General features: G+C 70.9%; 172 protein-coding genes, 2 tRNA genes, 3 rRNA genes, 1 other RNA gene and 5 pseudogenes (2 of these 183 running past the window's edge). 69 read left to right on the top strand and 114 right to left on the bottom strand.

What is annotated here, in order from left to right:
- Nucleotides 1-516 carry the 3' end of an amino acid permease gene (locus tag C6376_RS14090; RefSeq protein ID WP_107443735.1) on the top strand. 918 nt of this gene lie to the left of the window's left edge, so the window shows 516 of its 1,434 coding nt (coding positions 919-1,434); its start codon lies off the left edge, out of view; the stop codon is at nucleotides 514-516.
- A 144-nt stretch (nucleotides 517-660) separates the two neighbouring features.
- Entirely contained in the window at nucleotides 661-1,083 is a 423-nt protein-coding gene (locus tag C6376_RS14085) for a Mov34/MPN/PAD-1 family protein (protein ID WP_107443734.1), read from the top strand.
- A gap of 28 nt (nucleotides 1,084-1,111) precedes the next feature.
- On the opposite strand, the gene C6376_RS14080 is transcribed toward C6376_RS14085, so the two are convergent.
- A complete protein-coding gene (locus C6376_RS14080; protein ID WP_107443733.1) occupies nucleotides 1,112-1,468 on the bottom strand; it encodes a hypothetical protein in 357 nt (118 codons plus the stop codon).
- A 190-nt stretch (nucleotides 1,469-1,658) separates the two neighbouring features.
- Nucleotides 1,659-4,010: an immune inhibitor A domain-containing protein gene (locus tag C6376_RS14075; RefSeq protein WP_107443732.1), complete on the bottom strand. Its 2,352-nt coding sequence runs from the start codon at nucleotides 4,008-4,010 to the stop codon at nucleotides 1,659-1,661.
- Between the two features lie 363 nt (nucleotides 4,011-4,373).
- Here C6376_RS14075 and C6376_RS14070 point away from each other — a divergent pair, with 363 nt between their 5' ends.
- The gene (locus C6376_RS14070; RefSeq protein ID WP_107443731.1) at nucleotides 4,374-4,709 is read left to right on the top strand and encodes a hypothetical protein; all 336 of its coding nucleotides are present in this window, start codon (nucleotides 4,374-4,376) and stop codon (nucleotides 4,707-4,709) included.
- A 160-nt stretch (nucleotides 4,710-4,869) separates the two neighbouring features.
- Here the strand turns inward: C6376_RS14070 and C6376_RS14065 are convergent, their stop codons facing one another.
- Both C6376_RS14065 and C6376_RS14060 read right to left on the bottom strand, forming a co-directional pair.
- Complete coding sequence (locus C6376_RS14065) at nucleotides 4,870-5,571, bottom strand: RDD family protein (RefSeq protein ID WP_107443730.1); 702 nt, start codon at nucleotides 5,569-5,571, stop codon at nucleotides 4,870-4,872.
- A 78-nt stretch (nucleotides 5,572-5,649) separates the two neighbouring features.
- Entirely contained in the window at nucleotides 5,650-7,257 is a 1,608-nt protein-coding gene (locus tag C6376_RS14060) for an RDD family protein (RefSeq protein WP_107443729.1), read from the bottom strand.
- Between the two features lie 339 nt (nucleotides 7,258-7,596).
- On the opposite strand from C6376_RS14060, the gene C6376_RS14055 reads away from it, so the two are divergent.
- Nucleotides 7,597-8,073, top strand: a complete 477-nt coding sequence (locus tag C6376_RS14055; RefSeq protein WP_107443728.1) for an SsgA family sporulation/cell division regulator — start codon at nucleotides 7,597-7,599, stop codon at nucleotides 8,071-8,073.
- Nucleotides 8,074-8,118: 45 nt separating this feature from the next.
- On the opposite strand, the gene C6376_RS14050 is transcribed toward C6376_RS14055, so the two are convergent.
- Nucleotides 8,119-9,546, bottom strand: a complete 1,428-nt coding sequence (locus tag C6376_RS14050) for an FAD-binding oxidoreductase (RefSeq protein ID WP_107448955.1) — start codon at nucleotides 9,544-9,546, stop codon at nucleotides 8,119-8,121.
- Nucleotides 9,547-9,644: 98 nt separating this feature from the next.
- On the opposite strand from C6376_RS14050, the gene C6376_RS14045 reads away from it, so the two are divergent.
- Nucleotides 9,645-11,192 carry a tetratricopeptide repeat protein gene (locus C6376_RS14045; protein ID WP_107443727.1) on the top strand — a complete coding sequence of 516 codons (1,548 nt, stop codon included), beginning with the start codon at nucleotides 9,645-9,647 and terminating at the stop codon, nucleotides 11,190-11,192.
- Nucleotides 11,193-11,321: 129 nt separating this feature from the next.
- On the opposite strand, the gene hppD is transcribed toward C6376_RS14045, so the two are convergent.
- The gene (hppD, locus tag C6376_RS14040) at nucleotides 11,322-12,467 is read right to left on the bottom strand and encodes a 4-hydroxyphenylpyruvate dioxygenase (protein ID WP_107443726.1); all 1,146 of its coding nucleotides are present in this window, start codon (nucleotides 12,465-12,467) and stop codon (nucleotides 11,322-11,324) included.
- Nucleotides 12,468-12,593: 126 nt separating this feature from the next.
- Between hppD and C6376_RS14035 the strand changes: the two genes are divergently transcribed.
- Entirely contained in the window at nucleotides 12,594-13,115 is a 522-nt protein-coding gene (locus C6376_RS14035) for an Lrp/AsnC family transcriptional regulator (RefSeq protein ID WP_107448954.1), read from the top strand.
- A 38-nt stretch (nucleotides 13,116-13,153) separates the two neighbouring features.
- On the opposite strand, the gene C6376_RS14030 is transcribed toward C6376_RS14035, so the two are convergent.
- From C6376_RS14030 to C6376_RS14015, 4 genes are all read right to left on the bottom strand, one after another.
- Nucleotides 13,154-13,945, bottom strand: a complete 792-nt coding sequence (locus C6376_RS14030) for a S16 family serine protease (RefSeq protein WP_107443725.1) — start codon at nucleotides 13,943-13,945, stop codon at nucleotides 13,154-13,156.
- 315 nt (nucleotides 13,946-14,260) lie between these two features.
- Nucleotides 14,261-14,911, bottom strand: coding sequence for an IclR family transcriptional regulator (locus C6376_RS14025; RefSeq protein WP_107443724.1), 651 nt, complete (start codon nucleotides 14,909-14,911; stop codon nucleotides 14,261-14,263).
- 384 nt (nucleotides 14,912-15,295) lie between these two features.
- The gene (locus C6376_RS14020; RefSeq protein ID WP_107443723.1) at nucleotides 15,296-17,092 is read right to left on the bottom strand and encodes a DEAD/DEAH box helicase; all 1,797 of its coding nucleotides are present in this window, start codon (nucleotides 17,090-17,092) and stop codon (nucleotides 15,296-15,298) included.
- A 207-nt stretch (nucleotides 17,093-17,299) separates the two neighbouring features.
- Entirely contained in the window at nucleotides 17,300-18,754 is a 1,455-nt protein-coding gene (locus tag C6376_RS14015) for an MFS transporter (protein ID WP_107443722.1), read from the bottom strand.
- Between the two features lie 247 nt (nucleotides 18,755-19,001).
- Here C6376_RS14015 and C6376_RS14010 point away from each other — a divergent pair.
- Both C6376_RS14010 and C6376_RS14005 read left to right on the top strand, forming a co-directional pair.
- Nucleotides 19,002-19,076: transfer RNA gene (locus C6376_RS14010), tRNA-Cys, on the top strand.
- Between the two features lie 266 nt (nucleotides 19,077-19,342).
- Nucleotides 19,343-20,308, top strand: a complete 966-nt coding sequence (locus C6376_RS14005) for a site-specific integrase (protein WP_254075936.1) — start codon at nucleotides 19,343-19,345, stop codon at nucleotides 20,306-20,308.
- Between the two features lie 171 nt (nucleotides 20,309-20,479).
- Here C6376_RS14005 and C6376_RS14000 read toward each other — a convergent pair whose 3' ends face one another.
- A complete protein-coding gene (locus tag C6376_RS14000) occupies nucleotides 20,480-21,631 on the bottom strand; it encodes a helix-turn-helix transcriptional regulator (RefSeq protein ID WP_107443721.1) in 1,152 nt (383 codons plus the stop codon).
- 145 nt (nucleotides 21,632-21,776) lie between these two features.
- Between C6376_RS14000 and C6376_RS13995 the strand changes: the two genes are divergently transcribed.
- Both C6376_RS13995 and C6376_RS13985 read left to right on the top strand, forming a co-directional pair.
- Nucleotides 21,777-22,160 carry a DUF6415 family natural product biosynthesis protein gene (locus C6376_RS13995; protein ID WP_107443720.1) on the top strand — a complete coding sequence of 128 codons (384 nt, stop codon included), beginning with the start codon at nucleotides 21,777-21,779 and terminating at the stop codon, nucleotides 22,158-22,160.
- A gap of 331 nt (nucleotides 22,161-22,491) precedes the next feature.
- Nucleotides 22,492-22,857: a hypothetical protein gene (locus C6376_RS13985; protein ID WP_107443718.1), complete on the top strand. Its 366-nt coding sequence runs from the start codon at nucleotides 22,492-22,494 to the stop codon at nucleotides 22,855-22,857.
- Nucleotides 22,858-23,473: 616 nt separating this feature from the next.
- Here C6376_RS13985 and C6376_RS43815 read toward each other — a convergent pair.
- The 4 genes from C6376_RS43815 to C6376_RS43810 all read right to left on the bottom strand — a co-directional run bounded on the left by C6376_RS43815 (nucleotide 23,474) and on the right by C6376_RS43810 (nucleotide 26,476).
- Nucleotides 23,474-24,010 (bottom strand): hypothetical protein, encoded by a 537-nt coding sequence (locus tag C6376_RS43815; RefSeq protein ID WP_159083203.1) that lies wholly within the window; start codon nucleotides 24,008-24,010, stop codon nucleotides 23,474-23,476.
- Nucleotides 24,011-24,012: 2 nt separating this feature from the next.
- Nucleotides 24,013-25,065 carry a helix-turn-helix domain-containing protein gene (locus C6376_RS13980; RefSeq protein ID WP_107443717.1) on the bottom strand — a complete coding sequence of 351 codons (1,053 nt, stop codon included), beginning with the start codon at nucleotides 25,063-25,065 and terminating at the stop codon, nucleotides 24,013-24,015.
- A gap of 140 nt (nucleotides 25,066-25,205) precedes the next feature.
- Complete coding sequence (locus C6376_RS13975; RefSeq protein WP_107443716.1) at nucleotides 25,206-25,535, bottom strand: winged helix-turn-helix transcriptional regulator; 330 nt, start codon at nucleotides 25,533-25,535, stop codon at nucleotides 25,206-25,208.
- 536 nt (nucleotides 25,536-26,071) lie between these two features.
- A complete protein-coding gene (locus C6376_RS43810) occupies nucleotides 26,072-26,476 on the bottom strand; it encodes a hypothetical protein (RefSeq protein WP_159083202.1) in 405 nt (134 codons plus the stop codon).
- 1,387 nt (nucleotides 26,477-27,863) lie between these two features.
- On the opposite strand from C6376_RS43810, the gene C6376_RS13970 reads away from it, so the two are divergent.
- The gene (locus tag C6376_RS13970) at nucleotides 27,864-28,466 is read left to right on the top strand and encodes a recombinase family protein (protein ID WP_107443715.1); all 603 of its coding nucleotides are present in this window, start codon (nucleotides 27,864-27,866) and stop codon (nucleotides 28,464-28,466) included.
- A gap of 418 nt (nucleotides 28,467-28,884) precedes the next feature.
- On the opposite strand, the gene C6376_RS13965 is transcribed toward C6376_RS13970, so the two are convergent.
- From C6376_RS13965 to C6376_RS13925, 9 genes are all read right to left on the bottom strand, one after another.
- Entirely contained in the window at nucleotides 28,885-29,961 is a 1,077-nt protein-coding gene (locus tag C6376_RS13965) for an SUKH-4 family immunity protein (RefSeq protein WP_107443714.1), read from the bottom strand.
- A gap of 248 nt (nucleotides 29,962-30,209) precedes the next feature.
- Nucleotides 30,210-30,425, bottom strand: coding sequence for a hypothetical protein (locus C6376_RS46130; protein WP_159083201.1), 216 nt, complete (start codon nucleotides 30,423-30,425; stop codon nucleotides 30,210-30,212).
- On the bottom strand, nucleotides 30,422-32,731 hold the full coding sequence (locus tag C6376_RS13955) for a xanthine dehydrogenase family protein molybdopterin-binding subunit (protein WP_107443713.1): 2,310 nt from the start codon (nucleotides 32,729-32,731) through the stop codon (nucleotides 30,422-30,424). The genes C6376_RS46130 and C6376_RS13955 overlap by 4 nt, the downstream gene beginning before the upstream one ends.
- Entirely contained in the window at nucleotides 32,728-34,461 is a 1,734-nt protein-coding gene (locus tag C6376_RS13950) for a 2Fe-2S iron-sulfur cluster-binding protein (protein ID WP_107443712.1), read from the bottom strand. Before C6376_RS13950 ends, C6376_RS13955 begins: the two co-directional genes overlap by 4 nt.
- Nucleotides 34,458-35,351, bottom strand: coding sequence for a xanthine dehydrogenase family protein subunit M (locus C6376_RS13945; RefSeq protein WP_107443711.1), 894 nt, complete (start codon nucleotides 35,349-35,351; stop codon nucleotides 34,458-34,460). The genes C6376_RS13950 and C6376_RS13945 overlap by 4 nt, the downstream gene beginning before the upstream one ends.
- 120 nt (nucleotides 35,352-35,471) lie before the next feature.
- Entirely contained in the window at nucleotides 35,472-36,593 is a 1,122-nt protein-coding gene (locus C6376_RS13940) for an IS630 family transposase (RefSeq protein ID WP_107441906.1), read from the bottom strand.
- A gap of 151 nt (nucleotides 36,594-36,744) precedes the next feature.
- Nucleotides 36,745-38,370, bottom strand: coding sequence for a beta-N-acetylhexosaminidase (locus C6376_RS13935; protein ID WP_107443710.1), 1,626 nt, complete (start codon nucleotides 38,368-38,370; stop codon nucleotides 36,745-36,747).
- A 395-nt stretch (nucleotides 38,371-38,765) separates the two neighbouring features.
- Complete coding sequence (locus tag C6376_RS13930; RefSeq protein WP_069773379.1) at nucleotides 38,766-39,065, bottom strand: DUF3039 domain-containing protein; 300 nt, start codon at nucleotides 39,063-39,065, stop codon at nucleotides 38,766-38,768.
- Nucleotides 39,066-39,107: 42 nt separating this feature from the next.
- Nucleotides 39,108-39,680: a YqgE/AlgH family protein gene (locus C6376_RS13925; protein WP_107443709.1), complete on the bottom strand. Its 573-nt coding sequence runs from the start codon at nucleotides 39,678-39,680 to the stop codon at nucleotides 39,108-39,110.
- Between the two features lie 346 nt (nucleotides 39,681-40,026).
- Between C6376_RS13925 and murA the strand changes: the two genes are divergently transcribed.
- The gene (gene murA, locus C6376_RS13920; protein ID WP_107443708.1) at nucleotides 40,027-41,373 is read left to right on the top strand and encodes a UDP-N-acetylglucosamine 1-carboxyvinyltransferase; all 1,347 of its coding nucleotides are present in this window, start codon (nucleotides 40,027-40,029) and stop codon (nucleotides 41,371-41,373) included.
- Between the two features lie 105 nt (nucleotides 41,374-41,478).
- Here murA and C6376_RS13915 read toward each other — a convergent pair whose 3' ends face one another.
- From C6376_RS13915 to ftsE, 17 genes are all read right to left on the bottom strand, one after another.
- Entirely contained in the window at nucleotides 41,479-41,760 is a 282-nt protein-coding gene (locus C6376_RS13915) for an HU family DNA-binding protein (protein WP_007382399.1), read from the bottom strand.
- Nucleotides 41,761-42,070: 310 nt separating this feature from the next.
- Nucleotides 42,071-43,489, bottom strand: a complete 1,419-nt coding sequence (locus tag C6376_RS13910) for an NAD-dependent malic enzyme (RefSeq protein WP_107443707.1) — start codon at nucleotides 43,487-43,489, stop codon at nucleotides 42,071-42,073.
- Between the two features lie 330 nt (nucleotides 43,490-43,819).
- Nucleotides 43,820-46,222 carry a UvrD-helicase domain-containing protein gene (locus C6376_RS13905; protein ID WP_173985640.1) on the bottom strand — a complete coding sequence of 801 codons (2,403 nt, stop codon included), beginning with the start codon at nucleotides 46,220-46,222 and terminating at the stop codon, nucleotides 43,820-43,822.
- Nucleotides 46,223-46,291: 69 nt separating this feature from the next.
- Nucleotides 46,292-47,125 (bottom strand): anti-sigma factor, encoded by an 834-nt coding sequence (locus C6376_RS13900; protein WP_301554694.1) that lies wholly within the window; start codon nucleotides 47,123-47,125, stop codon nucleotides 46,292-46,294.
- On the bottom strand, nucleotides 47,125-47,646 hold the full coding sequence (locus C6376_RS13895; protein ID WP_010039908.1) for a sigma-70 family RNA polymerase sigma factor: 522 nt from the start codon (nucleotides 47,644-47,646) through the stop codon (nucleotides 47,125-47,127). Before C6376_RS13895 ends, C6376_RS13900 begins: the two co-directional genes overlap by 1 nt.
- A gap of 383 nt (nucleotides 47,647-48,029) precedes the next feature.
- Nucleotides 48,030-48,626: an ABATE domain-containing protein gene (locus tag C6376_RS13890; protein WP_107443704.1), complete on the bottom strand. Its 597-nt coding sequence runs from the start codon at nucleotides 48,624-48,626 to the stop codon at nucleotides 48,030-48,032.
- Nucleotides 48,627-48,755: 129 nt separating this feature from the next.
- Nucleotides 48,756-49,931 carry a uroporphyrinogen-III synthase gene (locus C6376_RS13885; protein WP_107443703.1) on the bottom strand — a complete coding sequence of 392 codons (1,176 nt, stop codon included), beginning with the start codon at nucleotides 49,929-49,931 and terminating at the stop codon, nucleotides 48,756-48,758.
- A 100-nt stretch (nucleotides 49,932-50,031) separates the two neighbouring features.
- The gene (locus tag C6376_RS13880) at nucleotides 50,032-51,426 is read right to left on the bottom strand and encodes a NarK/NasA family nitrate transporter (RefSeq protein ID WP_107443702.1); all 1,395 of its coding nucleotides are present in this window, start codon (nucleotides 51,424-51,426) and stop codon (nucleotides 50,032-50,034) included.
- A gap of 160 nt (nucleotides 51,427-51,586) precedes the next feature.
- Nucleotides 51,587-52,540, bottom strand: coding sequence for a hypothetical protein (locus C6376_RS13875; protein WP_107443701.1), 954 nt, complete (start codon nucleotides 52,538-52,540; stop codon nucleotides 51,587-51,589).
- 153 nt (nucleotides 52,541-52,693) lie between these two features.
- Nucleotides 52,694-53,992, bottom strand: coding sequence for an acyltransferase (locus C6376_RS13870; protein ID WP_254075935.1), 1,299 nt, complete (start codon nucleotides 53,990-53,992; stop codon nucleotides 52,694-52,696).
- Nucleotides 53,989-56,127: a bifunctional polysaccharide deacetylase/glycosyltransferase family 2 protein gene (locus C6376_RS13865; protein ID WP_254075934.1), complete on the bottom strand. Its 2,139-nt coding sequence runs from the start codon at nucleotides 56,125-56,127 to the stop codon at nucleotides 53,989-53,991. The genes C6376_RS13870 and C6376_RS13865 overlap by 4 nt, the downstream gene beginning before the upstream one ends.
- A 725-nt stretch (nucleotides 56,128-56,852) precedes the next feature.
- Nucleotides 56,853-57,674: a hypothetical protein gene (locus tag C6376_RS46125; RefSeq protein WP_107443700.1), complete on the bottom strand. Its 822-nt coding sequence runs from the start codon at nucleotides 57,672-57,674 to the stop codon at nucleotides 56,853-56,855.
- A 712-nt stretch (nucleotides 57,675-58,386) separates the two neighbouring features.
- Nucleotides 58,387-58,775, bottom strand: a transfer-messenger RNA (tmRNA) gene (ssrA, locus tag C6376_RS13855).
- Between the two features lie 113 nt (nucleotides 58,776-58,888).
- Nucleotides 58,889-59,437, bottom strand: a complete 549-nt coding sequence (gene smpB / locus C6376_RS13850; RefSeq protein WP_107443699.1) for an SsrA-binding protein SmpB — start codon at nucleotides 59,435-59,437, stop codon at nucleotides 58,889-58,891.
- Nucleotides 59,438-59,552: 115 nt separating this feature from the next.
- Nucleotides 59,553-60,731 (bottom strand): S41 family peptidase, encoded by a 1,179-nt coding sequence (locus C6376_RS13845; RefSeq protein WP_173985639.1) that lies wholly within the window; start codon nucleotides 60,729-60,731, stop codon nucleotides 59,553-59,555.
- A gap of 67 nt (nucleotides 60,732-60,798) precedes the next feature.
- Nucleotides 60,799-61,716, bottom strand: coding sequence for a permease-like cell division protein FtsX (ftsX, locus tag C6376_RS13840; protein ID WP_107443697.1), 918 nt, complete (start codon nucleotides 61,714-61,716; stop codon nucleotides 60,799-60,801).
- Between the two features lie 60 nt (nucleotides 61,717-61,776).
- Nucleotides 61,777-62,466, bottom strand: a complete 690-nt coding sequence (gene ftsE, locus C6376_RS13835) for a cell division ATP-binding protein FtsE (RefSeq protein WP_057574412.1) — start codon at nucleotides 62,464-62,466, stop codon at nucleotides 61,777-61,779.
- Between the two features lie 237 nt (nucleotides 62,467-62,703).
- Between ftsE and C6376_RS13830 the strand changes: the two genes are divergently transcribed.
- Nucleotides 62,704-62,898 carry a hypothetical protein gene (locus C6376_RS13830; RefSeq protein WP_107443696.1) on the top strand — a complete coding sequence of 65 codons (195 nt, stop codon included), beginning with the start codon at nucleotides 62,704-62,706 and terminating at the stop codon, nucleotides 62,896-62,898.
- Nucleotides 62,899-63,195: 297 nt separating this feature from the next.
- On the opposite strand, the gene C6376_RS13825 is transcribed toward C6376_RS13830, so the two are convergent.
- Both C6376_RS13825 and C6376_RS13820 read right to left on the bottom strand, forming a co-directional pair.
- Nucleotides 63,196-63,732 (bottom strand): hypothetical protein, encoded by a 537-nt coding sequence (locus tag C6376_RS13825; protein ID WP_107443695.1) that lies wholly within the window; start codon nucleotides 63,730-63,732, stop codon nucleotides 63,196-63,198.
- Complete coding sequence (locus C6376_RS13820) at nucleotides 63,729-70,169, bottom strand: RHS repeat-associated core domain-containing protein (protein WP_254075933.1); 6,441 nt, start codon at nucleotides 70,167-70,169, stop codon at nucleotides 63,729-63,731. The genes C6376_RS13825 and C6376_RS13820 overlap by 4 nt, the downstream gene beginning before the upstream one ends.
- A 1,156-nt stretch (nucleotides 70,170-71,325) precedes the next feature.
- On the opposite strand from C6376_RS13820, the gene C6376_RS44440 reads away from it, so the two are divergent.
- From C6376_RS44440 to C6376_RS45175, 5 genes and pseudogenes are all read left to right on the top strand, one after another.
- Nucleotides 71,326-71,604, top strand: coding sequence for a hypothetical protein (locus C6376_RS44440; RefSeq protein WP_173985542.1), 279 nt, complete (start codon nucleotides 71,326-71,328; stop codon nucleotides 71,602-71,604).
- Nucleotides 71,565-72,110: a transposase gene (locus C6376_RS13815; RefSeq protein WP_159083200.1), complete on the top strand. Its 546-nt coding sequence runs from the start codon at nucleotides 71,565-71,567 to the stop codon at nucleotides 72,108-72,110. The genes C6376_RS44440 and C6376_RS13815 overlap by 40 nt, the downstream gene beginning before the upstream one ends.
- The gene (locus C6376_RS44435) at nucleotides 71,998-72,381 is read left to right on the top strand and encodes a hypothetical protein (protein ID WP_173985541.1); all 384 of its coding nucleotides are present in this window, start codon (nucleotides 71,998-72,000) and stop codon (nucleotides 72,379-72,381) included. The genes C6376_RS13815 and C6376_RS44435 overlap by 113 nt, the downstream gene beginning before the upstream one ends.
- A complete protein-coding gene (locus C6376_RS13810) occupies nucleotides 72,382-72,606 on the top strand; it encodes a transposase (protein ID WP_107443692.1) in 225 nt (74 codons plus the stop codon). It abuts the gene before it with no gap.
- 81 nt (nucleotides 72,607-72,687) lie between these two features.
- Nucleotides 72,688-72,905, top strand: a pseudogene (locus tag C6376_RS45175) (IS5/IS1182 family transposase); the annotation flags it as partial.
- 82 nt (nucleotides 72,906-72,987) lie between these two features.
- On the opposite strand, the gene C6376_RS13800 reads toward C6376_RS45175, so the two are convergent.
- From C6376_RS13800 to C6376_RS13780, 5 genes are all read right to left on the bottom strand, one after another.
- Nucleotides 72,988-73,863, bottom strand: coding sequence for a hypothetical protein (locus C6376_RS13800; protein WP_107443691.1), 876 nt, complete (start codon nucleotides 73,861-73,863; stop codon nucleotides 72,988-72,990).
- 272 nt (nucleotides 73,864-74,135) lie between these two features.
- Nucleotides 74,136-75,239, bottom strand: a complete 1,104-nt coding sequence (gene prfB / locus C6376_RS13795; RefSeq protein ID WP_107443690.1) for a peptide chain release factor 2 — start codon at nucleotides 75,237-75,239, stop codon at nucleotides 74,136-74,138.
- A gap of 594 nt (nucleotides 75,240-75,833) precedes the next feature.
- On the bottom strand, nucleotides 75,834-79,457 hold the full coding sequence (locus C6376_RS13790; RefSeq protein ID WP_254075932.1) for a LamG domain-containing protein: 3,624 nt from the start codon (nucleotides 79,455-79,457) through the stop codon (nucleotides 75,834-75,836).
- A 421-nt stretch (nucleotides 79,458-79,878) separates the two neighbouring features.
- Nucleotides 79,879-81,129, bottom strand: a complete 1,251-nt coding sequence (locus tag C6376_RS13785) for a serine/threonine-protein kinase (RefSeq protein WP_107443688.1) — start codon at nucleotides 81,127-81,129, stop codon at nucleotides 79,879-79,881.
- Between the two features lie 151 nt (nucleotides 81,130-81,280).
- Nucleotides 81,281-83,002 carry a serine/threonine-protein kinase gene (locus C6376_RS13780; protein ID WP_107443687.1) on the bottom strand — a complete coding sequence of 574 codons (1,722 nt, stop codon included), beginning with the start codon at nucleotides 83,000-83,002 and terminating at the stop codon, nucleotides 81,281-81,283.
- 393 nt (nucleotides 83,003-83,395) lie between these two features.
- Between C6376_RS13780 and C6376_RS13775 the strand changes: the two genes are divergently transcribed.
- The 8 genes from C6376_RS13775 (at nucleotide 83,396) to C6376_RS13740 (ending at nucleotide 98,719) form a co-directional block, all read left to right on the top strand.
- Nucleotides 83,396-87,055, top strand: coding sequence for an FHA domain-containing protein (locus tag C6376_RS13775; protein ID WP_107448950.1), 3,660 nt, complete (start codon nucleotides 83,396-83,398; stop codon nucleotides 87,053-87,055).
- 161 nt (nucleotides 87,056-87,216) lie between these two features.
- Nucleotides 87,217-88,593 carry an ABC transporter substrate-binding protein gene (locus tag C6376_RS13770; protein ID WP_107443686.1) on the top strand — a complete coding sequence of 459 codons (1,377 nt, stop codon included), beginning with the start codon at nucleotides 87,217-87,219 and terminating at the stop codon, nucleotides 88,591-88,593.
- A 69-nt stretch (nucleotides 88,594-88,662) separates the two neighbouring features.
- On the top strand, nucleotides 88,663-89,946 hold the full coding sequence (locus C6376_RS13765) for a carbohydrate ABC transporter permease (RefSeq protein WP_107443685.1): 1,284 nt from the start codon (nucleotides 88,663-88,665) through the stop codon (nucleotides 89,944-89,946).
- A 20-nt stretch (nucleotides 89,947-89,966) separates the two neighbouring features.
- Complete coding sequence (locus C6376_RS13760; protein WP_254076373.1) at nucleotides 89,967-90,794, top strand: carbohydrate ABC transporter permease; 828 nt, start codon at nucleotides 89,967-89,969, stop codon at nucleotides 90,792-90,794.
- Between the two features lie 152 nt (nucleotides 90,795-90,946).
- Entirely contained in the window at nucleotides 90,947-93,223 is a 2,277-nt protein-coding gene (locus C6376_RS13755) for a bifunctional glycosyltransferase family 2 protein/CDP-glycerol:glycerophosphate glycerophosphotransferase (RefSeq protein ID WP_107443683.1), read from the top strand.
- 153 nt (nucleotides 93,224-93,376) lie between these two features.
- A complete protein-coding gene (locus tag C6376_RS13750) occupies nucleotides 93,377-95,629 on the top strand; it encodes a CDP-glycerol:glycerophosphate glycerophosphotransferase (protein WP_107443682.1) in 2,253 nt (750 codons plus the stop codon).
- Between the two features lie 5 nt (nucleotides 95,630-95,634).
- A complete protein-coding gene (locus tag C6376_RS13745; RefSeq protein ID WP_107443681.1) occupies nucleotides 95,635-97,947 on the top strand; it encodes a bifunctional glycosyltransferase family 2 protein/CDP-glycerol:glycerophosphate glycerophosphotransferase in 2,313 nt (770 codons plus the stop codon).
- A gap of 163 nt (nucleotides 97,948-98,110) precedes the next feature.
- The gene (locus C6376_RS13740) at nucleotides 98,111-98,719 is read left to right on the top strand and encodes a hypothetical protein (RefSeq protein ID WP_107443680.1); all 609 of its coding nucleotides are present in this window, start codon (nucleotides 98,111-98,113) and stop codon (nucleotides 98,717-98,719) included.
- A 113-nt stretch (nucleotides 98,720-98,832) separates the two neighbouring features.
- Here the strand turns inward: C6376_RS13740 and C6376_RS13735 are convergent, their stop codons facing one another.
- A complete protein-coding gene (locus tag C6376_RS13735) occupies nucleotides 98,833-99,246 on the bottom strand; it encodes an organic hydroperoxide resistance protein (RefSeq protein ID WP_069773249.1) in 414 nt (137 codons plus the stop codon).
- 117 nt (nucleotides 99,247-99,363) lie between these two features.
- Between C6376_RS13735 and C6376_RS13730 the strand changes: the two genes are divergently transcribed.
- Complete coding sequence (locus C6376_RS13730) at nucleotides 99,364-99,879, top strand: MarR family winged helix-turn-helix transcriptional regulator (RefSeq protein WP_107443679.1); 516 nt, start codon at nucleotides 99,364-99,366, stop codon at nucleotides 99,877-99,879.
- Nucleotides 99,880-100,076: 197 nt separating this feature from the next.
- Here C6376_RS13730 and C6376_RS13725 read toward each other — a convergent pair whose 3' ends face one another.
- On the bottom strand, nucleotides 100,077-101,729 hold the full coding sequence (locus C6376_RS13725) for a glycosyltransferase family 39 protein (protein WP_319594409.1): 1,653 nt from the start codon (nucleotides 101,727-101,729) through the stop codon (nucleotides 100,077-100,079).
- A gap of 235 nt (nucleotides 101,730-101,964) precedes the next feature.
- On the bottom strand, nucleotides 101,965-102,612 hold the full coding sequence (locus C6376_RS13720) for a TetR/AcrR family transcriptional regulator (RefSeq protein WP_173985638.1): 648 nt from the start codon (nucleotides 102,610-102,612) through the stop codon (nucleotides 101,965-101,967).
- Nucleotides 102,613-102,785: 173 nt separating this feature from the next.
- On the opposite strand from C6376_RS13720, the gene C6376_RS13715 reads away from it, so the two are divergent.
- Nucleotides 102,786-103,703, top strand: a complete 918-nt coding sequence (locus C6376_RS13715) for an ABC transporter permease (protein WP_107443677.1) — start codon at nucleotides 102,786-102,788, stop codon at nucleotides 103,701-103,703.
- A gap of 52 nt (nucleotides 103,704-103,755) precedes the next feature.
- Entirely contained in the window at nucleotides 103,756-104,556 is an 801-nt protein-coding gene (locus tag C6376_RS13710) for an ABC transporter ATP-binding protein (RefSeq protein ID WP_254076371.1), read from the top strand.
- Nucleotides 104,557-104,645: 89 nt separating this feature from the next.
- On the opposite strand, the gene C6376_RS13705 is transcribed toward C6376_RS13710, so the two are convergent.
- The 3 genes from C6376_RS13705 to C6376_RS13690 all read right to left on the bottom strand — a co-directional run bounded on the left by C6376_RS13705 (nucleotide 104,646) and on the right by C6376_RS13690 (nucleotide 111,795).
- On the bottom strand, nucleotides 104,646-109,592 hold the full coding sequence (locus C6376_RS13705; protein ID WP_107443676.1) for an NAD-glutamate dehydrogenase: 4,947 nt from the start codon (nucleotides 109,590-109,592) through the stop codon (nucleotides 104,646-104,648).
- A 778-nt stretch (nucleotides 109,593-110,370) separates the two neighbouring features.
- Complete coding sequence (locus C6376_RS13700) at nucleotides 110,371-111,036, bottom strand: HAD family hydrolase (protein WP_107443675.1); 666 nt, start codon at nucleotides 111,034-111,036, stop codon at nucleotides 110,371-110,373.
- A 231-nt stretch (nucleotides 111,037-111,267) separates the two neighbouring features.
- Nucleotides 111,268-111,795, bottom strand: a complete 528-nt coding sequence (locus C6376_RS13690; protein ID WP_107443674.1) for a hypothetical protein — start codon at nucleotides 111,793-111,795, stop codon at nucleotides 111,268-111,270.
- Between the two features lie 357 nt (nucleotides 111,796-112,152).
- On the opposite strand from C6376_RS13690, the gene C6376_RS13685 reads away from it, so the two are divergent.
- Nucleotides 112,153-112,887 (top strand): Rv3235 family protein, encoded by a 735-nt coding sequence (locus C6376_RS13685; RefSeq protein ID WP_107443673.1) that lies wholly within the window; start codon nucleotides 112,153-112,155, stop codon nucleotides 112,885-112,887.
- Nucleotides 112,888-113,114: 227 nt separating this feature from the next.
- Here the strand turns inward: C6376_RS13685 and secA are convergent, their stop codons facing one another.
- Nucleotides 113,115-115,958 carry a preprotein translocase subunit SecA gene (gene secA / locus C6376_RS13680; RefSeq protein WP_107443672.1) on the bottom strand — a complete coding sequence of 948 codons (2,844 nt, stop codon included), beginning with the start codon at nucleotides 115,956-115,958 and terminating at the stop codon, nucleotides 113,115-113,117.
- A 281-nt stretch (nucleotides 115,959-116,239) separates the two neighbouring features.
- Here secA and C6376_RS13675 point away from each other — a divergent pair, with 281 nt between their 5' ends.
- Both C6376_RS13675 and C6376_RS13670 read left to right on the top strand, forming a co-directional pair.
- Nucleotides 116,240-116,824, top strand: coding sequence for a GNAT family N-acetyltransferase (locus C6376_RS13675; protein ID WP_107443671.1), 585 nt, complete (start codon nucleotides 116,240-116,242; stop codon nucleotides 116,822-116,824).
- 163 nt (nucleotides 116,825-116,987) lie between these two features.
- On the top strand, nucleotides 116,988-118,160 hold the full coding sequence (locus C6376_RS13670) for a winged helix-turn-helix domain-containing protein (RefSeq protein ID WP_107448947.1): 1,173 nt from the start codon (nucleotides 116,988-116,990) through the stop codon (nucleotides 118,158-118,160).
- A 90-nt stretch (nucleotides 118,161-118,250) separates the two neighbouring features.
- On the opposite strand, the gene C6376_RS13665 is transcribed toward C6376_RS13670, so the two are convergent.
- From C6376_RS13665 to mtrA, 6 genes and pseudogenes are all read right to left on the bottom strand, one after another.
- Nucleotides 118,251-119,006 (bottom strand): response regulator transcription factor, encoded by a 756-nt coding sequence (locus tag C6376_RS13665; RefSeq protein ID WP_107443670.1) that lies wholly within the window; start codon nucleotides 119,004-119,006, stop codon nucleotides 118,251-118,253.
- Between the two features lie 203 nt (nucleotides 119,007-119,209).
- Entirely contained in the window at nucleotides 119,210-119,902 is a 693-nt protein-coding gene (raiA, locus tag C6376_RS13660) for a ribosome-associated translation inhibitor RaiA (RefSeq protein ID WP_107443669.1), read from the bottom strand.
- 811 nt (nucleotides 119,903-120,713) lie between these two features.
- A pseudogene (locus C6376_RS45170) lies at nucleotides 120,714-121,391 on the bottom strand (ComF family protein); the annotation flags it as partial.
- Between the two features lie 230 nt (nucleotides 121,392-121,621).
- Nucleotides 121,622-123,451, bottom strand: a complete 1,830-nt coding sequence (locus C6376_RS13645) for an LpqB family beta-propeller domain-containing protein (RefSeq protein WP_107443666.1) — start codon at nucleotides 123,449-123,451, stop codon at nucleotides 121,622-121,624.
- Entirely contained in the window at nucleotides 123,441-125,510 is a 2,070-nt protein-coding gene (mtrB, locus tag C6376_RS13640) for an MtrAB system histidine kinase MtrB (RefSeq protein ID WP_107443665.1), read from the bottom strand. The genes C6376_RS13645 and mtrB overlap by 11 nt, the downstream gene beginning before the upstream one ends.
- Nucleotide 125,511: 1 nt before the next feature.
- Entirely contained in the window at nucleotides 125,512-126,201 is a 690-nt protein-coding gene (gene mtrA, locus C6376_RS13635) for a two-component system response regulator MtrA (protein ID WP_187281934.1), read from the bottom strand.
- Nucleotides 126,202-126,675: 474 nt separating this feature from the next.
- Here mtrA and C6376_RS13630 point away from each other — a divergent pair, with 474 nt between their 5' ends.
- Nucleotides 126,676-127,527: a GNAT family N-acetyltransferase gene (locus tag C6376_RS13630; protein ID WP_107443664.1), complete on the top strand. Its 852-nt coding sequence runs from the start codon at nucleotides 126,676-126,678 to the stop codon at nucleotides 127,525-127,527.
- A gap of 183 nt (nucleotides 127,528-127,710) precedes the next feature.
- On the opposite strand, the pseudogene mtnA reads toward C6376_RS13630, so the two are convergent.
- Nucleotides 127,711-128,832: pseudogene (gene mtnA / locus C6376_RS13620) on the bottom strand (S-methyl-5-thioribose-1-phosphate isomerase); the annotation flags it as partial.
- A gap of 140 nt (nucleotides 128,833-128,972) precedes the next feature.
- Here mtnA and C6376_RS13615 point away from each other — a divergent pair.
- Genes C6376_RS13615 through C6376_RS13595 form a run of 5 tightly spaced genes read left to right on the top strand, consistent with a single transcriptional unit; the run spans nucleotide 128,973 to nucleotide 134,691 of the window.
- Entirely contained in the window at nucleotides 128,973-130,352 is a 1,380-nt protein-coding gene (locus tag C6376_RS13615) for a glycerophosphoryl diester phosphodiesterase membrane domain-containing protein (protein WP_107443663.1), read from the top strand.
- 52 nt (nucleotides 130,353-130,404) lie between these two features.
- Nucleotides 130,405-131,199, top strand: a complete 795-nt coding sequence (locus tag C6376_RS13610) for a DUF4129 domain-containing protein (RefSeq protein WP_107443662.1) — start codon at nucleotides 130,405-130,407, stop codon at nucleotides 131,197-131,199.
- Entirely contained in the window at nucleotides 131,196-132,392 is a 1,197-nt protein-coding gene (locus C6376_RS13605; RefSeq protein ID WP_107443661.1) for a DUF4350 domain-containing protein, read from the top strand. Before C6376_RS13610 ends, C6376_RS13605 begins: the two co-directional genes overlap by 4 nt.
- A complete protein-coding gene (locus C6376_RS13600; protein ID WP_107443660.1) occupies nucleotides 132,392-133,381 on the top strand; it encodes a MoxR family ATPase in 990 nt (329 codons plus the stop codon). The genes C6376_RS13605 and C6376_RS13600 overlap by 1 nt, the downstream gene beginning before the upstream one ends.
- Nucleotides 133,381-134,691, top strand: coding sequence for a DUF58 domain-containing protein (locus C6376_RS13595; protein WP_107443659.1), 1,311 nt, complete (start codon nucleotides 133,381-133,383; stop codon nucleotides 134,689-134,691). Before C6376_RS13600 ends, C6376_RS13595 begins: the two co-directional genes overlap by 1 nt.
- A gap of 103 nt (nucleotides 134,692-134,794) precedes the next feature.
- On the opposite strand, the gene rrf is transcribed toward C6376_RS13595, so the two are convergent.
- The 4 genes from rrf to C6376_RS13570 form a co-directional block, all read right to left on the bottom strand.
- Nucleotides 134,795-134,911, bottom strand: a 5S ribosomal RNA gene (gene rrf / locus C6376_RS13590).
- Nucleotides 134,912-135,001: 90 nt separating this feature from the next.
- Nucleotides 135,002-138,125 (bottom strand): 23S ribosomal RNA (locus C6376_RS13585).
- Nucleotides 138,126-138,438: 313 nt separating this feature from the next.
- Nucleotides 138,439-139,964 (bottom strand): 16S ribosomal RNA (locus C6376_RS13580).
- The 16S, 23S and 5S rRNA genes sit together here, the layout of an rRNA operon.
- Before the next feature lie 562 nt (nucleotides 139,965-140,526).
- Nucleotides 140,527-141,534: a stage II sporulation protein M gene (locus C6376_RS13570; protein ID WP_107443658.1), complete on the bottom strand. Its 1,008-nt coding sequence runs from the start codon at nucleotides 141,532-141,534 to the stop codon at nucleotides 140,527-140,529.
- Between the two features lie 130 nt (nucleotides 141,535-141,664).
- Between C6376_RS13570 and C6376_RS13565 the strand changes: the two genes are divergently transcribed.
- Entirely contained in the window at nucleotides 141,665-142,576 is a 912-nt protein-coding gene (locus C6376_RS13565) for an RDD family protein (RefSeq protein ID WP_107448946.1), read from the top strand.
- 13 nt (nucleotides 142,577-142,589) lie between these two features.
- Here the strand turns inward: C6376_RS13565 and C6376_RS13560 are convergent, their stop codons facing one another.
- From C6376_RS13560 to C6376_RS13525, 8 genes are all read right to left on the bottom strand, one after another.
- Nucleotides 142,590-143,204: a hypothetical protein gene (locus C6376_RS13560; RefSeq protein WP_107443657.1), complete on the bottom strand. Its 615-nt coding sequence runs from the start codon at nucleotides 143,202-143,204 to the stop codon at nucleotides 142,590-142,592.
- 127 nt (nucleotides 143,205-143,331) lie between these two features.
- On the bottom strand, nucleotides 143,332-144,789 hold the full coding sequence (gene ahcY / locus C6376_RS13555; protein ID WP_107443656.1) for an adenosylhomocysteinase: 1,458 nt from the start codon (nucleotides 144,787-144,789) through the stop codon (nucleotides 143,332-143,334).
- Nucleotides 144,790-145,187: 398 nt separating this feature from the next.
- A complete protein-coding gene (locus C6376_RS13550; protein ID WP_107443655.1) occupies nucleotides 145,188-146,168 on the bottom strand; it encodes a cation diffusion facilitator family transporter in 981 nt (326 codons plus the stop codon).
- 135 nt (nucleotides 146,169-146,303) lie between these two features.
- Nucleotides 146,304-147,455, bottom strand: a complete 1,152-nt coding sequence (gene manA / locus C6376_RS13545) for a mannose-6-phosphate isomerase, class I (RefSeq protein WP_107443654.1) — start codon at nucleotides 147,453-147,455, stop codon at nucleotides 146,304-146,306.
- 141 nt (nucleotides 147,456-147,596) lie between these two features.
- The gene (locus C6376_RS13540) at nucleotides 147,597-148,730 is read right to left on the bottom strand and encodes an SIS domain-containing protein (RefSeq protein ID WP_107443653.1); all 1,134 of its coding nucleotides are present in this window, start codon (nucleotides 148,728-148,730) and stop codon (nucleotides 147,597-147,599) included.
- 99 nt (nucleotides 148,731-148,829) lie between these two features.
- Nucleotides 148,830-149,000 (bottom strand): Trm112 family protein, encoded by a 171-nt coding sequence (locus C6376_RS13535; RefSeq protein ID WP_107443652.1) that lies wholly within the window; start codon nucleotides 148,998-149,000, stop codon nucleotides 148,830-148,832.
- Nucleotides 149,001-149,162: 162 nt separating this feature from the next.
- Nucleotides 149,163-150,587, bottom strand: a complete 1,425-nt coding sequence (locus tag C6376_RS13530) for a phosphomannomutase/phosphoglucomutase (protein ID WP_107443651.1) — start codon at nucleotides 150,585-150,587, stop codon at nucleotides 149,163-149,165.
- Nucleotides 150,588-150,807: 220 nt separating this feature from the next.
- Nucleotides 150,808-151,230, bottom strand: a complete 423-nt coding sequence (locus C6376_RS13525; protein ID WP_107443650.1) for a DUF3499 domain-containing protein — start codon at nucleotides 151,228-151,230, stop codon at nucleotides 150,808-150,810.
- A 312-nt stretch (nucleotides 151,231-151,542) separates the two neighbouring features.
- Between C6376_RS13525 and C6376_RS13520 the strand changes: the two genes are divergently transcribed.
- Nucleotides 151,543-151,992: a metallopeptidase family protein gene (locus tag C6376_RS13520; protein ID WP_107443649.1), complete on the top strand. Its 450-nt coding sequence runs from the start codon at nucleotides 151,543-151,545 to the stop codon at nucleotides 151,990-151,992.
- 52 nt (nucleotides 151,993-152,044) lie between these two features.
- Here the strand turns inward: C6376_RS13520 and C6376_RS13515 are convergent, their stop codons facing one another.
- The 3 genes from C6376_RS13515 to C6376_RS13505 form a co-directional block, all read right to left on the bottom strand.
- The gene (locus C6376_RS13515; protein ID WP_107443648.1) at nucleotides 152,045-153,589 is read right to left on the bottom strand and encodes a DUF5719 family protein; all 1,545 of its coding nucleotides are present in this window, start codon (nucleotides 153,587-153,589) and stop codon (nucleotides 152,045-152,047) included.
- Nucleotides 153,586-157,326: a glycosyltransferase gene (locus tag C6376_RS13510; RefSeq protein ID WP_107443647.1), complete on the bottom strand. Its 3,741-nt coding sequence runs from the start codon at nucleotides 157,324-157,326 to the stop codon at nucleotides 153,586-153,588. Before C6376_RS13510 ends, C6376_RS13515 begins: the two co-directional genes overlap by 4 nt.
- A gap of 207 nt (nucleotides 157,327-157,533) precedes the next feature.
- On the bottom strand, nucleotides 157,534-157,803 hold the full coding sequence (locus tag C6376_RS13505; RefSeq protein ID WP_020128551.1) for a WhiB family transcriptional regulator: 270 nt from the start codon (nucleotides 157,801-157,803) through the stop codon (nucleotides 157,534-157,536).
- A 732-nt stretch (nucleotides 157,804-158,535) separates the two neighbouring features.
- Between C6376_RS13505 and C6376_RS13495 the strand changes: the two genes are divergently transcribed.
- The 4 genes from C6376_RS13495 (at nucleotide 158,536) to C6376_RS13480 (ending at nucleotide 162,803) form a co-directional block, all read left to right on the top strand.
- Entirely contained in the window at nucleotides 158,536-159,081 is a 546-nt protein-coding gene (locus C6376_RS13495) for a cysteine dioxygenase family protein (protein WP_107443645.1), read from the top strand.
- A 229-nt stretch (nucleotides 159,082-159,310) separates the two neighbouring features.
- Nucleotides 159,311-160,270 carry a 2-phospho-L-lactate transferase gene (cofD, locus tag C6376_RS13490; protein ID WP_107443644.1) on the top strand — a complete coding sequence of 320 codons (960 nt, stop codon included), beginning with the start codon at nucleotides 159,311-159,313 and terminating at the stop codon, nucleotides 160,268-160,270.
- The gene (locus C6376_RS13485) at nucleotides 160,267-161,601 is read left to right on the top strand and encodes a coenzyme F420-0:L-glutamate ligase (RefSeq protein WP_107443643.1); all 1,335 of its coding nucleotides are present in this window, start codon (nucleotides 160,267-160,269) and stop codon (nucleotides 161,599-161,601) included. The genes cofD and C6376_RS13485 overlap by 4 nt, the downstream gene beginning before the upstream one ends.
- A gap of 143 nt (nucleotides 161,602-161,744) precedes the next feature.
- A complete protein-coding gene (locus C6376_RS13480) occupies nucleotides 161,745-162,803 on the top strand; it encodes a DNA-3-methyladenine glycosylase (protein WP_107443642.1) in 1,059 nt (352 codons plus the stop codon).
- A gap of 147 nt (nucleotides 162,804-162,950) precedes the next feature.
- On the opposite strand, the gene C6376_RS13475 is transcribed toward C6376_RS13480, so the two are convergent.
- Together C6376_RS13475 and C6376_RS13470 are read right to left on the bottom strand one after the other, a co-directional pair.
- Nucleotides 162,951-164,033 (bottom strand): sugar phosphate nucleotidyltransferase, encoded by a 1,083-nt coding sequence (locus C6376_RS13475; protein ID WP_107443641.1) that lies wholly within the window; start codon nucleotides 164,031-164,033, stop codon nucleotides 162,951-162,953.
- Between the two features lie 281 nt (nucleotides 164,034-164,314).
- The gene (locus C6376_RS13470) at nucleotides 164,315-165,967 is read right to left on the bottom strand and encodes a peptidoglycan recognition protein (protein WP_107443640.1); all 1,653 of its coding nucleotides are present in this window, start codon (nucleotides 165,965-165,967) and stop codon (nucleotides 164,315-164,317) included.
- A gap of 140 nt (nucleotides 165,968-166,107) precedes the next feature.
- Here C6376_RS13470 and C6376_RS13465 point away from each other — a divergent pair, with 140 nt between their 5' ends.
- The 4 genes from C6376_RS13465 (at nucleotide 166,108) to C6376_RS13450 (ending at nucleotide 172,348) form a co-directional block, all read left to right on the top strand.
- The gene (locus C6376_RS13465) at nucleotides 166,108-166,866 is read left to right on the top strand and encodes a TIGR03089 family protein (RefSeq protein ID WP_107443639.1); all 759 of its coding nucleotides are present in this window, start codon (nucleotides 166,108-166,110) and stop codon (nucleotides 166,864-166,866) included.
- A 240-nt stretch (nucleotides 166,867-167,106) separates the two neighbouring features.
- Entirely contained in the window at nucleotides 167,107-168,336 is a 1,230-nt protein-coding gene (locus C6376_RS13460) for an LCP family protein (RefSeq protein WP_107443638.1), read from the top strand.
- Nucleotides 168,337-168,588: 252 nt separating this feature from the next.
- The gene (locus C6376_RS13455) at nucleotides 168,589-170,349 is read left to right on the top strand and encodes an LCP family protein (RefSeq protein ID WP_107443637.1); all 1,761 of its coding nucleotides are present in this window, start codon (nucleotides 168,589-168,591) and stop codon (nucleotides 170,347-170,349) included.
- A 418-nt stretch (nucleotides 170,350-170,767) separates the two neighbouring features.
- Nucleotides 170,768-172,348 carry an LCP family protein gene (locus tag C6376_RS13450; RefSeq protein WP_107443636.1) on the top strand — a complete coding sequence of 527 codons (1,581 nt, stop codon included), beginning with the start codon at nucleotides 170,768-170,770 and terminating at the stop codon, nucleotides 172,346-172,348.
- A 158-nt stretch (nucleotides 172,349-172,506) separates the two neighbouring features.
- Here the strand turns inward: C6376_RS13450 and C6376_RS13445 are convergent, their stop codons facing one another.
- Nucleotides 172,507-173,535 carry a glycosyltransferase family 2 protein gene (locus tag C6376_RS13445; RefSeq protein ID WP_107443635.1) on the bottom strand — a complete coding sequence of 343 codons (1,029 nt, stop codon included), beginning with the start codon at nucleotides 173,533-173,535 and terminating at the stop codon, nucleotides 172,507-172,509.
- 131 nt (nucleotides 173,536-173,666) lie between these two features.
- Here C6376_RS13445 and C6376_RS13440 point away from each other — a divergent pair, with 131 nt between their 5' ends.
- Together C6376_RS13440 and C6376_RS13435 are read left to right on the top strand one after the other, a co-directional pair.
- Nucleotides 173,667-175,127: an LCP family protein gene (locus C6376_RS13440; RefSeq protein WP_107443634.1), complete on the top strand. Its 1,461-nt coding sequence runs from the start codon at nucleotides 173,667-173,669 to the stop codon at nucleotides 175,125-175,127.
- 147 nt (nucleotides 175,128-175,274) lie between these two features.
- Complete coding sequence (locus C6376_RS13435; RefSeq protein ID WP_107443633.1) at nucleotides 175,275-175,637, top strand: four-helix bundle copper-binding protein; 363 nt, start codon at nucleotides 175,275-175,277, stop codon at nucleotides 175,635-175,637.
- Nucleotides 175,638-175,755: 118 nt separating this feature from the next.
- Here C6376_RS13435 and C6376_RS13430 read toward each other — a convergent pair whose 3' ends face one another.
- Entirely contained in the window at nucleotides 175,756-177,039 is a 1,284-nt protein-coding gene (locus C6376_RS13430) for an LCP family protein (RefSeq protein WP_107443632.1), read from the bottom strand.
- A gap of 120 nt (nucleotides 177,040-177,159) precedes the next feature.
- Between C6376_RS13430 and C6376_RS13425 the strand changes: the two genes are divergently transcribed.
- A complete protein-coding gene (locus C6376_RS13425; protein WP_107443631.1) occupies nucleotides 177,160-177,720 on the top strand; it encodes an acyl-CoA thioesterase in 561 nt (186 codons plus the stop codon).
- A gap of 228 nt (nucleotides 177,721-177,948) precedes the next feature.
- Here the strand turns inward: C6376_RS13425 and C6376_RS13420 are convergent, their stop codons facing one another.
- Both C6376_RS13420 and C6376_RS13415 read right to left on the bottom strand, forming a co-directional pair.
- Complete coding sequence (locus C6376_RS13420) at nucleotides 177,949-178,734, bottom strand: hypothetical protein (protein ID WP_107443630.1); 786 nt, start codon at nucleotides 178,732-178,734, stop codon at nucleotides 177,949-177,951.
- A 259-nt stretch (nucleotides 178,735-178,993) separates the two neighbouring features.
- Nucleotides 178,994-180,151 carry an acyl-CoA dehydrogenase gene (locus tag C6376_RS13415; protein ID WP_107443629.1) on the bottom strand — a complete coding sequence of 386 codons (1,158 nt, stop codon included), beginning with the start codon at nucleotides 180,149-180,151 and terminating at the stop codon, nucleotides 178,994-178,996.
- A gap of 196 nt (nucleotides 180,152-180,347) precedes the next feature.
- On the opposite strand from C6376_RS13415, the gene C6376_RS13410 reads away from it, so the two are divergent.
- From C6376_RS13410 to C6376_RS13400, 3 genes and pseudogenes are all read left to right on the top strand, one after another.
- Nucleotides 180,348-181,691 carry a UDP-glucose/GDP-mannose dehydrogenase family protein gene (locus C6376_RS13410; RefSeq protein ID WP_107443628.1) on the top strand — a complete coding sequence of 448 codons (1,344 nt, stop codon included), beginning with the start codon at nucleotides 180,348-180,350 and terminating at the stop codon, nucleotides 181,689-181,691.
- A gap of 238 nt (nucleotides 181,692-181,929) precedes the next feature.
- A pseudogene (locus C6376_RS46390) lies at nucleotides 181,930-182,004 on the top strand (VOC family protein); the annotation flags it as partial.
- A gap of 17 nt (nucleotides 182,005-182,021) precedes the next feature.
- Nucleotides 182,022-182,429, top strand: coding sequence for a VOC family protein (locus C6376_RS13400; RefSeq protein ID WP_107443627.1), 408 nt, complete (start codon nucleotides 182,022-182,024; stop codon nucleotides 182,427-182,429).
- Between the two features lie 122 nt (nucleotides 182,430-182,551).
- Here the strand turns inward: C6376_RS13400 and C6376_RS46120 are convergent, their stop codons facing one another.
- From C6376_RS46120 to C6376_RS13380, 4 genes are all read right to left on the bottom strand, one after another.
- Nucleotides 182,552-182,683 (bottom strand): hypothetical protein, encoded by a 132-nt coding sequence (locus C6376_RS46120; RefSeq protein ID WP_301554693.1) that lies wholly within the window; start codon nucleotides 182,681-182,683, stop codon nucleotides 182,552-182,554.
- Between the two features lie 22 nt (nucleotides 182,684-182,705).
- Nucleotides 182,706-183,893 (bottom strand): dipeptidase, encoded by a 1,188-nt coding sequence (locus tag C6376_RS13390; protein ID WP_107448945.1) that lies wholly within the window; start codon nucleotides 183,891-183,893, stop codon nucleotides 182,706-182,708.
- An 8-nt stretch (nucleotides 183,894-183,901) separates the two neighbouring features.
- Complete coding sequence (purE, locus tag C6376_RS13385) at nucleotides 183,902-184,399, bottom strand: 5-(carboxyamino)imidazole ribonucleotide mutase (RefSeq protein ID WP_107448944.1); 498 nt, start codon at nucleotides 184,397-184,399, stop codon at nucleotides 183,902-183,904.
- Between the two features lie 77 nt (nucleotides 184,400-184,476).
- A complete protein-coding gene (locus tag C6376_RS13380) occupies nucleotides 184,477-185,616 on the bottom strand; it encodes a 5-(carboxyamino)imidazole ribonucleotide synthase (protein ID WP_173985634.1) in 1,140 nt (379 codons plus the stop codon).
- A gap of 210 nt (nucleotides 185,617-185,826) precedes the next feature.
- Between C6376_RS13380 and C6376_RS13375 the strand changes: the two genes are divergently transcribed.
- Nucleotides 185,827-186,342, top strand: a complete 516-nt coding sequence (locus C6376_RS13375; RefSeq protein WP_107443625.1) for a GtrA family protein — start codon at nucleotides 185,827-185,829, stop codon at nucleotides 186,340-186,342.
- A gap of 78 nt (nucleotides 186,343-186,420) precedes the next feature.
- Here the strand turns inward: C6376_RS13375 and C6376_RS13370 are convergent, their stop codons facing one another.
- On the bottom strand, nucleotides 186,421-187,695 hold the full coding sequence (locus C6376_RS13370; protein WP_107443624.1) for an ATP-binding protein: 1,275 nt from the start codon (nucleotides 187,693-187,695) through the stop codon (nucleotides 186,421-186,423).
- A gap of 156 nt (nucleotides 187,696-187,851) precedes the next feature.
- Nucleotides 187,852-188,529, bottom strand: a complete 678-nt coding sequence (locus C6376_RS13365; protein ID WP_107443623.1) for a response regulator transcription factor — start codon at nucleotides 188,527-188,529, stop codon at nucleotides 187,852-187,854.
- 517 nt (nucleotides 188,530-189,046) lie between these two features.
- Here C6376_RS13365 and C6376_RS13360 point away from each other — a divergent pair.
- Nucleotides 189,047-190,543, top strand: a complete 1,497-nt coding sequence (locus C6376_RS13360; RefSeq protein WP_107443622.1) for an oligopeptide:H+ symporter — start codon at nucleotides 189,047-189,049, stop codon at nucleotides 190,541-190,543.
- Nucleotides 190,544-190,619: 76 nt separating this feature from the next.
- On the opposite strand, the gene C6376_RS13355 is transcribed toward C6376_RS13360, so the two are convergent.
- From C6376_RS13355 to C6376_RS13325, 7 genes and pseudogenes are all read right to left on the bottom strand, one after another.
- Nucleotides 190,620-191,849, bottom strand: coding sequence for a hypothetical protein (locus C6376_RS13355; protein WP_107448943.1), 1,230 nt, complete (start codon nucleotides 191,847-191,849; stop codon nucleotides 190,620-190,622).
- A 68-nt stretch (nucleotides 191,850-191,917) separates the two neighbouring features.
- Nucleotides 191,918-193,222 carry a hypothetical protein gene (locus tag C6376_RS13350; protein WP_254076370.1) on the bottom strand — a complete coding sequence of 435 codons (1,305 nt, stop codon included), beginning with the start codon at nucleotides 193,220-193,222 and terminating at the stop codon, nucleotides 191,918-191,920.
- Nucleotides 193,223-193,293: 71 nt separating this feature from the next.
- Entirely contained in the window at nucleotides 193,294-194,148 is an 855-nt protein-coding gene (locus tag C6376_RS13345) for a hypothetical protein (protein ID WP_107443621.1), read from the bottom strand.
- 37 nt (nucleotides 194,149-194,185) lie between these two features.
- Nucleotides 194,186-194,911 carry an LPXTG cell wall anchor domain-containing protein gene (locus C6376_RS13340; protein ID WP_107443620.1) on the bottom strand — a complete coding sequence of 242 codons (726 nt, stop codon included), beginning with the start codon at nucleotides 194,909-194,911 and terminating at the stop codon, nucleotides 194,186-194,188.
- Nucleotides 194,912-195,043: 132 nt separating this feature from the next.
- Nucleotides 195,044-196,348: pseudogene (gene serS, locus C6376_RS13335) on the bottom strand (serine--tRNA ligase).
- Nucleotides 196,349-196,733: 385 nt separating this feature from the next.
- A complete protein-coding gene (locus tag C6376_RS13330) occupies nucleotides 196,734-197,282 on the bottom strand; it encodes an ATP-binding protein (RefSeq protein ID WP_107443619.1) in 549 nt (182 codons plus the stop codon).
- A gap of 202 nt (nucleotides 197,283-197,484) precedes the next feature.
- Nucleotides 197,485-197,889 carry an STAS domain-containing protein gene (locus C6376_RS13325; RefSeq protein WP_107443618.1) on the bottom strand — a complete coding sequence of 135 codons (405 nt, stop codon included), beginning with the start codon at nucleotides 197,887-197,889 and terminating at the stop codon, nucleotides 197,485-197,487.
- A 249-nt stretch (nucleotides 197,890-198,138) separates the two neighbouring features.
- On the opposite strand from C6376_RS13325, the gene C6376_RS13320 reads away from it, so the two are divergent.
- Nucleotides 198,139-199,062 carry an RNA polymerase sigma factor SigF gene (locus C6376_RS13320; RefSeq protein ID WP_107443617.1) on the top strand — a complete coding sequence of 308 codons (924 nt, stop codon included), beginning with the start codon at nucleotides 198,139-198,141 and terminating at the stop codon, nucleotides 199,060-199,062.
- 376 nt (nucleotides 199,063-199,438) lie between these two features.
- A complete protein-coding gene (locus C6376_RS13315) occupies nucleotides 199,439-200,452 on the top strand; it encodes a DMT family transporter (RefSeq protein WP_254075931.1) in 1,014 nt (337 codons plus the stop codon).
- Here C6376_RS13315 and hutI read toward each other — a convergent pair.
- From hutI to hutU, 4 genes are all read right to left on the bottom strand, one after another.
- Nucleotides 200,392-201,588 (bottom strand): imidazolonepropionase, encoded by a 1,197-nt coding sequence (gene hutI / locus C6376_RS13310; RefSeq protein ID WP_107443615.1) that lies wholly within the window; start codon nucleotides 201,586-201,588, stop codon nucleotides 200,392-200,394. The two genes, C6376_RS13315 and hutI, sit on opposite strands and share 61 nt — an antisense overlap.
- A 74-nt stretch (nucleotides 201,589-201,662) precedes the next feature.
- Nucleotides 201,663-203,039, bottom strand: coding sequence for a formimidoylglutamate deiminase (locus tag C6376_RS13305; protein WP_107443614.1), 1,377 nt, complete (start codon nucleotides 203,037-203,039; stop codon nucleotides 201,663-201,665).
- Nucleotides 203,036-204,259 (bottom strand): allantoate amidohydrolase, encoded by a 1,224-nt coding sequence (locus C6376_RS13300; RefSeq protein ID WP_107443613.1) that lies wholly within the window; start codon nucleotides 204,257-204,259, stop codon nucleotides 203,036-203,038. Before C6376_RS13300 ends, C6376_RS13305 begins: the two co-directional genes overlap by 4 nt.
- On the bottom strand, nucleotides 204,256-205,920 hold the full coding sequence (hutU, locus tag C6376_RS13295) for a urocanate hydratase (RefSeq protein WP_107443612.1): 1,665 nt from the start codon (nucleotides 205,918-205,920) through the stop codon (nucleotides 204,256-204,258). Before hutU ends, C6376_RS13300 begins: the two co-directional genes overlap by 4 nt.
- Nucleotides 205,921-206,363: 443 nt before the next feature.
- Between hutU and C6376_RS13290 the strand changes: the two genes are divergently transcribed.
- From C6376_RS13290 to C6376_RS13275, 4 genes are read left to right on the top strand one after another with little or no spacing between them, the layout of a single operon-like run.
- On the top strand, nucleotides 206,364-206,807 hold the full coding sequence (locus C6376_RS13290) for a hypothetical protein (protein ID WP_107443611.1): 444 nt from the start codon (nucleotides 206,364-206,366) through the stop codon (nucleotides 206,805-206,807).
- A complete protein-coding gene (locus C6376_RS13285) occupies nucleotides 206,804-207,787 on the top strand; it encodes a hypothetical protein (protein WP_107443610.1) in 984 nt (327 codons plus the stop codon). Before C6376_RS13290 ends, C6376_RS13285 begins: the two co-directional genes overlap by 4 nt.
- A 34-nt stretch (nucleotides 207,788-207,821) precedes the next feature.
- Complete coding sequence (locus tag C6376_RS13280; protein ID WP_107443609.1) at nucleotides 207,822-208,352, top strand: roadblock/LC7 domain-containing protein; 531 nt, start codon at nucleotides 207,822-207,824, stop codon at nucleotides 208,350-208,352.
- Between the two features lie 20 nt (nucleotides 208,353-208,372).
- Entirely contained in the window at nucleotides 208,373-208,747 is a 375-nt protein-coding gene (locus C6376_RS13275; protein ID WP_057578582.1) for a hypothetical protein, read from the top strand.
- A gap of 13 nt (nucleotides 208,748-208,760) precedes the next feature.
- Here C6376_RS13275 and C6376_RS13270 read toward each other — a convergent pair whose 3' ends face one another.
- The 3 genes from C6376_RS13270 to C6376_RS13260 form a co-directional block, all read right to left on the bottom strand.
- Nucleotides 208,761-209,345, bottom strand: a complete 585-nt coding sequence (locus tag C6376_RS13270) for a hypothetical protein (RefSeq protein WP_107443608.1) — start codon at nucleotides 209,343-209,345, stop codon at nucleotides 208,761-208,763.
- A gap of 125 nt (nucleotides 209,346-209,470) precedes the next feature.
- Nucleotides 209,471-210,415, bottom strand: coding sequence for a MurR/RpiR family transcriptional regulator (locus C6376_RS13265; protein WP_254075930.1), 945 nt, complete (start codon nucleotides 210,413-210,415; stop codon nucleotides 209,471-209,473).
- Between the two features lie 206 nt (nucleotides 210,416-210,621).
- Nucleotides 210,622-211,164: a GNAT family N-acetyltransferase gene (locus tag C6376_RS13260; protein WP_107443607.1), complete on the bottom strand. Its 543-nt coding sequence runs from the start codon at nucleotides 211,162-211,164 to the stop codon at nucleotides 210,622-210,624.
- Between the two features lie 220 nt (nucleotides 211,165-211,384).
- Between C6376_RS13260 and C6376_RS13255 the strand changes: the two genes are divergently transcribed.
- Nucleotides 211,385-211,831, top strand: coding sequence for a hypothetical protein (locus C6376_RS13255; RefSeq protein WP_107443606.1), 447 nt, complete (start codon nucleotides 211,385-211,387; stop codon nucleotides 211,829-211,831).
- A gap of 483 nt (nucleotides 211,832-212,314) precedes the next feature.
- Here C6376_RS13255 and C6376_RS13250 read toward each other — a convergent pair whose 3' ends face one another.
- The gene (locus tag C6376_RS13250) at nucleotides 212,315-213,703 is read right to left on the bottom strand and encodes a cystathionine beta-synthase (protein ID WP_107443605.1); all 1,389 of its coding nucleotides are present in this window, start codon (nucleotides 213,701-213,703) and stop codon (nucleotides 212,315-212,317) included.
- 161 nt (nucleotides 213,704-213,864) lie between these two features.
- Here C6376_RS13250 and C6376_RS13245 point away from each other — a divergent pair, with 161 nt between their 5' ends.
- The 3 genes from C6376_RS13245 to C6376_RS13235 all read left to right on the top strand — a co-directional run bounded on the left by C6376_RS13245 (nucleotide 213,865) and on the right by C6376_RS13235 (nucleotide 217,475).
- Nucleotides 213,865-214,893, top strand: a complete 1,029-nt coding sequence (locus C6376_RS13245; RefSeq protein ID WP_107443604.1) for an SGNH/GDSL hydrolase family protein — start codon at nucleotides 213,865-213,867, stop codon at nucleotides 214,891-214,893.
- Nucleotides 214,894-215,164: 271 nt separating this feature from the next.
- Nucleotides 215,165-216,385 carry an acetyl-CoA C-acetyltransferase gene (locus tag C6376_RS13240; RefSeq protein ID WP_107443603.1) on the top strand — a complete coding sequence of 407 codons (1,221 nt, stop codon included), beginning with the start codon at nucleotides 215,165-215,167 and terminating at the stop codon, nucleotides 216,383-216,385.
- Between the two features lie 274 nt (nucleotides 216,386-216,659).
- Complete coding sequence (locus tag C6376_RS13235; protein WP_107443602.1) at nucleotides 216,660-217,475, top strand: hypothetical protein; 816 nt, start codon at nucleotides 216,660-216,662, stop codon at nucleotides 217,473-217,475.
- Nucleotides 217,476-217,496: 21 nt separating this feature from the next.
- Here the strand turns inward: C6376_RS13235 and C6376_RS13230 are convergent, their stop codons facing one another.
- On the bottom strand, nucleotides 217,497-217,808 hold the full coding sequence (locus tag C6376_RS13230; RefSeq protein ID WP_173985633.1) for a hypothetical protein: 312 nt from the start codon (nucleotides 217,806-217,808) through the stop codon (nucleotides 217,497-217,499).
- Nucleotides 217,809-217,911: 103 nt separating this feature from the next.
- Between C6376_RS13230 and C6376_RS13225 the strand changes: the two genes are divergently transcribed.
- Complete coding sequence (locus C6376_RS13225) at nucleotides 217,912-218,139, top strand: DUF4287 domain-containing protein (RefSeq protein ID WP_020128488.1); 228 nt, start codon at nucleotides 217,912-217,914, stop codon at nucleotides 218,137-218,139.
- Nucleotides 218,140-218,239: 100 nt separating this feature from the next.
- Here C6376_RS13225 and C6376_RS13220 read toward each other — a convergent pair whose 3' ends face one another.
- From C6376_RS13220 to C6376_RS13210, 3 genes are all read right to left on the bottom strand, one after another.
- Nucleotides 218,240-219,133 (bottom strand): Bax inhibitor-1/YccA family protein, encoded by an 894-nt coding sequence (locus C6376_RS13220; RefSeq protein ID WP_107443601.1) that lies wholly within the window; start codon nucleotides 219,131-219,133, stop codon nucleotides 218,240-218,242.
- 212 nt (nucleotides 219,134-219,345) lie between these two features.
- Entirely contained in the window at nucleotides 219,346-220,521 is a 1,176-nt protein-coding gene (locus C6376_RS13215; protein WP_107443600.1) for a 4-hydroxybenzoate 3-monooxygenase, read from the bottom strand.
- 279 nt (nucleotides 220,522-220,800) lie between these two features.
- Nucleotides 220,801-220,884: transfer RNA gene (locus C6376_RS13210), tRNA-Leu, on the bottom strand.
- Between the two features lie 446 nt (nucleotides 220,885-221,330).
- On the opposite strand from C6376_RS13210, the gene C6376_RS13205 reads away from it, so the two are divergent.
- Complete coding sequence (locus tag C6376_RS13205) at nucleotides 221,331-222,101, top strand: ABC transporter ATP-binding protein (RefSeq protein WP_107443599.1); 771 nt, start codon at nucleotides 221,331-221,333, stop codon at nucleotides 222,099-222,101.
- A 54-nt stretch (nucleotides 222,102-222,155) separates the two neighbouring features.
- On the top strand, nucleotides 222,156-224,684 hold the full coding sequence (locus C6376_RS13200; RefSeq protein WP_107443598.1) for an ABC transporter permease: 2,529 nt from the start codon (nucleotides 222,156-222,158) through the stop codon (nucleotides 224,682-224,684).
- 59 nt (nucleotides 224,685-224,743) lie between these two features.
- Here C6376_RS13200 and C6376_RS13195 read toward each other — a convergent pair whose 3' ends face one another.
- The 6 genes from C6376_RS13195 to eno all read right to left on the bottom strand — a co-directional run.
- Nucleotides 224,744-226,033, bottom strand: a complete 1,290-nt coding sequence (locus C6376_RS13195; RefSeq protein WP_107443597.1) for a cyclopropane-fatty-acyl-phospholipid synthase family protein — start codon at nucleotides 226,031-226,033, stop codon at nucleotides 224,744-224,746.
- A 335-nt stretch (nucleotides 226,034-226,368) separates the two neighbouring features.
- Nucleotides 226,369-227,763 (bottom strand): NAD(P)/FAD-dependent oxidoreductase, encoded by a 1,395-nt coding sequence (locus C6376_RS13190; RefSeq protein WP_107443596.1) that lies wholly within the window; start codon nucleotides 227,761-227,763, stop codon nucleotides 226,369-226,371.
- A gap of 452 nt (nucleotides 227,764-228,215) precedes the next feature.
- Entirely contained in the window at nucleotides 228,216-229,157 is a 942-nt protein-coding gene (locus C6376_RS13185) for a Ppx/GppA phosphatase family protein (RefSeq protein WP_107443595.1), read from the bottom strand.
- A complete protein-coding gene (locus C6376_RS13180; RefSeq protein ID WP_107443594.1) occupies nucleotides 229,154-229,693 on the bottom strand; it encodes a DUF501 domain-containing protein in 540 nt (179 codons plus the stop codon). Before C6376_RS13180 ends, C6376_RS13185 begins: the two co-directional genes overlap by 4 nt.
- Nucleotides 229,694-229,718: 25 nt before the next feature.
- The gene (locus C6376_RS13175) at nucleotides 229,719-230,195 is read right to left on the bottom strand and encodes a septum formation initiator family protein (protein WP_107443593.1); all 477 of its coding nucleotides are present in this window, start codon (nucleotides 230,193-230,195) and stop codon (nucleotides 229,719-229,721) included.
- 118 nt (nucleotides 230,196-230,313) lie between these two features.
- Nucleotides 230,314-230,686: the 3' portion of a phosphopyruvate hydratase gene (gene eno / locus C6376_RS13170; protein ID WP_107443592.1), read on the bottom strand. 923 nt of this gene lie beyond the right edge of the window; 373 of the gene's 1,296 nt are visible here — the last part of the coding sequence; its start codon lies beyond the right edge, outside the window — the gene reads right to left on this strand; the stop codon is at nucleotides 230,314-230,316.

Genomic DNA, 230,686 nt, shown 5'->3' with positions numbered 1-230,686 from the left:
CTGTCCTCCTGCAACTCCGGCATGTACTCGACCGGCCGCATGCTGCGCAACCTGGCCGACAGCGGCGAGGCCCCGGCGGTGTTCCGCCGGCTGTCCTCGTCCAAGACGCCGGCCTTCGGCATCACGATCTCGGTGCTGTTCATGGGCATCGGCGTGATCCTCAACTACGTCGTCCCGGAGAAGGCCTTCGGCTACGTCACCTCCGTCGCCACCGCGGCCGGCATCTGGACCTGGCTGATGATCCTGGTCAGCCACGTCCTGTACCGCCGTGCGGTGGTCGCGGGCCGGCTGCCCGCGTCCGGCTTCCCGGCCCCGGGCGGCTCGGCGTTCAGCTGGGTGGCCATCGTGTTCCTGCTCTTCGTCACCGGCCTGATCGCGTACGACGCCGACTCGCGGGTCTGTCTGTACGTGATGGCCGGCTGGGCTGCCGCCCTCGGTGTCGGCTGGGCGGTCCTCAAGAGCCGCAACCCGCAGGTCACCACCCGGCGCGAGCCGGAGTTCGAGAAGGTCGGCTGACCGACGTCCGGACTCCGCCCGGGCGTCGTGCCGCAGGGAGCTCTCGTGGCGCCCCCTGCGGCGGGACGCCCGGGCCGTCCGCGATGTGGGCCGTTCCGTACCACTCCTCGGTACGGAACGGCCCCTTTGCTTATCCTGGCGACCATGCTGACCATCACCCAGGACCTGCACGACCGGATCGTCGCCCACGCGCGCAAGGACCACCCCGACGAGGCGTGCGGCGTGGTCGCGGGCCCGGCGGGCACGGACCGCCCCGAGCGCTTCGTGCCGATGCTGAACGCGGCCATGTCCCCCACGTTCTACGAGTTCGACTCGGGCGACCTGCTGAAGCTGTACCGCGAGATGGACGACCGCGACGAGGAGCCGGTGATCATCTACCACTCCCACACCGCGACCGAGGCCTACCCCTCCCGCACCGACATCTCCTACGCCAACGAGCCCGGCGCGCACTACGTCCTGGTCTCCACCGCCGACACCGACGGCCTCGGCGAGTTCCAGTTCCGCTCGTTCCGCATCGTGGACGGGGTGGTCACGGAGGAGGACGTCCGGGTGACGGAGGCGCGCTGAACCGCCCCGGGGCGGCGGGCCGGGGCCGCTACGCCGCCACGGAGTCGAGCAGGGCGCGGACGGGGCGCCACAGCTGGGGGCCCGCGGGCCCGCCGGCGACGGGGACACCGTTGTCAGGGGTGGTGCGCCAGACCAGGCCGTCCGGGTGGTGCAGGACGGCCGTGATCTCGTCGGGGGTCGGGGGCGCGGCGTTGCCGCGCAGGTAGACCGCCCGCAGACCCAGGTTGCGCAGCCGGGTCAGGGCCCGTGCGCGGTTGTGTGCGTGGACGAGGAAGCGGACGCCCGTGGAGGGGGCCGTGAGGCCCTCCCGGGCCGCGGGGCGGGGCAGGTTCAGCGCCACCACCACCATGCCGTCGGGCAGCTTGCAGAAGCCTCCTGCGGCCATGCGGTCACACCCCCGTGCGCGTCGGTATCGGCATCGGCGCTCGAGGCGGCGATGTGCGGGTCGGAGTCCGTGTCGGTGCTGGTGTCCATGGGGCTGTCAATAAGGAAGGCACAGGAGGCACCTAAACACGATCGGCGGCAACCCGCCAGGGGGTTGCCGCCGATACGCTTCTGACCTGCGAAGATGCCGACTACTTCGCCGACGGTCCGACCTGCAGGCTGATCGTCGAGCCGTCCGCCGGCTCCTTGACGATCTTGATGCGGGTGTTGGTGTCAGTGACCTTCACGCCCGCGAGCGGGGTCTTCGGGTCCCAGTACGTGGACGTGCCGTCGTCGAAGACCGGGATGCCGATGCGCGACTTGACCTTGGTCGCGACGCCCGCCTTGTGCAGCGTGAACGCGTCGGTCGCGGCGCGGCCGAAGGTCGAGTCGAAGGACTGGATCCGGCTGTTCATGTACGTGCCGTCGGCCCACTTCATCGGCGTCGGGTGCGCGTCGACGGGCAGGATCAGGCCCGTGCCGTTGTGCTGGCTGGTGTTGTCGTCCGCCTGCGAGGTGTCCCACTTCCAGATCAGCAGGCCGTTCTGGTACGGGTAGTGCTCGACCCAGGACGGACGGGTCGTCGAGAAGCCGAAGTTGTACGGGCCGACCTTGAGGGTCTTGTCGTACGACGTGTACTGGCGGTTCTCGGCGATGTAGTACTGCGGGTAGTCGTCCGTGATGGACGCGCCGATGCGGGAGAAGCCGTTCGCCGTCCAGGCGGTGTCCTGGGACTCGGCGTTGTCGGAGAAGAGGGTCGCGCCGTCCGCGGTCACCGTGATCTCGTCGGCCGCGAAGCCCTTCAGGGCCACGCCGCCGTCGCTCTGGTAACGGAAGCGCAGGTCGACCTTCTTGCCCGCGTAGGCGTCCAGCGAGTACGTCAGCTTCTGGTAGGCCGCGACCGAGCCGGTGAGGGCGGGCTTGCCGCTGCCGTCACGGGTGATGGCGCTGCCGTCGGCCAGCTTGCCGTCGACCGGCGTCCAGTTGGCGCCGCCGTCGGTGGACACCTCGGTGTAGAGGTAGTCGAAGTCGGCCTCGATGTCCCACCAGCCGTCGAGGGTGAGGCTCGCGGCGGACTTGCCGGTCAGGTCGACCGAGCGGGACAGGGAGTTGCGCAGGTCGTTGCCGCTGCCGCTCCACCACTGCGTCGCACCCTGCGCCGGGGCGACCACTTCGGTGGTGACCGTCTTGTCGGGCAGCTGGACGATGAGGGCCTGCGGGTTCTTGGTGTTGTACTCCGCGACGCCCAGCGTGTGGTTCGACTTCTTGCCGGCCGTGGCGACGTCGTAGTCGAGCCAGCCCAGCTGCAGCTTGTCCCAGGCGTTCATGTCGCCGGGCAGGTCACCGATGGTCTCCTTGCCGGTGCCCAGCCAGGAACCGGAGGACATCAGCGTCCAGAAGCCGGTGGAGTTCTCGCCGCCGCCGGAGGTGTCGTACTCGTCCGGCAGGCCGAGGTCGTGGCCGTACTCGTGCGCGTAGACACCGAGGCCGCCGTTCTCCGGCTGGATGGTGTAGTCGCCGACCCAGATGCCGGTGTCGCCGACCTGGGTGCCGCCGAGCCTGTTGGTGTCCGGGCCGGTGGAGCCGGCGTCGGTGCCGAAGGCGTACCAGCGGTGGGCCCAGATGGCGTCCTCGCCCTGGGCGCCGCCGCCCGCGGACTCGTCCTCGCCGGCGTGCACGATCTGGAAGTGGTCGATGTAGCCGTCGGGCTCGTTGAAGTCGCCGTCGCCGTCGAAGTCGTAGCGGTCCCACTGGTCGTACTGAGCCAGCTCCGCCTTGATCTCGGCGGCCGTGTCACCGGCGGCCTCGCGCTCGGCGACCCAGGCGTTGACGCCGTCCTGGACCGCGTACCAGGCGCCGGTGTTGGCCTTGTTGGAGCCGTAGCGGGCCTCGTTGTAGGGGACCTTGACCCAGTCGGTCACCTCGCCGTCGACCGAGTAGCGGCCCGAGGACTGCTTCTCGTAGTACTTCTTGAGCGACTCGGCGTTCTTGCCGGTGCCGAAGTACAGGTCCTGGAAGTGCTTCTGGTCGTAGTCCGCCTGCCAGGCCGTGGAGTTGTCCTGCTTGCGGTCCGGCTTGGCTATCTGGTTGTGCAGCGGGCCGGGCGTGCCGCCGTAGCGGCTGTCGACCTGGTCGCCGAACTCGACGAGGATCGTGAAGATCTTGTCGGTCTTCTCGCGGCCGAGTTCGACGTACTTGCCGTCGCCCTTCTTGCTCTTGAGCTGGACGACCTTCGAGCCGTGGCGGTCCTTGACCGACGTCCGGCCGGCTATGACCTCCTTGAGCGCCTCCTCGCGCTGCGCCTCCTGCGTCTTGCTGAGCGGCCCGTCGAAGTCGTGCTGGCGGGCCTTGGCCGGCTGCGGGTCGTGCCGGCCCGCCGCCGGGGACTGCGCCGAGTTGTTCTCGGCGGCCTGCGCCACGGCGAACGTCGTGAACGTCGCCGTGGCCGCCGCGAGTGCGACGACCGTGGCGGCCGTGCGGAACGTCCAGGATCTACTGGTCACTTGATGTCCTCCCACGCACGCGTCAGCCCGCGCGGTAGGGGGATTCCTGTCAAGGAAAGTCCGCGCGCTGTTATACGCGTGTAGTCAAGTGACGCCATTTGACTACTGGTTTAGAAGAAAAGACAGACCTTGACTTGGACAGGTCAAGTGCATTATTAGGAGACGGCGTTCGCATTGCGGACACGTGACGGACACTTGACGTAGCCCCCACAGGCGCGCGAGCAGTCCACCTGGTGGACGTCATGACTCCGTGCGCCCCCTGTGCTCCGGCACCGTGGGTTAGGTCACGCTTACCGTTCGTTCCGCTCGGGCATGCAGCCGAATAGAGTCGAGACCGCCCCCGCTCCCGAGGACACGATTGCCATGCCTCGTCCGACAGTCGCACAGCTCACGTACGGTTCCTGCACCGTCATCTTCTCGACGCTCGCCATGCTGCTGCTGTCACAGACCAGTTCGGGCCCCGGGATCGTCGTCGTCGTGGTCGCCGCGGTCGCCCTCGGCGTACTCGTCGCCATGACGGTGCCGACGCCGAAGCCCCCGCGAGCACCCGTCGCCCGTTCCGCGGCGACCCGGTCCGTGAGCCGGCCCGCGCCCGCCGCGGTTCCCGCGCACACGTCCGGGACCAGGTCCGTGACCCTGCCCGTCCCGGCCTCGGTCGCCTCCGCGCCCGAGCCCGTCCGGGAGCCCACAGCCCCCTGACCCGCACACGACGGTACGACGAAGGGCCCGCGTTTCGGCCGCGGGCCCTTCGTCGTACCCCGTCTCGTCGTACCGCCGCCTCGTCGTCGCAGCACCGCCGTCTCGGCCGTCGATCCGCCGTCGTCGCACGGACCGCGGCCGGTGCTCTGCCCGCCCCGCCTCAACGGGTGCCGACCACCACCGTCTTGGCCGCCTTGTCGTGCAGGCCCTGCTTGTAGGGCTTGTCGAAGTAGCTCCAGCCGCCGCAGACCGCCGTCCACAGACAGGCGCAGCAGAACGCGAACGGCACCCACAGCACCAGCGCTCGCACCAAAGACGTCTGCGCGGAGGGCGTCGAGCCGTTGTCGAGGTCGGCCACCCGCATGCCGAGCCACCTCTTGCCCAGCGTCTGCCCCGTCCTGGCGGTGAGGACCGTGTCGTACGCGACGTACAGGATCGCGGCGACGAGCTCCCGGCCGAAGGTCTTGCCGAACTCGATCCGGTCCGCGTCCACGGTGTACTGCGCCACCCCGAAGGCCCACGCCAGCAGCGACACCACGACGAAGACGAGGACCATGTCGATGATCCGGGCCAGCGTGCGCCGGCCGCTGTCGGCGAGCGGCGGCATACCGGCGAGCGGATCCGCCGGGTAACCGCCGTAGGGGTCGTCCCCGCCGCCTCCGTAAGGTCCACCGCCGTAAGGTCCGCCGCCGCCCGACGCGCCCGAGTACGGGTCCCGCGGGGCGTCGTACGGCGAGCCCTGTCCCTGGCCGTACGGGGGCGGCCCCTGGTCGTGCGGGGGCTGCCGCGGGGGCCGCTTCCTGAGCGGGTCGTCCTCCGGCGGCTCGCCGCCGCCGGAGCCGGGAGGCGGTTCGTTGGTCATGCCCCCGAGTCGACCGCGAACCCCCCGGCTCCGCATCCGGCGAGCGGCCGTCCGGGGTACCGGTCCGCCGGGCGCCGGTCAGCCGGCGACGAACGTGTGCGCCGCCTTGTCGTGCCAGCACTGACGCCACGGCCTGTCGAACAGGCCCCACAGGACGCCCACCAGGCCGACGCCGAGCAGCCCGGGCACGCTGTAGACCAACCAGCGGCGCAGGGCCGCCCCGTAGGACGGCGGCTCGCCCCCCTCGATGTCGCGCACCTGGAGACCGAGCAGCTTCTTGCCCAGCGTGCGGCCCCACTTGGCGGTCGGCAGCGCCTCGTAGAGGATCCCGAACACCAGCAGGACGGCGAGGACGATCCCCAGGTACACCGACGTCGTGCCGTCCAGCAGCCAGACGGTGACGGTCTCTCCGCTCAGCTTGGCCGCGTCGATCTTCTCGTCGACGTGGTCGAGGGCCCGCACACCGAGCGGCAGGGCGGCGCCCGCGGTGACGGCCGCGAGGACGAGCGTGTCCACGAGACGGGCGGCCAGCCGCTTGCCCAGGCCCGCGGGCCGGGCCTCGGCCTGACGCCGGGCGGCCGCCTGGAAGATGTCGTCGACCGGCGGCTTCCAGGGCGCGACGGGTCCGTCCTCGGCGCCGGTGAGCCGGTGCACCTGCTGCGCCCAGGAGGGCTGGCCGCCCCCGGACCCCGCGGCCATCAGGGCGGGAGGCACGGCGCCGGCGCCCGGGCCTGCGGGCTGGTGGGGCACGCCCGGAGCGGGCGGCTGAGGTGCTGACGGGGCCGACGGCGGCGCGGGGGCGGGCCGCGCCGCGGAGGGTGCGGGCGGGAACCCGGGGCCCTGCGGGGCGGGCGTCGCCGCGGCCTGCGCGGGGCTCTGCGGGGACGGGATCTGCGCGGGTCCCTGCGGAGCCCGGACGCCCGGTCCCGGTGCGGACGACGCCCGGTCGGCCGCCGCCTTGCCGGCTCCGAATCCGGGGGACGCGGGGGCCGCGCCGGCTGCGGGTGCGGTCGTCGGGCCCTGGAGGCCGGGCGGGTGGTGCCCGTCGGGCCCGCCCGTGCGCGGGGCCGGCGGGCGGAAGGTGACCGTGCCCTGGTCCGGGGTGTGGCCGACGGGAGCGGAGGGGGCCGGGCCGGCCGGTGCCGCGGCCGGCCCCGCTGCCCCGCCGCCCGCGGCAGGCCGGCGGAAGACGAACGTGCCCCCGGAGACCACCTCCCCGGCGCCCGCGCCGGACTCCGGCTCCGCGGGCGGGATCGTCGTCGTGCCGTCGGTGCTCGTCGAGACGCCCTCGGGCTGGACCTGGGCGGGCGAGGGTACCCTCGGGTCGGCGGCCGGCGGGGCGCCCCAGGAGACCCGTCGGTCCTGGTCGCCGCCGAAGCCGGACTGGTGCGAGCGGTCGGCGCCCCACGCGGGGGCGGGCTCCGGGTGGCCGCCGTACGGGTTCGCCGGTGCGGGACCGGCCGGTGCGGGGTCCTCGTCGAAGAAGTGCGGGCCGGTCTCCTCCACGAGGGCCGCGGACGCGTCGGACGGAGCCGTGAGCGGGCGGCCGCCGGTGGGCGCCGGCCGGCTGGTGCCCGGTACCCAGGCGGAACCGTTCCAGTACCGGACGTATCCAGGGATGGACGGGTCCGGGTAGTACCCCTCGCGGGGCCTGTCGTCGCCGGGTGCCGGGGTTGGGGCGCTCATGTCCGTCGTCCCGTATCTGCTCGGGGGTGGGATGGGGGGCTCCACATCTATCAGACGGACGCAAGCCCCACCGCCAGTCCTGCCTTACCCGCCCCTTTCCGGGCAACCCCGTGCACGCTCTTCACACGTTCGGAACCGTCCGCGGGGGACTCGGAGGGTCGCGGTGCGGGCCGGTGCGGTGCGGGCCGGTGCGGTACGGGGGGTGCGGAAAAGTCCGCAGAAAAAATTTCCGCAGATCCGCGTAATGGTTGCGGCGCTGTCCCCTCTCCACTCGTACGAGCCCACTCACGGGCCCGCCCACGGGCCGCGAACGGGGTCCGTCGACGAGAGGAGAACGACATGCAGCACACCGTGGTGGAGCGCGAGCTGGAACTCAGACTGATCCTGTCGCCGGAGCGTGCCGTCCCGGTGCCGGCCCGGCTCGGCTACCGCAGCGACGACCCGTTCGCGGTACACGTGACCTTCCACATCAACTCCGCGCAGCCGGTGGGCTGGACGTTCGCCCGCGAGCTGCTGGTGGAGGGCGTGTTCCGGCCGTGCGGCTACGGGGACGTACGCGTGTGGCCGACCAAGTCGGAGGGGCGCAGCGTGGTGCTGATGGCGCTGAGCTCGCCCGACGGCGACGCCCTGCTGGAGGCGCCGGCGGCCCAGGTCTCGGCCTGGCTGGAGCGGACGCTGCGGGTGGTGCCCCCGGGCGCCGAGGGCGACCGGCTCGGCATCGACGACGGGCTGGCCGAGCTGCTCGCCCCGACGCCCGCGGACGACCTGTGGCTGAGCGACCCGTGGCCGTCGGACGAGTCCCGGGACGGTGAGTGAGCCGCCGGGGCGGGAGCCGGGGTGCCCGGAACTGCGTGCCCGGTCTCAGAACAGCTTGCCCGGGTTGAGGATGCCCAGCGGGTCGAAGGCCGCTTTGACGGCGCGCTGCATCTCGACGCCCACCGGCCCGATCTCGCGGGCCAGCCACTCCTTCTTGAGCAGGCCGACACCGTGCTCGCCGGTGATGGTGCCGCCGAGTTCCAGGCCGAGGCCCATGATCTCGTCGAAGGACGCGCGGGCGCGCCGGCACTCGTCGAGGTCCGCCGCGTCGAAGCAGACCGTGGGGTGGGTGTTGCCGTCTCCGGCGTGGGCGACGACCCCGATGGTCAGCCCGTGTCGGCGCGCGATGCGTTCGACGCCCTCGATCATCTCGCCGAGTCTGGAGCGCGGCACGCACACGTCGTCGATCATCGTCGTGCCCTTGACGGCCTCCAGTGCGACGAGCGAGGACCGCCTTGCCTGGAGCAGGAGTTCGGACTCGGCGGCGTCGTCGGCGGGGACCACCCGGACGGCGCCGGCCGTCTCGCACAGCGCGCCGACGGCGGCGAGGTCGGCGGCCGGGTCGGGGGTGTCGAAGGCCGCGAGCAGCAGGGCCTCGGTGGTCTCCGGCAGGCCCATGCGGGTCAGCGCGTTGACGGCCCGGACGGTCGTGCGGTCCATCAGCTCGAGGAGGGACGGCACGTGCCCGCCCACCATGATCCGGCACACCGCGTCGCAGGCCGCGGCGCCGGAGGCGAACTCGGCCGCCAGCACCAACTGCTGCGGCGGTCGTGGCCTCAGCGCCAGGACGGCCCGCACGACGACGCCCAGCGAGCCCTCGGAGCCGACGAACAGGCGCGTGAGGTCGTACCCGGCGACGCCCTTCGCGGTGCGGCGGCCGGTGGACATCAGCCGCCCGTCGGCGAGCACCACGTCGAGTCCGAGGACGTACTCGGCCGTCACCCCGTACTTCACGCAGCACAGACCGCCCGAGGCGGTGCCGATGTTGCCGCCGATCGTGCACGTCTCCCAGCTGGACGGGTCGGGCGGGTAGTACAGGCCGTGCTCGCCCACGGCACGCGAGAGGGCCGCGTTGACGACGCCGGGTTCGACGACGGCGATCCGGTCGACCGGGTTGATCTCGAGGATGCGGTCCATCCCGGTCAGGGAGAGGACGATGCAGCCGTCGGAGGCGTTGGCGCCCCCGGACAGGCCGGTGCGGGCGCCCTGCGGGACGACCGGGACGCGCAGCTCGCTCGCCGTGCGCAGGACGTGCTGCACCTCCTCGACGGTGCGCGCCAGCACGACCACGGCCGGGACGCCTGCCGGGCAGAAGCCGGCCATGTCGTTGGCGTAGGAGGCCGTGACGTCCGGGTCGGTGAGGACGGACCCGGCGGGCAGGCCGGCGCGCAGCCGGCCGAGCAGGACGTCGGTCGCCGCGGTGACGTGCGTCGCCGGGGTGACGTCTTCGGGTGGTGCTTCCCAACGGCTCATGATCAAAGGTTCGCACCGGGGGCCATCGGTGTGAACCCCCGTCCGGGGACCCTCCGGCTGACGTCGCACGGTCGTCGTACTGACGCACAGTGAGCGCCATGGAGAACGAGGAGCGCGCCGCCGAAGAGCGCACCGCCCCCGACGGGACTCCTGCGGAGGCCGTCGCCGGGGCCGTCGCGGCAGCCGCCGGAGGGCCCGTCGCAGAGGCCTCCGACGAAGCCGCCGGGGAGGCCGCCGGGGAGGTTCCGGGGGAAGCCGTCCGGGCGCGTCGGCGGCGGCGTCTGGTCGTCGGCTCGCTCGTGGGGTGTCTGGTGCTGGGCGGCGGGGTGCTGGTGTGCCTGCCCGGCGAGGGGCCGGCGGAACGCGGCGCGCCGGCGGCGGCTCCGGGGGCGCGGGCGGGCTCGGCGGTGCGGGCGGGGGTGGCGGCCGCGCTGTCCGATCTGGCGGCGCTGGTCGAGGAGCGGGAGCGGGCGGTACGGGAGCGTCCCCAGGACGCGCGGTCCTGGGCGGTGCTCGGCACGGCGTACCTCGAGCAGGGCCGGCGCACCGCCGAGGTCGCCGTCCTGTATCCGAAGGCCGAGCGGGCGCTGCGGGACTCGCTGAAGGCCCGCCCCCGGGGCAACGCGGACGCCCTCTGCGGTCTGGCCGCGCTGGCCAACGCCCGCCGGGACTTCCCCGCCGCACTGCGCTGGGGTGAGGCCGCGCGCAAGGCGGCGCCCAAGCGCTGGACGACGTATCCGCAGCTCATCGACGCGTACACCGGGATGGGGGACTACAAGGCGGCGCTGCGGGCACTGGACGCGCTGACGGCGTTGCACTCCGGTCCCGCCGTGCGGGGTCGGGCGGCGGGCGTCTACTGGGACCGGGGCCGGCGGGAGGACGCGCAGGCCGCGCTGGCCGACGCGGCGGCCGGCGCCGTCTCCCCCGCCGAGCAGGCGGCGTGGCTGGAGCGGGCCGGGCAGCTCGCCTGGGAGCGCGGTGAGCGGGAGGACGCGCTGCGGCACTTCCAGGAGGCGGTCCGGCTCGACCCGGACCAGCGGGCCGCGCAGGCCGGGCAGGGCAGGGCGCTGGCGGCACTGGGGCGGACGACGGAGGCGCTGAGCGCCTACCGGGTGGCACTGGAACGGCAGCCGCTGCCGCAGTACGCGCTGGAGCTGGGCGAGCTGTACGAGTCACTGGGTCGGGCCCGGGCGGCGCGGGTGCAGTACGACCGGTTGCGGACGCTGGTCCGGCAGGAGTCGGCCGGTGGCGTGGACGGGCAGCTGACGCTCGGCCGGTTCGAGGCGGACCACGGGGACCCGGCGTCGGCGGTACGGCGGCTGCGGGCCGAGTGGCGGCGCCAGCCGGGCGTCGCCGTCGCGGACGCGCTGGGCTGGGCGCTGCACCGGGCCGGGAACGACGAGGAGGCGCTGAGGTTCGCCTCGATCGCCACCGACCGGGTGCACGGGGGCGCGGTGTACAGCGCGCCGTACCTCCACCACCTCGCGGTGATCGAGCGGGGGTCGGGGAAGGACGGCCCGGCGCGGCGGCACCTCCAGGAGGCGTTGCGGATCAACCCCTATTTCTCCCCCTTGTTCGGCCCGGCGGCCCGGGCCGCCCTCGCCGGCCTCGGCGAGGAGCCGCCCCCGGCCGAACTGCCCGGCTAGTGCCGCCTGTCACCGCACCGCCCGCGCCGCCGACCGAACCGGGTCCGGTCGGCGGCGCGGCGCGGTCTGCCGGTCACGGGGTGCCGCTGCCGTGGTCTTCGGCGGTCCGGCGGCCCGGCACCCCGTCGGTCACAGGTTGCCGCGCTTGTCCTGCTCCCGCTCGATCGCCTCGAAGAGGGCCTTGAAGTTGCCCTTGCCGAAGCCCATCGAGCCGTGGCGTTCGATGATCTCGAAGAAGACGGTCGGCTTGTCCTGGACCGGCTTGGTGAAGATCTGCAGCAGGTAGCCGTCCTCGTCGCGGTCGGCGAGGATCTTCAGCTCGCGCAGGGTGTCGACGGGGACGCGGGTGTCGCCGACCCACTCGCCGAGGGTGTCGTAGTAGGAGTCGGGGGTGTCGAGGAACTGCACCCCGGCCGCCCGCATCGTGCGGACCGTCTGCACGATGTCGTTGGTGTTGAGCGCGATGTGCTGGACGCCGGCGCCGCCGTAGAACTCGAGGTACTCGTCGATCTGGGACTTCTTCTTGGCGACGGCGGGCTCGTTGATCGGGAACTTGACCTTGAGCGTGCCGTCGGCCACCACCTTCGACATCAGCGCGCTGTACTCGGTGGCGATGTCGTCGCCCACGAACTCCTTCATGTTCGTGAAGCCCATGACCGTGTTGTAGAAGCCGACCCACTCGTTCATCCGGCCGAGCTCGACGTTGCCGACGCAGTGGTCGACGGCCTGGAAGGTGCGCTGGGCGGGGGGCTCGACGATCGGGTCGGCGCCGACGTAGCCAGGAAGGTAGGGGCCGTCGTAGCCGGAGCGGTCGACGAGGGTGTGCCGGGTCTCGCCGTAGGTGGCGATCGCGGCGAGGACGACCGTGCCGTGCTCGTCCTTGAGCTCGTAGGGCTCGGCGACGGAGCGCGCGCCGTGCTCGATCGCGTACGCGTAGGCGGCCCGGGCGTCCGGTACCTCGATGGCGAGGTCGACGACGCCGTCGCCGTGCTCGGCCACATGACGGTCCAGGAAGTGGCCCCAGGTGGTGGCGGGCTTGATGACGGACGTGAGGACGAAGCGGGCCGAGCCGTTGGTGAGCACGTACGAGGCGGTCTCGCGGCTGCCGGTCTCCGGTCCGGAGTAGGCGACCAGTTTCATGCCGAAGGCGGTGGAGTAGTAGTGCGCCGCCTGTTTGGCGTTGCCCACGGCGAAGACGACCGCGTCCATTCCCTTGACCGGGAAGGGGTCTGCCTGCCGCGCGGTGTCGGGAGTGAGGTGTGTGGTCTGCGTCATGACGAAAGCCTCGCGCCCACCCTGCAAGGTGCGCAATAGTTCGCATATCGCCTGGGCAGTCTGTGCAGCCGCTCGGCGGTTTCGGCGGGCTTTCTGTACAGGGTGACCATCGTGGAGGCGGACGGCATGGGGATCGATCGTCTGGACGGCCGGATCATCGTGCTGCTGGCACGGGAGCCGCGTCTGGGGGTGCTGGAGATGTCCCGGCGGCTGGGCGTGGCCCGCGGGACCGTGCAGGCGCGGCTCGACCGGCTGCAGTCGAACGGGGTCATCCGGGGGTTCGGCCCCGACGTCGATCCGGCGGCCCTCGGCTACCCGGTCACCGCGTTCGCCACGCTGCAGATCCGGCAGGGCCAGGGGGCCGACGTGCGGGCGCACCTGGGGTCCGTGCCGGAGGTGCTGGAGCTGCACACCACCACCGGCAGCGGGGACATGCTGTGCCGGCTGGTGGCCCGCTCCAACGCGGATCTCCAGCGGGTGATCGACCGGGTCGTCGGCCTCGACGGCATCGTCCGGGCCTCCACCGCGATCGTGATGGAGAACCCCGTCCCGCTGCGGGTCATCCCGCTCGTGGAGCAGGCGGCGGAGCAGGCGGCTGAGCAGTCGCCGGGACGGCCCGGAGAGGACGCGGCCGACCGGGGGCGGTGAGGCGGACGGCCTTCCAGGGGTCGGTCAGGTGCCGCCGCTCAGCAGCTGGGGACCGCGCCCTTGCCCTTCTCCAGGGCGACCAGCGCGCTCACCGCGCCCTTGAGCGTGGTGACCGGGACCAGCCGCAGCCCCTTCGGCAGCTCGGACTTCGCGTCGGAGCACTCGTCCTTCGGGACGAGGAACACGGTCGCGCCGTCCCGCCGGGCGGCCTGCGTCTTCAGGGCCACCCCGCCGACCGCGCCGACCTTGCCGCCGGCGTCGATGGTGCCCGTGCCGGCGATCGTGCGGCCACCCGTGAGGTCACCGCCGGCGCCGTCGCCGTCGAGCTTGTCGACGATGCCGAGCGAGAACAGCAGCCCGGCGCTGGGTCCGCCCACGTCGGCCAGTTTCAGCGTGACCTTCACGTCGTCCTCGCCCAGCTTCAGATACGCCAGCGCCGCCTGGGTCGCCGCGTCCTGGGAGTCCTCCATCTGCTCGGTGTTGTGCCGCTCGATCTCCTTGGTGCTCTCACCGCTGGGGTACACCGCGTCGTGCGGCATGATCGCCTGGTCGGTGCGGAACCAGCCGTCGAGGACGTCACCGAGCGTGACGCGCGCGTCGGGTCCGGTCGCCTCGATCGTCGTCATGCGCAGCTGCCCGCTGGTGTCCCGCACGGGCGCGCCGGAGATCGTGATCACCGGCGTGCCCTTGTTGTCGCCGAGGACGTTCGCCGTCATCCCCGGCTGCGCCACCGAGAACGGCAGCGGCGCGAACGCGGCCGTGGCGAGCAGCACCACGAGGGGCAGGGCGCAGACGGCGAGAGCCCGGGGGCGTGAGAGGCGAGAGAGCACGGAGTCAATCTAACGTGACGTGGTGCCGCGGCTCGCGGCTGGACGGCGCCCACACTCGAGCCACCCGCCCACAGGCACTCACGTCCGCAGGCCGCAGGCCGCAAACCGCACGCGGTCACCGGCGGGCCGTGCGGGCCGAGGGTGGGCTGCACGGGCCGCACGGGGTCACCGCGACCGCACCCGGGCGGCAGGACCGCACGCGGTCACCGCGGCCCGAATCGTGCGTCACCGCGACCCGGGACCTGGGCGGCGCGACCTCGGCCTGGGCGGCGCGGTCGGACCAGAGCGGCGCGCGGGTCGCGCGTGCGGCCGCGGTCAGCGCAGCGCCTCCGCCACTTCGCGTGCCGCGTCCACGACGCGCGGGCCGACCCGCTCCGGCACGGCGTCGGCCAGCATCACCACGCCCACGCTGCCCTCGACGCCGGTCACACCCAGCAGCGGTGCGGCCGCGCCGCTCGCGCCCGCCTCCAGCTCCCCGTGCGTCAGCGTGTAGCCGGGCTCGTCCGCGTGACGCGACGTCTTCTGCCGGGCGGAGAGGATCGCCCGGCCGGCCGCCCCACGGTCCAGCGGATGCCGGAACCCGGCCCGGTAGGCCACGTGGTAGTCCGTCCAGCTCGGCTCGACGACGGCGACGGCGAGCGCCTCCGTCCCGTCCACCAGCGTCAGATGCGCGGTCGCGCCTATGTCCTCGGCGAGCGAGCGCAGCGCGGGCAGCGCGGCCTCCCGTACCAGCGGATGCACCTGGCGGCCGAGGCGCAGCACCCCGAGGCCGACCCGGGCTCGTCCGCCCAGGTCACGCCGTACGAGCGCGTGCTGCTCCAGCGTGGCGAGCAACCGGTACACAACGGTCCGGTTGACGCCCAGTTTGTTGGAAAGCTCGGTGACGGTCAGTCCGTGGTCGGTGTCGGCCAGCAGCTTGAGGACTTTCAGTCCCCGGTCGAGCGTCTGAGAGGTCTCCGCGGTCACGACGCCCACTCCTTAAGTGGTGAGGTCGGCTGCCTCCATCGCGGCGGGGGCGTCACCGAGTCCCGTCAGTGACGCGCCACAGAGGCAGCCGATCGACAGACGGGCCCGGCGTGTCCGGGCCCGGTCGCTTCACGGCTGCGCTCCGCGGCGGCGCTGCCACGGGGCGTGTGCGTAGCGGGACAGTAGCGAAGCCGGTTCGCTGAGCGGAAGGCTCCGTCCAGAATCCGGTCAACGACCGGTAGGGACTACCTGCATTTATCCCGATACGTACGGAGCGTGGCAGCGTCGTACGCGCCCCTCGGGACTGACGGGACTGACGGGACTGACGGAGCCGGACGAGACCGCAGGAACACGCCGCGGCGATCACCGCGGGCCCGGCGGGACTCACTTCATCCGGGTCGCCCACTCCTGCACCTTGGCGATGCGCTGGCGCAGTTGTCCCGCCGTCGCCTCCGCGCTCGGCGGTCCGCCGCACACCCGCCGCAGCTCGGTGTGGATCACCCCGTGCGGCTTGCCGCTCTGGTGCACGTACGCGGCCACCATGGTGTTGAGCTGCTTGCGCAGCTCCATCATCTCCTTGTGCGAGACGACCGGCCGCCGCTCGGCGGGCAGCTCCAGCAGATCGGCCTCGGCGTCCGGCCGTTTCCTGCTGTGCGCGATCTGCTTGGCCTGCCGCTTCTGCAGCAGCAGTTGCACCTGGTCGGGCTCCAGCAGCCCCGGGATGCCGAGGTAGTCCTGCTCCTCCTCGCTGCCGGGGTGGGCCTGCATGCCGAACTCGGCCCCGTTGTACGTCACCCGGTCGAAGACGGCCTCGGACTCCAGCGCCTCGAAGGCGAACTGCTCCTGCTCGCCGGTGTCCTCGTCCTGTTCCCGGTTCGCCTCGTCCATCTCCTTCTCGGACTCGGCGTACGGATCCTCCTCGCCCTGCTTCTTGGGCTTGTCGAGGACGTGGTCGCGCTCGCGCTCCATCTCCCCCGCGAAACCGAGCAGGTCGGGCACGGTCGGCAGGAAGACGGAGGCGGTCTCGCCGCGCCGCCGGGACCGCACGAAACGTCCGACGGCCTGGGCGAAGAAGAGCGGTGTGGAGATGGTGGTGGCGTACACCCCGACCGCGAGGCGCGGCACGTCGACACCCTCGGACACCATGCGCACGGCGACCATCCAGCGGTCGGTGCTGCCGCTGAAGTCGTCGATGCGACGCGACGCGCCGGTGTCGTCGGACAGGACGAGGGTCGCCTTCGAGCCGGTGATCTCCCGGATCAGCTTGGCGTAGGCGCGGGCGGAGTCCTGGTCGGAGGCGATGACGAGCGCACCGGCGTCCGGGATGGCCTTCCTGACCTCGGTGAGGCGCTGGTCGGCGGCGCGCAGCACGCTCGGCATCCACTCGCCGCGCGGGTCGAGCGCGGTGCGCCAGGCCTGGCTGATCGCGTCCTTCGTCATCGGCTCGCCGAGCCGGGCCGCGATCTCGTCGCCGGCCTTGGTGCGCCAGCGCATGTTGCCGCTGTAGGAGAGGAAGATGACGGGCCGCACGACGTGGTCGGCGAGCGCCGACCCGTACCCGTAGGTGTAGTCGGCGGCGGACCGCCGGATGCCGTCGTCGCCTTCCTCGTACGTGACGAACGGGATGGGGTTGGTGTCCGACCGGAACGGCGTGCCGGTGAGTGCGAGGCGGCGGGTAGCCGGCTCGAACGCCTCGAGGCACGCCTCGCCCCACGACTTGCTGTCGCCGGCGTGGTGGATCTCGTCGAGGATGACGAGGGTCTTGCGCTGCTCGCTGCGGTTGCGGTGCAGCATCGGGCGCACGCCGACACCCGCGTAGGTCACGGCGACGCCGTGGTAGTCCTTGCTGAGCGGTCCGGCGCTGTACTCGGGATCGAGCCGGATGCCTATGCGGGACGCCGCCTCCGCCCACTGCTTCTTCAGGTGTTCGGTCGGCGCGACCACGGTCACCTGCTGCACGACGTGATGGTGCAGCAGCCAGGAGGCGAGGGTCAGCGCGAACGTCGTCTTGCCGGCGCCGGGGGTGGCGACGGCCAGGAAGTCGCGCGGCTGCTCCTGGAGGTATCTCTCCATCGCCCCCTGCTGCCAGGCCCGCAGTTTGCCGGCGGTGCCCCAGGGGGCGCGGCCGGGGAAGGCGGGCGACAGGTGGTGGGAGGTGGAGGTGGCGGCGGTGGTAGTCACGGTCTCCGGTTCGGGGGTCGGGCTGCTCGTTACTCGGCTACGTATGACAACCGGGCCACCCTACCGGCGGCCCGGATGCCGCCGCGCCGACGAGGCCGCGTCGCCCACGGGTGGGACCCAGCTCACAGCGTCCGGGGCCGCCGCGCGGTCGCGGCGGCCCCGTTCTCCGCGCCGGACGCCACGTCGATCACCGGACCGTACGCCCGCTCACGCGGACCGCTCGTGCAGCCGGGTCGCCACCCAGGCGCCCGCGAGCGCCACCGCGGCCATCGGCAGGAAGACGGCGGCGAAGGCGGCCGGATGGGAGGAGCCGGCGGCGGCGGCCGGGTGCGCGACGCTGCCGCCGCCGAGCGCCGCGAAGGCCGCGCCACCGGCGGCGAGCAGCAGCACGTTGGAGAGCCCGTCCGAGATCTGCAGGGCCGCGGAGTTGGCGCCGGCCTCCTCGGGTGCCGAGAGCTGCAGCAGCAGCACACTGGTCGAGGAGATGACTAGCCCCATCCCGAAACACCCGAAACCCCAGGCGACGGCCACCGTCCAGACGGGCACGGAAGCCACCAGCACGGCGGGGGCGGCGGCGATTGCGGCGGCCGCCAGCACCATCCCGAGCACGGTGAGGCGCTGCCGGTAGGGCGTCACCCTTTGCCGTGACTGCACCCACGACCCCAGCGCCCAGGTCCCCCCGCCGGCGGCGAGCGAGAACCCGGCGAGGGTGGGGCTCAGCCCGCGCTGTGTGACGAGCATCAGCGGCACGAAGGACTCGGCGGCGATGAAAGATCCGGCGGCCAGGCCGCGCAGCAGCACGACCGAGGGCAGCCCGCGGGCCGCCCGCCAGGTGCCGCGCGGCAGCAGTCCGAGCACGGCGGGGACGAGCAGCGCGCACCCCGCGACGGCGGGCGCCGCGGAGAGCGGCCGCAGATCCTGCGCGGCGTACTGCAGGAGTCCGGCGCCGAGGGAGATGCCGAGCGCGAGGCGGATCCGCCGCCGGTCGAAGGCCGCGACGGCCGCGCCCGCCACCGGGCCGCCCGCCCGACGCCGTATCTGCGGCAGCGCCAGCGCGAGCGGCAGCACGACCAGGACCGGTATCCCGAGGAAGACCCAGCGCCACCCCAGCCGTTCGGTCACCGCACCGGCGGCCAACGGCCCGACCACGGACGGCACGACCCAGCACGCGGCGAACGCTGCCATGATCGCGGGCCGCAGCCGCTCCGGATAGGCCCGTCCGACGACGACGTACAGCGCGACGATCACCAGTCCGCCCCCGAGCCCCTGCACGGCCCGCCCGAGGATGAACACCCACATGGTCCCGGCGCTCCCGGAGAGCACGAGCCCCGCCGCGAAGGCCGCGATCCCGCCCGCGAGCGGCGCGAGCGGGCCGCGGCGGTCCGAGAGCTGCCCGGCGAACACCATCCCGAAAAGGCTGGTCGTGAAGTACCCCGAGAACGCGAACGCGTAGAGCGACACCCCGTCGAGCTCCCGTGCCGCGACGGGCATGGCCGTCCCGACGGCGGTCGCCTCGAAGGCGATGAGCAGCACGACGGAGACGATGCCGATGCTGAGGGCGCGGTAGGGACGTCCGAGGACGGTCTCGTCGGGTCCCGGTGACGTGTCGGGGTTCTCCGGGGCGTCGGCGGCGACGGCGTCGCGGGGTTCGAGGGCAGCCATGGCCGCCAGCGTAAGGTTCACAACCGCGTTTGACCCCTGTCGGAAGACTGATCCCCGCCCGGGACCTCGGTACTAGGTCCCACCCTGCGCCCGCCCTCCACCGGCCCCCGGCCGCCTCCCGACCCGCTTTCATGAACGGCGTATGGCAGTCCCGTTGCAGCACCGGCCGTTTGCTTGAGCCACTTCCCGCCCCGCCCGTACGGTCGTCACAGGAAGTCCGGCGGGGCCGACACCCCGCCACCGGCCTGACCGTGTGCCCGAGAGGCTCAGGGACTCGCCTGCAAAGCGAGTTACACGGGTTCGAATCCCGCCACGGCCTCCAAGACAGTCTCTGACCTGCATGTTTCAAGGTCAGACACAGCTCTCACAGCAAGGGACTCCCGTCCAAGACGGGGCTAGGTCAGTTGCTTGGTCCACTACGGACTGACCTAGCTCCACAGAGCGCCACACGGCGCAAGGGAGCCCACAGTGCCAGCACGTACACCTCTCCGGAGCGCGCTCAGGAAGCCTCAGAGCGCTGAGCCGACACAGCCGACAGCACCTCTCAGAGTCCTTGACGGACGCTCAGCCACGGATGCGCGCACAGCCATGCTCGATGAACTCGACCTTCACCTGAGCACGATCACCAACAGGTTCGGACGGCCGTACCAGCGCAAGACCATCAACGCGTACAAGTTCGCTGGTGTCGCTCTGCACAACTGGATGACCGAGAGCGGAGTAGAAGGGGACTTCACCACGTGTGATGTGGCCACCCTGAACCGCTTCTTTCGCTGGTACTACCGAGTCCATGACGTCCCGAAGTCTCAGGACGGCAAGGGCGGATACACGGGAGGGACCAACACCCTTCAAAGGAACCTCCGGCCGCTGTTCATCTATCTGGCAGAGGAGTACGACCACACCAACCCGTACGACTCCCCCAAGTTTCACCGCTACGCCGCTCCCCCTCTCGGTAAGCCCAAGACGCTCTCTGAAGAGTTTGTGACCGACGTACTCAAGGTCACCGGGAACGGCTCTCCCAAAGTCCGTGACTTCCAGACCGTTCGGGATCACGCAATCGTCCGTGTCCTCACAGAGGGGCTGAGGGCAGAGGAGTTGCTGAACCTCCGGGTAGAAGACTTGGACCTAGCCGCGCGAACCATGCTGGTCATTCCGTTGAAGGGAGACAGGAACAGCATTGACGCTCGGGTGGTCCCTCTCCAGCCCAAGACGGCAAAGGCTCTAGCTCGGTATCTCCGAGTGCGCTCCGCTCACGCCATGGCGGACTCAACCCCGTTCCTCTGGCTCGGGATGCGGGGACGGGGAGCACTCCAGTACAGGGGGCTGTACGTCATGGTGAAGAAGCGGGCAAAGGATGCGGGTTACGACCCTGCACAGGTTGCTCCTCACTCGTTCTGTCACACGTGGGCGGATGACCTCAAAGCGGCTGGAGTCTCGGGAGAACACATCATGGCTATCCGGGGTTGGAAGTCTCCCGCAATGCTCCGCAGGTACGGGGCGGACATGGCCAGCACAAGGGCTGTGAACGCCGTACAGGGCTTGGGAGACAGGTACTGACCCAAGACACACAAGAGCCCAGGTAACTCCCGCAGAGGGGAAACCTGGGCTCTGTGCTTTTCTGTCGAGTTGTTCGGGAAAAACGACCCCCTACCTTCAACGTTCGACTCTCCGACCGGGCTACCCCGGTCTTTCGAGTGCGTAGGGCTTCCAGAGGTTTGGGCAGTAGCCCTACGGCTCAATGGCCTTGAGCCCCTGGTATGCCTCTCGCAGGTCTGCGCTCTCCGGTAGCTGTCGAGCCTCAACAGCCTTGACGACTTCCAGGGCGCGCCAGTGATTGGAGGGGACCACACGGCCGGACAGAATGGCTTTCTGTGCCGAGTCGCACGCTTCGTCTAGCCGGTCTTCTTTGAGGAGTACTAGGGCTAGGTCGATATTCGCGGAAGCCACACGTCGTGGCCATTGGCTTACATCCTCACCGGGACTCAGTCTCTTGATTACTTCCCTGGCGTACGGCTCTGCTGCCGCATCCCCAAGCCATGCAAGCGTTGTAGCCGTGTAGGACAGAGCCTTTGCAGGGTCGTAGCGGTAGTGGTGCTCTGGCGTATCGGGAGCGCCGATAGCAGCAGAGAGAGCCTGTACCCGCTCGATAGCCGAATACGTCTCTGCGCCGTTCCCTAGCCGTGCGTGTGCTCTTCCCTCTTGTGCGGTCGCCTGAATGAGCCCAGAGGAACCAGCGGGAGCTATCTCCTGTGCGGCTCGGGAGAGGTCAACGGCTTGGACGTAATCCCCATCGGTGAGGAGTCTCCAAGCCTCAGTCTCGTAGCACCATGCCTCAATCTCAGGATGCCCGGCTTCCCTTGCGAGCGTTGCGGCCGTCTCCAATCGAGCCGTAGCCGCATCGTCTTGCATCAGGTCGATATGGACTGTCGCGCCCAAGAGGGACATCCATCCCCCGATGACCAACAAGCGTCGGTGCTCGGAAAGGGTCTTCTTGCTGTCGAGCAACTTCCCCACATAAGCAGTGTGCTTACGTACGTGGCGCAAGAGGTCTTCCGGCTTGGCTTTCGGGTATGCCATAGCCAGACCATCAAAGGCACGCTCTAGCCGCTCAAGGGTGGCGTTTCCTACGTCGCTTGCCTGTACGCGTCGAGCCAACTCCCATGCATCCATCTCATCGTCATGAGAGCCGCTGTCTTCCACAGTCAGGGACAGACCGAGGTATTCGTTAACGGCTTGGGTCAACTCGGCTGAGGGAGCCTGTTTCCCATTGAGTACGCGACTCAGATAGGCAACGTCATAGTGCAATTCCCTGGCTGCACCTCTGAGGCTCTTCCCCTGTGCCTTGAGTGCCGTCCGTACCTCAGACCCAAAGTCGATCATGGTGCAGCTCCCGTTGACTGTTGACGTCCATCGTAGTCAACGCTGGTCAACTGCCCTATGGCATCGGCGCATCGGTTGTGTGGACAGACGCAAAACCACCCGACCACATGCAGGGTGATCGGGTGGGCCGACTACAGGAGCCGACATGGCGCACCGTACCGCCGACAGTGGCACCGAGAGCAAGCCTGAACACATCCCCATCGATGTGGAGGCGATGCGCGAGACGGCCGCACGTCTGCTCTCGGAGGATGCCGAACTCCCGTCTCTGGAAGAGGTCGAGACCCTGACTCTCCTACTCCGGGGAATGATCATGGTGGCCATCCCTGACGTAGAGACAGCGGCCGGAAAGCTCCCCAAGGATGACGTACCGCGCGCATGCGCTCTGGCGTGTATTGGAGAGGCCCGTATGCGGCTGAGGCTGGAACCCTCCAACGGGACGCTTCCGGCAGGCGTAGCGCACGCTCAGAGGCTCGCACGGTCTGTCAGAGCCCTTGCCGACCACTACGTGAATCTCGGGGGTCATTCGTGACTCAGACCCTTCACGTCTGCCGGTACTGCGATGGACTGATCACAGAGCCAGAGGACGCGGTACCCGTCGCCTACGAACACGGCAATTCCGGCCCCGGTTGGACGGTATGGGCGCACCGTGAACACGCTCACCTGGTGCAGCCGGATGAGGCTCCCATTCGCATTCTGGCTCGTGTCCTGGTGGCCAAGCTGACGTCACCTGATGCCGAGTGGCGTAAGGACTCCTGAGAGCCCCTGAGAGGGCCATAAGACCGAGAGTCCCCGGATTCCCCCGCCGGGGGCTCTCTTACGTCAGCAGACGGCTGTACACAGCCCCAGGATCGGAAGAGAACATGAGGAACGAGAAGAGGACGCTTACCCACCTGGTGGGAATCGCTCTGTTTACCAGCGTCGCCATAGCGGGATGCGGGAGCACGGACGAAAAGAGCGGTGAATCGGATGAGCCGGTAAAGGTCACTCACTGTGGCACTGACCAGGGAACCACTATGGAACTCAAGGCAACCAATGACTTCCCGGACGTCACGGCCTACGTGATTCAGCTCTACTGGTTCAACGGGGAGGGGAGACAGGTGGACATGGGGCAGACGACCACAGATGCAATCCAGCCTGGAAAGTCCCTCACCTTCAAGGTCATCGGTCGTCGTCCCGGAGACGCAACGGTACGAACGTGTGAGGTGAAGGTGCTGGGAGCACAGTAGGCGACCCACAGATAAGCGCTCGGTTCCCCTGTCGGAGTCGGGCGCTCTTCTGTGCCCGTAAGCGGAATCGCCCATGTCTGTTTGTCAGTGGTCGGTGAGATGATGAAGGGAAGTCAAGGAGAGGAGGGGAACGACATTAAAAATCCACCACGTAAGCCAGCAAAGAAGTTGAAGGCAGGCGATTACCTGAAGTTGCAGAACGGAAAGACCGTTGAAGTCTTGGCTATCGAGCCTGCAACCAACCAGTCAGGAGCGAAGTGTTTGATTCTATCGCTGTACAAGATGCCTAAGATGGTTGTGAAGACCTATCGGGTAATGAGCATGCACTACCCGGAAAACAAGTAACTCCACAGGAGTAGTGAGGGAATCCGGGTTCTCGGAAATTTTGCCCTGGAACTCGGAACTCTCATCAAGAGCAGTAACTCATCTAAAGCGAGATACCTACGGAACTACCCAGAAAACCAGGCACCACAGCCGGATAGTCATGGAATTAGTAATTCAGTAGCCTTGCTCAATTGCGAAAGAATGAGAATTGCGTACCACGCCGGCGATCCCCATTCACTATTCAATAGAGAAGTCCAGGGAATGCATATCCCTGGACTTTCCCTGTTTCCGACTATGCTGCTTCTCGGGTTACCCTGCTATTGATTACGTTCTGTGTCACCCGAATGAGCTTTTCCTTATCTTCAACACCGAACTCAATCAGAATCTCAGTCAAGTGAGAAAGGAGACGGGCCGCATCCTCGGCAGTCTTGCAAACCTGACCCATCAGGTAGTGGGAGCCGTATAGGTCTCCACGCAATAGGGCAATCAGAATTCCGTCTGCTGCGCCTAGCTGCTCCTCTGTCATTGAGTAGTCGTCGAATGGCCAAGGGGCATTCAGAGTGTCCAGGGTGTCCAACCCCTTCACGATGTCGGCAAAGGTGTTCTCGTAGTCGGCCAGAGCCTTTCTACGGGTCTCAGTGGCTGTCTGAGAGCCGTTCTGCCGCTCCCTGGTCTCTGGCTCTACGGGAGCCAGTACAGAGGCACCAGAGGGGCGCACAGCCGTACGGCAATCCTCACAGACCTTACGGAGTCCATCCCTGGTTCTGCCGTCCGTGGTGAATCTGTCGAGTGGCTTTTTCTCCTGACAGTTCTTACATGTCTTGGTCATACTCAGACTCCTTCCATGGTCTCTGCGCTCACGTAAGCCGCGAACTCAGCCTTACGTCTGGCGGTCTCCTCTTCCTTTAGGCGTGCAGCCTTAATATTCTGCTGTCCCTGTAGACGAATGTTCAGATGGTGCTGTTCCGTTCTGGAAAGCTGTGGAGCGCCCTGGTAAGGACGTGTAGCGCCCAGAGAGGGCGCGGGTACGTGGGAAGTACCTGTCTTCTTCGAAGGAGCTGCACTCTTCTTCACAACAAAGGAAGCACGAGACTTCTTAGTCTCACCAGAGGGAGAGACAGGAGCGTCGGAGACGCGACTATCGTCTACCAGAGGAGAGATACCGATTTCTTCCATAGGTACTTCACCAGGGATGACCAGAGGAGACTTAGTCTCTACCAGAGGAGATCGCTGGTTATCCTCTAGGCATTTAGTTACTCTCTGGTAACTTGCTAGTTCTGTATGGTTATGCTCTGTCTCTTTAATGCTCTGTCTTGTTAGAGGATCGCTGGTGAGCTTATCGATAGGATCACCAGTGAGCTTATGCATAGGCTCATCCATGAGCTTATGAACGCTGTCCATAGGCTCATTCTCCATAGGATCACCAGTGAGCTTATGAGTCTCGGCAGGAGTGCTCTTAGCTCTGGTGGAACGCTTGCGGGTGCTCAACTCCTGGCCAACCGTAGTTAGGCGTGGTGTGTAGTCCTGGTGAAGCGCGTTAGCCTCAGCAGGAATGGCAGTCCAGTACTTGTTAGAGGTAGCCGTACGGTTCTGCTTGACCAGCCACCCTGTCTCTTCTAGTTCCTTGGTCCAACGCTTAATAGAGGGCACAGAGGTATTGAGTTCATTGGCTAGGTACTCCTGGCCCGAGTAAGCCTCTCTGTCGTCTCCTGCTAGCTCTGAGATGGTTAGCCATAGCCATCCTGCCTGGTGGGAGATTTCACCTCTCTTGATTGCCTGGCGTAGTGCCTTTGCGTACGTCTCGAACTCACCTTCCTTGTATCTGACCGTCGGGTTCTCCAATACATGGATCTTGCGGTCTGTGAAATCGGGTCTGCCTGGCATAGCTGATATCCTTTACGTAGGTTCTAGTACTTGCATGGTTTGGATCGGTACAGAGGTTTTCGATAAGGTTTGGCGCGCTCATCTCTTCTGTCCTCCTTCCAGGGAACCCTCACAGGCCGTATCCTCCTGTGGGGGTTTTCTTATGCCCAAAGCTCATTCCAGTACGCGTCATTCTCGGGATTGAATCCTTGGGCGAACCTAAAGTGAGTACCGGCATTGCGAATCGAAGTCTTGATGAGACCAGCCGCCTTGAGTTCGTCTAGGTAGTTCCTTACGGAGTACAGAGACTTACCAACTCTCTTGGCCAACTCCTCATTGGTGAGAATCAATGGCTCTAGCGGATTTCCTCCGTCGCCGTGGTTGTGCGCTCGCTCATAGCGCATGGTGTCCTCATCCTGAATCAGGTAGTAAGTAACTCGCGCGCCTAGGCTCAAGTCATTTCTGTAGAGAATCTTCGTGTTCTGAATCATGCTCCTTAATTTCTCCTTGATTGGTCGTTGCTGCTCCTGAGACTATTATCCCAGAAGTAAGGTTCATTTCGGTTTCCGGCAAGAACTCCCCGTGAGTTTCATCAAAGAACTCGATTGATGTATCCTAGTTCTTAGTGAATTGCTCGCTACTCGGTCCATTATTCGACGCATGAAACCGTACCGACTGTCTATGTTTCCGGCACTTCTCAGCGCTTGATGTTCAACGCACAGAAGAACCCTCAAATCCAGGTATCCCCCTTCCTAGGATTTGAGGGTTCTTCTGTATTCGCCTTAATCAATCCGAATGATTCTCGCGCTTCTCTGAGTAAACAGAACTCCCCTAGGCATGTCGTAAGTGAAAGCTTGTCCTGGTTCGATGGACAGTTCCGCATCCCTCAGTTTCTCCAGAGCCTCACTATGGGTTGTGTCGTAGTCGATGCCCGGCCACTCCCTCTCGAATGATTCCCTTGGATACGGCTCCCCGAGATCACGCAGGTAAGTGAAGAATGCGATGACTGGGAAGTCTGGTTCTGCCATTAGTCCCCCAGTGGGTACAGGTGCGTGGTCTTTTCCCCCATGAAACCTTGAGTACTTGAGACAAGCTCATGCACACTTCCGGCCTGCTTCAAATACTCAAGTGCCGTACGGAAGTCAGCGGGAGTAGTGCCCGGTAGACGCTCCACAAAGTCAGCCTCTACGTTGCGAGCAACGGCAGGCGTGTTTCTGTTTAGGTATCCCTGGATCAGATCCAAAATGGCTGGTCCGGCAGAGGACATGACAGCTTGACGCTGCTGCTCTGCCTGGTAAGCCTGAATCATTCTTCTCTGTTCGGCATCCTTGGCTTCCTTCTCTGCCGCGCGCTGCGCCTGATACTTCGGGTCCATCTGTCGAGCCCAAAAGTCGGTTTCCGTGGCTCCGAAACTGAATGCGTTGTTGGTCATATTTCTTCTCCTAGTTCAGTGTGGATTGATTGTGTATCGGTGTGGCTTGTGCGTACGGTCCACAACGAGATTTCCTCTGTCTTCCAGTGCTGTCACAGCCTCTCTGAGACTCCGACCGTCTGTGCCCAGACCTAGAGCTTCACAAAGCTGGGGTTGCGAAAATCTCAGTTCCTCTTCTACGGGAAGTGAGTTCAGGTACAGCCAAAGCATGTTCGCTCTGGCATTTACCCTGGCCTCTCGTCTCAGCTCGATTACGTCTGTCTCGTCCATCGCTTCCTTTCTTCTATGCTGCTGTTCTTGGGCCGTCCGGCCATAGGGTCTCTGTAACGTGCTTGCTTACCTCTCTGAGGCACTGTCCCAGCTCCGGGAACGTCATACGCGTTGCCTCTGCCAGGACGTCCACGGAGGCGGTTTCTCCTCGTTCGCGGTGCCATTGCATGAGGCTGAGTACGGCGTAGGCTTTCGGGGTCATCTCTGCACCCCTTACGCCAACCATCCGGAAACCTCTAGCTCAGCTAGGCAGGCTTCCTTGGGTACGTACGGCTGACCCATCTTGGATAGGTAGTCGCGCCATGCCGTATCAGGCACCGGGATTCCGGCATGGAAGGCAAGCCAAGTCATCTTGGCTGCGAAAGAGAGGTCTCGTACCTGCCAGATAGGCAGGTATTCAAGGGTTGTGCTCATTGCTACTCCGGGGTGGTCGTGTCTGTCTCTCTACGGCCGTCCCCTTCTATGACTCCATTATCCCATGAATGCACAGCATCTTCGTTTGAGCCCGGACAGCACAGAGCCCCGACCACCAGGGACTATCACTGTCCGTAGATTAGTCGGGGCTCTTTAATGCCTCTCGATCACGTACTGTAATTATGTAATAAACTCGTGATCTTTTCGTCATGAAATTGTTACACAAACCCCTTGACCTGCAAGGGTCTGAATGTGTGTCACATGGTCAGTGCGAGCACTGCGCGCCCCTCTAGGGCTCCCTGGCCAAAGCTTGCCGTACGGCCACCTCCCGAGTTCAGGAAGCCTTGTTGAAGGTTCCCTAGCGTCTGATCTCCCTGACTCGCTCCGGCCGTCGCCGTCGCTGCCATTGCGTCGATCGCGTCCATATTCACCGGCATCCCTGGTCCCATGCTCATGATCAATCTCCTGTCTGTCTCGTCTACCTGGTGCGCCTCCCCCTCCCTCCAATTGTCTCAAGGTTTGTAGCAAGAGTGCTGTTCGGAGCCATCGGGCGACTGTTCATCAAACGATCGTCTGGTGAACCTGAGCCGACACCTGCCGACTTGACCCATGGAGCGCCCGAATCTGTTCATCAACCCGTTCATCTATCTGGTACTGTTCATCTTGTTGGCCGGTGCGTTTGATGAACACGGAGGGGGTTCCCATGGCACTCGTCGGACTCGTGAGGGTTTCCACGGACAAGCAGGAGACGGCTCGACAGCACGATGCGTTGAACGACGCCGGTTGCGTGAAGGTCTTTGAGGAGAAGATCTCTGGGAAGCTCACCGTCTCGGAACGCCCCGGACTCCTCTCCGCTCTCGACTACATGCGAGAGGGAGACATGCTCACGGTCCAAGAGGTTGACCGGCTCGGCCGGAACCTCCTTGAGGGACTGCTGATGCTGACTGATCTTTTCGAGCGTGGCGTAGCCGTAAAGGTCCTGGACGGTATCGCCAAGGGTGAGCACACAGAGCGCAGCCTGATTCTCGACCTTGCTTTCGCTCTGGCAGAGGACCGGCGACGGGACATCGTGAAGAAGACCAAGAACGGCCTTGAGAGTGCCCGGAAGAACGGGCGGGTTGGTGGTCGCCGTCCGGTCATGACTGAGGCTCTTACGGCTCAGGCTGTGGCGCTCCGGGACAAGGGATTCACCATCCGGCAGATTCAGCCGCACCTCACCTACAAGACCGGGAGCGGAGAAACCCGTAACCCGTCCGTCGGTGCCATCTCTCAGGCTCTCCAGGTGCACGACGAGAGCCAGAGCTGAACCGCTCCCTGACAGCCCCTCAGAGCCCCGTACAGCGCCCCTGGTGCCTACGGGGTTCTTCTGTGTTCCGGCCCTCTGTGCCCGGAGTTGAGTAAGTCGCCTGCCATGTCCTGAACCGCTTGACCAAGGGGACGAGCCTGGTCAGACTCGGTACGAGTCCCAGGCTGCGTGAGCAGACTGCAAAGCGAGTTACACGGGTTCGAATCCCGTCGCGGTCTCCAGTGCCCGACCAGGCGAAAGGACAGGGCGGCATCCCGGCCGGGGTGCCGCCCTGTCGATCGTCCGTCTCAGTGGGCGTCTCGGCCGACCACGAGCCCGGCGGCCCCGCCCCGAACAGGGAAGCCGACCTGCCCGGTTCGGTGACGCGGGAGGGCGGTGCCGCCGGGCGGCCGGGCAGCGCGTGGTGTGTGAAGGCTCGTCAGGCGTCCGTGGGATCGGCCGGGGTGGCCTCACGGGCGACGACCGTGCCCACCGGCCCGGCCCGGTCGACCGCGGCCAGGTTGCGGGACATCGTGTCGGCGAGCCGGCCGTAGGCCTCGGTGAGTTCGCGCACGGCGTGGGGGGCGCGCTCGTGCCTCAGCAGCCAGAGGGTGAACGCGAGGGTGGAGATGTCGGCGTTGAGCGGACGCAGGGTGTGGTCCGGTTCGCTCCAGCTCAGCACCGCGCCCGTGACGCCGTCCACGACGAGGCTGGTGTCCTCGGCGAGGCTCCCCAGCCGGATGAGGCGGTCGGCGTGCGCCGGGAGGCCACTTCCGGCGCCGACGCCGTCGCGGTCGTCGGCCGGGTCGTTGTCGGTGGCCCGGTCGTCGGCATGGTGCTCGGCGAGCGTCCGCAGCGGCATGTCCGGCTCCAGGGAGAACAGCGCGGCCTCCTCCGGCAGGCCCGTCGCGCGCAGGAAGCGGCGGGTCGGAGCGTGCGTGAGGGCGGCGGGGACGTCGATGCCCTCGAAGCGGACGACGCACGCCGAGCCGAACTCCTCGTCCAGCAACCGGACCGGCAGGTCCAGGGCCAGGCCGGACGTCGTGACGGGGCCGGTCACCAGGGCCAGCGGACGGATCACCGCGGCCAGCTTCCAGAACAGGGCGGAGGCGTCGCCCAGGCCTTCGGCGCCCGCCTCGAACACCGCCAGCAGCCGCCGGGAGGCCCCGGCCACCGCCTGCGGCCCGAGCCGGCCGGCATAGCAGGCGAACTGGCCGCGCAGGGCCGCCAGTTCGTCCACGGCCGTGGCGCAACGGAGCAGCTCCTCCAGGGCAGGGGCGAGCGGCAGGGCGTCCATCAGGTCGAGGCGGTCGTGGAAGAAGTACGTCGTCGGGATCTCTCCCGTCATCCCGTCGAGCAGGACGGAATCCGTCTCCCGTCGGCCGGCGCCCGGCAGGCCGCGCAGGCCCGGGCCGGTCAGCCGGCGGCGGGCCGGGGCGTGTGCGATGTACGGGTTCAGCTCGTCCTCGGTGAAGGTGATCGTCGTCATGGCGGTGGTGGTCCTGGTCGTGCCCATCGGTCCCCCTGGCGGAATTCGCGTGCGCCGTCCCACTGCTCCGCAGCCTATGCGGACCCACTGACAACGGCTGTGACCAGCGGCGACGCGCGACCGTGCCGGGTTTGGCCCGCGCACCGGCACCGGTCCGCACCAGAAGACGTCGCGTCCGCCCCGTGCGTTCCCTTCCCGCCCGGATCGCCCGGTGTTCGAGCCCGCTGTCCGAGCCGGGAGTTCAAGCGCGTTCAGGGGGCGTCGGTGCGCGCCCGTCAGGTGAAGTACACGCCGCCCAGCACCACGGCCAGCGCCGCGGTCAGGAACAGGAGGATCCAGAGCAGCAGCTTGCCCGCGCTCGGCGGGGGTTCGTACTGCCGGGCTTCGGGTCGGCGCTCGTCCGACGGGTCGCCCGTCGCCGGGTCCCCCGCCGGCAGGTCGCCCGTCGCCGGGTCCCCCGCCGGCAGGTCGCCCGTCGCCGGGTCGCTCACCGGTCCGTCACCACCGCGGCCTGCGGCCTTATCGGGAGGCGGTTCACGGGGCGGCCGGTCGCGGCGCGGACGGCGGAGGCGATCGCCGCGGGCGAGGTGACGACCGGGACCGCGCTGGCCGCCTTCGCCCCGAACGGCGCGACCACGTCCCGCTCCTCGACCAGTTTGACGATCCGGATGTCCGGGGCGTCCAGGGCGGTGGGCAGCGCGTAGCCGGTGAGGTCGGGGTGGCGGATCAGGCCGCGGGGGGTGCGCAGGTTCTCGGTGAGCGCGATGCCCACGCCCTGGGTCACGCCCGCCTCGATGCGGGCGGCGAGCTGGGCCGGGTTCAGGATCCGGCCGACGTCCTGGGCGACGGCGAGTTCCACGACCCGCACCGAGCCGAGCTCGATGTCGACGTCCACGACCGCGCGGATCGCGCAGAACGCGAGGCCGACGAAGGCGTCCCCCTGGCCGGCCGCGTCCAGCGGCTCGGTGGGATGCGGCCGGCACTGTGCGGTCGCCCACAGTTCCTTGCCGTGCATCTCCTCCGTGACGGTCGTCGACAGGACGCCGTCGTAGGAGGTGATCTTGCCGTCGGTGATCTGCAGCAGTTCCGTGGACATGCCGAACTTGTGCGCCAGCGGCTGGAGCAGCTGCGTGCGGACCATCTTCGCCGCGCGTTCCACCGCGCCGCCCGAGACCCAGGTGTGACGGCCCCGGCAGCCGGGCCCCGCGGGGGGCTGGTCGGTGTCCACGGGGGCCACGTGGACCTCGTCGACGCCCAGCGTCTCCTGGACGATCTGACGGGCCAGCGTGGTGAAGCCCTGGCCGGTCTCGACCGCCGCGCACAGCACCGTCGCGACGCCGTCCTGGACCTTCACGGTGGCGGTGGAGACCTCGTCGGCGCCCTCCGCGCCCAGCATGTGGACCATGCCCAGGCCGTAGCCGACGCCGCGACGCACCGCGCCCGGCTCGCCCGCGCCCTCGGGGCCGCCGGGCAGCAGCCAGTCCTCTTCGGGCGCGTCCTTGGGGAGCGACGGGAGGGGGAACTCCTGGACGGCCTGGAGGAGTTCGGCGACGGGGGCGGGGCAGGTCACCGTCTGGCCGGTCGGCAGGACGTCCCCGGTCGCCATGACGTTGCGCAGCCGCAGCTCCGCGGGGTCGACGCCGAGCTTCTTCGCCAGCTTGTCCATCTGCGCCTCGTAGGCGGCGCACACCTGCATCGCGCCCTCGCCGCGCACATGGCCCGACGGCGGGTTGTTGGTGCGCACCGCCCAGCCCTCGATGAAGGCGTTCGGCACGACGTAGGGGCCGCAGGCGAAGGAGACGGCGGCGGCCAGTGCCTCGGCGGAGGTGTCGGCGTAGGCGCCCGCGTCCAGCAGGATCTGCGCCTCGACCTTCACCAGCCGGCCCTCGGCGTCGGCGTGGTGGCGGTAGCGCAGCAGCGTGGGGTGGCGGTGGGCGTGGCCGAGGAAGGACTCCTCGCGGGTCGCCGTGAGCTTCACCGGGCAGCCGGTCCTGAGGGCCAGCAGGCCCAGCGGGAGCTGGAAGCCCTGGTCCTCGCGGTCGGCGGTGGCGCCGGGCACGCCGGTGACGACGATCTTCACCCGTTCGGGTTCGAGGCCGAAGCAGGCGGCGGCCGTGTCGCGGTCGGTGTGCGGGTCGGTGGAGGCGAGGTAGAGCTCCACGCCGCCGTCGGGGCGGGGCACCGCGAGGCCTGCCTCGGCGCCGATGGGAGCGGGGTCGGCGCGCCCGATGCGGTACTGGCCCTCGACGACGACGACGCCGGCCGCGGCGGGGTCGCCGTGGTGCAGCGGGATGTGGCGGATCAGGTTGCCGTCGGGGTGCAGGGGCTCCGCCTCGAAGGCCAGCTCGGGGTCGATCACCGGGTCGAGCGTCTCGTACTCGACGATGACGGCGGCCGCGGCCATGCGCGCGGTGTCGGGGTGGTCGGCGGCGACGGCCGCGATGGGCTCGCCGTGGTGGCGGACCACCTCGGAGGCGAACACCGGCCGGTCGGCGGTGCCCCGGCCGTGCAGCGCGCGGCCCGGGACGTCCTCGTGGGTGACGACGGCCCGCACGCCGGGCATCTCACGCGCGTGGGAGGTGTCGATGGACACGATGCGCGCGTGCGGGTGCGGTGAGCGCAGGACGGCCGCCCAGAGCAGGCCCTCGGCCCACAGGTCGGCCGCGTAGGGGAAGGTGCCCTCCGTCTTGGCGCGCGCGTCGGCGGGCTGCAGGGACACTCCGAGGCCGTGCGGGACCGGCTCGGGGGCCGGCGCGGCCTCCACGGGAGTCGTCGCGGTGGCTGTCTCGTTCGTCACGCCTGGCCTCCGTCCTGGCCCTGTCCGTAGGCGGGGTCATGCGGGTGGGGCTGTGCCGGGTTCTCGAACGCCGACGCGTGCACGCCGCCTGCGCCCGGGCCCGCCTGATGGGGGATACGTGCTTCGTCCCCGTCCGCCTCGGCGTCGGCGTGCGCCTGACGCTCGGCGACGACGTCCTGGACGGCGCGCAGAACGCCCCGGTAGCCGGAGCAGCGGCACAGGTTGCCGCACAGGGCCTGGCGGGCCTCCAGTTCCGACGGCGCCGGATTGCCCTCGAGCAGGTCGTGCACCGTCATCGCCATGCCGGGCACGCAGAAGCCGCACTGCACGGCCCCGCAGGCGGCGAGGGCCCGCTGCACGTCCGAGGGCTGTCCGTCGACGGCCAGCCCCTCGACGGTGCGGATCTCGCTGCCGGCTGTGGTGACGGCCGGGACCAGGCAGGAGGCGACGAGCCTTCCGTCCACCTGGACGTTGCAGGCGCCGCACTCGCCCTGCGAGCAGCCGTCCTTGGCGCCCGCGAGGCCGAGCCGCTCGCGCAGCACGTAGAGCAGCGACTCGCCGATCCAGGCGTCGGTGACGGGCCGGTCGGAGCCGTTGACGCGCAGCACGTAACCGGCGAGGGGGTGTTCCTCGTGGAAGGGCGGCGGAGCGTCGTCGGCGCCTTCGTCCGCCGCCTGCTCCGGCTGCGGGTCGGAGGCGCGGGCGTCCGGGGCGTGCGGCTGCCGGGCGTCGCCGGTCGGCGCGTCGTCGTCCGCGGGGGCCGGCTCGGCGGGGCGGTGGACGGCTTCCGCGGGGCCGTGGGCGGCTTCGCGGGCGGACTCCGGCTCCCCGGACGTCTCGGCGGCCTCCTCGGCCGCGGTGGCCTGCCGGGCGGTTCCGCCGGGGCCGTCGGCGGGCACCGTGTAGGCCTCGGCGGAGACCTCCGGGGCGAACGCGCCGCTCGGGTGGGCGTGCGGGGCGGCCGGCTCGGCGTCGGGGCGGACCCGGTCGGGGGACGTGGCCGACGGGTCGTGCTCCGGCGCGAACGGGGTCCCCGTCGTCTCGTGCGGGGGCGGCTGCGCGGGCGCGTGGCCGTACGCCGCCGGGTCCGTCGTCCGGGGGGCCGCCGGGCCGGCCTCGTCGGCGGGCTGCGCCCACGCCTGGTGCGCCGTGCCGGACGGCTCCGTCGCCCAGGGTGCGGACGCGCCGCCGGGCAGGGTGGCCGGGGGCGTGCTGCCCCACTGCTCGACCAGGGACGACGCGGTGAACTCGCCCGATTCGTCGGGAAGGTCGCCGCCGGCCACGGGGATCGACCACTGGCCGGTCACGTCGTGGCCCGGGGCGGGAGCGGACGGGGGTGCGCCCGGGCCCGCCGAGGCGTCCTCGAACGTCCACTGGCCGGTCGCGCCCGGGTTGTACCTGAAGCGGTCGTCGCCCACCGTCTGCGGGGTGTCCTGCGTGACGGGCCAGTCGCTGCCGCCGGCCGGGGCCGCCCAGGTGGCGGCGTCGTCCGCGGGGGGCGCCACCGCTATCTGCGGCGGCACGTACCCGTGGCCGGGCGCGGCGAGCGGGCTGTCGCCGCGGCCCGCGAGAAGGGCGTCGATGCCGCCTTCGGGAAGCTTCACGAAGGCGGTCGCGCCGTCGTCGTAGTCCCCGTGGGGCAACGGGTCCCAGCGGCCGACGCCCTGCGGCGCGCCCTGGTCCTGCCCGTTCTCCTGTCCGTGTCCGGGTCCCTGCTGGTCGTCGGTCACGACAGCGCCCTCCCCAGTGCTCGTCGGGCCAGTGCGGCGACGGTGCGCCGCAGGTGCAGTACGGCGGGCGGAAGTTCCGGCACGGAGCCGTCCACGCCGGGCGTCGCGTCGGGGATGCAGGCGGCGGCGACGTACTCGCCGAAGGCCGTGAGGGCCTCGGGGACGATCGTGCGGCCGTTGTCCCAGTCGATCAGCCGGGCGACCCACTGCTCGGCCTCGAGCGGCCGCAGCGGCATCGGCGCTATGGCGCCCACCGCGCATCTGACCCCGCGCCGGGCGGGGTCGAGGACCAGCGCCACGGAGGCCACCGCGCGGCCCGGACCGGTGCGGCCGGTGGCCTTCAGGAAGACCTGCGGGGCGTGCAGCAGGGGCACGCGCACGTACCCGATGAGCTCGCCGCCGCGCAGCATCTCCATGCCGGCCAGCAGGTGCGACACCGGGACCTCCCGGCGGGCTCCGCCCGGGCCCGCGACGATCAGGGTCGCCTCCAGCGCGGCCAGCACGGGCAGCGCGTCGCCCGTGGGGGCGGCCGAGGCGATGTTGCCGCCCAGGGTGCCCGCGTTGCGGATCTGCGGCGGTCCGGCGGCGCGTGCGGCCGCGGCGAGCGCCGGGATCAGGGCGGCGAAGTCGGGGCGGCCCATGCGCGCGTGGGTGAGTCCGGCGCCGAGCAGCGCGTGGCCGTCCTGGTACTGCCAGCCGCGGATCTCGCTGATCCGGCCGAGGCCCACCAGCCCGGCGGGGCGCAGCTGACCCGAGTTCACGGCGGCCATGAGGTCGGTGCCGCCGGCCACGGGCACGGCCGCGGGCATGGCCGCCAGGGCCGCCACGGCGTCGTCCAGTGTCGTGGGCAGCGTGACGGCCTGCGCCGCCTGCGGTGCGTGCGTGCTCAAAACCGGCTGCCCCTTCCCGCTGCCCCACCTGGTCCCACCTGTGAAGCCGTACGGTACGTGCTGACAGGGCGGACGTGGCAACTCTGGCACATCTTCGCAACACCCGAGCGCGGGGGTCCGCTAGTGTCCTGCGCCAGAGATCCGTCGGCAGAAGCGGGCAAGGGAGTCGAGGATCTCTTGGGCTGTCTTGGTCCAGATGAACGGCTTGGGTTCTTTGTTCCAGTCCTTGACCCATGCCCGAATGTCGGCTTCGAGGGCCTGGATGTTCTTGTGTGCGCCGCGGCGGATCATCTGGTGGGCCAGGTAGCCGAACCACCGCTCGACCTGGTTGATCCAGGAGGAGCCGGTCGGGGTGAAGTGCAGCTCGAACCTGGGGTGTTTGGCCAGCCAGGCCTTGATCGCGGGAGTCTTGTGAGTGCCGTAATTGTCCACGATCAAGTGGACCTGCAGGTGCGCGGGCACCTCCTTGTCGATCCGGATCAGGAACTTCTTGAACTCCACGGCCCGATGCCGACGGTGCAGGGCACTGATCACCTCGCCGGTGGCGACATCGAACGCGGCGAACAAGGTGGTCAGGCCGTTGCGGACGTAGTCGTGAGTACGCCGCTCGGGCATGCCCGGCATTATCGGCAGCACCGGCTGCGACCGGTCCAGGGCCTGGATCTGCGACTTCTCGTCCACCGAGAGGACCACCGCACCCTCGGGCGGGTTGAAGTACAGACCCACGACGTCGTAGACCTTCTCCACGAACAACGGATCCGTCGACAGCTTGAACGTGTCCGCCAGATGCGGCTTGAGCTGGAACTTCCGCCAGATCCGGCCGACCGTGGACTTCGACAGGCCGCTGTGCTCCGCCATCGACTTCCGCGACCAGTGGGTGGCGTTCTTCGGGATCTCCTCCAGCGTCGTGACCACGACCGCCTCCACCTGGTCGACGCTGATGGTGGGCGGCCGGCCCGGCCGGGGCTCGTCGACCAGGCCGTCCAGCCGCTCCGCCAAAAACCGCCGCCGCCACTTACGGACGGTGTCGGCGGCCACCCGCAACTCGCGGGCGACCACGACGATTGGCGGTACCTCCGGACCAGCGCACGCCAGCACAATCCGCGCCCGCAAGGCCACGGCCTGGGCCGATGTCGCCCTACGCGTCCACCGCTCCAACTCCGCCCGCTCGTCATCAGACAGCAGCAACGGTTCCAGCTTCGGGCCCCGACGAGGAACTGACGCACCAGCAGCAGAAGTCACACAACTACTAACGATCAACTACTGGCGCAGGACACTAGGAGGCATTCGCCCACCTCGTCGCGGAGATGGTCCGTTTTCACATGGCATCACCGGTGCGCGTGAATTGCCTCTCTTCGGTGACCCTGCCGGGGTTTCTGCGTGACGCCCCGGATCACCGGTTCGGGGGCCGTCCCTCGAGGGGCCGCCCGAGGATGCCGGGGCGCCGCTGCCACGGCCGGGGTCCGCCCGGCGGGCGGTAGCCGACGCCCAGGGCGTCGAGCCGCGCGTAGTGGGCCCGCATCCGCCGCTCGAAGCCGGCGAAGTCCCGCTCCGGCGGGGCGGGCAGATCGCTCCAGGCGACCTCGGCGAAGGCGGCGAGCCGGGGGAAGGCCTGGTAGTCCACGCGCGCGTGGTCCTCCATCGCCTCGGTCCACAGGTTGGCCTGCGTGCCGAGCACGTGCCGCGCCTGTGCCGGCGTCAACTCCGTGGGAACGGGATCGAACCGATAGACGTCCTCCAGGGTGCGGACGTGACCGATCGGCACCGGCTCGTCCGCGCCGGCCGCCTGCCGGTGGTCGAAGTACACCTGCTGCTCGGGGCACATCACCACGTCGTGTCCGGCCTTCGCGGCGGCGATCCCGCCCGCGTAGCCGCGCCATGAGGACACGGCCGCCCCGTCCGCGAGCCCGCCCTCGAGGATCTCGTCCCAGCCGATGAGCCGCCGCCCGCGCGCGGCGAGCCAGGTGTCGAAGTGGCGGATGAACCAGGACTGCAGCTGGTCCTCGTCCGCGAGGCCGAGTTCCGCGATGCGGGCCTGCGCGGCCGGTGAGCGCCGCCACTGCTCCTTGGGACATTCGTCACCCCCGACGTGGACGAACTCCGAGGGGAACAGTTCCAGCACCTCCTCGAAGACCCCCTCGTAGAAGCGCAGGGTGTGGTCGGTGGGGGCGAGGACGTTCGGGTTGACGCCCCAGGTGTCCCAGACGGAGAGGGCGGTGGTGTCGACGACGTCGGTGTTGCCGAGTTCGGGGTACGCGGCGATCGCGGCCTGCGAGTGGCCGGGCACGTCGATCTCGGGGACGACGGTGATGTGCCGCTGCGCCGCGTACGCGACGATCTCCCGGATGTCGTCCTGGGTGTAGAAGCCGCCGTGCGGCTTGTCGTCCCACAGCGGCGAGGCGCGATGGCCGATTTTGGTGCGGGCCCGCCAGGAGCCGACCTCGGTGAGCCGGGGATGTCTGCGGATCTCGATGCGCCAGCCCTGGTCGTCCGTCAGATGGAAGTGGAAGACGTTGAGTTTGTGCGCCGCCATGAGGTCCAGGCAGCGCAGGACGCCGTCCTTGGGCATGAAGTGCCGGGCCACGTCGAGCATCAGGCCGCGCCACCGGAACCGGGGGGCGTCCTCGATGGTCCGGTGCGGGACGGCGTACCTGGTCCCGGGCCGGACGGGTGCGCGCCGGAAGGCTTCCGGGCCGAGGAGTTGTCGCAGCGTCTGGGCGCCCCAGAAGACGCCGGCGGGGCCCCCGCCGCGGATCTCGACGCCCCCGCCCCCGTGCGCGACGACGCTCAGCCGGTACGCCTCGGGCGCGAGCGTGTCGTCCAGACACAGCCGTACGCCGTCGCGGGCGTCCCGTGGTCCGGGCCGCAGGGGCAGGCCGAGCGCCGCGCCGAGCGTGCCGCGCAGCCAGCGCTCGGCGGTCTCCGTGCCGGGAGCGGCCCACAGGGTGGTGTTCGCGTCGAACGGGACGTCGCGGCCCAGGGGGCCCTCGACGGTGCGGGGCGCGGGGACGAGATCCATCGCAGACGTCACGTCAGTCCTTCGGGGCTCCGGGAACCGCTTTCGCAGGGCCCCTGGTTGCGGCGTGCGGGTGCGTGCGCCTATGCGCCACGGCCGCGCCGCTCTGCGCCACGCACCCGCGCCCGACACACCGCGGGCTCGCGCAGCACACAGGAGGCTAGGGCCGGCGGATCACTCCGACAAGAGGTCTGGACCAATCTGTGACATCCCGGAGCCACCCCGCCGTCGCCCGCCGCCTTTCGGCGCCACCCGACACCACCCGACGCCACCAGACGCGGCTCGACGTCCGCCGAAGCCCCCGAGACGGGCCGGGGCACCCCGTGCGGCGACGCACACGCCGAAAGCCCCCGGAGCGCGCCGCGACGCGCCCTCGGGGGCCCTGGAAGCTCCGCGGACTACTTCTTGTCGCCGCCCTTGCCCTTGTCGTCCCCGCCGCCCGCCATGGACTCGAAGATCTCCTTGCACATGGGGCACACCGGGTACTTCTTCGGGTCGCGACCGGGCACCCAGACCTTGCCGCACAAGGCCACGACGGGCGTCCCGTCGAGGGCGCTCGCCATGATCTTGTCCTTCTGGACGTAGTGGGCGAAGCGCTCGTGGTCCCCGTCGCCGTGCGACACCTGCGGCGTCGGCTCCACGAGGGTCCCCGTCCCCGTGCCTCGCTGGGGCTGGGTCTCAGGCTCAAGAGTGCTCATGGCGCCAAGCGTACTGAAGCCCGGCCGGGATGCTCACGCGCATCAGTTCAGCGAGGCGTCGTCCGGATAGGTCGCGACCATCGCCAGGTCGTTGCGCTGACGCCGCAGCACCTCGCGCCAGAGCCGCTCGGGGGACGGCGAGGAGACGTCGCCCGGCTCGGACTCCACGACGTACCAGGCGCCCTCCACGAGCTCGTCCTCCAGCTGGCCGGGCCCCCAGCCCGCGTACCCGGCGAAGATCCGCAGGGAGCCGAGCGCCGCGGCGAGGAGTTCCGGCGGGGCCTCCAGGTCGACCAGGCCGATCGCGCCGTGCACCCGGCGCCAGCCGAGCGGGGCGCCGTCGACGGCCGCGCCGCCCGGGATGACGGCGATTCCGAGGGCCGAGTCGAGGGACACCGGGCCGCCCTGGAAGACGACGCCGGGTTCGCCCGCGAGCTGCGCCCAGTCCTCCAGGATGTCGCTGACGCCCACCGGGGTGGGCCGGTTGAGCACGACGCCGAGTGAGCCCTCCTCGTCGTGGTCGAGGAGGAGCACCACCGCACGGTCGAAGTTCGGGTCCGCCAGGGCGGGCGTGGCCACGAGCAGCCGCCCTGTGAGCGAGGACACCTCGGTCATGCCAGACATGATCCCGCATCTTTCCGCGGAGTGGGGAGGCAATGCGGGGGGACGAGGGTGCGCGCGGCGGAACGGGGAGGTGCGGGCCGGTGGGACGTCGGTCGAGGGGGGCGGCGGGAGCCGGACCGGCGCACGGACGCGGACCGGGCGCACACGCCGCACGGACCGGCCGCGGTGACCTTGTGTGCCCGCCGGGGAACCGTTCGTGTTGTGACACAGCCATGACGATCCTGAGGCGTCCTCGGGCTTACGGCACAGGGGCCGACGGCGATTACTCTGTTTCATCTGGCCCTGCCCCCACCCCAACGGCCCTGCCCTGATCCACCATCCATGGAACGCGAGACACATGACCGTCAACGGCTCTGACGACGTACTGCTTGTCCACGGCGGCACCCCGCTCGAGGGCGAGATCCGGGTCCGCGGTGCGAAGAACCTCGTACCCAAGGCCATGGTCGCCGCCCTGCTGGGCAGTGAGCCGAGCCGGCTGCGCAACGTTCCGGACATCCGTGACGTGCGGGTCGTACGCGGTCTGCTGCAACTGCACGGGGTGACGGTCCGTCCGGGCGAGGAGCCGGGCGAGCTGGTGCTCGATCCGACCTACGTCGAGAGCGCCAACGTCGCCGACATCGACGCCCACGCGGGCTCCAGCCGCATCCCGATCCTGTTCTGCGGCCCCCTGCTGCACCGCCTCGGGCATGCCTTCATCCCGGGCCTCGGCGGCTGCGACATCGGCGGCCGGCCCATCGACTTCCACTTCGACGTGCTGCGGCAGTTCGGCGCGAAGATCGAGAAGCGGGAGGACGGTCAGTACCTGGAGGCCCCGCAGCGGCTGCGCGGCACGAAGATCCGGCTGCCGTACCCGTCGGTCGGCGCGACCGAGCAGGTGCTGCTGACGGCCGTCCTGGCGGAGGGCGTCACCGAGCTCTCGAACGCGGCCGTGGAGCCGGAGATCGAGGACCTCATCTGCGTGCTGCAGAAGATGGGCGCCATCATCGCGATGGACACCGACCGCACCATCCGCATCACCGGCGTCGACAAGCTCGGCGGCTACAACCACGCCGCCCTGTCGGACCGCCTGGAGGCCGCGTCCTGGGCGTCGGCGGCGCTGGCGACCGAGGGCAACATCTACGTCCGCGGGGCCCAGCAGCGCTCGATGATGACGTTCCTGAACACCTACCGCAAGGTCGGCGGCGCCTTCGAGATCGACGACGAGGGCATCCGCTTCTGGCACCCCGGCGGCAACCTGAAGTCCATCGCGCTCGAGACGGACGTGCACCCCGGCTTCCAGACGGACTGGCAGCAGCCGCTGGTCGTCGCCCTCACCCAGGCCACCGGCCTGTCGATCGTCCACGAGACGGTCTACGAGTCCCGGCTGGGCTTCACCTCGGCGCTCAACCAGATGGGCGCCCACATCCAGCTCTACCGCGAGTGCCTCGGCGGCTCCGACTGCCGCTTCGGGCAGCGCAACTTCCTGCACTCCGCGGTCGTGTCGGGCCCCACGAAGCTCCAGGGCGCCGATCTGGTCATCCCCGACCTGCGCGGCGGCTTCTCGTACCTGATCGCCGCCCTCGCGGCGCAGGGCACCTCCCGCGTGCACGGCATCGACCTCATCAACCGCGGCTATGAGAACTTCATGGAGAAGCTGATGGAGCTCGGCGCGAAGGTGGAACTGCCGGGCAAGGCGCTCGGCTAGCCGGCCCGCCGTCCGCGTACGACGATGGGGCGGCTCCCCCGAGGGGGAGCCGCCCCATTCGCGTTGCTGAGCCTCGTACGCGGATACCGTCGCGTACGCGAAGGCCTACTTGCCCTTGGCGGCTTCCTTGAGCTTGCTGCCCGCGGAGACCTTGACGCTGTAGCCGGCCGGGATCTGGATCGGGTCACCGGTCTGCGGGTTGCGCGCCGTGCGAGCGGCACGGTGGGTGCGCTCGAAGGTCAGGAAGCCGGGGATGGTGACCTTCTCGTCGCCCTTGGCGACGATCTCGCCGACGGTCTCGGCGAACGCGGCCAGAACGGCGTCGGCGTCCTTACGGGTCACCTCGGCGCGGTCGGCCAGCGCGGCCACCAGCTCACTGCGGTTCATGTTGTTACTCCCGTGTTCTTCTTGCCGTTGAGGCGTGCCACGCGGCAGAGCCGCCTGTGGGGCACAGCGAAGTCGTTGTGCTCGCGCCCAGGGACGCATCCTGCCCCTACCTGCGGCGGGAAAGCCAATCCGGCACCCGCTCGGAGTCGTGAGACAACCCTTGGGAGTCACACAGAGCGCTTGGCTCGGGCGCAACCCTAGAGGGCCGTCCACGGCGCGCCGTTCCACGACGCGCCGATGCGGGGGCCGTCGTGGCGATCGTCACAGACCGCCCCGGCCCCCGCGTGCTGCACGACAGAGCCTACAAAGCCTACGAGGCCGACGCTCCGGCGGCCTTGGCGGCCTCGCGGACCGCGCCGGCCACCGCGCCCGCGACCTTGTCGTTGAAGACGCTCGGGATGATGTAGTTCGCGTTGAGCTCGTCCTCGCTCACGACGTCCGCGAGGGCCTTCGCGGCCGCGAGCATCATCTCCGTGTTGACGGTGCGGGACTGCGCGTCCAGCAGACCGCGGAAGACGCCCGGGAAGACCAGCACGTTGTTGATCTGGTTCGGGAAGTCGGAGCGGCCGGTGGCCACGACCGCGGCCGTCTGGCGGGCGACCGCCGGATCGACCTCGGGGTCGGGATTCGCGAGCGCGAACACGATCGAGCCCTCGGCCATCGCGGCCACGTCGTCGCCGTCGATGACGTTCGGGGCGGAGACGCCGATGAAGACGTCCGCGCCGCGCACGGCCTCCTTCAGCGTGCCGGTGAGTCCCTCGGGGTTGGTGTTGTCGGCGATCCAGCACAGCGCCGAGTCGGGGGCCGCGTCGACGAGGTCCGGCCGGTCCGCGTGGACCACGCCGTGGATGTCGGCGACGACCGCGTTCTTGACGCCGGCGGCGAGCAGCAGCTTGAGGATGGCCGTGCCGGCCGCGCCCGCGCCGGACATGACCACGCGCACGTCGCCGATGCCCTTGCCCACGACGCGCAGGGCGTTGGTGAGGGAGGCGAGGACGACGATCGCGGTGCCGTGCTGGTCGTCGTGGAAGACGGGGATGTCGAGGGCCTCGCGCAGCCGGGCCTCGATCTCGAAGCAGCGGGGGGCGGAGATGTCCTCGAGGTTGATGCCCGCGAAGCCGGGGGCGATCGCCTTGACGATCTCGACGATGGCGTCGGTGTCCTGGGTGTCCAGGCACAGCGGCCAGGCGTCGATGCCGGCGAACCGCTTGAAGAGGGCCGCCTTGCCCTCCATGACGGGCAGCGCGGCCTTCGGGCCGATGTTGCCGAGGCCGAGCACGGCGGAGCCGTCCGTCACGACCGCAACGGAGTTGCGCTTGATGGTGAGGCGGCGGGCGTCCTCGGGGTTCTCGGCGATCGCCATGCAGACGCGGGCCACACCCGGCGTGTAGATCATCGAGAGGTCGTCGCGGTTGCGGATGGGGTGCTTGGACGCCATCTCGATCTTGCCGCCGAGGTGCATCAGGAACGTACGGTCGGAGACCTTGCCGAGGGTGACGCCCTCGATGCCGCGCAGCTGCTCGACGATCTCGTCGGCGTGGGAGGTGGAGGTGGCGGCGATGGTGACGTCGATGCGGAGCTTCTCGTGGCCGGACGCCGTGACGTCGAGGCCGGTCACCGAGCCTCCGTGGGACTCGACGGCCCCGGTGAGCTGGGAGACCGCGGTACCGCTCGCGGGCACCTCCAGCCGGACCGTCATCGAGTAGGAGACGCTGGGCGCCGTTGCCATGGCCGACTTCCTCTGCACTGCTGGGTCGCGGGATTGCGGTCCGATCGTCGCACCTACCGACGAGTACGGGAAAGCCGCCCCGAATTGCGATCGTTTTGTTCTCGACGAAGGGGCGGGCGCGGCCGTGCCCGGCGCATGAAAGAGGCCCGCATCACAGGTGATGCGGGCCTCTCCCCTCGTTCATGACACCGACCCGCCATGCTCGCCTCGCGGCAAGTGGTCGCTCGTAGCGACGAAGGTTGGGCCCGGGGGCTTGGATCGAGCCGGTGTCACGACCAGGCTAACAAACGGATGCCCGAACGCCATTCCCGTGCGGGCACATCTCGGCAGTCAGTCGCGCAGAAGGTCCGGCACCCCGTGGGCGTCCGGCTCGTCCCGCTCCCCGGACACCACCGTGAGCTGCTGCGTCGCCCGGGTGAGGGCGACGTACAGCACCCGCAGCCCGGCCGGCGACTCGTCGGCGATCTCCGCCGGCGAGACGACGACCGTGGCGTCGTACTCCAGGCCCTTGGCCTCCAGGCTGCCGAGCGCCACCACACGGTCCCCGAGGCCGGCCAGCCAGCGCCTGGCCTCCTCACGGCGGTTCATGGCGACGACGACGCCGACGGTGCCGTCCACGCGCGCGAGGAGCCGTTCGGCCTCCGCGCGCACGGTCTGCGCCAGGGAGCCGCGGGCGGCCGTGAAGCGGGGCACGACACCCGTCGACCTGACCGCCGACGGGGATTCGGCGCCGGGCATGGCCAGGGCCAGCACCCTGGCGGCCAGTTCGGCGATCTCGGCCGGGTTGCGGTAGTTCACCGTCAGCTGGAAACGGCGGCGGGGGCGGGTGCCGAGGGCCTCGTCGCGTGCCTCGGCGGCCTCGTCGGGGTCGGACCAGGAGGACTGGGCCGGGTCGCCGACGACCGTCCAGGTGGCGTGCCGGCCGCGACGGCCGACCATCCGCCACTGCATGGGGGTGAGGTCCTGTGCCTCGTCGACGATGACGTGCGCGTACTCGGTGCGCTCCTGCGCGAGCCGCTCGGCGCGCTCACGCTGGGTCTCCTCGCGCGTCGGCATCAGCTCCTCGAGGCCGGTGAGCTGGTCCAGCGGGTCGAGCTCGCGTCTCCTGCGCGGGCGGGCCGGGGCGCCGAGGATCGCCTGGAGCTCGTCGAGCATGGCGATGTCGTGCACGGAGAGCCCGTCCCGCTTGAGGGAGCGGGCGACCTTGCGGACCTCGCCGGGGTTGAGGATCCGGCGGGCCCAGCGGCCCAGCCGCCGTTCGTCGGCCATGGCCCGCAGGACGGCCTGCGGGGTGAGCTCGGGCCACCAGGCGTCGAGGAAGGCGATGAAGGCGTCCTCGGTGCTCACGTCCTCGTCGAAGGAGGAGCGCAGCTCGGCGGCGAGCTCCGGGTCGCTGTGCCGGCCGGAAGCGCCGGAGCGCTCCCACAGGGCGTCCAGGAGCAGCTTGCGGGCGCGGGGGCGCAGGAGGTTCACCGGGGCGGTGCCGCTGAGCGCGCTGTGCCGGACCCGCTGCAGGTCGGAGGCGTCCAGCTCCAGCCGGCGGCCGAACGCGACGACACGCAGACGGCCGGGCGTGCCCGGGGGCGCGGAGGTCTCGTCCGGCTCGTCGCTCTCGTCGAAGCCGAGCTGTGTCTGCTGCCTCGCGCCGCGGCCGCCGTCGCCGTTCTCCAGGGCGCCGCGGGCGGCTTTGCGCAGCACCTTCAGCATCCTGTACGACCCCTTGGCCCGGGCCACCGCCGGGGAGTCGTACACGGTGGCCTCGGCGCCGTCGACGAGGGAGCCGATGGCGCGGACGGCGACCTGGCCCTCCTCGCCGAGGGAGGGGAGCACACCCTCGGTGTAGGCCACCAGCAGGGGCGTGGGCGAGACGATCAGGATGCCGCCGGAGTACCGGCGCCGGTCCTGGTAGAGCAGATAGGCGGCCCGGTGCAGCGCGACGGCGGTCTTCCCGGTGCCCGGACCGCCCTCGACGTAGGTGACGGAGGCGGCGGGGGCCCGGATGACGAGGTCCTGCTCGGCCTGGATGGAGGCGACGATGTCGCGCATGGTGTGGCCGCGGGCCTGGCCGAGGGCGGCCATGAGGGCGCCGTCGCCGATCACGGGCAGTTCGCCGCCGTCCAGGGACGCCCGCAGCTCGGGACGCATCAGGTCGTCCTCGACGCCGAGGACGCGCCGTCCCTTGGAGCGGATGACCCGGCGGCGCACCACGCGCCCCGGGTCGACGGGGGTGGAGCGGTAGAACGGGGCGGCCGCGGGCGCCCGCCAGTCGATGACCAGCGGCGCGTACTCGGAGTCGAGGACGCCGATCCGGCCGATGTGCAGCGTCTCGGCGATGTCGGCCGTGTTGTCGGGGCGGACGGCGCCCTCGGCGGGCTCGACGGCGGTGTAGGCGCCGTCCGGGCCCTTCCTGCCGTCCCTGCCGAGCAGCAGGTCGATCCGCCCGAAGAGGAAGTCCTCGAACTCGTTGTTGAGCCGGTTGAGGTGGACGCCTGCCCGGAAGACCTGGGCGTCCCGTTCGGCGAGGGCGCCGGGCGTGCCGACCTGGCCCCGCTGGGCCGCGTCGTTCATGAGGAACTCGGCCTCGTGGATCTTCTCCTCGAGGCGGCGGTACACCCGGTCGAGGTGTACCTGTTCGACGCTGATCTCTCGGTCCCGCACCGAATCCCCCTTGGGATCCTGCGCGGCTTCGTCGACCGATCCGACCACGGTCTCCTGCTGTGCCTGAGCGGCCACCGGGCCCCCTTCTGACGTGCTGGGCAGCCGTCAACCGTACGCGAAGGGGGCCCGCGAAGCCATGCGTGCCTACGCGTCGACCTGGACGAGCTTCTTGCCGTCGAACGTCATGACCTCGAAGTGGTCGATCTCGTTGGTCTTGAAGGCCGCGCCGCCCGATACGTAGAGCGGGTTCTTGGCCTGTTCGGTCTTGGCTCCGGGGAGGCCGTAGCCCCACTCCGGGACCGACCAGGAGGAGACCGTCTCGCGCTCGCCGTTCTTGCCGACGGCGATCAGCGAGCACTTCTCCGGACCCTTGACGTTCTTCAGCTCGACGCCGATCTCGGTGCCCCACGCCTTCTCGCCCATGGCGACGGTCGCGGAGACCTTGGTGGCGGAGTCGGTCGCGGAGACCCGCTGGGCGAGCGTGTCGAAGGCGTCCTTGGCGGAGTTCGCGGACTTGGTGGAGCCCGCCTGGACGCCCTTGCTCCCGCCGTCGCCGCCGGTCGCGGCCAGCACCGTGAGGGGGCCGCCGATGATCAGCGCGGCCGCGGCCGCCACCAGGAAGAAGGAGCGGCGGCGCTTGAGCGCGCGGCGCTCGGAGATCTCGTCGACCAGTCGCTCGGCGAGGCGCGGGCTGGGACGGGCGGACAGGGAGTCGCCGATCGCCGGGGTGCCGGAACCGGGCAGGTCCGCGAGTGCGGCCAGCATCGGCTCCATCCCGGCCAGTTCGTCGAGCTGCTGGGCGCACCATTCGCAGCCGGCGAGATGCGCCTCGAAGGCGGTCGCCTCGGAGTCGTCGAGGATGCCGAGGGCGTAGGCGCCGACGGTCTCGTGTTCGCTCGGGCTCGGAGATCCCACAGATCCCTGCATGGGGCCAGACATACCCGGCCCACCTGCTCCGAACCCCCCGTAAATGCTCATCACGCCGTCACCCCCCGCTCCTCCAGAGCCAGCTTCATCGACCGCAGGGCGTAGAACACCCGTGAGCGCACGGTGCCGCTGGGTATGCCGAGCGTCTCGGCCGCCTCGTTGACGGTACGCCCCTTGAAGTACGTCTCGACGAGCACCTCCCGGTGGGCCGGGGTCAGGTCGTCGAGCGCGTCGGACAGCGTCATCAGCCACAGCGCCTTGTCGATCTCGTCCTCCGCAGGAATGACCTCCAGCGGCGACGGGTCGACCTCCTGCGGCCGGGCCTGCCGGCTGCGGTGGCCGTCGATGACGATGCGGCGTGCGACCGTCACCAGCCAGGGGCGTACCGATCCGGTCGCCCGATTGAGCTGACCGGCGTTCTTCCAGGCACGGATGAGCGTCTCCTGCACGACGTCCTCGGCACGCTGCCGATCTCCGGCAACCAGGCGCAGGACATACGCAAGCAGGGGTCCGGCATGCTCCCGATACAGAGCACGCATCAGCTCCTCGTCAGGTTCCGAGGGCTGGGACATGCGATGTCGGGCCCTCGATCCACGTTCATTGGCCACGGCCGCATCTTTGCGCACGCCCACCTCCGGTGTCCGGGGGATCCCCCGTTCGGTCGCTCGACGACGGGTACGCAAGGGGGGTGTTGAGCGTTCAAGCCGTGGGGACACTTTTCTTCCGGGTGTCATGACGAGGGGGACATGGCGGCACATTCCCACCGTCTTTTCTTTACAAATCCGCCACACCGACAAGATCGCGCCGACTGCCCGTCGGCCGCCTGGGGTAAACGGTGTGTAATCGAAATCACTTCGACAATCGCCAGGCCACGGCTCCACGAAAGCCGCATACCCGGCAGGGCAGTTGGCGGACGGTCACCCGGAGTGCGGCCGCACGGCCGCCCGACGGGCCCTCAGGCGCGCGCGAGCGCGGCGCGCCGGCGGTGCCGCGCGACCCGTTCCCGGTTCCCGCAGACCTCGCTGGAGCACCAGCGCCGGCGGCGGCCCCGGGAGGTGTCGACGTACACGATCGGGCAGTTGTCCCCCGCGCACTGCCGCAGCCCGGCCCGGGCCACCGGATCGGTGAGCAGTTCCACCGCGTCCAGGGCGACCGCGGCGAGCAGCGCGGCGCAGCCCGGCGGCCGGTCCAACTCGCGCACCAGCGCGCCGTCCTCGCCACGCACGGCGCGAGGGACGGGCGGCGCGACCCGGGCGGCGTCGTTGACCCGGGCCAGCGCGAGGTCGTGGGGGGCGGCGGCGGTATGGGCCAGCCACTCGTGCACCAACTGTCCTATGTTGCGGCGCAGTTCCCGGAAGGCCGGCGGCCAGGACGGGTCGGCCTGGGTCAGCGGCGTGCCCGGCGGGACGAGTCCGCAGCCGCGGATCCACGCGCACAACGGCGCGACGCCGTCGAGATGTTCCTGGGGATGACTGGTCGCCAGCAGGTCGAGACAACACCGCCCGGCGTCGAACCGCAGCTCGTGGAAGTCCGTGACCGTCCCCAGTGCCATGCGCCACCGCCTTGGGCGTTCTCCCGGAAGAACCCTTTCCCCTCACAGTGCCAGCGCCGGAAGCCGATAACCAGTCCGCCCGGGGGCACTCCCCGGGGCAGTTGCGGCCCCCCGGGGCGGGCAAACCGCTCAGACGTCCGCGTACTTGGCGTCCGCGGCCGGATCGAGCGCCAGCCGGTACCCGCGCTTCACCACGGTCTGGATCAGCTTGGGCACGCCGAGGGCCGTCCGCAGCCGGGCCATCGCCGTCTCGACGGCGTGCTCGTCCCGTCCCGCCCCGGGCAGCGCCCGCAGCAGGTCGGACCGCGGCACCACCCACCCCGGCCGCCGCGACAGCGCCCGCAGCAGCGACATCCCGGCCGGCGGCACCGGCCGCAACGCCCCGTCCACCAGCACCGCATGGCCCCGGATCTCCACCCGGTGACCGGCGAGCGGCAGCGCCCGGGCCCTGGTCGGCAGCTCCTGGCACAGCAGCTGCACGAGCGGCCCGAGCCGGAACCGCTCCGGCTGGACGGTGTCCACGCCGCGCGCCTGCAGCGGCAGCGCGGTGACGGGGCCGACGCAGGCCGGCAGCACGTCGTGGTGCAGGGCGGTGAGCAGCTCGGACAGCAGCCCGCGCTCCTCCGCCCGGGAGAACAGCGAGACGGCCGCGGGCGCGCTGGTGAAGGTGATCGCGTCCAGCCCGCGCGCGACGGCGGCGTCGATGAGCCGGTCGAGCGGCGAGATGTCCTCCGGCGGCATCCACCGGTAGACGGGCACCCCCACCACCTCGGCGCCCGCCGCCCGCAGCGACTCCACGAACCCGGGCAGCGGTTCGCCGTGCAGCTGGACGGCGACCCGGCGCCCCTCGACGCCCTCCTCCAGAAGCCGGTCGAGCACCTCGGCCATGGACTCGCTGGACGGCGACCACGCCTCCGTGAGTCCGGCGGCCCGGACGGCGCCCTTCACCTTGGGGCCGCGGGCGAGCAGCTCCACGCCGCCCAGCCGGGCGAGCAGCTGCTCGCCCAGTCCCCAGCCGTCGGCGGCCTCGACCCAGCCGCGGAAGCCGATGGCGGTGGTGGCGACCACCACGTCGGGTGCCTGGTCGATGAGCTCCTTGGTGGCGGCGAGGAGTTCGCCGTCGTCGGCGAGCGGCACGATCCGCAGGGCGGGCGCGTGCAGCACCACCGCCCCGCGCCGCTGGAGCAGCGCGCCGAGCTCCTCGGCCCGTCGCGCGGCCGTCACGCCCACGGTGAAGCCCGCGAGAGGCCCGTGTTCGACGGCGCCCCGATGGCCGGTGGCCGGTTGTTGCTGTTCCTGGTGCATAGCTCTCGTCCCGCAGTCACGTCGCGTTTGACCTACATGCCGACGAGCCTGTCAACGGTGCGTGACAGGCTCGGTTCGGCTTCATGTCGCCCGTGTTACGTCACACCTCGGCGTAGCTGAGCTGCGGCTTCGCCTCGGATGCCGAGCCGGTGGCGGTCACCCGGCCGGCCGGGCGGCGAAGGTATACGGCCCAGGTCACCGCGAAGCAGGCGGCGTAGAAGGCGAGGAAGGCCACGAAGGCGCCGGTGCCGGAGCCGTAGGAGAGGAACGACTGCCGGAAGGCCAGGTTGATGCCGACGCCGCCGAGCGCGCCGACCGCACCGATCAGCCCCATGGACGCGCCGGACAGCCGGCGGCCGTAGGCGGCGGCCTCCTCGCCCTGGAGGCCCTTCGCGACGGCCTTCGCCTGGAAGATGCCCGGGATCATCTTGTACGTCGACCCGTTGCCCAGGCCGCTGAGCACGAAGAGCACCACGAAGACGACGACGAAGAGCGGCAGCGACTTCTGCATGCTGGCGAAGACGAGGACGGCGGTGGCGGCGGCCATGCCGACGTAGTTGTAGAGCGTGATCCTCGCGCCGCCGTACTTGTCGGCCAGCCAGCCGCCGACCGGGCGGATCAGCGAGCCGAGCAGCGGGCCGATGAAGGTGAGGTAGGCCGCCTGGAGGGGCGTCCGGCCGAACTGGTTCGTCAGGACCTGCCCGAAGGCGAAGCTGTAGCCGATGAACGACCCGAACGTGCCGACGTACAGGAAGGACATGATCCAGGTGTGGGCGTCCTTCGCGGAGTCGATCGCGGCGCCGGTGTCGTTCTTCACGGACGCCAGGTTGTCCATGAACAGCGCGGCCAGGGTCGCGGCGATCACGATCAGCGGGATGTAGATCCCGAGCAGCACGCGCGGGCCGCCGCTCGCGCCGATGACGGCGAGGCCGATCAACTGGAGGACCGGCACACCGATGTTGCCGCCGCCGGCGTTGAGCCCGAGCGCCCAGCCCTTCTTGCGGAGCGGGAAGAAGGCGTTGATGTTGGTCATGGAGGAGGCGAAGTTACCGCCGCCGATGCCCGCGATCAGGCCGACCAGCAGGAAGGTGTTGAAGGAGGTCCCGGGCTCCATCACCGTGAAGGCGGCGACGGTGGGGACCAGCAGCAGGGCGGCGGAGACGATCGTCCAGTTCCGGCCGCCGAAGACCGCGACGGCGAAGGTGTACGGCACCCGCACCACCGCTCCGACCAGCGTCACCATCGACGTCAGCAGGAACTTGTCGGCGGGGGTGAGGCCGTACTCGGGGCCCATGAAGAGCACCAGCACGGACCACATCGTCCAGATCGAGAAACCGATGTGCTCGGACAGGACGGAGAAGAGGAGGTTCCGGCGGGCGATCTTCTCGCCCTTCTCGTTCCAGAAGGCCTCGTTCTCCGGGTCCCACTCCTCGATCCAGCGGCTCCCCTTCTTGGCGGGGGACGGCAGTGCGGGGGCTGTACTCGGGGCTGTCATGACGCCTCCACGTGCTCCGGGCTCGAATGGTCCGGGGGGATGAGCGGTGATGACTCCCGAAGGTAGGGAGAGCGCGTTTCCGGGCTGTGGCTGTGAGTGACCGGAAAGGAACGTTGCTCTCACCTTGCGCGGACGCCCGGTGAGAGGTCGCGGAAAGGGCTCAGTCCTGGGGTGGCGGGCCGTAGGGGGCGTGGGGCCCGGGCTGCGGGGCCTGGGGGGCCTGGGGAGAGTGCGGGTGCTGCTGGGGGTATTGCTGGGGCTGGGCGTAGGGGGCGGGCTGATGGTGGGGGTGCGGCTGGGGTTGCGTGTACGGGCCGGACTGCGGCTGGGCCTGCGGGTACGGCTGCGGGTAGCCGTACCCGGGGGCGGCCGCCGGGGCGGTGCCGTACGGACCGTACGGAGGCTGGGCCGGGGGCGTCGGCGGCGCCTGGGCCGGGGCGTGGGCGGGCGCCCTGGGCGGTGTCCGGGCCGGGAGTCCGGCGCCGTAGGGGTTCCCGCCGTGACCGGCCCCCGTTCCCGCTCCCACTCCCGGGGGCAGGTACCGCAGGCGGCCCGTCGCGTCGGTCACCGGGGCGAAGCCGGCGGCCTTCAGCCGGGCCCCGGACGTGGCGTTGCGATGCCGGTTGACGGCGAAGCCGACGCCGCAGAGGGCCATGAGGGCGACCCAGACGGCGGCGGCGACGCCGAAATCGGCGCCCGTGGCGCCGAGCCGTATCCCGAGGACGGCGCAGCCCGCGGTGGCGCCCAGCGCGCCGTACCCCATCCGCTTCTCGGCCTGCCTGCCGGTGAGGTCGAAGGTGATGCGGGTCCTGAGGAGTTCGAAGGCGTCGGGAACCAGCGGCGGCAGGGAGAAGCCGTCGTGCGCGTTCGGGTACTGCGCCCAGTTCTGCGCGGCACGCGCACGTGCCTGCGGGCTGGGATCGGGGACGATCAGCAGCTTCAGCGCGTTGCCCTGCGAGCCGCCGTGTCCTGCGTCGGCGTACTCGTACCCGAACTGCTGGGCCACGAAGGCGAGCCGGGCCAGCTTCTTCACCGAGGCCAGCGGGCTGGTGAGCTCGACGGGCCCGCCTCCCGCCATCGACTTCAGCATGCTTCGCATCTGCCGCTTGCTCACCGGCACTCACTCCCCCACCAGCCGAACGACCGTTCACCCGCGCAACCCGGGCAGTCTTCCACACGCCCGCGGCCCCGGTGATCGGCGGCCGACCCGTTTGACCTGCCCCTCACCCCCGTCCGGCGAAGGAGCGTGGGCGGGACACACCCCGGGTCACGCCCGGTGCGCCCCGACGCGTCCGTCCGGCCACAGACGGGGCCTGCGGCGGGCCGCCAGGTCCTCGACCCAGCCGAAGCAGACGACGCAGGCCGCCGTGAGGAGCCAGACGAACGGCAGCTGCGGCCACGGGCTCTCCAGCACCCACGGGGCGTCGGTCTCCAGCCACGGAACGGCCCACAGCCGGTCCCACAGGGCCTCGACGACGCCGATGCACACGTTGTGCCAGAGATAGATCGTCACCGCACGGGAGTTGAGCAGGGTGATCAACCGGTCCCAGCGGCGCAGCCGGGCCGGCCACTCGGTCCACGACGGGCTGATGTGCAGGAGCAGCAGCACCGCGGCGAAGGACCACAGGGACTGCGCGAACGGCATGTCGTCGAGGTCGTGCCCCTCCCTGAGGTGGTGGCCCAGGGCGTACCAGAGACCGGTCGCCGCCACCGCCGGGGCCAGGGACGGCACCACATAGCGGGGCAGGCGACGCAACAGGCCCTCCTGGTGCGCCATGCCCAGCAGCCAGCACGCGCCGAACGTGCCGAGGTCCGTGAGGGCGGCCTGCAACCGCCAGCCGGGCAGCGACAGCGCGCCGAACTCCAGCGCGGCCGACAGCGCGACCGGCGCGAGGACCGTCGGCCAGGGCAGCCGGCGCAGGGCGCGCAACAGGAGCGGGGAGAGCAGGACGAACCAGAGGTAGGCCCGCAGGTACCACAGGGGCACCCCGATGTCGGTGGCCCAGTCGTCGCCGATCAGGTGGTACACGCCCGGCAGGGACTCACCGTACGGCGGGTCGCTCAGCGGGAGGACCCAGTACGCGAGGTGCAACCACCACCAGCCGGGGTGCCCTTCCTCGTCCGGGCCCCACCCCGCGGCCAGCATGCCCGTCACGCCGACCGCGCCCAGCAGCCACAGCGGCGGCAGCAGGCGGCGCATGCGTCCGCGCACGACCTCCAGCGCGGGGCGCCGGGTGAGCGAGCGGGCCATCAGGTTGCCTGCGAGCGCGAACATCACGCCCATCGAGGGGAACACGACGGGGAGCCAGGCCCAGCCCATCAGGTGGTAGAGGACGACCCGGAAGAGGGCGATCGCCCGCAGGAGGTCGAAGTAGCGGTCGCGCCCGCCGCCCTTCTTCCTCGCCTCCGAACCCTCGGCCGCACCCGGCTGCCTCGTCTGCTCGTACTGCCCGGCCTGCTCGTACTGCCCGGCCTGCTCGCTCAGTTGGGGCAGCCGCGCCGTACTGTCCGCCGGCCGGTCGTCCGCCGGCCGACCGCCCGGCTCCGTCCTCGGCTCGGTGCTCATCGGACCGCACCCCCGTCCAGGCTCGCGCCCGGCGCCACCGCGCCCGGCGGGGCGGCCACCTGCCCCTTGCGGCGCAGCTTCTGCCAGCGCAGCCGGCCGCCGGTGAGCGCGGTGATCCAGGACTGGAGCAGCACGATGTACATCAGCTGGCGGTAGAGCAGTTGCTGGAGCGGGAGGGAGATCAGCGGAGTCAGCCGCTCGCGGTCGAGGACGAACGCGTAGGCCGCGCAGCCCGCCTGGACGGTGAGCACGCCGAACCAGGCCGCGATCGTCTGGCCGGTCGGGCCGAACAGCAGGCCGTAGACGAGGAACAGGTCGATGAGGGGCGCGAGGAGCGGGGCGACGACCATGAAGAGGGAGACGAGCGGCAGGCCCACCCGCCCGAAGCGGCCCGAGGGTCCTCGCTCGACGAGTGCGCGTCGGTGCTTCCAGATCGCCTGCATGGTGCCGTAGCACCAGCGGTAGCGCTGGGACCACAACTGCTGGACGGACTCCGGGGCCTCGGTCCAGGCGCGTGCCTTCTCCGCGTACACGACGTGCCAGCCGTCGCGGTGGATGGCCATGGTGATGTCGGTGTCCTCGGCGAGGGTGTCGTCGCTCATGCCGCCGACGCGGTCGAGCGCGCTGCGGCGGAACGCCCCGACGGCGCCCGGGATGGTGGGCATGCAGCGCAGGACGTCGTACATCCGGCGGTCGAGGTTGAAGCCCATCACGTACTCGATGTGCTGCCAGGCCCCGATGAGGGTGTCCTTGTTGCCGACCTTGGCGTTGCCGGCGACCGCGCCGACCTTCGGGTCGGCGAACGGCTGGACGAGCTCGCGGACCGTGGACGGCTCGAAGACCGTGTCGCCGTCCATCATGACGATGAGGTCGTGCCGGGCGTTGGCGATGCCCCGGTTCAGGGCGGCGGGTTTGCCCGCGTTGAGCTGGCGCACGACGCGGACGCCGGGCAGCCGCAGATCCTCGACGATGCGGGCGGTGCCGTCGCTGGAGCCGTCGTCGACCACCAGGATCTCGATGGGATGTTCGCTCTCCATCAGCGAACGCACCGTGTTCTCGATGCACTTGGCCTCGTTGTAGGCCGGGACGAGCACCGAGACCGGTTCGGTGACGGGCGCGTCGGGACCCCAGACGAAGCCTCGGCGACGGGTACGGCGGGTGTGGATCGCGGAGAGCAGCAGCATCAGCCCGAAGCGGGCGAAGACCAGGACGCCGATGACGGCGAGGCCGACGACCAGGACGGCGGTGATGTCGTCGGAGGCGCCGACCAGGAAGACCCAGGCCTTGCCCTTCCACAGGTCGGTCCCGGTGACCGGGGTGTGCGCGCTGGGCGCCCGCAGGGCCTCGGTGAGGTTCTCGAACGCGTAGCCCTTCCGCGTGAGTTCGGGGAGGTAGACGTCGAGGGCCTGGACGGTCTCCCGGCGGTCGCCGCCGGAGTCGTGCATCAGGACGATGGCGCCCTTGCCGCCCTCGGGCGTGGCGTTGCGGATGATCTGCCGCACGCCCGGCCGCCGCCAGTCCTCGCTGTCGGCGGTGGTGAAGACGGTCAGGTAGCCGCGGGTGCCGACGTACTCGGTGACCGGCCAGGACTCGTCGTCGAGGGCGTCCGCGCTGGAGGAGTACGGCGGCCGGAAGAGGGACGTCCGGATGCCGGCGGCGCCCGCCAGGGCCAGCTGGTTCTGGGTGAGCTCCCAGTCGATGCGTTTCTTCGACTGGTAGGAGAGGTCGGGGTGGTTGAAGGTGTGCAGGCCGATCTCGTGGCCCTCGTCCACCATCCGCCGGACCAGGTCCGGGTAACGGGAGGCCATGGTGCCGGTGACGAAGAAGACGGCGTGCACGCGGTGCTTCTTCAGGACGTCCAGGACCCTGGGGGTCCACGTGGGGTCGGGCCCGTCGTCGAAGGTGAGCACGATCCGGTGGTCCGGCACCTGCAGGCTGGTCTCCTGTCCGCCGCGGGTGTCGACGACCGGGCCGCCGTCGAGGATCTTCTCGGGCACCGTGCCGGAGGCCGCCTCGGGGCGGATGCGGTGGTCGGCGAGGATCTCGCTGTGCACGTAGCCGCGCAGCATCAGCATCGCCATCATCGCGACGAGCACGAGCAGCGGCAGCAGACGGCGCAGTCTGAGAGGAGGCATCAGTCGGCGCCGTCCGGGCGGCGGGGCTGCCCCGTGCGCGGCCCGGCCGCGCCGTGCGCCGGACCGCCGGCCGGCCTTTCGCCCACCGTCCGGCTCACCTCCGGACGGGGCGGCGACCGAGGCGGTCTGACCGCCCGACGCGTGCGCGGAACGCCTGACTGCGGGCCGTCGGGGCGAACGCCGGCTGGTATGTGGTGCCATGAGAGCTGGTTCTCCGGGGACGAGAGTCGGACGAGGGTTTCGCGCCGCCCTCGGCGGCGGCATCGAGCCGCGCCGGCCCGACGACCGGGTCGGACGACCGGGCCGGGCGCGCGGCGAGCGGGACGGACTGCGAGCGGGACGACCGGGACGCGGAACGAGCGACGGACGCCGGACGGACACGGGAAGCGGGACGGAGCGGGAGTGCTTGCGGGCCCCGGACGTCGAGCGGACGGCGGAGAGCCGGGCGGGCGGCGGGGCGCGGAGAGCGGGAGGGATCAAGGGCGCGGGCGGCGGCACCGGGCGAGCCGGTGATGAGGAGCGGACGGGAACCGGCCTGGCGGGACCGTCGCGGACGGGCCGGACCCGGGCACGCCAGGCCGGCACAGCGCTCGGTCGGGCGGGACGGGGCCGCTGTCCCGCCCCTGCCGCGGGTCCGCGGGTCCGCGCCCCGGCCCCGGTCGTCCGCTCCCGCAGGGCTCCGCCGGTCCCCGCCCGCCCACCGCCGGGCGGTGGTCACGGAACTGTCAGGCTGCCGGGGGCGAGGCGGCCGAGGTCGGTTCCGCGGGGCCGCCGGCCACGGTGGTGGAGGCTCCGCCGGCCGGGGACGGGGACGAGACCGGCGAGGGGGACTCCGCGGGCGTGGAGGCCGGCGGCGGTGGCGTGGACGCCGGCGGCGCGATCACCGGGCCGCTCGGACCCGACGCCGGGGACCCGGTGGCCGTCGGGCCGGCACTGGGCCGGACGGCCCCGCTCGCCGTGGGCCCGGTCGTCGCGGACGCCCCACCGGTCGGCGCGGCGCTCCCCGCGACGCCCGGCGCCTTGCTCGCCCTCGGCCGGCCCGGTTCGGTGGCGGACCCGGAAGCCGTGGCTCCCGTCCCGCCGGGACGCACGGGGCCCGGCGCCCCGGGTCCCGAGGAGGCGGAGTCGTCGGGCGCCGAGGAACTGTCCACCTCACCGGCCGCCGGCTTGTCGTCGGCCTGGCCCGGCACCGGTACCGGCAGCCAGGGCGCTCCGGCGTTGCCCGAGAGCAGCGCGGCCACGATGACGACGGCGTACGCCCCGCACGCGATGCCCACGAAGATGCCGATACGGCGGAACGTCCGGCTGCGGCGACCGGACTCGTCGACGAAGACCGGGACGTCGGAGGCGGCGTCGGCGCCGTCCGGCCGCCCCTGCTTCAGCGAGTCGAGCTGGACGGTCACCTCGCCGGGATCGGCGCCCTCCCCGTCCGGGCCGCCGGGCTTCTCGCCCCAGGGGTCCCGCAGGTCGCTCGAGGGTTCGCTTCCGGGCGCCGCGTCCGGATCCGCCGGCGCCGCCAGGAGGCCGTTCTCACGCGGTGCGTCCATGAGCGAGCCGTATCCTCCGCCGCCTCCCGCCATCGGCGTCAGGGATCGCCCCCCGAGCCGGGGAGCGCTCCGAGATCCTGCCGCTCCCGCCCCCGCGACCGGCGCGCCCCTCGTCGGGCTTGCTGCCTCGGGCCACTCCGGTTGGGCTTCTTCTCGCCAATTCTTCATGTGCGCACTACCCCCCACAGAACTGTTTCCGGGTGCGCCTACGACCCCGAGCCCACGTCGACGGAACCGGGCCCCCACCCAGCCCTCGCGCCCCTTTTATCCCATTGCGCTCAGATCCACGAACCTAACGCAGGCCTGGGCCCGGCATTCGCGTTGTGTCATTTATGGACACAAGTCATGCCCATGCCCATGGCCGGTTTCCATCCCCGTACGGGCCGTCGACACGGCATTCCGACCGCCTGGAACCGATGGGCGCGGCGCAGGTCTTCAGCGGGCGCCGGAGAGACCAGCCCCTTCGTCACACCGGTGACGGGAGGGGACGAAGGGGCCGGCCGGGCGCGCGCACCGGACACCCCTCCAGGCATGGCCGGAAAGTACACCTTGATGGATGTCGGATTGCCTGCTTTTCTGACCGCGCGCCGACGCCAACCGATCATCGGTGCCTGGATGCGTCGGCTGCCGCAGCGGCCGGGACGCCAGGCGCGGCCGCACGCAAAAAGACCCCGCTCCCTGAGGGAGCGGGGTCTTCATGTCACATGGGATGAAGTGGAGATGGCGGGAATCGAACCCGCGTCCAACGGTGCAGAATCAGGGCTTCTCCGTGTGCAGTTCGCTGCGATTTTCTCGGCCCCGGTGATCACGCGAACAAGTCGCCGACGGGCCCAGTCACTGTTTGATTTCCCATCGAACCCCGTGACCGGGCTCAATGGTTTAGTTCCCTAGATTATGCCAGGATCCGGACCGGGAACACTTCCGGGCTGACACCCATTAAGGGTCCTACACTCGATGCTTATTAGGCAACGAGGGCGTAGGACTGGGAATCGCTCTTGTTATTGGCGATTATTTTTTGCGACATATGGTTTACGAGATCATTGCCGCTTCCTCGACACGCTTCCCCTGCTTCAACAGTCGCTGTCGAAACCGATCATCCCCATGTTGATTTTTCAAACTCCCTCCGAGGAGGGCCCGTGCCCGCTGCGGGGCACAGGTGCCATCGTACGTGACCAACGCACGCCGATGCCACCGTATTCCCCGCGGGCCGCCCGCTAGGCGTGCCGCTGCCTCCGCTTGACGGCGGCGATCGCCCGGTCCGTCTCCCTGCGGTCCTGCTGCTCGCGCAACGTCTGCCGCTTGTCGTACTCCTTCTTGCCGCGCGCCAGCGCGATCTCGGCCTTGGCCCGGCCGTCCTTGAAGTACAGGGCGAGCGGCACGATCGTGTGCCCCGTCTCCTCGGACTTCACCGCGAGCTTGTCGATCTCCTCGCGGTGCAGCAGGAGCTTGCGCTTGCGGCGCGCGGAGTGGTTGGTCCAGCTGCCCTGGCTGTACTCGGGGATGTGCGCGGCGTGCAGCCACGCCTCGTCGCCCTCGATCTGCACGAAGCCGTCGGTCAGCGAGGCGCGGCCCTGGCGCAGCGACTTCACCTCGGTGCCGGTGAGCACCAGGCCCGCCTCGTACACGTCGATGATCGCGTAGTCGTGCCGGGCCTTCTTGTTCTGCGCGACGATCTTGCGCTTGCCGTCCTTGGCCTTGCCGGACGCTGCCGCCCCGCCCTGCTTCGGCTGGGACTCCTTCGGTACGTACATTCCCTTGCTCATAGTCCCGCCATTTTCGCATCCGGAAGGGCCCGAAGGGAAAGCCGATTACGAGTGGATCCCCCGCGGCTGCCCGTGGATCCGCGGCGGCTACCGCTGGATACGGGGCGGCGGTCGTTCAGGACGCGTTCCCGAGTCCGCTCAGCACGGCCTCGGCCCGCCCCAGCGCCCCCTCGTCCGCCTCCAGGTCGGGCGTGATGCCGTGGCCGTCGACGCCGTGACCGGAGGGGGTGCGGTAGTGCCCGACGGTCAGCTCGGCGACGGAGCCGTCGGGCAGCCGGCGCGGCATCTGCACGGAGCCCTTGCCGAAGGTGCGCGATCCCACGACTATCGCCCGGCCGCGGTCCTGCAGGGCGCCGGTGAGCAGCTCGGCCGCGCTCATCGTGCCGCCGTCGACGAGGACGACCAGGGGCTTGCGGGTGTCGCCGCCCGCCTCGGCGTGCAGAGCGCGCTGGTCGCCGTCGACGTCGTAGGTGGCGACGAGGCCGCCGTCGAGGAAGACGGAGGCGGTGGTGACGGCCTCGGTGACCAGTCCGCCGGAGTTGCCGCGCAGGTCCAGCACGATCCTGCCGTCGGCCGGGGCCCGGCCGACGGCGCCCCGCACGGCGCTGCCGACGCCCTTGGTGAAGGCGGCCACGGTGACGACGGTGACCCGGTCGGCGAGTTCCCGGACGGTGACGGAGTCCGTGGACAGCAGCGCCCGGCGCACGGTCTCGGTCCACGCGCGCGTGCCGCGCTGCAGCCCGAGCCGGACGGGGGTGCCGGCGGACGCGTCACCGGCGTCACCGCGCAGTAACGCGACGACGTCGGTGACCGGGAGGCCGTCGACGGACCGCCCGTCGACGGTGCGCAACCGGTCGCCCGCGCGGATCCCGGCGGCGGCCGCGGGCGACCCCGGCTGCACCTTGGTGACCTCGATCCGGCCGTCCCGCTCGCGCCGCGTCTCCAGACCCACGCCGGTGTACCGGCCGTCGAGGGACTCCTCGAACTGCTCGTACTCGCCCTCGGAGTAGACGGCCGCCCAGCGGTCCCCGCTGCGGCTGACGGCCCGTTCGGCGGCCTCCATGGGGGACTTGCCGTCGGCGGCGGCCTCCTCGGCGGCGCGGGCGACGTCCTCCGAGTGACCGGCCGGGGCTGTGGCGGGTGCGGCGCCCGAGGCGCTCCGCGGCCCGTCGCCCGGCCCCCGCGGCAGCGATCCGGTCGCCGCACCGGCGACGAGGACGCTCGCGAACACCAATGTCAGCGCGGCCCCGCGGCCGAAACGGCGAGGCTGACAGAACAGGTCACGGCCTGACATGGCGGTGAGTCTAGGGGAACGCGAAGAGCCGTACGGACGGTTGACCGTACGGCTCTCGGGGCGTGTGTCACACCTTCAGGTACTTGCGCAACGCGAAGAAAGCGGCCAGGGCGGGCATCAGCACACTCGCGGCGAGGATCAGCGGAAGCTTCGTCAGCACGGCGTCCCAGCCCAGGAAGGTGATCAGGTTGAGCTTCTCGGACAGGGCCATGCCGTGGTCGATGGTGAAGTACCGGCCGACGACGAGGAACACACAGGCAAGCCCGCCGCCGATCACACCGGCCACGGCGGCCTCCATGATGAACGGCGCCTGGATGTAGAACCCGGAGGCGCCGACCAGCCGCATGATCCCGGTCTCGCGCCGACGGCTGAACGCCGAGACCCGCACCGTGTTGACGATCAGCAGGAGGGCGACGACGAGCATGAGCGCCATCACCCCGAGAGCCGCCCGGTTCATCAGGTTCAGCAGCTCGAAGAGGTTGTCCAGCGTGCCCTTCTGGTCCTGCACCGACTGCACGCCGTCCCGTCCGTCGAAGGCGGTCGCGATGACCTGGTACTTCTCCGGGTCCTTCAGCTTGATGCGGTACGACTCCTGCATCTGGTCCGGCGTGACCGAGCTGGCCAGCGGGGAGTCCCCGAACTGCTCCTTGTAGTGCTTGTACGCCTCGTCCTGCGACTCGTACGTGACCGTGTCGACGACCGACATCTTCTTGAGGTCGGTGAGGATGTCCTTCTTCTGGTCCGCGGTGACCGCGCCCTTGGCGCATTTGGCGTCCGACTCCGCGTCGCTCTTGTTGCACAGGTAGACGGAGACGTTGACCTTGTCGTACCAGTAGCCCTTCATCGCGCTGACCTGGTCGCTCATCAGGAGGGACCCGCCGAAGAGCGCCAGGGACAGGGCTACGGAGACGATGACGGCGAAGGTCATCGTCAGGTTGCGGCGGAGACCTACGCCGATCTCCGACAGTACGAACTGGGCGCGCATGGCGTGTTGTTCAGGCCTTTCCGGGGACGTCCGCGAGGGCGGGGGCGATGGCGGGGGCGATCAGTGCTGGTAGCCGTAGACGCCGCGTGCCTGGTCGCGCACGAGGCGGCCCTGCTCCAGCTCGATGACGCGCTTGCGCATCTGGTCCACGATGTTCTGGTCGTGTGTGGCCATCAGCACGGTCGTGCCCGTCCGGTTGATCCGGTCGAGCAGTTTCATGATGCCCACGGAGGTCTGCGGGTCGAGGTTTCCGGTCGGCTCGTCCGCGATCAGCAGCTTGGGCCGGTTCACGAAGGCGCGGGCGATGGCCACACGCTGCTGCTCACCGCCCGACAGTTCACCGGGCATCCGGTCCTCCTTGCCGCCGAGCCCGACGAGGTCGAGCACCTGCGGCACGGACTTGCGGATCTCGCCCTTCGACTTGCCGATGACCTCCTGCGCGAAGGCGACGTTCTCCGCCACCGTCTTGTTCGGCAGCAGCCGGAAGTCCTGGAACACCGTCCCGAGCTGGCGGCGCATCTGCGGCACCTTCCAGTTGGACAGACGCGCGAGGTCCTTGCCCAGGACGTGCACCTGCCCCTGGCTGGTCCGCTCCTCGCGGAGCACCAGCCGCAGGAAGGTGGACTTGCCGGAACCGGAGGATCCCACGAGGAACACGAACTCGCCCTTCTCCACCTCGAGGGAGACATCCCTGAGTGCGGGGCGGGTCTGCTTGGGGTAGACCTTGGAGACGTTGTCGAATCGGATCACGGATGCACCACGGGTCGCCGGGGGTAGATGAGCGTGACCATACGCGAACCGGGGAGGGCGGCGCAGGCGTCGGGAGGGGTTGGGTGGGGCTTGTGCGCTTTTGTACGGGACTCCGTGCGCCCTCCGCTCTTCGAGTGAGCCGCGCGGTCGCCGGAGGAACCTGGCACAGTGGAGAGGGAACGTTCGCGCCCCCGGAGGCGTTGTCTCCATGGAACCGGTGCAAGGAGGGCGAGGCGCATGACGTACGACCGGCTGGTGTGCGCTAACTGCGCGGCCCCCGTGAGCGAGGGCCGGTGCCCCGTGTGCCGCGCGAACCGCGAGCGGCTGCAGCAACAGGAGAACTTCTTCGCGGGGCTGAACCCGATGGCGCTGATCGCGCTGCTGGCGGTGCTGGTGGCGGCGGTGGCGCTGCTCGCCCACCAGACCGCGTAGACCGCCCGTCACAGCCACACCACGCACATCACAAGGGGCCCGGAGCTGATCGGGCGCTGTTGGTTTATTCGCGCCCTATGTGACGTCGGCCTTCAAGACCCGGTTGTGGTCTCGAAGGCCGACAGTATTCACGGACGAGAAGTTCGTCGATCTGTTCCCGGTGCGGGGCGGGTCTGCCTGGTCAGGGGTCGGCTCGCGCTGGTACTGGTGTTGCAGTTCGTCGAGGGCTGACCGGCCGGCAGGCTGCGGAAGCAAACCAACAGCGTCGGGCAGACCTCCCGGGGCCCCGCGGGGGCCTCAGCCTCCGACCACGACCCCCTCATCCTCGGTCCGGGTCGGGTTGACGCTGTCGAAGAGGACCTTGTGGGAATTACGGTCGAAATAAAACGTCGCGGTGTACAGACCGCCCGTGATCTCCTCGTTCACTTCGGGGCTGGTCACCCACTCGGTCTTCCCTCCCACGGAACCACTGAGGGGGTCGGGAATGTCCTCGGGCTGAGCCTTCTCGAATGTCCGACCGGAGCCGCCAAGAATCTCTTTCATATCCGCGGCCGTGGTCTCGAAGTAGCCGACCATTCTGATGTCGCTCGGGCCGGGGACGCGGGACGAGCCGCCGGCGAGGTCCATCGCACACCATTCGGTGCTGACCACCTTCCCCAGTGCGGAGAAACGGTCGGCGACCTGCTGTGTGGTGTCACGGACCTCGCATCCCGCCGAGGCGCCGTCCGTTCCGGGAGCGGACCCCTGCTGTTCCGGGGAACCGCAGGAGCCCACCGAGACGACCGCGGCGACGACGAGTGCGCCCCTGAGTGCGACGCCGGCTCGCGTGGTCACCCGCGGCCTCCGCCGGACACGAGCGTGGAGCCCAGGATGTCGCCCCGCCGCCAGGTGACCTCTCGGGTGACCGTGCCACGGCTGATGAAGGGCTTGGCCCACCCGAGCGTGGCGAATCTGCCGTTGACCTCATCGGGCGTTCCGGTGTTGATGTCGCTCATCCCCTTGTTGAAGTCGTAGCGGTCCTTGGCGTGGATGGTGATCCGCATGGTGAACGAGTCACCACTGGTCTTGACCGACGCGCTGCCCCAGATCTTGTGCTCACCGATCGCCTTCTGCCAGTTCTCGGTGTCCGGGTAGGTCTTGCCGCCGACGTTGGTGGCCTTACCCGTGATGTCGAACGTCGACTTCTTGTTGGCCTTCTGGATCTTCTCGGCCCACGTCTGGGCCAACGCGACCTCCCCGTCCACCGCGGCGCGAATCCCCTTGTCCTGGTCGTACGCCTTCTCGTAGTCGAGTTCCGCGTCCAGCCCACTGCCGTCCATGTAGTGCGCGTACATGCCGACCGCGTCGCCGAGGTCGCCTCCGTGGCCCCCGAAGGTGTCGCAGGCGCTGATCCAACTGCACCAGAAGGCGCCTGTGTTCTTGCCCTGCCACTTGAGCCAGGTAGTGTAGTCGCTCGCCGTGGCCTCGGCACTCGGGTCGTAGGGGAAGTCGTCGCGATAGTAGACGTAGGGCTCCTGCGCGCTACCCACGACGTAGTGCCCACCGCTGCCAGAACCGGAGGCCGTGCCTCCACCGCTTTGGCCGCCCTTGTTCCCACGTCCGCTGCGGGAGCTCTTCTCGGAGGTGACGGGCTTGCCTCCGACGCACTTGATTTCGCCGGTGTAGCACTCCGTGAGGATCTGGCCGGTCGGGTCGCTGTAGGTGGCCGGGTTGTTGGCCGCATAGGCGTAGCCGCTCATGGTCTGCGGCTTGTCCGTCTCCAGAGCGGGGTCGACGCTGATGAACTGGCCGATCTCGGGGTCGTACTCCCGGGCGGCGATATGGGTCAGCCCGGTCGTCACATCCTCCGTCTTGCCGAGGAAGCCCTTGTCGGTGGGCCAGTCGCCTCCTGTGGTGGCGCCGCGTTCCGCGCCGAAGGGCGTCATACGGCGCTTGATCAACCCCTGCGTGTCGTAGGTGAGGGCGAGGGTCTGTGTGCCGTGGTGGTCACCGGCGAGATAGAAGAGTTTCTCGCTGCCGGACTCGTTGCTGCGGACGGCGACCGTGAGGTCCCCGGATCCGTAGGTGCGCTGGGCCCACATGGTGCCGTCGGCTCTGAGGTGGAGTTCGGTCGCTCCGGCGTACAGGACGTGCTCGCCGCCGGAGGTGCCGCGGATCAGCAGGGTCCCCTCGGCGTCGTAGAGGTAGTCGGTCGCCTTCTTGCCTTCGGTGACCTTGGCCAGCTTGCCCTCGTCGGACCAATTGAGGTCCTGGGCCGCCGTCTTGCCCGGCCTGCTTTCGGTGTTGCCGGCCGGGTCGTGGCCGTAGACCCGGTCGGGTGCGGCACAGTCGGCCTTGGCGCTGGTGCCGGTCAGGGCGTGCGGCTTGTCCCCCTTGTAGCAGTAGGTGGTCGTGGTGGCGCCCGACGTGGTGTGCGTGGTCTCGGTGGTGCGCTGGCCGGCCGTGTCGTAGGTGTGGCTGGTCCAATACGGTGCCGGACCGGAGAGGCTGGAAGCGCTGCGCGCATCTGCACAGTTCTGGGACTGCGGGGTCCAGGCCTCAGTCATACGCCGATGTCCGTCGTACGCGTAGCATTGCGTCTCCGCCGCGCTGCCGCCGCCGAGGGTGGCGGGGTCTGCGATGGAGGTGACGTTGCCGGCCTGATCGAAGGCGTAGTTGAGGTCCTGCAGCATGTACGGGTGGGTCTGGTCCGTGACACGACTGCGGGTCAGCCGCCCGGTTCCCTCCTCATAGGTATTGGTGGCATAGGCCTTTTTGTGCGCCTCGGTGTTCGCGACCCCGAGCGTCAGTTGCTGGGCCTGGCCGAGGGCGGAGTAGGCCACGTCCAGTAGATAGCCGGTGCTGCCGCTGATCGACGTGACGTTGCCGAGGCCCGTGTAGTCGTAGCTGACGATCTCCGGCGGCAGGCCGCCGAGCGCCGGTTCCCGGGTGTTCTGTAGGGTTCCGTTGATGTTGTAGTAGCTGGTGGACTCCAGTACCGACGGAGCGCCTGCCTTGACGAGTGGATCATCGCCCGGCAGTTCGAGCTTGGTGGCGACGGGGCGTGACTGGCTGTCGTAGGCGGTGATCGTCTTGGTGTACGCCTTGCCGGTCTTGCCGCCGACGTAGCGAGTGGACGAGGCCGGCTTTCCCTTGATGACCGTGTCGTAGGTGTGCGCGGTGAGCTGGTTGGCGTCGGTCTTCGACCCCGCCCAGGTGCCCGTGACCCGCCCGATCGCGTCGTAGTCGGTAAGGATGCTCTTCTGACGTGCGTCCGTCGCCTTGATCGCCTGATCGAGGGCGTTGTACTCGGTCTCGGCCTTGCCCTTGTCCGGGTCGTCCACGTAGACACGGCGGCCGAAAAGGTCGTAACCGTAGGTCCACGCCGAGCCGTCGGCGCCGATGATCGACTTCTCTTTGTCGTCCAGCGTGTAGCCGAACTTCACGGACGCGTACGCCGTCCCGGGGCTGGTGCCGAATTCGGCGTCCGCCGGGCTGGTCCCCTCGTACTGGCGGGTCTCGACCGTACGGCCGCGGGTGTCGGTGACGGTCCGCGAGGCGCTGCCGCCCTGGATCGCCGTGGTGGCGGTGGAGTCACCGGTGTGGCTCGTGGTCGTGGTCCACTTCTTCACCCCGTAGACGTACAGGGTGCTGGCGGTGGTGCGCTCTGCGCCGTCGTAAACCGTTTCCGTCTGTTTGGGCGCCTCGCCGTACTCGGCACGTGTGTAGGTGCCGTTCGGGACGTTCGTGCTGTCGAAGATCTCGTCGTAGCTCTCGTAGGCCAGGCCCCGGCTGTCGTAGCGGGTGTCGGTGAGCAGGCGTCCGCCCTGGGGGCTCGGAGCCTGGGTCTGCAGCTTTCGCAGCAGCGCATCATAGATCTCGTACGTGGTGTTGTACGTCCTGCCGTCGGCCTTGATCGTCGACGTCGACACCGAGGACGGCTTGGTGTTGCTGAGGTGGTAGGCGAAGGTGCCGTTGGCGCTCTGGGCGGCGGCCCGGTTCCGGTTGGGCAGCCATACGGCGGTGATCCGGCCGAGCGCGTCGTACGTGAACTCCGTCTTCTTAGCGTTCGCGTCGTAACTGCGGTCGACCTGACCGCGCCTCGGGTCCAGGTAGTTGATGGTCTTGTGACCCATGGCGTTGGTGGTGACGGTCCTAGTCGGCGGTCCCACGTCGGTGGGGGTGTACGCGGTGGTGGTCGGGTTGCCCGCCGAGTCGGCGACGAAGAGGGTGCGGCCCAGGGTGTCGTAGGTGGTCCTGCCGGTGGTCTGCCAACCGAAGGGAACGCGCTGCCCGTTCGTCGCCCCCGCCGGGTAGCCGGTGGCTCGTCCGCTCCAGGTGGCCGCACCCTTGGTCGGCCGCTGGTTCTCGCTCCAGGCGGTGGCGGACGGGCTGTCGTAGACGGTGGCGGAGTCGGACAGGACGTCACCGCGCGTCTCGGAATTCGTCGGCAGGCTCAACCCCGCGTCGGTGACGGAGCAGGAGCGGCCGACAGTACGCACCCGCGACGTCAGCGCGGTGATGCCGATGTCGGCGTTGCGGGCGTACCAGGTGCGAGTGCAGGTCTGGTCGCCGCCCTTGCCGATCTCACCGGAGTCGTCAACGGTGACGGCCATGCCGTAAGAGTCGAAGCCGGTGGTGGTCGTGCGGGCACGCCAGGTCTTGGGGCCGGTCAGATAGGTGTGCGTGGTGGTCTGCTCGGTCCGCACGAAGCGAGCCACGGCGTCGGAGGCGTCGGGCAGGTCCTGGCGGGCGGTCTCCTTGGACCACGGGTCGTTGACGGTCACGGAGACGGGGGTGGAGCCGTTGTAGGTGACCTCCTCGCGTAGCTGTCCGCCGTACTGCCCGCTGTCTGCAATCGAGGCGATACCGAGGTCGGGGGCGGTCAGCGGGGCGAGGGTGACGGACTTCGTGGTGCCGTCCTTCTTCTTGTCGCCGTGCATGCCCTGGAGGTAGAGGGAGACGGTTCTGGACCGGGTGGTGTCGGTGGCCCCGGTGTAGGAGGTCACCTGACGGTAGCCGCGCCAGTCTGACCAGGTCCGCTCGTCCTTCGGGGTCAAGGGATCGTCGTTGTGTCGCCAGGCCGCGCCCTGGTAGGCGTAGGAATGCTCGACGGTGTCGTTCTGGCCGGCCGGGTCGGAGACGACCACGGCGAGCACCCGGTACTTGTGGAACCAGTCCACCGACGCCTCGGAACCGCCGTTGATGTTCCAGTACTGCGGGTAGCAGGAGCCGGTGTTGGTGTCCTCGGCGGCGCCTACGACCTCACTGCGCACGCACTCCGGCGAGGACAGCGTCACCGTGGTGATCGCGCCCGTCTCCGAGGTGATCGTCGACAGTCGGGGGCGGGTCAGCGGCAGGATGTCGTCGACCCCGTCCACCCGGTTCGGCCGCATCTGGTAGGTGAACGACAGCGGGTCCAGGGTGATGTCGGTGCCCGCCTTGCCAGTCCGCTTGATCGAGGTCAGGGTCAGCGTCTGGTCGCTGGAGTCACCGATGTCCCCACCGTCCAGGTACTTCTGGTTCAGCACCCAGGAGTCCACGGCCGCGTAGGCACTGGTGGCGGCGGACCAGGAGTAGGTGTTGATGTCCGTGAGCCGCTTGCGGGTGAAGAAGGACGGGGCGGAGGTCTTGCAGTCCTTGTCATCGGCGCCGCTCGCGCAGATCGCGTCGAACGGCACGTCCGGCCAGTTCTCCGCGGTGTTCTTGGTCAGCTCGGAGCAGTCGGACGCGGTACAGCGCTCGGCGTACGAGAACGTGACCTTGGCGTCGGCGTCGTCGGTGAAGAGCGCGCCCTTGCGTAGACCGTACTTGATCTCCCTAAGGTAACCGCCACGCGTGTAGGCGGCGTTGGCGGTGGTGGCCTTGTTCTTCTTGTAGTGGTTGGTCTCCTTGGTGTACCAGTACGTGACCGCGTTGCCGTGGGTGTCCACGACGTAGTCGAGGTTCCACCGCCAGGCCTGAGTCACCGCCCGGTCCCCGAAGGAGTCACCGGCGTCGTAGCCGGGTTCGCCGGAGTCGTCGCCGAAGACGGGCACGGTCCAGGTGGAGTTGGTGCGCTGGTCGCCGGCGCCGTCGAGCTTGTTCAGGCCGAAGACGTACTTCGTGCCGTCGCCGGTGACGACGGTCCAGTGCTCGCCGTTGTTGTCACCGTTGTCCGCGCCAGTGTCACGGGTGACCTTCGAGGCGTTGTCGTCCTTCAGCCGCCACTCGCCCGAAGTGCCATCCTTGACCAGCTGGTTGCTCTTGCCGTTCAGCACCAGCCGGGCGTTGTCGTACTTCCAGCACTGGTCGAAGACCTCGGTGTGGCCGTCCTGGTCACAGCTTCCGTACGAGCGCTCGACGTAGGACTCCGTCAGGGCGAAGCCCTCACCCAGCGTGGTGCTCTGGTTGTTCGTCGACGCGGTGCGCCCGTCGATGCCACCCGAGTCGTACGACAGCGCGAGCCCGGGCACCGGTCCCGCCGCAGCGGGCGGCATCACGAGGTCGTAGGACCAGGTGAAGGAGCCGGAGCTGCCTCCCGCCTCCCACTTAGAGGACTCCGCCAAGGGGGTCGCCGTGTAGTTGCCGAGGCCCGAGGGCGACTTACCCGAGGCGTCCGTCGCGGTGACCGCAAACACGGAGGCGGATGTCCCGGCGGCGAGCTGAGTCGATGCGCCGCTCTTCGCCTCGGCCACCGGCACTTGGGCGGAGACGGTCTGGTCCGATGTGTCGTTGCGAAACGTCAACGGTGTCTGCTTACGGCACTCCGTCTTCTGCGGGGTGCTCAACGCGCAGGAGGGAAGCCGCACCAGGCCCAGCCGCTGGGCCCAGCCGCCACCCACCGCGCCGGCGAAGCCGCTGTAGTCGACGCTCAGATCGACCGAGCCCGCGGCGCTCGCCTCGACAGACAGCAGCACACCGAGGACGCCTGCTCTGTCCGCCGCCTTCTGGTCGAGTACCGAGACGTGTGCCTCGGTCCCGTCCACGGCCAGCGCCTTGGACTTCGGCCTGACGGCCATCGGCAGACCACCGGGCGATGCCTCGCCTTTGCCCTTCAGCTCCACGGTCGCCTCGTCGAACTTCGGCCAGGCAGTCTTTCGCTCTGCCCGGGCTTTCTCCGCCTGCTGGGCGTTGGCCTTGCTGTCCTTGACGACCTTCTGCCGTGCCTTCTTCGCGCCCTGCCCGGATACTGCCTTGACCTTGCTCACCCGCTGCTCGGGCAAGTCCGGACGGCCCAGGCCGCCGGTACTCGCCTCGGCGAGAGGAGCGATACCTGTCGGTATCACGAGCGACAGCGCGACGACGGCCACCAGCGACCATGGTCTGTGCTGGCTCGCCCTCTCCGCTCGGCTCTTTCCGATCCCATCGAATGACATGGTTGATGTACACCCCGTTCAGATAAGTCTGGAATGCCGAGAGCACTCCGGGAGGAAGGATGAGCTGCCAGGCGGCGGCCACGGGTACTAAAGCGGGCGGGCGCTCGCCCCTCGCTACATCTGAACGTCATTGACCAAAAGGGACGCACCACACCGGAACATGGCCACCTCAGAGCGCACAGGGACCGCACCCGAGCGCCGAACCGCATCAGACGCGTGGGGGCGAAAACGCCCCATCTCCAGGCCGGGACGCAGCGCTGCCGCGTCTGTGATCCGTCCACACCAAAAGCGCGTCTACCGGTTGGGCTCCCGTCGGCTCACCGTCGTCCAACTCCCGCCGACATCCCGTACGACAACCGGCGCGATCGGCATTGCTCCCAGCACGCTCGGCGCAGTCCCGGTCATCTCAAGTCCCCCTTTTACCCGGGTCGTTCAACACCCAACAGTTGTATGCCGAGGTCTAAGGCCACACAAACAACGCCTGGGATTCGTGATGCCAATGTGACCGGTCGTACGGAACAGGAGGCGTCTTCCTGGCGGTACAGGATATTGCGCAGCGGCTGGATGCTCACACTGCCGCCGCCTGCACCGCGCCAGGTGTGGGCGCTCGTCGCGGCCCGTGGTGTGCCTGCCTCCGCTCTCCGCGTCGTGCGGCGGAGATCTCGACGAGGCCGAACGCTGGTTCTGGATCACCTTTGGTGCCGAAGCCACGGAGGGTCACCACGCCCGCGATCACGAACGGCCGTGGGTGATGTGTTCCTCCAGGACCTGTAATTCCACCAGGCTGAAGGCGTTGTGATCGAAAAGGCAGTGGTCGAGAGCGAGTTGGTACTCGTGCGAGCCCGTGCATCGGCGGAACAGGCCGCGTGTCATGCCTGCGAGACGACGTCGGGCCGGGTGCACAGCCGATACGTACGCCGCCTCGCCAATACGGCGGTCGCCGGGTGTCCTATGGTGATCGATTTACAGGTCCCGGCGGTTCCGCTGCCGCGCCCGCACCTGCCCGCAGGCCACGTTCGCCGAGCAGGTCAATGGGCTGACCTTCCGGCACGGGAGGCGAAGCACCGGGCTGCAGACGGTGCCGCAACGGGTGGCCGTGATGCTGGCAGGCCGGGCCGGCGCCCGCCTGGCGGACACACTCGCCGTTGAGGCGAGCCGGTCGACACTGCTGCGGCTGATACGCCGCCTGCCGGAGCCTCAAGTCCACACGCCGCGGGTGCTGGGGGTGGATGAGTTCGCCCTGCGCAAGGGCCACAACTACGGCACGATCCTGGTGGACATCGACACGCGTCGTCCGGTTATCTGCTGCCCGACCGCACCACGGCCACGGTGTCCGCCTGGCTCGCCGACCACCCCGGCGTCGAGGTGATCTGCCGTGACCGCTCGACCGCATACGCTGAGGCCGGACGGCTCGGCGCCCCGGACGCGGTCCACGTCGCGGACCGGTGGCACATCTGGAAAAACCTCGTCGAGGCCGTCGAGAAGACGGCCATCCCGCACCGCGCCCTGCTGCGCGAGCCGGAAGAGACCAGCCTGATCCGCACCGCCGCACCTGTGAAGACCGCTGAGCTCGCGCCGCGTCCTTCAGGCGAACCGCGACACTCCGGCCGCCTGTCGGACCGGGTGCGCGAACAACACGCAGCCGTCCACGCCCTGCTCGACGACGGGCTCGGCATGCGGCCGATCGCCCGCCGGCTCAGCCTGGCCCGCAACACCGTGGGCAGAACACCTAGCCCGCGCGGCCACCGCGGACGAACTGCTGGTGGGACGGTGGACCGGCCGCAGCAGCATCCTCGATCCCTACAAGCCCTATCTCCATCAGCGGTGGGCCCAGGGCCGTACCGTCGCCCGCCACCTCTTCGAGGAACTGCGTGAGCGCGGCTACCCCGGCGGCGAGAGCGTCGTGAAGAGGTACGTGCAGCAACTCCGTGAAGCGTTCCCGCACGACGATCCGCCTCGCAAGCACCCATCCGTGCGAGACGTGACCAGCTGGATCACCCGCCGCCCCGACCGCCTGGACGACGACCAGGCCGAGCGGCTCAAGACGATCCTCGCCCGCTGCCCCGAACTCGACCGCACCGCTGAACACGTGTGTTCCTTCGCCGAGTTGATGAACAACCGCCAAGGACAGCAGCTGGACCAATAGATCAAGCGCGTCCAGGCCGATGACCTGCCCGCCCTGCACGCGTTCGTCACCGGCCTCGGCCAGGACCTCGACGCCGTCGTCGCCGGGCTCAGCCTGCTCTACAGCTCTGGTGCCGTTGAAGACCACAACAACAAGATCAAGATGCTCAAGCGGCAGATGTTCGGCCGCGCCAACTTCGACCTGCTCCCCAAGAGAGTCCTCCTTGCGGCGCGAGGCCGCTCATGATCGCGGGCGTGGTGACCCTCCGTGGCTCCGGCACCAAAAGTGATCCAGAACCCGAGTTCAGCCGACGCCAACAAGAGCCCCGCCGGATTCGAAGGCGCCATCTCTCAGGGTGTCCAGCGCTGTGGAATGCGCAGATCCTGCTACCGGCGCCTAGCGACGACCAGCCTCCAGCACCAACTCACAGGTGCCGCGATCAGCCTCGCCCGCATCCACGCCCATTTCGCCGACATGCCTCGGGCCCGCACCGCCATTTCACAGCACTTCGGCCCGCCGACCAAACGGTCGACGGGGCGAAGTAGCCAAACCCCGAATAAAGCAACAGCGCTCGGATCGCTCCGGACCCCTCGCTGTCACGTCACGTCCGCGTACGGCTGCTCACTGTCAGGCAGCGGCTCCGCCGCGGCCGGCCACGAGGCGCGGCAGCACCCGGAAGCCGATGCCGCCGGCGATCATCGTGGCGGCGCCGAGGATGAGGAACGTAGTCTCCTCGCCCGCACCGGTCTCGGCCAGCTCCTTGCCGCCACCCTGGGCGGCCGCGTCGGAGGTGGTGTCCGAGGTGTCGGTCAGCGCGGAGGTGCCCTCCTCCTGAGTGGAGGTGCCATCGGTGTCCGGCCCACCGGTGGTGGAGCCACCGGTGACGGAACCGCCGGTGGAGCCGGTCGAACCCGTGCTACCCGTCGACCCCGCGGTGCCGGTCGAGGACGAGCCGGACGTGGAGGAACCGGAAGAGGTGCTGCCACCGTTGCCGGAGCCACCGTTGCCGGAGCCACCGTTGCCGGAGCCACCGTTGCCGGAGCCACCGTTGCCGGAGCCACCGTTCTCGGAGCCACCGTTGCCGGAGCCACCGTTCTCGGAGCCACCGTTGCCGGAGCCACCGTTCTCGGAGCCACCGTTGCCGGAGCCACCGTTCTCGGAGCCACCGTTGCCGGAGCCACCGTTCTCGGAGCCACCGTTGCCGGAGCCACCGTTCTCGGAGCCACCGTTCTCGGAGCCACCGTTGCCGGAGCCACCGTTCTCGGAGCCACCGTTGCCGGAGCCACCGTTCTCGGAGCCACCGTCCGTGCAGACCACGATCGGGCAGGGCTCCTCGCCCGTCTGCGGGGTGACTTCCCCTCCACCGGATGTCGACACGAGGCCGCTGAGGCCGCCGTCGTTGCCGGTGGCCGAGGCGACGCCGGCCACCGTCAGCGAGGCGCCCGCGGCGATCACGGCGCCGGCGGCTATGCGCGCGACCCGGATACGCGTCTTCTTGGTCATCTGGTTGCTACCCCCAGTAGCTGAATCGTCGATGAGGCCGCGCCGGGGGCTGTGATCGACGGGGGAAGCTGAGATCTAGCGAAAACCCCCCGGTTCACATGCGCCCCGGAGATGCGCATGCCACACTGCACCCTCCCCATTTTTCAAAGCAGCGTCAAGGCCGTTGCGTACGCAATGTCCAAGTCAGGGCGCTTTGCGCGATGTTGGTGCCGTGAATGTGACGTAAAAAGCAAACCGCCCCTGAATCAGGGGCGGTTACCGTGTCGACAAACCTACTTCTCCTGCTGCTTGCGCCAGCGAATTCCGGCTTCCAGGAACCCGTCGATCTCACCGTTGAACACGGCCTCGGGGTTGCCGACCTCGAACTCGGTGCGCAGGTCCTTGACCATCTGGTAGGGGTGCAGGACGTACGAACGCATCTGGTTGCCCCAGGAACTGCCGCCGTCCTTGAGGGCGTCCATCCTGGCCCGCTCCTCCTGGCGCTGACGCTCCAGCAGCTTGGCCTGGAGGACGTTCATCGCGGTCGCCTTGTTCTGGATCTGCGACCGCTCGTTCTGACAGGAGACGACGATGCCGGTGGGGAGGTGGGTCAGGCGCACCGCCGAGTCGGTGGTGTTGACGCCCTGGCCGCCCGGACCGGACGAGCGGTACACGTCCACGCGCAGCTCGGACTCGTCGATCTCGATGTGGTCGGTCTGCTCGACCACGGGGAGGATCTCGACGCCCGCGAAGGAGGTCTGGCGGCGGCCCTGGTTGTCGAACGGGGAGATGCGCACGAGACGGTGCGTGCCCTGCTCCACGGAGAGCGTGCCGTAGGCGTACGGCACCTGCACGGCGAAGGTGGTCGACTTGATGCCGGCCTCTTCGGCGTACGAGGTCTCGTAGACCTCGGTCTTGTAGCCCTTCTGCTCCGCCCACCGCAGGTACATGCGCTGCAGCTTCTCGGCGAAGTCGGCCGCGTCGACGCCACCGGCCTCGGCGCGGATGTTGACGAGCGCCTCGCGGGCGTCGTACTCCCCGCTGAGGAGCGTGCGCACTTCCATCTCGTCGAGCGCCTTCTTGACGGAGACGAGCTCGGACTCGGCCTCCGCGAGGGTGTCCGGGTCGTCCTCCTCCTGGGCCATCTCGAACAGCACGGCGAGATCGTCGATCCGGCCGCGCAGCGCGTCGGCCTTCCTGACCTCGGCCTGGAGGTGGGAAAGCTTGCTGGTGATCTTCTGCGCCTCGTCCGGGTTGTCCCACAGGGACGGCGCGGCCGCCTGCTCCTCGAGCACGGCGATGTCTGCCCTCAGCTTGTCGAGGTCCAGAACGGCCTCGATCGACTCCATGGTCGAGGAGAGGGACTTGAGCTCTTCGGATACATCGACGACTGCCACGCCTCCAGCCTAACGGACCCGGCTGACGGCGGGCTCCGGTGAGTGCCGCTCTCGAGAAGCCCGACCCGATAACTGGGCTCTCCTCGAACCCGAGAAGCGCATCTGGGAGATTCCTCTACCTGAATAGCCGAAGCCTGCCCACCGGTAGCCGCGACGAATCGCATTACCTGGGACAGCCCCGTGCCCGACCCCTTCGACCCCGTTCGCCAAAATTGAAGACATATCGAACATAGTGGAGACGACCGAAGAGTTCACTGAAACAAATCAGCTGGTGATGGACCGCCGCGAAAGCGTAGGCGTGCCACCACCAGACAAATCGACATCCAGCTCAGACGCAAACCCGGTACCCGCGTCATCGGCCTTTTCCTCAAAATATCGCCAGGTAGATTTGTGACATCTATCCTGCGACCGTCCTCCACTCGCACGCACATTCGCGGCCACGAAAATCGGAAGAGCAGTGGATTGCAGCTGGATCGGGCGGCACGGCGCCGCCGTCCAGGTTCTCGATATGGACATGGCCCCGCTCAGACCCCTACCACATTTGTCTGACGTTCCGGGGGAGGGCAGCCTCGGCTGCCCTCCCCCGGGCCTTATTCAGTCGCCGACGCTCTCATCGATTTGCGCGCTACTGGCCATCGCACCCGCCCACAGGCGCACCTCCCATATCCGACCGGGCAGATAGTGCTTCCAGACGCCGGCGGTGAAGCCCTTGCCGATCGTGAAGTCGCCACTGCCGAGCTTGACCGTGAAGGAACGAGCACTGCCGTTCTGGTTGTGTCCGAGGTAGAGACTGACCGTCCCTTCCAAGGAGTCGTACGTGCCGGTCAACCGCACCGGGCTACCCAACTCGGCGACGTCGTCGGAGACAACGGACGCAAAACTGCCGTCATCGTTGAGACGCCCGAAGTGCCAATGCCCGACAGGAACGGTCCGCTCCTCCAGAGCTTCTTCATCCCATACGGTCTCTTTGCCGGTGAGCTGGTAAAAGAATCCCCACGCAGACCCGTCCGCGGTGCGCTGCCCCAGCACTTGCCCCACATAGCCGACATCCTTGGCCAGGATCTTCGCGGCATCCAGTTGAACCAGAGTCGTCACAGTGAACGCACCGTGCTCGTTAATCACCGGGCCGGCTGTGGTCGCCGCGTCGTCGACCCCGTCGAACACGGCGGCGCCCTCCTCCAGCGTGGCTCCAGCCGTCAGAGTCAGACTCTTGCCATAGCCGGAAGTGGCGTCCGGAATGGACGTACCCGAGCCGCGTTCGGCGTTCCAGTCCGCTACCAGTTCGACGCCGGCAAACGTGTCACCCGCCACCACTAGTCGGGCCTCTTCAGCAATCTCCCCTCCAGTCAGCGCCCGTTGCCAGACTGCGACTTCGTCGATCGATCCCTGGAAGTAATACCCGGGGCCCGTGCTGAACTCATGCCGTCCGAAACTCAGTGGCGCGGTCGACGCGTACGAGCCCGCCACGCTCTGGCCCTGGTACTGCCGTCGGCCGTCCACATAGAGCATCAGCTTGCCCGTCGCCGGATCGTATGTGCCGGCCAGGTGCGTCCACACGCCGATCTGTGCCGGGTAGACCGCATACTGCCCCGTATACATGTCGGTGGCACCCGGCTGCCGGATGCCGAAGCACCAGGTTTTGTTACGCGCCTCGTACTCCAGGAGGAACGGGCTGCTGACGCTGTCCCTTGTCGAGAGCACAGCGGCGTCGCGGTCGTCGCGTTCCAGCCGCACCCAAGCGGAAAGGGTGAATGCTGAGCGGGTCTCCACAACACGGGCGTTCGTCTGGGCGTACGCAGTGGACCCGTTCAAAGACAAGCCTGTATCAGTGACCGGCGTCTCCAGCGGAAAGCCACTGGAGTCCCTCGTGATCACTCCACGGCGCCCTTTGTCGTTGCGCACTGCGCCACCTGCCAGCGTGGCGTTGTCCTCACCATCGGATGTCGCCGAGTCCAACGCGGCACCGCTCGTCTCTGCAAAGTGCCACCGCCCGACCGGCCCCGCGCCTGCGCTCACCAGGAAATCGACTGCCATCTCCGCGCCGTAGCGGCCGGTGCCGACGCTGTCTTTGGCTCGGGCATACAGCGTGATCAGGCCTGACTTATCGGGCGCGAAGGTGATCGTCGTAGTCAAGCCCATCTGGTCAGCCGACCACGCCTCCTCACCGGACAACCTGTACTGGTAGCCCGCGACATTCGTGTCCCCCGGCGCAGGCGCAAACGTGAACGTGCCCTTCACACCCGGTCCACCCCGGCCCGTACAGGCGTTGGTCGTGCACTCTGTATACGGGGAACCGATGGTCACCGTCGGAGCCTTAGGAGCGGTCGGATCGACTTTGAAGTAGCAGGGCGTGCTGTAACCGGAATTCAAGCGGTTACTACCGTCTTCATAGTGCGAGAGTGTCACAGCCTTCAGCCGGTAGAGGACTCCCTCCTGCAGCGTCGGCAGGCTTCTCGACTGCTTGACTGAATCCCCGACATAGCCGGATGTCGGGCCGTCGATGTCCGTGTGGGCGACAGTCCACGTCGTACCGTCGTACTTCTCTGTCCGCCACCGGATTCGGAGACTGGCGCCGCCCGAACCGCCGGAGGCAGTCCTTGGCTTGCCCTGCACCAGCGGCGTCGGATCGGACACCATGTTCGGAGACGCCGAGCTGCTCGAGCACACATAAGAAGAGCCTGTGACCACACCGACCTCGGTGGGAAGGGCCGGTAGACCCACGTACTTCACTGCGATTACGGCATCGTTCTTGAACCGCTTCCACGCCGAGGCGTCAGACTCGTCGTGCGCCCGGACCTCGAGCGTGAGCATAGAGAATTTGCCCGCAGCGAAGTCGCGCACTGTCGGCGTCAAGTTCTCGTTCTTTTCCTCCGCGTTGTCGTTAAACTCGATGGGTGCGTCCGGCGAATCCGGATCACACAGCGAGCCACGCCCCGCTGAGACGTTGCGATCCACCATCAGGTCCAGCTCTGCCGGCCGTGTCGACCATGTGGTGGAGGACGAAATGTTATTCGTGCGAACCAGATCGACCCAACGTGGATCACACTGAAATGCCCAAGGTTCGGTCACCCGAAACGTCGCATCCAGGACCTTCTTGCCCTTCAGGCTGGCGGGCGAGAACTCGAAGTACAGGCGTTGCGTGTAGCCCGGACCACAGTAATAGCCGCTCCAAGTGCCGCACTTCCCCACACCTTTCCCAAGGCCATCGTCGCCGTTGGCCCAACCGTACGACTCGTAGCCGTCGCTCCGCAGTAGTGTGCGTTCCGACTCCCCCCAGGTGATGGTTGGGTCTATGAATATGGGGAACGCCGACGCTTTGGATTTCGTGAGCATTTCCGAGTCTGGGATCACCGACAGCGAGTCCTTGGCGACCGCGACTTCCATACGGGCCACGGTGTCGCCCTGCCCCGGCTCCGATCCGGAACCCGACGGCGTCGTCGCCGACTGGTGAGCCGACTGCGCCTCACCGGTCCCGGGCCGTTCGACCGCCATCAGCCGCGTCTGCGTCCCGGAGGCCACGCCCTTGGAGTCCCACATCTGGGCGGGCGGCGCTTTGAACACCGTACGACCACTGCCGTCCACGGCGGCAAGGTTGCCGGACGCCCCTTTTCGCACATCCAAGCCGACCGCCTTGAGTCCGAAAGTGAGTTTTCTCAGCTTCTCGTTCGCCGCTGCTTCGACTGTCTTGACCACAAACACCGGTTGGAAGCTCTCCGGCGTCGTGTTCACCCTAAGGTCCACACCGGGCAGTACTCCCACGTACAAAGCGCTGGTCCCCTCGATCTGCGGCTCTGGAAGCATTCCGGGCCACCGCAGTTCCAGCAACTGTCCTTCGTCCTCAATCCGGGCAAGCGGTGCCTTCACGCCCCCGCCAGAGAAGACCATGCCTACAGCAGCGGCCTTGGGCTCCACCAAGCCGTCAGAACGTTTCACCAGCGTTGCATCTGGTGCCGTCCAACCGCCTCCTGGCTTTGCAACGCGCACAGGAACTGCTGACTCCTGCAAAGTGAAGGTGAAGCCATCAGGGTTCGCATAGACGGTTGTCCGCTCTGAACGCTCCCCCATCACCTCGACCTGCCGACCCGACTTTTCGGCCCTTGCCAACGCCTGCTGCCCCTCGAGGAGAGGGCTGGCTGTGGCCGCGATGGGAGAAGCGGACGCCTTTTGAACGGGCGCGACACCGATCGCAAGTAGGGCTACGCAAGCGGCGGACACCACCCTGAAACCCCTCCATGAGGCATGAGCATGACATTTCACTGAACCTCTACTGCCCCGCCCAATCTGCACTGACATGCCCCCGTAGTCACACGATCCACAAGATCCTCACATCCAAAACCCCTCAGTTGCCTCCCGTCAAGGCAGCGTCACGCAGCGCTCCAATGTCACGCCAAGAGCGCCCTGCGCCACCGATACCGGAGTGCGGACTCCAAGCCGCCCCGCAGCAAGAGCCGCGCTCGATTAGCGCGACCCTGTTAAACCACCGGCCCTGCCCACCCACCGCAAAGCACAGCCCACGGCCGAGTGGAGCACGCAGACCGCGCAGCACATCCCTAACTGCCTCCCCCATCCACTCGCCCGAAAGATCCATCGAACCCGCCGCTGTCGTTTCGGCGTTTTGAGGCGTGCTTCGGGGGCTTGTCTATGGCGTTGCCGTTGATGAGGTGCTCTTCGTGTCCTGCGGGGGCGCTCCCGCGTCGTCCCCGGAGACGGCCGCCCACGTCCCTATGCCGGCCGCCGCGACCAGCGCCGCGGCCGCCACGCTCAGCGTGATGCGCCGGCGCCGGGTGGCGGAACGGTTCCGTGCCGAGCCGGGGCGCGGCGCCCCGGCGGCCCTCGGCACCCGCGCCGTGCCGTGCGCGCCGCCCGCCAGTTCGTCCGGCGCGGGCACCCGCATCGACGTGTGGGTGTCCCGGTTGGAGTCCGGCTTCGCGCCGGGAACCAGCGGGACCGAGCCCCGCCGCTCCCGCCGGGCGGACGCCGACGGGGCGGACGCGGCGGGCGTGATCTCGTCCGGCTCGCCGCCCTCCGGCTCGGTGTCCGGCTCGTCCACGTCCAGCGGCGGCATCCCGGCCAGCGACGGCAGCTGCTCGCGCAGCCGGGCGGCCAGCTCGGACGCCCGCAGCCGGGACGCCGGCGCCTTCGCCAGGCACTGCACGATCAGCTGCCACAACTCGTCCGGGATGCCGGGGAGCGGCGCGACGGACTCCGTCACGTGCCGGCGCAGCACCGCGCCCGGGTGGCCGCCGCCGAACGGGGTGAAGCCCGCCAGCAGCTCGTAGAGCACCGTCGCCAGCGCGTAGATGTCGACGGAGGCGCGCGGCGGCAGGCCCTCCACGATCTCCGGCGCCAGGTAATCCGGCGTGCCGATGATCTTGGTGGCGCGGGTGCGTTTGGGGGTGTCGATCAGTTTCGCGACGCCGAAGTCGGTCAGCAGCGCACGGTGCGAGCCGCCGGGGCCGAGCGGGCCCTGCATGTCGAGGAGCACGTTCTCCGGTTTGACGTCGCGGTGCACGACCCCGGCCGCGTGGGCGGCGGCCAGCCCTTCGGCGATGTCCGCCACGATCGCCACGGCTGCCTCCGGCGCGAGCCGCCGCTCGCGCTCGAGACGGGTGCGCAGGTCGGTGCCGCGGACCAGGTCCATGACGAGCGCCAGGTCGTTGCCGTCGACCACGAGATCACGGACGGACACCACATGGGGGTGCTCCAGGCCGAGCAGCGCGGTGCGCTCCTGCACGAAGCGCCCCACGAGCTCCTCGTCGGAGGCCAGGTCCTCGCGCAGCAGCTTGACGGCGACGGGCCCCTCCGGACCCTCACCCAGCCACACCGTGCCGGCGCTGCCCCGTCCCAGGATCTGGTGGGCGGTGTACCGGCTGCCGATCTTCCGTGCCAAGGCTGCTCCTACAGACGCGTGTTGCCCATCAAAGTACGCGTCCTGAGAGCCAACCTTCACCGCGGAGACGGAAATCACCCGCCAGATGTCGACAAGTCCACAGACTCGCGGACTCGCGGGGCTCACGGCCGGTTCGGAGCCGACGGGACGGTCAGCCGGTGCCGGTGCCGGTCCCGCTTCCTCCGGAGCTCGAACCCAGGTCGCCGATCCAGCCGGTGATGTCGTGGAACCAGCCGCTGATGAGCTTCCAGTAGCTCTGCCCCGTGCCGATCCAGTCCTGCAGCGGGGTCAGCTCCCAGACCAGCCAGCCGGCCACGAACAGGATGACGATGGTGAACAGGCAGCCCTTCAGGCAGCCCAGCCCGGGGATCTTCATCGGGTTGGCGCCGCGCTGGCGGGGCTCGCGCGGCTGCCGGGGCTCGGCCTGCGGCCGCTGGCGGGGCTGCTGCTGGGGCGTGGGCGCCGGCGCGTACCGCTGGGGCTGTTGCTGGGGCTGCTGGGCCGGCGCGTACTGCTGCTGCGGCGACTGTCCCGGGTACCCGTAGCCGGCCTGCGGCTGCGGACGCTGCTGGGGGCGCTGCTGCTGATGCTGCGGGGGCCGCTGCTGCTGGTATGGCTGCGGCGCCTGCTGCGGCTGGCGGGAGACCTGGCGCTGGGGGCGGCGGCGCAGCGGGTCGTCGCCGGGGTCGAGGTACTGCTGGACCTGGGTCTGCTCGTTGCGGTCGCGGGCGCCCTGCATCTGGGTCTGCCAGGGGTGCGGCTGCTCGGGCGGCTGGGCAGGCCCCCCGTACTGGCCCGGCGGCACCGGCGGCAGGACGGCCGTCGGGTCGGCCGCGCCCTGCGGACCCCCCGTGTGGGGCAGGACGGCGGTGGGGTCGGCGGCGCCGGCCGGGCCGCCCGTGTGCGGCAGGACGCTGGTCGCGGCGTTCGGGTCGTATCCGCTGCCCGGCACGGCGGCGGGCGCCGGGTCGGGCGCGAGCACATGGCCGACGCCTTCGGCCGCGGCGATCTGCATCGAGTTGGCGTGCACGCCGATGCCCTCGGCGACGATCCGCAGCCCGCGCGCGAGGTTCTCGGCGCTCGGACGGTCGTCGGGGTTCTTGCGCAGGCAGCGCTCGATGACCGTCCAGAGCGGGTCGGGGACCGTGGAAGGGCGGCGCGGCTCGGCGTTGAGGTGCTGGTGCAGGACCTCGAGCGCGGAGCCGCCGGAGAACGGCGGACGGCCGGTGACCAGCTCGTACAGCAGGATGCCTGCGCCGTAGATGTCGACGGCGGAGGTCTGCGGGCGGCCTTCGGCGGACTCCGGGGCTACATACGCGGGCGTGCCGACGAATTCGCTGGTCCGGGTCAGACCCGGGGAGTCGGCGAGGCGCGCGATGCCGAAGTCCGTGAGCAGCGGGTGCATCTGCCCGCCGTTCTGCATCATCAGGACGTTGGCGGGCTTCAGGTCGCGGTGCACGACGCCGTCGGCGTGGCTGGCGGCGAGCGCGTCGGCGACCTGCGCGGTCAGCAGGGCGGCGGCGACCGGCGTGAAGGGGCCGTTCTCGCGCAGATAGCGGTGCAGGTCGGGGCCGTCGACGAGGTCCATGACCAGCGCCAGCAGGTCGCCCTCGACGACCAGGTCGCGGACCCGGACGATGTTCGGGTGGGTCAGGCGCAGCAGCACGGACCGCTCCCGCAGGAAGCGCATCACGACGTCGGGGTCGTTCGCGAGCTCCTCCTTGAGGACCTTGATCGCGACGGTCTCCCCGGGCTGGCCGGCCACGGCCGCCTCGGCGCCCGCGGTCTCGCGCTGGCGGGCTCGCCAGACGGTGCCCGTGGCGCCGCGTCCGAGCGGCTCCTCGAGCAGGTACTTGCTGCCTACCGGCCGCACGTCATGCGCTCCCTGCTGCTTGCTTGCCAGTCCTGTCGGTCCCGCCAGTCCCGCCGATCCGCCGGGCTTGCCGGTCCCGCTCGACTGTCCTGCCGGTGTTCCGACCCACTGTAGTGCCGCCGTGCGGACACCGGGCTGTCGTCGCATTTCGAAGGAAAGACGTTTCGCCCGGTCGTCCTGGTTGCCCGAGCCACACGTGACCGATCTCAACTGATCGCCGGCCGGGCACTTGTCCGGCACTTTTGCGGGCAGAGCCGACCATTCAAGATCACTTGCCCCCGGCTGGTGGGCGCGTTGTCAGTGACAGGTGCGAGGATGCCTGCAGTACTGGCCGCTGTGCTCGTGTGGGGTGGGGGGAAGCCCGCGCCCGTGCAGAAGGGACCGCTGACGGCGATGCAGATCCGGCTGACCGTCGTAGACCCGCAGGGCCCGCCCGGCCCGCCTGCCGACGCCCGGGCCCGGGCCGTGAGCTGCGACGTACTGGTCACCGCTCCCGCCGGCACGGCTCTGGCCGCGGTGGCGTCCGCGCTGGCCGCCGCCGTCTGCGGGGAGGGCTCCGCCTCCTCCCCGTCCGCCGCGGCGGTCGTGCTGTACGCGGGTGTGGAGCGGCTCGACGCGCGACGGTGCACGCTCGGCGAGCCCCCGCTGATCGACGGCGCGGTGCTGTCGCTGGGCGCGCCGGCCGACCCCGAGCCGCATCCCGAGGTCGACGAGGCCCCGGCCCGCCTGCACGTGGTGGCCGGGCCGGACGCGGGCGGGGTCCACCTACTGCACGGCGGCCAGGTCCGGGTGGGCCGTTCGGCCGACGCCGACATCCCGCTGGACGACCCGGACGTCTCCCGGCTGCACTGCGCGGTGACGCTCTCGGCCGACGGCCGGGTCACGGTCGCCGACCTCGGCTCCACCAACGGCACCGCGCTGGACGGCACGCGCGTGCAGGCCCGCCCCGTGCGCCTCGCCCCCGGCGCCCTGCTGCGGGTCGGTGAGTCGGCCCTGCGGCTGGCTCCGCCCGGCGGCCCGGGCCCCCGGGTGGCCACGACGCCGGACGGCGAAGGGCACGTACGGGTGCCCTGCGGGGACACGGCGGCCGACCCCGCGGCCGGGCCTTCCGGCGACGCACCCACGGGCCCGGCGGGTCAGCCGAGCCCGACGGGGCCGACGGAAGCGGTGGGGCCGACGGAAGCCGTGGGGCCTGCCGGGCCGGTCGGCCGCGCCGGGTCCATCGGGCCGTCCGGCGAGACCGGCCACGGCTACGGCACCGCGGGCTGGAGCGCCGCTGGGGGCGTCGGCGGCGAGCGACTGCGGGGCGCCCGGGAGGTCCCCCTCGCGTCCCACGTCGTGCCGGGCCAGGGCGTGGCGCCGCGCATCGAGAGCCGCTCCGCCGGACCCGCGCGCGCGGCAGGCGAGGGTCCCGCGGCCACCCACGGCGGCCACGCGGGCCTCGGCTCGTTCACAGCCGCGCACCACGAGGGCGCCCGCGGACCGCACCCCGCCCACCCCGCGACCCCCGACTCCGGCTCAGACTCCGGTTCCGGCTCCGGTTCCGGTTCACGCCACGACTCCGCCTCGCCCGTCGACTCCCTCTCCCCTCTCGGTGGCGGTCACGGCGACCCCGGGGAGGGCGACCACGCCGGCCCCGGCCGCAAAGGCACCCCCCTGCGCGGTACCGACGTCCCCGCGGGCGTGCGCCGCCGCGGAGGTCTCTCCGCCTGGGCGCGGCGGCTGGCCGGATCCCGCGGCGGCCAGGACGAGATCGCCGCCGACGCGCCCGACGAGGGGACGGCCGCGGCCGAGGACCGGCCGTCGGCCTTCGTGTCCGCCGCGCCCGAGACCTGGCCGGACCCGGCGGCGCTGCTGCTGACGGCGCTCGGCCCGGGTCCCCGGCTGTGGGAGCGCGGGCCGGGGCACCCGGAGTCGCTCACCGTGCGGCTCGGCACGGCCGACCGGCCGGCGCCCGACGGCTCGGGACTGCTGCCCGCGGTGCCGGTCACGGCGGGCCTGCGCGAGGTCGGCGCGCTCGGCCTGGCCGGGCCGCGCCCCCGGCTGTCCGGGCTGGCGCGCGCGGTGCTGGCCCAGCTCGCCGCACTGCATTCCCCCGACGCCCTGGAGATCGTCCTGATCAGCACGGACCGGGCGCGTTCCGAGGAGGAGCGCACCGCCGAGTGGTCCTGGCTGGGCTGGCTGCCCCATCTGCGCCCCGGGCACGGACAGGACTGCCGGCTGCTCCTCGCCTACGACCGCGACCAGGCCGCGGCCCGAGCCGACGAACTCCTGCGCCGACTGGAGGACCGCCTCGCGGACAACGCGCGCGGGGCGGGCGGGACCAGCGACACCGACGGGACCAGCGACACCGACGAGACCGGCGGGGCGGGCGAGCCGCGGGGTGCCGTCCCCGGACAGGTGCCGCCGCCCCGCAACGCGGCCCACCGCCCCTCCTGGGCGGTGGCGGAGGGTCCGGCCGACGGCGGCTTCACCGGCCCGTACACGGTGGTCGTGGTGGACGGCGACCCCGGCGGCGCCGATCTGCGGCAGGCGGTGGCACGGCTGGCGGCGGCCGGGCCGCGCGCCGGCATACACGTCGTCTGCCTGGCCGAGACGCCCGCCGCCTCGCCCTCGTCGCCGGTGACCGACACGTACGAGGCGGCCTGCGCGGCGGCCCCGACGTTCCGCGCGTGCGGGGCGGTCGCGCTGCTCAGCGGGGATGTGGCGACGGCGCTGCGACTGCTGCGGGTCGCGCCCGCCGGTGCACGCACGGAGCGGCCCGGCCCGGTGGGACCGGGCACGGTGGGCGCGGTGGACGCGGTCTCCGCCGCCTGGGCCGAACGCTTCGCGCGGGCGCTGGCGCCGTTGCGCCCGGACGGCGCGGGGGCGGGCGACCGGCACCCGCGGGTGTCCGCGCCGCTGCCGCCGTCGGCCCGGCTGCTGGACGAGCTGGGTCTCGCGCGGGCGACGCCCGCCTCCCTGATGGCCCGCTGGGCGGACGCGGCCGACGACGCAGCGTCGCTGGGCGGGCGGGTGCTGGCCGTGCTCGGCGCGGGCCCGCGCGGCCCGCTCGGGGTGGACCTCGTGGCCGAGGGCCCGCACGTGCTGATCGAGGGACCGGGCGGCAGCGGGCGCACGGAGTTGCTGCGGGCGTTCGTCGCCTCGCTGGCCGCCGCCGAGCGGCCCGAGCGGCTCGCCGTGATCCTGCTGGACGGCCGTGACACCGTCGGCAAGGGCAGCGCCGGCGACGGCCTGCGGGTGTGCACGGACGTCCCGCACGTCAGCGCTCATCTCACCGCCAACGACCCGGTCCGGATGCGGGAGTTCGCGCAGTCGCTGAGCGCCGAGCTGAAGCGGCGGGCCGAACTGCTGGGCCGCTCCGACTTCGCGGAGTGGCACACGCACCGCGCGGTCTCCGGCCGGATCGTCCCGCAGCGCACACCGGGAGCGCCGCCGGCCGGGGCGGGCGCGGGCGCCGCCGACCTGGACACCCCGCCCAGCGCGACGCTCCGGCTGCGTCCCGGGGCGGCCGCCCGTCAGCGGGCCGAGACGCCGCCCCCGCTGCCCCGCCTGGTGGTCGTCGTCGACGACCTGGACGCGCTGGTCTCCCCCGCCCTGGGCTCCCCCGGCCGGCCCGCCGCCGGCTCGGTGATGCGCGCGCTGGAGGCGGTGGCCCGCGAGGGCGAGCGGCTCGGCGTCCACCTGGTGGCCGCGACCGGCCCCGGCGGCCGTACCGCGGAGTCCGAGCCGGCCCGTCGTGCCACCGTGCGCATAACCCTGGAGGCGCCGAATTCCGGACCGGACGAACCGGCGCCGGGCCGTGGCCGCCTCCACGTCGCGGACGGCCGTCCGACGCCCTTCCAGGGCGGTCGGGTGACGGGCCGTATCCCCCGCACGGCGACCCAGCGCCCCACCGTGGTCCCGCTGGACTGGCGTCGCATGGGTGATCCGCCCACCCGCAGACCGGTGCGGGAACTGGGCAACGGCCCCACCGACCTGGCCCTCCTGGCCAGTGCCCTGGAGAGAGCGGCCGGCCGGCACACCGCCCCGTCCAGCCCGTCGGGGGTGTGAGGGCCGCCGGACCGCCGGACGGGCGACGCTCACGATCACGACGCGGTCACGATCCCCCGCTTGACAGCGTGGGCGCTCTTGCCGACCCCCGGCACCCGGCGTAGACCAGTTGCCACGGGACAGCGCTCAACGTTCGATGACGAACGAAGAACGGGGCAGTGATGCGCGGTATGAGCAACACCATCCGGACACGCAGGACCGTGAGGGCGGCGGCCACGCTCCTGGCGGGGGCCATGGCGCTCTCGCTCACCGCCTGCGGCAGCGACGACGACAAGAGCAGCGACGGCGGCGCGACGGCCAAGGAGAGCGGCGCCTCCGTCACCCTTCCCAAGCTGGACGGCAAGAGCCTGGAGGTGGCCGCCGTCTGGACCGGCGCCGAACAGGCCAACTTCAAGAAGGTCCTGGCGGAGTTCGAGAAGCGCACGGGCGCCAAGGTCACCTTCGTGCCCGCCCAGGACCCGATCATCAACTTCCTCGGCTCTAAGGTCGCGGGCGGGCAGCCGCCGGACGTCGCGATGCTCCCGCAGCCGGGCGCCATCAAGCAGGCCGTCGACAAGGGGTGGGCGAAGCCGCTGGGCGCGGCGGCCCTGAAGGAGCTGCAGAAGAACTACTCGCAGGGCTGGCAGGACATCGGCAAGATCGGCGGCAAGCAGTACGGCGTCTACTACAAGGCCGCCAACAAGTCGTTGATCTGGTACAACGCCAAGGTCTTCGAGAACGCGGGGGCCTCCGAGCCCAAGACGTGGGCCGAACTGCTCACCACCGCGCAGACGGTCTACGACTCCGGTGTCACGCCGTTCTCGGTGGGCGGCGCCGAGGGCTGGACCCTGACCGACTGGTTCGAGAACGTCTACCTCTCCCAGGCGGGCCCGGAGAAGTACGACCAGCTGGCCAAGCACGAGATCAAGTGGACGGACCCGTCCGTGAAGGCCGCGCTGACGACGCTGGCGCAGGTGTGGGGCAAGAAGGACTACGTCGCCGGCGGCGCGGCCGGCGCGCTGCAGACCGACTTCCCGGCTTCGGTGACGCAGACGTTCTCCGGCGGCGACCAGCCCAAGGCGGGCATGGTCTACGAGGGCGACTTCGCGCAGGTCAACATCGTGCAGGCGGGTGCGAAGGTCGGCACGGACGCCAAGGTGTTCCCGTTCCCGGCGGTCGGCGACAGCTCGCCGGTGGTCTCCGGCGGTGACGCGGCGGTGATCCTGAAGGACTCCGAGGCGGCCCAGGCGCTGGCCACCTTCCTGGCCTCGCCGGAGGCGGCGACCATCCAGGCGAAGTTGGGCGGCTACCTCTCGCCGAACAAGAACGTGCCGGAGTCGGCCTACCCGAACCCGGTGCAGCAGAAGATGGCCAAGGCGCTGATCGCGGCCGGCGACGACTTCCGCTTCGACATGTCCGACCAGGCCCCGCAGGCGTTCGGCGGGACCCCCGGCAAGGGCGAGTGGAAGGCGCTGCAGGACTTCCTGAAGAACCCGACGAACGTGGCCGGCACCCAGGCGACCCTGGAGTCGGGCGCGGCCGCGGCGTACGGGAACTGACGCGGCGTGACGACGCCCGCGACGGCGGGGGCTCCCGGAGCCCCCGCCCCTCCTCGTCCGCGCAGGAGCGTGACCGGCACCCGCAGGACCGTGGCGGCGCTGTTCCTGCTGCCCGCTCTCGTGCTGCTCGGCGCGCTCGTGGTCTACCCGATCGGGTACTCGGTCGTGCGCAGCTTCTACGACCAGTCCGGCGACGGCTTCGCCGGAGTCGACAACTACAAAGCCCTCTTCACGGACGACGGCATCCGCACCGCCCTGAAGAACAACGTGATCTGGGTGGTGTTCGCGCCGACGATCGCGACGGCGCTCGGTCTGGTCTTCGCGGTGCTGACCGAACGGGTGCGCTGGGGCACGGCGTTCAAGCTGGTCGTCTTCATGCCGATGGCGATCTCGATGCTCGCCGCCGGCATCATCTTCCGGCTGGTCTACGACCAGGACCCGGACAAAGGCGTCGCCAACGCGGTGTGGGTGGGCGTGCACGACACGTTCGCCGAGGCGTCGGCGTTCCCGAAGGCGCACCCGGGCCGCGACTCGCCGCTGCGGCCGGAGAAGGGCGGCGGCTTCGTCACGAGGTCGGCGGTGCGGGCCGGTGAGCCGGTCGCCCTTCCCCTGGTCGGCGTGGCGCCCGACCGGATGCCGGGCGACGCGAAGGGGGCCGTGGCGGCGCGGCCCGAGCCGGGGAAGGTCACCGGGACCGCCTGGCAGGACTTCACCCGCGGCAAGGGCGTCGGCACGCTCGGCACCCCCGACGCGTCCGAGCTGGGCTATGCCGGGATGAGGGTCGAGGCGGTGAAGGACGGCAAGGTGGTCGCGTCGACGAAGGCCGCCGACGACGGCACCTTCGCCCTCCCGGCCGCGGCCGACGGCGCCCTGCTCCGGCTCCCCGCGAGCAACTTCGCGGAGGCGTACAACGGCCTGGACTGGCTCGGCCCCTCGCTGGTCACGCCGGCGATCATCGGCTCGTACATCTGGATGTGGGCGGGCTTCGCGATGGTGCTGATCGCGGCCGGACTGGCCGGGGTGCCGCGCGAGTTGCTGGAGGCCGCACGCGTGGACGGCGCCAACGAGTGGCAGGTGTTCCGCAGGGTCACCGTCCCGCTCCTCGCACCGGTCCTCGCGGTCGTCACCGTCACCCTGATGATCAATGTGCTGAAGGTCTTCGACCTGGTCTTCATCATCGCCCCGGGCTCCTCGCAGGACGACGCGAACGTGCTCGCCCTGGAGCTGTACCGCAAGGGATTCTCCGAGGACCAGCCCGGCGTCGCCAGCGCGATCGCGGTGTTTCTGCTGCTCCTGGTGATCCCGGTGATGTGGTTCAACGTGCGGCGGCTGCGGCGGGAGGTGCGGCGGTGACGAAGCGACTCGCCTGGGTCATGGAGAAGCTCAACGGCGGGCTGGTCCGCGCCTTCCTGATCGTCGTCGGCCTGTTCTGGCTGGTGCCGACGGTGGGGCTGCTGATCTCCTCGCTGCGGCCCCCCGAGGACATGAGCGTCAGCGGCTGGTGGGAGGTGTTCGCCAAGCCCTCCCAGCTGACCTTCGACAGCTATCGGAAGCTGCTGGAGAACGGCGACATCACCGACTCGCTCGTCAACACCGCGCTGATCACGGTACCGGCGACGGTCCTGGTGGTCGTCATCGGCTCGCTCGCGGGATACGCGTTCGCCTGGATGGAGTTCCCCGGCCGCGACTGGTGGTTCCTGGGCGTCGTGGGACTGCTGGTGGTGCCGGTGCAGGTGGCGCTCATCCCGATCGCCGAACTGTTCGGCAAGATCGGCCTGTTCGGGTCGATCATGGGCGTGGTCCTGTTCCACGTCGGGTTCGGGCTCCCCTTCGCGGTGTTCCTGCTGCGGAACTTCTTCGCGGAGATCCCGCGCGAGCTGCTGGAGGCGGCCCGTCTCGACGGGGCGGGCGAACTCCGGCTGTTCGCTCGGGTCGTGATGCCGCTCGGCGGCCCGGCGATCGCGTCGCTGGCCATCTTCCAGTTCCTGTGGGTGTGGAACGACATGCTGGTCGCGCTGGTCTTCAGCGACGCCGGCAGCCAGCCGATCACGGTCGCCCTGCAGACCCAGGTACGGCAGTTCGGCAACAACATCGACGTGCTGGCGCCCGGCGCGTTCATCTCGATGGTGATTCCGCTGGCCGTCTTCTTCGCGTTCCAGCGGCAGTTCGTGTCGGGGGTGATGGCGGGCGCGGTCAAGTAGCCGCGAACGGCAGGGCGGTCAGTGTCACCGGTCCGCCCTGCTCCGTTCATCCTTGATTCCCCCGTATGCCACAGAAACCGTAACCACGTCACTCCATCGGCCGTTTCCGGGCAAGGCCCTGTCTACCGCCCGCGCCGACCCATGGATGTCCCTTGCCCAGGTTCAGTGTCATCGTTCCCGCGTACAAGGTTCAGGCGTACCTGCACGAGTGCCTCGAGTCGGTGCTGTCCCAGTCCTGCGCCGACCTCGAACTGATCGCCGTCGACGACTGCTCGCCGGACGCCTGCGGAGAGATCATCGACGAGTTCGCGGCCCGGGACGCGCGGGTGCACGCCGTGCACCTGCCGGAGAACGTGGGTCTGGGGCGGGCCCGCAACGCCGGCCTGGAGCGGGCGACCGGCGACTACCTGGTGTTCCTCGACTCCGACGACACGCTCACCCCGGGCGCGCTGCAGGCGATCGCCGACCGGCTGCGGGAGACGGGCGACCCGGACGTCCTGGTCTACGACTACGCGAGCACGTACTGGACGGGTGAGTCGGTCCGCAACAAGTTCGCCGAACAGCTCGGCGAGGAGGGCACGGCCCCGTTCCGGCTGGCGGACCGTCCCGGGCTGCTGCGGGTGCTGATGGTGGCCTGGAACAAGGCCTACCGGCGGGAGTTCGTCGAGGGCGTGGACCTGGTCTTCCCGCCCGGCTTCTACGAGGACACCCCGTGGACGTATCCGGCGCTGCTGTCGGCGCAGTCGATCGCGACGCTGGACCGGGTGTGCGTGCACTACCGCCAGCGCCGCCGGGGCAACATCCTGTCCACCACGAGCCGGGGCCACTTCGACGTCTTCGAACAGTACGACCGGGTCTTCGCGTTCCTCGAAAGGCACCCCGAACTCGCGCACTGGCGGCCGGTGTTGTTCCGTCGCATGGTCGACCACCTCTCGACGGTGTTCACCAAGCGCGAACGCCTGCCGCGCGGCTCGCGCGCCGAGTTCCTGCGCAAGGCCCGCGCCCACTATCGTCGTTACCGCATCGCGGGTGTCTCGGTACCGCTGCGCTCGCGGCTGCGGCACACCCTGGTCCACTTCGGCGTACACCGCGTGTACCGGGCACTCCAGGCGTCCATGACCGTGCGCCGGCGCGCCCACAAGGCCGTGTCGAAACTCGCCCGCGCCCTGAAGGCGGCCGTCCTGCAAGCCCACTACCGGGTGCAGCTGCGGTTGCCGCTGCGCGCCGACCGGGCCCTGTTCGCCGCCTACTGGGGCCGCGGGCACAGCTGCAACCCGGGTGCGCTGGAGGCCGCGTTCCGCACCTTCGCGCCGCAGGTGCGCACGGCGTGGGTGGCCCGCCCCGAACACCGGGAGGCCGTCCCGCCGGGACCGCGCCAGGTGCGCCCCGGCACCGCCGCCTACTGGACGGCGCTGGCCCGCTCCAAGTACCTCGTCAACAACGTCAACTTCGACCGCCGGCTGGTCAAGCGCCCCGGCCAGGTCTTCGTGCAGACCCAGCACGGCACCCCCCTCAAGCACATGGGCCTGGACCTGCAGGAGCGCCCGGCGGCCGCCCGTGACACGGACTTCGCGGAGCTGCTGCGGGGCGTCGACAAGTGGGACTACGTCCTGTCGGCGAACCGCCACACCACCCTCACCTGGGAGCGGGTCTACCCGGGCCGCTACGAGACCCTCGAGTACGGCTATCCCCGCAACGACGTCCTCCTGCGGGCGACCGGGGCGGACGTGGCCCGGCTGCGGGAGTCCCTGGGCATCCCCCGCGGCACGGTCGCCGTGCTGTACGCGCCCACCCACCGCGACTACCGCCGCGTCCAGCGCTGCCACCTCGACCTGGAACGCGTCATGCGCCGGATGGGCCCGCGCTTCGTCATCCTGGCCCGCGCCCACTACTGGCAGGAGAGCCCCCTCGAGCGCGGGACGCCCGGCGTCATCGACGTCAGCGACCACCCGAGCGTGGAGTCCCTCTGCCTGGCCTCGGACGCCCTGCTCACCGACTACTCGTCCCTCATGTTCGACTACGCCAACCTGGACCGCCCCATCGTCATCCACGCCGACGACTGGGAGGCGTACGAGGCGGCCCGCGGCACCTACTTCGACCTGCGGTCCTTCCCGCCTGGCGCGGTCGCGCGCAGCGAGGACGAGCTGATCGACATCTTCACGACCGGCCACTGGCGCAGCTCCCGCTCGGCGCAACTGCGGGCCGTGTTCCGCGAGCGGTTCTGCCCGCACGACGACGGTCGCGCCGCCGAGCGCGTCGTACGGCGGGTGGTGCTCGGCGAGACGGCCGTGCCGCCGGTCGTGCCGCTCGCCGAGCGCCGTCCGGTGCCGTCCGCGGCGCGCACGGAGACGCCGGCCGCGCCGGGACGTCCGCCGCTGGCCACCGTGCCGCGCCCGTCCGGTCCGCCGGCCGTCACCGAACGCCGCTGAACGCCTTTCGCCCACCGGGAGTTCCCCATGCCCACCGGCTCGTCGCGGCCCACTCCGACCCGGCCCTCCACCTGGCGCCCGACCGGGCGCCCCGGCCGGATCCGTACGGCCTGAGCATCAGGCACCTCACCGAGCAGACGGAGAAAGAGCAGCATGCCCCGCTTCAGCATCATCGTCCCGTCCTACGGGGACGGGGGTCCCCCCGGCCGAGTGGATACGCGGCTGGGGGAGGGCCGGCTGTCCCTGGCGCTGGACTCCGTGCTCGCCCAGTCCTACGGCGATCTCGAGCTGATCCCGGTCGCCGACGCTCCCGACGCCGTGGCCGCGGGCATCGCCGCCGGGTACGCGGCGCGCGACTCCCGGGTGGTCCCCGTGCAGGCGCCGCCCGCGTCGGGCCTGGCCGGCGTCCGCAACGCCGGGATGCGGGCGGCGAGCGGCGCGTACGTGCTGTTCCTCGACGGCGACGACACCCTCGCCCCGGGCGCCCTGGCCGCGCTGGACGCGCGCCTCACCGAGACCGGCGACGTGGACGTCCTGTACACCGAGCACGAGCGCGTCCACTGGTGGGAGGGCGGGCCGGACGCTCCGGCGGCCGCGCTGCCCGCGAGGACACCGGCCGGCGCCTTCGCGCCCGACGAAGCACCCCGGCTGACCGGGCTGCAGCTCCCGGTGTGGGGCACGCTCTACCGGCGCTCCTTCCTCGCCGAGCACCAACTCGCCTTCCCCGAGGGGCACTTCACGGACGTCGGCTTCGGCGGCCTGGTCACCGTGCACGCGGGCCGCGTCGCCGTGACGCGTTCGGTCGTCGTACGGCATCTGCTGCGGCGTCAGGGCGACCCGCTGAACCGGCCGGGCGGGCACCACCTGGACCTGCTGGACCAGGCCGGGCTGGTGCTGACCCGGGCGGCCGGGCAGGGGCTGTCCGAGGACCGGTCGGGGGCGCTGTTCGACCAGCTCTTCGCGGCCGTCCTGAAGACCGCCGCGCATCCGGCCCGGCTGCCGGCGCGCAGCCGCCGGGTCTTCTTCCGCCGCGCGCGCAGGCTGTACCGGCGTCACCGCCCGGCCGGTCACCGCAGGCCGGGCGGCAGCCTCGGGGTGCAGCACCGGCTGCTGGCGGCCGGGGCGTACACGGCGTTCCGGGCGCTGCGCGGCGCCAACCGCAGAGCGTCGTCGGCCGCCCTGCGCGTACCGCGCGCGCGGGGGCTGCGCACCCGCCTGTACTACCGGTGTCAGCTGCGCCGCCGCATCGATCCCCATCTGGCCGTGTACTGCGCCTACTGGGGCCGCGGTTACGCCTGCAACCCGGCCGCGATCCACGCCAAGGCCGCCGAACTCGCGCCGCACATCCGCTCGGTGTTCCTCGTCGAGGCCGACCAGGCGCACACCCTGCCGGAGGGCGTCGAGCACGCCGTCATCGGCAGCCGCCGCTACTGGCAGGTGCTGGCCCGCGCCAAGTACCTGATCAACAACGCGAACTTCGAGGGGGCCGTCGTCAAGCGACCCGGCAGCGTCCACCTGTCGACGCAGCACGGCACGCCGCTGAAGAAGATGGGCGTCGAGCAGGCCGACCATCCGGTGGTCGCCGCCGCCACCGGCAGCTTCGAGCGCCTCCTCGGCCGGGTCGACCGCTGGGACTTCAACCTCAGCTCGAACCGGCTCTCCACCGAGGTGTGGGAACGGTCCTTCCCGTCCTCGTACGAGATGCTCGAGTACGGCTATCCGCGCAACGACGTCTACTACACCGCGTCGGCGGACGACGTGCGCCGCGTGCGCGAACGGCTCGGCGTCCCGCAGGGCCGCATCGCGGTCCTGTACGCGCCCACCCACCGCGACCACGACGCCGGTTCCGACTCCCGGCTGGACCTCGGGGCGCTCTGCGACGCCCTGGGCGACGACTTCGTGATCCTGCTGCGCGCGCACTACTTCCACGACGACGACCGGGCCCGCCCGCGCGACGAGCGGATCATCGACGTCACGGCGCACCGCTCGTCCGAGGACGTCTGCCTCGCGGCGGACGTCCTCGTCACCGACTACTCCTCGATCGTCTTCGACTACGCCAACCTCGACCGGCCCGTCGTCGTGTACGCCGACGACTGGGACGTGTACCGCGAGACGCGCGGCGTCACCTTCGACTTCCCGGGCTCCCCGCCCGGACCGGTCGCCCGCACCCCCGAGGAGCTGGCCGAGGTGTTCCGCTCCGGCCGCTGGACAGCGGCGGAGGCGGCCGAGCTGCGCGCCCGGTTCCGCGCGCGCTTCTGCGAGTTCGACGACGGACGCGCCGCCGAGCGTGTGGTGCGCCGGGTGCTGCTCGGGGAGCCGGCCGAGCGCATCGAGCCCGCCGTTCCGCTCCCCCGCCGCACGCCCGCGCCCGCGCCCGCCACCGCGACGACCTCTTCGAGGAGCTGACCTTCGTGCCCCGCTTCAGTGTCATCGTCCCCGTCTTCAAGGTGCAGGGATTCCTGCGCGAATGCCTCGACTCCGTGCTGGAGCAGTCGTTCGACGACCTCGAGGTGATCGCCGTCGACGACTGTTCGCCCGACGGCTGCGGCGCGATCCTCGACGAGTACGCGGCGCGCGACCCGCGGGTCAAGGCCGTCCACCTGCCGCAGAACGTGGGCCTGGGCCGTGCCCGCAACGCCGGCCTGCCGCACGCCACCGGCGACTACGTCCTGTTCCTCGACAGCGACGACCGCTACACGCCCGGACTGCTGCGGGCGCTCGCCGACCGTCTCGAGGCGACCCGCGACCCCGACATCCTGGTCTTCGACCACGTGCGCACCCACTGGTGGGGCCGCGCGGGCCGCAGCGACGCCGCCGGACTCCTCGAACAGGCCGGCGCCGACACCTTCGACGTCCGCCGCTCCCCCGAGTACCTGCGGCTGTTCCTGGTCGCCTGGAACAAGGCCTACCGCCGGGACTTCTTCCTCGGGCACGGTTTCCGGTACCGGCCGGGGCTGTACGAGGACGCGCCCGTCACCTACCAGACCATGGTCACCGCGGAGCGGATCGCCTGTCTGGACCGGGTGGGCGTCGAGTACCGGCAGCGGCGGCAGGGCGCGATCACCCGCACCCCCGGGCGCAGGCACTTCGACATCTTCGAACAGTACGAGGGCCTGTTCGCGTTCCTCGCCGAGCGGCCCGGCCTCGACTGGGCGCGACCGCTGCTCTTCGAGCGGGCCCTGGACCACATGCTGTTCGCCGTGGCCCGCCCCGAACGTGTACTGCGCGGCGACCGCAAGGAGTTCTACCGGCACATCCGGGCCTTCTACCGGCGGCACGTGCCCCCCGGTTTCACGCCGCCGCCGGACAGTCGCCGCGCCGAGATCCGGCTGCTCGCGCTCGCCCCTCACCACCGCGTCCACCTCGGTCTCTGTCTGTGGCGACGCGGCGGCAAGGCGACCACCCGCACGGCGAGCCGGCTGCGCGGCCTCGTCGCCCGGCACGTCAAGCGGTCCTGGTACCGCATCCAGCTGCGGCGGCCGCTCGACCCGCGGCTCGCCGTGTACTCCGCCGGACACAGCCGTGCCGTGAACGGCGACCCGTGGGCGATCCACGCCAAGGCAGCGGAACTGGCCCCGCGGGTGCGGGGCGTGTGGGTGGTGCATCCCGACGCGCTGGACCAGGTGCCGCCGGGCGTCGAGTGCGTGACGACGGGGTCCTGGCGCTACTACCGGGTGATGGCGCGCGCCGCACACTGGTTCAACGACTGCAACTGGGCCGGCGACCTGGTCAAACGGCCGGGTTCGGTGCATGTGCAGACGCACCGCGGCACGCCGCTCAAGCACATGGCGCTGGACCTCGACCGGCCGGGCGCCCGGCACGGCACGAACGTGCGCGGCATGCTCCGGCGCAGCGACCGGTGGGACGTCAGCCTGGTCGCGAACCGGCACTCCGAGGGGGTCTGGCAGCGCGCCTACCCCTGCCACTTCGCATCGCTGCGCAGCGGGAGCCCGCGCAACGACGTCCTGGTGAGCGGCGGGGCCGAGCGCGCCGCGGAGCTGCGCGGACGGCTCGACATCGACGCCCACGAGACGGTCGTCCTCTACGCGCCGACGCTGCGCGACTACCGCCGGGGACGGCACGTCTGGCGGGTCGGCCTGGAGGCGCTGGCCGCGTCCCTCGGCCCCGGGCACCGGCTGCTGGTGCGCCTGCACCCGAGCCTGGCCCCGCATCACGAACGGGCGCTGGTCCTGCGCGACCTGCACCGGCGCGGCGCGCTGACGGACGTCACGGACGAGCCGCACGTCGAGGACGTCCTGCTGGCCGCCGACGCCCTGGTCACCGACTACTCGGCACTGATGTTCGACTACGCGCTGCTGGACCGGCCCATCGTGATCCACGCCGACGACTGGGCGGCCTTCCGGGCGACCCGGGGCGCCTACTTCGACATCACCGCCGAGCCGCCGGGACACGTGACGCGGTCCGACGAGGAGCTGGCGACGGCGTTCACCTCCGGCGCCTGGCGGGACGAGGAGTCGGCCCGGCTGCGCGCCGCGTTCCGGGAGCGGTTCTGCGAGTACGACGACGGGCGGGCCGCGGAGCGTGTCGTCCGGCGGTTCCTGCTCGGTGAGCCGCCGGAGGCGACGACGGCCGACGGCGACGACGACGGCAGGAAGGGCGACGACGGCCGGAAGGACGGTGACGGCCACGTCCGGCAGGACGACGGCGTCGTCCGGATCCCGAAGGCCGTCGACCGCTCGGCGCGCCGGCCACAGCTGCGCTGACCCGGCCCGCGGGCATTGCGGAGAACGCAAGGGCGCGAAGGGACTGTCACGCCCCCGGGCGGCGGTCCGGCACGGGCGCGCCGCGCCACCGCCGCGGGCCGGGACGTCCCCCGTGCGGCCTAGCCGCCGAGAACAACGCGCCGTGAGCGGGAAGGCGCGTGGCATGCGCCCCACTGTCCGCACCCCCTGGCCCCTGACGCCCTACCGGTTCGCCGGCGTCCTGCTCTGGACGGCGATGTCCCTCGCGTACTGGCACGACCCCCTGAGCCGCACGGCGGCGGCGGGCCCGTTCAACCTGCTGGTGCTGCTCACCGGCATCGGCCGCTTCGCGCGCGTGCTGACGGGCCGTCCCTGGGCGGCGGCGCTGGGCCTGGTCGCCATGGCCCTGGTGTGGCGCGGACATCTCGGCTGGACGGCGGCGGCCGGCGACCTCGGTCACCCCTCGACGCTCGCCGTGGGGCTCGCCTTCTGGGTCTGGGCGTCGACGGCCGCGCGCGCGGGGGCGGTGCGCTGCCGGGTCCGCTATCTCGGACCGAACGGCCTCAGGAGTTACTGGGGGTACGCGTGGCTGGGCGCGCTGTACGGGCTGATCCTGCTCGTGGACCCGGTCGCGTGCGCCGCGGCGGCCGTCGGCGCGGCGGCGATCGTCGCGGGCTGGGAACGCGAGCGGCGGGCCGCCGTGTGGAGCCGGTGGGCGCTCACCGCGGCGGTTCCGCTGGCGGTCGCCTGCTGCGGTCCGTACGTCGGGGCCGCGCCCGGGGGGCGCTGGTAGCGCGGCCGCCCGCGCCGCACACGGGCGGCCCCCGGAAGGAGCGGGACCGCTTCCTCCGGGGGCCGCTCGTTTCGGGGGCCATTCGACGCCAGGGCCTCGGCGGCCCCTGGGGACTACTCGATGACGAGCTCGACCGGGATGTTGCCGCGGGTGGCGTTGGAGTAGGGGCAGACCTGGTGGGCCTGCTCGACGAGCTTGCGGCCGGTCGCCTCGTCCACCGTGTCCGGCAGTTCGACGCGCAGGGTCACCTTGAGCGCGAAGCCCTCGCCCTGCTGACCTATGCCCACCTCGGCGGTCACGGCGGCGTCGCTGACGTTCACCTTCGCCTGGCGGCCGACGAGACCGAGGGCGCTGCCGAAGCATGCGGCGTAACCGGCGGCGAACAGCTGCTCCGGGTTGGTGCCCTGTCCGTTGCCGCCCAGCTCCGCGGGCATGGCCAGCGCCAGGTCGATCTTGCCGTCGGAGGAGACCGCGCGACCCTCGCGGCCGTGGGTGGCGGTGGCGACAGCGGTGTAGAGCGCGTCCATGGATTCCATCCCTCTCAAGTCGATCCGGCGGCCCGGTCCGGCCGCCTCACAGAGAGAAGTAGAGCACACAATTCAATTGGGCACAATCAAATAGCGGGTAAGAGTTATCCTGAAGACATGACCGCCCCACTGCCACCCGTCGGCCATGAGAACGCCACGGAGAACTGGCTCCGCCTGGACAGCCAGATCTGCTTCTCCCTGCACGCCGCGTCGCGCGCCTTCAACGGCGTCTACCGCGTGATCCTCAAGGACCTCGGGCTCACCTACCCGCAGTACCTGGTGATGCTGGTCCTCTGGGAGCGGGGCACCCTGCCCGTCAAGCGGCTGGGCGAGCACCTCCGCCTGGACTCCGGCACGCTCTCACCGCTGCTCAAGCGCCTGGAGACGGCCGGTCTGGTGCACCGCGAGCGCAGCGCCCGCGACGAGCGCTCGGTGGAAGTGCGGCTGACCGAGGAAGGCACGGCGCTGCGCGACCGGGCCGTGGAGGTCCCGCGCAGGATCGTCACCGCCACCGGCCTCGACCTCGCCGCGATCGGCGAACTGCGCGACCGCCTGGACCACCTCACCACCGCCCTGGACACGGCGACGTCGCAGGACACGACACCGCAGGACACGACGCCGGAAGACCGCTAGGGCCGTAAGCCGGGGACGGGACCGCGGGACGCGGGACGCGGGACGCGGGACGCGGGACGCGGGACGCGGGGGACCGAACACCGAGGGCCACTGGACGCCGAGGGCCATGGGGCGCCGTCAGCAGGTCGTCGGCCGCCGGAGGGTCACCCGGGCCGCCAACCGCAGTACGCGGGAGACCGCCGGGCGGCCGGGCGCCGTCAACCGTCAGGCGCCGGGGGACCGTCCGGTCCGGGAGGGCCGCCCGAGGGCGGGAAGCCGCCGGCGTCCGCCGCCGGGCGGCGGACGTAGAGGCGCAGGGTCACGCCGGACCGTTCACGCTCCCACCGCGGAGTGAACCGCTCCTCCACGGCGACCAGTTTCAGGCGCTCGGTCGGGTCGACCGGAAACCAGCGCGAGCGCAGCGCGTACCGCTGGGCGAAAACCCACAGCCGGTCCACACGAGCGAGCCTGCGCTGCAGTTCACGCGGGCCGACCTCGCGGCCGTACAGCGTGCCGGACCGGGCTCCGGGCGCCTTCAGCGCCAGGTCCCGCACCCCTCGGAACCCGTCCGGATACGTCAGCGCCGCCCGTCGGCCGAGCGCCGGCAGGAACAGCACCGGGTCGCCGGGACGGACCTCGCCGGCCGCCAGGGCGGAGACGGCCGCGAGGTTGTCGGGGCGGTGCGCGAGGGTCCGGTAGTACCGGTGCAGCGGAAGCAGCTGAACGAAGACGAGCGCCACGGCCAGGACGCCGGCCGCGGTGACGGTCCGTGAGCGCGAGGAGCGTCCGGTGAGGACGGCCAGCCGGCGGACCACCAGGTCGGCTCCGGCCGCGATCAGCAGCGGCGCCCCGGCCAGGGCGTACAGCACGTACCGCTCGTGGTAGAGCGGCATCACCTGGGAGAACAGCATCAGGACCGCGGGCGGCGCCAGCATCACCGGTGCCGTGACAGCCGTCGACCGCCCGGCCAGCAGCCCCACCGCCATCAGGGTCACGCAGCCCCAGAACACCGCACCCTCCGGGCCCGCGGTGAAGCCGCGCAGCAGCCTTTCGGCGCTCTCCCAGTCCGGCACCGGCAGCCACCCCACCTGACGCGACTGCCTCCGCGACTGCAGCGCGAGCGGCAGCAGCACGGCGACCGCCGCGCCGGCCGCGCGCGTCCAGCGCCGCCACACCGCCCCCGGCGCCCGCAGCAGCGCCAGCGTGATCGCGTGGGCACACAGCACGAGCACCGCCAACTCGTGCAGCAGACACGTCGCGGCGACGACGCCTCCGTACGCCCACCACATCCGCCCGGACCCGCCGCCGGGCGCCCACCGGACCCGTCCAACCCCGACGCGCGGCGCCCACCGCGTCCGCCCGGTCCCGCCACCAGGCGCCCACCACATCCGCCCGGTCCCGCCGTCCAGCGCCCGCACCAGCAGCAGCGTCGCACCGGCCGCGCCCGCCGCGACCAGTGCGTACGAGCGGCCCTCCTGGGCGTAGTGACCGGCGAGCGGGGTCACCGCGTACAGCAGGCCCGCCCAGAGGCCGACCCGGGGCCGGGCCAGCCGCACCCCGAGCGCGGCGACCAGTCCCGCGGCGGCGGCCGCCGCGCACACGGACGGCAGGCGCAGAACGACCTCACCGGGGCGGACGGCGAGGACGGCGTGCATGACGAGGTAGTACAGGCCGTGCACCGCGTCCACCCCGTGCAGCAGGCGCCAGATCTGCGGCACCGTCCGCCGCGCCACCTGGAAGGTGACGGCCTCGTCGCGCCACATGCCGCCGCGGTCGAGCCCCCACAGACCGACCGCGAGCATGACCGCCACCGGTACGGCGACGGCCAGAACCTCGGTACGGCTCGTCGGCCGCGAGCGTGTACACACCACGGGCCGATTCTGCGCGGCGCGTGCGCCCGTCACGGGGACTGACATCACATGACGATCAGATTAGACCAAAAGCGATATCCATCCCTAGTACCACCCGAAGCGAAGCACACCTTGACGAAGCGTCACCTCTGGCGGTCGCCGCCGCCCGGTCCCCGGCGCGGGACTCCACCGCCGGACCGTCCCCGCCGGACGAACGCTGACGGGCCCGAGGCCGAGGACCGTGCCGCCGCAGGCGTCACAGCGCCTTGATCGCCTCGGCGGTCACCCGGGCCAGCGCCCCCAGATACCCCTTGGGCAGCTTCGGGCTGCGGATCACCACCGAACGCCAGTAGAGCGGGCCCGAGATCAGGTCGAGCGCCAGCTCCTCGCCCAGCCCGGCACGGACCTCGCCGCGCCGCTCCGCCGCCGCGACGATCTTCAGGGCGACGCCCTCCTGCCCCTCCTTCAGCGCCTTCTGCAGGGCCTCGGCGATGTCCGGGTTGCGGGCCGCCTCGGCCTGCAGGTCGGGGATGATCTGCGAGGCCACCGGGTGGCGCAGCGCCCGGGAGGTGACCTCGTACAGCATGCGCAGGTCGCCCTCGAGGCTGCCCGTCTCCGGGGCCGGCAGGCCCTGCACGGCGACCAACGACACGATGTCGAGGACCAGGTGCAGCTTGGAACGCCAGCGCCGGTAGACCGCGGTCTTGCCCACGCCGGCCCGGCGGGCGATGCCCTCGATGGACATCCGGGCGTACCCGACGGACGCCAACTCCTCGAACACGGCCGCCCGGATGGCTTCCGTCACATCCTCGCGGAGCACGGCCGCGCCCGCGGGGGCCCGGCGGCGCGGGCGCGCCCCCGGTCCGTCGGCGTTCGTCGCGTTCGTCGTCATGCGACCCAGCATAGGGCGTTACGACGAAACGGTTGCGTTCCGACGTCGAATCGGCCTACTCTCACGTTGCGACGATACGGTCCCGTTCCGACGTAAGAAAACGTGAAGAAAAGCGTAAGGAAACGCTCGGACGACTGCGGGAGCGCCGCCGCCCGAGCCCCCCTCCCCGAGTGAAAGCAGCGGATGTGAGTCAGGTCCTCCACACACCGCCCCGCACGGAGGCCGCGCCCCACGGCGACCTCGCGGCCCTGGCGGCCCGACACGGCCTCACGGTCAGTGGCGCCCGGCCCACGCTGCCGGAGTACATCCGCCAGTTGTGGGCGCGCCGCCACTTCATCACCGCGTTCGCCACCGCCAAGCTCACCACCACCTACAGCCAGGCGAAGCTGGGCCAGGTCTGGCAGGTGATGACCCCGCTGCTGAACGCGGCGGTCTACTACTTCATCTTCGGTGTGCTGCTGAACACCAAGCGGGGGGTGGCGGACTTCATCCCGTTCCTGGTCACGGGCGTGTTCGTCTGGACGTTCACCCAGACCTCGATCATGACCGGCACCCGCGCCATCTCCGGCAACATCGGCCTGGTACGCGCCCTGCACTTCCCGCGGGCCGCACTGCCGATCTCGTTCTGCCTGCAGCAACTGCAGCAACTGCTGTTCTCGATGGCCGCCCTGGTGTTCATCCTGCTCGGCGTCGGCGTCCCGCCGGCCTTCTCCTGGTTCCTCGTGATCCCGGCCCTGGCCCTCCAGTTCGTCTTCAACGCCGGCGTCTCCATGATCCTGGCCCGGCTGGGCGCCAAGACGCCGGACATCGCGCAGCTCATGCCGTTCGTCCTGCGCACCTGGATGTACATGTCCGGCGTGATGTGGAGCCTCGACAACCTGGTCAAGGCCCACCACGGCATGCCGGCGTGGGCAGCCGACGTCCTCCGGGCCAACCCCGCGGCCGTCTACATCGACCTGATGCGCTTCGCGCTGATCGACACCTTCCACGCGAGCCAGCTGCCGCCGCACGTGTGGCTGGTCGCCACCGGCTGGGCGCTGGTCGCCGGCGTCGGCGGGTTCATCTACTTCTGGAAGGCCGAGGAGACGTACGGACGTGGCTGACATCGCAAACCGCACCGACACCCGCGACCCCGCCGACGAGCGCACCCCCGCGGTGGCCGACGAGCGCACCCCCACGGTCATCGCCGACAGCGTCGACATCGTCTACCGGGTCAACGGCACGGTCGGCGGCAAGGGCAGCGCGACGGCCGCCCTCAACCGCATCGTGCGCCGCAAGCAGGCCGACAGGGCGGCCGGCGTGCGCACCGTGCACGCGGTGAAGAACGTCTCCTTCGTCGCCTACAAGGGCGAGGCGATCGGCCTGATCGGAACCAACGGCTCCGGCAAGTCCACGCTGCTCAAGGCGATCGCCGGCCTGCTCCCGGTGGAACGCGGCAGGATCTACACGGACGGCCAGCCCTCCCTCCTCGGCGTCAACGCGGCCCTGATGAGCGACCTCACCGGCGAGCGCAACGTCTACCTCGGCGGCCTGGCCATGGGCATGACCCGGGAACAGATCAAGGCGCGTTACCAGGAGATCGTCGACTTCTCCGGCATCAACGAGAAGGGCGACTTCATCTCCCTGCCGATGCGCACCTACTCCTCCGGCATGGGCGCCCGGCTGCGGTTCTCCATCGCCGCCGCCAAGGACCACGACGTCCTGCTCATCGACGAGGCGCTGTCCACCGGCGACGCCAAGTTCCGCGGCCGCTCAGCGGAACGCATCCGCCAGATGCGCGAGCACGCGGGCACGGTGTTCCTGGTCAGCCACAGCAACAGCTCGATCCTGGAGACCTGCGAACGGGCCCTGTGGCTGGAACGCGGCGAACTGCGCATGGACGGGCCCGCGGAGGACGTCATCAAGGCGTACGAGGCCTTCACCGGCGACGGCAAGAAGAAGCCCGCGGCGAAGTAGCCGCAGCCGCCTCCACCCCACGCGCGAAGGGCGCCCCCGAATCGATCGGGGGCGCCCTTCCCGCATGCCTACCGCCTGCGGCTCACCGCCTACGAGTGCGTCCGCAGCAGCGTGCGCATCGTCCGCATGGCCACCGACAGGTTGGCCAGGTCGAACGTCTCCGAGCTCTGGATCTCCTCCAGCGTGGTGCGCGCCCGGCCCAGGATCGCCGCGTTCTTCTCCTCCCACGCCGTGAACCGCTGCTCGGGCGTCGAGGTCCCGTTGCCGACGGCCAGGACGTCCGCGGTCAGCGCCGCGTGCGCCGCGTACAGGTCCTCGCGAATGGAGGCTCGGGCCATCGACTGCCAGCGATCGGCGCGCGGCAGCTCGATGATCCGGTCCATCAGCCGGCTGATCCGCAGGCGGTCGGCGAGGTCGTAGTACACCTCGGCGACGTCCAGCGGGTCCTTGCCCATGCGGTCGGCCACCGACACGATGTCCAGCGCCGGGAACGCCGAGGAGAACCCGGCCACCCGCGTCGCCAGCTCGTCCGGGACGCCGGAGGCGGTCAGCTCGTCGTGGATGCGCTGCCACCACTCCAGGTCCGCGCCGCGCAGCAGCTTCGTCAGCTGCGACCACACCTGCTCGACGCGCTCGGCGAAGAAGTCGACCGTCTCCGCGAGCTGCAGCGGCTGCGGCCGGTTGTTCAGCAGCCAGCGCGTGCCGCGCTCGACGAGCCGCCGCGAGTGCAGCCGGATCCGGGTCTGCACCTCCGCCTCGACCCGGTTGTCGAGCTCCTCCACCGCGTCCCACACCGGCGCCGAGCTGAAGATCGCCCGGGCCACGGTCTGGGCCCGCACGATCTCCTCCAGCGAAGCGCCGGTCTCCTCACGCAGCCGGTGCAGATACGTCGTACCGCCCGTGTTGACCGTGTCGTTGACCAGGACGGTCGTGGTGATCTCACGGCGCAGCGGGTGGCTGTCGACGCCCTCGGGGAACCGCTCGCGCAACGCCGTCGGGAAGTAGGCGTGCAGCAGCGTCCGCAGGTAGGGGTCCTCGGGCAGCGAGGTGTGCAGCAGCTCGTCCGACACCGTGATCTTGGTGTACGCCATCAGGACGGCCGTCTCCGGACTGGTCAGGCCCTGGCCTGCGCCGAGACGCTCGCGGATCTGCCGGTCGGTGGGCAGGAACTCCAGGGCCCGGTCCAGATGCCCCTCACGCACCAGGTGGCGCATGAAGCGCTGCTGGGCGTGGAGCATGTCCTTGGACTGGGCGAGGGCGTTGGCGATCGCCGTGTTCTGCGCGTAGTTGTTGCGCAGGACGAGCGCGCCGACCTCGTCGGTCATCTCCGCGAGCAGCTTGTTGCGCTGCTTGACGGTCATGTCGCCCTCGGCGACCAGGCCGTTGAGCAGGATCTTGATGTTCACCTCGTGGTCGGAGGTGTCCACGCCGGCGCTGTTGTCGATGGCGTCCGTGTTGATGCGGCCGCCGTGCAGCGCGAACTCGATCCGGCCGAGCTGGGTCAGCCCCAGGTTGCCGCCCTCGCCGACGACCTTGACGCGCAGGTCGGCGCCGTCCACCCGGATCGGGTCGTTGGCCTTGTCGCCGACGTCGGCGTTCGACTCCGCCGCGGACTTCACGTACGTGCCGATGCCGCCGTTCCACAGCAGGTCCACCGGCGCCCGCAGGATCGCCTTCATCAGGTCGGCCGGGGTCAGCTTGGTGACGCCCGCGTCGATGCCGAGGGCCTCCCGGATGTGGGAGTTGACCGGGATCGCCTTGGCGGTACGGGGGAAGATCCCGCCGCCCGCGGAGAGCAGTTCGGCGTTGTAGTCGGCCCAGCTGGAACGCGGCAGTTCGAACAGCCGGCGCCGCTCGGCGTACGAGGTCGCCGCATCCGGCTTCGGGTCGATGAAGATGTGCCGGTGGTCGAAGGCGGCGACCAGCCGGATGTGCTCGCTGAGCAGCATGCCGTTGCCGAACACGTCACCGGACATGTCTCCGATGCCGACGACCGTGAAGTCCTCGCTCTGCGTGTCCACGCCGAGCTCCCGGAAGTGCCGCTTCACGGACTCCCAGGCGCCGCGGGCGGTGATGCCCATGCCCTTGTGGTCGTAGCCGGCCGAGCCGCCGGAGGCGAAGGCGTCCCCGAGCCAGAAGTCGTACGACTCGGCGACCTGGTTGGCGATGTCGGAGAACGTCGCCGTGCCCTTGTCGGCGGCGACCACCAGATAGGTGTCGTCCTCGTCGTGCCGCACGACGTCGGCCGGCGGCACGACCTCCCCGCCGACCATGTTGTCGGTGATGTCGAGCAGTGCCGAGATGAACGTCCTGTAGCTGGAGATGCCCTCGGCGAGCCACGCGTCACGGTCCACGGCGGGGTCGGGCAGCTGCTTGGCGACGAAGCCGCCCTTGGCGCCGACCGGCACGATGACGGTGTTCTTCACCATCTGCGCCTTCACCAGGCCGAGCACCTCGGTCCGGAAGTCCTCACGCCGGTCGGACCAGCGCAGACCGCCGCGCGCGACCTTCCCGAACCGCAGATGCACACCCTCCACCTGAGGCGAGTACACCCAGATCTCGAACGCGGGCCTCGGCGCCGGCAGGTCCGGGATGGCCTGCGGGTCGAACTTCATCGACACGTAGTCGTGCGGCCCGCCGTCCGCGCGCTCCTGGAAGAAGTTGGTGCGCAGGGTCGCCTTGATGACGGTGAGGAAGGACCGCAGGATGCGGTCCTCGTCCAGCGAGGCCACCTGGTCGAGCGCGGCGTCGAGCTCCTCGAGCAGGGCGTCGACGATCTCGTGCCCGGCGCGCTGCCGGTCGGGCGACATCCGCGCCTCGAACAGCGACACCAGCAGCCTGGTGGTGTGCACGTTGGTGCGGAGCGTGTCCTCCATGTAGTCCTGGCTGAAGGTGGACCCGGCCTGCCGCAGGTACTTGGCGTACGCGCGCAGCACCACCGCCTGCCGCCAGCTCAGCCCCGCGCCCAGCACCAGCGCGTTGAACCCGTCGTTCTCCGCCTTGCCCGTCCAGGTCGCCGAGAACGCCTCCTGGAACCGCTCACGCCCGTCGTCGCCGAGGAAGTCGCCGCCGGGGCCGGCCAGCGCCTTGGGGATGCGCAGGCCGAAGTCGTAGATCCAGGCGTGCGTGCGGTCCGCGCAGCGCAGTTCGTACGGCCGCTCGTCGATCACCTCGACGCCGAGCCGGCTCAGCACCGGCAGCACCGCCGACAGGGAGATCGCGTCACCCTTGCGGTAGATCTTGAAGCGGCGCTCGCCGGGCGCGGCGCCCACCGGCTCGTACAGGCTGAGCGAGAAGTTCCGCTCCTCGGTCAGCCGCTCCAGGTGGACGAGGTCGGCGACCGCGGCGCGCGGCGTGTGGTCGGCCTTGTAGCCCTCGGGGAAGGCGTGACTGTAGCGCCGCAGCAGCTCGGCGGCCTTCTCCTCGCCGAGTTCGGCGTTGAGCGCCTCCTGGAACGCGTCGGCCCAGGAACGTGCCGCCTCGACCAGCCGCGCCTCGATGCGCTCCTTGTCGGCGTCGGACAGCTCCGGCAGCTCGGTGCCCTGCGGGACGCGGACCACGAAGTGCAGCCGGGACAGGATCGACTCGGTGTTCCAGGCGGTGAAGTCGACGCTCGTCCCGCCCAGTTCCTCCTTGAGGATGTCGATGATCCGCAGCCGCACACCCGTGGTGTACCGGTCGCGGGGCAGGTAGACGAGCGCGGAGTAGTAGCGCCCGTACTCGTCCTGCCGCAGGTAGAGCCGCAGCCGCCGCCGCTCCTGGAGGTAGAGGACGCTGGTGACGATGGACCTCAGTTCGTCCACCGGCGTCTGGAAGATCTCGTCGCGCGGGTAGGTCTCCATGATCTGGAGCAGGTCGCGTCCGTCATGGCTGTTGGGCGAGAACCCGGCGCCCTCCAGCACGGCCGCGACCTTGCGCCGCACGACCGGCACCCGCGCCACGGACTCGGTGTAGGCGGCGGAGGAGAACAGTCCGAGGAAGCGTCGCTCGCCGACGACGTTGCCCGCCTCGTCGAACCTCTTCACACCGACGTAGTCGAGGTAGGAGGGCCGGTGCACGGTGGCCCGGCTGTTCGCCTTGGTCAGCACCAGCAGCTTGTGCTCCCGCGCCTTGGCCCGGGCGTCGGCCGGCAGCCGCTCGAAGGACGGGCTGACGGGGTGGGCGTCACCGTCGGCGTGATGCGGGTCGGAGCGCAGGATGCCGAGCCCCGTGCCGGGGACGGCGGCCAGCGAGTCGTCCCCGCGCAGCTGGTACTCCCGGTAGCCGAGGAAGGTGAAGTGGTCGGCGGCCAGCCAGCGCAGCAGCTCGCGGGCCTCGTCGACCTCGGGCCGCGCCAGGTCGCCGGGAACGTGCTCCTCGGGGAGCCCGTCGGCGACGCGCAGCGCCGTCTCCCGCATCTTCTCCCAGTCCTCGACGGCCTCCCGGACGTCGGACAGGACGCGCAGCAGATCGGCGGTGATCTGCTTGAGGTCGGCACGGTCCGTCTCACGGTCGATCTCGACGTGGATCCAGGACTCGACATGCCCGTCGTGCGGAAGCTTCCCGGCGGCCGGCGGAACGCTCAGCACCTCGATGAGCTTGCCGGTCACATCGCGCCGCACCAAGACCTGCGGGTGGATGACGAGGTGGATGCCCCGCCCCTGCCGGGTCAGCTCGTTGGTGACGGAGTCGACCAGGAACGGCATGTCGTCGGTGACCACCTCGACGACGGAGTGGGTGCACGTCCAGCCGTTCTCCTCGACGGTGGGCGTGTGCACCCGCACGTTCGCGGTGCCCTGCGGCCGGTTCTCGGCCAGCCGGTAGTGGGAGAGCGCCGCCCCGAAGACGTCGACCGGGTCGCGGTCGCTCAGGTCCTCCTGGGCGGTGTGCAGGTAGTAGCGCTGGAGGAACGCGAGCAGAGCGGCGTGGTCCGGGGTGCCCGGCGTGCCCTCGCCCGTCGTCCCAGTCGGTAGATTCCCCCCGACCGGGCTGTTCTCAGCGACCCGCGCCGCCCTGTCGAGCAGCTCGGCCTTGGCTTCGTCCAGCTTGGTCTGCATTGTCCTCTGACTCCTGTCGCGCGCCGTTGCGTGACGTAGAAGGAAGTACGGGCTCTCCCCCTGCGGCTCGACGCCACGGGCCGGGGTCTCCGGTCTGCTCCGACGCTATGCCGCAAGGTGAGATGAGTGGGGGGTTATCGGCCATTCTCGACACCGCCGCGGCGTGTGACGCTGCTCTCCGCGCCACGCTTTTCCCGCCGGGTGTGTACGGCGTCCCGGGGCACCTTGCGCCCCTGTCCCGCCCGCGCCGACCAGCGACCGCCGCCCGGTAGCGGAGATGGTCCGCACACACCGGGCGCAGGGCAGGGGCAACAGCGCCCCCGCGAGATATCGCGCTGATCACGCCACCAAGGCTATCGCTCCCCCCGGGCCCTCCGTCATGAGCCGTATGTGTACAAAACAGGGACCAGAACTTTGACGTTCTGCACAGAACCGACAGCCACCGACCCCGACCCCGGCCCGCAGGTGTACGCGACCCCCGCCGGCCACAGGCCCCGGGACACGCCCCCGGCCCGGAGCCCCAGCAACAGATAGCCGCCCCCGCTCCCCGCGAGGGCCGAAACACCGTCCGACGGGTCAGACGGGGGCCGCAGGAGACGCAGTGCCCGCCCGCGTGTGCGGCAGGGGCGCAGCCCCACCAGGGGTGCGGGGGACGCGGTCCCCGCCCGGGGTGCAGGGGCGGGGCCCCGGGACGGGACGGCACGGGTGGGGGCGGCGGGGCGAGACACCCTGGGACCCCGCCCGAGCACCCCGCAAGAACCGCCCCACCGCCGGAGGCCTACGCGGCGATACGCCCCGCCATCTCCACCGCCTCCCCCAGCGTGTCCACCACCGGTGCCCCGACCCCCTCCAGGCTGGCCCGGCTGTGCGACCCGCCGGTGTACAGCACGGCCTTCGCCCCCGCGTGCAGCGCGGCCACCGCGTCGTCGGCCGCGTCCCCGATCACCACCGTGCGCGCCGGCTCGACGCCGGCCAGCGCCGCCAGATGCCGCACCATGTGCTCGGCCTTGCTGCCCCCGGAGGGCCCGATCCGCCCGTCGACCCGGACGAAGTGCGGCTCGATCCCGAATCCCCGGACCAGCGGCACGAGTTCATCGTGCACGTACATGCTGAGCAGTGACTGACTGTGCCCCGCCGACCGCCACCCGGAGAGCAGCTCCGCCGCTCCCTCGGTGAGCCCGCACCGCACCCGGTGCTCGGCGTAGTACCGGTGGAAGACCCCGTCCATCAGCTCCCACTCGGCGTCGGTGGGCAGCCTGCCCATCAGCCGCTCGTAGAACTTCGGCACCGGCACGCAGTACAGCGCCCGGTACTGCTCCAGCGTGATCGGCTCCAGCCCCAACTCGACGAACGCCGCGTTCGTCGCCCCGATGATCGCGTCGTTGTCGTGGAACAGCGTCCCGTTCCAGTCCCAGACGATGTGCGCCGCTCGCTGCTTCCCCATGTCTGCAAAAGTACCCGCCGCCACCGACAGTCGGATGACCGCCGACCCCGGAACGGTCCGGGAGGTCCGGGAGGTCCGGGAGGTCCGGGAGGTCCGGGAGGTCCGGGAGGTCCGGGAGGTCCGGGAGGTCCGGGAGGTCCGGGAGGTCCGGGAGGTCCGGGAGGTCCGGGAGGTCCGGGAGGTCCGGGAGGTCCGGGAGGTCCGGGCGAGGTGGCGGGAGGCGGCCCGCGCTCAGACCCCGGACCCCAGCAGGCTCGCGATCTCCTGCGGGGCGAACCAGAGCAGCTCGTGGTCCTCGGCCCCGTCCACGACGGCCTGCGCGTCGTCGTCCCCGCCGTCCGCCGCGGCGAGCGCCCGCGCGGCGGCGGTCACGTCCGTCTCCGCCTCGGGGGCGTCGACGTGCACCGCGGCCGCCTTGGCCAGCCGCACGACGCCGCTCACCCGCACTTCACCCGGCGCGTCCGGGTCGGGCCCACGCTCGGACCCACGCTCGGGGCCGACCGCGGCCATCCGGTCCGGCACGTCGACGGCGACCACGACTCGTTTCCGCGGCGCGTCCGGGTCCGCGTCCAGGAGCCGCAGCGAGGCGAGCGCCGCCCTGCCGAGCGCCGCGTACTCCAGTTCCTCGGTGTCGTCGGAGACATACCACTCGCGCAGCGCGGGCGTGACGGCGTACGCGACGAGCGGCCCGGCTCCCAGCTCACCCGTCTTGTGCGCCTCGGCGAGGCCGGGGAGGGTCAGGGGGACGTAGACGCGCATGGCTGGCCGCTCTTCTCGTGGTCGCCGGCTCGGGTCGCCGGCTCGGACTCGGTGCCCCGGGAAGCACGGTTCCGCACCTTCCGGAGGGCCTTCAGGATACGTGCGGGCGTCCCCTTTCGGGTCCCTGCCCACACCCCGCCGGACGTCAACCCCGCACCCCTGGTCTCACCCGGTCCCGGCCCGTGACGCCGGGCCCCGGACGTCCTGCCCCACCCCTGATAGGTGAACTCTCCAGCCCCTCACGCCCACCCCCGCGCTTCCTTGCCGCAGCGGGCCATCACCCCGTACAAGATCCACAGCGGAAAGTTACCGCTCGGTAGAAGCAGAGCTCCAAGAGCCCAGCGAACGGGGACCCCCATGGACAAGGTCATGACGAGGACGCAGCACCACCCCGGCACCCGCCCTCCCGGCGCCCGCCCTCCCGGCCGCCGCGACATCCGCCGCCCCGCCGGCGCCCCGCCCCGCACCCCCGACGGCGGCGCCCCGCGCACCGCTCCACCCCGCACCCCGGCCGGCCACCGCCCGCCCGTCCCGGCCATCCCCGGCTCCCCCGCCCGCCCCGCCGACGGGTCCCCGGCAGGAAACAACCGTCCAGGGACCGGCCGACCGACCGAGAACCGTCCGGCCACCGGACAGGCCGCACGCAGTCGTCCACGCCCAGGACACGACCACCCGGCCGCACCCGCCTCCCTCGCCGCACCCGCGGCCCCCGCCGCGCCCACCCGGACCCCCCGTCGGCCTCTCACCCAGCCCCGCCCCACCGACCTCTTCGCGGACCGCCTGCTCGCCGTCCTGACCGGCCGCCGCCCCGTCCACTTCATGCTCCGGCACACCCTCGGCCGCGCCTACGACGACCTCGCCCACCTCGCCGAACGCGGCCCCCTGCGCACCGCCCACGGCGTCCGTGCCGTCGTCCGCGACATCGGCTACTACGTGCCACGCCCCGGCGCCATCGAGGCCTTCGCCCGCATCGGCGCCGGCGACCGCCTGCGCGCGATGGCCTTCCGCCTGGAACTCGGCACGGACCGCCGCTGGCGCTGCACCGCCGTGGAACTCGACGGCCCCCGCAGGCCCCCCACCCGCAACGACTGAACGGCCCCGGACCCCCGCCCTCGGCACTTGCGAGCGGCGGGACGGGCGCTGCCGGGCCGCCCGAAGCCGCCCTAAGCCGCCCTAAGCCGCCCTAAGCCGCCCGCATCGTGCCCGTCACCGCCCCTGAGAGAGGCCGCAAGGCCCTCGGCACACGCGAGGGCCGGGCCACCCACAGGTGACCCGGCCCTCAAACCGCCGCACAGCCGTCCCAGCGACTGTGCGCTCCCCTACTTCTTGCGACGCCGCCCGGCCTTCGCCTGCTTACGGCGCTCCGCGCGCGTGAGACCGTCGGCCGCGGAACGGACCGGCTCGTCGTCGTCGCTCTCGAAGTCACCCTCGATCGTGCCGCCCTCGCCGTCCACCGTGGGCGCCGAGAAGTGCAGCTGACGACGCTGCGGAGCGTCCAGGCCCTTCGCGCGGATCTCCGGACGGGAACCCGCCTGCGCCGGCACCACGTCCTGCTTGTCCTGGTCGGCCTGCGCGTCCTCCACCGGGACCTCCTCGACCTGCTGCTCGACCTGGACCTCCAGGTTGAACAGGTAGCCGACGGACTCCTCCTTGATGCCGTCCATCATCGCGGAGAACATGTCGAAGCCCTCACGCTGGTACTCCACCAGGGGGTCCTTCTGCGCCATCGCGCGCAGACCGATGCCCTCCTGGAGGTAGTCCATCTCGTAGAGGTGCTCACGCCACTTGCGGTCCAGGACGGACAGCACGACCCGGCGCTCCAGCTCACGCATGATCTCCGAGCCGAGCTGCGCCTCACGCGACTCGTACTGCTCGCGGATGTCGTCCTTGATGGACTCGGAGATGAACTCGGCCGTCAGACCGGCCCGGTCGCCGGCCGCCTCCTCCAGCTCCTCCACCGTCACCTTCACCGGGTAGAGCTGCTTGAAGGCGCCCCACAGCCGGTCCAGGTCCCAGTCCTCCGGGAAGCCCTCGGCGGTCTCCGCACCGACGTACGCGTCGATCGTGTCGTCCATGAAGTGGTGGATCTGCTCCTGCAGGTCCTCACCCTCCAGCACGCGACGCCGCTCACCGTAGATGACCTCACGCTGGCGGTTGAGCACCTCGTCGTACTTCAGGACGTTCTTACGCGTCTCGAAGTTCTGCTGCTCCACCTGCGACTGCGCGGACGCGATCGCGCGGGTGACCATCTTGTTCTCGATCGGCACGTCGTCCGGCACATTCGCCATCGACATCACGCGCTCGACCATCTGCGCCTTGAACAGCCGCATCAGGTCGTCGCCCAGCGACAGGTAGAACCGGGACTCGCCCGGGTCGCCCTGACGGCCGGAACGACCGCGCAGCTGGTTGTCGATACGACGCGACTCGTGCCGCTCGGTGCCGAGCACATAGAGGCCGCCCAGCTCCTTGACCTCGTCGAACTCGGCCTTGACCGCCTGCTCGGCCTTCTCCAGCGCGGCGGGCAGCGCGGCCGCCCACTCCTCGATGTGCTCCTCCGGGTCGAGCCCGCGCTGGCGCAGCTCCGCCTCGGCGAGATCGTCGGGGTTGCCGCCGAGCTTGATGTCCGTGCCACGGCCGGCCATGTTCGTGGCCACCGTGACCGCACCGCGACGGCCGGCCTGGGCGACGATCGACGCCTCACGCTCGTGGTGCTTGGCGTTCAGCACCTCGTGCTGGATGCCCCGCTTGGACAGCTGCTGCGACAGGTACTCGGACTTCTCGACCGACGTCGTGCCGACGAGGATCGGCTGACCCTTCTCGTGCTTCTCGGCGATGTCGTCGACGACCGCCTCGAACTTCGCGACCTCGGTGCGGTAGATCAGGTCCGACTGGTCCTTGCGGACCATCGGCCGGTTCGTCGGGATCGGCACCACGCCGAGCTTGTAGATCTGGTGGAACTCGGCGGCCTCGGTCATCGCCGTACCGGTCATGCCGCAGAGGCCGGGCTGTTCCTTGCCGTCGTGGTTGTGGCGCTTGTAGAGACGGAAGAAGTTCTGCAGGGTGATCGTGGCGAGCGTCTGGTTCTCGTCCTTGATGTCCACCCCTTCCTTCGCCTCGATCGCCTGGTGCATGCCCTCGTTGTAACGACGACCGGCCAGGATACGACCGGTGTGCTCGTCGACGATCATGACTTCGCCGTCCATGACGACGTAGTCCTTGTCCTTCTTGAAGAGCTCCTTCGCCTTGATGGCGTTGTTCAGGTAGCCCACCAGAGGCGTGTTCACCGACTCGTAGAGGTTGTCGATGCCCAGCCAGTCCTCGACCTTGCTGACACCGCTCTCGTGGATGGCGACCGTGCGCTTCTTCTCGTCGACCTCGTAGTCGCCGGTCTCCTCGATGCCCTTGAGGGGGTTGCCGGCCTCGCCCTTCTTCAGGCGCGTCACCAGCTTCGCGAAGTCTCCGTACCACTTGGTGGCCTGGTCGGCCGGGCCCGAGATGATCAGCGGCGTGCGCGCCTCGTCGACCAGGATGGAGTCGACCTCGTCGACGATGGCGAAGTTGTGGCCGCGCTGGACCAGCTCGTCCTGCGCCCACGCCATGTTGTCGCGCAGGTAGTCGAAGCCGAACTCGTTGTTCGTGCCGTACGTGATGTCGCACGCGTACATCTCGCGCCGCTGGGCCGGCGTCATGTTGGCCAGGATGCAGCCGACCTCCAGGCCCAGGAACTTGTGGACGCGGCCCATCATCTCCGAGTCGCGCTCGGCCAGGTAGTCGTTGACCGTGATCAGGTGGACGCCCTTGCCGGACAGCGCGTTCAGATACGCGGGCAGCGTGCCGACGAGGGTCTTGCCCTCACCGGTCTTCATCTCCGCCACGTAACCGAGGTGCAGGGCCGCGCCGCCCATGATCTGCACGTCGTAGTGACGCTGACCCAGAACGCGCTTCGCGGCCTCGCGCACGGTGCCGAACGCCTCGGGCAGCAGGTCGTCCAGGCTCTCACCGTCGGCGTACCGCTGCTTGTACTCCTCGGTGAGGGCCCGCAGCTCGGCGTCGGAGAGGTCGACGAAGTCCTCTTCGATGGAGTTGACCTGGTCCGCGATGCGGTGCAGCTTGCGCAGGATCTTGCCTTCGCCTGCACGCATGATCTTCGAGAGGACGGACACGGGGGTTGGTCTCCTTGCCGGTCGGGCCTAGGACGGACGGTTTCCATAAGACTCACTGAGCAACGGCCATCGTATGCGAGGACCCCACCACGCCGGGAGGCCTGCCGTGACGAGGACTGCACACCGCTGCGCGGCACCACCAAAATCTTCTTCAAAGAGGACAACGGCCGGGTACCGCCGATGGTGCCGCGTCCGCCCGACGAAGTGCGCGAATTGTGATCACCCGCTCACGCGGCGCAAACCGATGGCGGCCACCGGCGCCCTCCGAGCAGAATCGGCCGATGGAGCACCCCCCGCCCGTCACCCTCACCAGCGCCCGCCTCGTCCTGCGCCCCCTCGGCCCCCAGGACACCGACGCCGTGCACGCGGCGGCCCAGGACCCCGACATCCAGCGCTGGACGACCATCCCCTCCCCCTACCTCCCCGAACACGCGCGCGGCTTCATCGAACTGATCGCCCCCGAGGGCTGGACGACCGGCGCGATGTTCACCTTCGGCGTCTTCCTCCCCGGTGGGGCCCTCACCGGCGTCCTCAGCCTCACCATGCGTTCCCCGGGCACCGCCGAGCTCGGCTTCTGGGCCGTCAAGGAGCACCGCGGCCGCGGCTACACCACCGAGGCCGTCCTGACCGCCACCCGCTGGGCCTTCACCACCCTCTCCGTCGACCGCGTCGAATGGCGGGCGGAAGTCGGCAACACCCCCTCCCTCGCGGTGGCGGAGCACGCCGGCTTCACCCTGGAGGGCACCCTGCGCTCGGCCATCGTCAACAAGGGCGTACGACGAGACTGCCGGGTCGCCTCCCTGCTCCCCTCCGACCTGGGACTCCCGTCCACCGCGCCGTACAGACCCACCCCGTCGAAAGACTGACGCCCCCGTCACCGACCACCGGACATCCGCCCTCCCCCACTTGACCCACCACGCCGGAAAGCACCACCGCACCACCGCCACGCAACACCGCACCGCACCCCGCCAACCCCACAAACCCCCAGCTCACCGGCCACTGTCGGACCCACCGCCTATCGTGCGCACCATGACGACCCCGCGCCCCGCCGCCGAACTCTCCGCAGACGAAGCCCGCCGCATCGCCCTGCGCGCACAGGGCTTCCTCGGCACGCCCGACCGCAAGGCCGGCGTCCGCGGCGTGCTCCGCCGGCTCGGCGCGGTCCAGCTCGACACCATCTCGGTCCTGGCCCGCTCCCACGAACTGATCCCCTACGCCCGCCTGGGCGCCGTGGGCCGCAAGACGGCGGAGCACGCCTACTGGCACGGCGCCCACGCCTTCGAGTACTGGTCCCACGCCGCCTGCATCCTCCCCATCGAGGAGTGGCCCCACTTCGCCTTCCGCCGCCGCGCCTACCGCAACCGGCCGCACTGGAACCACGCCCTCCCCGAGGGCACGTACGACCAGGTCCTCAAGCAGCTCCGCGCCGAAGGCCCGCTCACCGCCACGGACTTGGGCGGAGCGAAGAAGACCAGCGAGTGGTGGGACTGGTCCGGCACCAAGGTCGCGGTGGAACGTGCCCTGATGTACGGCGAGGTGGTCTGCGTCGAGCGCCGCGGCTGGAAGCGCGTGTACGACCTCGCCGAACGCGCCGTACCCGCCGCCCTGCTGCACGACGAGCTCGACGACGCCGAGTGCCTGCGCCGCCTCGTCCTCCTGGCCGGCCGGTCCCTCGGCGTGGGCACGCGCGCGGACATCGCCGACTACCACCGCCTCAAGGGCGAACAGGTCGACGCGGTGATCGCCGACTCCGGCCTGGTCCCGGTCACGGTCGAAGGCTGGGGCAAGCCCGCGTGGGCCGACCCTTCGGCGCTGGAGACGGCTCCGCGCGGTCGCCACCGCACCACGCTGCTGTCCCCCTTCGACTCGCTGATCTGGGAACGGGCACGCACCGAGCGGATCTTCGGCTTCACCCACCGCCTGGAGGCCTACGTCCCCAAGCCGAAGCGGGTTTACGGCTACTTCGCGATGCCCGTCCTGTCCGGCGGCCGGCTCGTCGGCCGCGTGGACCCGGCCCGCGAGGGCCGCACCCTGGTCGCCAGGCAGATCACCCTGGACGGCCCGAAAGCGGTCCCTGCGGTCGCCCAGGCCCTGCTCGAAGCCGCGACCTGGGTGGACTGCACGGACGTGCGCGTGGAACGCGTGGACGCCCCTGAGCTGCGCGAGCCGCTCGCCAGGGAACTCACCCGCGCACTCGCCTGACCGACCGCACCCCGACGGCCAGGCCGGATTCGGCCGACGGATTCGGCCGACGGTGCGGTCCGACGGCCAGGCCCGCGGACCGGACCGAGGTCAGCGGATCTCGAGGATCTTCTCCCGCATCGCGTACACCACCGCCTCCATCCTGGAGTGCAGCTGCAGCTTCTCCAGGATGTTGCGTACATGGTTCTTCACGGTGTTCTCGGAGATGAACAACTCCTTGGCGATGTCACGGTTGTTCATCCCCGTGGCGACCAGCTTGAGCACCTCCAGCTCCCGGTCCGTCAGCCGTGGCGCGGGGACGAGTCGCCGCTCGTCGGTCCGCTGGATCATCGACTTGAACTCGGTGAGCAGTTTCGACGCCATGGAGGGGCTGATCTGCGACTGCCCGTCGGCGACCGCGCGGATCGCGGTCGCGACCTCGTCCGTGGAGATCTCCTTGAGGAGATAGCCGGTCGCGCCCGCCTTGATCGCCTCGTAGAGGTCGGCCTCCTCGTCGCTGATCGTCAACATGATGATCTTCGCGCTGGGGGCGACCTCCTTGATGGAGGTGCACGCCTCGATGCCGCCGCGCTTGGGCATCCGCACGTCCATCAACACGATGTCGGGCAGCAGGTCGGCCGCCTTGTCCACGGCCTCCGCGCCGTCACCCGCCTCTCCGACGACCTGGATGTCCTCCTCGGCCGCGAGCACGATCTCCAGTCCGCGGCGGAACAGGGCGTGGTCGTCCACGACAAGGACTCTGATCGGCTCCTTGCGTGAAGTGCCGTCATCACCCGCGTCCGGGCCCATGCCGACGACACCCTCGTGGGCACCCTCGTCACGCATCGGTCCGAAGCTGTCCGCCATCGTTCCTCCCCCTGAAGGCTGCGGCCGTGGTCCTGAGCCATCGCCAACCCAAGGCAACGACCCATCGGTTGGGCCGCCCTGCCATGATTCCATGCCCGGACGACAACGCGGCGACAGAGCGACTCGCCCGAGGGGTCGCACACGGGTGCCCCCGGGGCGCACACGCGCTCCAGGGGCACACCGCTGAACTGTCACCGGGCGCGTCAGCCGCCCAGCGCGCCACCCGCTTCGGGTGCGTGCGCCTGCGCCACCATCGGGTCGGTGTCGAGATAGATCACGCCGTAGTCGTAGGCGTGCCGGCGGTAGACGACGCTGGGCTGCTTCGTCTCGGAGTCGACGAACAGATAGAAGTCGTGTCCGACCAGTTCCATCTCGTAGAGGGCCTGGTCGAGCGTCATCGGAGCCGCGACGTGCGTCTTCTCACGGACCACGAGGGGGCCGTCGCCCTGCACCTCGATCGATCCGATGCGCTTCGTCGGCACGCTCTCCGACTCGTCGGACGGGACGGGACGGCCGTTGCCGTTGAGCGTCGCCACACCCGGAACGTGGTCGGGAACCTCGGCCGCGGACAGCCTGCGGGCACCGCGGCGCGTGTATCGCTTGTCGTGCTGCTTGCGCAGCTGGGCGTCCAGCTTCTCCGCGGCCAGGTCGAGTGCCGCGTACGCGTCGCTGGCGGCCGCCTCCGCCCGGATCACCGGGCCGCGCGAGTGGAGCGTGATCTCCACTCGGTCGCACCGGTCGGCTTGTCGGGGGTTGGGCTCCTTGGACACCTCGACGTCGAGGCTGATCACCTTGCCGTCGAGCTTCTGGATCTTCTCCAGGTTCAGCTTCTCGGCCACGTGCTTGCGGAACCGCTCGGGCACCTCGGTCTTGCGGCCCTTGACGACGATGTCCACGCAGAACTCCGTTCCCGGATCACTCCGCTTCTGTGGCGGAGCATCTCCCTTTTGCACCAGGCCCCGGTGAGCACCGGAACCTCCGACTTGGCGACTTCCACCTCCTCCTCCCCCATCGACGAGATCTACACCCCAAGTGCTGCGGGTGATGACCAAAACCGCAGCACGGCATTCGGATTTGAGAGGTGTGGCCTGCGGCTTTCCCTCACAACCGAACATATCTCGCCCGGACGGATGTCGTCACCCTCTACTGCGGCGTACCTCCGTTCAGGTGAATTGGCTCTCTCATTACCTGCAACGACGCAAGTTCTGAGTCAGTTCCGGTTTATTTCCAAAGAGCCGGCGAAGCCGCGACCACGGCCGCGCAGAGCACCCCACCGGCGCCCTCGGCTTCCGAAGGGCCGACGTCGGACGGGCCCATGGGTCTCTCGCCCCTGGTGGCTCGCGCGGTTCCCGAGGGCACCCCGGCCCCCGTCACTCCCGCCGATCGCACCGGCACCCCACACGTCTCGTCCGTCCCGTCGATGGCTGCCTCCCTCGCTCCGGACGACTCCTCCCTTCTGCCTTCCCTCGCGACACCCGCGTACACGGCCCACGCATCTCCACCACACACCTCCCTCGCCATCTCCTCCCCGCCCCCTCCACACTCCACCCGTTGTCCTACCTCCGCCCGTCGCCCCGGGCCCGGCCGCCGTGCCACGTCCGCCCCGCCCGCCGCCCCCGACGGCTCCGCGCCCGCCGCCGCATCCGGCCCGCCCGCGAACCCCGGCGACCCCGCGTCCCCGGTCTCCGCCGCCCGTGCGACCGCCCGGGTCGCCGCCCGGACCGCGCGGGCCGCCTCCGCCAGCGAAGCGCCGGTCGTCACCAGATCGTCGACGAGGACCACCGGACCGCAGCGCAGCAGCCGCGCCCCACCGGGCGCCACCGCCAGCGCACCCACCAGGTTGTCCCACCGCTGCCGGGCGTCGAGTCCCGACTGGTCGGCCACGGCCCGCCGCTGCCGCAGCACCGCCGCCACCCGCGCCGGAACCCCGGCCCGCCGCAACTCACCGGCCGCCGCGAGCGCGATCCGCCGCGCCGGATCATGACCACGGGCCCGGACGGCGGCGGGGGCGGAGGGGACGGGGACCAGCAGGACGCTTCCGAGGGGCTGGGCCCCCTCCCCCTCCCCCCACCCCACCCCCGCCTCCCTCATTCCCGCCCGCACAGCCCCCGCCAGCGCCGCTCCGAGCGGTCGCGTGAGGGCCAGCGCGCCGCGTTCCTTGTGGGCCAGCAGCACCGCCCGGACTTCGTCGGCGTACCGGGCCGACGCGTGCACGGCGGGCAGCCCGGGCGGTTGCGGCACGGGCCGCACCCGGAACGGCGCGGTGTGGCACAGGGCGGCGCGGCAGCGCGGGCAGAGCACCGTGCGTGCCCTTCCGCAGCCTCCGCACTCGGCGGGCAGCACCAGGCCGGTCAGTTCGTGCCACCACGTGCGAACGCCTTCCACGTCGACCACTGTGCCGACTTGGGAAGCGGTTCACCACCCCTGTGGAAAACCTCTGTGGAAAACCGCCCGGAGCTCCTGTGGACGACTTCGTTCAGGACGACGGTCGGGGCAATTGGCCAACGCAAACGAAACAGCGGCCGAAAAGAGGCGGTCCCTCTCCATCGCCTCGCGAGGGAGAGGGACCGTCCGGTGAACTCGAAGGGGTATGTCGGCAGCGGAGCAGAAAGGATCTATCCCGGGTAGAGCGCCATCGAGGCGGTTTCCTTCAGCGTCCGCCACCCGCTTCCGCCGGGCAGCCACAGCAGCCCGTTCTTGGAGGTGGCGAAGAGCGGGGTGTCGTTGTCCTCGGAGGCGGCGATGCTGGTGACCTCGGTGAGTCCGGGCAGTGTGCCGGCCTCGGGGATCGAGCCGTCGCTCTGCACGTACTGCACCTGCTCGACGCCGCCGGCCTCCCGTCCGACCACCACGAGCCGGCTGTCCCCGGCCCAGGACACCGCCCGGACCTGTTCCAACTCGGGTGTCGCGGAACGCAGTTCCTGGACCGACAGGGACGGCGGTGCGGCGTCGCCGGTGCGTTCGATGCGTCCGATGAGCAGGGACTGCTTGCCGCCCTTGTCCACGACGAGGGCGATCCGCACCCCGTCGGCGGCCACACGTACGGCGTCGACACGGCCGTCGAGCCCCGGGGTGAGCACCTCCACCGGCTCCCCGCTGCCCTTCTGGAGCAGGAGCAGTCGCGGGTCGGCGGGGTTGCGGTCGGCCACCCAGAGGTTGCCCTCGGCGTCCCAGCTGGGGGTGGTGAGCCGGTCGGACTCGGTCTTGCCGGTGCTCTGCAGCACGGGATCGCCGACGGTGCTGCCGGACAGGGTGGAGGTGACGTAGAGCGCCTTGCCGTCCAGGGCCACTCCTGCCGCGCTGCGTTCGTCGCGGGCCACCGCCACGGAGCGCAGGGCCGTGGCGCCGACCCCGAGGGGCCCGGGGACGGGGTCGGCCTTGGCGTTGCCGCTGCCGCCGGCCATCCGCACGAGGCGGTGCCGGCCGTCGATGAAGTACAGGTAGCCGGGGTCGCTCCGGGAGCCGCGGGCGACGACGGTCTTCGCCTGGTCGTCGGACAGGGAGCACTGTTGGCTGCCGCCCGCGCGCAGGGCGATCTCGCTGACGGTGGGGGTCAGGCTCTGGAGGGAGAACAGCAGCTGGGCCGCCATCTCGTCGCATTTGGCCCGTCCGATGTGGGCGGCCTTGTCGTTCAGCGGGACGGTGAGCTTGTTCTGGTCGTCGGGAGTCAGCGAGGTGACGCCCTTGGAGAGTGCCGTCCCGGTGGGGAATCCGGATCTGACGACGGGACGCAGCCAGCTGGTGGGGCCGCTGAGAACGGAGCGCACCATCTGTGTCATGGGGTCGACCCGGCCGCGGACGTAGACGGGGTCGGCGACGGCCACGGGCTGCCCGGTTCCCTCGACGGCGGTGTCCGAGGCGAAGTAGTACTTGTTGACGGACACGTAGTTGCGCTGGAAGTCCGACTTGCCCATGACGACGCCGTCGGGAAGCGCGTCGATGCGCCACTGCCCGTTCTTCTTGTCGCGGGTGACGTGGACGGTCTGTCCGTAGGCGCCCGACGCGGGCGTGTACGCCTGCTGGGCGTCCACGACGGCGACCCTGGAGCCGGAGAGGATGTACGAGCGGTCGTCGCCCTCGCGGTTCCCGGCGGGTCCGGTCATGGTCGCCGGACCGTCCACGAGGACGGTCGTGGACCATTCGGGTTGCCACTTCTGGGCGGCTTTCCCGGTCAGGTACTGGCGTGCCGTCGAGTAGCTGGGGTCGTCGCTGGTGAGCGCTTCGAGAAAGCCCTGGAGGATCTCCAGGGGCTGTGCGTCGTCGCGGGGCGGCATGGCGAACACCCGGACCTGGGTGTCCTGCCCGGGCGTGGATTCGACGCCGCGCAGGTCGCCGCTGTCGGGCATCGAGGCGCACCCGGCCAGCAGGACCACTCCGCAGACGGCGTACGCCATCACGCGCCCCGGCGTGCGCCGGATTCCCTCCTCGCGCTGCTCAGCGCCCACGAGATGCCTCCCCTTGGCTGTCCGCGCCCTCGGCCGCGGATTGCGACGTCGTCGTGTCATCCGGCGACTCGTCGTGTCGTGTCGCGCCGGTCGTGTTGGTCCCCGTCGCCGTGCCCGGGCGGGGCACCACGCGCGCGCCGTTGCCGGGCAGTGCCGTCGGGTCGGCCGTTGGTGCGGCGGTACGGGGGGCGAACGGTGTCCGGGCGGACGACTGCTGCTCGTGCGCGGGCTGCACCGGCACGGTGGCGCTCTTCTCGCCGCCGTGGCGCGGCCGGCCGGCGTCGTCGAGTTCGCCGCGGTTGCGGCGGGAGTCCTTGGGCTCGAGCGGTATGGGCGAGCCCCGCAGTGGTTCGTCGGCGGTCCTGGGCAGTGTCAGCCGGAACTGGGAGCCGCCGCCGGGCTCGCCCCAGGCCTGCAGCCAGCCGCCGTGCAGTCTCGCGTCCTCCAGGGCGATGGACAGCCCGAGGCCGGTACCGCCGGTGGTACGCGCGCGTGCCGGGTCGGCGCGCCAGAACCGGCTGAAGACGCGGGTGGCCTCGCCGGGCTTGAGTCCGACGCCGTAGTCGCGCACGGCGATCGCGACGGCTCCGCCCGCGGAGGCCAGTTTGACGACGACGTCCTTGCCCTCGCCGTGTTCGACGGCGTTGACGACCAGGTTGCGCAGCACGCGTTCCACGCGCCGGGCGTCGGCCTCGGCGACGACGGGCTGCTGGTCGCCGATGACGCGTACGGCCGTCCCCTTGCGTTCGGCGAGCGGCGCGGCCCCGCTGACGACGCGCCGCACGACTTCCCTGAGGTCGATCGGCTCGGCCTCGAGGGCGGCGGCGCCGGCGTCGAAGCGGCTGATCTCGAGGAGGTCGGCGAGGAGCGTCTCGAACCGGTCGAGCTGGTCGGCGAGGAGTTCCGCGGACCGCGCGGTGACGGGGTCGAAGTCGACTCGGGCGTCGTGGATGACGTCTGCGGCCATGCGTACGGTCGTCAGGGGCGTCCGCAGTTCGTGCGAGACGTCGGAGACGAACCGCCGCTGCATCCGTGACAGGTCCTCCAGCTGCTGGATCTTCAGTTGGAGGTTCTGGGCCATCTTGTTGAAGGCCTCGCCGAGCCGTGCGATGTCGTCCTCGCCGGTGACCTTCATCCGTTCCTGGAGTCGCCCGGCGGACAGCCGTTCGGCGATCCCGGCGGCCATCCGCACCGGGGTGACGACCTGCCGCACGACGAGCCAGGCGATGGCTCCCAGGAGGACGACGACGAAGAGTCCGGCGGTCGCCAGCGTGCCCTTGACCAGGCTCAGCGACTTCTCCTCCTGTGTGAGCGGGAAGAGGTAGTACAGCTCGTACGGGTCGCCGTTGGGGTCGTTGACCTGCTTGCCGATGACCAGGGCGGGCTGGGATTCCTTGTCGTTGAGGTAGTCGATGCGGGAGTAGCTCTGGAAGGCGCCGGTGCCGGTGTTGACGCGCGCGCGGAGGTTCTCGGGAACGCTCTTGTTGGGGTCCACGTATCCGGAGGCTCGCGGTCCGTATCCGCCGCCGTTGTCGAAGCCGGGGGGCAGGGTGACCACGTCGAAGGCGCCCTGGCCGCCGCTGGACAGCGACAGCACGAGCTCGCTCATCCATTCGATGACGTTCTGCGAGGTCCGGCCGTCCGCCGGGGTCCCGCCGTCGGCGGGTGTGCCGGCGGCCTCGTCCGCCTTCTGCTTGGCCACCGCGAACCCGCCGGTGGCCTGGCTCTGCGATGCCTTGACCTTGGCGTCCAGCAGGCCGTTGCGCACCTGCCCGATCACGACGAAGCCCAGCAGCAGGACGACCCCGAGCGACATGAGCAGGGTCGTGGCGACGACCTTCAGCTGGATGTTGCGCCGCCACAGCCGCATGACCGGCAACAGGGGCCGGCGTACCCACCGCATCAGCAGTCTGAGAACGGGGCTGCCCTTGACACCGCCCCGCAGCAGCCCGCCTTCGAGGAGGCGCGCGAAGCGTGAACCCGCTGTCCCACGGCCGACAGGCCGCTCCCGACCGGCCCCGGACCGGCCGGGGGCCGAAGCGGCACTGTCCCCTGACATGTCAGCTGGGTCCTGCCTTGTATCCGACGCCACGGACGGTCACCACGATCTCCGGCCGCTCCGGGTCCTTCTCGACCTTCGAGCGCAGCCTCTGTACATGCACGTTGACCAGGCGGGTGTCGGCGGCGTGCCGGTAGCCCCACACCTGCTCGAGGAGGACCTCTCGGGTGAACACCTGCCAGGGCTTGCGCGCCAGCGCGACCAGCAGGTCGAACTCCAGCGGGGTCAGCGCGATCGACTGGCCCTCCCGCTTGACGGAGTGGCCGGCCACGTCGATGACGAGATCGCCTATGGCGAGCTGTTCGGGCGCCGGCTCCTCCGACCTCCGCAGCCGGGCCCGGATGCGGGCGACCAGCTCCTTCGGCTTGAACGGCTTCACGATGTAGTCGTCGGCGCCGGACTCCAGTCCGACGACCACGTCGACGGTGTCGCTCTTCGCCGTGAGCATCACGATCGGCACGCCGGACTCCGCCCTGATCAGGCGGCACACCTCGATGCCGTCCCGGCCGGGCAGCATCAGGTCCAGCAGCACCAGATCGGGTTTCGCCTCACGGAAAGCAGCCAGCGCCTTGTCGCCGTCGGCTACGAAAGACGGTTCAAAACCTTCACCACGCAGCACGATGCCGAGCATCTCGGCCAGTGCGGTGTCGTCGTCGACGACAAGGACTCGTCCCTTCATAAACGACATCATCCCATTCTCGTAACAGTGAAGGAGGCGCAGGTGAGAAGGCTCACCGGCCAGTGACGATAGTCGTACGGGGCGGTCACTGTCTGCCCCGGTCCGCCGATACCGGTGTCGGCACCGATGTCGTGCGGCCCGGCCGAAACGGCGCGCGGCCACTGCTCAAGGACAGCACATCCGGCGCTCTCGTGAGCATGCGGGCTCCGAGGGCGAGGAACGGACAGCGCCTCCGACACCTCGACGGCACTCATCGGCGCAGCTCCCACCCGCAGGGGCCTGCCTCCAGGTCGTGCGCGAGACAACGCCGTCCGGACCGGCGTCGTCCTCGCCGCCGCCCTCGGCCTCACGTCACTGTCCGCCGAGCGCCTCGCCGAGCGCCGCCCACAGCGCATCCTCATCCCGACCGGGTCGTCGTCTTCGCCGATTCGCCGATCAGGAAGATCAGAAAAATCTTGGTGCGGTGCGGTGTCCTCCAGTGGTGGGATGCGTCGCATGAGCGACCCGCTGCACGACCGCATCCAGGAGTACTACGCGGCCGTCCCTCTCCTTTTCGCCGCCGCCGAGGACTTCGGTCCGCTGCGCCTGTTCGTGCGCGAGGAGCCGGGCGCCCCGTACTACGGCGGTCCCGGCCATGCCCAGCCCACCCGGCAGGGCGCGGCCCGGGTCGGCGCCGACGACATCGCGCGGGTGCGCGCCCGTCAGCGGGAGCTCGGTGTGCCGGAGGCGTTCGAGTGGCTGGCCGAGGCCGCGCCGGCCCTGCGCGCCCTGGTCGAGGCCCCCGGCCTCACGGTGCTGGAGCGCCCGCTCATGGTGCTCCCGGCCCACCGTCCGCTCCCCGCCCCACCGTTCCCGGACGGCGTGACCCTGCGGGTGCTGACCGCTGACGACCCCGCGCTGCCCGCCGCCCTCGCCCTGCCCCGCCTGGCCTTCGCCCAGCAGCCCGGCACCGGCCCGGCGGACCGTGCGGAGCTGTCCAGGCTGACCCGTGAGGTGACCGGGGACGGCACGGTCGCCGCCGTGCGCCCCACGCTCCGGGCAGGACACAAAACGCTCCTCGCCGCCCTCGCCCCGGACGGCGTCCCCCTGGCCGTCGGCCACTACCACCCGGCGACGGGCGCGACGGAGATCGGCGGCGTCTGCACCCTTCCCGCCGCCCGGCGGCAGGGCCTGGCCGCCGCCGTGACAGCGGCCCTGGCCGCCCACGCCCGCGAGCACGACGTCGACACGGTGTTCCTCGCCTACGCGCAGGAGTCCGTCGCCCGCATCTACGCCCGCCTGGGTTTCCGCCCCGCCGGCACCACTCTCCTGATCGCCGGCCAGCCCGCCCGCTCGTAGACCTGCCGCCACGACCCACGCCGTCGACCCGCGCACCGTCGGGCGGGTCGGCCGGACGAGGTCGAACCGGCCGGATCAGGACAGCCCAGGCCCCCTGCCCCCACCCTCGGCCTCGGCCCCGACCTCGGCCCCACCCTCGGCCTCGGCCCCGACCTCGGCCCCGGCCTCGGCGGTCCCCCTGCCGGCTTTGGCGCACAGCTCGGCGAGCGCGTCGGCCGTCACGGGCGAGATCACGCCCTCCTCCGTGACGATCGCCGTCACCAGCTCGGGCGGCGTCACGTCGAAGGCCGGGTTGTACGCCTGCGTCCCCAGTGGCGCCACCGGCATCCCCCCGCCCGCTCCCGTCACCGGCGCCTGCGGTGCCGCGGTCTCCGTCACCTCGTACCCCGGACGCTGCTCCACCTCGATCGACGCCCCGTCCGGCGTCCTGGGATCGACCGTCGTCACCGGCGCCACCACGATGAACGGCACATGGTGGTAGCGGGCGAGGACCGCGAGCGGATAACTCCCCACCTTGTTCGCCACCGACCCGTCCCCCGCGATGCGGTCCGCCCCGATCAGCACGGCGTCCACGTCGCCCGCCGCGAAGAGCGAGCCCGCCGCGTTGTCCGTCAGCAGGGTGTAGGCCATGCCGTTGCGTGCCGCCTCGTACGCGGTGAGACGGGCGCCCTGCAACAGCGGACGGGTCTCGTCCACCCACAGCCGGCGCAGCCGCCCCACCCGGTGCGCCGCGAGCGCCACCGCGAACGCCGTCCCCTCGCCGCCCGACACCAGTGCCCCGGTGTTGCAGTGCGTGAGGATCCGGTGCCCGCCGCCGGGCAGCAGTTCGTCGAGCAGCGCCAGCCCGTGCGCGGCCATCCGGGCGCTGGCCTCGGCGTCCTGCTGATGCAGTTGCCGTGCGGCCTCCAGCGCTGCCCGCGCTCCCTGGGCCGGGTCGCCGCCCCCGGCGAGCTCCGCCCGGTACGCGGCACGAGCCCGGCGCACGCCCAGGGACAGGTTCACCGCGGTGGGGCGGGCCGAGGCGAGCGCGTTCGCGGCCTCGTCCACGTCGAAGCCGCGGGCGGCGGCGAGCGCGACGCCGTAGGCCCCGGCGATCCCCAGCAACGGCGCCCCGCGCACGGCCAGCGACCGGATCGCCTCCACCAGCGCGGACGCGTCCGTACACACCGTTTCGACCTCTTCGGCGGGAAGTCTCGTCTGGTCGAGAAGGACCAGCACGGGTCCTTCCGGCAGTTCCTCCCAACGGATCGCAGGTATCTCGGCCGGCCGCTTGTCCTCGCCGGATTGCGCGTACTGATCAGCCATGAGGTCAGTCTGCCCCCTTTCCGAGGGACCATTGAGGGTGTGCGGCCCGTACCGCGGCCGGTCACCCGGTGAGCGCCCCATGGCACGATGGCTCCCAACCTGCCGCCGCGCCCGCGGACGGGCACCGTGAAGGAGCGACGATGAAAGACACTCCGGGCTGGGCCTCGCCCGGATCCGCCCCGTCCGACGGACAGGAGCCCGGCGCGTCCCACCCCGCCGAGCCGACGGCCCGGCCCGCCGGCGATCAGCCCGCGGACCAGCCGGACGCGAGCGCGAACCCGCAGAGCCCCGGCACGAAGTGGTCCAGGGAACAGCCGCCTCCCGGCCAGTGGTCTGCGCCGGCAGGCCTCCAGAACCCGGCCCAGCCCCCGCCGCCCCCTCCGCCGCCGCCCGCCCAGAACTGGGGCGGCTACCCGCCCGCGGGCCCCGGCGGACACCCCGGAGGCCCGGCCGGCTACGGCGGCCCCGGAGGTTACGGCGGTTACGGTCCTCCCGGTGGCTGGGGCGCCGGCTGGGGAGGCCCGCCGCCGGCCGCCAAGCCCGGCGTTATCCCGCTGCGCCCGCTCGGCGTGGGAGAGATCCTCGACGGCGCCGTGGCCACCATGCGCGCCCACTGGCGTACGGTCCTCGGCATCTCCCTGACCGTCGCCGTCGTCACCGAGGTGTTCATCGTCCTGCTGCAGGGCCTCATCCTGAACGACGCCACGGACACCGCGGCCCTCGGCGACCCGAGCGCAACCGCCGACGAGCAGCTCAACGCCATGGGCGACGCCATGCGCGCCTCCGGCCCCGTGCTCCTCATCAGCCTCATCGGCACCGTCGTGGCGACCGCCCTGCTCACCACCGTGACCAGCCGCGCGGTGCTCGGGAAACCGGTCACCCTCAAAGAGGCATGGCGCGACGCCCGCCCGCAACTGCCCCGGCTGTTCGGCCTGATCTTCCTGCTCATGCTGATCGCCGCCGGCATCGTCCTCGTCTGCCTGTTGCCGGGCATCCTCGCGAGCGCCGCCGGCAACACCGACGGAGGCGCCGCGCTGAAAGCCTTCGGCATCCTCGTCTCGATCGTCCTCGTGCTCTGGCTGCTCATCCGCTTCTGCCTGGCCTCGCCCGCGCTGATGCTGGAGAAACAGGGCATCAAGAAGGCCCTCGGCCGCTCCACGAAACTCACCCGCGGCTCCTGGTGGCGCGTCTTCGGCATCCAACTGCTCGCCCTGCTCATCGCGAACATCATCGCGATGATCGTCGTCGTGCCCTTCGCGCTTCTCGGGGCCGCGCTGAGTGACGGCGGCATCAGCGGCATGGTCGAGGCGAGCAACGACTACGGCTGGACCTACCTGGTCATCAGCGGCATCGGCTCGGTCATCGGATCCATGATCACCTTCCCGATCGCGGCCGGAGTCATCGTGCTCCTCTACATCGACCAGCGCATCCGCCGCGAGGCCCTCGACCTCGACCTGGCCCGCGCCGCGGGCCTCCAGGACTACGGCTCCCTCGCCCCCGGCCCCACCCCGGGGAGCTGATGCGGTGAGACCGACGGGGGGAGTTCTCACAGCGGTACCGCACACGGACGGCATGCCCCTACGGGCACTGGCCGGCCTCGCCGACGTGGCGCCGACGGCCCTGTGCCGCGCCGCCGAGAAGGCCGTACGGGTCCTGTTGCGGGCAGGCGACGGCGTGACGCTGTCCCTGGCCCGCTCGGGCGACGAACCGCCGCTGACCGTCCCCCGCGACCCCGCGCGGGAGGCGGCCCGCCGCGAGCTGTCCAAGGACCTGTACCACCAGAACGACCCCGGCCTGGTCCAGCGCACCCTGGACACCCTCTGGGACTGGATCGGCGACCTGTTCGGCACCGCCTCGACCGCCACCCCCGGCGGCACGCTCGGCCTGCTGGTCGTCGTCCTCGCCGTCGTCGCCGTCGTCGCGGCCCTGTGGTGGCGCCTGGGCACCCCGGGCCGCCGCCCCACCTCCACGCCCGCCCTGTTCGACGACCGTCCCCGCAGCGCCGCCGAACACCGCGCGGCCGCCGAAGCACACGCCGCCCAGGGCCACTGGAACCAGGCCCTCCAGGAACGCATGCGCGCTGTCGTCCGCGCCCTGGAGGAACGCGCCCTTCTCGACGCCCGCCCCGGCCGCACGGCCGACGAGGCCGCCGCCGAAGCCGGCCGCAGCCTGCCCGCCCACACCGACCGGCTGCGCGCCGCCGCCGGCGACTTCGACGACGTGACATACGGCGGCCGCCGGGCGACCCGGCAGTCGTACACCCGCATGGCCGCACTCGACGTCGACCTGGAGCGCGCGAAACCCGAGCTGACGGCCCACAGCCCCCACCAGACGGCCCGCCCCGCCCGCCGGGGAGCCGCCGAATGACGACCGAGGCCACGCTCCCCACCACCTCGGCCCCGCCCACCGCCCTCCGGCTGTGGACCCGCGCCCGAGGACCCGTCCTCGCCTTCGCACTGCTCCTGGCGGCGGCGATCACGCTCGCCGCGCTGCAGTCCGACGCCCGCCACGGCGCCCTCGACCCGCGCTCCGCCGACCCCTACGGCAGCCGCGCGATCGCCGAACTCCTCGCCGACCGCGGCGTGACCACCCGCGTGGTCACCGACCTGGCCGACGCCCGCGCCGCGGCGGACCCCGACACCACTCTTCTGGTCGCCGCCCCCGACCTCCTGACCGAGCGTCAACAAAAGGAGCTGCACACGGCGACGGCGGGCTCCGGCGGCCGCACCGTCCTCGTCGCGCCCGGCAGCTGGTCCGTGGGGACCCTCGCCCCCGGCGTGACCGCCGACCCGGCCAACAGCCACGACTCCGTGCTCTCCCCCGACTGCACCCTGCCCGCAGCGCGCCGCGCCGGCACCGCCGACACCGGCGGCATCCGCTACACCACCCACCGACCCGACGCCGAAGAGTGCTATCCCAGCGAGCGTCTGGCCACCCTGCTGCGCCTCCCCGACACCACCGGTGACGGCGACACCCTCGTGCTCGGCGCACCGGACATCCTCTACAACAACCGCCTCGACCAGCAGGGCAACGCCTCGCTCGCGCTCCAGCTCCTCGGCTCCCGCAAGCATCTCGTCTGGTACCTCCCCTCTCTCGCCGACGCCACCGCCACCGACCCGGACGACGAGAAATCCTTCGTCGACCTGCTCCCCTCCGGCTGGCTCTGGGGCACCCTGCAACTCTTCGTCGCGGCAGGACTCGCCGCCCTGTGGCGGGCACGCCGGCTCGGCCCTCTCGTCGCCGAGAAACTCCCCGTGTCGATCCGCGCCTCCGAGACCGTCGAAGGCCGCGCCCGCCTCTACCGCAAGGCCGACGCCCGAGACCGCGCGGCCGCGGCTCTCCGCTCCACCACCCGCACCCGCCTCGCCCCTCTCCTCGGTGTCCCCGTCCCTCAGGCGCACACGCCCGAGGCCCTCGTCCCGGCCCTGACCGCCCACCTGCACGGCAACGGCCAGGCCCTGCACTCGCTCCTCTTCGGCCCGCCGCCCGGCGACGACGCGGCCCTGATCTCCCTCGCCGACCAACTCGACGCCCTCGAAAGAGAGGTACGCCGTCCATGATGGACCCGACCACCGACAACGCCGGGGCCACCGGGGACCAGGGCCGCGCCCGCGCCTCCCTGGAAGCCCTGCGCGCCGAGATCTCCAAGGCCGTGGTCGGCCAGGACCCCGCCGTGACCGGCCTCGTCGTCGCTCTGCTCTGCCGCGGACACGTTCTCCTTGAAGGAGTCCCCGGAGTGGCCAAAACGTTGCTCGTCCGCGCCCTCGCCTCCGCACTCGAACTCGACACCAAACGCGTCCAGTTCACCCCCGACCTCATGCCGAGCGACATCACCGGCTCCCTGGTCTACGACGCCCGCACCGCAGAGTTCTCCTTCCAGCCAGGCCCGGTCTTCACCAACCTCCTCCTCGCCGACGAGATCAACCGCACCCCGCCCAAGACCCAGTCGTCCCTCCTCGAGGCGATGGAGGAACGGCAGGTCACCGTCGACGGCACCCCCCGGCCCCTCCCCGACCCCTTCCTCGTCGCCGCGACACAGAACCCCGTCGAGTACGAGGGCACCTACCCCCTCCCGGAAGCCCAGCTGGACCGCTTCCTCCTCAAACTGACGATCCCGCTCCCCTCCCGCCAGGACGAGATCGACGTCCTCACCCGCCACGCCGAAGGCTTCAACCCCCGCGACCTGCGCGCCGCGGGCGTACGCCCCGTCGCCGGGCCCGCCGACCTCGAGGCGGCACGCGCCGCCGTCGCCAAAACCGCGATCTCCCCGGAGATCACCGCCTACGTGGTCGACATCTGCCGCGCCACCCGTGAATCGCCCTCCCTCACCCTCGGCGTCTCCCCGCGGGGCGCGACCGCCCTCCTGGCCACCTCGCGCGCGTGGGCCTGGCTCACCGGCCGCGACTACGTCATCCCCGACGACGTCAAAGCCCTCGCCCTGCCCACTCTCCGCCACCGCGTCCAACTCCGCCCGGAGGCCGAAATGGAAGGCGTCACCGCCGACTCCGTCATCAACGCGATCCTCGCCCACGTCCCTGTCCCCCGCTGATGGCACTCACCGGACGCACCGCGCTCCTCGCGGCCCTCGGCTCTCTCCCCGTCGGCATCTGGGGCCCCGGATGGGCGGGCATCCTGGCCGTCAACGCGCCGCTGGCCCTGGCCTGCGCCTGCGACTTCGTGCTGGCCGCCCCCGTGCGTCGACTCGGTCTGACCCGCTCCGGCGACACCACCGCCCGCCTCGGCGACCCCGCGGACGTCACCCTCACCGTCACCAACCCGTCCCGCCGCCCCCTGCGCGCGCACCTGCGCGACGCCTGGCCTCCCAGCGGCTGGCAGCCGGGCACGGAGGTCGAAGCCTCTCGTCACCGCCTGACGGTCCCGCCCGGCGAACGCCGCCGCGTCACGACCCGTCTGCGCCCCACCCGGCGGGGCGATCATCACGCCGACCGCGTCACCATCCGCTCCTACGGCCCTCTCGGCCTCTTCGCACGCCAGGGAGCCCACCAGGTCCCCTGGACCGTACGCGTCCTCCCTCCGTTCACCAGCCGTAAGCACCTGCCGTCGAAACTGTCCCGCCTACGCGAACTCGACGGCCGTACCAGCGTCCTGACCCGCGGTGAGGGCACCGAGTTCGACAGCCTGCGCGAGTACGTTCCCGGCGACGACACCCGCTCCATCGACTGGCGTGCCACGGCCCGCCACTCCACGGTCGCGGTCCGCACCTGGCGTCCCGAACGCGACCGGCACGTCCTCCTGGTCCTCGACACCGGCCGCACCTCCGCAGGCCGTGTCGACGACGCCCCCCGCCTCGACGCCTCCATGGACGCGGCGCTTCTCCTCGCCGCTCTGGCGTCCCGTGCCGGCGACCGCGTCGACCTTCTCGCCTACGACCGCAGCATGCGCGCACTCGTCCAGGGCCGGACCGCACGCGACGTCCTCCCCTCCCTGGTCAACGCCATGGCCACCCTTGAGCCCGAACTCGTCGAAACGAACGCCCGCGGCCTCGCCGCCGCGGCCCTGCGCACAGCCCCCCGTCGTTCCCTCATCGTTCTGCTGACGACACTGGACACCGCGCCGGTCGAGGAGGGCCTGCTGCCCGTCCTGGCGCAACTCATCCGACGCCACACGGTCCTCGTCGCGTCGGTGGCCGATCCGCACATCGCCCGCATGGCCGCCTCCCGCGGTGACGCCGACGCGGTGTACGAGGCAGCAGCCGCCGCCCAGGCGCAGACCGAACGGCACCGTATGGCCGAGCAGCTCCGCCGGCGCGGCGTCACCGTCGTCGACGCCACACCGGATGAACTCGCCCCGGCACTCGCGGACGCCTACCTCGCCCTGAAAGCAGCTGGACGCCTCTAACGCAAAACGGGCCCTCCGATGGGAGGGCCCGGCAAAGAACTTTGAATACTCAGAAACGCAGAAAACCCCCGTGCCGAATGGCACGGGGGTTTACGCAATGATTGTTCGGCGGTGTCCTACTCTCCCACAGGGTCCCCCCTGCAGTACCATCGGCGCTGTAAGGCTTAGCTTCCGGGTTCGGAATGTAACCGGGCGTTTCCCTCACGCTATGACCACCGAAACACTATGAAACTGTTCAGCCGCACCACACCGTGACCATGGCATGGGGCTGTTCGTGGTTTCAGAACCAACACAGTGGACGCGAGCAACTGAGGACAAGCCCTCGGCCTATTAGTACCAGTCAGCTTCACCCATTACTGGGCTTCCACATCCGGCCTATCAACCCAGTCGTCTACTGGGAGCCTTACCCCATCAAGTGGGTGGGAATACTCATCTCGAAGCAGGCTTCCCGCTTAGATGCTTTCAGCGGTTATCCCTCCCGAACGTAGCCAACCAGCCATGCCCTTGGCAGAACAACTGGCACACCAGAGGTTCGTCCGTCCCGGTCCTCTCGTACTAGGGACAGCCCTTCTCAATATTCCTGCGCGCGCAGCGGATAGGGACCGAACTGTCTCACGACGTTCTAAACCCAGCTCGCGTACCGCTTTAATGGGCGAACAGCCCAACCCTTGGGACCGACTCCAGCCCCAGGATGCGACGAGCCGACATCGAGGTGCCAAACCATCCCGTCGATATGGACTCTTGGGGAAGATCAGCCTGTTATCCCCGGGGTACCTTTTATCCGTTGAGCGACGGCGCTTCCACAAGCCACCGCCGGATCACTAGTCCCGACTTTCGTCCCTGCTCGACCCGTCGGTCTCACAGTCAAGCTCCCTTGTGCACTTACACTCAACACCTGATTGCCAACCAGGCTGAGGGAACCTTTGGGCGCCTCCGTTACTCTTTAGGAGACAACCGCCCCAGTTAAACTACCCATCAGACACTGTCCCTGATCCGGATCACGGACCCAGGTTAGACATCCAGCACGACCAGACTGGTATTTCAACGACGACTCCACCTGAACTGGCGTCCAAGCTTCACAGTCTCCCAGCTATCCTACACAAGCCGAACCGAACACCAATATCAAACTGTAGTAAAGGTCCCGGGGTCTTTCCGTCCTGCTGCGCGAAACGAGCATCTTTACTCGTAGTGCAATTTCACCGGGCCTATGGTTGAGACAGTCGAGAAGTCGTTACGCCATTCGTGCAGGTCGGAACTTACCCGACAAGGAATTTCGCTACCTTAGGATGGTTATAGTTACCACCGCCGTTTACTGGCGCTTAAGTTCTCAGCTTCGCCACCCCGAAGAGTGACTAACCGGTCCCCTTAACGTTCCAGCACCGGGCAGGCGTCAGTCCGTATACATCGCCTTACGGCTTCGCACGGACCTGTGTTTTTAGTAAACAGTCGCTTCTCGCTGGTCTCTGCGGCCACCCCCAGCTCGAGGAGCAAGTCCTCTCACCAAGCGTGGCCCCCCTTCTCCCGAAGTTACGGGGGCATTTTGCCGAGTTCCTTAACCATAGTTCACCCGAACGCCTCGGTATTCTCTACCTGACCACCTGAGTCGGTTTAGGGTACGGGCCGCCATGAAACTCGCTAGAGGCTTTTCTCGACAGCATAGGATCATCCACTTCGCCACAATCGGCTCGGCATCAGGTCTCAGACTATGTGGTGTGCGGATTTGCCTACACACCGTCCTACACCCTTACCCCGGGACAACCACCGCCCGGGATGGACTACCTTCCTGCGTCACCCCATCACTCACCTACTGCAAGTCTGGTCCGTCGGCTCCACCACTTTCCATTCCCCGAAGGGTCCGGAACGGCTTCACGGACTTAGCATCGCCTGGTTCAATGTTTGACGCTTCACAGCGGGTACCGGAATATCAACCGGTTATCCATCGACTACGCCTGTCGGCCTCGCCTTAGGTCCCGACTTACCCTGGGCAGATCAGCTTGACCCAGGAACCCTTAGTCAATCGGCGCACACGTTTCTCACGTGTGAATCGCTACTCATGCCTGCATTCTCACTCGTGAACCGTCCACAACTACCTTCCGGTGCTGCTTCACCCGGCACACGACGCTCCCCTACCCATCACGATCCCCGTTGGGGGTATATATCGCAATGACACGACTTCGGCGGTACGCTTGAGCCCCGCTACATTGTCGGCGCGGAATCACTAGACCAGTGAGCTATTACGCACTCTTTCAAGGGTGGCTGCTTCTAAGCCAACCTCCTGGTTGTCTCTGCGACTCCACATCCTTTCCCACTTAGCGTACGCTTAGGGGCCTTAGTCGATGCTCTGGGCTGTTTCCCTCTCGACCATGGAGCTTATCCCCCACAGTCTCACTGCCGCGCTCTCACTTACCGGCATTCGGAGTTTGGCTAAGGTCAGTAACCCGGTAGGGCCCATCGCCTATCCAGTGCTCTACCTCCGGCAAGAAACACACGACGCTGCACCTAAATGCATTTCGGGGAGAACCAGCTATCACGGAGTTTGATTGGCCTTTCACCCCTAACCACAGGTCATCCCCCAGGTTTTCAACCCTGGTGGGTTCGGTCCTCCACGAAGTCTTACCTCCGCTTCAACCTGCCCATGGCTAGATCACTCCGCTTCGGGTCTTGAGCGTGCTACTGAAACGCCCTGTTCGGACTCGCTTTCGCTACGGCTACCCCACCCGGGTTAACCTCGCAACACACCGCAAACTCGCAGGCTCATTCTTCAAAAGGCACGCAGTCACGAGACGCCAAGCAAGCTTGACGTCCGACGCTCCCACGGCTTGTAGGCACACGGTTTCAGGTACTATTTCACTCCGCTCCCGCGGTACTTTTCACCATTCCCTCACGGTACTATCCGCTATCGGTCACCAGGGAATATTTAGGCTTAGCGGGTGGTCCCGCCAGATTCACACGGGATTTCTCGGGCCCCGTGCTACTTGGGTGTCTCTCAAACGAGCCGTTGATGTTTCGACTACGGGGGTCTTACCCTCTACGCCGGACCTTTCGCATGTCCTTCGCCTACATCAACGGTTTCTGACTCGCCTCACAGCCGGCAGACTGTGAAAGAGAGATCCCACAACCCCGAATGCGCAACCCCTGCCGGGTCTCACACGCATACGGTTTGGCCTCATCCGGTTTCGCTCGCCACTACTCCCGGAATCACGGTTGTTTTCTCTTCCTGCGGGTACTGAGATGTTTCACTTCCCCGCGTTCCCTCCACATACCCTATGTGTTCAGGTATGGGTGACAGCCCATGACGACTGCCGGGTTTCCCCATTCGGAAACCCCCGGATCAAAGCCTGGTTGACGGCTCCCCGGGGACTATCGTGGCCTCCCACGTCCTTCATCGGTTCCTGGTGCCAAGGCATCCACCGTGCGCCCTTAAAAACTTGGCCACAGATGCTCGCGTCCACTGTGCAGTTCTCAAACAACGACCAGCCACCCATCACCCCCAACCTGAGCTGGAGTTCACTGGGGCCGGCATCAGAAGGGCAAGCGAAAACGCTCGCACCCTCAGACACCCAACAGCGTGCCCGGCACCCCCACCACTCGTGATCAGCTTTCCACGCTCCGAAGAGCAGTACTTGCAGCCCGAGATGACTGAGAATGCCGAATAATCAACGTTCCACCCATGAGCAACCAGCACCGGACGTTCGCCGATGAACTGGCCTCTGGACAACCTTGCGGCTGCCTAGAAGTGCTCCTTAGAAAGGAGGTGATCCAGCCGCACCTTCCGGTACGGCTACCTTGTTACGACTTCGTCCCAATCGCCAGTCCCACCTTCGACAGCTCCCTCCCACAAGGGGTTGGGCCACCGGCTTCGGGTGTTACCGACTTTCGTGACGTGACGGGCGGTGTGTACAAGGCCCGGGAACGTATTCACCGCAGCAATGCTGATCTGCGATTACTAGCAACTCCGACTTCATGGGGTCGAGTTGCAGACCCCAATCCGAACTGAGACCGGCTTTTTGAGATTCGCTCCACCTCACGGTTTCGCAGCTCTTTGTACCGGCCATTGTAGCACGTGTGCAGCCCAAGACATAAGGGGCATGATGACTTGACGTCGTCCCCACCTTCCTCCGAGTTGACCCCGGCAGTCTCCTGTGAGTCCCCATCACCCCGAAGGGCATGCTGGCAACACAGAACAAGGGTTGCGCTCGTTGCGGGACTTAACCCAACATCTCACGACACGAGCTGACGACAGCCATGCACCACCTGTACACCGACCACAAGGGGGCGACCATCTCTGGCCGTTTCCGGTGTATGTCAAGCCTTGGTAAGGTTCTTCGCGTTGCGTCGAATTAAGCCACATGCTCCGCTGCTTGTGCGGGCCCCCGTCAATTCCTTTGAGTTTTAGCCTTGCGGCCGTACTCCCCAGGCGGGGAACTTAATGCGTTAGCTGCGGCACCGACGACGTGGAATGTCGCCAACACCTAGTTCCCACCGTTTACGGCGTGGACTACCAGGGTATCTAATCCTGTTCGCTCCCCACGCTTTCGCTCCTCAGCGTCAGTAATGGCCCAGAGATCCGCCTTCGCCACCGGTGTTCCTCCTGATATCTGCGCATTTCACCGCTACACCAGGAATTCCGATCTCCCCTACCACACTCTAGTCTGCCCGTATCGAATGCAGACCCGGGGTTAAGCCCCGGGCTTTCACATCCGACGCGACAGACCGCCTACGAGCTCTTTACGCCCAATAATTCCGGACAACGCTTGCGCCCTACGTATTACCGCGGCTGCTGGCACGTAGTTAGCCGGCGCTTCTTCTGCAGGTACCGTCACTTTCGCTTCTTCCCTGCTGAAAGAGGTTTACAACCCGAAGGCCGTCATCCCTCACGCGGCGTCGCTGCATCAGGCTTTCGCCCATTGTGCAATATTCCCCACTGCTGCCTCCCGTAGGAGTCTGGGCCGTGTCTCAGTCCCAGTGTGGCCGGTCGCCCTCTCAGGCCGGCTACCCGTCGTCGCCTTGGTGAGCCATTACCTCACCAACAAGCTGATAGGCCGCGGGCTCATCCTTCACCGCCGGAGCTTTCAACCCCCACAGATGCCTGCGGGAGTGGTATCCGGTATTAGACCCCGTTTCCAGGGCTTGTCCCAGAGTGAAGGGCAGATTGCCCACGTGTTACTCACCCGTTCGCCACTAATCCCCACCGAAGTGGTTCATCGTTCGACTTGCATGTGTTAAGCACGCCGCCAGCGTTCGTCCTGAGCCAGGATCAAACTCTCCGTGAATGTTTTCCCGTAATCGGGATCGCACACACGAGAGCGGAACGTCGAGCGGAATAAGCCCGGCGTTCACAACGTCCTCGCTGTGTTTGTTTCAAAGGAACCTCATCCTCGGCTATCACTGCCGGGGACGGGGTATCAACATATCTGGCGTTGATTTTTGGCACGCTGTTGAGTTCTCAAGGAACGGACGCTTCCTTCGTACTCACCCTCTCGGGCTTTCCTCCGGGCAGTTTCCCTTCGGTCTTGCGTTTCCGACTCTATCAGACCGTTTCCCGATCCGATTTCCTCGGCGCTTTCCAGGTTTCCCGCTTATCTCGCGGTTTCCCTTTCCGGCGGTTCCGACTTTATCAGAAGTTTCAGGGCGGTCTGACCGGCCATTCGATTTCCGACTTGTCGGGGGCCTCTGTGGAATCAGAGATTCACGAGGCTGACAGATACTAACTCTTGCCGACCGGACTCTGTCCAGTTCCAGGCAACTGTTCGAATCTACCTCCTCACGCACTCCGTGTCAACGGCGTTTGCGAGGCGAAGAGGAGACTAGCAGTTCATCGGGGGCGGTCGCACATCAGGCGGCTGTCGGCACTGTCGCGCTGCGCTCGGCCGCCTCGACGTCACCCGTGTCGCCGGCCCGGGCGGCCCTGCCGCCGAGGACGTAGACGTAGGCCAGGAAGGCCAGTTCGGCTGCGATGCCGATGGCGAGGCGGGCCCAGGTGGGCAGGCCGGAGGGCGTGACGAAGCCTTCGATGGCGCCGGAGACGAACAGGACCAGGGCGAGTCCCATCGCCATGCCGACCGCGGCGCGGCCCTCTTCGGCCAGAGCGGTGCGCCGGGTGCGGGGACCTGGGTCGATGACGGTCCAGCCCAGCCGGAGTCCGGTGCCGGCCGCCACGAAGACCGCCGTCAGCTCCAGGAGACCGTGCGGGAGGACGAGACCGAGGAAGGTGTCGAGCCGGCCCGCCGAGGACATCAGGCCGGCTCCGATGCCGAGATTGAGCATGTTCTGGAAGAGGATCCAGAGGACCGGCAGGCCGAGGAAGACACCGAGGACCAGACACAGGGCGGCGGCCTGGGCGTTGTTCGTCCAGACCTGCGCGGCGAACGCCGCGGCCTGGTGACTCGAGTAGTACGTCTCGTAGAGGCCGCCCGGCCGGGTGAGGTCGCGCAGTTCGTCCGGGGCGGCTATGGATGCCTGCACTTCCGGATGGGTGCCGATCCACCAGCCCAGGAGGGCGGCGACAGCGGTGGAGAGCAGCGCGGTGGGGACCCACCAGTGGCGTGACCTGTAGACCGCGGCGGGGAATCCCTGGGTGAGGAAGCGCGTCACGTCGCGCCACGAGGCGCGGCGGGCGCCGGTCACCGTGCTGCGCGCGCGTGCCACGAGTTGGGTGAGCCGTCCGGTGAGCTGGGGGTCGGGGGCGCTGGACTGGATGAGGGAGAGGTGGGTGGCGGTGCGCTGGTAGAGGGTGACGAGTTCGTCGGTCTCGGCGCCGGTGAGGGTGCGTCGGCGGCGCAGGAGGGCGTCGAGGCGGTCCCATTCGGCTCGGTGGGCGGAGACGAAGACGTCGAGGTCCATCGGTGTGCCTGCTCCTCGGCTGTTCGTCGGCGGCCGGCGGTGGATGTCAGCTTGTCGTACTGCGGCGCGAAGTGCCCTCAGCTTGGCAGACTGGCGGTTCTCGGGGCAGGCCAGGGAAGGGATGTCGGACGTGAGTGAGCTGGTGACGGGTGAGGCGGTGGCGCTGGAGCTGCGGCCCGCCAGGCTGCCCAGCCGGGGGTTGGCCACGTTGCTGGACCTCGTGGTGGCGTTCACGGCCTATCTCGTCGTGAGCGTGGTGGTGGTGGTGACGACGGCGTCTTTGGACGAAGCGGCGCAGATCGCTCTGTCGATCGCCGCGTTCCTGCTGGTGCTGGTGGGCGGGCCGATAGCGGTGGAGACGCTCAGTCATGGGCGGTCGCTCGGGAAGCTCGCCTGTGGTCTGCGGGTGGTGCGGGACGACGGCGGGCCGATCCGGTTCCGGCACGCGTTGGTGCGGGGTGCGATCGGGGTGGTGGAGATTCTGCTGACGCTGGGGGTGGTGGCCTGTATCGCTTCGCTCGTGTCGGCACGGGGGCGGCGGCTCGGTGACGTCTTCGCCGGGACGTTGGTGGTGCGGGAGCGGGTGCCCGCGGCGCGGTCCGGTTTCGTGCCGCCGCCTCCGCCCTGGCTGGCGGGTCGGTTCCAGGGACTCGATCTGTCGGCCGTGCCGGACGGGCTGTGGCTGGCGGTCCGGCAGTACCTGGGGCGGACGGGCCAGCTGGACCCGCAGGTCGGCTGGGCGATGGCGGTGCGGCTGGCCGGTGAGCTCGCGGCGTTCACGGGGGTTCCGGTGCCGCAGGGGGTGCCGCCGGCCGCGTATCTGGCGGCGGTCGTGCAGGAGCGGCAGGTCCGGGAGGCGCGGCGGGCGTTCGGGGGCGGTCCGGTGGCGGCGCCGGTGGTGGGCGCGGGCGGTGCGGCGTACAGTCCGCCGGTTCCGTGGGTCCCGCCTGTTCCGCCGGTCGTGGCGGCCGGGGTTTCGTCGGAGGAGCGGGCTGTCGACGGGTCCGCGGGGCCGGGCACGGGGTTCGTGCCGCCGGCGTAGGCCGGGGTGCGGGTCAGTCGAAGGCCGAGGGGGGTGTCTCGAGGTCTTCGAGCTCGATGCCGGGGGCGGCCAGGACGACGTCACCGGCGAGGTGCACGGTGTGCTGTTCGCCGGTGTCCAGGGCGGTGACCTGGTATTCGTCCACGGTCAGGGGGCCGTTGTCAGTGGCGTGTGCTTCGCTCTTCAGCAGGGACCAGGACTGGTCCACGGTGCGAGGGGCGAGGACCGGGTCGGTGAAGGCGACGAGGCGTACGCGGGTTGCCGCGGAGGCGGGGGTGAGGCGTAGGAGTCGGCTGGTCGCGACGAGGAAGGCGGGGGAGGCGCCGGTGAAGGCGTGGGCTGCGACGTTGCCTTCTGTTGCCTGGGCTCCGGTGGGGTCGGTGCGGACCCAGGTGACGCCGTCCAGGGCGGCGCCGCGTACCTGCCAGTCGCTCGCGTGCAGTTCGAGGCGCAGGGGGCGTCCGAGGTCGTCGAGGGTGAGGTCGACGCTGCCGGTGTGATCGCCGGTGGGGGTGGTCAGCCGGGACACGTAGCGCCAGCCGGAGGGGCCGGGCGCGCATTGGAAGTGCTCGTGTGCGAGGGGGGTGTGGTCGTGCGGGTCGTGGAGCGAATACCGGCCGCGGGGCATGGGGGTCCTGGGGTGTTGCGGGGTGGTCGGGGCGCCGCGGCGGTCCGGTCCTGGGGGCGGAGGGGCAGGCCCCCGGCACGGGGGTGCGGGGGCCTGCCTCTGTGGCGCTGTGGACCGGGCTACGGGCTCAGTAGCGGTAGTGGTCCGACTTGTAGGGGCCGTCGACCTGGACGCCGATGTACGACGCCTGCTCGGGGCGGAGCGTGGTCAGCTTGACGCCGAGCGAGTCGAGGTGAAGGCGGGCGACCTTTTCGTCGAGGTGCTTGGGCAGCGTGTAGACGCCGATCGGGTACTCGTCGGGCTTGGTGAACAGCTCGATCTGGGCCAGGGTCTGGTCCGCGAAGGAGTTGGACATCACGAAGGACGGGTGGCCGGTGGCGTTGCCCAGGTTCAGCAGGCGGCCCTCGGACAGGACGATGATCACCTTGCCGTCGGGGAAGGTCCAGGTGTGGACCTGGGGCTTGACCTCGTCCTTGACGATGCCGGGGATCTTGGCGAGGCCGGCCATGTCGATCTCGTTGTCGAAGTGGCCGATGTTGCCGACGATGGCCTGGTGCTTCATCTTGGCCATGTCCGCGGCCATGATGATGTCCTTGTTGCCGGTCGTGGTGATGAAGATGTCGGCCTTGTCGACGACCTCGTCGAGGGTCGTGACCTGGTAGCCGTCCATCGCGGCCTGCAGGGCGCAGATGGGGTCGATCTCGGTGACGATGACGCGGGCGCCCTGGCCGCGCAGCGACTCTGCGCAGCCCTTGCCGACGTCGCCGTAGCCGCAGACGACGGCGGTCTTGCCACCGATGAGGACGTCGGTGGCACGGTTGATGCCGTCGATCAGGGAGTGCCGGCAGCCGTACTTGTTGTCGAACTTCGACTTGGTCACGGCGTCGTTGACGTTGATCGCCGGGAACAGCAGGTCGCCGTCGCGCTGCATCTCGTACAGGCGGTGGACGCCGGTGGTGGTCTCCTCGGTGACACCGCGGATCTCGGAGGCGAGCTGGGTCCACTTCTGGGAGCCGTCGCTGATGGTGCGGTTGAGGAGTTCGAGGATGACGCGGTGTTCGTCGTTCTCGGCGGTGTCGACGGCGGGGACCTTGCCGTCCTTCTCGTACTCGACGCCCTTGTGGACGAGGAGGGTGGCGTCGCCGCCGTCGTCGAGGATCATGTTCGGGCCGCCGGTGGGGCTGTCCGGCCAGGTCAGGGCCTGCTCGGTGCACCACCAGTACTCCTCCAGGGTCTCGCCCTTCCAGGCGAAGACCGGGACGCCCTGGGGGCTGTCGGGCGTGCCGTTCGGGCCGACGGCGATGGCGGCGGCCGCGTGGTCCTGGGTGGAGAAGATGTTGCAGGAGGCCCAGCGGACCTGGGCGCCGAGCGCGACCAGGGTCTCGATGAGGACGGCGGTCTGCACGGTCATGTGCAGGGAGCCGGTGACGCGGGCGCCGGCGAGGGGCTGGGCTTCGGCGTATTCCTTGCGGATCGCCATGAGGCCCGGCATCTCGTGCTCGGCGAGGGTGATCTCCTTGCGGCCGAAGACGGCCAGGGAGAGGTCGGCGACCTTGAAGTCCTGGCGCTTGTCGACAGTCGTCATGGTGAGCTGCTCCTCGGGGGTCGGGGCGAGGTGTGGGTACGGCTGGTCTGCGCGTCGGTGGACACAGGGGTGCCCGAAGAAGGACACAGGCATGCCCGGGTGCGCGCAGCGCAGTCCGTCGGAGGCCCTCTCTCCCTCGGACGGTCCGCTGGGGACCGCCCGACCGCCATCAGCAGCGACGTCTGGCTCCGTTCCAAGCTACACCGCGGGCGCGGGACGGCCCCAGTCCGCGTCCGGTCGGATGGCGTCGGATCGGGCTGGATCCGGCCGGATCACGTCGGTCGGGCCGATCGGGCCGGTCGGGCCGACGCGATCCGGCCGGGCCGAGGGTGCGGGCGCGCAACGGCGACAGGACCCGCCGGTGGTGCCGGGGGTCCTGTCGGATGGTGTCAGAGGGCTCAGTGCTCGGCCGAGGGCAGACTGGGGCCGCCCGGGGTGGCTTCGGCGTCCGGGCCCTTGGCGGCTTCGGCCTCGCTGTAGATGTCCGGCTCGAGGTAGATGACGCGGGCGATGGGGACCGCGGCGCGGATGCGGGCCTCGGCGGCGTTGATGGCGGTGGCGACCTGGGTGGCGGTGTCGTCGTGCTCGACGGCGATCTTGGCGGCGACCAGGAGTTCCTCGGGGCCGAGGTGGAGGGTGCGCATGTGGATGACGCCGGTGACGGTGTCGCCGTCGACGATCGCGGCCTCGATCTTCTGGACGTCCTCCAGACCTGCGGACTCGCCGAGCAGCAGGGACTTGGTCTCGGCGGCGAGGACGAGGGCGATGAGGATGAGGAGGACGCCGATGCAGACGGTGCCGATGCCGTCCCAGATGCCGTCGCCGGTGAGCAGGGCGACGCCGACGCCGCCGAGGGCGAGGACGAGGCCGATCAGGGCGCCGAAGTCCTCGAGGAGGACGACGGGGAGTTCGGGGGCCTTGGCGCGTCGGATGAACTGTGACCAGGAGAGCTTGCCGCGGAGTTCGTTGGACTCCTTGATGGCGGTACGGAAGGAGAAGCCCTCGGCGATGATGGCGAAGACGAGGACTCCGACGGGCCAGTACCAGTGCTCGATCTCGTGCGGGTGCTGGATCTTCTCGTAGCCCTCGTAGACGGCGAACATGCCGCCGACGGAGAAGAGGACGATGGAGACGAGGAAGGCGTAGATGTAGCGTTCGCGGCCGTAGCCGAAGGGGTGTTGCGGGGTGGCTTCACGCTGGGCCTTCCTGCCTCCGATGAGGAGGAGTGCCTGGTTGCCGGAGTCGGCGAGCGAGTGCACGCCTTCGGCGAGCATCGACGACGAGCCGCTGAACGCGAACGCCACGAACTTCGATGCCGCGATCGCGAGGTTGGCTCCGAGTGCCGCCACGATCGCCCTGGTGCCGCCTGACGCGCTCATGTGTTCGCGTTGTCCCTTCGCCTTCGTGCGTACGCCGTGCTGGGCGCGGCCCGTTGCGGCTTTGCCCGTCCTTTGCCGGGGGGCCATTGTTGCAGCCCCGTCCGACAGCGCTGCATTCGGTCGTCGTGACCGGGGTCAGGCGACGACCGTGGCCCGGAAGACCGTACCCGCCCCGCTCACTTCGGCCTGGTGCCCCGCGGGGACGAAGACAGACGTGCCGGGTGTCAGCGCGTGTTCGCCCGCGCGGACGGCTCCTGCGGTGCACAGCAGGATCTGCGGGGTGGGGAGGGTGAGGTCGTGGGCGGGGCCGGCGGCGGCGAGGACGTAGCGGGAGAGCCGGAACTCGTCGGTGGGGGTGTCGTAGACCTCTTCGCCGTCCGGGGCGGCCTCGGGGCGCAGGACGCCGGGGTCGCCGGGCTCGAAGCGGACGATGCGCAGGAGTTCGGGGACGTCGACGTGTTTGGGGGTGAGTCCGCAGCGCAGGACGTTGTCGGAATTGGCCATGATCTCGACGCCGAGGCCGTTGAGGTAGGCGTGCGGGATGCCGGCGCCGAGGTACAGGGCCTCGCCGGGCTGGAGCCGGACGTGGTTGAGGAGCATGGCGGCGATGACGCCCGGGTCGCCGGGGTAGTGGTGGGCGATGCCCGCGTAGGGGGTGTACGCGCCGCCGAGGCGGTCGCAGGCGGTGGTGGCGGCGGCGACGGTGTGCGCCATCTCGTCGGGGTCGGCGGTGAGAACCGCCGTCAGCACCTCGCGCAGGGCGGCTTCCTCGGGCTGTGCGTGCAGGAGGTCGACGTACGGCTTGAGGGAGTCGACGCCGAGGCCGTCGAGGAGGTCGGCGGCGTGTGCCGGGGTGCGGAAGCCGCACAGGCCGTCGAACTCGGTGAGGGCGCAGATGAGTTCGGGCTTGTGGTTGGCGTCCTTGTAGTTGCGGTGCGGGGCGTCGGCGGGGACGCCCCGGCGTTCCTCGTCCTCGTAGCCCTCCTTGGCCTGGGTCAGGTCGGGGTGGACCTGGAGGGAGAGGGGGGCGCCGGCGGCGAGGAGTTTGAGGAGGAAGGGGAGGCGGGGCCCGAACCTGGCGACGGTCCGTTCGCCGAGTTCGCGCCGCGGGTCGGCGTCGATCACGTCGAGGAGGGTGCCGCGGTCGGTGCGGGAGGGTGCGCCGGGGTGGGCGCCCATCCACATCTCGGCCTGCGGTTCACCGGTGGGCTCGACGCCGAGCAGCTGCGGGATCGCGGTGGGGGAACCCCAGGCGTAGGGGCGGACGGTGTTGTCGAGGCGGTCCATGCGGTCTCTCTCTGCCTGCCCGTCCGTCGTCGGTGGGTTGTCGGTCGGTCGTGGCCGTGGGTCGTGCGGAGGGCGTGACGGCGTCGGGCGGGGGTGGCCGGTCGTGGGCGGCTGTTTCGCGTCAGGCCCGGCGCCGTCTCGTCAGGCTCCTGTGGCGAGTGCCAGGTAGACGGCGGCGAAGTCCGTGGTGGCGATGAGTTCGGCGAGGGTGGCGAGTTCGCCGCCTTCCTCGGGTTCGAGTTCGCTGATCGGCGTGTCGTGGCTGAGGGCCAGTTCGCGGGCGGTCGGGGCGGCGGTCAGGCCGCCGATGGGGCGGTCTCGCAGCAGCACTACGCGCGCGTGCAGGGCGGGCGGCTCCTCGACGCGGTCACGGAAGAAGTCGTCCGGGTCGGCGCTCGCGGCGAGCGGGCCGGCCAGCAGCGCGTTGTGCTCGGCGAGGGCCTCGGGGAGTTCGGCGACGAGGGCGGGGCGGCCGGCGAGTTCGGCGAGGGCGGCGGCGAAGCGGCGGCCCGCGGGGCCGGCCGAGGTCCCTTCGGTCCAGATGACGGGGAGCGCGTCGGCGAGTTCGGCGGCCAGGGTCTTCGCCGGGTTGCTGTAGGTGGCGACGGCGGGCCCGCAGCGTTCGGCGACCTGGTCGAGCCGGTCGGCGACCTTCTCGAGCTCCTCGGGCGGGGCGGAGATCAGGGCGATGCGGTCGAGGAGGGCGAGGAGCGGGGTGAGCAGGGCCCACAGGACGCCGGGCGCGGAGGCGGCCGCGGGGGGCTGCTCCTCCTGTTCGTACGGGGCGGTCGCCAGGGGGATGAACAGGCTGTGCGCGGCGACGGCCGCTTCGCTGAGCGGCGACTGGGCGGGGGCCACCGCGGCGACGGTGCAGCCTCGGCGGTAGGCCTGTTCGGTGAGGAGGGAGAGGCCGGGTTCGCTGCCGTCGGGGGTGGCGATGAGGAGGAGGTCCACGGAGCCGGCCCAGCCGGGGAGTTCCCAGCGCAGGGCACCGGCGGCGGGGGCGACGCCGGTGGGCGCCAGCCGGATGACGGGGCACGCGGCGCCGGCGAGGGTGCCGAGGAGGTCGGCCACGCAGACCGCGGCGGCGCCGGGTCCTGCGATGAGGATGGCGCGGGGGCGGCCGTCCGGTACCAGGTCGTCCACGCCGGCCTCGGTCGTGTGCCGGACGGCGGTGCGGACGCGGGCGCCGGCTTCGGCGGCGCCGCGCATGAGGGCTCTGCGGTCGGCCTCGGTGAGGGCTTCCGGAGTGTCGAGCAGCGAGTCGTCGAGCATGGCGGCAGTCTCCGATCGCCTGGGGCGTCATCGGTTTCGGGGCCCGGGGTGCGGGTGCGGCGGACGCGGTGCGCCCGGGGGCGCGGGTCGCCGGGCGCGTTATGCGGGGTGGCGGGCCTCGTCGACCAGGAGGACGGGGATGTCGTCACGCACGGGGTAGGCCAGGCCGCAGTCCTGCGCCGTGCAGATCAGCTCGGTGTCCTGCTCCTTGAGGGGGGCGTGGCAGGCGGGGCAGGCGAGGATCTCCAGGAGGCCGGCTTCGAGCGGCATGGGGTGTCCTTTCGAGGTGGCGGGCGGGTGTGGCCCGGGGTGCGGACGTGCCTGGTCAGCGTACCGCTGGTGAGGGTGGGGCCGCGGGGGTCCGGCGCGGCGCGCGGGGTGGGCCGGGGAGGTGCTGGTGGGGCGGGCGGCGCGGACCGAACAGGACCGGTCTCAGGCGCGGATGATGCGCAGGGCCTCGTCCCGGATCCTGGTCATCGTCTGTTCGTCGCGGGCCTCGGCGTTGAGGCGGAGGAGGGGTTCGGTGTTGGAGGGGCGGACGTTGAACCACCAGTCGGCGGAGGAGACAGTCAGGCCGTCCAGCTCGTCCAGGGTGACGTCCTCGCGGGGGCCGTACGCCGCCTTGATCGCGGCGATGCGGCCGGCCTGGTCGGCGACCGTCGAGTTGATCTCCCCGGAGCCGCTGTAGCGGTCGTACTCCGCGACGAGGGAGGAGAGCGGGCCCTGCTGGCCGCCGAGGGCCGCGAGGACGTGCAGGGCGGCCAGCATGCCGGTGTCGGCGTTCCAGAAGTCCTTGAAGTAGTAGTGCGCGGAGTGCTCGCCGCCGAAGATCGCGCCGGAGCGTGCCATCTCGGCCTTGATGAAGGAGTGGCCGACGCGGGTGCGGACGGGGGTGCCGCCGTTCTCCTTCACCGCCTCCGGGACGGACCAGGAGGTGATCAGGTTGTGGATGACGGTGCCCCTGCCGCCGTTGCGCGCGAGTTCGCGTACGGCCACCAGTGCCGTGATCGCGGACGGGGAGACCGGTTCGCCTCGCTCGTCGACGACGAAGCAGCGGTCGGCGTCGCCGTCGAAGGCGAGGCCGAGGTCGGCCCCCACTTCACGGACCCGCTTCTGGAGGTCCACGAGGTTCGCCGGGTCCAGGGGGTTGGCCTCGTGGTTGGGGAAGGTGCCGTCCAGCTCGAAGTACAGGGGGACGAGGGTCAGGGGCAGGCCCTCGAAGACGGTGGGGACGGTGTGGCCGCCCATGCCGTTGCCCGCGTCGACCACGACCGTGAGGGGGCGGATTCCGGTCAGGTCGACGAGTGCGCGCAGGTGTGCCGCGTAGTCGTTCAACGTGTCGGCCCGGGTGATCGTTCCCTGCGGCGGGGCGGCGTGCGGGGCGGGCGTCGTCCCGGGGCGCGGTGCCGCGTCACGTGCCGGTCGCCCTGCACCGGCTTCGGCGCCGGAGTCCGTCCAGCGCTCCACGAGTTCGCGGATCTCGGTCAGGCCGGTGTCCTGGCCGACCGGGGCCGCGCCCGCGCGGCAGAGCTTGATGCCGTTGTACTGGGCCGGGTTGTGCGAGGCCGTGAACATCGCGCCGGGCAGGTTCAGTGCGCCCGAGGCGTAGTACAGCTGGTCCGTGGAGCACAGGCCGATCTGGGTGACGTCCACGCCGCGGGCTGCCGCGCCGCGGGAGAAGGCGTCGGTGAGGCCGGGCGAGGAAGGGCGCATGTCGTGGCCGACGACGATCGCCCGGGCTCCGGTCACCTGGGCGAAGGCCGCGCCGAACAGTTCGGCGAGGGACTCGTCCCACTGGTCCGGGACCAGCCCGCGTACGTCGTACGCCTTGACGATCTGCGACAGATCAGCAGCCACGGCCAACCTTCCTGAAGTCCTGTGGGTCACCACAAACTACCCGGGCCGCTCCGGCGTGCGGCGGCGGGCCGCCGGGTGGGACCGGGTGATGTCCGGTCCGGTGCCCGGCGGATCGGAAAGCGGTTGCCGGTCTCTTTCGGCCGACCGCACGACAGGGTGTGCCGGGATCGCGCGCCCAAGGAGGTGGGGCAGCGCGTGAGGGGGTGGCGGGTGCGGCTGCTCAGTTGTCGGGCGAGCGCAGGACCCGCAGGTGGCCGCGGCGTGCGACCTCCATCGGGTCCGCCGAGCGCCTGCCGCCGCCGGCTCCGGCCGCGCGCTCCTGCGGGCGGGCCGCCTCGCGTACCGCGTTGGCAAGCGCTTCCAGGTCGTCTCCGCTGGGGCGGGCCGGGGCCGAGCTGTCGAGGAGACGGACGACCTCCCAGCCGCGCGGGGCGGTGAGGCGCTCGGAGTGCTCGGCGCACAGGTCGTAGCAGTGGGGCTCGGCGTAGGTGGCGAGCGGGCCGAGGACCGCGGTCGAGTCGGCGTAGACGTACGTCAGCGTCGCGACGGCGGGTCGGCCGCAGGCGGTGCGCGAACAGCGACGTACAGGGCTCACGATGTTGGACGGTACCGCACTCTTGAGCGGGCCGCGACGACTCTCCACCAGGTCACTCCACCGTGTCGGGTTGTGAAACGCCCCACGCGCCGGTTCAGTCATACCCCGCTGACCTGCGTGAACACCAGTCGTTGAGGGCGGGAACCTGTCTGCTCGCGGTCATCACTCGGCACAAACAGCATCAATTGTCATGAGTTCACCGGTCTCGGAGAGATACGGATTCGAGCCCAACCTTGGCTGGATTGGTCATCCTGCGACAAGCGGCATCTGTGGGCCGACGGCGGGGCCGCGGTGGCCCGCCGACGGGGAGCCGTGGGGGGCGGGGCGCCGGGACACCTCGGGGACTACGCTTCAGTAGTGATGGAGAGCCCCGTACCACCCCCTGCCGCCGGCCCAGGTCCCCGTCGTCGCGATCGCCACGGGCGGGGGATGCGGGGGCCTGTCGCACCTCCCCAGGTGCCGTTGGCCGCCAGTCGCGCCGACGTGTTCGCGGACCTCGTGCAGGACTCCGTGGACCGGCTGGAACGCCGATGGCCGCAGCTCGCCGACATCGACTTCATGGTCCTGGAGGTGCCGCGCCTGGATGCGGCGTCGGAACCGTGGAACGACGAGGCGGTCCCGCTGGGCGGCACGATCCCCGCGCGTGAGGGGCGACGGGCACGGGTCGTCGTCTACCGGCGGCCGGTCGAGATCCGCACCAAGGGCCGCGACGAACGGGCCGCGCTGGTGCACGAGGTCGTCGTGGAGCAGGTCGCCGAGCTGCTGGGGCTGACGCCCGAGACGGTGGATCCGCGCTACGGCGAGGACTGAGCGCCGCGACGCCCACCGTCCCCCTGCCGAGGGACGGAGCCACCCTTTCGGGTCACCTCTGCAGCACCGCGACGTCCTCGTCGGTCTGCGGTACCGCCACCGTTCCCCGATCGTCCGGCAGGGTCTGGATCGTGAAGCCCGGGACGCCCTCCTGAGTGACCGTCAGGGTGCGGGCGGCGTAGACCGGGGTGGCCGTGAGGGGTTCGACGGTCAGCGCGAACGTGCCCTTGAGGCCGGCCGGGAGGGGGAGCCGGACCTCCTGCGTGGTGCCCGCCTTGACGGTGTACGTCTGGGAGACGGACGTGCCGCCCCCGCTGCCCGCGGACGCGGTGACCTTGACCTTGGCCGCGCCCTTGGGGGCGGTCAGGGACAGGGACGCGGCTTTGGCGGTGTTGTCGGCCACCGAGGCGCGCGCGCCGACGGGGGCGGCTGCCGGGATGAACGCCGACTCCTGCTTGCCCCCCTTGCCGCGCAGGACCCGTACGGCGGCGACCACGGGCGTCGACTGGTCCGTCGGGGTCAGGATCAGGGAGCCGGCCTCCCCGCGCGTGACGTCGCCGAGGTCGACGGAGGTCGTTTTGCCCGCCTTGACGTGCAGCGTCTCGTGCCCTGCCGGGGTGATCAGGCCTGAGGCGGAGGCCAGTTGGACTCTGAGGTCGGCGTCCGCGTCGCCGGGCGCGTAGGCGATGAGGCGGACGGCGGTGGCGTCCTTGGGGATGCCGGGGACGACCTGGGTGGCGGCCGGTTCGGTGGAGGGGGCCAGCCAGTCTCCGCCGAGCTTCGCGTCCAGGGCCTGGACGGCTGCCCCGAGGCGGCCGCTGCGCACGTTGACGTGGACGGTGAGGTCCTCCTGCTTCTCGGGGGTGAGCGTGGACAGCAGGATCGGCTCGCTGGAGTGCGCGGGGACGGTGATGTCCTCCCCCACCGGGCTCGCCAGGGCGCCGTCCTTGCCGTAGAGCTCGATGTCGACGACGGCTGCGGAGTCGTCCGGATTGGTGAGGTGGACGTAGTCCGTGCGGTCCGCGGACGTGCCGGCGCCCGGGAACCAGAACTCGGTGTCGGGCGCGCTGCAGGTGAGGCCCTGCAGGCCGCGGCCGCTGCCGGCGGCGACCGAGGTGGTCTCCTGGACCGTCCAGCCGGGGGCGAACTTCCCCTCGGCGGTGCCCAGGAGCGCGGGGGCGTCGCCGCCTGTGGTGACGCCGACGGCCGGGGTGCCGGGCGCCTTGGGGGCGACGACGGGCTTCGCGGCCTTCTTCCTGCCGCTCGCCTTGTCCCCCGTCTTGTCGCCCGTCTTGTCCCCTGCCTTGCCGCTCGCGGTGTCCGCCGGGACCGCCGGATCCCCCGCCGCCGCCGTGAGTTCGGCCGTGCCGCCGCCGGCGGTCCCCTTGGTGACGGGTGTGAAGGACGTGTACGACGTCTCGGCGAGGTCGGAGCTGCTGGGCGAGGGGCAGAGCAGGCTGGTGCGCTCCACGGGCAGTTCGGCGGCCGCCCTGGCGGTGTCCTGTCCGGGAGCGTCCGGCTGGTTGAGCGCGGCGAACCCGGTGACGGCGGCGAGGGCGACCGTGCCGGCGATCAGGGACAGGGTGGTGCGGTTCACTGCTGGCTCCCGTCGGGGCGCTCGTTGCCGGTGCCGTGGGGGTGCTGGGCCGGGTCGTAGGCGGGGTCGTAGCCGCCCTGACCGTAGACCGACGGATCGTAGGCCGACGGATCGTAGGCCGAGGGGTCGTAGGCCGACGGGTCGTAGCCCTGCTGGGGCTGGTTCGGGTCGTACGGCGCCTGCTGGGCCTGGGTCCGGCCGTCGTAGGCGTACGGCTCGTACTGGCCGGCCTGGTAGGGGTCGTAGGACTGCTGCTGGTCGTAGCCGCCCACCGGGTACTGCTGGGCGTCGGAGTACTGGCCGCCCTGGTGGCCGTCGTACTCGGCGCCCGCGTAGGTCGGCTGGTCCTGCCCGCCCCAGTCGCCGTAGGACTGCTGCCGGGGGACCGCGGCCGGCGGCTGCTCCTCCTGGGCGGGAACCGGGAACTCGCCGTCCTGGCCGGACTCCTCGGCCTCGGCCTCGGCCTGCGCGCGCAGACGGCGGGCGCGGCGGCCCTCGCCCTCGACGGCCTGGGCGGGGACGAGGTCCTCCTCGGGGAGGTCGTCGTCGACGTCGCGGCGGCGGCCCGGGAGGGCCAGGACGACGAGGACGACGGCGAGCAGGCCCTGTGCCCACAGCCAGGCGGTGTGGGCGAACGGGTCGTCGTAGGTGACGTCGAGCGTGCCCCCGGAGGCGGGCAGCTCGAAGCCCTGGGCCCAGCCGTCGACGGTGGTGGGGGTGAGGGGCTTGCCGTCGAGGGTGGCCGTCCAGCCGTCGGCCGCCGTGTCGGCCAGACGCAGGACGCGACCGCCGGAGCCGGCCGGGAGGGTGGTGTGGATGTCGACGGGGCCTGCGGCGACCGGGACCGGCGTGCCCTTGCCGGACGCGGCGACGACGGCCGCGCGGGAGACCTCCTGGTTGACCCGCCACAGCGCGCTGCCGTCCTGCTGGCTGAGCCTCTTCAGGCCGGGGGTGGCGTCCAGGACGCGGGCGACCTCGCGGGGCGCGCCCTTGTGGACGAGGACGTAGCCCACGGCGAACTTGCCGAGCTGGTCGCTCTGGTCGGCGCCGGAACCGGCGACGAGGTTGGCGACGACCTTGTCGAGCTGGGCGTTCTCGCCGTCGGCCGCGGCGAGTTCGGCGTCGCCGAGGCGCGCGCCGGAGCCGCGGACCAGCATGTAGCCGACGTGTGCCGCGGAGTCGCTGTCGAGGACGAGGGTGCGGGCCTGATCGCTTCCGCCTGCCTCTTCGGCGACGAACGCGGGCACCTGGACGGGGTCGCGGCGCTCCAGGGGGCCGTCGGCTCCGCCGATCATCCAGCCGGCGGCGACCAGCAGCGGACCCGCGGCCGAGGCGAAGGCGATGAGGACGGCGACCGGCTGGCGCCAGCCGAAGCTCTGTTCGGCGACACGCGTGCGTACTCCCTCGGCGCCGACGACGGCGGCGGCGAGGAGGGCGATGCCGTAGACGAGGGTGGCGGGGCCGGCCCAGGTCGAGTTGTTGGACAGGACCGCGAAGACGAGGCTCACCAGGGCGACCGCCCAGGCCGCCCAGACGGCGAAGTGGCGCTCGGAGCGGAGCAGGGCGGCCAGCGCGGCCAGCACGATACCGATGAGCATGAGGCCCTCGACGGTGCCGGGGCCGCCGGGGCTCGCGCCGAGCAGGTCGAGGGCGGTGGCGGCCGACGGGCCGTGGTCGAGGCCGGCCTGGGTGAAGAAGCCGAACGGCAGCAACGACAGCGACCAGGGCGCGAGGATCAGCAGGGGCGTGCCGAGCTGGGCCAGGAAGCGCAGGCCGTGGGCGGTGATGTCGCCGCGGCGCAGGGCGAGGACCGCGACACCGAGGACCAGGGTGATGGGCCAGACGATCGGCGTGAACGCGGTGGTGATCGTCAGGAGCAGCGCGTACGCCCAGGTGGCGCGCCAGCTGCCGCGGCCGCCGGAGCGCTGTGCCAGGCCACTGGCGGCGACGCCGGCGCGGGCGATGAGCGGCAGCAGGACGGCGAGGACGGCGGTGCCGACGCGGCCGCCTGCGAGGGCGCCGGTGGCGGCGGGCAGGAAGGCGTAGACGACGGCCGCCCACGCGCGCAGCAGACGCGATTCGACGAGCGGCCGGGAGGCGAAGTAGGCGGCCACGCCGGCCAGGGGTACCGAGCAGACGAGCAGCACGGTGAGGGCGAGGCCGGTCGAGCCGAGGAGCAGGGTGGCCAGCGTCGCGATGATCGCGAGGTAGGGCGGGGCGGACGCGGTGCCGCCGGCGCCCACCGCGTGCCAGGCGTCGGTGTAGCGCGCCCACAGGTCGGAGGCGTCCGGCGGGGCGGGCAGCAGGGCGCCGCCGGCGAGCGCGCCGCCGCCGAGGAGGTCGCGGCAGGCGACGAGGGAGACCAGGAGCAGGACCAGGAAGAGCACCGGGCCCGGTTTGCGGGCGATGCGCTTGAGGCGGGCGAACTGCTCGATCTCCAGGAAGTCGGCGTCGTCGCCGCCGGGGCCCGACTCGACGGCGCCGCCGTGCCGGCCCGCTCCGGAGACGGCGTCGGGGTCGGAGGAGCCGAAGAGGTCGCCTGCGACCTGTTCGATGGTGGCCCGCACGGTTGCGCCGGGCGGCGGGAACAGGGGGCGCAGTTCGTCCTTGTCGACGGTCGCTCTGCCGCGCGCGCGGCGTCCGGCGATGATCCGCTCGGGCCGCAGCAGGGTGCCCAGCAGGCCGCGGATCTCGTCGACGGCCTGTCCGGGGACCTTGCCGACGAGGTAGGCGACGGTGCGCAGCAGGGTGCCGAGGACGAGGCGCACCAGGACCCAGGGCAGCAGGGCCGTGCGGCTGTTGACGAGGAGGGTGTAGGCGGCGCCGGCCTTGTCGACCTTGTGCGGTGAGGCGCTGGTGCGGCCCGCGCAGTCGACGGTGCGGCGTTCGCGGGAGGCGGCCTCGGCGTGCCGTACGACGGCCTCGGGGGCGATGAGGACGCGGTGGCCGGCGGCCTGTGCTCGCCAGCACAGGTCGACGTCGTCCCGCATGAGGGGGAGGCGGCGGTCGAAGCCGCCGAGCTGTTCGAAGACGTCGCGGCGGATCAGCATGCCGGCGGTGGACACGGACAGCACGGACCGGACGTGGTCGTGCTGGCCCTGGTCCTGCTCGCGGCGGTCCAGGCCGGTCCAGCGGCGGCCTGAGTGGGCGATGGTGACGCCGACCTCGAGCAGCTGACGGCGGTCGTACCAGCCGCGGAGTTTGGGTCCGACGACGGCCACGTCGTCACGGCCGAGTTCGAGTTCGTTCTCCACGACGCGCAGCAGTTCGGCGAGCGCGTCGGGTTCGGGGGCGCTGTCGTCGTGCAGCAGCCAGAGCCACTGGACGGGCTCTCCGTGCGGGAGTTCCGGCAGGTCGTAGGCGTCGTCGCGCCAGGTGCGGGTGACCGGGTCCCAGCCGCTGGGGCGCTTGAGGTAGGGCAGTTCCTCGGGGGTGAGGACGGGGGCCGTGCGGTGGGCCTCCTCGACGGCCTGACCGAACCCGGTGCGCCGGGCGAGGTGCAGGACGCGGTCGTCACCGAGGGCCTCGGCGACCAGTCGCGCGGAGTCGTCCGAGCTGCCGGTGTCGGCGGCCATGACGGACTGGACGGGGCGCTCCTGGCCGAGCAGCCCGGCGAGCGCGTCGGGCAGCCAGCGGGCACCGTCGTGGGAGACGATCACCGCGGTCACTACATGACGCGGGAACTCAGGTGTGACAGCGCCGTCTTGGCGGGCTGCCGTGTGGCTGTGCACGGACATCGAGGTACGGGCCCCGGTTCGCTGGACTGCGGTGGACGCCTGCGCCGTGCGGGGACGGCAGGGTGTCTCGGACGAGCGCCCACACTATCGGCTGGGCAGGGCGACGGCCCGCCGCCTGTGGACAACCCACCTGCGACGGGCCGTTCGGACCCTGCGCCTCGCTGCCGGCCATGCCGTGCCGCCGCCCCTGTGCCCGGCGGGCGGCGCTCAGACCGCGGCCTTTTTCAGTCGGCGGCGCTCCCGCTCGGACAGGCCGCCCCAGATGCCGAATCTCTCGTCGTTCGCGAGGGCGTACTCGAGACATTCGGAGCGGACCTCGCAGGCGAGGCAGACCTTCTTGGCCTCGCGGGTGGAGCCGCCCTTCTCGGGGAAGAAGGACTCGGGATCGGTCTGGGCGCACAGCGCGCGCTCCTGCCAGCCGAGTTCCTCGTCCGCGTCGTCGACGTCGACCAGCAGTTGCTGCACCAGCTCGGTCATGTGCGCCCCTCGCTCTGTCTTTCGCGTCCCCGTGACGTGGCCGTTACCGATTCCGGCTGAACGACACGAGTGAAATTACAAGTGTGCTGCTCCGGGCGAGTCAAGCCGAGATCTGCTATTGGGCCCCTTATTCACTCTGCGGAACCAAGGCCATGCGTTAAGTGTTCAAATCGCCATAAACCTTGACAGGCAGATGAAGCCCCGGAGGGCCGCCGGCCCCGCGCGGTGCTTGTACGGGGAAGGACGCCCAGAGGTTCGATCTCGTTGCGGCACGCGCCCGGAAGCGAAGCGGATCACAACCCGATCACGGATCGCCGTACGGCTTGCGCGCCCGGCATGTGCGCCATGTGTCCCGGTCGGCGCGTGCACAAACCTTTCACCTCGGAGATGAACCTGATGAGGTGAACCACGTCCCACATCCTGGGTGTCGAGTTGACAGTGAAGGTGTGAGCCGCTGTCCTAGTGGGCATGCTCGCGAACTTGGCACTCACCTCGACCGGCTCCGCCGGGTCCCACGGTGCTGCCCGCGCTCGCTGTAGCTGTTGTCGCTGTTCCAGCTGTTGAGCCCAACGCGCTCCGGCTGTACCCGTCGAGTCCACCTCGACTCGGCCGTTGTCTTCCTCCGGCCCGCACCAGGGCCTCGCTGATCCCCCCGTGATCCGGGCGGACGGTACGCGGCATCCCGCCGACCCCCCTTCTTTCCGCCTCTTCCTCCGAGGAACACCGCACCCCATGAACAGCGACAGCGACCTCCAGATCGCCGGCGACATCCTCGAAGTCCCGCACCTCCTCCAGGCGCCGCGCGAGCATCCGGCCACGGTGGCCGAGTTCGTCGGCCTGGCCCGCTCCCTCGCGGGCGACCGCTCCCAGTGGGAGCACCTGGTCCGCTACGACGCGACGACCCGCTGGTACCACCGGCTGCGCACCGGTCCCGGCTACGAGGTGTGGCTGCTGTCCTGGGTGCCCGGCCAGGGCAGCGGACTGCACGACCACGGCCGTTCCTCCGGAGTGCTCACGGTCCTGGACGGAGCGCTGACCGAGCGCACGGAGCGTGGCAAGCGGGTGCTCGCGGCCGGCGCGCAGCGTGTGTTCGCGCCCGGGTACGCGCACGAGGTCGTCAACGACGCGCTGGAGCCCGCGGTCAGTCTGCACGTGTACTTCCCGGGGCTCACGGAGATGACCATGCTCACCGGGTCGCGGAGCGGTGCGGCCGACGCGGCCGCCGTGGCCTGCACACCCCTCGGCGCGCAGGGAGCCGCGGGCATCGCCGACGCGTAGGCGAGGGCCCCGGCGGGCAGCCCGGCCGCGCCGACGTCGTCGGCGTGCCGGTCGCGGGCATGCCGGTCGCGGGCGTGCTGTCGGACGCCCGTCGAAAGTCCTGCGGTGGGCGTCGGCCGGAGGGGGCGGGAGGCGGGGACGCTCGGGCGGGTGACCGGGATGTCCACAAGCCGCCCGTCGTCCACAACCGGGCGTCGCGCCGTCGGCGCCGCCTGCGAGACTTGCCCTCATGCGCATTGTGGTTCTGGCAGGCGGCATCGGCGGTGCCCGGTTCCTGCGCGGTCTGAAGCAGGCCGCGCCGGACGCGGACGTCACGGTCATCGGCAACACCGGCGACGACATCCATCTCTTCGGGCTGAAGGTCTGCCCGGACCTCGACACGGTGATGTACACGCTCGGTGGCGGCATCAACGAGGAGCAGGGCTGGGGACGGTCGGACGAGACCTTCCACCTGAAGGAGGAGCTCGCGGCGTACGGCGCCGGACCGGGGTGGTTCGGGCTGGGCGACCGCGATTTCGCCACGCACATCGTGCGGACGCAGATGATCGGTGCCGGATATCCGCTGAGCGCGGTCACCGAGGCCCTGTGCGACCGGTGGAAGCCGGGCGTACGGCTGATCCCCATGACGGACGACCGGGTCGAGACACATGTCGCCGTCGAGGTCGACGGCGAGCGCAGGGCCGTGCACTTCCAGGAGTACTGGGTACGGATGCGCGCGTCGGTGCCGGCGGTGGCCGTCGTGCCGGTCGGCGCCGAGCAGGCCAAGCCGGCGCCGGGGGTGCTGGAGGCGATCGCCGAGGCGGACGTCGTCCTCTTCCCGCCGTCGAATCCGGTCGTCTCCGTCGGCACGATCCTCGCCGTGCCCGGCATCCGTGAGGCGATCGCCGAGGCCGGCGTGCCGGTGGTGGGGCTGTCCCCCATCGTCGGCGACGCGCCGGTGCGCGGCATGGCCGACAAGGTGCTCGCCGCGGTCGGCGTCGAGTCGACGGCCGCGGCGGTGGCCGAGCACTACGGCTCGGGGCTGCTCGACGGCTGGCTCGTCGACACGGTGGACGCGGGCGCCGTCGGGAAGGTGGAGGCGGCCGGGGTCCGCTGCCGGGCCGTCCCTTTGATGATGACCGACCTCGAGGCGACCGCGCAGATGGCGCGGGAGGCGTTGCGGCTGGCCGAGGAGGTGCGGACCGCATGAGCGGGTCCACCGGGAACGGCTACCGGGTCTGGGCCGTGGCCGGGCTGCCCGAAGTGCGGTCCGGCGACGACCTCGCCAAGCTGATCGCCTCCGCCGAGCCTCGGCTCGCCGACGGGGACGTACTGCTCGTCACCTCCAAGATCGTGTCCAAGGCGGAGGGCCGGATCGTCCGGGCGGACGACCGGGAGGCCGCGATCGACGCCGAGACGGTCCGGGTCGTGGCCCGGCGCGGAGCGCTGCGGATCGTCGAGAACCGACAGGGCCTGGTGATGGCCGCCGCAGGCGTCGACGCCTCCAACACCCCTGCCGGGACGGTGCTGTTGCTGCCCGAGGACCCCGACGCGTCCGCGCGGGCGCTGCGGGACGGGCTGCGGGACGCGCTCGGTGTCGACGTCGGCGTCCTCGTCACCGACACCTTCGGGCGTCCGTGGCGGGCCGGGCTCACGGACGTCGCGATCGGCGCCGCCGGCGTACGGGTGCTGGACGACCTGCGCGGGGGCACGGACGCCCACGGCAATCCGCTGAGCGCGACGGTCGTGGCCACGGCGGACGAGCTGGCCGCCGCGGGGGATCTCGTGAAGGGCAAGGCGGCCGGGCTCCCCGTGGCCGTGGTGCGCGGACTCGGACACGTCGTCGTGACCGAGGACGACGCGACGGGGTCCATCGAGGCCGCGGCGGGCGCCCGGGCCATGGTGCGCGGCGCGCGCGACGACATGTTCCGCCTCGGGACCTCCGAGGCGGTCCGGCTGGCCGTGACCCAGCGGCGCACGGTGCGCTCCTTCACCGACGAGCCGGTCGACCCGGGAGCGGTCCGGCGGGCGGTGGCCGCGGCCGTCACCGCGCCGGCCCCGCATCACACCACGCCGTGGCGGTTCGTGCTGCTCGAGTCGCAGGCGTCGAGGACCCGGCTGCTGGACGCCATGCGGGACGCGTGGATCGCCGATCTGCGCAGGGACGGGAAGTCCGAGGAGTCCATCGCGAAACGGGTGCGGCGGGGCGACGTCCTGCGCCACGCGCCGTATCTCGTCGTCCCCTGTCTGGTGATGGACGGCTCGCACACCTACGGGGACGCCCGGCGCGACGCGGCCGAGCGGGAGATGTTCGTGGTGGCGGCCGGCGCCGGCGTGCAGAACTTCCTGGTCGCGCTGGCCGGCGAGCGCCTCGGGTCCGCGTGGGTGTCGTCGACGATGTTCTGCCGGGACGTGGTCCGCGAGGTCCTCGAACTGCCGCAGGACTGGGACCCGATGGGCGCGGTGGCGGTCGGACACGCGGCCGGGGAGCCGCGGGCGCGCGGGGAGCGGGAGGTGGCCGACTTCGTCGAGGTGCGCTGACCGCACCGTCGTCCGACCCTTACTCTCGTCCGGCCCTTACTCTCGTCCGACCTGGACCTACCTGGGCCCGGACCCGACCCCGACCTCTCGTCCGACATCCACCTACCGTCCGACCCCTCCTCGCACGACCCGGGACTTCACTCGTGGCAGGACGTTTCTCTCCCCGGCCCACCCGCACCACCGTGCGCGGCGGTCATGTAGGCGTGCCCGCCGGGGTGCCCCGGCAGGCTCCGGCTCCGGCTCCGGCTCCGGCTCCGGCTCCGGCTCCGGCTCCGGCTCCGGCTCCGGCTCCGGGGAGGGTGCGGCACTGGGCGCCCGAGGGGCCGCTCGACCTCGGGCTGGTGCTCGGTCCGCTGCGCCGCGGGCCGGGTGATCCGACGTTCCGGGCGACGCCGGACGGGTCCGTGTGGCGGGCCAGCCTCACCCCCGCCGGGCCGGGGACGTTGCGCGTGGCCGCCCACGACGGGACGGTGCGCGCCGAGGCGTGGGGGCCCGGGGCGGAGTGGCTGCTGGAGCAGTTGCCGGAGCTGCTCGGAGCGGCGGACGCGCCGGAGGCCTTCGAGCCCCGTCACCGCGTGGTGGCGACGGCCCGGCACCGACGGCCGGGGCTCCGGCTGACACGGACCGGGCTGGTGCTGGAGTCGCTGATCCCGTCGATCCTGGAACAGAAGGTCACGACGGACGAGGCGTATCGGGCGTGGCGGCTGCTGGTCCGCAAGTTCGGCGAGCCGGCGCCCGGACCCGCGGCCGACGGACGGCTGTGGGTGATGCCGGCGCCGCGGACATGGGCGCTGATCCCCTCGTGGGAGTGGCACCGGGCGGGCGTCGACGACAAGCGGGCGTCGACGATCCTGCGGGCCGTCCGGGTGGCGGGGCGGCTGGAGGAGTCGCTGCGGATGGAGCCGGCCGCGGCACAGGCCCGGCTGGAGGTGGTGCCGGGGATCGGGCCGTGGACATCGGCGGAGACCGTACAGCGCAGTCACGGCGCGGCGGACGCGGTGACCGTGGGGGACCTGCATCTGCCGGGGATCGTGGGGTGGGCGCTGGCCGGGGACCGCGACGCCGACGACTCGGTGATGCTGGAGTTGCTGGAGCCGTATGCGGGCCAGCGGCACCGAGCGGCCCGGCTGATCCTGCTGAGCGGGCGGACGCCGGCTCGGCGGGCCCCGAAGATGCCTCGGTGGGACATCGGGACGTTGTGAGGGGCCCGCTCCCCCGGCCGGGCCCGCTCCGCGCGGGCGGGGGGTCGGGGCGGCGGGAAGGGCGGGGGTCGGCGAGAAGGGCGAGGGCGCCCGGGAGGAATGTCACGCCGGCCCGGCACGGGGAGCTGCCCCTGTCAGGGCTGAGCGCTACCGGTCGGACGAGAACCGCACCGCGCCCGCCGGGATTCTCGCCTCGCACCACACCCGCGCGCCCTCGCGGAACTCGTTGTCGGCGCCGACGACCGCCCCGTCGCCGATCACCGCGCCGGTGAGGACGGAGCGTTCGCCCACCCGGGCCCGGGTCCCGACCAGGGAGTCGGTGATCACCGCGCCGGGTTCGATGACCGCGCCGGGAAGGATCGTCGAGCCGAAGATCCGCGCGCCCTCCGCCACGAACGCGCCCTCGCCCACCACCGTGCCGCCGGTCAGCTTCGCGTCCGCCGCGACCTGTGCCGTCGGCAGGACGAGGCGGTCGCCGCAGCGGCCGGGGACCGCCGGGGACGGGGCGCGGCCGAGAACCAGGTCCGCCGAGCCCCGGACGAAGGCTGCCGGGGTGCCCAGGTCCAGCCAGTACGTCGAGTCGACCATGCCCTGGAGACGGGCGCCGGCCGCGAGCAGGCCGGGGAAGGTCTCGCGCTCCACGGACACCGGGCGGCCTGCCGGGATGGTGTCGATGACCGAGCGGCGGAAGACGTACGCTCCCGCGTTGATCTGGTCGGTGACGATCTCCTCGGGCGTCTGCGGCTTCTCCAGGAACGCGAGGACCCTGCCCGTCTCGTCGGTGGGCACCAGACCGTAGGCGCGCGGGTCCGTCACCCTGGTCAGGTGGAGGGAGACGTCCGCGCCCGTCGTCTCGTGCGTGGTCACCAGGCGTCCGATGTCCAGTCCGGTGAGGATGTCGCCGTTGAAGACCAGCACCGGGGCTTCCGGGGCGGAGGTGAGACGGGACGCCACGTTGCGGATCGCGCCGCCCGTGCCGAGGGGCTCCTCCTCGGTCACGTACTCGAGGTGCAGGCCCAGCGCCGAGCCGTCGCCGAAGTACGGTTCGAAGACCTCGGCCAGATAGCTCGTCGCGAGGACGACGTGGTCCACGCCGGCCGCTCTCGCCCGCGCCAGTTGGTGCGCGAGGAACGGCACCCCTGCCGCCCTGACCATGGGTTTGGGCGTGTGCACCGTGAGGGGGCGCAGCCGGGTGCCCTTGCCGCCGACCAGGAGGATCGCTTCTGTCACCTTCGTCTCTGCTTCCTGCCGGGATCGGCCGAACTGTCTTTCGGCGGGCCAGTGTATGCAGACCGTCGTGTGGCGGCTTCCAGGCCGTCGGCGTTCCGTCCCGGTCGCGGCGGGCCGTTCCCGGACGGCGGGACGCTGAGATCGGCGGACGACGAGGACGGCGGCACGACGAGGACGGCGGCACGACGCGCCCCGCGGACGACGAGGCTCGCCCACGACGAGGCCGACCGGCTGCGAAACCGGTCGGCCAGGACGTCGCGGCGCGTCAGCGCCTGGGTGCGTCAGCGGCCCTGGTAGCCCGCCGAGGTCGAGCGGGCCGTGCCGAGCCTGCCGTAGAGCTGTTTGCCCGGGCACTCCGTGGCGAACCCGTCACGATGGCCGGAGATCACGTTGAGCCGTACGTTCCTGCCTTTCGCGTAGAGGTTGCCGCCCCCGGACGTCAGGTATGTCTTCCCCTTCGGGTTCGCCCCGAAGAGACCGAGTTTCCACGCCGTCAGCCGGGCGACGGCGTTGACCGTGGCGGAGTTCGGCTTGGCGGACGTGAACGTGCCGAGGACGGCGATCCCCATGCTGTTGCTGTTGAAACCGAGGGTGTGGGCGCCCAGGACCGGCTCCGCCACTCCCCCGGCGCGGCCCTCGTAGATCCTTCCGCACTTGTCGACCAGGAAGTTGTAGCCGATGTCGCGCCAGCCCATGCTCCTGACGTGATAGCGGTAGATACCGCGGATCACGGACGGGGCCTGTGAGCACGAGTAGCTGTTGCCCGAGGCCGTGTGGTGGACGAACGCCGCCTTCACCTTCGTCGTGTAGCGGAAGCCGCTCTCCCGCAGCTTCTCGTCGGCGCCCCAGCCGCGGCGCGTGACGATGCTCGGGCGCGGGCCGATGTACGGCTTCGCCCGCTGGGCCGCGGTCAGCTCGGCCCCGCGCAGGTCGATCAGTTCGCGTTCGGTGTCCGCGCGGTCCAGCGCCGGGATCTGTTCGGCGCCGAGCGGCGCGAGGGAGGCGTTGGCCGCGGAGGCCTCGGCCACCTCGGCGGACAGGCCGGTCGCCGATTTCGTGTCGTCCGTGTCGTTCGCGTCGGCCGCGTCGGCCGTGTCGGCCGTGTCGGCCGTCCCGAACAGGCCGAACGGGTCGAACGGGTCGGCCGGGTCGAACTCGTCCAGGGCCTGTGACGCCTGCGGGAGCTCGGGGGCGGGCGCCCGCCCGGTGCCGGCGGTCAGCGCGCGGCCGCGCGGTGGGCCCGCCTGGGCCTGCGCGGGCGGCGCCGCCCCCGGGTCCACCAGTTCCAGGTGCAGGCCGGAGGGGAGCGGTGCGGTGGTGGTGAGGGTCTGAGCGCCCCGGGCCATGTTCCGCGTACGGCGTTCGGTGTCCGGGTGGACGCGGACCTCGACGCCGTCGGAGTCGCCGACCCACAGCGGGGCGGTGGCTCCGCGGACCCGCCCGGAGGCGCTCTCGGCCGTGCCGGGGTCGGCGCCGTGGTCGGCGTTGTGGGTCTCGACGTCCTGCCAGCCGGACCAGGCGTCGGCGCCGGTCCGGCGGATGCGGACCTGGACGCGGCCGTGCAGTTCGAGGGCCGGGTCGTCCCAGACGACGCCGAGGAGGGAGAAGTGGCGGACGTTCCGCCGGGGCAGGCCCTGTTCCACCACCGCGCCGGCGAGGGCGCGGTCGCGGCCGAGGGGAGCCAGGGGCAGCGACTGGGTGCTGCCCGGGAGTTCGGGATGGTCTGGACGGTCGGGGAGCTCGCGGAGCTCCGGGCGGTCGGGAACGGATCCCGTGGTCGCGGTGTCGGGGCTCGTGGCCCTGGTCGTCCCGGTGGGCGCCGCCTCCGCGGTCGGCGCGGGTCGCACCGTCGCCGCGTTGGCGGGCGGCGTCAGCGGGAGGGCGAGAGCCGCCGCACAGGTGACACCGATCGAGGTAGCAAGCAATCCACGCATGCCACCGATCCTGGACATAGTCATACATTTCTGTCCATCGGGGAGTTGACGGACCGTCGGGATGCGTTCCGCCGAACCGGTGGCCCCGGGCGGGCCCCGCGACCGGTGCCGCGGCACGCTCGGCGCGTACGCTTGCGCGGGTGACTGCCACCGATCGCACCCCTGCCGACCTGCTGCGTTCCGCGCTCGCCGCCGATCCCGCACGCCCCCTGGTGACCTTCTACGACGACGCCACGGGCGAGCGGGTCGAATTGTCCGTGGCCACGTTCGCCAACTGGGTGGCCAAGACCGCCAACCTCCTTCAGGACGGCCTCTCCGCCGAGCCCGGCGACCGGGTCGCACTGCTGTTGCCCGCGCACTGGCAGACGGCGGTGTGGCTGCTGGCGTGCGCCTCGGTCGGCGTCGTCGCGGACATCGAGGGGGACCCCGCACGCGCCGACCACGTCGTCGCCGGGCCCGGCCGGTTCGAGGCGGGGCTGGCTTGCCGGGGCGAGCGGTACGCGCTGTCGCTCGCCCCGCTCGGACGCCGGTTCGTGCCGGGACCTCCCGAGGGCTACGACGACTACGCGGTGAACGTCCCGAGTTTCGGGGACCGATTCGCGCCCTACGCTCCCGTGGACCCCGAGGAGCCCGCGCTGATCGTGGCCGGGGCGGAGTACACCGGCGCGGAGATCGTGGAACGCGCGCGGGCGGAGGCGTCGGGGCTGGGCCTGACGGGACCCGGGGCGCGGCTGCTGTCGGGGCTGCCGTACGACACGTGGGAGGGGCTCAGCGCCGGGCTCTACGCGCCGCTGGCGAGCGGGGGGTCGGTGGTGCTCTGCCGGAACCTGGCGGAGGCCGACGAGGAGGTCGTGGCGAGGCGGATCGAGGCGGAGCGGGTGTCCGCGACGGCCCGGTAGGCGTGGGGCGACGCCGTCGGCGGCGGGCGCAGCCGGGGACCGCAGGCCCCCGGACCCCGCCGCCGGCACCGAAGGGACCTCGGCCCCACACGCCGGACGGGCTGGCTCCGTGCGCCGCGCGAACCCTCACCCGACGCTGCCGTCGCCCGTTCGGCTCACTTCCGGCCGCCCCCTCCCCGGACTTCGGGTCATCGTCGTAGGAGCAGCTCTGCGCGCTCGTGCGGGAGGGGTGGATCGGACGTGACGTACTCCGGTGGTGGGCGTGGGCCCCTCGGGCCGGGGACGGGGGCGTCCGCCGACGGGCGGGGGCTCGCGCGGCGGCGTCGGCGGCGGTGGGCGCGGTACGGGGCGGGGGCGGGGGCCGTGGTCGTACTGGGGGTCGGAGTGGCCGGCTGGGCCGTCTACATGAAGCTCGACGGCAACATCACGCCCGACAACGCGGCCGCGGCGGAGCTCGCGCGGTACGCGAAGGAACGGCCGACCTCGCTGGTGAAGGACGCGCAGAACATCCTGGTCATCGGGTCCGACTCGCGTTCGGGGGACGGGAACGGGAAGTACGGGCGGGACTCCGGGACCGAGCGGTCCGACACCACGATCCTGCTGCATCTGGCCGCCGGGCGGCGCAGCGCGACCGCCGTCTCACTGCCGCGTGACCTGATGGTGGACGTGCCGGGGTGCCTGCGGCGGGACGGCAAGCGGGCGGAGCCGACGTTCGCCATGTTCAACTACGCCTTCCAGAGCGGGGGTTCGGCCTGCGCCATCCGGACGGTGGAGAGGCTGACCGGAGTGCGCATCGACCATCACGTCGTCGTCGACTTCAGCGGGTTCAAGGACATGGTCGACGCCGTGGACGGGGTGCAGGTCTGCCTGAAGGCGCCGATCAGCGACAAGGCCGCCAAGCTGCGGCTGCCCGCCGGAAAGGTCACGTTGAACGGGGAGCAGGCGCTGGGGTACGTGCGGGCCCGCAAGTCGCTCGGGGACGGCAGCGACACCGAACGGATGGAACGGCAGCAACGGTTCCTGGGGGCGCTCGTCAACAAGGTGCAGAGCAATGACGTCCTGCTGAACCCGGTGAAGCTGTATCCGTTGCTGGACGCGGCCACGTCCTCGCTCACCACCGACCCGGATCTGGCGAGTCTGCGCGGCCTGTACGCACTGGTGCGCGGCCTGCGGCACATTCCTACCGAAAACGTGCAGTTTCTGACTGTTCCACGTGAGCCGTATGTCCACGACGCGAACCGTGACCAACTGGTGCGGCCCGAGGCGGAGAAGCTCTTCGACCGACTGCGGACCGACACACCGATCTCGGTTTCTCAGAAAATTCCCACGGGCTCCCCCCTCCCGGGGTCGGGCGACCACGTTGCGTATCGATCGGCGTGGACGACCGGAACGGCTTTCGGGACGGTTTCGCCCACTCCGCCCGCTCCCACCTTCCGCGGCAACACCGCCGCCGAGGACGACTGCGGGTAAAGCGCTTGCCAAGGGGATCCCTCCCGGGGAACTGGAGTTCCAGGAAATGGGGCGGATTGCCCGCTTGTAGGGGCGTGGAATTTGTCACGGCCGTGGCTCGACGCTGAACTGGGCGGATAGTGTGAGCGATCCGGTGCACCCGGCAGCGAGGGCCTCAGGCCCTTCCCGGGGTCGCGCACCGAGTGACCGAGACCCGAGCGCCTTAGAGGGGGTAAAGGCGCCGCGTGGCCCCGACGGAGGATTCGGACAATCGTGGACGCGCAAGGCCGTGGGCGGGCGGACGACATCGATCCCGCAGACCAGTGGGTACTCAACCCGGACACCGGTGAATACGAACTGCGACTGGGCGCTTCCGGAGCGCAGTCGACCGTCCCCCGACCGCGTGGATCCGCCGCGGACCGGGTCGGCGGCCCGGACCGGGCGCGCGGCCGCACGGCGGCGTCCGACCGGGAGTCGTCGTCGCCCCAGCAGCCGCAGAACGCGGACCTCCCGGGCCCCAGAAGGCGCCGTGGCGCACCACCGCCGGAGGAGCCGGCGAGCCGGCGCGGCCGGCGTCCGGTGAAGAAGAAGTCGAAGGCGAAGAAGATCCTGGTGTGGACCGGCGGCACCATGGCGTTCGTCCTGATCGGCGTCGCCGGGGCGGGCTACCTGTACCTCAAGCACCTCGAAGGCAACGTCACCACGACGGACGTCGGCAGCGCGGGCAAGAGCGGCTTCAGCAAGGACGAGGCCTTCAACATCCTGATCATCGGCACCGACAAGCGCACCGGCAAGGGCAACGAGGGGTACGGCGACAAGGGCAGTGTCGGTCACGCCGACACCAACATCCTGCTGCACGTCTCCAAGGACCGTACGAACGCGACCGCGCTGAGCATCCCGCGCGACTTGATCGTCGACGTCCCGAACTGCCCGACGAAGCAGCCCGACGGCAGTGAGAAGGACATCCCGGGTACGCACAACGTCCGCTTCAACACCAGCCTCGGTCAGGACGGCCGGGACGCGGGCTGCACCATGCGCACCGTCAAGGAGGTCACCGGCATCACGGTGGACCACTTCATGATGGCGGACTTCAACGCGGTGAAGACGCTGACGACGGCGGTGGGCGGGGTCGAGGTGTGCCTCGCGCACTCCGTCAACGACAAGGAGTCGAAGCTGAAGCTCCCCGCCGGCGAGTCGGTGGTCGAGGGTGAGCAGGCGCTGGCGTTCGTGCGCACCCGGCACAGCTTCGGCAACCAGGGCGACCTCGACCGCATCAAGGTGCAGCAGCAGTTCCTGAGTTCCCTCATGCGCAAGATGTCCTCCAGCGACACCCTCACCAGCCCCACGAAACTGGTGAGTCTGGCCGAGGCCGCCACGAAGGCGCTGACCGTCGACACGGGCATCGGCAAGGTCAGCACGCTGAAGGACGTGGCGCTGCAGCTGAAGAAGGTCCCCCCGAAGAACATCACGTTCCTGACGGTGCCCGTGATCGACAACCCGGCCGAGAAGGTCAAGGCGACCGTCGTCGTCGACCAGACGCGTGCGCCCCAGGTCTTCCAGATGATCACGAGCGACACGTCCTTCACCGAGGTGAAGAAGGAGGCGGCGAAGGAGAAGGCCGCCATCGCCGCCCGCCTCAAGGGCACGAAGTCCGCCGCCTCGGACGTGCGTGTGCGGATCCTCAACGGCGGTGCCCCCGGGGGCAGTGCGCAGGAGCAGCTGACCTGGCTGCAGACCGAGGCGGACGTGACCAAGTCCGAGAACGCCGGCAACGCGGGGGCCGTCCAGAGCACGACGACGCTCGAGTACGCACCCGACCAGGCGGACCAGGCACGCCGGCTGGCGGACATCATGGGCCTGTCCGGAGCGGCGATGAAGCCGGGCAAGAGCGTCACCAACGCCCAGGGAAAGCCGACGATGACCCTCGTCCTCGGCAAGGACTTCAAGGGCGCCGGGGTGAAGCTGAACTCCTCCACCGTGGCCACGCCGGACGTGGAGAAGTCCACGGCGGACAAGGTCCAGTGCGCCCGCTGACTCGGCGAAACGAGTGACCTGCGGGTCTGCCGCACGTCGCACGGCACGGGCGGCCGGGTCCTTCGGGTTCCCGGTCGCCGGTGTCCGTGCCGCGCCGTCCGGCTCGGAACGCAACCATTCGGGACGCAGGTCTGTCTGACAACCGGCACCGCTGCGCCGAGGACGATTCGGTCCGGCAGCACACGGTCAGCGGTGCCGGACCGTGATTTTACCGACGCGAAGCCAACCCGGTCCGGGCCTGGAAGGGTCTGACAGGTTGCGAACGAGTGTCGGAAAGGGTGGACCGACAGGGTGCGCTCGCGCCGACCGGGCGAAGCCCTGGCGCCGAGCACGGCCTGTCGGGTAACGGGTGGGGAGGGGCACGAAGTTGGGGCAGAGCAGGGTGCAGCAGGGAAAGGCTTCCGCAGTCGAGGACACGATGTCCCTCGCGCCGCAGGATCGCGACGTGTCGGCCGAAGCGGGAGGGCCCGGCGGAAACGGGCGTCGCCGACAGGGCCGCGGAACCGACCGGCCTCGTCGCAGACGACGTGTACTTCGCTGGTCCGCGATAGTGCTCGCGGTGGTGATATCGGGGACCGCCGGTGCCGGATACCTGTACTACCAGCACCTGAACGGCAACATCCAGAAGGGCGAGCGCAGCAGCGGCGACTCGAAGGCGAAGAAGACGGCGGCCAACACGGCCGGGCAGACGCCGCTGAACATCCTGCTGATCGGCTCCGACAGCCGTAACTCCGACGAGAACGTGGCGCTCGGTGGCAGCAGGGACAACCGCGGCAACCCGCCCCTGGGCGATGTGCAGATGCTCATTCACCTGTCCGCCGACCGCAAGAGCGCCGCGGTGGTGAGCATCCCCCGTGACACCCGGGTCGACATCCCCCGGTGCAAGGACGCGGAGACCGGCAAGACCTATCCGAAGATCAACACCATCATCAACGAGTCGCTGGCCCGTGGCGGCGCCGGTTGCACGCTGGCCACCTGGCAGAACCTCACCGGTGTCTACATCGACCACTGGATGACGATCGACTTCTCGGGCGTGGTGCGCATGGCGGACGCCATCGGCGGCGTCGAGGTCTGCGTGAAGCAGAACGTGTGGGACCGCGGGGGCTCCGGCCTGAAGATGAAGGCCGGCACGAAGAACGTCGAGGGCGAGCAGGCACTCCAGTGGCTGCGCACCCGCCACGCCTGGGGCAGTGACCTCCTGCGGGCCCGCGCCCAGCACATGTACCTGAACTCGATGATCCGCACGCTGCAGCACCAGAACGTCTTCACCGACACGGGCCGGCTGATGAACCTGGCCGAGGCGGCCACGAAGTCCCTGAAGGTCTCCGAGGAGATCGGCACGGTCAAGAAGCTGTACGACCTGGGCATGCAGCTCAAGACGGTGCCGGCGAACCGCATCACCATGACGACGATGCCGAACGTCGAGGACCCGCGGGACCGCAACCACGTGGTGCCGGCCGGCGCCGACGCCGAGAAGGTGTGGGCGATGATCCGCGACGACGTGCCGTTCGACGCCAACGGATCGGCCTCGGACGCGAAGAAGCCGGCGACCGGGGAGAAGCTCTCCAAGGATCCGGCGGCACCCGACGACAAGATCGCCGTGCAGGTGCGCAACGGCACGCGGAGCGGCACACGGGCCGCGGTGCCCGGGCGGGCCGGCACGATCGCCAGGCAGCTCACCGGCAAGGGGTTCACGCAGGCGGTGGCGGACTCCTCGGCACTGCTCGACATGGACAGGACGGTCGTCCGCTACCCCAGCGCGGACCTGGAGGGTGACGCCCAGCGCGTCGCCAAGGCGCTGGGCATTCCGATGGGTTCGGTGGAACGCACCAGCGACACCTCGGGGGTCACCGTCGTCGTGGGCGCCGACTGGCGTTCGGGGACGGCCTATCCCAAGCAGGCGGCGCCGAAGGCCGGGGACATCCCCGACAACGCCGACGCCATCAACGGGTCGGACAGCACTCCCTGCATGGACGTGTACTCGCCCTACCGCTGGTAGCCCGGCCGGCGCCCAGGACACCGGTGGTCCGGCGGGCGCCGGTTCGCACCTGACCCGAGGGGCACACGACGAAGGGGCTCGCCGTCACTCGACGGCGAGCCCCACGCGGTGGTGCCGCCTTCTCCCGCAGGTCCCGGCATCTCGGCGGGCATGGGCCCTCACCTATCGCTGAGGACCGCCGGCCGCCGGGACGCGATGACCCTCCGGGCCAGCGCCTTCGGGCTGGTCAGGAAGCCGAGGCCCCACGACATGTGCATGGTGGCGAGAGCGAGGGGAATCTGCAGCCGCGCCTTCGCCGGCAGACCCCGGCCGGCCGGCAGCGACCCGGCGACGATCGCCGCGAGGTAGCCGCCGGGGATCACGAAGCCCAGCGGGGTGAGCGCGGCGCCCACCACGATCCCGGCGGCTATCGCGCACACCGCCGTGGGCGGGGCGAGGTAGCGCAGGTTGATGGAGCCCTCGTGGTAGCGGGCCACGACGTGCCGCCAACGCCCGTAGTCCTTGTACTGCTTGGCGAGCGCCTTCACGCTGGGCCGGGGCCGGTAGGACACCCGCAGCTCCGGCGAGAACCAGATGAGACCGCCGGCCTCCCGGATCCGGAAGTTCAGCTCCCAGTCCTGGGCGCGGATGAACTCCTCGTTGTAACCGCCCTGTTGCTCCAGCGCCTCGCGCCGGAAGACACCGAGGTACACGGTCTCGGCGGGACCGGCCTGCCCTCCCGTGTGGAAGGCGGCGTTGCCGACCCCGATCTTCGACGTCATGGCCGCGGCGACGGCGTGCTCCCAGTCGTTCTCGCCCTCGGCGTGCATGATGCCGCCGACGTTCTGCGCGCCGGTCTCCTCCAGGAGCCGCACGGCGGTGGCGATGTAGTTCGGCGAGAGCATCCCGTGCCCGTCGACGCGGACGACGATCGGATGGCGGGAGGCCTTGATCGCGGCGTTCAGCGCGGCGGGCGTGCGCCCGGTGGGATTGGGGACCGTGTGCACGCGGGAGTCCTCCGCGACGAGCTGGGCGGCGATCTCGTCCGTCCGGTCCGTGGACGGACCGATGGCGATCACGACCTCCATCTCGCCTGCGTACTCCTGCGCGAGGATCGCTTGGACTGCTCCGCGCAGATGCCGCTCCTCGTTGAGGACGGGCATGATGACGGACACGGCGGGGAGCTGCACGTCGGGCTTGGCGTTCATAGGGGGCTCACGTTACCGCGAACGGGGGACAGCACCGGCCCCGCCGGGTGTGCTGCACCGGTCGGCAGATCGTATGGGCCTACCGTTCCAACGGCTTCCCCCACCCACGGCCGCCGCCCGGAGGTGCCCCCATGTCCGCCACACCGCCCCGGTCCCCGCGCCGCCCCCGCCCGCAGCGCCGCGTGCCCCCTCCTCCCGCCCGACGCCGGCGTCCCCGCTGGGCCGCGCGGGCGGCGACCACGCTCTCGGTGGTGCTGCTCGCCTCCGCGGGCATCGGCCACTCGGTGATCAGCAGCCTCGACGCCGGTATCGCCCGGGTCGACCCCTTCAAGGACATGAAGAACCGCCCGCGGGCCGGCCACGGCATGAACGTGCTGCTGGTCGGCACCGACGGCCGCGACCGGATCAGCGCGGCGGAGCGCCGCCGGTACCGCCTGGGCGGGGCGCCCTGCCACTGCACCGACACCATCATGATCCTGCACGTCTCGGAGGACCGGGAGCGGGCCAGCGTGGTCAGCCTCCCGCGCGACTCCTACGCCGAGACGCCCCCGCACACCGACCAGGTCACCGGCAACGAACACCGCGGCCACCCCATCAGGATCAACGCGGCCTACGCGGAGGGCGGTCCGCAGCTGACCGTCCGCACGGTCGAGAACATGACGCGCGTCAAGATCGACCACTATCTGGAGGTCGACTTCACCAGCTTCATGAAGACCGTGGACGTTCTCGGCGGCGTGAAGATCTGCACGGCGACGCACCTGAAGGACACGTACACCGGCCTGGACCTGGAGCCGGGCGTGCACACCCTCGAGGGCGGCGAGGCCCTGCAGTACGTGCGCTCACGGCACGCCGACGCCTCCTCCGACCTCGGCCGGATGAAGCGTCAACAGCGCTTCCTGGCGGCCCTGCTGGACCGGGCCACCTCCTCGGGGGTGCTGCTGAACCCGCTGAGGTTTCGCGACGTGACCCGGGCGGTGCTCGGTTCGGTCCGGGCCGACCGGGGCTTCGGCGCGGACGAACTGCTGGACCTCGGGCGGGCCATGCGCACCTTCTCCCCGTCCTCCTCCGAGTTCGTCACCGTCCCCATCGGACAGATGGGGTACTTCGTGAAGGGTATCGGCTCGACGCTGAAGTGGGACCCGGTGAAGTCGCGGCGCCTCTTCCGGGCCCTGCGTGACGACAAGCCCCTCGCCGCGCACGCCCGGCGGCTCGACCGCCGGGTCGCGCGCGTGGAGGTGGCGCCGCAGCAGGTCCGCGTCCAGGTGGAGAACGGCACGCGCACCACGGGACTCGGCAGGCGGGTGGACGCGGCGCTCGCGGCGACGGGCTTCCGCACGACCGGGCAGCCGGTGAGCGCGGCCGACCCGACCGTCCGGCGCACGGTCGTCGCCTACGACCCGCGCTGGGACCGCTCCGCGAAGTCCCTCGCGACCGCCCTGCCGCACAGTGAGCTGCGGGCCGTCAAGGGGCTCGGGCCGACGCTGAAGGTGACCGCCGGGGCGGACTTCCGGGGCGTGCGCACGGTCCGGGCCACCGACCCGGAGCACGCGGAGTTCACCGTCCTACGCGGCGACGAGGTGGGCTGCTCCTAGGGGGTGCGTCGCGAAGGTCCCCCTCGCCGGTGCCGACGGGGCTCCGATGGCGGGGGCGCGTGGGAGGGCGTAGGACGGAAGGGCACGCATCGGGCCCGCCCGGCGCCCCCTCATTTCCGCACGGGCCCCTCACCACCAGGAGGAGCCATGACCCAGCCCGGAACCATGAACGCCATGAGCAGCCAGATGCAGGACTGCGTCGAGGCCTGCATGTCCTGCCACAGCATGTGCGAGGAGACCATGAGCTCCTGCATGCAGATGGGCGGCCAGGCCCAGATGCAGATCATGCGCGCACTGCTGGACTGCTCCGAGACCACCCGCATGTGCGCCGACATGATGATGCGGCGCTCGCCCATGGCGACCGAGATGTGCGCGATGTGCGCCAAGGCGTGCGACATGTGCGCCGAGGCGTGTATGGCCATGCCGGACGATCCTCAGATGACGCGCTGCGCGGAGTCCTGTCGCCGCTGCGCCGAGATGTGCCGCACGATGGCCGGCGCCACGATGTGACGCGACGCCGCCGGAACGCGGGCCGGACCACGGGATCGGCACCCGCGGCCGGCACACGGAAAGGGGCGCCCGGTGCGGGCGCCCCTTTCCTCGAGCGGGAGGTCCGGGCCGGTCCGGGTCAGTTGCCCGTGACGGTGACCTTCTCGTCGTTGTTCAGCTCGTTCACCAGCTGCTTCACCTTCGCCTTGTCCCAGACGAGGTTGCCGCCGGAGGAGCCCGAGATCGGCATGTTCAGCGAGGTGCCGTCGCCGCCGTTGACGCCCTTCATCGCGAAGAACATGGACCCGAGGTCGTACAGCCCCATGTCCTTGTCGACGATGAGCGAGTCGAGGCCGGCGCCCATCGTCGGGTACAGCTTGAAGGGGTTCAGGACCGTGCCGGGGGTCGCCACCTCGTGGGCGAGGGCCGCGAGGAACTTCTGCTGGTTCTTGGTGCGCTGCAGGTCGGACGCGGCGAACGCGTGGCGGGTGCGGACGAAGGCCAGCGCCTCCTCGCCGTTCAGCTTCTGCTTGCCCGCCTGGAAGTCGGCGCCGGAGTACTTGTCCTTGAAGGCCTTGTCGATGGTGATCTCGACGCCGCCGACCGCGTCCACGATGCTCGCGAAGCCGGCGAAGCCGATCTCCACGTAGTGGTCGATGCGCAGGCCGGTGTTGAACTCGATCGTGCGCACCAGCAGCTCGGGGCCGTCCGTGGCGTACGCGGCGTTCAGCTTGATGTGCCGGCCGGTGCCCTTGTACGTCTTGCCGGACTCGGAACCGACGAACGTCGGGAGCTCGACGTCCGAGTCGCGCGGCAGCGAGATCAGGGTGTCGCCGCCCGACCCGACGTGCAGGATCATCATCGAGTCGGTGCGCTTGCCCTCGGCGGAGCCGGTGTGCAGCTTCTTCTTCTCCTCGGCGGACATGCCCTCGCGGCTGTCGGAGCCGACGATCAGGTAGTTGGTGCCGTCGCCGCCCTCGGGCCGGTCGATGACCTTCGACAGGTCGACCTCGCGCTTCAGCTTCCCGTCGGCCCAGAAGTAGGTACCCACCGTCGTCACGACCAGCACGGTCACGACGGTGATCGCCGTCCACTTGACACGGCGGCGCCAGTTCGGCGCGGGCCGCGGCCCACCGTCGGCGTATCCGCCGCTCCCCCCGCCGTCGCCGCCGTCACCGCCGTAGACCTGGCCCGTGTTGTAGCCGCTGTCGTATCCGGTCTGGCGGGCGTCGGTGTAGTCGCCGTATCCCTGGCCGTTGACGTACGACGGCTGCGGCGGGACGCCGGCGCCCTGCGGCGGCGCGGCCGGGCCGCGGCGGACCTGCCGCATGACTCGCGGGCTCTCGGGCTGCGCGTTCGCGCTGCCGCCGCCGTACCGGTTGCCGCGGTCCCTGTCGGACCATCCCTCGGGCCAATCGTTCATGCGGACCAGTGTGCAGGGCAGTGCTGTATGCCGGACAAGGGCCGTCGGAGAATCAGGGCCCTGCTGTTGCCAAGCTGACACAAAGTCCCGGCTTGTCCCCCGCACCATAAGGTGGAGGACATGACAGACCAGGTCACCGCAGCGGACTCGGGCAGCACCCCGGACATCCCGGGCAAGCCCACGTCGGCGTCCCGCACCACCCTCAGCCACATCATGACCCACAACGACACCAACCTCCTCGGCACGGTGCACGGCGGTGTGATCATGAAGCTCGTCGACGACGCGGCGGGCGCCGTGGCCGGCCGGCACTCCGGTGGCCCCGCCGTCACCGCGTCGATGGACGAGATGGCGTTTCTGGAGCCGGTCCGCGTCGGCGACCTCGTCCATGTGAAGGCGCAGGTCAACTGGACCGGCCGGACGTCGATGGAGGTCGGCGTGCGGGTCCTGGCCGAACGCTGGAACGAGTCCGCACCGGCCACCCAGGTCGGCTCGGCCTACCTGGTGTTCGCCGCCGTCGACGCCGACGGGAAGCCGCGCACGGTCCCGCCGGTCCTTCCTGAGACGGAACGCGACAGGCGGCGCTTCCAGGAGGCCCAGATCCGCCGCACCCACCGCCTGGCCCGCCGCCGGGCGATCATGGAACTGCGCGAGCGCCGGATCTCGGAGGGACTCGAGGACTGAGGCACCGCGCGATGAAAGCCCCGGCACGCCTTGCTCGGCCTCGGGTTCCGACGCGCCCGCCGGGGCCTTCCTTCCTGAGCGGACGCCTTTGAGGCAGGTTCCCCGCCATCACGATCCGCTGGACCTGGTTCGTGCCTTCACAAATCTGCGCGCTTTACCCGTCATACGGCCCTGACCTGCACGAACACCCCTCCCCGAGGAGCCCGCCCCAGCATTTCCCCATGAACTTCAGCAGTCTGCCCAGGGCGACGTGTTCCGCGTCATCTCGGCTGCCTCGGTGATGGCGCGTTGTCTGAGACCGCCGATCAGCTGCATCGTGACGGCGGCCAGGACGTCGTCCCCGCCGACGGTCCGCCCGTCCCCGCGACGGGTGGACAGGGCGAGGAGGGGATCCTTCAGCAGCGGGGCCGGGGCCGGCTCGCCCGGCACCACCAGACTGACCGTCCCGAACCGCTTGACCCCGCCCTCGCGGACGACCATGGCCGCGTCCCGGGCCAGGGCCGTCAGGAACACGCTCGCGATCCCGTCCAGGTCGCGGACCATCGCCGGGACCGCCCTCACCCCCCGGCTCCCCAGCAGCCTCCTCACCCCGGCCTCGAACCGGTGGGCGCCGGCCACACCACTCGGTGTACGCGCCCCGCGGCGTTCACGAAGGGACACGAGCGCGCCATCGGCGTCGCGCACCTCGCCCATCAGGCCGTGGAAGGTCGGGCTGTGCAGGTACCACTCCGATCCCACCTCCACCTCGACGTTCCGGTCGATCGCCGAGATGAGGTCCCTGGGAACCAGCCTCTTCCTGGCCTCCTCGGCCGCCGCGCTTCTCGCGCCCTCGATGATCTCCGTCAGCACGGTCCGCGTCACCGACGCGGCGCTCCACGCGGCCGACCGGGAGACGTGCAACGAGGTCACGCCCCGGAACACCGCCTTGACGAGCTGAGGCTTGAACGGCAGGTCGGTCACGACGGAAGCGGTCAGTGGACCGCTGCGCTCGGTGCGTAGGGGTCGTGCGGTCATCGAAGAAGGTGCTTTCCGTTGTCGGAGGTGTCAGTGGCCCGTGCGACGGAGGTCGCCTGATCCGGGTACGACGACAGCCCCCGGCAGCGCGCCGGAGGCTGTGTTGTCTGTGCAGGTCATTGGCTGTTCTCAGCCCGGCATCCGCCCAGGATTCCGCCAGCGTGACGCCCGGCAACGGCCCTGATCGGGCCGCGACGGACAGAAAGCCGAGGATACCCCTCCGGACCGTCGAAACAGCTTCTGACCTGCATAAACCCTGCTAGGGGAGGTTCCTCGCCATCACGATCCGCTGGACCTGGTTCGTGCCTTCGTAGATCTGCGTGATCTTCGCGTCGCGCATCATCCGCTCGACCGGGTAGTCGCGGGTGTAGCCGTAGCCGCCGAGGAGCTGGACGGCGTCCGTGGTGACCTCCATCGCCACGTCCGAGGCGAAGCACTTTGCGGCCGCGCCCTGGAAGGTGAGGTCGGAGTCCAGGCGCTCGGACTTGGCGGCCGCCGCGTAGGTCAGCTGGCGGGCGGCCTCGATCTTCATGGCCATGTCGGCGAGCATGAACTGGATGCCCTGGAAGTCGGCGATGGCCTTGCCGAACTGCTTGCGCTCCTGGACGTAGCCCTTGGCGTAGTCGAAGGCGCCCTGGGCGACGCCGAGGGCCTGGGCGGCGATCGTGATGCGGGTGTGGTCGAGCGTCTTCATCGCCGTCGCGAAGCCGGTGCCCTCCTCGCCTATCATGCGGTCGGCCGGGATGCGGACGTTGTCGAAGTAGACCTCGCGGGTCGGGGAGCCCTTGATGCCGAGCTTCTTCTCCGGCGCACCGAAGGAGACGCCGTCGTCCGACTTCTCGACGACGAAGGCGGAGATGCCCTTGCTGCGCTTCGTCGGGTCCGTCACGGCCATGACCGTGTAGTAGTCGCTCACGCCGGCGTTGGTGATCCAGCGCTTCACACCGTTGAGGATCCAGTGGTCGCCGTCGCGGACCGCCCTGGTCTTCATGCCGGCGGCGTCCGAGCCCGCGTCCGGCTCGGAGAGCGCGTACGAGAACATCGCGTCGCCCTTGGCGAGCGGCGAAAGGTACCTCTTCTTCAGGTCCTCGGAACCGGAGAGGATCACCGGGAGCGAACCCAGCTTGTTGACCGCGGGGATCAGCGAGGAGGACACGCAGACGCGGGCCACCTCCTCGATCACGATGACCGTCGCGAGGGCGTCGGCGCCCGCGCCGCCGTACTCCTCGGGGACGTGCACGGCATGCAGGTCGCTGGCCACCAGCGCGTCCAGCGCCTCCTGCGGGAAGCGTGCCTCCTCGTCCACCGCGGCGGCGAACGGCGCGATCTTCGCCTCCGAGAGCGAGCGGATGGCGTCGCGGAGCATGTCGTGCTCCTCGGACGGGCGGTACAGGTCGAAATCAGCCGATCCGGCCAAGGTGTCTCACGCTCCAAAGACGCTGCGGTCACCGTGCTAATTACCGTTAAGTAACTCAAATTTTAAAGCGCCGCCGAGCCTGGTGATACGTGACCTTGGCGACAGGGGTCCCGCCCCGGGATCTGCCCGGTGAAGAGCGTCCGCACGCCCCGACTATGCTCGGGCGCGCAGCGACCGGCATCCCCCAGGAGCATTCATGGCCCTCAACATCACCGTGATCGGCACCGGCTATCTCGGCGCCACGCACGCCGCGGCCATGGCCGAGATGGGATTCGAGGTGCTCGCTCTCGACGTGGTGCGCGAGAAGATCGAGATGCTCGAGCGCGGTGAGACGCCCATGTACGAGCCGGGTCTCGAGGAGCTGCTGCGCCGGCACGTCGCCGGGTTCGAGGGATCCAGCGGGCGGCTGCGGTTCACCCAGGACTGGGCCGAGGTGGGGGCGTTCGGCGACGTCCACTTCGTCTGCGTCAACACGCCGCAGAAGCACGGCGAGTACGCGTGCGACATGTCGTACGTCGAGTCCGCCCTCGCCTCGCTCGCCCCGCATCTGACGCGGCCCGCCCTGGTCGTCGGCAAGTCGACCGTGCCGGTGGGCTCCGCGGACCGGCTGGCCCGCATGATCGCCGAGCTCGCGCCGGCCGGTGAGGACGCCGAGCTCGCCTGGAACCCGGAGTTCCTGCGGGAGGGCTTCGCGGTGCAGGACACGCTGCACCCGGACCGGATCGTCGTCGGCGTGCGCAGCGAGCGGGCCGAGGCGCTGCTGCGGCAGGTGTACGAGACGCCCCTCGGGGAGGGCTCGCCGTTCGTCGTCACGGACTTCCCCACGGCCGAGCTGGTGAAGACGTCCGCGAACTCCTTCCTCGCCACCAAGATCTCCTTCATCAACGCCATGGCGGAGGTGTGCGAGGCGGCCGACGGCGACGTCGCCAAGCTGGCCGAGGCGATCGGCTACGACGACCGGATCGGCAAGAAGTTCCTGCGGGCCGGGATCGGCTTCGGCGGCGGCTGCCTGCCCAAGGACATCCGCGCCTTCATGGCCCGGGCCGGTGAGCTCGGGGCCGACCAGGCGCTGACCTTCCTGCGCGAGATCGACTCGATCAACATGCGCCAGCGGGGCCGGATGGTGGAGCTCGCCCGGCAGGCGCTTGGGGGCGGGTCCTTCCTGGGCCGGCGGATCGCCGTGCTCGGCGCCACCTTCAAGCCCGACTCGGACGACGTCCGGGACTCCCCCGCGCTCAACGTGGCCGGGCAGATCCATCTGCAGGGCGGTCAGGTCACGGTGTACGACCCGAAGGGGATGGACAACGCCCGCCGGCTCTTCCCCACCCTCGGTTACGCCCCCTCGGCGCTCGAGGCCGTGCGGGGCGCCGACGCGGTGCTGCATCTCACCGAGTGGCGTGAGTTCCGCGAGCTGGACCCGGCGGCGCTCGGTGAGGTCGCGACGACCCGGCTGATCCTCGACGGCCGCAACGCGCTCGACCCGCAGCTGTGGCGCAAGGCCGGCTGGACCTACCGGGGGATGGGCCGCCCGACGGCCTGACACCCGAGCCCGGTCCGGCAGGGGGCACCGGGGCCGCGCCGGCAAGAGGGGCCTCGCAGCCGCGGCGGGCGACGCCGGTTCGGCCGAGGCTCAGTCGGCCGAACCGGCGTCTTCCTGCATTCTGCACCACCGGCCTGTGCGACGGCCGGTGAACTGCTTCGACCGGGACCGGCGCATCGTGGCGCGGGTCCGCGGGCCCGCGGACCTGCGAGCACCGGCGGCCCCGGCCGGGGCCGCGGACACGGAGGACGGCTCGCGCGGGTGGCGTGTGTACGCCGATCCGGCCGGGCACCCGTTCTGCCCGTGCTCGTGCCGATCCAGGAGGGTTCCATGCCGCCCGTGGCCCGTTTTCGTTCCGTCGTCCTCGACTGTCCCGATCCGCGCGCGCTCGCCGGGTTCTACGCGGCGGTCCTGGGCGGCTCGCTGGATGCCGGGGAGGGCGAGGAGGGCGAGGACGACTGGATCGTCCTGCGCGTCCCCGACGGACCCAGGATCGCCTTCCAGCAGGTGGAGGGGTACACCCCGCCGGAATGGCCACGCGCGGACCGCAACCCGCAGCAGTTCCATCTGGACCTCGACGGCGGCGCGACCTGGGAGGAGATGGACGCCGCCCACGAGCGGGTGCTGGCGCTGGGAGCCCGCCCGCTGGACCTGGAGGACCGCGAGAAGAAGGACTTCCAGGTGTACGCCGACCCGGCCGGCCATCCCTTCTGCCTCTGCCGCATCGACCACGCGTGAACCGGCCGGCCCGGACGCCACCGCGTGGAGCAGCCGGCCCGGACGCCCCCGCAGGACACTCGGGGTACTCGCCCGGGCCGCGAAGTCGGCCCAGCGCGGCACGCGCTGCGCGTTGCCCCAGGTCAAGCAGGGGCGATGTCGGTCTCCGGCCAGCCGCGGCCCAGCAGCTCGGCGATCAGGTGCCGGTAGCCGGAGGCCGTCGGCAAGCTCCCGGTGGACAGGGCGTTCGGGGATACGCGGGCGAGGGCGGCCAACCCCCGCCCGCGTCGGACGGGGTCAGCCGTCCAGCGACCCGATCGTCGCGTGGGACGCCGCGCGCGTGGTCCGCAGGTCCCGGGCCACGTCCTCGGCCGCGCCCAGCACGCGCACGGCGTTGCGCCAGGTCAGCTTGGCGAGGTCGGCGGCCGACCAGCCGCGGTCGAGGAGCTCCGCGATCAGGCGGGGATAGCCGGAGACGTCGTTCAGCCCCTCGGGGGTGAACGCCGTGCCGTCGTAGTCGCCGCCGATGCCGAGGTGGTCGACGCCGGCGGCCTCACGCATGTGGTCGAGGTGGTCGGCGACCGTGGCGACGGTGGCGATCGGGCGGGGGCGGTTCTCCTCGAAGGCCCGGTGCACCTTCATCGCCTCGGGGGTGGTGTCGAGGTGGTGGAAACCGCGGGCGCGCATGTTGTCGTCGGCCGCGGCCGTCCAGTCGACCGCCTCCTGAAGGACGAACTTCGGCACGAACGTCACCATCGCCATGCCGCCGTTGGCGGGCAGCCGCTCCAGGACGTCGTCCGGGATGTTGCGCGGGTGATCGCAGACCGCCCGCGCGGAGGAGTGGGAGAAGATCACCGGCGCGCTCGTCGCGTCGAGCGCGTCCCGCATGGTGGTCGCCGCCACGTGCGAGAGGTCGACCAGCATGCCCTCGCGGTTCATCTCGCGCACGACCTCGCGGCCGAAGGCGGACAGACCGCCGACCGCGGGCTCGTCGGTCGCCGAGTCCGCCCAGTCCACGTTGTCGTTGTGGGTGAGCGTCAGGTAGCGCACGCCGAGCGCGTACAGCCCGCGCAGTGTGCCCAGCGAGTTGGCGATGGAGTGTCCGCCCTCCGCGCCCATCAGCGAGGCGATCCGGCCCTCCGCGCGGGCCGCCTCCATGTCGGCGGCCGTCAGCGCCGCGCGCAGGTCGCGCGGGTGGCGGGCGACGAGCCGCCGGACGCAGTCGATCTGCTCCAGCGTCGCCGGGACCGCGTCGGGCAGGTCGGAGCGCACGTACACCGACCAGTACTGCGCGCCGACCCCGCCCGCGCGCAGCCGGGGGATGTCGGTGTGCAGGTGGGCGTGCTGGTCGGCGGCGATGTCGCGGGCGTCGAGGTCGTAGCGGACCTGTTCGCGCAGCGCCCAGGGCAGGTCGTTGTGACCGTCGGCGACCGGGAACTCGCGCAGGAGCTCGCGGGCGGCGGCCAGTGAGGTCGACTCGCTCACGTCGCCCGTCACTTCCCGAAGCCGAAGCCGTTCGAGCCCTCGACCTTGGCCCGCAGACGCTTGCCCTTCTCGCTGGCCTGGTCGTTGAGCTCCTGCTGGAACTCGACGATCCGGGCGAGCAGCTCCTCGTCGTGCGCGGCGAGGATGCGGGCGGCCAGCAGGCCGGCGTTGCGCGCGCCGCCGACGGAGACGGTCGCGACGGGCACGCCGGCCGGCATCTGCACGATGGACAGCAGGCTGTCCATGCCGTCCAGGTACTTCAGGGGCACGGGCACGCCGATCACCGGCAGCGGGGTCACGGAGGCGAGCATGCCGGGCAGGTGGGCCGCGCCGCCGGCGCCCGCGATGATCGCCTTGAGGCCGCGTCCGGCCGCCTGCTGGCCGTACGCGATCATCTCGCGCGGCATGCGGTGCGCGGAGACGACGTCGACCTCGTACGCGATCTCGAACTCGTCGAGGGCCTGGGCTGCGGCCTCCATGACGGGCCAGTCGCTGTCCGACCCCATGACGATGCCGACCAAGGGCAGGGGGGGCGCGTCAGCGCTCGTTGAGGGGTGGTGGTCGGGCGACGGGAGGGCAGGGCTCATTCGGTGATCGTGCCTCTCAGGTAACCGGCTGCGTGACGTGCGCGTTCGAGGACGTCGTCCAGGTCGTCGCCGTAGGTGTTGACGTGGCCGACCTTGCGGCCGGGCTTCACGTCCTTGCCGTACATGTGGATCTTCAGCTGGGGGTCGCGGGCCATGCAGTGCAGGTACGCGGAGTACATGTCCGGGTAGTCGCCGCCGAGGACGTTGACCATGACCGTCCAGGGGGCGCGCGGGCGCGGGTCGCCGAGCGGGAGGTCCAGGACCGCGCGGACGTGGTTGGCGAACTGCGAGGTGATCGCGCCGTCCATCGACCAGTGGCCCGAGTTGTGCGGGCGCATCGCCAGCTCGTTGACGAGGACGCGGCCGTCGCGGGTCTGGAACAGCTCGACCGCGAGGTGGCCCACGACGCCGAGTTCCTTGGCGATGCTGAGGGCCATCTCCTCGGCCCGCAGCGCGAGGGCCTCGTCCAGGCCGGGGGCCGGGGCGATCACGGTGTCGCAGACGCCGCCGACCTGCTGGGACTCGACGACCGGGTACGCGACCGCCTGACCGTGCGGGGAGCGCACGACGTTGGCGGCGAGCTCGCGCACGTAGTCGACCTTCTCCTCGGCCAGGACGGGGACGCCGGCCCGGAAGGGGTCCGCGGCCTCGTCGGCGGAGTCGACGACCCACACGCCCTTGCCGTCGTAACCGCCGCGGACGGTCTTCAGGACCACCGGGAAGCCGTCGCCCTCGGCCGCGAAGGCGGCCACGTCGGCCGGGTCGGTCACGATCCGGTGCCGTGGGCACGGGACGCCGATCGCGTCGAGTCTGGCGCGCATCACCCCCTTGTCCTGGGCGTGCACCAGCGCGTCGGGGCCCGGGCGGACGGGGATGCCGTCCGCCTCCAGCGCCCTGAGGTGCTCGGTGGGAACGTGTTCGTGATCGAAGGTGATCACGTCGCACCCGCGCGCGAACTCGCGGAGCGTGTCGAGATCGCGATAGTCGCCGATGACGACATCGCTCACGACCTGCGCCGCGGAATCCTGTGGGGTGTCACTGAGGAGCTTGAACCTGATGCCGAGCGGGATGCCCGCCTCGTGTGTCATACGAGCGAGCTGCCCCCCGCCGACCATGCCGACTACCGGGAACGTCACGCCCCCAGGGTATCGGCCACGCCACCGCGGCCGGATCCCGCGCCTCTTACCCGGGCCTTTCCCTGCTCATACCCGCGCCCATACCCGCCGTATCGCCGCATCTGCCCCGTCGGACGCTGTCCGGTGAGCGGGACCACAGGAAACCTGCAGGAGTGGTGGTTAGCATGGCTGGGTTGACGAAACCGAACCCGGACGGGGGCCTGTACGACCATGGCGCATGGTTCCTCGGGGCTGAAGAGGCTCGTTCACGAGCTGGCCAAGTTCGGAGCCGTGGGCGGTGCGGGCCTGCTGGTCAACCTCGGCGTGTTCAACCTCGTCCGCCATCTCACCGACCTGCCGGTGGTGCGGGCCAGTCTGCTCGCGACGTTCGTGTCGATCCTCTTCAACTACGTCGGGTTCCGCTACTTCACCTACCGTGACCGCGACAAGGGCGGGCGAACCCGGGAACTGACGCTTTTCCTGCTGTTCAGCGCGGTGGGCGCGGTGATCGAGAACGGGCTGCTGTTCGTGGCGACGTACGGCTTCGGCTGGGACAGCCAGCTGCAGAACAACGTGTTCAAGTTCGTCGGCATCGGGGTCGCGACGCTGTTCCGGTTCTGGTCCTACCGCACCTGGGTCTTCCGGACGCTGCCGGTGACGGAGCTCTCTCCCGGCGCGGAGCCGTTCCGCGCGGTGGCCGAGCAGGCCCGCAGGCCCGCGTCGAAGGCTTCGCAGCGGGTCGGCTGAGCCTGCCGGGTACCGGCCTGGGCCGCGGGGGCCGCCGGGCGTGCGGGGCCGCCGAGCCCGCGGGGCGGCCCGCTGCCCTCACCTGACGGTCGGTTCCCCGTCGTTCGCCGTGCGCGTCTGCGGTGCCGTGCGGGACAGGAACAGGCCGAAGACGGGGGGCTGCGCCTGGAGCATCTCCAGACGGCCGCCGTCGGCCTCCGCCAGGTCGCGGGCCACGGCCAGACCGATGCCGGTGGAGTTGCGGCCGCTGATCGCCCGCTCGAAGATGCGGGCCCCCAGGTCGGCGGGGACGCCCGGTCCCTCGTCGGTCACCTCGACGACGGCCTGGTTGCCGGTGACCCGGGTGCGCAGCGCCACCGTGCCGCCGCCGTGCATGAGGGAGTTCTCGATCAGGGCGGCCAGGACCTGGGCGACCGCACCGGGCGTGCCCACCGCGCGCAGATGGCGTTTGCCGGAGCTGACGATGGCCCGGCCGTCGCCCCGGTAGGCGGGCCGCCACTCGGCGAGCTGCTGCTGGATGACCTCGTCGAGGTCGAAGGTGACGGCGGAGCCGGTGCGCGGGTCCCGGGCGTTGGTCAGCAGCCGTTCGACGACGTCCGTCAGGCGTTCCACCTGGGTCAGGGCGATCGTGGCCTCCTCCTTCACCGTGTCGGGGTCGTCGGTGAGGGTGATCTCCTCCAGGCGCATGGAGAGGGCCGTCAGGGGGGTGCGCAGTTGGTGGGAGGCGTCCGCCGCGAGCCGCCGTTCGGCGGTGAGCATGCGGGCGATGCGTTCCGCGGAGGAGTCGAGGACGTCGGCGACCCGGTCCAGCTCGGGGACGGCGTACCGCTTGTGGCGGGGGCGCGGGTCGCCCGAGCCGAGGCGTTCGGCGGTCTCGGCGAGGTCGGTCAGCGGGGAGGCGAGGCGGTTGGCCTGACGGATGGCCAGCAGGACCGCGGCGACCACCGCGAGCAGCGCCACCAGGGCGATGATCAGCAGGGTGCGGCCGACCTCCCGGGTCACCGTGGAGCGCGGCTCCTGGACCAGGACGGTCTCGCCCTCCTCGCCGCTGGCGTGTGCCTTGATGACGTCGCCGGTGGGCTTGGTCCCGACCTCGATGACCGGCCGGCCGGGAATGCGGATCTCGGCGTAACGGTCCTGCGTGACCTGGTCGCGCAGGATCGCCGGGGTGACGTTCTCCGAGCCGACCAGCCGGCTGTCCACGATGCTCGCCAGCCGCAGTGCCTCGGAGTCGACCCGCTCCTGGGCGCTGTTGCTGATCGTGCGGGTCTCGACGATGACGAGGGACACCCCGAACACCGCGATGACGACGAGCACCACGGCGAGGGTGGACTGGATCAGACGGCGGCGCACGGTGCCCTCCGGGGCGGTGACGTGACGAGAGCGGTTTGCACGACGCCCTCAGGGGGTGCGGGAACTGCGCGACCGGCACCCGACCGGCCGAGGACGCGCGTCCCGCACGAGCCGGGTCGATGGTGGCGCGTCGTCCGGCCGGCCCCGGCGCAGCGGTCAGCTCTTCTCGAAGCGGAAACCCACACCCCGCACGGTGGCGATGTAGCGGGGGTTGGCCGCGTCGTCGCCGAGCTTCTTGCGCAGCCAGGAGATGTGCATGTCGAGGGTCTTGGTCGACGACCACCAGGTGGTGTCCCACACCTCGCGCATCAGCTGGTCGCGGGTGACGACCCGGCCCGCGTCGCGCACCAGGACCCGCAGCAGGTCGAACTCCTTGGCGGTGAGCTGGAGTTCCTCCTCGCCCATCCACGCGCGGTGCGACTCGACGTCGATGCGCACGCCGTGCGTGGCGGGCGGCTGCTGCGGTTCGGACGCGCCGCGCCGCAGCAGGGCCCGGACCCGGGCGAGGAGCTCCGCCAGCCGGAAGGGCTTGGTGACGTAGTCGTCCGCGCCCGCGTCCAGGCCGACGACGGTGTCCACCTCGTCGGCGCGCGCGGTCAGGATCAGGATCGGAATGGCGTGGCCCTCGGCGCGCAGCCGCCGGGCCACCTCCAGGCCGTCCATGCCGGGCAGACCGAGGTCCAGCACGACCAGGTCGACGCCGCCCTGCATTCCGGCGTCCAGCGCGGTGGGGCCGTCCTCGCGCACCTCGACCTCGTAGCCTTCCCTGCGCAGTGCGCGGGCCAGCGGCTCCGAGATGGACGCGTCGTCCTCGGCGAGCAGTACTCGGGTCATGAGCTGATGGTAGTCCGCGGCGGGCGGCCGTCGAAGTGTGATCGCCCACGGGCTTTCTTACCCCGGACATGCCGGACAGCCCGGCCGCCGCCCGGGGTCCGCGAGACCGTGGGTGGTGGTACGGACCTGCGGTCGAGGGATGGCATCCTGGTTCAGACCTTCGAAGTAGCGGCCACGATTCCTTGATCACCTGTGATCCGTGTCTCAACTCCTTCCATATGCGGCGTTGTGCTGCCGTATGGTGAGAGAACGCCTGTAGTACACACGGACCTTTGGCGGTCGGCTTGACGCCGAGGGTCTCTTCTGTGTGCGGGCCGGTCCGCCGGCCCCGAAAGGAACGACCTGTGGCCGGGCCCCCGACGAGGGGGCGTGGATCCCGGTGGTCGCCGTCCACCGCTTCGAGACCCGGAGCGGACTCCCCCCGGGCGTAGGGGTGGGCGACGCGGTCCGCCGGTGCCGGCCAGCCCCCACCGGGCGCGTGAGCTCTCGCGGCGCGTCCCGACCAGCAAGGAACGACATGGCGTCCAGCCTGACGAAGGACTCGGTCCGCCCGGGCACCCCCGGCTCCGGGAAGACCTTCTTCGGCCACCCCCGCGGACTGGCCACTCTCTTCATGACCGAGATGTGGGAGCGTTTCTCCTACTACGGCATGCGGGCCCTGCTCCCGCTGTACCTGGTCGCCCCCGGCGGCCTGCACCTCAGCGCCGCGACGGCGACCGCGATCTACTCGGTCTACCTGTCGCTCGTGTACCTGCTCGCCCTGCCCGGCGGCTGGTTCGCGGACCGCGTGCTGGGCCCCCGCAGGACCGTCGCGGTGGCCGGCGCGATCATCATGCTCGGCCATCTGACCCTCGCGCTGCCGAACGCGGGCACCTTCTACGCGGGTCTCGGCCTCGTCGCCATCGGCTCCGGCCTGCTCAAGGCCAACATCTCCACGATGGTCGGCCACCTCTACGACGGCCCGGACGACCCGCGCCGTGACGGCGGCTTCACGCTGTTCTACATCGGCATCAACCTGGGCGCGTTCGCCGCGCCGCTGATCATCGGCACCATCGGTGAGAACGTCAACTGGCACCTGGGCTTCGCGCTCGCCGCGCTCGGCATGGGCCTGGGCCTCACCCAGTTCCTGCTCGGCGGCCGCCACCTGAGCCCCCGCTCGGACGTCGTCCCCACGCCGCTGTCGGCGCGGGAGAAGGCGGCCACGCTGCGCAAGGCCGCGTTCTGGGCGGCCGTCGCGATCGTCTTCTACGCCGTGGTGGGCGTCTCCGGCGTCTACACCCTGAACTGGCTGCTGGTGCCGATCACGGTGGCCGGCCTGGTCATCCCGGTGCTCGTCATCGCCCGGATGAAGCGGGACAAGGAGCTGGACCGCGCCGAGCAGTCCAAGCTGACGGCGTACGTCTGGTTCTTCGTCGCCGCGGCCGTGTTCTGGATGATCTACGACCAGGGCGGCTCGACGCTGTCCCTGTTCGCGGAGTCCTCCGCCGAGAACAGCGTCCTCGGCTGGGACTTCCCGGTCTCCTGGTACCAGTCGGTCAACCCGGTCCTGATCATGGCCCTGGCCCCGCTCTTCGCCTGGGCCTGGCTGGCCCTGGCCCGGCGCGGCAAGGAGCCGAGCACCGCGACGAAGTTCGCCATGGGGCTCGTCCTGGTCGGCGCGTCGTTCTTCCTGTTCCTGGCCCCGCTGGCGATCGCCGGGGGCGGTCACAAGGCGGCCGCGCTGTGGCTGGCGGCGATCTACTTCGTGCAGACCGTCGGCGAGCTGACCCTCTCCCCCGTCGGCCTGTCCGTCACCACGAAGATGGCGCCCGCCAAGTACGCCTCGCAGATGATGGGCGTCTGGTTCCTGGCCGTCACAGCGGGCGACGCCACGACCGGTCTGCTGTCCATCGCCGGCGTCGACCTCAACAAGACGGGCGTCGTGGCCCTGGAGGCCGTGCTCGCCGTGGTCGCCGGCGCAGCGGTGTGGATGTACCGCAAGAAGGTCAAGGAGCTCATGGGGGACGTGCACTGACGTCCGTTCCCGAGCTGAGGGGGGGGCCGCCGTACCCGTGGGGTACGGCGGCCCCCCGTCGTCGTCGGTGCGCGGCTCAGTCCGCCCGCCTCCCGGGCATGAAGGTGAACACCGCGCCGCCCAGCAGGATCGCCGTGCCCGCCACCAGGCCCAGGGCCTTCAGCGCGCCGTGGTCGCCGGAGCCCGTCTCCGCGAGACCGCCGCTCGTCGACGCCGACCCGCCCGAGGACGACGAACCGCCGCCGGACGCGCCGCTCGCCTGCTCCGCGGTGTTCAGCGTGAGGGAGACGGCCGTGCTGTCCGGAGTGCAGGTGGTGGTCGTACCCATGGCCTCGACGGTGAGGACACCCGGGGAGAGCGTGGACTCACCGGTCGCGCCGGGCTTGTAGACGCCCGTGAGATCCGGGATCCGGATGGGGCTGTTCTGCGGGATCGGCGTGGAGTTCAGCGGGCCTTCCACCCTCACCGACCCCTTGTCCGCGCCGCCCAGCACGACTTGCAGGATCGGCTTCACCTTGCCGGCCGGGATGGCGATGGGGCTGTCCATGACCGACTTCTTGAACTGCACGGTGAGGTCGTAACTCCCGTTGTTCTTCCTGGCGTTGATCTGGATGGGCGAGGTCGCCTTCTTCACGCCGATCGGCGACTGGCAGGTGTAGGGGATGTCGACGACCTTGCCGGTGAAAGCGGTCGCGCCGCCGCCGGTCCCGGACGCCGACGCGGTGACGCCGGGCGACGGCGACCGACTCTGCGAGGGGTCGGGGGATGTGCTCGGCGAGGACGAACCCGATCCCGAACTCCCCGATCCCGCCGTCACGGTGATGGTCGCCGCCGGCTGGACCGCCTCCGTCGGCGCGCACCTGGTGTCGGTCGACAGCGCGTTGACGACGTAGGCGTCCGGCGTCAGCGTCACCTGTCCGGCCGCCGTCAGTTTCAGCGTGCCCTTCATGTCGGACAGCGTCATCGCGCCGCCCTTGGGGATCGCCGGGTTCTGCCGGGTCCCCTGCATCGCGATGTCGGCGCTCTGCGCGCCGGCCGCCTTGAGGGTGCCGGACGGCTGGACCGAGTTCGCGGGCAGGTCGATGATGTCGGGGTTCTTCGACGCGGCCTGGGTGAACTTCCAGACGACGTCGACGGTGTCGCCGACCTTCGCCGTGGCCGGCGCGCTGATCTCGACCTTGGTGGTGCCGTTGACGTCGGGCAGACCGATGCCCGAGGGCGGAACGCACTTGGTGGCGTAGGCGACCTCCGCTGCCTGTGCCGGTGCGGCGGTCACGCCCAGCAGGACGGCCGCACCGGTGAGCATGACGGCGGCGCCCGCTGCGGCCGCGCGCTTCCGGGCGGGCGCCCGCTCGGAGGGTATGGCTCTCTCACTCACGTGGATCCCTTCCTGTGGGGAGTCGTGGGGCTCGTCGGACTCGTGGGACGTGTGGGACGTGCGGGGGCCGGCGGGCTCACCGGGGCCGGAGGAGGCGTGGGGGCCGACGGGGGTGCGGGGTCCGCGGGGTCCGCGGAAGGGTTGGGGGCCGGAGGAGACGTGGGAGTCCCGGAGGCCGCGGGAGGGCTGAGGGTCGAAGGACTCTCAGGAGCCGTGGAGGCCCGAGGAGGCGCGGGAGCCGGGGAGGCCCGAGAAGGCGCGGGAGCCGGGGAGGCCTTGGGAAGGGTGAGGGTCGCCGGGGGCGTCGGTCGGTCGGGTTGCGGGGCGGGGCCGCGGACCGCCGCGCCCGGAGTGCCGTCGGGGGTGAACCACGGCAGGGTCGCGTGGGAGAGGGCGGAGGGCTCGGGCTCCGGGGCGGGCCGCGGACGTCCCCGAAGGAGGGTGCGGGCCGGCTGCCGGGCCGCCGGGCGAGGGCGCACCCGGTCCACCACGGCCATCCCGATACGGAACAGCGCCGTCGGCACCACCAGGCAGAGCAGGATCCAGAAGAGGGTCACGCCCCAGGGGCGGCCGACGCCCCACGGCTGCTCGGCGAGGACCTTCCCGCCGTACTCGAGGGAGACGGTGTAGTCGCCGTGCGCGCCGGCGGCGAGCTCCACGGGCAGCTCGACGCGTGCCTTCCCGCCGGGGCGGATCGTGCCGTGCCACTGGCGCTCGTCCCATTGCGCGGCGAACACCCCGTGCGCGGTGCCGACGCGGAAGACGGGGTTCTCGACAGGACCGGTGCCCACGTTGCCGACGGTGAAGACGAGCGTGCGGGAGGGTGGCGCGCCGAACCAGGTGAGCAGTCCGCCGGAACCCTCGAGCCGGGTGTCGGTGAGCACCGACAGCCGTCCGCCGGTCGTCGCCGCGGGCAGCGGCCGTACTGGGTGCCCGGCCACCTGGAACACCGCGTCGGCCTGGGCCTTCGCACCGGTCGCGGTGGCCACGTGCACCACGCACGGACAGGGCGCCGGCGGTTCGGCCACCGGCAGCGGCCGGCTGAAGCGGCCGTCGGCGTCGGTGGTGACGGCGCGGCCGTCGGCGTTGGCACAGGAGTTGGTCCCGCCGACGACGCCCCGGGCCGGCGTCGCCTGCCCGCAGATCAGCAGCATCACCAGCGTGCGCGGCCGCCAGCCGCTGCCGTTGACGGTGACCGAACCGCCGGTGCCGGCCTGGGCGGTGGAGAGCGTGACGGCCGGCCCGTCGGCGGCGGCCGCCGGACCGGCCGCGGGCAGCAGCGACAGGAACGGCAGGAGCAGGGCCGGAACCAGGAACAGCAGCAGGGACGGGAGCACGGCCGGCGTCGTCGCCGTGCTGCGCGGCTTGCCTCTCACGCCGGCGCTCCTCTCGACTCGGCTCGCGCGGCGGCCGGGCGGCGCCCGCGTCGTCGTACGGCCACCACGGCCGCCGCCGTCGGCAGTGCGACGGCCGCCGCGCCCGCCGTCGCGGCCCACGGCACGAAACGGGCCGACGCGTGCCCGATGGCCTGCGCCGCACCGGGAGCGGTGACCGTCAGGCGCACGGTGACCGCGTCCAGGGCGGGGCGGTCCGGCCAGGGCTCGTCGAGGGCGAGGCGACTGCCCGGCGGGAGCCGGACGGGCAGAGTGCGCGGGGCCCGGTCGAGGACGGCCCCGAGGACGCCGTCCGCGTGCACGGCGAGCCGCGGGACGAGGACCGTGGTGCCCCGGTTGACCAGCTCGTACGTGATGCGGTCGCCGTGCACGGCCACCCGCTCGACGGTCAGCGCGGCCAGCCGCGGACCGCCGACCCGGACCAGCAGCGGCACCGCGGTCTTGCGGCCGGCCGCGTCCCGCACGGCGATCTCACCGGCGACGTCGCCGGGCCGGGCGTCCACCGGGACGGTCACCGTGAAGGGGACCTCGGCGCGGGTGCGGGCGGGCACCGTGAGGGCGGCCGGCCCGGCGAAGGCGACGCGCAGACCGTCGCCGGCCGCCCGCAGCCGTACGGTGAGCGGCTCGGCGCCCCGGTTGATGACGGACACCGTGTCCTGGAGCACCGCGCCGGGCTCGCCCTCGCAGTAGAAGGACGGCCGTCCTCCTCCCGAGGGTGCCGCCGACCAGCCTCTCCCGGAGTCCGCGGGCACGGCGGCGAGCAGCAGGGGCAGGGACAGCAGCAGGACCAGCGGCAAGGACAGCAGCGGGGCGCGGGCTGCGGGGTACGGCATCGGCGGCTCCAGCACTCGTGCGCGGGGTGCGGTGCGGTCAGTGGCGGGCGCGCGCCGGCTGGTTGCGCCGGGTCAGCCACAGGGCGCCCGCCGCGCCGGCCAGCAGCACGGTGCCGCCGAGGGTGCCGAGGGCGATCGCGGAGTCCTCGGGGCCGGTCTGCGGGAGATCGCCGCCGGTGCCGCCCGATCCGGTGCTGCCGCCCGAACCCGTGCTGCCGCCGCTGGAGCTGCCGCCTCCGGATCCGCCGCCGGACGCCGTCACGTCGAGGGTGAGGGAGGGGCCCGGGGTGTTGGAGGGCGTGCACGTGGTGGTCGTGCCGAGCGCCTTGATGGTGAGCACGCCGGCCGTGAAGGTGACCTTGCCGGACTTCTTCGGCGTGTACGTGCCGCTGAGATCGTTGATCTTGATGGGGGTGTTCTCCGGGATCGCGGCCTGGTTGGCGGGCCCGGTGACGTCCAGGGTGCCGCTGTCGGCGCCGCCCAGCTTGACGGTGGCGCTCGGCTTCATGGAACCGGCGCCGAGTTCGACCGGGCTGGAGGACACGCCCTTCTGCCAGGACATGGTGATCCGATAGCCGTCGCCGCTCTTGACGGCCTTGATGTCGATGGGCGAGACGGCGCTCTTGTCTCCGATCGGGGTCCTGCAGGCGTAGTTGACGTTCACGACCTCGGCCACGGCCGCGGGGGCGGCCGTCCAGACCACCGCCACGCCGGCCAGGGCCGCGGCAGTCGCGAGCGCGGCGGTTCGCTTCCGGTTCGACACGGTCCCGTCCCCTCACTCCCACCGCCCCGCCCTTACTGACGAGGCATCAGATTGAGCCGTCAAGGTACGCCCGGGGCGATGAGGAGGGAAGAGAAGGTGCGCGCCGGAGTTGTGACGATCCGGCGCGCCGGTTCAGCGGGCCCGAAGGAGCGCGGGAGCCCCCCAGCGCCGGAGGACCTCGGGGACCGCGACCGTCGCGTCGGGACGCTGATGCTGCTCGAGAAGGGCCGGCAGCAGCCGACTGGTGGCCAGCCCCGACGCGTTGAGCGTGTGCACGTACTGCGGCTTCCCGCCGTCGGCCGGTCGCCACCGGATCAGACCGCGCCGCGCCTGGTAGTCCCGGGCGTTCGACACCGAACTGACCTCGGCGTAGGCCCCCAGGCTGGGCAGCCAGACCTCGACGTCGTACGTCTTCACCTGCGCCGGGCTGGTGTCTCCGGCGGCGAGTCTGACGACGCGGTATCGCAGCCCGAGTCCTGCCACCAACTCCTCAGCACGGGCCAAAAGCTCAAGCTGCGCGGCCTCCGACTCCTAGGGACGGACGTACTGCACCATCTCGACCTTGTTGAACTGGTGGCCGCGCAGTGTCCCGCGTTCGGCCGTGCGGTAACCTCCGGCCTCCTTGCGGTAGCAGGGCGTGTACGAGACGTACTTGAGCGGCAGATCCCGTTCGTCGAGGGTCTCGCCGCGGTGCAGCGAGACGAGCGCCGTCTCGGCGGTGGGCAGCAGGAAGCGCTCCGGACGGCCGTCCGCGCCGCGCTCGGTGACGTACACCTCGTCGGCGAACTTCGGGAACTGGCCGGCCGTGTACCCGGCTTCGTAGGCGAGTTGGTGCGGTGGCAGCACGAACTCGTAGCCCGCCCGGCGGTGGGTGTCGAGGAAGTGGTTGAGCAACGCCCACTCCAGGGCGGCGCCCGGCCCCCGGTAGACCCAGTTGCCGCTGCCGGCGAGCGAGGCGCCGCGCCGGTGGTCGACGAGGCCGAGCTCCTCGGTGAGCGTGATGTGGTCCTTGGCCGGGAAGTCGAGGGCGGGCAGCGCGCCACAGGTCCGGAGGACCTCGTTGGCCTCCTTGCCGCCGGCGGGCACATCGTCGTCGGGGAGGTTGGGCAGGGAGTCGAGGAAGTCCTGGTGGCGCCGGGCTAGCAGGGCGAGAGCGGCCTCGGCCTCGGCGACCCGGTCGGCCAGCCGTGCGGCGTCGGCGAGCAGCCCGGCGTCGTCCTGCGGCGCGGCCGCCGCCCGGGCCACGGCCCGGCGGTGTGTGGCGATGTCCGCCGAGACGCGACGGCGCTCCGCGCGCAGACGCTCCACGGCGGCACGGGCCGCGCGGAACTCCGCGTCCAGGGCGAGGAAGGCGGGCAGGCCGGCGTCGACCCCGCGTTTGCGCAGGGCGTCGCGGACCCGGTCGGGATGCTGTCGGATGAGGGTGACGTCGAGCATGGTGCGCGCTCCGTCCGGTGCTGCCGGAACGGCACGCGCCGCCCCGGGGTGGGTCCCTCGGGGCGTGGGCGAGAGGGTGCTCGCGGTGCCACCACGCCTTCACCGCCGTACCGCCCGCCCGGCGGACAGTCGCCTGTCGGCCGGATGGTCGGACACCGGTCTCGTTCGGGCCCGGTGACGGGGGCCGGCCGGCGGGGCATTTCCTCCCCGCACTCGGGAGCGGATTCGACCGGGGACGCGAGACCGCCTTCACACCATCCGGCGGCTCTCTGTACTCGCGAACCCTGACCTACTTGCCTCCGTCAGCGCGTTGTTGACGAGGGTAGGGCGGGCGGCGCCGGGGCGCCAACGGGTTTCGGGGTGGGCGTCGGGCCGGTGGGGTTGGTCAGGCCGGGGCGCCCAGTTCCGCCCAGACGGTCTTGCCGGCCAGGCCGGGGGCGCGGATGACGCCCCAGTCGAGGCAGAGGCGCTGGACGATGAACATGCCGTGTCCGCCCGGGCGGCCCGCGCGGTGCGGGGTGCGCGGGGCCGGCTGTCCCGTGCCGCGGTCGGAGACCTCCACGCGGATCACCTTCTTGTCGCAGCCGAGAACCAGCCCGTCCGGCCCGTCGGCGTGCAGGCACGCGTTGGTCACCAGCTCGGAGACGACGAGCAGCACATCCTCGGCGGCGGCCCGCTGGTCGGCGGTGGCGGCGGGCAGCCAGCCCCAGGCGTACAGCGCCTGCCGGGCGAAGTCGCGGGCGAGCGGGACGACGCCGCTGGCGTCCTCGAAGCTCAGTCTGCGTACCTGAGGGCCGCCGGACGGCACGGAGGCCACGGCTGCCGTGCCCCCTCCGGACGCACCGGCCTCCTGCGGGCCCCCTTCGGACGCCCCGGAAGCGCCGCTGGGCTCCGGGCCGCGGTCGCCCGGTGAGTAAGGCCGGGTGGTGCTCATCAGCGCTTCACCTCACCGATTCCCCGATTCAACCGGTTCACAGTTCAACAGTCGATCACTACACTCAGTACGTAGCCGAACGGCGTATGTGTCGACGCCACCGCCGACATGTTCGGGTTCAGGATGTCTCCTGCCCGGGGGAACCGGGGGAACACCCCCCACCTTCGCCCCGTTTCCACCCGTTTCGGACGGACGGCGAAGCTCAGCCGTCCCCGTCACGCCCGTCGCGCTCGCCCTCGTCGCCCGCGAGGGCCGCCTCCACCGTGTCGTGCACGGTGAACACCGCGTCCGCACCGGTGATCTCGAAGACCCGCGCCACCACGGGCTGCATGCCGGCCAGATGGACTCCGCCACCGGCCGCCTCCGCCTTCAGGCGGGCGCCGAGGAGCACGTTGAGCCCGGTGGAGTCGCAGAACTCCAGGCGCGCGCAGTCCACCACCAGCCGGCTGAGGCCTCTGGAAAGGCAGTCGTCGAGTGGCTCGCGCAACAGATCGGCCGTGTGGTGATCCAACTCACCTGCCGGGGTCACCACGGCACTCGAGCCTTCCTGTCGCACCTCGACCAGAAGCCGGCCAGACTGTGCGCTGCCGACCGTCCCGCGGTCCATGCCGTCTCTCTCCCGGGGTCGTGAACTGGTTGCTGACGCTCTCGCACCCTACGCCCTCGACCAGTGACCTCACACCTGAACAATCACACACAAACGGACATAAGCCTACAAAATGCACTTGCGATCGGTCAAGTAAAGCGGGTAGGGCTAAGGGGAACACGTACCCGACACGGCCGGCTATGGAGGCGCCGCACACCGAAGTGCGCTCACTGGCATCGGCAGCCATACGCCGAGAACGATGGAGGACTCATGTCACCCCGGCTCGACGCACCGCATACCCGCGGAGCGACGTCGACACCCCCTCCGGAACTGAAAAGTCTGGAACCCATCGCACAGCACGCGGTGCAGGACGTCGACCCCACCGACCTCCTCGCCGGACTCCCGGACATCCCCCCGTACGACGAGATCGCACCCGTCGACGCACGGGCCCTGTCCAAGACCCTGTTCGCGCGGCTCGAGTCCCTCGAAGAGGGCACGCACGCGTACTCGTACGTCCGCAACACCCTCGTCGAACTGAACCTCGCGCTGGTCAAGTTCGCCGCCTCCCGGTTCCGCTCCCGCAGCGAGCCGATGGAGGACATCATCCAGGTCGGCACCATCGGCCTGATCAAGGCGATCGACCGCTTCGAGCTGTCGCGGGGCGTCGAGTTCCCGACCTTCGCGATGCCAACCATCATCGGCGAGATCAAACGGTTCTTCCGTGACACCTCGTGGTCGGTGCGCGTCCCGCGCCGGCTCCAGGAGCTGCGGCTCGACCTCGCCAAGGCGGGCGACGAGCTGGCGCAGAAGCTCGACCGGGCGCCCACCGTCGCGGAGCTGGCCGAACGCCTCGGCCTCTCCCGCGACGAGGTCGTCGAGGGCATGGCCGCGTCGAACGCGTACACCGCCTCGTCGCTGGACGCGCAGCCGGAGGAGGACGACTCGGAAGGCGCGCTCGCCGACCGCATCGGCTATGAGGACCACGGCCTCGAGGGCATCGAGTACGTGGAGTCCTTGAAGCCGATGATCGCCGAGCTCCCCTCCCGTGACCGCCAGATCCTCTCCCTCCGCTTCGTCGCGGGTCTGACCCAGTCGGAGATCGGCGAGGAACTCGGCATCTCGCAGATGCACGTGTCACGACTGCTGTCGCGCACGCTGGTGCGGCTGCGGAAGGGCCTGACGCTCGAGGAGTAGGCCCACCGGCCGCAGGACCGGGAGAACGCCCCTTGCCACCGGTGTCCACCGGACACCGGTGCCGTCCGCGTCCGGGCGATCAGCGTCCGCGCGATCGCCCCGGCGCGGACGTCGGCGTGTCCGCGGTCCACGCTCCGCACCCCGCCGGTCCACAATCCGCAGGTCCCCAGTCCGCCGGTCCGCACTCCGTCGGTCCGCAGTCCGCCGGTCCGCACCCCGGAGTCCACACCCCCGCAGTCCGCACGCTTCCGGGCCGGCTCCTGTCCTCATGGCGAAAACCCCCTGGCCGGATTCCTCGCGATGGCTACGCTGACCCGGCATCTGTGACCAGCAGCGCCGCTGGGCAGGCCGCCGTCACCTGCTCATGAGGAGCCCCGTGCCCGTCTCCCCCGCATCCCCTTCCTCCGCCGTCTCCCGACTCGGCCGGCTCGCCGACGTCCCCGTGCTGCTGGTCGCCGTCGTGTGGGGGTCCAGCTACCTCGCCGCCAAGGGCGTCACCACCGCGGACACCGTGCTCGCCGTGCTCGTGCTGCGGTTCGCCGTGGTGCTGCCGGTGCTGGTGGCCGCCGGACGGCGGCGGCTGCGCGCGCTCAGCGGCACGCAACTGCGGGGGGCCGTGCTGCTGGGACTGATCCTCGCCGGCATCTTCCTGCTGGAGACCTACGGCGTCGTGCACACCTCCGCCACGAACGCCGGGCTGATCATCAGCCTCACCATGGTCCTCACGCCCCTCGCGGAGAGCCGGGTGCACGGGGTGCGGCTGCCGGGCACGTTCCTGGCGGCCGCGGGCCTGTCGGTGGCGGGCGTGGCCCTGCTGACCCAGGGGGCCGGGTTCACCGCTCCGTCGGGCGGTGACCTGCTGATGCTGGGGGCGGCCGTGGCCCGGACCGTGCACGTGCTGGCCATGGCGCGGATGGAGTCGGTGCGTGGCGCGGACGCGTTGTCCCTCACGACCGTGCAACTGGGCGGCGCCGTCGCCGTGTTCGCCGTGCTGGTGGCCGTGCCGGGGACGGGAGCCTCGCCCTGGGCCGCCGCGGCGGCCTTCGACGCCTGGGACTGGGCCGGCCTGGTCTACCTCTCCGTCTTCTGCACCCTCTTCGCGTTCTTCGTGCAGATGTGGGCCGTCCGCCGTACGTCGCCGTCCCGCGTCAGCCTGCTGCTGGGGACCGAGCCGGTGTGGGCGGCGGCCGTGGGCATCGCGCTCGCCGGGGACCGGCCGGGATGGCCCGGGTTCGCGGGCGCGCTGCTGGTGCTCGTCGGTACGGCCTGGGGGCGGTCGGCGGCGGACCGGGGGCGGGAGGCCGCCGACGCCCCCGCCGGCCAGGGGCCTCAGACGACCCGCACGCCTCGCCGCCACACCCCCGAGACCAACGGCACGCCCGGCCGGTAGGCCAGGTGGACGTGGCTCGGCGCGTCCAGGAGGGTCAGGTCGGCGTACGCGCCGGGGGCGATGCGGCCGACGTCGGTGCGGCGCAGGGCCGCGGCCCCGCCCGCCGTGGCGGACCACACCGCCTCGTCCGGCGTCATCCCCATGTCCCGCACGGCGAGCGCGACGCAGAAGGGCACCGACGAGGTGAAGGACGAGCCCGGGTTGCAGTCCGTGGACAGGGCGACGGTGACGCCCGCGTCCAGCAGCCGGCGGGCGTTCGGCCACTGCGCCCGGGTGGAGAACTCGGCGCCGGGCAGCAGTGTGGCGACCGTGTCGCCGCTCGCGAGCGCGTCGACGTCGGCGTCGGTGAGGTGGGTGCAGTGGTCGGCGCTGGCCGCGTCCAGCTCGACCGCCAGTTGCACGCCGGGGCCGTGGGAGAGCTGGTTGGCGTGGATGCGGGGGTGCAGCCCCCTCGCCTTGCCCGCGGTGAGGATCGCGCGGGCCTGGTCGCCGTCGAAGGCGCCCTTCTCGCAGAAGACGTCGATCCAGCGGGCGTGCGGGGCGCAGGCGTCGAGCATCTCACCGGTGACCAGGGCGACGTAGCCCGCCGGGTCGTCGGCGTAGTCCGGGGAGACGATGTGGGCGCCGAGGTAGGTGACCTCGTCGGTGTGGGCGGCGGCGAGGCGCAGGGCGCGGGCCTCGTCGGCGACCGTCAGGCCGTAGCCCGACTTGGTCTCGAAGGTGGTGGTGCCCTGGCGGAGTGCCTCGGCGAGGAAACGGGTGAGGTTGGCCTCCAGTTCCGCGTCGGTGGCGGCCCGGGTGGCGGCGACCGTCGTGCGGATGCCGCCCGCGCTGTACGCCCGCCCCGACATCCGGGCGTTGAACTCCTCCGTGCGGTCGCCCGCGAAGACCAGGTGGGAGTGGGAGTCGACGAATCCCGGGAGCACCGCCCGGCCGTCGGCCCGGACCCGGTTGTCAGTGGCGGGTGCTTTGCTTGATTCACCGGTCCACACGACGCGGTCGCCCTCGATGACGACGGCCGCGTCCCGGATCAGGCCCAGAGGAGAGCAGTCGCCGAGGGAGGGATCGTTGGTGACCAGCGTGGCGATGTCGGTGATGGCGGTGCTGGTGCCGGTCTGGCCGGTGCTGCTGCTCATCGTCGTGTCCTCGTGGCTGACGGGGGTGGGGGCTGAGGCGGAGGCGCGGTCGACGACCGTGGCCGGTGGCGGTGTCAGGCGTGCAGGGTCGCGACGGCCCGCGCGAGGGCCTGCGGCACGTCGGGGACGAGGGTGTGCGCCCCGTCGCGTACGACGTGCCGTCCGGCCACGACCGTGTGCCGTACGTCCGCCGCGGTCGCCGCGAATACGGCCGTCTCGGCACCGAGCCGGGGCAGCGGGCCCGCTGTCCTGACCGAGTCGAGGGCGATCGTCGTGAAGTCGGCGGGCGCGCCGGCCTCCAGGACGCCCGCGTCCGGGTTGCCGAGGGCGGCGTGGCCGTCGGCGGAGGCGGCGCGCAGCAGGGCCGCCGCCGTCCAGTGGCCCCGGGTGCGGGTGCGCAGCCGTTCGTTCAGCTCCATCGCGCGGGCCTCTTCGAGCAGGTCGATGACGGCGTGGCTGTCGGAGCCGAGGGAGAGCGGCGAGCCGGCGGCCTGGAGGGCGACAGCCGGACCGATGCCGTCGGCGAGGTCCCGTTCGGTCGTCGGGCACATGCAGGTGCCGGTGCGGGAGCGGCCGAGCAGAGCGATGTCCTCGTCGGTGAGGTGGGTGTTGTGGACTCCGGTGGTGCGCGGCCCGAGCACCCCGTGCTCGGCGAGGAGCCGGGTGGGCGTGCACCCGTGGGCGGCACGGCAGGCGTCGTTCTCGGCGGTCTGTTCGGACAGGTGCACGTGCAGCGGCGCCCGGCGCTCGTCCGCCCAGCGCGCGACGGCCGCCAACTGGTCGGCGGGCACGGCCCGTACGGAGTGGATCGCCGCTCCGATCCGTGCGTGATCCCGTTCCTTGAGAAGTGAACAGCGTTCGGCCCAGGCGTCCGCGTCGCCGTCGGAGAAGCGGAGCTGATGGGCGTTGGGGGGCTGTCCGAAGCCGGAGGACAGGTAGGCGGTGTCGAGGAGGGTGATGCGCACACCGGCTTCGGCGGCGGCCTCGATCAGCGCCTCGCCCATGGCGTTGGGGTCGGCGTAGGGGGTGCCGCCGGGGGCGTGGTGCAGGTAGTGGAACTCGCCGACGGCCGTGATGCCGGCCAGCGCCATCTCGGCGTACACGGCGCGGGCCAGCTGGTGGTAGGTGTCCGGGGTGAGCCGGTCGGCGACCGCGTACATGACCTCGCGCCAGGTCCAGAAGGTTCCGGAGCCGACCTGGACGGTGCCGCGCAGGGCGCGGTGGAAGGCGTGGCTGTGGGTGTTCGCGAGCCCCGGCAGGGTGAGGCCGCGCAGGATCTCGGCGCCGGGCGGCGGGGCGTCGACGCCGGTGTGCAGGGCGGTGATGCGGCCGTCCGTCCCCACGCCGGTGCCGCCGCCCGCCGACACCGTGAGGGCGACGCCCGGCTCGACGTTCGTGCCGAGCCAGGCGTGCTCCAGCCAGTACGTCCGTGTCCGCTGTGTGGGAGTCACCGGCAGGCCAGTCCTTCCAGTACGTCGGCGAGGGCGTGCACCCCGGCCACGCAGTCGTCCTCGGCGGCGAACTCGGCCGGGGAGTGCGAGACGCCCGTGGGGTTGCGCACGAACAGCATGGCGGTCGGGATGCGGTCGGAGAGGATTCCGGCGTCGTGTCCGGCGCCGGTGCCGAGGACGGGGACCGTGAGCCGGGCGCCGCTGTCCTTGCCGAGGATGCGGGCGAGTTCGTCGCGCAGCGCGTGGTCGAACTCGACGACGGGCGTGAACGACTCCCGGACGACGTCCAGGTCGATGCCGTGGGCCGCGGCGTGGTCGCGGGCGGCCCGCTCCACCCCGTCGACGACCGTGTCGAGCGAGGCCTGGTCGGCGGCGCGGGAGTCGAGCCAGCCGCGCACCAGGGAGGGGATGGCGTTGACGCCGTTCGGCTCGACGGAGATCTTGCCGAAGGTGGCGACTGCACCCGCGAGCCGGGCCTCGCGGCGGGCGGCGAGGACGGTCTCCGCGTACGGCAGCATCGGGTCGCGCCGGTCCTCGAGTCGGGTGGTTCCGGCGTGGTTGGCCTCGCCCCGGAAGTCGAACCGCCAGCGCCCATGCGGCCAGATGGCGCTGGCGACGCCCACCCGGTCGCCGCTCAGGTCGAGCGCCCGCCCCTGTTCGACGTGCAGTTCCACGAACGCGCCGATGCGGGAGAGCCGTTCCGGGTCCGGGCCGATGGCGTCCGGGTCGTGCCCGGCGGCCGCCATGGCCTGCGGGAGGGTGACGCCCTCGCCGTCGGTGAGCCGGTGGGCCTGCGCCACGGTGAGCTGTCCGGCGGTGAGCCGGGAGCCGACGCAGGCGAGCCCGAAGCGCGCGCCCTCCTCGTCGCCGAAGTTGACCAGGGCGAGCGGCTTGGTGAAACCGGCTCGGCGGGCGCGCAGTTCGTCGAGGGCGGCGAAGGAGGACACCACGCCGAGCGGGCCGTCGAAGGCGCCGCCGTCGGGCACCGAGTCGAGGTGCGATCCGGTCACCACGGCGTCCCCGGCCGCCGGGTCGCCGAGCCAGGCCCACTGGTTGCCGTTGCGGTCGACCTCGTAGGTCAGCCCGCGCGCCTCGGCCTGTTCCCGGAACCAGGCCCGGCAGTCCGCGTCGGCGGCGGTCCAGGCGTACCGGCGGTAGCCGCCGGAGGCGGAGTCGCGGCCGATCGGCAGCAGCTCCGCCCACATGCTGTGGAAGGTCACGCGTCGTCACCTTCGCGCAGGGGCACCCGCACGCCCCGTTCGTCCGCGACCGACTCCGCGATGTCGTACCCGGCGTCGACGTGCCGGATGACGCCCATGCCGGGGTCGTTGGTGAGGACACGGCGGACCTTCTCGCCGGCGAGTGCGGTGCCGTCGGCGACGGTCACCTGGCCGGCGTGGATGGAGCGGCCCATGCCGACGCCGCCGCCGTGGTGGATGGACACCCAGGAGGCGCCCGACGCCACGTTGACCATGGCGTTCAGCAGCGGCCAGTCGGCGATCGCGTCGGAGCCGTCGAGCATGGCCTCGGTCTCGCGGTACGGGGAGGCGACGGAACCGGAGTCGAGGTGGTCACGGCCGATGACGAGAGGGGCGGCCAGTTCACCGGACGCCACCATGTCGTTGAAGCGCTCGCCGGCCCTGTCGCGCTCGCCGTAGCCGAGCCAGCAGATCCGGGCCGGCAGGCCCTGGAAGTGGACGCGCTCACCGGCCAGCTTGATCCAGCGGGCCAGGGACTCGTTCTCCGGGAAGAGGTCGAGGATCGCCTTGTCGGTCTTGGCGATGTCGGACGCCTCGCCGGACAGGGCGGCCCAGCGGAAGGGGCCCTTGCCCTCGCAGAACAGCGGGCGGATGTAGGCGGGGACGAAGCCGGGGAAGGCGAACGCCCGCTCGTATCCGGCGAGTCGGGCCTCGCCGCGGATGGAGTTGCCGTAGTCGAAGACCTCGGCCCCGGCGTCCAGGAAGCCGACCATCGCCTCCACGTGGCGCGCCATGGACTCGCGGGCCCGGGTGGTGAAGCCGGCCGGGTCCTTCGCGGCGGCGTCGGCCATGTCCGCGAAGTCGATCCCGGTGGGCAGGTAGGCCAGCGGGTCGTGGGCGGAGGTCTGGTCGGTGACGATGTCGATGGGGGCGCCCATGGCGAGCAGTTGCGGCACGAGGTCGGCGGCGTTGCCGAGGACGCCGATGGAGAGCGGCTTGCGCTGGTCGCGGGCCTCTACGGCCAGTTGGAGCGCGTGGTCCAGGCTGTCGGCCCTGACGTCCAGGTAGCGGTGCTCGATGCGGCGGTCGATGGCGCGCGGGTCGCAGTCGACGCAGATCGCGACGCCGTCGTTCATCGTCACGGCGAGCGGCTGGGCGCCGCCCATGCCGCCGAGGCCGGCGGTGAGGGTGATCGTGCCGGCGAGGGTGCCGCCGAACTTCTTCGCGGCGACGGCGGCGAAGGTCTCGTAGGTGCCCTGGAGGATGCCCTGGGTGCCGATGTAGATCCAGGAACCGGCCGTCATCTGGCCGTACATGGTCAGACCGAGCTGCTCGAGGCGGCGGAACTCCTCCCAGTTGGCCCAGTCGCCGACGAGGTTGGAGTTGGCGATGAGGACGCGCGGGGCCCACTCGTGGGTCTGCATCACGCCGACCGGCCGGCCGGACTGGACGAGCATCGTCTCGTCCTGCTTGAGGGTCCGCAGGGTACGGACCATCGCGTCGAAGGAGCGCCAGTCCCGGGCCGCCTTGCCCGTGCCGCCGTAGACGACGAGTTTGTCGGGGTGTTCGGCGACCTCGGGGTCGAGGTTGTTCTGCAGCATCCGCAGGGCGGCTTCCTGCTGCCATCCCAGGGCGCTCAGTTCCGTACCGCGCGGCGCTCGTACGGGGCGGGGTCCTGACATGGTCTGCCTCCTTGCGGACGGGTGATCCCGGCGGGCTTTACTGCCGTTATTCACATCCTGACCCGCTGAATAGAGCTAGTCAATACGGCCGCACGGCGGAGCCCTTGCCCGGGCGCGACGGGAGAGGCGGTCGACGCGGGGCGACCGGGAGGCGGGGAGCGGACAAGGAAGGGGAGAGAGGAGGGCGGCCGGACGGACCCCGACGGGGGCGTGCGACATCGCCGTCACCACCCTTCGTACACCCGTGCACCGTGGCGCGCACCGGTGGGCGCGGTGTTGAAGGGACACGGGACGCACCGCGGGCACGGAAAGTGGTCAGTCGACCCACCTTAGTCACCGCTCCGCATGTTCCGCCGGAAAATGCCAGAAGACTCACCCCTGGCGTACACGTTGCGTAGCTTCTTCATCACTCAGCCGAACGGCGGGCGGGAGGGGAGCCAACTGTGCCCGGAATCGACGAGTGTCTACTGGAGGCCATGCGGCTGCCCGGCGCGCGGGGCGCGGCGCTGGTCGACTGGACTAGCGGGCTGGCCCTGGGCGCGGTCGGGGAGTTCCCCGGCGGCGACCACGAGGCGGCGGCCGCCGAGGCCGCGGAGGTCGCCCGGCTGACGGCGGAGCAGCGGGCGTTCACACCGGACGGCCACGACGGTCCCTTCGGCCGGGAAGACCGCGAGGGCGTGACCGGGGCCGTCCCGGCGGCGCCCGCCGATCCCCCGGTCGAGGACCTGATCATCAGCAACCGGGACAGCTACCACGTGCTCCGGTTCGTGCCGACATCCTTCGACAGCAGCGTGTTCCTGCACGTGTGGCTGGCCCGGTCGGACGGCAACCTCGCTCTGGCCCGGATCAGGCTGGGCGAGATGGCCGAACGGCTGGTGCTGGGATGACGGCGCTGAGAACGACCCCGCCCGGCACGACCCCGCCGCCCCGGCTGCCCGTCCGGGAGAAGTCGGCGGCGCAGGGGCAGGGCGGCGCGCTGTCTCCGATGCTGAACCGGCTCGCCGCCGAACGGGCGACGGGCGTCCTGGAGCGCGAGCGAGGCTCGCTCTACCTCGCCGAGGGGCGGGTGGTGCACGCCGAGAGTCCCCTCGCCCCCGGCCTCGACGTGCTCCTCCTGACCCACGGCACCCTCTCCGCCGCCGTCTGGCAGGACGCCGTCGACCGGGCCGACGAGGACTACGGCGTCGCACGTCTGCTGCTCGACGCCGGCCGTGTCCCGCGCGGCGCGCTGGAACTGTGCCACCTGGAGGCGGTGTTCGACGCGGCGTACTTCGCGCTCGCCCCCAGCAGCACGCCGGGCCGCTTCCACTACGGTGCCCGGCACCGGCTCGGCGCCCTCAGCCCCGTCCCGGTCGGCGCGGTCGAGCGCGAGACACTGCGCCGCCGGGCGCTGCTGGAGCGGCTGTGGCCCGACCCGGCGACCGACGGATCGCCGCTGCGCCGGGCCGAGACCGTCGCCTCGCCCGCGCCGACCGCCCGGCAGAGCGCGGTGCTCGCTCTCGCCGACGGGATACGCACCGCGCCTGAGATCGCCCGCGAGCTGGGCCGACAGGCCTTCCACACGCTGGTGGACGCCCGGCGGCTGGCGGCGGCGGGGCTGCTCACCGCGCTCTTCCCGCCGCCCGGCCCGCACCGCCTGCCGACCGGATTCCCGCCCCGCCACGCACTCCCCACGACCGGGTCCCCCACGGCCGCAGCGCACGCACCCGGAGGGCCGGCGGCCGGCACCCCGAGCGGAGCCCCGGCCGCCGCGGGACCCCCCGCACACCCCGCCCCCGACGCCCCGCAGGGCATCGCCCTGCCCCGCGTCAACGACCCCGACATCACTCTGCTGAAGAGGCTCAGGGATGCGCTGGAGGCCCTTTGAACGGCAGCGACCGCGCGCCGAGAGGAGTGAGCTGATGGCTTCCGCGCCCGAGATACTCGACGAGCTGAGGCGACTGCGGGCGCGGGTGCCCCAACTGACCGGCGCACTGGCGGCCGGTGTGGACGGACTCGTCCTCGCCCACGACACCCCGGGCGTCGAGCCGGAGGTGGTCGCCGCGCTGACCGCCGCCGCCCTGGGCGTGGCGGTGCGGATGGCGGACACGACCGGCCAGGGCGACTTCCGCGAGTTGCTCGTGCGCGGCCGGTACGGCTACGTCTCGACGTACTCGGCCGGCGAGAACGCCGTGCTGACGCTGCTCGCGCAGGACCGCGTCAACGTCGGCCGGCTGCACCTCGAGGGACGCCGGGCCGGCGCCCGCATCGGGGAACTGGTCGACGCGCGGGAGGCGACGGCGCGATCGGCCGCGGCGACCGCCCCCGTGAAGGCGCCGCCCAAGCCGCCCGTGAAGGCGCCGGTGCGGACGCCCGCGAAGCCCACGACCGTACGGACCAGATCGGCGCGCGGCCCAGCCACCACCAACGCGCGCACCACCACGGAAAGTTGAAGGAACCGAGGAGCACAGTCATGGCCAATACCGAGACCTGTCTGAAAGAGGCGCTCGCCTCCATCGAAGGCGCCACCGGAGTCGCACTCGTCGACTACACCAGCGGCATGGCGCTGGGCACCATGGGCGGCGGCAAGACGTTCGACCTGAACGTCGCCGCCGCCGGCAACACCGACGTGGTGCGCGCCAAGATGCGCACCATGGAACACCTCGGCCTGAAGGCCCAGATCGAGGACATCCTGATCACCCTGTCCGACCAGTACCACATGATCCGGCTGATCAGCGGCCGCGGCGGCAACGGCCTCTTCCTCTACCTGGTGCTGGACGCCAAACGGGCCAACCTGGCGATGGCCCGCCACCAGTTGAAGCGGATCGAGGAGGACCTCGAGGTGTGAGGGACCTAGCGCCCTAGACCAGCGCGGCGGCGCGGCGTCGGGATCCCCCCGGAGCCGCGTCGCCCGCCGCGATGCCGGTACTGCGGTACGCCTTCACGGTTTTGCCGGCGGGGCGTCCGCCGCGTCGGTCCAGCCAGTCGACGCGCACCCACAGCAGCGCGTCGTCGGCCAGCTCGCGCCGGCCCAGCCAGGCGGCCTTGAGCCACAGCCCCACCGCGCAGCCGGCGAGCAGCATGCCGCCGGCCGCGGGTACGGCGAACGAAGCGCCCAGCGCGGCGAAGAAGGCCGCAAGCAGCCACCGGCGATGGCCGCGCCGCCAGGCGCGGACGGTCACCGCCCGGTCCTGGAGCACGTCGTGCTTGCCCGCGCGGACCGCGCCACGCCCGAGCTCCATGAACCGACGGCGGCCGCGCACCGCCGTGACCGCCGCGGCCACGAGGAACAACGCGGCCCCGGCCCACACCCCGATCCGCCGCCCGGTCAGGCCGGGCACCAGGACCCCGACCCCGGCCGCGAACACCCCGCACCACCACAACGGCGCGGCCCCGGCCCGTACGACGACGGCCACCCGAACCAGCCCCTGCACTCCGCGCGCCACGTCCGCCTCCTCGTCACTCCGGCTCCCTCTCGTGGCCGTTCAGCGTAGTCAGCGAAGGTGAGACGAGTCTGAGAGTCCGGCGAACCTGAATCCGAGAAATCGGGAGTCCGGTCACCTGGGGTCCCCTACTCCACGAAGAGGCCGCGCGTCGCCGCCCGCGCGTCGAACTCCTCCAGCCGGGCCTGCGCGTCGGGCAGGTCGTCGCACATCGCCTCCAGCAGCACCCGCCCCAGCAGCATCGGCGCGCACGCCGTGTCGAAGGCGAGCCCGGTGCCGACGGCGGCCGGCAACAGCAGGTCGGAGACCTTGGCGACCGGTGCGAACGCGGAGTCGGCGACCGTCACCACGCTCAGCCCGGCCTCCCTGGCATAGGCCAGGGTGTCGACGACCTCCCGCGGGTGGCGCGGCAGGGCGAAGCAGAGCAGCGCCGAGGCGCCGGCCCGGACGGCGGCGTCGATGCGGTCGTGGATCATCGTGCCGCCCTCGTGCAGCAGCCGTACGTCGGGATGCACCTTGGCGGCGAAGTAGGCGAAACCGTATGCCTGGGAGGCGGCGGCCCGCAGTCCGAGCACCGGCAGCGGCCGGGAGGCCGCCAGCAGCCTTCCGGCGCGCTGCACGGGCCGCGGATCGGCGAGCAGTTCGGCAAGGTGCCGCAGGTTCTCGATCTCGGCCTGGACGGCCTGCTGGTAGGCGTTGAACGAGGCCGGGCCCGGCGTCCGGTCGGCGGGGGCGACCTCGCGCAGGTGCTTGCGCAGGGCGGGATAGCCGTCGAAGCCGAGGGCGACCGCGAAGCGGGTCACGGACGGCTGGCTGACCCCGGCCAGCTCGGCCAGCTCCACGCTGGAGAGGAACGGCACGTCCGCGGCGCGCCGCACCATGCTGTGGGCGATGCGCCGCTGGGTCGGCGTCAGCCGGTGGCCTTCGAAGAGCGCCTGCAGCCGGGCCGCCGGGCTGTCCGGCGGCGCCGCACCCGGCCCGCCCGCGCCCGGCCCCGCTCCGGACGCCGGCCCCGTCCCGGTCCCCGCTCCCGACCGGCCCGCGTCCGTCCCCGCGTCCGTCTCCGCGCTCATGCCCGCTCCCCCTTCAGCCGCCCGCGAACCGAGCCGTCCACAAGACTATTCAGCTACCACGCACTCTGCATGACGTCATACAGCCAGGCAAGGGAGCCCAGAAGACCGAAGGCGCGCCGGGCGGGTCGGACAGCTCAGGCGGGGCATGCCGGTCAGCCGGGTCAGGCCCGCCCGGCGGACCGGGCGTCGGGCGGACCGGGGCGAGGTCAGGCGGAGCGCCGCAGGCCCCAGGTCTGCAGGGCGTAGGGCCGCCCCTTCTCCTCCCCCTCGATCAGCGGGACGTCGAGCAGGCGGAAACCCGCCCTGGTGGCCACGGCGACGCTCGCGGCGTTCTCGGCCTCCAGCTCCAGGACCACCTGTGCCACGTCCAGCTGCTCGAAGGCGTACGCGGCCATGACCCGTACCGCCCGCACGGCCAGCCCCCGGCCGCGGTGCGCCGGCCCGACCGCGTAGCCGATCTCCGCGCCCTCTGGCGTCCGGCGCAGCATCACCTCGCCGAGGGGTGCGTGGCCGTCGACGGTGACGGCGAGCAGGACGGTCGTGCCGTCCGCCCGCAGCCGCCGGGCCCGGTCCAGCCGAGCGCGGGCGGCCGCCGCGTCGAAGGGGGAGACGATCGGCGTCCAGTACGCGATGTCGGGGTGGTCGAACAGATCGGGCATCGCCGCCAGGTCCGCCTCCGTCCAGTCGCGCAGGACGAGATCTTCTTCCACGAGCTCGATCCGGTCGGGAAGGGACGGCGTGCTGCTCATGGTGAAGGACCTCCCGGGCCTGTTCGGGACCGAACAGCCTAACCGTGTGCGGTCATCGGTTCACCGGATTTCCGCGGCGGCGGTCGCACACCGCGGACGCACCGCCCGGAGCCGCGCAACCCTCGCGCGAAGACGGGGAGGGAGGGCCCGGCGGCCCCTACTCCGCAGAGGGGGGCTGTCCCCAGTGCGACGGGCGGGCGCGCTCTCTAGCCTGGAGCCCATGACGGGACGGGAGACCACCATGGAAGCGCGGGACACGGACCTGAAGAAGGACCTGGACGCCACCCTGCAGACCCGCAGGGAACTCGGCGAGGAGTACGAGTCCGCGCTGGTGGACTCGTTCCTGGAGAAGGTCGACCAGCGCATCGACGGCGCGGTGGAGCGTCGGGTGCGGCGGCAGTTCGCGGAGCAGCAGATGGCGGCGGCCCGCCACTCCCGCTCGCCGAAGGCGACGGACTCGTGGGGCGAGCGCTTCGGCTTCGGCATCGTCTCGCTGGTGCTGGCGGTCCCGCTGTCCGGGGTCGGCGCGGGCACCGCGGGCCTGCGGGGCCTGATCGTCTCCTGGGTGGGCATCGTCGGCGTCAACGTGGTCCAGGCCGCCCGCACCAATCCCGCTCTCTTCGCCGGCCGGCGCCGCTCGCCGAAGGACGGCGACTGGGAGGAGTGACCGGCGGCTCGAGGCGCCCTCGGCCCGCGGGCGGGCGTGAGCGAGCGGGGGGAGACCGTGCGAGAAGGGACTGTGCGCGCGGTGAGCGGCGGGCGCACACCGACATGGTGCGCGGAAGAAGTACGTGCACGGAAGGGGTGTGCGCGGGGACCGCCGCACCCCCGTTGCCGGGGGGCGGGACGACGGCGGTCCCCGCGAGGGACGCGGGCCGGGTCAGGCCGGGTCGCCGCGTCCGTGGCGTCGGTGGAAGGTCCGGGAGCCGCTCCGGAGGTCCGTGACGCCGTTTCGGTGCCGGCCGGGGAGCCGCTCCCTGCCGACATCCACAAAGATGCCGGACGCGTGTTAACCGGGTGCTGCGTGGACGTGACGCGCGCGTACCACTTCCGCGAAGTCCACCACTTCGGTGGGGAAACGGAAGTTCAGCGCCCCGAGGGGCCGTTCACCGCAGGTTTCCCCGGAATCACGACCCCTGTCACGCAAACGTCACTTGCCGCCCCTGGCCAGGAAAGCCAGCAGGTCCTGGCGGCTGACGACCCCGGTGGGCTTGCCCTCGACGAGGACGATCGCCGCGTCGGCGGTGCCGAGCACGGACATCAGGTCGCCGACCGGCTCACCGGAGCCGACCTGCGGCAGCGGCGCGGACATGTGCTTCTCCAGCGGGTCGCCGAGGGAGGCCCGCTGGGTGAACAGCGCGTCGAGCAACTCCCGCTCCACGACCGACCCGACGACCTCGGCGGCCATGACGTCGGGGTGCCCGGCGCCCGGCTTCACGATCGGCATCTGCGAGACGCCGTACTCGCGCAGCACCTCGATGGCCTCGCCGACGGTCTCGTCCGGGTGCATGTGGACGAGGGACGGGATGGCGCCGTGCACCTTGTCGTTGAGGACGTCGGCGACGCGGGCGCTGGGACCCTCGTCCTCGAGGAAGCCGTAGTCGGCCATCCACTCGTCGTTGAAGATCTTGCTGAGGTAACCGCGGCCGCTGTCGGGCAGCAGGACGACCACGACGTCGTCCGGGCCGAGCCGCTCGGCGACGCGCAGGGCGGCCACGACGGCCATCCCGCAGGAGCCGCCCACCAGCAGGCCCTCCTCCTTCGCGAGCCGACGGGTCATCTGGAAGGAGTCCTTGTCGGACACCGCGACGATCTCGTCGGCGACCGTGCGGTCGTAGGCGGTCGGCCAGAAGTCCTCGCCGACGCCCTCGACGAGGTACGGCCGCCCGGACCCGCCGGAGTACACGGACCCCTCCGGGTCGGCGCCGACGACCTGTACCCGGCCCTCACTGGCGTCCTTCAGATAGCGGCCGGTGCCCGAGATGGTGCCGCCCGTGCCGACGCCCGCCACGAAGTGGGTGATCCGCCCCTCCGTCTGCTCCCACAGCTCGGGGCCGGTGGAGTGGTAGTGGGAGAGCGGGTTGTTCGCGTTGGAGTACTGGTCCGGCTTCCACGCGCCCGGCGTCTCGCGCACCAGCCGGTCGGAGACGTTGTAGTAGGAGTCCGGGTGCTCGGGGTCCACGGCGGTCGGGCAGACGACGACCTCGGCGCCGTAGGCCCGCAGCACGTTGATCTTGTCCGTCGACACCTTGTCGGGGCACACGAAGATGCAGTGGTACCCCTTCTGCTGGGCCACGATGGCGAGCCCGACACCGGTGTTGCCGCTGGTCGGCTCGACGATCGTGCCGCCGGGCTTCAGCTCCCCGCTCTTCTCGGCGGCCTCGATCATGCGCAGGGCGATGCGGTCCTTCACGGAGCCGCCCGGGTTGAAGTACTCCACCTTGGCCAGGACGGTCGCCCGGATGCCCTTGGTCACGCTGTTGAGCTTCACCAGCGGGGTGTTGCCGACGAGGCTGATCATCGAGTCGTGGAATTGCACCGTTGTCTCCGGTTGCTTGCAAAAACAGTGGTCGTAGTGGTGCCGCCAGAGTACGGGGCGGGCTCTGACCGAAGCGGCATGTTCACTCCTCGTCGAGATTGGACGACCGTCCGTACGGGGCAAGGAGTGGGTGTACGGACACGAGGAGGTGGCGTCGAGGCATGACGAGCATGTCGAGGGCGAGAGTGGCCCGGCGCATCGCGGCCGGCGCGGCCTACGGCGGTGGCGGACTCGGGCTGGCCGGCGCGGCGGCGGCCGGCCTGGTGCTGGCGGAGATGCATCTGGCCCGGCGCCAGGTGAACAACGGGGCGCATCCGCACGTCCCCCAGGCCGACGGCCGCTACGGCGTCGCCTACGACGCCCCCGGGCCCGGCAGGGAACCGCTGCGGCTGATGATGCTGGGAGACTCCACGGCGGCGGGCCAGGGCGTGCACCGCTCCGGTCAGACGCCGGGGGCCCTGCTGGCGTCGGGGCTGGCGGCGGTCGCCGAACGCCCCGTGGAGTTGCGCAACGTGGCGCTGCCCGGGGCCCAGTCCGACGACCTCGACCGCCAGGTCGCGTTGGTCCTGTCGGACACCGACGGGCCGCCCGACGTCTGCGTGATCATGATCGGCGCGAACGACGTGACCCACCGAATGCCGCCGACCCGCTCGGTGCGGCATCTGTCCGCGGCGGTGCGGCGGCTGCGCACGGCCGGCGCGGAGGTCATCGTCGGCACCTGCCCCGACCTGGGCACCATCGAGCCGGTCCAGCAGCCCCTGCGCTGGCTGGCCCGGCGGGCCTCGCGCCAGTTGGCGGCGGCCCAGACGATCGGCACGGTCGAGCAGGGCGGCCGCACGGTGTCGCTGGGCGACCTCCTGGGCCCCGAGTTCGAGGCGAACCCGCGCGAATTGTTCGGCCCCGACCACTACCACCCGTCGGCGGAGGGGTACGCGACGGCCGCGATGGCGGTCCTGCCCACGGTCTGCGCGGCCCTCGGGCTCTGGCCGGCCGACGAGGAACGCCCGGACGCCTCCCGCCACGAGGGCTTCCTGCCGGTCGCCCGGGCGGCGGCGGAAGCGGCTTCGGAGCCCGGTACCGAGGTGACGGCCGCGATGCCGACGGGCCCCCGAGGCCCCTGGGCCCTCCTGAAGCGCCGCCGCCGCCGGAGGGTGTCGGAATCGGAGCCGACCTCCTCAACGAACGCCTGACCGCACCCGGCGACACCTGCCCCGCGGGCCCGTCGGCCCGCCGGGGGTCGTGAGGGTCGGGGGGCGAGGGCCGGGGTAAGCCCCAGGCCCCGCCCGCGGCCTCACCCGCACGCCTCCGGCCCTGCCGCCGGAGGCCCCGCCGCCGGACGCAAAAGCAAGCGCTTAGTAAATTGCGGCCAGGGTCACACCGCCACCCGCGTGACCCAGCCCATACGTACGGGTAACTTCCCAGGAAGCCGTCCCCCGTAAGAATCTCGCCAATGGAGCCGTGATGCCCGAAGCCGTCATCGTCTCGACCGCCCGCTCGCCCATCGGCCGCGCTTTCAAGGGCTCCCTGAAGGACCTGCGCCCGGACGACCTCACCGCCACGATCATCCAGGCGGCCCTCGCCAAGGTCCCCGAGCTCGACCCGAGGGACATCGACGACCTGATGCTCGGCTGCGGCCTGCCCGGCGGTGAGCAGGGCAACAACCTCGGCCGGATCGTGGCCGTGCAGATGGGGATGGACCACCTCCCCGGCTGCACGATCACCCGCTACTGCTCCTCCTCCCTGCAGACCAGCCGGATGGCTTTGCACGCCATCAAGGCCGGCGAGGGCGACGTCTTCATCTCGGCGGGCGTCGAGATGGTCTCCCGGTTCACCAAGGGCAACTCCGACAGCCTTCCGGACACCCACAACCCGTTCTTCGCCGAGGCCGAGGCCCGCACCGCGGCCGTCGCGGCCCAGGAGGGCACCACCTGGCACGACCCGCGCGAGGACGGCCTCGTCCCCGACGCCTACATCGCCATGGGGCAGACGGCCGAGAACCTCGCCCGCGTGAAGGGCGTGACCCGCCAGGACATGGACGAGTTCGGCGTCCGCTCGCAGAACCTCGCCGAGGAAGCCCTCAAGAACGGCTTCTGGGAGCGCGAGATCACCCCGGTGACCCTCCCCGACGGCACGGTCGTCGCCAAGGACGACGGCCCGCGCGCCGGCGTCACCCTCGAGGGCGTCCAGGGCCTGAAGCCGGTCTTCCGCCCCGACGGCCTGGTCACCGCCGCCAACTGCTGCCCGCTGAACGACGGCGCCGCCGCGGTCGTCGTGATGAGCGACACCAAGGCCCGCGAGCTCGGCCTCACCCCGCTCGCCCGCATCGTGTCCACCGGCGTCTCCGGCCTGTCCCCCGAGATCATGGGCCTCGGCCCGGTCGAGGCGAGCAACCAGGCGCTGCGCCGGGCCGGCCTCACCATCGACGACATCGACCTGGTCGAGATCAACGAGGCGTTCGCCGCCCAGGTGATCCCCTCCTACCGCGACCTCGGCATCGACCTCGACAAGCTGAACGTCAACGGCGGCGCCATCGCCGTCGGCCACCCCTTCGGCATGACGGGCGCCCGCATCACCGGCACGCTCATCAACTCCCTCCAGTTCCACGACAAGCAGTTCGGCCTGGAGACGATGTGCGTCGGCGGCGGCCAGGGCATGGCCATGGTCATCGAGCGCCTCAGCTGAACCACCCCTGAGTGACCGCTTCGACACCAGCTGTGACGAAATGGCCCGGACTCCGGAAAGCACCCGGACTCCGGGCCATTCTGTGATCCAATCTCCCCCAGGATGTGACCTATCTCCCTCCTCGGAGGGGTTCACCCAGCTCAGCGCCTTTCGGCAGTAAACCGGAGGACCAAAATCCTGCCCGTTTCGTGACGTTACGCACTGACAGCTGGATAGTCCGCCCTTCAAGCTGCTGTAGGAAGTCGGGGGTCGACTTGAAACCGGGAGTACGTCAGTGAGCGCCATGCCGATCGCGTTGCTGGTCACCACGGCCGCCACGGGCGCCGTGGGCGTCGCCGTCCTGCGCACCCTCATGCAGTTGCGCCGGCAGGTCTCCGCCCTGCACCTCCAGCTCGCCAGGAACGCCGAGGACGCCGCGGCGGACCTGCGCGGCTTCGTCCCGGCCGCCCGCACCACCGCCGACGCGGCCGAGATACGCGCCGCGGTCACCGAGGCGCTCGCGGAGGAGCGGGAGCGGGAGCTCGCCGAGGCGCGCGCGTTCTGGGCCGCCCAGGAGGCGCGTGACGCCTCCGACGCCCCGTCGCTGCTGGGCCTGCCGGACAGCGAGCTGTTCCTGCCGCGTCAGGCCGACCTGCTTGGCCTGGAGCCGGTGGCCGAGTCGGCAGCGGACGCCGACGAGTTCGCCGGGGAGCTGGCCGGGGAAATGGCCGGGGACTCGCCCGAACTGGCCGCGGCCCGCCGCCGGCACCCGTCACACCCCGACTTCGTGCCGGTGCAGTCACCGGTCGTCAACGACCACGAACGCACGGTCGCCGCTCTCGAGGAGCTCGCCTCGTCGCAGATCGAGCTGACCGACGTCCGGCCCGGCCCGCTCGGCACTCTCGACGTCTACGTCTTCGCCGACGGCACCACGCTCTGCATGACCCCGGGCCACCGCGAGACGGCCGAACGGCTCTCCGCGGCCCTGACCGCGGGCCAGACGCCGTTCCTGCTGGGCGGCTCGGGCATCTCCGGCGCCTACACCCTGACGTTCCAGTGCGGCGGGGACAACGTCTACATCCTGGCGGACCGCGTCATAGCGAGCCTCTGAGCGCCCCGCGGATCCCGGACGTCACACACCCGCCCGCTTCTGCGCCTGCGCCACCAACTCCACAGCCTCGTCGACCTGGCCCTCGTCCGTGAGTACGAGGGCCAGGTCGTGCGCGGCGACGGTGATCTGGTCGGCGGCTGCGAACATGCCGGCGTCGGGCATCTCCCGCAGGGGTGTTCCGGGCTCCTCGATGAGCTGGGTCCGCCGGGCCATCTCCCTCGCCAGGGCGAGCGCCTCGGCGGCCGCGCCCCGCTGCAGCCGGCTCTGCGGGGCGGCACGCAGACGATCGGCGAAGTGATCCACCGCACGGGTCAGGGAGGTCGTATCAGCCACGCCGCGAGACTACGCGTCGCAGCGGGACTGTTGCCAACGGGCGAACTGTCGGGCACGGTGACCTGAGGACCGGCTTACATCCCCTTTGCTACCGGAGGCGCCGATGTCCCATGTCCTCTCCGAGGAGACCCACCGCAACATTCTCGCCCGCATCCCCCATTGCACCGGTCGTGAAGTCGCCGACTGGTTGCGCACCGTCGACGAAGGCCCCGCTCTCCGCTTCGAGGAGAAGGTCAGCTGGCTGCGCGCCGAGCACAACCTCGCGTACGGCCACGCCAAGGCGATCATCCACGAGTACGACCTGAGGAGGGCCGCGCGCAAACTGCTCTAGCGCGCACGCGACACACGGAGAAGGGCCCCGGAATCGTGATCCCGGGGCCCTTCTTCTCACCGTCGTGCGCCGGCGCTCGCGCCGGTCGGCGGCTGCCGACTCAGTCGCTGTTGAGGATGGACAGGAGTCGCAGGAACTCCATGTAGATCCACACCAGCGTCATCGTGAGGCCGAAGGCGGCCAGCCAGGCCTCCTCGCGCGGGGCGCCGTAGGCCACGCCGTCCTCGACCTGCTTGAAGTCCAGGGCGAGGAAGCAGGCGCCGAGAATGATGCCGATGATGCCGAACACGATGCCGAGGCCGCCGCTGCGGAAGCCGAGGCCGTCACCGCCGCCGAAGACCGCGAACAGCAGGTTCACCATCATCAGCAGGACGAAACCGATCGCGGCGGCCATCACGAAGCCGTAGAAGCGACGGTTGACGCGGATCCAGCCGGCCTTGTAGGCCACGAGCACGCCGGCGAAGACCGCCATGGTGCCGAGCACCGCCTGGGCGACGACGCCGTCCGCGATGTAGGTCGAGACCGCGCTGGAGATCACGCCGAGGAAGACGCCCTCGAAGGCGGCGTACGACAGGATCAGCGCGGGCGACGGTCGCCGCTTGAACGACTGGACCAGGGCGAGCACCATCGCGACCAGACCGGCGCCGATGGCGATGCCGTACGACTTGCCGATGTTGGCGTCGTCGACGGGCAGCAGCAGCCACGACAGGATCGCCGTGACGACCACGGTGCCGAGCGTGGTCGCGGTGCGCGCGACGACGTCGTCCATCGTCATCCGGCCGGTGGCGGCCGGGGCCTGCGGCGGGGCGCCGTGCTGCAGGTCCTGCTGGGCGTAGGGGTTCTGCGCGTACGGGTTGCCGGCCGGCTGGGCGTACGGGTTGCCCTGCTGCGTGCCGACTGCGGGTCCCCCGGCCTGCGGCGCGGCGTTGAAGCCCGCGTAGCCGTTGTCGCGGCTGAACCCCCGTCGCGAGAAGACCGGGTTTCTGCTCCTCATTGCACTCCTCCGTGGCCGCACAGCGCGGCCTTGAGCTCAAGGGTAATGGGTAGGCAAAGGATTGACCCTAGTGCTTGGGGAGGATCTTTCCCTCTTGTTGCTGCGCAACACGCTACGTGCCTTCGTGATTCCCGGCACGGAAGGTTCCCGATCATGACCAAGCCGCGACATGTCCGGTACCGCACGGAGACCGGACGGGCCGCGGCGTTCGGTCATTCGAACGAGAACCCGGTGTACCCCTCGGCGAGGTCGGTCTCGGCGGCCCGGGAGGAGGCGAGCCGCTCGAGACGGGCGAGCTGGAGGCGGCTCTCGAAGGGGTCCGCGTCCGGCGCCGGGTGGAGCAGGGTCGTCATGTCGTAGGAGAACCGCTCGGCCTGCCACACGCGCCGCAGACAGGTCGCGGAGTAGGCGTCCAGGAGCGCGCTCGACCCCGTCTCCCGCAGGCTCGTCAGCGCCCGGGCGAAGGTGACCACGTCCCCGACGGCCAGGTTGAGGCCCTTCGCCCCGGTGGGCGGCACGATGTGGGCCGCGTCGCCGGCGAGGAAGAGCCGGCCGTGCCGCATGGGCTCGTGGACGTAGGAGCGCATCGGGGTGACCGACTTCTGGGTGATCGGGCCGCGCTCCAGCCGCCAGCCGTCGTCGGTGGCGAACCGCCGCTCCAGCTCGTCCCAGATCTCCTCGTCGCTCCACGACTCGGCGTCCGTGCCCTCGGGGACCTGGAGGTAGAGACGGGAGACGGACGGGGAACGCATGGACAGCAGCGCGAAGCCGCGGTCGTGGCGGGCGTAGACCAGCTCGTCGTGGGAGGGCGGCACGTCGGCGAGGACGCCGAGCCAGCCGAACGGGTAGGACCGTTCGAAGGTGCGGCTCAGTTCGGCGGGTACGGCCTTGCGGGCGACGCCCCAGAAGCCGTCGCAGCCGACGACGTAGTCGCACTCCAGGACGTCCTCGACGCCCTGGTGGCGGAAGCGGACGCGGGGGCGGTCGGTGTCGGCGTCCTCCACGGCCAGGGCCTCCGCCTCGAACAGCAGCGGGCCGCCCTCCTTCAGCTGGAGGGCGATGAGGTCCTTGCACACCTCGGTCTGGGCGTAGACGGTCACCGACCGGCCGCCGGTGAGCGCGGGGAAGTCCACGCGGTGGCGGCGGCGGTCGAACCGCAGCTCTATGCCGTCGTGCCGCAGGCCCTCGCGGTCCATGCGCTCCCCGGCGCCCGCCGCCCGCAGGACGTCCACCGTGCCCTGTTCCAGAATCCCGGCGCGCTGCCGCTGCTCGACGTAGGCGCGGTCACGGCTCTCCAGCACGACCGAGTCGACGCCGGCGTTGTGCAGGAGGCGGGCGAGGAGGAGGCCGGCGGGGCCGGCGCCGACGATGCCGACGGTCGTGCGCATCGGGCGTTTCCCTTCGAGGACGGACGAGGAGTTGTTCGCGCAGTGAAGATTTCTTCACTTGGTGATCCGCGTCCGAGTCTGCGCCCCGACTGCGCGGGTGTCAACGGTCTGCGGCTCCGTCTCCGGGAGGACAGGGGATGGCCGCGGCGGCCCCGGAGCCCTGCGCCGCCGCGGAGAAGGGGGGCCGGGCCGAACGCGCATCAGGGGCCGGCCGGCTGTGACCGGCGACCCCTTTCGCAACCCACCGCCTCCGAGCGTCACACACGGTGACCGCGGAAGTGCCCAGAGCCGGACTTGAACCGGCACGCCCACGTAGGGGCAGCGAGGTTTAAGCTCGCCGTGTCTGCATTCCACCATCTGGGCAGGCCCAAGGCTCCGCTGGAGCTTCCGACCCTATCGGGATCCGTCCCCCGAACAGCGGACGAGCAGACCTCATGTTGTCTTATTTTATTGATGTCTGAGGGTGCATCAGTACATGGCACCGGCCATCCGCACTTGCCAGTAGCCTGGCGCGCGGGAAACGCCCGCGTATGCGGAATGACGGAATTTCACCGTCCGGACAAGGTTGCTCCACCGGTTCTTGACACATCGTCGCGCCCGCCCGCCGCCCGGAATCGCCGCAAACGATCGTCTCGCCGGGCCGCTTCAGGGAGCCGGGATGTCATCCCCAGGTATGACAACGCGGCCCCTGGTCCGTCCGGAGTCTGCCCTCAGAACCGGAACAGCGGCTGACTACACGGCGGCAGGCGGGCGGGACGATGGTTCGGTCCCCCGGAATCATCCACCGTCCCGTCAGGAGCCCGTTTCCCGTGACCACCAGCCCCCTCGCAGAGCGGACCACCACCGTGGCCGCGCGCGCCACGGACCTGTCGAAGATCTACGGACAGGGCGAGACCCAGGTGGTCGCCCTGGACCGGGTGTCGGTCGACTTCCGGCAGGCCGAGTTCACCGCGATCATGGGACCGTCCGGCTCCGGCAAGTCCACTCTGATGCACTGCGTGGCCGGTCTCGACACCTTCTCCTCCGGCTCCGTGCGCATCGGCGACACCGAGCTCGGCACGCTGAAGGACAAGCAGCTCACCAAGCTCCGCCGGGACAAGATCGGGTTCATCTTCCAGGCGTTCAACCTGCTGCCGACACTGACGGCCGCCGAGAACATCACGCTCCCCATGGACATCGCGGGCCGCAAGCCGGACAAGGAGTGGCTGGAAAAGGTCATCGCCATGGTCGGCCTCGCCGACCGGCTCGGCCACCGGCCCTCGCAGCTCTCCGGCGGTCAGCAGCAGCGGGTCGCCGTCGCCCGCGCCCTGGCCTCCCGGCCCGAGATCATCTTCGGCGACGAGCCGACCGGCAACCTCGACTCGCGCTCGGGCGCCGAGGTGCTGGGCTTCCTGCGCAACTCCGTGCGGGAGCTGGGGCAGACCGTGGTGATGGTGACCCACGACCCGGTGGCCGCTGCCTACGCGGACCGGGTCGTCTTTCTCGCGGACGGGCGGATCGTCGACGAGGTGCACGGTCCGACCGCCGAGTCGGTGCTCGACCGTATGAAGCGTTTCGACGCCAAGGGCCGCACCAGCTGATCCCGGACCGGGACCGACCGCTCGCCGACGAGCAGGACTGAGAAGACGACACCCATGTTCCGTACCGCCTTGCGCAACGTGCTCGCGCACAAGGCCCGGCTCCTGATGACCGTGCTCGCCGTGATGCTCGGCGTGGCCTTCGTGTCAGGGACCCTGGTCTTCACCAACACCCTGTCCAACGCCCTCCAGAACAGCTCCGCCAAGGGCTTCGACCAGGTCGACGTCGCCGTCACCGCCGAGGCCCAGCCCGACGTCGGCGACCGCATCGTCAAGACGCCCGAGCTGAACCAGGCCCTGCTGGAGCGGAGCGCGAAGGTCCCGGGTGCCGCCTCCGCGATCGGCGTCGTCAACGGCTTCACCGCCATCGCCGACAAGGACGGCAAGCTCATCGGCGGCGGCTTCCAGTCGCAGGGCGGCAACTACTGGGGCACGAAGGACAGCCGGTACCCGCTCGTCTCCGGGCACGCCCCGAGCGGCAGGAACGAGGTCCTCATCGACTCGCGGACCGCCGAACGGGCCGGCTACCGGGTCGGTGACACCGTGCGGATCTCCGTGGACGGCCCCGTCCTCACCCCGAAGATCGTCGGCGTGTTCACCACCGACGACGGCAACGTCGCCGCCGGCGGCAGCCTCGCCCTGTTCGACACGGCGAGCGCGCAGACGCTCTTCGGAAAGCCCGGCACCTACGACGAGATCGACGTCCGGGCGGCCGCCGGGACCTCGCAGAGCGCGCTGAAGTCCGCGCTGGACGCCGCCCTGCCCAAGGACCGGGTCGAGACCACCACCGGCCGTCAACTGGCCGACGACCAGGCCGAGGCGATCTCCGCGTCGATGAGCGGAATGAAGCAGGGGCTGCTGGTCTTCGCCGGCATCGCGCTGTTCGTCGGCACCTTCATCATCGCCAACACCTTCACGATGCTGGTCGCCCAGCGCACCAAGGAGCTCGCGCTCATGCGGGCCGTCGGCGCCTCCCGCCGGCAGGTCACCCGGTCCGTGCTGATCGAGGCGTTCGTGGTCGGCACCGTCGCGGGCGTGACCGGGCTGGTCGCCGGCATCGGCATCGGCGCCGGGCTGCGCTCGCTGCTCGGGACGCTCGGGGCGACCGTCCCCGACGGTCCGCTCGTCGTCACGCCCGGCACGGTCGCCACCGCCATGGCCGTCGGCGTCGTCATCACCATGGTGGCGGCCTGGCTGCCGGGGCGCCGGGCCGCGAAGATCCCGCCGGTCGCCGCGATGAGCAGCGTGCACGCCGCCGCGACCACCAGGTCGCTGGTGCTGCGCAACACGCTGGGCGCGCTGTTCTCGGCGGCGGGCGTCGCCGTCGTCCTCGCCGCGACGACGATGGACGGCTCCGACGGCCAGGCTCCCATGGGCCTCGGTGCGGTCCTGCTGATCATCGGCGTCTTCATCCTCACTCCGCTGCTGTCCCGCCCGCTGATCGCGGCGTCCGCGCCGGTCCTGCGGATCTTCGGGGTGTCCGGGAAGCTCGCCCGGCAGAACTCGGTGCGCAACCCGCGCCGCACGGCGGCCACCGCCTCCGCGCTGATGATCGGCCTGACCCTGATCACCGGTATGACGGTGATGGCGGGCAGCCTGCAGAAGTCGATCGACAAGATGGCGTCCGCCGCGATCAAGGCCGACTACGTCGTGTCGATGGCCAACGGAAACGAGCTCTCCCCGGACGTCGACGCGAAACTGAAGACCGCCGACGGGGTGACCGCCACCAGCCCGATGCGCAACGCGCCCGCTCGCATCAACGGCGAAACCGAGTACCTCACCGGCGTCACCGGCTCCGCCTTCGGGGAGCTCACCGACCTTCCGATGGACGACGGCGCCTTCACGGTGGGCGGCTCGCGGGTCGTCGTGGACGCGGGCGCCGCGAAGCACCAGGGCTGGAAGGCCGGTTCGGTCTTCACCGTGCACTACGAGGACGGCAAGCAGCAGCGGCTGACGGTCGCCGGGGTGTACGAGAGCAACGAGCTGATCCGGGGCATCCTCCTCGACAACTCCGTGCTGACCCCGCACGTCGAGGACCCGTCCGACATGCAGGTCATGGTCAAGACGTCCGGCGGCGTCTCGGGCGACACGAAGGACCGGCTGGAGAAGGCCCTCGGCTCCAACCCGGCCATCAAGGTCCAGAGCAAGCAGGACCTCTCCGACCAGATCGCGAAGATGTTCACCCTGTTGCTGAACATGCTCTACGGACTGCTCGCGATGGCCGTCGTCGTCGCGGTGCTCGGGGTCGTCAACACCCTCGCGATGTCCGTCTTCGAGCGCTCCCAGGAGATCGGCATGCTGCGGGCGATCGGCCTGGACCGGCGGTCGGTCAAGCGGATGGTCCGGCTGGAGTCGCTGGTGATCTCGCTCTTCGGCGGGGTGCTCGGCATCGGCCTGGGCGTGTTCTTCGGCTGGGCGGCGGGCGAACTGCTCGGCACGAAGATGGCCACCTACGAACTCGTGCTGCCCTGGGGCCGGATGGCGGTCTTCCTGGCGCTCGCGGCGGCGGTGGGCATCCTGGCGGCGCTCTGGCCGGCCCGGCGGGCGTCCCGCCTGAACATGCTGAGCGCGATCAAGTCCGAGTAGCGGCAGGCACGGTCGGGCCCGGCGTCGTCCCCACGGCGCCGGGCCCTTCTGTCGTTCCGTCAGTTCCAGGTGCGGGCGCGCAGCGGCAGTCCGGAGTCCCCGGACCCGGGGGTCCGCACGGCCAGGACCTGGTTGACGCCGATGCGGTTGCGTTCGAAGGCGACGGCGGAGGCGGCCATGTAGAGCCGCCAGACGCGGGCGCGGCCGGGGCCGGCCAGGTGGACGGCCCGGTCCCAGCCGTCCTCCAGACGGGTCACCCAGCGGCGCAGGGTGAGGGCGTAGTGCTCACGGATCGACTCGACGTCGCGGACCTCGAAGCCGGCCCGTTCCAGCTGAGCGACGGTGGTGCCGAGGGGAGCGAGTTCGCCGTCCGGGAAGACGTAGGCGTCGATGAAGGCGTCCACGTCGTAGGCCGACTCGTCGCGCTGCGGAGGGCGGGCGATCTGGTGGTTGAGCAGCCGGCCGCCCGGCCTCAGCAGCGCGTGCAGGGCGCGCGCGTAGGCGAGGTACTTGTCGGAGCCGACGTGTTCGGCCATGCCGATGGAGGAGACGGCGTCGAAGGGGCCGTCGGCGACGTCCCGGTAGTCCTGGACGCGGATCTCGACCCGGTCGGTGAGACCGGCGTCGGCGACCCGCTTGCGGGCGTAGGCCGCCTGTTCCTGGGAGAGGGTGATCCCGAGGACGTTCGCGCCGTGCTCGCGGGCGGCGTGCAGCGCCATCGAGCCCCAGCCGCAGCCGACGTCCAGCAGGCGCTGACCGGGCGACAGGGCGAGCTTGCGGCAGACGAGTTCGAGCTTGTCGCGCTGGGCGTCCTCGAGGGCGCCGCCCGCGGTCTCCCAGTAGGCGCACGAATACACCATGGACGGGCCGAGGACCAGTTCGTAGAAGTCGTTGCCGACGTCGTAGTGGTGGCTGACGGCGCGTCTGTCGGAGCGCCGGCTGTGCAGGTGCCGGGCGCTGCGGACCTCCTCACGGGGCGGGGCGGGCGGCAGCGGGGGCCCGGCGAGTCTCAGCAGCCCGCGGACGGCCGCACGGAACCGGGGGTCGCGCAGGGCCTGGGCGAGGGTGCGGGCGTCGTCGCCGCGCTCCCAGACGAGGCCGGCGAGCAGGTCGACCGCGGTGTACAGGTCGCCCTCGACGTCCAGGTCGCCGGCCACCCAGGCGCGGACGAGGCCCAGTTCGCCGGGCTTGAAGAGAAGACGGCGCAGGGCTCTGCGGTGGTGCGCGACGAGGACGGGCGCGCCCGGCGGGCCCGCCTGCGAACCGTCCCAGGCGCGGACGCGCAGCGGGAACGGAGCCCCCAGCAACTGTTCGACGAGCCCATGGAGCCGCGGCGCGGCGTCAGCCATGATGCACCCCTCCGTGACGGTGATCCCGGAATGTCCTGTCCCCACGTAAACACGAGGGGGTGCGGTGCCCGGTCCCACGACGCCGTCACGGCTGGGCAAAATACCTGCACACGGCACACGCCGGTGGCGCCGGCAGCGGCGGGCGCGGGGCTTCCCGGCCCGCCCGGCCACGGTGACCGGCGTCGTGGGAGATCGTCCCCACCAAGGGTGACCGGGCGCGTCGCGCACCGGCTCGGGGATGCCGAAGGGGCCGTCCGCACCACGGATGGCGGACGGCCCCTTCGGGGATGTTCAGTGACCGCGGGCCCTTGGGCCCGAGGTCGGTCGACCTGGGCTCAGGAGGCGTTGGCCTTCTCGCTCTCGGCCTTCGCGGGGGCCGGCTTCGCGGCGACCGGGGCCGGCTTCGCGGCCTCGTAGAACTCCTCGCGCGGGGACTCCAGCGCGCCCAGCGCCACCACCTCGCGCTTGAGGAACATACCGAGGGTCCAGTCGGCGAAGACGCGGATCTTGCGGTTCCAGGTCGGCATCGCCATGCCGTGGTAGCCACGGTGCATGTACCAGGCGAGACGGCCCTTGAGCTTGATCTTCACCTTGCCCATGACGATCATCGCGACGCCCTTGTGGAGGCCGAGGCCCGCCACCGCACCCTTGTTGGAGTGCTCGTAGTCCTTCTGCGGGAAGCCCCGCATACCGGAGATCACGTTGTCGCCGAGGACCCTCGCCTGACGCAGCGCGTGCTGCGCGTTCGGCGGGCACCAGGCGTTCTCGACGCCGGCCTTGCGGGCGGCGACGTCCGGGACCTGGGCGTTGTCGCCGGCGGCCCAGATGTAGTCGGTGCCCTGGACCTGGAGGCTGGGCGCGGTGTCGACGTGACCACGCGGGCCCAGCGGGAGGCCGTAGCGGGCGAGGACCGGGTTCGGCTTGACGCCGGCCGTCCACACGATGGTGTTCGAGTCGACCTCGAGACCGTTCTTGAGCACGACGTGGCCGTCGACGCAGGAGTCCATCGAGGTGGAGAGGTAGATCTCCACGCCGCGGCTCTCCAGGTGGGCCTTGCCGTACTGGCCGAGCTTCGGGCCGACCTCGGGCAGGATCTTGTCCGCGGCGTCGACCAGGATGAAGCGCATGTCCTCGCGGGACACGGTCTTGTAGTACTTGGCCGCGTCACGGGCCAGGTCCTCGACCTCGCCGATGGTCTCCGCACCGGCGAAGCCGCCGCCGATGAAGACGAAGGTGAGCGCCTTGCGGCGGATCTCCTCGTCGGTCGTGGAGTCGGCCTTGTCCAGCTGCTCGAGGACGTGGTTGCGCAGGCCGATGGCCTCCTCGACGCCCTTCATTCCGATGCCCTGTTCGGCGAGGCCGGGGATCGGGAAGGTGCGGGAGACCGCGCCGAGCGCGATCACCAGGTAGTCGAAGGGCAGCTCGTACGCCTCGCCGACCAGCGGCGCGATCGTGGCGACCTTGCGGTCCTGGTCGATGGTGGTGACCCGGCCGGTGAGGACCTCCGCCTTGGGCAGCACGCGTCGCAGCGGGACGACGACATGGCGCGGGGAGATGTTGCCGGCGGCGGTTTCGGGGAGGAAGGGCTGGTAAGTCATGTACGACCGGGGGTCGACGACCGTGACGGTCGCCTCGCCGTAGCGCATCTTCTTGAGGATGCGCCGAGCTGCGTACAGGCCTACGTACCCACCGCCTACTACGAGGATCCTGGGACGCTCCGTGGTGCTCATGCCATCGAGTATCCACCTGGTTCAGGGGGGTCGCTCGTGCGCCCCTTCACAAGCTTCCCGAGGGTGTGTGCTATCCTCCGCGACTCGCGTGATCCACCTCATGGCGGAGAACGGGAACCAGCGTGTAGGGCATGGCGTTGTCAATGCCGCGTGAGCTGCCTCTCCGGCTCCGGAAGGTCTCTGTGAGCGCCCCGCGGCGAGCCTTGCGAGACACCCGCGAGACGCCCCCGTCCGCCTCTTTTGAACACGTTCATACGGGGGCCGGACCCCCGGAAGGGCCAACCGGGACACAATCGCCCTCCGACAGGGCCAAATTCCTTGTGAAGAACTTCACGAACTTTCCCGGCGGAGTGTCGCGAGACCACGCCGAAGGGGCCCCGAAGGACCCCCAGGACTGCTCATCCGCGCATCCTGCCTGCTCAGCAGAGTGCACCCGACGACCCCGACGAGCCCTACGCGACCGACCAGGCGATGCCGTCGAGGATGTCGTGCTCGCTCACGACGACCTCCTGCGCGCCGGTGCGCTCCATGATCGCCAGCAGCACCAGCGCGCCCGCCCCGATCACGTCCACCCGTCCCGGATGCATCGCGCCGATCGCGGCACGCTCGGCGTGCGTGGAACGCAGCAGCCGCCCGGTGATCGCGCGGACCTCGTCGTGCGAGACGCGCGAGTGGTGGATGGCCGCCGAGTCGTACGCGGGCAGTTTCTGGGCGATCGCCGAGACCGTGGTGACCGAGCCGGCCAGGCCGACCAGGGTGCGTGCCTCGCGCAGCGGGACCGTCCGCTCGGCGAGGTCGAGGGCGGCCTCGATGTCGGCGCGCATCGCCGCGATCTGCTCCTCGGACGGCGGGTCGGTGACCTTCCCGTCCACCACCAGGTGCCGCTCGGTCATCCGCACGCAGCCGACGTCGACCGAGCGGGCGGCGCGCACCCGGTCGTCGCCGACGACGAACTCCGTCGAACCGCCGCCGATGTCCACCACCAGGTAGGGCCGGGCCAGGTCGTCGCGGCCGGTGAGCTCCTTCGTGGCACCGGTGAACGAGAACTCGGCCTCCTGGTCGCCGGTGATGACCTCCGGCTCGACGCCCAGGATGTCCAGCACCCCGCGCACGAACTCGTCCCGGTTCTCGGCGTCCCGGGAGGCGGACGTGGCCACGAACCGCAGCCGCTGCGCGCCGAGTTCCTTGACGGCGGCCGCGTACTCCCGGCAGGCGGCGAACGTCCGCTCCAGCGCCTCGGGAGCGAGCCGGCCGGTGCGGTCGACGCCCTGGCCGAGCCGGACGATGGTCATTCGGCGGTCCAGGTCGACGAGTTCGCCGGTTTCCGGGTCCGCGTCGGCGACGAGCAGCCGGATGGAGTTCGTACCGCAGTCGACGGCGGCCACCCGGGTCACGGGGCCTCCCCCTCGACCGGCTGGGAAAGGATCACGCAGGCGCCCTTGCGCCACCACTCGGGGAGCATCTCCAGCGCCTCGTCACCGAGCGGGTTCACGCCCGGGCCCGCGGCCAGCGAGTGGGCCACCAGGACGTGCAGGCACTTCACCCGGTCCGGCATGCCGCCCGCGCTGGGGAAGTTCCGCAGCTCCTCGATCTCGTCCCGCCGCCGGACGTAGTCCTCGTGGGCGGCCCGGTAGGCCGCGGCGAGCTCGGGGTCGGACTGCAGCCGCTCCGTCATCTCCTTCATCACGCCGTTCGCCTCCAGCGTGCCGATCGCCGAGTTGGCCTTCGGGCACGTCAGGTAGTACAGCGTCGGGAAGGGGGTGCCGTCGGGCAGGCGGGGGGCCGTCTCGACGACGTCCGGATGACCGCACGGGCAGCGGTGCGCGATCGCGCGCAGGCCGCGCGGCGGGCGTCCGAGCTGCTGCTTGAAGGCCTCGACGTCCGCGTCGGTGGGCTCGGTGCGCGGAGTGGTCGGCGGGGGCGTCTGCATGCCTGTCTTTCCATCGGTCGGTCGGTCAGTGGTCGGAGGCGTCGGACTTGTCGACCCCGTCCCAGACGTTGGAGTACCAGGGGCGGTCGGCCCCACCGAGGTCGGCGCGCGAGCGCCTCGCGGCGTCCGGGTCGACGACGACGAAGCCGGTCTCCCCCGGCAGTACGTAGTGCAGCCGCAGCCGGATCTGCTGCTCGGCGTACGCGTCGTCCTGCCAGCGCGCCTTGAGGTCGCGCAGCTGCTCGACGCGCTCGGCGGCCTGCTGCTTCTCGCGCTCCAGGTCGGCGATCTCGGCGCGCTGGGACACGTACTGGCGCATCGGGTAGGCCAGGGCCACGATCAGCGTGCACAGGACGAGCGCCAGCAGGGCCGCGCGGCCGGTGAGGCGGGAGCGGCGGGCCTGGCGCTTGGTCTGCGAACGGTAGACACGGGCCGCGGTCTGCTCGCCGAGCAGCTTGATCCTGGTCGCGGTGGAGAAACGGTCCCGGTCCTTCACGGCCATGTGCTGCGCCTCCCGTCTCCCACGTGCGTACGTCCCCGCACACGGTACGGGACCGAGTACGGGGACGTTCGTGCGACTGGCTAGGCCTTACCCCGGGTGGGGTCAGCCGTTGCCGCGCTCAGTGGTTCGCGGAGCGGAACCGCGGGAAGGCGGAGCGGCCCGCGTACACCGCGGCGTCGTCGAGGATCTCCTCGATGCGCAGCAGCTGGTTGTACTTGGCGACGCGGTCCGAGCGGGCCGGGGCGCCGGTCTTGATCTGACCACAGTTCACCGCGACGGCGAGGTCGGCGATGGTGACGTCCTCGGTCTCGCCGGAGCGGTGGGACATCATGCACTTGAAGCCGTTGCGCTGGGCCATCTCGACGGCGTCCAGGGTCTCGGTCAGCGAGCCGATCTGGTTGACCTTGACGAGCAGGGCGTTGGCGGAGCCCTCGTCGATGCCGCGGGCCAGGCGCTCCGGGTTGGTGACGAAGAGGTCGTCGCCGACGATC

The organism is Streptomyces sp. P3 (genome assembly GCF_003032475.1).
Taxonomy (GTDB): domain Bacteria; phylum Actinomycetota; class Actinomycetes; order Streptomycetales; family Streptomycetaceae; genus Streptomyces.
The sequence above is the reverse complement of the archived record's forward strand: the minus strand, read 5'-3'. Positions and strand labels throughout refer to the sequence as shown.

Coding starts and splice junctions, on each gene's coding strand:
- C6376_RS13900 (WP_301554694.1), bottom strand. CDS start 47,125: ATGAGCATTTACGGGGGGTTCGGAGCAGGTGGGCCGGGTATGTCTGGC.
- C6376_RS13735 (WP_069773249.1), bottom strand. CDS start 99,246: ATGGACGCGCTCTACACCGCTGTCGCCACCGCCACCCACGGCCGCGAG.
- C6376_RS13240 (WP_107443603.1), top strand. CDS start 215,165: ATGCCCGAAGCCGTCATCGTCTCGACCGCCCGCTCGCCCATCGGCCGC.
- C6376_RS13285 (WP_107443610.1), top strand. CDS start 206,804: ATGACGGCGCTGAGAACGACCCCGCCCGGCACGACCCCGCCGCCCCGG.
- C6376_RS13320 (WP_107443617.1), top strand. CDS start 198,139: ATGTCACCCCGGCTCGACGCACCGCATACCCGCGGAGCGACGTCGACA.
- C6376_RS13885 (WP_107443703.1), bottom strand. CDS start 49,931: ATGCACCAGGAACAGCAACAACCGGCCACCGGCCATCGGGGCGCCGTC.
- manA (WP_107443654.1), bottom strand. CDS start 147,455: ATGGACCGCCTCGACAACACCGTCCGCCCCTACGCCTGGGGTTCCCCC.
- C6376_RS13400 (WP_107443627.1), top strand. CDS start 182,022: ATGCCGCCCGTGGCCCGTTTTCGTTCCGTCGTCCTCGACTGTCCCGAT.
- C6376_RS13665 (WP_107443670.1), bottom strand. CDS start 119,006: ATGGCGGACAGCTTCGGACCGATGCGTGACGAGGGTGCCCACGAGGGT.
- ahcY (WP_107443656.1), bottom strand. CDS start 144,789: ATGACGACTGTCGACAAGCGCCAGGACTTCAAGGTCGCCGACCTCTCC.
- C6376_RS13965 (WP_107443714.1), bottom strand. CDS start 29,961: ATGGGCACGACCAGGACCACCACCGCCATGACGACGATCACCTTCACC.
- C6376_RS13830 (WP_107443696.1), top strand. CDS start 62,704: ATGACGTACGACCGGCTGGTGTGCGCTAACTGCGCGGCCCCCGTGAGC.
- C6376_RS13775 (WP_107448950.1), top strand. CDS start 83,396: ATGCAGATCCGGCTGACCGTCGTAGACCCGCAGGGCCCGCCCGGCCCG.
- C6376_RS13265 (WP_254075930.1), bottom strand. CDS start 210,415: ATGAGCGCGGAGACGGACGCGGGGACGGACGCGGGCCGGTCGGGAGCG.
- C6376_RS14000 (WP_107443721.1), bottom strand. CDS start 21,631: ATGATCGACTTTGGGTCTGAGGTACGGACGGCACTCAAGGCACAGGGG.
- C6376_RS13690 (WP_107443674.1), bottom strand. CDS start 111,795: ATGCGCGTCTACGTCCCCCTGACCCTCCCCGGCCTCGCCGAGGCGCAC.
- C6376_RS13980 (WP_107443717.1), bottom strand. CDS start 25,065: ATGCCAGGCAGACCCGATTTCACAGACCGCAAGATCCATGTATTGGAG.
- C6376_RS13560 (WP_107443657.1), bottom strand. CDS start 143,204: ATGCCCCGCGGCCGGTATTCGCTCCACGACCCGCACGACCACACCCCC.
- C6376_RS13255 (WP_107443606.1), top strand. CDS start 211,385: ATGACGGGACGGGAGACCACCATGGAAGCGCGGGACACGGACCTGAAG.
- C6376_RS13910 (WP_107443707.1), bottom strand. CDS start 43,489: ATGGCAACGGCGCCCAGCGTCTCCTACTCGATGACGGTCCGGCTGGAG.
- C6376_RS13595 (WP_107443659.1), top strand. CDS start 133,381: ATGGCACTCACCGGACGCACCGCGCTCCTCGCGGCCCTCGGCTCTCTC.
- C6376_RS13925 (WP_107443709.1), bottom strand. CDS start 39,680: ATGACCGAGGTGTCCTCGCTCACAGGGCGGCTGCTCGTGGCCACGCCC.
- cofD (WP_107443644.1), top strand. CDS start 159,311: ATGCGCATTGTGGTTCTGGCAGGCGGCATCGGCGGTGCCCGGTTCCTG.
- C6376_RS14015 (WP_107443722.1), bottom strand. CDS start 18,754: ATGGCTGCCCTCGAACCCCGCGACGCCGTCGCCGCCGACGCCCCGGAG.
- C6376_RS13970 (WP_107443715.1), top strand. CDS start 27,864: ATGGCACTCGTCGGACTCGTGAGGGTTTCCACGGACAAGCAGGAGACG.
- C6376_RS14035 (WP_107448954.1), top strand. CDS start 12,594: ATGGGGATCGATCGTCTGGACGGCCGGATCATCGTGCTGCTGGCACGG.
- C6376_RS13540 (WP_107443653.1), bottom strand. CDS start 148,730: ATGCTCGACGACTCGCTGCTCGACACTCCGGAAGCCCTCACCGAGGCC.
- murA (WP_107443708.1), top strand. CDS start 40,027: ATGACCGTCAACGGCTCTGACGACGTACTGCTTGTCCACGGCGGCACC.
- C6376_RS13260 (WP_107443607.1), bottom strand. CDS start 211,164: ATGAGCAGCACGCCGTCCCTTCCCGACCGGATCGAGCTCGTGGAAGAA.
- hutI (WP_107443615.1), bottom strand. CDS start 201,588: ATGAGCAGCAGCACCGGCCAGACCGGCACCAGCACCGCCATCACCGAC.
- C6376_RS14055 (WP_107443728.1), top strand. CDS start 7,597: ATGCAGCACACCGTGGTGGAGCGCGAGCTGGAACTCAGACTGATCCTG.
- ftsX (WP_107443697.1), bottom strand. CDS start 61,716: ATGCGCGCCCAGTTCGTACTGTCGGAGATCGGCGTAGGTCTCCGCCGC.
- C6376_RS13180 (WP_107443594.1), bottom strand. CDS start 229,693: ATGCAGACGCCCCCGCCGACCACTCCGCGCACCGAGCCCACCGACGCG.
- smpB (WP_107443699.1), bottom strand. CDS start 59,437: ATGAGCAAGGGAATGTACGTACCGAAGGAGTCCCAGCCGAAGCAGGGC.
- C6376_RS13430 (WP_107443632.1), bottom strand. CDS start 177,039: ATGAACGATTGGCCCGAGGGATGGTCCGACAGGGACCGCGGCAACCGG.
- C6376_RS13685 (WP_107443673.1), top strand. CDS start 112,153: ATGGACAAGGTCATGACGAGGACGCAGCACCACCCCGGCACCCGCCCT.
- C6376_RS13420 (WP_107443630.1), bottom strand. CDS start 178,734: ATGACCGCACGACCCCTACGCACCGAGCGCAGCGGTCCACTGACCGCT.
- C6376_RS13845 (WP_173985639.1), bottom strand. CDS start 60,731: ATGTCAGGCCGTGACCTGTTCTGTCAGCCTCGCCGTTTCGGCCGCGGG.
- C6376_RS13330 (WP_107443619.1), bottom strand. CDS start 197,282: ATGAGCACCACCCGGCCTTACTCACCGGGCGACCGCGGCCCGGAGCCC.
- C6376_RS43810 (WP_159083202.1), bottom strand. CDS start 26,476: ATGACCAACAACGCATTCAGTTTCGGAGCCACGGAAACCGACTTTTGG.
- C6376_RS13345 (WP_107443621.1), bottom strand. CDS start 194,148: ATGCCGTACCCCGCAGCCCGCGCCCCGCTGCTGTCCTTGCCGCTGGTC.
- C6376_RS13720 (WP_173985638.1), bottom strand. CDS start 102,612: ATGCTGGGTCGCATGACGACGAACGCGACGAACGCCGACGGACCGGGG.
- C6376_RS13245 (WP_107443604.1), top strand. CDS start 213,865: ATGACGAGCATGTCGAGGGCGAGAGTGGCCCGGCGCATCGCGGCCGGC.
- C6376_RS13675 (WP_107443671.1), top strand. CDS start 116,240: ATGGAGCACCCCCCGCCCGTCACCCTCACCAGCGCCCGCCTCGTCCTG.
- C6376_RS13355 (WP_107448943.1), bottom strand. CDS start 191,849: ATGCTCACCGGTGCGGCCGTCCTGCTGGGCGTGACCGCCGCACCGGCA.
- C6376_RS13445 (WP_107443635.1), bottom strand. CDS start 173,535: ATGAACGCCAAGCCCGACGTGCAGCTCCCCGCCGTGTCCGTCATCATG.
- C6376_RS14045 (WP_107443727.1), top strand. CDS start 9,645: ATGGAGAACGAGGAGCGCGCCGCCGAAGAGCGCACCGCCCCCGACGGG.
- hutU (WP_107443612.1), bottom strand. CDS start 205,920: ATGTCAGGACCCCGCCCCGTACGAGCGCCGCGCGGTACGGAACTGAGC.
- C6376_RS13175 (WP_107443593.1), bottom strand. CDS start 230,195: ATGGCCGTGAAGGACCGGGACCGTTTCTCCACCGCGACCAGGATCAAG.
- C6376_RS13935 (WP_107443710.1), bottom strand. CDS start 38,370: ATGGATCTCGTCCCCGCGCCCCGCACCGTCGAGGGCCCCCTGGGCCGC.
- C6376_RS14080 (WP_107443733.1), bottom strand. CDS start 1,468: ATGGCCGCAGGAGGCTTCTGCAAGCTGCCCGACGGCATGGTGGTGGTG.
- C6376_RS13225 (WP_020128488.1), top strand. CDS start 217,912: ATGTCCCATGTCCTCTCCGAGGAGACCCACCGCAACATTCTCGCCCGC.
- C6376_RS13440 (WP_107443634.1), top strand. CDS start 173,667: ATGTCCGCCACACCGCCCCGGTCCCCGCGCCGCCCCCGCCCGCAGCGC.
- C6376_RS43815 (WP_159083203.1), bottom strand. CDS start 24,010: ATGACCAAGACATGTAAGAACTGTCAGGAGAAAAAGCCACTCGACAGA.
- C6376_RS13495 (WP_107443645.1), top strand. CDS start 158,536: ATGAACAGCGACAGCGACCTCCAGATCGCCGGCGACATCCTCGAAGTC.
- C6376_RS14060 (WP_107443729.1), bottom strand. CDS start 7,257: ATGAGCGCCCCAACCCCGGCACCCGGCGACGACAGGCCCCGCGAGGGG.
- mtrA (WP_187281934.1), bottom strand. CDS start 126,201: ATGATGTCGTTTATGAAGGGACGAGTCCTTGTCGTCGACGACGACACC.
- C6376_RS46125 (WP_107443700.1), bottom strand. CDS start 57,674: ATGGACGCACCGCGTGAGAACGGCCTCCTGGCGGCGCCGGCGGATCCG.
- C6376_RS13700 (WP_107443675.1), bottom strand. CDS start 111,036: ATGGGGAAGCAGCGAGCGGCGCACATCGTCTGGGACTGGAACGGGACG.
- C6376_RS13520 (WP_107443649.1), top strand. CDS start 151,543: ATGGAGAGCCCCGTACCACCCCCTGCCGCCGGCCCAGGTCCCCGTCGT.
- C6376_RS13505 (WP_020128551.1), bottom strand. CDS start 157,803: ATGACCGAGCTGGTGCAGCAACTGCTGGTCGACGTCGACGACGCGGAC.
- C6376_RS13275 (WP_057578582.1), top strand. CDS start 208,373: ATGGCCAATACCGAGACCTGTCTGAAAGAGGCGCTCGCCTCCATCGAA.
- C6376_RS13470 (WP_107443640.1), bottom strand. CDS start 165,967: ATGCGTGGATTGCTTGCTACCTCGATCGGTGTCACCTGTGCGGCGGCT.
- mtrB (WP_107443665.1), bottom strand. CDS start 125,510: ATGTCAGGGGACAGTGCCGCTTCGGCCCCCGGCCGGTCCGGGGCCGGT.
- C6376_RS13200 (WP_107443598.1), top strand. CDS start 222,156: ATGTTCCGTACCGCCTTGCGCAACGTGCTCGCGCACAAGGCCCGGCTC.
- C6376_RS13195 (WP_107443597.1), bottom strand. CDS start 226,033: ATGGCTGACGCCGCGCCGCGGCTCCATGGGCTCGTCGAACAGTTGCTG.
- C6376_RS13630 (WP_107443664.1), top strand. CDS start 126,676: ATGCGTCGCATGAGCGACCCGCTGCACGACCGCATCCAGGAGTACTAC.
- C6376_RS13740 (WP_107443680.1), top strand. CDS start 98,111: ATGCGCCCCACTGTCCGCACCCCCTGGCCCCTGACGCCCTACCGGTTC.
- C6376_RS13605 (WP_107443661.1), top strand. CDS start 131,196: ATGACGACCGAGGCCACGCTCCCCACCACCTCGGCCCCGCCCACCGCC.
- C6376_RS13450 (WP_107443636.1), top strand. CDS start 170,768: ATGTCCCTCGCGCCGCAGGATCGCGACGTGTCGGCCGAAGCGGGAGGG.
- C6376_RS13550 (WP_107443655.1), bottom strand. CDS start 146,168: ATGAGCGCGTCAGGCGGCACCAGGGCGATCGTGGCGGCACTCGGAGCC.
- C6376_RS13975 (WP_107443716.1), bottom strand. CDS start 25,535: ATGATTCAGAACACGAAGATTCTCTACAGAAATGACTTGAGCCTAGGC.
- C6376_RS13425 (WP_107443631.1), top strand. CDS start 177,160: ATGACAGACCAGGTCACCGCAGCGGACTCGGGCAGCACCCCGGACATC.
- C6376_RS13375 (WP_107443625.1), top strand. CDS start 185,827: ATGGCGCATGGTTCCTCGGGGCTGAAGAGGCTCGTTCACGAGCTGGCC.
- C6376_RS13890 (WP_107443704.1), bottom strand. CDS start 48,626: ATGGCACTGGGGACGGTCACGGACTTCCACGAGCTGCGGTTCGACGCC.
- C6376_RS13985 (WP_107443718.1), top strand. CDS start 22,492: ATGAGGAACGAGAAGAGGACGCTTACCCACCTGGTGGGAATCGCTCTG.
- C6376_RS13220 (WP_107443601.1), bottom strand. CDS start 219,133: ATGAGGAGCAGAAACCCGGTCTTCTCGCGACGGGGGTTCAGCCGCGAC.
- C6376_RS13610 (WP_107443662.1), top strand. CDS start 130,405: ATGCCCCTACGGGCACTGGCCGGCCTCGCCGACGTGGCGCCGACGGCC.
- purE (WP_107448944.1), bottom strand. CDS start 184,399: ATGGGGTCGGACAGCGACTGGCCCGTCATGGAGGCCGCAGCCCAGGCC.
- C6376_RS13670 (WP_107448947.1), top strand. CDS start 116,988: ATGACGACCCCGCGCCCCGCCGCCGAACTCTCCGCAGACGAAGCCCGC.
- C6376_RS13865 (WP_254075934.1), bottom strand. CDS start 56,127: ATGCCTCCTCTCAGACTGCGCCGTCTGCTGCCGCTGCTCGTGCTCGTC.
- C6376_RS14005 (WP_254075936.1), top strand. CDS start 19,343: ATGCTCGATGAACTCGACCTTCACCTGAGCACGATCACCAACAGGTTC.
- C6376_RS13870 (WP_254075935.1), bottom strand. CDS start 53,992: ATGAGCACCGAGCCGAGGACGGAGCCGGGCGGTCGGCCGGCGGACGAC.
- C6376_RS13510 (WP_107443647.1), bottom strand. CDS start 157,326: ATGTCCGTGCACAGCCACACGGCAGCCCGCCAAGACGGCGCTGTCACA.
- C6376_RS13570 (WP_107443658.1), bottom strand. CDS start 141,534: ATGGACCTCGACGTCTTCGTCTCCGCCCACCGAGCCGAATGGGACCGC.
- C6376_RS14050 (WP_107448955.1), bottom strand. CDS start 9,546: ATGAGCCGTTGGGAAGCACCACCCGAAGACGTCACCCCGGCGACGCAC.
- C6376_RS13410 (WP_107443628.1), top strand. CDS start 180,348: ATGGCCCTCAACATCACCGTGATCGGCACCGGCTATCTCGGCGCCACG.
- C6376_RS13280 (WP_107443609.1), top strand. CDS start 207,822: ATGGCTTCCGCGCCCGAGATACTCGACGAGCTGAGGCGACTGCGGGCG.
- C6376_RS13760 (WP_254076373.1), top strand. CDS start 89,967: ATGGAGAAGCTCAACGGCGGGCTGGTCCGCGCCTTCCTGATCGTCGTC.
- C6376_RS13930 (WP_069773379.1), bottom strand. CDS start 39,065: ATGAGCACTCTTGAGCCTGAGACCCAGCCCCAGCGAGGCACGGGGACG.
- C6376_RS13365 (WP_107443623.1), bottom strand. CDS start 188,529: ATGACCCGAGTACTGCTCGCCGAGGACGACGCGTCCATCTCGGAGCCG.
- C6376_RS13435 (WP_107443633.1), top strand. CDS start 175,275: ATGACCCAGCCCGGAACCATGAACGCCATGAGCAGCCAGATGCAGGAC.
- hppD (WP_107443726.1), bottom strand. CDS start 12,467: ATGACGCAGACCACACACCTCACTCCCGACACCGCGCGGCAGGCAGAC.
- C6376_RS13800 (WP_107443691.1), bottom strand. CDS start 73,863: ATGACCAAGAAGACGCGTATCCGGGTCGCGCGCATAGCCGCCGGCGCC.
- C6376_RS14085 (WP_107443734.1), top strand. CDS start 661: ATGCTGACCATCACCCAGGACCTGCACGACCGGATCGTCGCCCACGCG.
- C6376_RS13750 (WP_107443682.1), top strand. CDS start 93,377: ATGCCCCGCTTCAGCATCATCGTCCCGTCCTACGGGGACGGGGGTCCC.
- C6376_RS13360 (WP_107443622.1), top strand. CDS start 189,047: ATGGCGTCCAGCCTGACGAAGGACTCGGTCCGCCCGGGCACCCCCGGC.
- C6376_RS13190 (WP_107443596.1), bottom strand. CDS start 227,763: ATGAGCACCACGGAGCGTCCCAGGATCCTCGTAGTAGGCGGTGGGTAC.
- C6376_RS13485 (WP_107443643.1), top strand. CDS start 160,267: ATGAGCGGGTCCACCGGGAACGGCTACCGGGTCTGGGCCGTGGCCGGG.
- C6376_RS13915 (WP_007382399.1), bottom strand. CDS start 41,760: ATGAACCGCAGTGAGCTGGTGGCCGCGCTGGCCGACCGCGCCGAGGTG.
- C6376_RS13730 (WP_107443679.1), top strand. CDS start 99,364: ATGACCGCCCCACTGCCACCCGTCGGCCATGAGAACGCCACGGAGAAC.
- C6376_RS13535 (WP_107443652.1), bottom strand. CDS start 149,000: ATGCCGCTCGAAGCCGGCCTCCTGGAGATCCTCGCCTGCCCCGCCTGC.
- C6376_RS13325 (WP_107443618.1), bottom strand. CDS start 197,889: ATGGACCGCGGGACGGTCGGCAGCGCACAGTCTGGCCGGCTTCTGGTC.
- C6376_RS13770 (WP_107443686.1), top strand. CDS start 87,217: ATGCGCGGTATGAGCAACACCATCCGGACACGCAGGACCGTGAGGGCG.
- C6376_RS13880 (WP_107443702.1), bottom strand. CDS start 51,426: ATGACAGCCCCGAGTACAGCCCCCGCACTGCCGTCCCCCGCCAAGAAG.
- C6376_RS13995 (WP_107443720.1), top strand. CDS start 21,777: ATGGCGCACCGTACCGCCGACAGTGGCACCGAGAGCAAGCCTGAACAC.
- C6376_RS13705 (WP_107443676.1), bottom strand. CDS start 109,592: ATGCAGACCAAGCTGGACGAAGCCAAGGCCGAGCTGCTCGACAGGGCG.
- C6376_RS13895 (WP_010039908.1), bottom strand. CDS start 47,646: ATGTCCCAGCCCTCGGAACCTGACGAGGAGCTGATGCGTGCTCTGTAT.
- C6376_RS13215 (WP_107443600.1), bottom strand. CDS start 220,521: ATGCGCACGACCGTCGGCATCGTCGGCGCCGGCCCCGCCGGCCTCCTC.
- C6376_RS14070 (WP_107443731.1), top strand. CDS start 4,374: ATGCCTCGTCCGACAGTCGCACAGCTCACGTACGGTTCCTGCACCGTC.
- C6376_RS14065 (WP_107443730.1), bottom strand. CDS start 5,571: ATGACCAACGAACCGCCTCCCGGCTCCGGCGGCGGCGAGCCGCCGGAG.
- C6376_RS13600 (WP_107443660.1), top strand. CDS start 132,392: ATGGACCCGACCACCGACAACGCCGGGGCCACCGGGGACCAGGGCCGC.
- C6376_RS13615 (WP_107443663.1), top strand. CDS start 128,973: ATGAAAGACACTCCGGGCTGGGCCTCGCCCGGATCCGCCCCGTCCGAC.